This window comes from Corynebacterium sp. H130 (assembly GCF_037572395.1).
Classification (GTDB): domain Bacteria; phylum Actinomycetota; class Actinomycetes; order Mycobacteriales; family Mycobacteriaceae; genus Corynebacterium.
In genome coordinates this window covers 173,015-403,700 of the sequence record NZ_JBBHLA010000001.1, presented here as the reverse complement: position 1 = coordinate 403,700, position 230,686 = coordinate 173,015, and the positions used below count along the sequence as shown (strand labels likewise).

At 57.4% G+C, this 230,686-nt stretch carries 222 protein-coding genes, 7 tRNA genes and 1 pseudogene (2 of these 230 cut by a window edge); 157 read left to right on the top strand and 73 right to left on the bottom strand.

Translation table 11 applies throughout. The annotated features are described in order from the left end of the window. Positions 1–1,378, top strand: partial view of a dipeptide ABC transporter ATP-binding protein gene (locus tag WG939_RS01960; protein ID WP_339981887.1) — the 3' portion only. 644 nt of this gene lie to the left of the window's left edge; only the last 1,378 of its 2,022 coding nucleotides appear in the window; its start codon lies off the left edge, out of view; its stop codon occupies positions 1,376–1,378. Between the two features lie 15 nt (positions 1,379–1,393). Further along, the gene (locus WG939_RS01955; RefSeq protein ID WP_339981886.1) at positions 1,394–3,070 is read left to right on the top strand and encodes an ABC transporter family substrate-binding protein; all 1,677 of its coding nucleotides are present in this window, start codon (positions 1,394–1,396) and stop codon (positions 3,068–3,070) included. 23 nt (positions 3,071–3,093) lie between these two features. Here WG939_RS01955 and WG939_RS01950 read toward each other — a convergent pair. Both WG939_RS01950 and WG939_RS01940 read right to left on the bottom strand, forming a co-directional pair. Continuing rightward, positions 3,094–3,983, bottom strand: a pseudogene (locus WG939_RS01950) (pirin family protein). Positions 3,984–3,993: 10 nt separating this feature from the next. Further along, positions 3,994–5,106, bottom strand: a complete 1,113-nt coding sequence (locus tag WG939_RS01940; protein ID WP_339981882.1) for an ATP-binding protein — start codon at positions 5,104–5,106, stop codon at positions 3,994–3,996. A 65-nt stretch (positions 5,107–5,171) separates the two neighbouring features. On the opposite strand from WG939_RS01940, the gene rimM reads away from it, so the two are divergent. Next, positions 5,172–5,657: a ribosome maturation factor RimM gene (rimM, locus tag WG939_RS01935; RefSeq protein ID WP_339981881.1), complete on the top strand. Its 486-nt coding sequence runs from the start codon at positions 5,172–5,174 to the stop codon at positions 5,655–5,657. Then, the gene (gene trmD / locus WG939_RS01930) at positions 5,657–6,454 is read left to right on the top strand and encodes a tRNA (guanosine(37)-N1)-methyltransferase TrmD (RefSeq protein WP_339981880.1); all 798 of its coding nucleotides are present in this window, start codon (positions 5,657–5,659) and stop codon (positions 6,452–6,454) included. Before rimM ends, trmD begins: the two co-directional genes overlap by 1 nt. Before the next feature lie 86 nt (positions 6,455–6,540). Here trmD and WG939_RS01925 read toward each other — a convergent pair whose 3' ends face one another. Further along, positions 6,541–7,629 carry an asparaginase gene (locus tag WG939_RS01925; RefSeq protein WP_339981879.1) on the bottom strand — a complete coding sequence of 363 codons (1,089 nt, stop codon included), beginning with the start codon at positions 7,627–7,629 and terminating at the stop codon, positions 6,541–6,543. 162 nt (positions 7,630–7,791) lie between these two features. Here WG939_RS01925 and WG939_RS01920 point away from each other — a divergent pair, with 162 nt between their 5' ends. From WG939_RS01920 to WG939_RS01880, 9 genes are all read left to right on the top strand, one after another. Further along, positions 7,792–10,023, top strand: a complete 2,232-nt coding sequence (locus WG939_RS01920; RefSeq protein WP_339981878.1) for a Tex family protein — start codon at positions 7,792–7,794, stop codon at positions 10,021–10,023. A gap of 123 nt (positions 10,024–10,146) precedes the next feature. Next, the gene (rplS, locus tag WG939_RS01915; RefSeq protein WP_339981877.1) at positions 10,147–10,488 is read left to right on the top strand and encodes a 50S ribosomal protein L19; all 342 of its coding nucleotides are present in this window, start codon (positions 10,147–10,149) and stop codon (positions 10,486–10,488) included. Between the two features lie 166 nt (positions 10,489–10,654). Beyond that, positions 10,655–11,380 carry a signal peptidase I gene (gene lepB / locus WG939_RS01910; protein ID WP_339981876.1) on the top strand — a complete coding sequence of 242 codons (726 nt, stop codon included), beginning with the start codon at positions 10,655–10,657 and terminating at the stop codon, positions 11,378–11,380. Further along, entirely contained in the window at positions 11,377–12,003 is a 627-nt protein-coding gene (locus WG939_RS01905) for a ribonuclease HII (protein ID WP_339981875.1), read from the top strand. The genes lepB and WG939_RS01905 overlap by 4 nt, the downstream gene beginning before the upstream one ends. Continuing rightward, positions 12,000–12,305 (top strand): DUF2469 domain-containing protein, encoded by a 306-nt coding sequence (locus WG939_RS01900; protein WP_339981873.1) that lies wholly within the window; start codon positions 12,000–12,002, stop codon positions 12,303–12,305. The genes WG939_RS01905 and WG939_RS01900 overlap by 4 nt, the downstream gene beginning before the upstream one ends. Before the next feature lie 253 nt (positions 12,306–12,558). Next, the gene (locus WG939_RS01895) at positions 12,559–12,906 is read left to right on the top strand and encodes a YraN family protein (protein WP_339981872.1); all 348 of its coding nucleotides are present in this window, start codon (positions 12,559–12,561) and stop codon (positions 12,904–12,906) included. Beyond that, a complete protein-coding gene (locus tag WG939_RS01890; RefSeq protein WP_339982609.1) occupies positions 12,893–14,374 on the top strand; it encodes a YifB family Mg chelatase-like AAA ATPase in 1,482 nt (493 codons plus the stop codon). The genes WG939_RS01895 and WG939_RS01890 overlap by 14 nt, the downstream gene beginning before the upstream one ends. After that, positions 14,371–15,543 (top strand): DNA-processing protein DprA, encoded by a 1,173-nt coding sequence (dprA, locus tag WG939_RS01885; RefSeq protein WP_339981871.1) that lies wholly within the window; start codon positions 14,371–14,373, stop codon positions 15,541–15,543. Before WG939_RS01890 ends, dprA begins: the two co-directional genes overlap by 4 nt. A 235-nt stretch (positions 15,544–15,778) precedes the next feature. Next, positions 15,779–16,654, top strand: coding sequence for a tyrosine recombinase XerC (locus tag WG939_RS01880; RefSeq protein ID WP_339981870.1), 876 nt, complete (start codon positions 15,779–15,781; stop codon positions 16,652–16,654). Here the strand turns inward: WG939_RS01880 and WG939_RS01875 are convergent. Next, on the bottom strand, positions 16,617–17,084 hold the full coding sequence (locus WG939_RS01875; RefSeq protein ID WP_339981868.1) for a M23 family metallopeptidase: 468 nt from the start codon (positions 17,082–17,084) through the stop codon (positions 16,617–16,619). The genes WG939_RS01880 and WG939_RS01875 overlap by 38 nt on opposite strands. Before the next feature lie 312 nt (positions 17,085–17,396). Here WG939_RS01875 and rpsB point away from each other — a divergent pair, with 312 nt between their 5' ends. From rpsB to WG939_RS01850, 5 genes are all read left to right on the top strand, one after another. After that, complete coding sequence (gene rpsB / locus WG939_RS01870; RefSeq protein WP_339981867.1) at positions 17,397–18,209, top strand: 30S ribosomal protein S2; 813 nt, start codon at positions 17,397–17,399, stop codon at positions 18,207–18,209. A gap of 323 nt (positions 18,210–18,532) precedes the next feature. Continuing rightward, positions 18,533–19,351 carry a translation elongation factor Ts gene (gene tsf, locus WG939_RS01865; protein WP_339981866.1) on the top strand — a complete coding sequence of 273 codons (819 nt, stop codon included), beginning with the start codon at positions 18,533–18,535 and terminating at the stop codon, positions 19,349–19,351. A 114-nt stretch (positions 19,352–19,465) separates the two neighbouring features. Next, positions 19,466–20,197 carry a UMP kinase gene (pyrH, locus tag WG939_RS01860; protein WP_339981865.1) on the top strand — a complete coding sequence of 244 codons (732 nt, stop codon included), beginning with the start codon at positions 19,466–19,468 and terminating at the stop codon, positions 20,195–20,197. 41 nt (positions 20,198–20,238) lie between these two features. Continuing rightward, positions 20,239–20,796 carry a ribosome recycling factor gene (gene frr, locus WG939_RS01855; protein WP_339981864.1) on the top strand — a complete coding sequence of 186 codons (558 nt, stop codon included), beginning with the start codon at positions 20,239–20,241 and terminating at the stop codon, positions 20,794–20,796. 71 nt (positions 20,797–20,867) lie between these two features. Beyond that, entirely contained in the window at positions 20,868–21,713 is an 846-nt protein-coding gene (locus tag WG939_RS01850; RefSeq protein ID WP_339981863.1) for a phosphatidate cytidylyltransferase, read from the top strand. Here the strand turns inward: WG939_RS01850 and WG939_RS01845 are convergent. Beyond that, a complete protein-coding gene (locus WG939_RS01845; RefSeq protein ID WP_339981861.1) occupies positions 21,710–22,045 on the bottom strand; it encodes a LapA family protein in 336 nt (111 codons plus the stop codon). The genes WG939_RS01850 and WG939_RS01845 overlap by 4 nt on opposite strands. Before the next feature lie 61 nt (positions 22,046–22,106). On the opposite strand from WG939_RS01845, the gene rlmN reads away from it, so the two are divergent. From rlmN to WG939_RS01830, 3 genes are read left to right on the top strand one after another with little or no spacing between them, the layout of a single operon-like run. Further along, positions 22,107–23,201 (top strand): 23S rRNA (adenine(2503)-C(2))-methyltransferase RlmN, encoded by a 1,095-nt coding sequence (rlmN, locus tag WG939_RS01840; RefSeq protein ID WP_339981860.1) that lies wholly within the window; start codon positions 22,107–22,109, stop codon positions 23,199–23,201. A 21-nt stretch (positions 23,202–23,222) separates the two neighbouring features. After that, positions 23,223–23,984, top strand: coding sequence for an ABC transporter ATP-binding protein (locus WG939_RS01835; protein ID WP_339981859.1), 762 nt, complete (start codon positions 23,223–23,225; stop codon positions 23,982–23,984). Next, positions 23,977–25,536: a hypothetical protein gene (locus WG939_RS01830; RefSeq protein WP_339981858.1), complete on the top strand. Its 1,560-nt coding sequence runs from the start codon at positions 23,977–23,979 to the stop codon at positions 25,534–25,536. Before WG939_RS01835 ends, WG939_RS01830 begins: the two co-directional genes overlap by 8 nt. Positions 25,537–25,801: 265 nt before the next feature. On the opposite strand, the gene WG939_RS01825 is transcribed toward WG939_RS01830, so the two are convergent. Beyond that, a complete protein-coding gene (locus tag WG939_RS01825; RefSeq protein WP_339981857.1) occupies positions 25,802–26,215 on the bottom strand; it encodes a DUF2631 domain-containing protein in 414 nt (137 codons plus the stop codon). A gap of 144 nt (positions 26,216–26,359) precedes the next feature. Here WG939_RS01825 and dxr point away from each other — a divergent pair, with 144 nt between their 5' ends. The 3 genes from dxr to ispG all read left to right on the top strand — a co-directional run bounded on the left by dxr (position 26,360) and on the right by ispG (position 30,037). Further along, the gene (gene dxr / locus WG939_RS01820; protein WP_339981856.1) at positions 26,360–27,514 is read left to right on the top strand and encodes a 1-deoxy-D-xylulose-5-phosphate reductoisomerase; all 1,155 of its coding nucleotides are present in this window, start codon (positions 26,360–26,362) and stop codon (positions 27,512–27,514) included. A 20-nt stretch (positions 27,515–27,534) separates the two neighbouring features. Continuing rightward, positions 27,535–28,719, top strand: coding sequence for a M50 family metallopeptidase (locus WG939_RS01815; protein WP_339981855.1), 1,185 nt, complete (start codon positions 27,535–27,537; stop codon positions 28,717–28,719). Between the two features lie 157 nt (positions 28,720–28,876). Continuing rightward, positions 28,877–30,037 (top strand): flavodoxin-dependent (E)-4-hydroxy-3-methylbut-2-enyl-diphosphate synthase, encoded by a 1,161-nt coding sequence (ispG, locus tag WG939_RS01810; protein ID WP_339981854.1) that lies wholly within the window; start codon positions 28,877–28,879, stop codon positions 30,035–30,037. Here ispG and WG939_RS01805 read toward each other — a convergent pair. Together WG939_RS01805 and WG939_RS01800 are read right to left on the bottom strand one after the other, a co-directional pair. Continuing rightward, a complete protein-coding gene (locus WG939_RS01805) occupies positions 30,027–30,716 on the bottom strand; it encodes an ABC transporter ATP-binding protein (protein WP_339981852.1) in 690 nt (229 codons plus the stop codon). The two genes, ispG and WG939_RS01805, sit on opposite strands and share 11 nt — an antisense overlap. A gap of 8 nt (positions 30,717–30,724) precedes the next feature. Further along, complete coding sequence (locus tag WG939_RS01800; RefSeq protein WP_339981851.1) at positions 30,725–31,669, bottom strand: ABC transporter permease; 945 nt, start codon at positions 31,667–31,669, stop codon at positions 30,725–30,727. Between the two features lie 134 nt (positions 31,670–31,803). Here WG939_RS01800 and WG939_RS01795 point away from each other — a divergent pair, with 134 nt between their 5' ends. From WG939_RS01795 to WG939_RS01775, 5 genes are read left to right on the top strand one after another with little or no spacing between them, the layout of a single operon-like run. Then, entirely contained in the window at positions 31,804–32,949 is a 1,146-nt protein-coding gene (locus WG939_RS01795; RefSeq protein WP_339981849.1) for a sensor histidine kinase, read from the top strand. Then, complete coding sequence (locus WG939_RS01790; RefSeq protein ID WP_339981847.1) at positions 32,946–33,584, top strand: response regulator transcription factor; 639 nt, start codon at positions 32,946–32,948, stop codon at positions 33,582–33,584. The genes WG939_RS01795 and WG939_RS01790 overlap by 4 nt, the downstream gene beginning before the upstream one ends. A 56-nt stretch (positions 33,585–33,640) precedes the next feature. After that, on the top strand, positions 33,641–35,461 hold the full coding sequence (locus WG939_RS01785) for a penicillin-binding transpeptidase domain-containing protein (protein WP_339981845.1): 1,821 nt from the start codon (positions 33,641–33,643) through the stop codon (positions 35,459–35,461). 28 nt (positions 35,462–35,489) lie between these two features. Continuing rightward, complete coding sequence (gene map, locus WG939_RS01780) at positions 35,490–36,362, top strand: type I methionyl aminopeptidase (RefSeq protein ID WP_339981843.1); 873 nt, start codon at positions 35,490–35,492, stop codon at positions 36,360–36,362. Next, complete coding sequence (locus tag WG939_RS01775) at positions 36,363–37,790, top strand: cobyric acid synthase (RefSeq protein ID WP_339981840.1); 1,428 nt, start codon at positions 36,363–36,365, stop codon at positions 37,788–37,790. Here WG939_RS01775 and mtr read toward each other — a convergent pair. Further along, entirely contained in the window at positions 37,770–39,122 is a 1,353-nt protein-coding gene (mtr, locus tag WG939_RS01770) for a mycothione reductase (protein WP_339981838.1), read from the bottom strand. The genes WG939_RS01775 and mtr overlap by 21 nt on opposite strands. A 32-nt stretch (positions 39,123–39,154) precedes the next feature. After that, complete coding sequence (locus tag WG939_RS01765) at positions 39,155–40,171, bottom strand: alpha/beta hydrolase (RefSeq protein WP_339981836.1); 1,017 nt, start codon at positions 40,169–40,171, stop codon at positions 39,155–39,157. Between the two features lie 333 nt (positions 40,172–40,504). Between WG939_RS01765 and mqo the strand changes: the two genes are divergently transcribed. The 7 genes from mqo to cobA all read left to right on the top strand — a co-directional run bounded on the left by mqo (position 40,505) and on the right by cobA (position 47,468). Further along, positions 40,505–42,004 (top strand): malate dehydrogenase (quinone), encoded by a 1,500-nt coding sequence (mqo, locus tag WG939_RS01760; RefSeq protein WP_339981834.1) that lies wholly within the window; start codon positions 40,505–40,507, stop codon positions 42,002–42,004. Between the two features lie 6 nt (positions 42,005–42,010). Then, positions 42,011–43,030 carry an ATP-binding protein gene (locus tag WG939_RS01755; RefSeq protein WP_339981832.1) on the top strand — a complete coding sequence of 340 codons (1,020 nt, stop codon included), beginning with the start codon at positions 42,011–42,013 and terminating at the stop codon, positions 43,028–43,030. Continuing rightward, entirely contained in the window at positions 42,984–43,796 is an 813-nt protein-coding gene (locus tag WG939_RS01750) for a vWA domain-containing protein (RefSeq protein ID WP_339981830.1), read from the top strand. Before WG939_RS01755 ends, WG939_RS01750 begins: the two co-directional genes overlap by 47 nt. 98 nt (positions 43,797–43,894) lie before the next feature. Next, positions 43,895–44,773 (top strand): VOC family protein, encoded by an 879-nt coding sequence (locus tag WG939_RS01745; protein ID WP_339981828.1) that lies wholly within the window; start codon positions 43,895–43,897, stop codon positions 44,771–44,773. A gap of 12 nt (positions 44,774–44,785) precedes the next feature. Beyond that, a complete protein-coding gene (gene cobO, locus WG939_RS01740) occupies positions 44,786–45,391 on the top strand; it encodes a cob(I)yrinic acid a,c-diamide adenosyltransferase (protein ID WP_339981827.1) in 606 nt (201 codons plus the stop codon). Then, positions 45,385–46,722, top strand: coding sequence for a cobyrinate a,c-diamide synthase (locus tag WG939_RS01735; protein ID WP_339981826.1), 1,338 nt, complete (start codon positions 45,385–45,387; stop codon positions 46,720–46,722). Before cobO ends, WG939_RS01735 begins: the two co-directional genes overlap by 7 nt. Before the next feature lie 11 nt (positions 46,723–46,733). Then, complete coding sequence (gene cobA / locus WG939_RS01730; RefSeq protein ID WP_339981825.1) at positions 46,734–47,468, top strand: uroporphyrinogen-III C-methyltransferase; 735 nt, start codon at positions 46,734–46,736, stop codon at positions 47,466–47,468. Between the two features lie 7 nt (positions 47,469–47,475). On the opposite strand, the gene WG939_RS01725 is transcribed toward cobA, so the two are convergent. Then, positions 47,476–49,365, bottom strand: a complete 1,890-nt coding sequence (locus tag WG939_RS01725; RefSeq protein ID WP_339981824.1) for an MMPL family transporter — start codon at positions 49,363–49,365, stop codon at positions 47,476–47,478. 87 nt (positions 49,366–49,452) lie between these two features. On the opposite strand from WG939_RS01725, the gene WG939_RS01720 reads away from it, so the two are divergent. Continuing rightward, positions 49,453–50,331, top strand: a complete 879-nt coding sequence (locus WG939_RS01720; RefSeq protein WP_339981823.1) for a polysaccharide deacetylase family protein — start codon at positions 49,453–49,455, stop codon at positions 50,329–50,331. 80 nt (positions 50,332–50,411) lie between these two features. Continuing rightward, entirely contained in the window at positions 50,412–50,951 is a 540-nt protein-coding gene (locus WG939_RS01715) for a hypothetical protein (protein ID WP_339981822.1), read from the top strand. A gap of 2 nt (positions 50,952–50,953) precedes the next feature. Here WG939_RS01715 and yaaA read toward each other — a convergent pair whose 3' ends face one another. Next, entirely contained in the window at positions 50,954–51,658 is a 705-nt protein-coding gene (yaaA, locus tag WG939_RS01710) for a peroxide stress protein YaaA (protein ID WP_339981820.1), read from the bottom strand. Between yaaA and WG939_RS01705 the strand changes: the two genes are divergently transcribed. Both WG939_RS01705 and WG939_RS01700 read left to right on the top strand, forming a co-directional pair. Further along, entirely contained in the window at positions 51,651–52,160 is a 510-nt protein-coding gene (locus WG939_RS01705) for a hypothetical protein (protein WP_339981819.1), read from the top strand. The genes yaaA and WG939_RS01705 overlap by 8 nt on opposite strands. A 20-nt stretch (positions 52,161–52,180) precedes the next feature. After that, the gene (locus WG939_RS01700; RefSeq protein WP_339981818.1) at positions 52,181–53,917 is read left to right on the top strand and encodes a proline--tRNA ligase; all 1,737 of its coding nucleotides are present in this window, start codon (positions 52,181–52,183) and stop codon (positions 53,915–53,917) included. A 105-nt stretch (positions 53,918–54,022) separates the two neighbouring features. Here the strand turns inward: WG939_RS01700 and WG939_RS01695 are convergent, their stop codons facing one another. Further along, positions 54,023–54,709, bottom strand: a complete 687-nt coding sequence (locus tag WG939_RS01695) for a hypothetical protein (protein ID WP_339981817.1) — start codon at positions 54,707–54,709, stop codon at positions 54,023–54,025. Positions 54,710–54,752: 43 nt separating this feature from the next. On the opposite strand from WG939_RS01695, the gene rimP reads away from it, so the two are divergent. The 9 genes from rimP (at position 54,753) to WG939_RS01650 (ending at position 63,879) form a co-directional block, all read left to right on the top strand. After that, complete coding sequence (rimP, locus tag WG939_RS01690; RefSeq protein ID WP_339981815.1) at positions 54,753–55,307, top strand: ribosome maturation factor RimP; 555 nt, start codon at positions 54,753–54,755, stop codon at positions 55,305–55,307. Continuing rightward, positions 55,304–56,287, top strand: a complete 984-nt coding sequence (gene nusA, locus WG939_RS01685; protein ID WP_339981814.1) for a transcription termination factor NusA — start codon at positions 55,304–55,306, stop codon at positions 56,285–56,287. The genes rimP and nusA overlap by 4 nt, the downstream gene beginning before the upstream one ends. Before the next feature lie 127 nt (positions 56,288–56,414). Further along, positions 56,415–56,708, top strand: coding sequence for a YlxR family protein (locus tag WG939_RS01680; RefSeq protein WP_339981813.1), 294 nt, complete (start codon positions 56,415–56,417; stop codon positions 56,706–56,708). Positions 56,709–56,812: 104 nt separating this feature from the next. After that, positions 56,813–59,605 (top strand): translation initiation factor IF-2, encoded by a 2,793-nt coding sequence (gene infB, locus WG939_RS01675; protein ID WP_339981812.1) that lies wholly within the window; start codon positions 56,813–56,815, stop codon positions 59,603–59,605. An 88-nt stretch (positions 59,606–59,693) separates the two neighbouring features. Then, positions 59,694–60,122 (top strand): 30S ribosome-binding factor RbfA, encoded by a 429-nt coding sequence (gene rbfA, locus WG939_RS01670; RefSeq protein ID WP_339981811.1) that lies wholly within the window; start codon positions 59,694–59,696, stop codon positions 60,120–60,122. 3 nt (positions 60,123–60,125) lie between these two features. Next, positions 60,126–61,082 (top strand): DHH family phosphoesterase, encoded by a 957-nt coding sequence (locus tag WG939_RS01665; RefSeq protein ID WP_339981810.1) that lies wholly within the window; start codon positions 60,126–60,128, stop codon positions 61,080–61,082. After that, positions 61,069–62,376, top strand: coding sequence for an MATE family efflux transporter (locus WG939_RS01660; protein WP_339982607.1), 1,308 nt, complete (start codon positions 61,069–61,071; stop codon positions 62,374–62,376). Before WG939_RS01665 ends, WG939_RS01660 begins: the two co-directional genes overlap by 14 nt. A gap of 53 nt (positions 62,377–62,429) precedes the next feature. Beyond that, positions 62,430–63,230, top strand: a complete 801-nt coding sequence (locus WG939_RS01655) for a metallophosphoesterase family protein (RefSeq protein ID WP_339982605.1) — start codon at positions 62,430–62,432, stop codon at positions 63,228–63,230. Then, positions 63,223–63,879, top strand: coding sequence for a 4'-phosphopantetheinyl transferase family protein (locus tag WG939_RS01650; RefSeq protein ID WP_339981809.1), 657 nt, complete (start codon positions 63,223–63,225; stop codon positions 63,877–63,879). The genes WG939_RS01655 and WG939_RS01650 overlap by 8 nt, the downstream gene beginning before the upstream one ends. Here WG939_RS01650 and truB read toward each other — a convergent pair. Beyond that, a complete protein-coding gene (gene truB / locus WG939_RS01645) occupies positions 63,876–64,769 on the bottom strand; it encodes a tRNA pseudouridine(55) synthase TruB (protein WP_339981807.1) in 894 nt (297 codons plus the stop codon). The two genes, WG939_RS01650 and truB, sit on opposite strands and share 4 nt — an antisense overlap. Before the next feature lie 30 nt (positions 64,770–64,799). Here truB and WG939_RS01640 point away from each other — a divergent pair, with 30 nt between their 5' ends. The 10 genes from WG939_RS01640 (at position 64,800) to WG939_RS01595 (ending at position 78,041) form a co-directional block, all read left to right on the top strand. After that, a complete protein-coding gene (locus WG939_RS01640) occupies positions 64,800–65,762 on the top strand; it encodes a bifunctional riboflavin kinase/FAD synthetase (RefSeq protein WP_339981806.1) in 963 nt (320 codons plus the stop codon). A gap of 110 nt (positions 65,763–65,872) precedes the next feature. Then, positions 65,873–66,142, top strand: a complete 270-nt coding sequence (gene rpsO / locus WG939_RS01635) for a 30S ribosomal protein S15 (protein WP_339981805.1) — start codon at positions 65,873–65,875, stop codon at positions 66,140–66,142. Positions 66,143–66,354: 212 nt separating this feature from the next. Then, complete coding sequence (locus WG939_RS01630) at positions 66,355–68,577, top strand: polyribonucleotide nucleotidyltransferase (protein WP_339981804.1); 2,223 nt, start codon at positions 66,355–66,357, stop codon at positions 68,575–68,577. A 232-nt stretch (positions 68,578–68,809) separates the two neighbouring features. Further along, the gene (dapB, locus tag WG939_RS01625) at positions 68,810–69,559 is read left to right on the top strand and encodes a 4-hydroxy-tetrahydrodipicolinate reductase (RefSeq protein ID WP_339981802.1); all 750 of its coding nucleotides are present in this window, start codon (positions 68,810–68,812) and stop codon (positions 69,557–69,559) included. A 21-nt stretch (positions 69,560–69,580) separates the two neighbouring features. Then, on the top strand, positions 69,581–70,333 hold the full coding sequence (gene thyX, locus WG939_RS01620; RefSeq protein ID WP_339981800.1) for an FAD-dependent thymidylate synthase: 753 nt from the start codon (positions 69,581–69,583) through the stop codon (positions 70,331–70,333). Between the two features lie 32 nt (positions 70,334–70,365). Beyond that, on the top strand, positions 70,366–71,271 hold the full coding sequence (gene dapA / locus WG939_RS01615; RefSeq protein ID WP_339981799.1) for a 4-hydroxy-tetrahydrodipicolinate synthase: 906 nt from the start codon (positions 70,366–70,368) through the stop codon (positions 71,269–71,271). A 2-nt stretch (positions 71,272–71,273) separates the two neighbouring features. After that, entirely contained in the window at positions 71,274–73,307 is a 2,034-nt protein-coding gene (locus WG939_RS01610; RefSeq protein WP_339981798.1) for a ribonuclease J, read from the top strand. A gap of 54 nt (positions 73,308–73,361) precedes the next feature. Beyond that, a complete protein-coding gene (locus WG939_RS01605) occupies positions 73,362–73,961 on the top strand; it encodes a TIGR03085 family metal-binding protein (protein WP_339981797.1) in 600 nt (199 codons plus the stop codon). 63 nt (positions 73,962–74,024) lie between these two features. Beyond that, on the top strand, positions 74,025–76,814 hold the full coding sequence (locus WG939_RS01600) for an FtsK/SpoIIIE family DNA translocase (RefSeq protein ID WP_339981796.1): 2,790 nt from the start codon (positions 74,025–74,027) through the stop codon (positions 76,812–76,814). A 192-nt stretch (positions 76,815–77,006) separates the two neighbouring features. After that, entirely contained in the window at positions 77,007–78,041 is a 1,035-nt protein-coding gene (locus WG939_RS01595; RefSeq protein WP_339981794.1) for a TerC family protein, read from the top strand. A gap of 82 nt (positions 78,042–78,123) precedes the next feature. Here WG939_RS01595 and WG939_RS01590 read toward each other — a convergent pair whose 3' ends face one another. After that, positions 78,124–78,414: a YciI family protein gene (locus tag WG939_RS01590; RefSeq protein ID WP_339981793.1), complete on the bottom strand. Its 291-nt coding sequence runs from the start codon at positions 78,412–78,414 to the stop codon at positions 78,124–78,126. 38 nt (positions 78,415–78,452) lie between these two features. Between WG939_RS01590 and pgsA (WG939_RS01585) the strand changes: the two genes are divergently transcribed. Genes pgsA (WG939_RS01585) through WG939_RS01570 form a run of 4 tightly spaced genes read left to right on the top strand, consistent with a single transcriptional unit; the run spans position 78,453 to position 80,738 of the window. Beyond that, positions 78,453–79,016: a CDP-diacylglycerol--glycerol-3-phosphate 3-phosphatidyltransferase gene (pgsA, locus tag WG939_RS01585; protein ID WP_339981792.1), complete on the top strand. Its 564-nt coding sequence runs from the start codon at positions 78,453–78,455 to the stop codon at positions 79,014–79,016. After that, on the top strand, positions 79,009–79,521 hold the full coding sequence (locus tag WG939_RS01580; protein ID WP_339981791.1) for a CinA family protein: 513 nt from the start codon (positions 79,009–79,011) through the stop codon (positions 79,519–79,521). The genes pgsA (WG939_RS01585) and WG939_RS01580 overlap by 8 nt, the downstream gene beginning before the upstream one ends. A gap of 28 nt (positions 79,522–79,549) precedes the next feature. Continuing rightward, complete coding sequence (locus WG939_RS01575; protein ID WP_339981790.1) at positions 79,550–79,861, top strand: helix-turn-helix domain-containing protein; 312 nt, start codon at positions 79,550–79,552, stop codon at positions 79,859–79,861. A gap of 58 nt (positions 79,862–79,919) precedes the next feature. After that, positions 79,920–80,738 (top strand): PspA/IM30 family protein, encoded by an 819-nt coding sequence (locus WG939_RS01570; RefSeq protein WP_339981789.1) that lies wholly within the window; start codon positions 79,920–79,922, stop codon positions 80,736–80,738. A 71-nt stretch (positions 80,739–80,809) separates the two neighbouring features. On the opposite strand, the gene WG939_RS01565 is transcribed toward WG939_RS01570, so the two are convergent. The 3 genes from WG939_RS01565 to WG939_RS01555 are packed head-to-tail and all read right to left on the bottom strand — an operon-like array spanning position 80,810 to position 82,656. Then, a complete protein-coding gene (locus WG939_RS01565) occupies positions 80,810–81,421 on the bottom strand; it encodes an energy-coupling factor transporter transmembrane component T family protein (protein ID WP_339981788.1) in 612 nt (203 codons plus the stop codon). Then, the gene (locus WG939_RS01560; RefSeq protein ID WP_339981786.1) at positions 81,415–82,098 is read right to left on the bottom strand and encodes an energy-coupling factor ABC transporter ATP-binding protein; all 684 of its coding nucleotides are present in this window, start codon (positions 82,096–82,098) and stop codon (positions 81,415–81,417) included. The genes WG939_RS01565 and WG939_RS01560 overlap by 7 nt, the downstream gene beginning before the upstream one ends. Before the next feature lie 3 nt (positions 82,099–82,101). Continuing rightward, the gene (locus tag WG939_RS01555; protein ID WP_339981785.1) at positions 82,102–82,656 is read right to left on the bottom strand and encodes a biotin transporter BioY; all 555 of its coding nucleotides are present in this window, start codon (positions 82,654–82,656) and stop codon (positions 82,102–82,104) included. A gap of 139 nt (positions 82,657–82,795) precedes the next feature. Between WG939_RS01555 and WG939_RS01550 the strand changes: the two genes are divergently transcribed. The 3 genes from WG939_RS01550 to recX all read left to right on the top strand — a co-directional run bounded on the left by WG939_RS01550 (position 82,796) and on the right by recX (position 84,899). After that, the gene (locus tag WG939_RS01550) at positions 82,796–83,002 is read left to right on the top strand and encodes a DUF3046 domain-containing protein (RefSeq protein ID WP_339981784.1); all 207 of its coding nucleotides are present in this window, start codon (positions 82,796–82,798) and stop codon (positions 83,000–83,002) included. A 188-nt stretch (positions 83,003–83,190) separates the two neighbouring features. After that, positions 83,191–84,309 (top strand): recombinase RecA, encoded by a 1,119-nt coding sequence (recA, locus tag WG939_RS01545; RefSeq protein ID WP_339981783.1) that lies wholly within the window; start codon positions 83,191–83,193, stop codon positions 84,307–84,309. A gap of 5 nt (positions 84,310–84,314) precedes the next feature. Further along, positions 84,315–84,899, top strand: coding sequence for a recombination regulator RecX (gene recX / locus WG939_RS01540; RefSeq protein WP_339981782.1), 585 nt, complete (start codon positions 84,315–84,317; stop codon positions 84,897–84,899). A gap of 53 nt (positions 84,900–84,952) precedes the next feature. Here recX and WG939_RS01535 read toward each other — a convergent pair whose 3' ends face one another. From WG939_RS01535 to gluA, 4 genes are read right to left on the bottom strand one after another with little or no spacing between them, the layout of a single operon-like run. Further along, complete coding sequence (locus tag WG939_RS01535; protein ID WP_339981781.1) at positions 84,953–85,894, bottom strand: amino acid ABC transporter permease; 942 nt, start codon at positions 85,892–85,894, stop codon at positions 84,953–84,955. Next, a complete protein-coding gene (locus tag WG939_RS01530) occupies positions 85,894–86,568 on the bottom strand; it encodes an amino acid ABC transporter permease (RefSeq protein WP_339981780.1) in 675 nt (224 codons plus the stop codon). Before WG939_RS01530 ends, WG939_RS01535 begins: the two co-directional genes overlap by 1 nt. Positions 86,569–86,580: 12 nt before the next feature. Next, on the bottom strand, positions 86,581–87,459 hold the full coding sequence (locus WG939_RS01525; protein ID WP_339981779.1) for a glutamate ABC transporter substrate-binding protein: 879 nt from the start codon (positions 87,457–87,459) through the stop codon (positions 86,581–86,583). Between the two features lie 9 nt (positions 87,460–87,468). Then, positions 87,469–88,197 (bottom strand): glutamate ABC transporter ATP-binding protein GluA, encoded by a 729-nt coding sequence (gene gluA / locus WG939_RS01520; protein ID WP_339982601.1) that lies wholly within the window; start codon positions 88,195–88,197, stop codon positions 87,469–87,471. A gap of 173 nt (positions 88,198–88,370) precedes the next feature. On the opposite strand from gluA, the gene miaB reads away from it, so the two are divergent. Both miaB and WG939_RS01510 read left to right on the top strand, forming a co-directional pair. After that, a complete protein-coding gene (miaB, locus tag WG939_RS01515; protein WP_339981778.1) occupies positions 88,371–89,882 on the top strand; it encodes a tRNA (N6-isopentenyl adenosine(37)-C2)-methylthiotransferase MiaB in 1,512 nt (503 codons plus the stop codon). A 43-nt stretch (positions 89,883–89,925) separates the two neighbouring features. Continuing rightward, entirely contained in the window at positions 89,926–90,552 is a 627-nt protein-coding gene (locus WG939_RS01510; protein ID WP_339981777.1) for an Rv2732c family membrane protein, read from the top strand. Between the two features lie 3 nt (positions 90,553–90,555). Here the strand turns inward: WG939_RS01510 and WG939_RS01505 are convergent, their stop codons facing one another. Continuing rightward, a complete protein-coding gene (locus WG939_RS01505; protein WP_339981776.1) occupies positions 90,556–91,623 on the bottom strand; it encodes a GNAT family N-acetyltransferase in 1,068 nt (355 codons plus the stop codon). Then, positions 91,624–92,955, bottom strand: a complete 1,332-nt coding sequence (locus tag WG939_RS01500; protein ID WP_339981775.1) for a DUF349 domain-containing protein — start codon at positions 92,953–92,955, stop codon at positions 91,624–91,626. Between the two features lie 139 nt (positions 92,956–93,094). Between WG939_RS01500 and WG939_RS01495 the strand changes: the two genes are divergently transcribed. After that, the gene (locus WG939_RS01495; RefSeq protein WP_339981774.1) at positions 93,095–93,697 is read left to right on the top strand and encodes a hypothetical protein; all 603 of its coding nucleotides are present in this window, start codon (positions 93,095–93,097) and stop codon (positions 93,695–93,697) included. Further along, the gene (gene miaA / locus WG939_RS01490) at positions 93,698–94,597 is read left to right on the top strand and encodes a tRNA (adenosine(37)-N6)-dimethylallyltransferase MiaA (RefSeq protein WP_339981773.1); all 900 of its coding nucleotides are present in this window, start codon (positions 93,698–93,700) and stop codon (positions 94,595–94,597) included. On the opposite strand, the gene WG939_RS01485 is transcribed toward miaA, so the two are convergent. Then, the gene (locus tag WG939_RS01485; protein WP_339981772.1) at positions 94,594–95,121 is read right to left on the bottom strand and encodes a hypothetical protein; all 528 of its coding nucleotides are present in this window, start codon (positions 95,119–95,121) and stop codon (positions 94,594–94,596) included. The genes miaA and WG939_RS01485 overlap by 4 nt on opposite strands. 33 nt (positions 95,122–95,154) lie before the next feature. After that, on the bottom strand, positions 95,155–95,895 hold the full coding sequence (locus WG939_RS01480) for a hypothetical protein (RefSeq protein WP_339981771.1): 741 nt from the start codon (positions 95,893–95,895) through the stop codon (positions 95,155–95,157). Positions 95,896–95,981: 86 nt separating this feature from the next. Here WG939_RS01480 and hflX point away from each other — a divergent pair, with 86 nt between their 5' ends. Then, a complete protein-coding gene (hflX, locus tag WG939_RS01475; RefSeq protein ID WP_339981770.1) occupies positions 95,982–97,502 on the top strand; it encodes a GTPase HflX in 1,521 nt (506 codons plus the stop codon). 52 nt (positions 97,503–97,554) lie between these two features. Beyond that, positions 97,555–98,829 carry a uracil-xanthine permease family protein gene (locus WG939_RS01470; protein WP_339982598.1) on the top strand — a complete coding sequence of 425 codons (1,275 nt, stop codon included), beginning with the start codon at positions 97,555–97,557 and terminating at the stop codon, positions 98,827–98,829. A 70-nt stretch (positions 98,830–98,899) separates the two neighbouring features. Here the strand turns inward: WG939_RS01470 and WG939_RS01465 are convergent, their stop codons facing one another. From WG939_RS01465 to WG939_RS01450, 4 genes are read right to left on the bottom strand one after another with little or no spacing between them, the layout of a single operon-like run. Then, the gene (locus tag WG939_RS01465; protein WP_339981769.1) at positions 98,900–99,166 is read right to left on the bottom strand and encodes an HPr family phosphocarrier protein; all 267 of its coding nucleotides are present in this window, start codon (positions 99,164–99,166) and stop codon (positions 98,900–98,902) included. A gap of 50 nt (positions 99,167–99,216) precedes the next feature. After that, on the bottom strand, positions 99,217–101,220 hold the full coding sequence (locus tag WG939_RS01460) for a PTS fructose transporter subunit IIABC (RefSeq protein ID WP_339981768.1): 2,004 nt from the start codon (positions 101,218–101,220) through the stop codon (positions 99,217–99,219). A 10-nt stretch (positions 101,221–101,230) separates the two neighbouring features. Continuing rightward, positions 101,231–102,196, bottom strand: a complete 966-nt coding sequence (gene pfkB / locus WG939_RS01455; protein WP_339981767.1) for a 1-phosphofructokinase — start codon at positions 102,194–102,196, stop codon at positions 101,231–101,233. Next, positions 102,193–103,002: a DeoR/GlpR family DNA-binding transcription regulator gene (locus tag WG939_RS01450; RefSeq protein ID WP_339981766.1), complete on the bottom strand. Its 810-nt coding sequence runs from the start codon at positions 103,000–103,002 to the stop codon at positions 102,193–102,195. The genes pfkB and WG939_RS01450 overlap by 4 nt, the downstream gene beginning before the upstream one ends. Positions 103,003–103,199: 197 nt before the next feature. Here WG939_RS01450 and ptsP point away from each other — a divergent pair, with 197 nt between their 5' ends. Continuing rightward, positions 103,200–104,906, top strand: coding sequence for a phosphoenolpyruvate--protein phosphotransferase (ptsP, locus tag WG939_RS01445; RefSeq protein WP_445227848.1), 1,707 nt, complete (start codon positions 103,200–103,202; stop codon positions 104,904–104,906). On the opposite strand, the gene WG939_RS01440 is transcribed toward ptsP, so the two are convergent. From WG939_RS01440 to lexA, 3 genes are all read right to left on the bottom strand, one after another. Then, on the bottom strand, positions 104,893–105,798 hold the full coding sequence (locus WG939_RS01440; RefSeq protein ID WP_339981764.1) for a hypothetical protein: 906 nt from the start codon (positions 105,796–105,798) through the stop codon (positions 104,893–104,895). The two genes, ptsP and WG939_RS01440, sit on opposite strands and share 14 nt — an antisense overlap. Further along, the gene (locus tag WG939_RS01435; protein WP_339981762.1) at positions 105,795–106,574 is read right to left on the bottom strand and encodes a DeoR/GlpR family DNA-binding transcription regulator; all 780 of its coding nucleotides are present in this window, start codon (positions 106,572–106,574) and stop codon (positions 105,795–105,797) included. Before WG939_RS01435 ends, WG939_RS01440 begins: the two co-directional genes overlap by 4 nt. 203 nt (positions 106,575–106,777) lie before the next feature. Next, positions 106,778–107,467 carry a transcriptional repressor LexA gene (gene lexA / locus WG939_RS01430; protein WP_339981761.1) on the bottom strand — a complete coding sequence of 230 codons (690 nt, stop codon included), beginning with the start codon at positions 107,465–107,467 and terminating at the stop codon, positions 106,778–106,780. A 321-nt stretch (positions 107,468–107,788) separates the two neighbouring features. Here lexA and WG939_RS01425 point away from each other — a divergent pair, with 321 nt between their 5' ends. Then, positions 107,789–108,124 (top strand): hypothetical protein, encoded by a 336-nt coding sequence (locus WG939_RS01425; RefSeq protein WP_339981760.1) that lies wholly within the window; start codon positions 107,789–107,791, stop codon positions 108,122–108,124. Positions 108,125–108,225: 101 nt separating this feature from the next. Next, entirely contained in the window at positions 108,226–108,681 is a 456-nt protein-coding gene (nrdR, locus tag WG939_RS01420) for a transcriptional regulator NrdR (RefSeq protein ID WP_339981759.1), read from the top strand. 9 nt (positions 108,682–108,690) lie between these two features. Here nrdR and hrpA read toward each other — a convergent pair whose 3' ends face one another. The 4 genes from hrpA to WG939_RS01400 form a co-directional block, all read right to left on the bottom strand. Then, positions 108,691–112,602 carry an ATP-dependent RNA helicase HrpA gene (gene hrpA, locus WG939_RS01415; RefSeq protein ID WP_339981758.1) on the bottom strand — a complete coding sequence of 1,304 codons (3,912 nt, stop codon included), beginning with the start codon at positions 112,600–112,602 and terminating at the stop codon, positions 108,691–108,693. 38 nt (positions 112,603–112,640) lie between these two features. Then, positions 112,641–113,570, bottom strand: coding sequence for a LysR substrate-binding domain-containing protein (locus WG939_RS01410; RefSeq protein ID WP_339981757.1), 930 nt, complete (start codon positions 113,568–113,570; stop codon positions 112,641–112,643). 258 nt (positions 113,571–113,828) lie between these two features. Next, positions 113,829–116,369 (bottom strand): DEAD/DEAH box helicase, encoded by a 2,541-nt coding sequence (locus WG939_RS01405; protein WP_339981756.1) that lies wholly within the window; start codon positions 116,367–116,369, stop codon positions 113,829–113,831. A gap of 37 nt (positions 116,370–116,406) precedes the next feature. Continuing rightward, entirely contained in the window at positions 116,407–117,378 is a 972-nt protein-coding gene (locus tag WG939_RS01400; protein WP_339981754.1) for a PAC2 family protein, read from the bottom strand. Positions 117,379–117,448: 70 nt separating this feature from the next. On the opposite strand from WG939_RS01400, the gene WG939_RS01395 reads away from it, so the two are divergent. Further along, positions 117,449–118,666, top strand: a complete 1,218-nt coding sequence (locus WG939_RS01395; RefSeq protein WP_339981753.1) for a DUF4192 domain-containing protein — start codon at positions 117,449–117,451, stop codon at positions 118,664–118,666. On the opposite strand, the gene galE is transcribed toward WG939_RS01395, so the two are convergent. The 6 genes from galE to WG939_RS01365 all read right to left on the bottom strand — a co-directional run bounded on the left by galE (position 118,663) and on the right by WG939_RS01365 (position 124,030). After that, complete coding sequence (gene galE, locus WG939_RS01390; protein WP_339981751.1) at positions 118,663–119,652, bottom strand: UDP-glucose 4-epimerase GalE; 990 nt, start codon at positions 119,650–119,652, stop codon at positions 118,663–118,665. The two genes, WG939_RS01395 and galE, sit on opposite strands and share 4 nt — an antisense overlap. A 19-nt stretch (positions 119,653–119,671) precedes the next feature. Then, on the bottom strand, positions 119,672–120,346 hold the full coding sequence (locus WG939_RS01385; protein ID WP_339981750.1) for a metal-dependent transcriptional regulator: 675 nt from the start codon (positions 120,344–120,346) through the stop codon (positions 119,672–119,674). A gap of 216 nt (positions 120,347–120,562) precedes the next feature. Continuing rightward, positions 120,563–121,552, bottom strand: coding sequence for a sigma-70 family RNA polymerase sigma factor (locus tag WG939_RS01380; protein WP_339981748.1), 990 nt, complete (start codon positions 121,550–121,552; stop codon positions 120,563–120,565). Between the two features lie 105 nt (positions 121,553–121,657). Beyond that, positions 121,658–122,092 (bottom strand): D-aminoacyl-tRNA deacylase, encoded by a 435-nt coding sequence (gene dtd / locus WG939_RS01375; RefSeq protein ID WP_339981746.1) that lies wholly within the window; start codon positions 122,090–122,092, stop codon positions 121,658–121,660. Further along, positions 122,092–123,582 carry a class I SAM-dependent methyltransferase gene (locus WG939_RS01370; protein WP_339981744.1) on the bottom strand — a complete coding sequence of 497 codons (1,491 nt, stop codon included), beginning with the start codon at positions 123,580–123,582 and terminating at the stop codon, positions 122,092–122,094. Before WG939_RS01370 ends, dtd begins: the two co-directional genes overlap by 1 nt. Positions 123,583–123,604: 22 nt before the next feature. Then, positions 123,605–124,030, bottom strand: a complete 426-nt coding sequence (locus WG939_RS01365; protein ID WP_339981743.1) for a DUF3099 domain-containing protein — start codon at positions 124,028–124,030, stop codon at positions 123,605–123,607. Positions 124,031–124,076: 46 nt separating this feature from the next. Here WG939_RS01365 and WG939_RS01360 point away from each other — a divergent pair, with 46 nt between their 5' ends. From WG939_RS01360 to WG939_RS01350, 3 genes are all read left to right on the top strand, one after another. Beyond that, a complete protein-coding gene (locus WG939_RS01360; protein ID WP_339981741.1) occupies positions 124,077–124,328 on the top strand; it encodes a DUF3039 domain-containing protein in 252 nt (83 codons plus the stop codon). Then, the gene (locus WG939_RS01355; protein WP_339981740.1) at positions 124,325–126,019 is read left to right on the top strand and encodes a DEAD/DEAH box helicase; all 1,695 of its coding nucleotides are present in this window, start codon (positions 124,325–124,327) and stop codon (positions 126,017–126,019) included. The genes WG939_RS01360 and WG939_RS01355 overlap by 4 nt, the downstream gene beginning before the upstream one ends. A 155-nt stretch (positions 126,020–126,174) precedes the next feature. Further along, a complete protein-coding gene (locus WG939_RS01350; RefSeq protein ID WP_339981739.1) occupies positions 126,175–127,287 on the top strand; it encodes a DUF418 domain-containing protein in 1,113 nt (370 codons plus the stop codon). Between the two features lie 55 nt (positions 127,288–127,342). Here the strand turns inward: WG939_RS01350 and WG939_RS01345 are convergent, their stop codons facing one another. Both WG939_RS01345 and ppgK read right to left on the bottom strand, forming a co-directional pair. After that, entirely contained in the window at positions 127,343–128,845 is a 1,503-nt protein-coding gene (locus WG939_RS01345; RefSeq protein WP_445227847.1) for an RNA polymerase sigma factor, read from the bottom strand. Positions 128,846–129,059: 214 nt separating this feature from the next. After that, the gene (gene ppgK / locus WG939_RS01340) at positions 129,060–129,812 is read right to left on the bottom strand and encodes a polyphosphate--glucose phosphotransferase (protein WP_339981737.1); all 753 of its coding nucleotides are present in this window, start codon (positions 129,810–129,812) and stop codon (positions 129,060–129,062) included. Between the two features lie 65 nt (positions 129,813–129,877). Here ppgK and WG939_RS01335 point away from each other — a divergent pair, with 65 nt between their 5' ends. Further along, positions 129,878–130,711, top strand: coding sequence for an inositol monophosphatase family protein (locus tag WG939_RS01335; RefSeq protein ID WP_445227846.1), 834 nt, complete (start codon positions 129,878–129,880; stop codon positions 130,709–130,711). A gap of 174 nt (positions 130,712–130,885) precedes the next feature. Further along, a complete protein-coding gene (locus WG939_RS01330) occupies positions 130,886–131,179 on the top strand; it encodes a DUF4193 domain-containing protein (RefSeq protein ID WP_339981735.1) in 294 nt (97 codons plus the stop codon). A gap of 141 nt (positions 131,180–131,320) precedes the next feature. Here the strand turns inward: WG939_RS01330 and WG939_RS01325 are convergent, their stop codons facing one another. Continuing rightward, positions 131,321–131,791: a DUF3093 domain-containing protein gene (locus WG939_RS01325; protein WP_339981734.1), complete on the bottom strand. Its 471-nt coding sequence runs from the start codon at positions 131,789–131,791 to the stop codon at positions 131,321–131,323. A 76-nt stretch (positions 131,792–131,867) separates the two neighbouring features. Between WG939_RS01325 and dut the strand changes: the two genes are divergently transcribed. The 5 genes from dut to dxs all read left to right on the top strand — a co-directional run bounded on the left by dut (position 131,868) and on the right by dxs (position 136,994). Next, positions 131,868–132,311, top strand: a complete 444-nt coding sequence (gene dut, locus WG939_RS01320; RefSeq protein WP_339981733.1) for a dUTP diphosphatase — start codon at positions 131,868–131,870, stop codon at positions 132,309–132,311. A gap of 25 nt (positions 132,312–132,336) precedes the next feature. Then, a complete protein-coding gene (locus WG939_RS01315) occupies positions 132,337–133,119 on the top strand; it encodes a DUF3710 domain-containing protein (RefSeq protein ID WP_339981732.1) in 783 nt (260 codons plus the stop codon). After that, a complete protein-coding gene (locus WG939_RS01310; protein WP_339981730.1) occupies positions 133,119–133,730 on the top strand; it encodes a DUF3159 domain-containing protein in 612 nt (203 codons plus the stop codon). Before WG939_RS01315 ends, WG939_RS01310 begins: the two co-directional genes overlap by 1 nt. Continuing rightward, positions 133,723–134,928: a class I SAM-dependent RNA methyltransferase gene (locus WG939_RS01305; protein ID WP_339981729.1), complete on the top strand. Its 1,206-nt coding sequence runs from the start codon at positions 133,723–133,725 to the stop codon at positions 134,926–134,928. Before WG939_RS01310 ends, WG939_RS01305 begins: the two co-directional genes overlap by 8 nt. Positions 134,929–135,071: 143 nt before the next feature. Further along, the gene (gene dxs, locus WG939_RS01300) at positions 135,072–136,994 is read left to right on the top strand and encodes a 1-deoxy-D-xylulose-5-phosphate synthase (protein WP_339982595.1); all 1,923 of its coding nucleotides are present in this window, start codon (positions 135,072–135,074) and stop codon (positions 136,992–136,994) included. A gap of 3 nt (positions 136,995–136,997) precedes the next feature. On the opposite strand, the gene WG939_RS01295 is transcribed toward dxs, so the two are convergent. Beyond that, a complete protein-coding gene (locus tag WG939_RS01295) occupies positions 136,998–138,197 on the bottom strand; it encodes an HRDC domain-containing protein (protein ID WP_339981728.1) in 1,200 nt (399 codons plus the stop codon). Beyond that, entirely contained in the window at positions 138,194–138,787 is a 594-nt protein-coding gene (locus tag WG939_RS01290; protein ID WP_339982592.1) for a DUF3000 domain-containing protein, read from the bottom strand. Before WG939_RS01290 ends, WG939_RS01295 begins: the two co-directional genes overlap by 4 nt. 157 nt (positions 138,788–138,944) lie before the next feature. Between WG939_RS01290 and hemQ the strand changes: the two genes are divergently transcribed. After that, positions 138,945–139,649 carry a hydrogen peroxide-dependent heme synthase gene (hemQ, locus tag WG939_RS01285; RefSeq protein WP_339981727.1) on the top strand — a complete coding sequence of 235 codons (705 nt, stop codon included), beginning with the start codon at positions 138,945–138,947 and terminating at the stop codon, positions 139,647–139,649. 39 nt (positions 139,650–139,688) lie between these two features. Here the strand turns inward: hemQ and msrB are convergent, their stop codons facing one another. The 9 genes from msrB to WG939_RS01240 all read right to left on the bottom strand — a co-directional run bounded on the left by msrB (position 139,689) and on the right by WG939_RS01240 (position 142,681). Further along, entirely contained in the window at positions 139,689–140,093 is a 405-nt protein-coding gene (gene msrB / locus WG939_RS01280) for a peptide-methionine (R)-S-oxide reductase MsrB (protein WP_339981726.1), read from the bottom strand. Then, positions 140,071–141,315 (bottom strand): glycosyltransferase family 87 protein, encoded by a 1,245-nt coding sequence (locus WG939_RS01275; RefSeq protein ID WP_339981724.1) that lies wholly within the window; start codon positions 141,313–141,315, stop codon positions 140,071–140,073. The genes msrB and WG939_RS01275 overlap by 23 nt, the downstream gene beginning before the upstream one ends. 48 nt (positions 141,316–141,363) lie before the next feature. Next, positions 141,364–142,041 carry a pyrimidine reductase family protein gene (locus tag WG939_RS01270; protein ID WP_339981723.1) on the bottom strand — a complete coding sequence of 226 codons (678 nt, stop codon included), beginning with the start codon at positions 142,039–142,041 and terminating at the stop codon, positions 141,364–141,366. Positions 142,042–142,094: 53 nt separating this feature from the next. Beyond that, a tRNA-Gly gene (locus WG939_RS01265) sits at positions 142,095–142,170 on the bottom strand. A 37-nt stretch (positions 142,171–142,207) separates the two neighbouring features. Next, a tRNA-Val gene (locus WG939_RS01260) sits at positions 142,208–142,279 on the bottom strand. A 9-nt stretch (positions 142,280–142,288) separates the two neighbouring features. Further along, positions 142,289–142,359: transfer RNA gene (locus tag WG939_RS01255), tRNA-Cys, on the bottom strand. A gap of 43 nt (positions 142,360–142,402) precedes the next feature. After that, a tRNA-Gly gene (locus WG939_RS01250) sits at positions 142,403–142,475 on the bottom strand. 37 nt (positions 142,476–142,512) lie between these two features. Continuing rightward, positions 142,513–142,584, bottom strand: a tRNA-Val gene (locus tag WG939_RS01245). 24 nt (positions 142,585–142,608) lie between these two features. After that, positions 142,609–142,681 (bottom strand) — tRNA-Gly (locus WG939_RS01240). A gap of 188 nt (positions 142,682–142,869) precedes the next feature. On the opposite strand from WG939_RS01240, the gene WG939_RS01235 reads away from it, so the two are divergent. From WG939_RS01235 to pdxS, 11 genes are all read left to right on the top strand, one after another. Beyond that, positions 142,870–142,941, top strand: a tRNA-Val gene (locus tag WG939_RS01235). A gap of 204 nt (positions 142,942–143,145) precedes the next feature. Next, positions 143,146–143,688 (top strand): copper resistance protein CopC, encoded by a 543-nt coding sequence (locus WG939_RS01230; protein ID WP_339981722.1) that lies wholly within the window; start codon positions 143,146–143,148, stop codon positions 143,686–143,688. Positions 143,689–143,692: 4 nt separating this feature from the next. Then, positions 143,693–144,307, top strand: a complete 615-nt coding sequence (locus WG939_RS01225; RefSeq protein ID WP_339981721.1) for a copper chaperone PCu(A)C — start codon at positions 143,693–143,695, stop codon at positions 144,305–144,307. Continuing rightward, positions 144,300–145,508 carry a Dyp-type peroxidase gene (locus WG939_RS01220; RefSeq protein WP_339981719.1) on the top strand — a complete coding sequence of 403 codons (1,209 nt, stop codon included), beginning with the start codon at positions 144,300–144,302 and terminating at the stop codon, positions 145,506–145,508. Before WG939_RS01225 ends, WG939_RS01220 begins: the two co-directional genes overlap by 8 nt. A gap of 179 nt (positions 145,509–145,687) precedes the next feature. Continuing rightward, a complete protein-coding gene (thrS, locus tag WG939_RS01215; protein WP_339982589.1) occupies positions 145,688–147,718 on the top strand; it encodes a threonine--tRNA ligase in 2,031 nt (676 codons plus the stop codon). Beyond that, positions 147,702–148,268, top strand: a complete 567-nt coding sequence (locus WG939_RS01210) for an HIT family protein (protein WP_339981717.1) — start codon at positions 147,702–147,704, stop codon at positions 148,266–148,268. The genes thrS and WG939_RS01210 overlap by 17 nt, the downstream gene beginning before the upstream one ends. Before the next feature lie 14 nt (positions 148,269–148,282). Then, on the top strand, positions 148,283–148,918 hold the full coding sequence (pgsA, locus tag WG939_RS01205) for a phosphatidylinositol phosphate synthase (protein ID WP_339981715.1): 636 nt from the start codon (positions 148,283–148,285) through the stop codon (positions 148,916–148,918). Between the two features lie 2 nt (positions 148,919–148,920). Further along, positions 148,921–149,799, top strand: coding sequence for a phosphatidylinositol mannoside acyltransferase (locus WG939_RS01200; RefSeq protein ID WP_339981714.1), 879 nt, complete (start codon positions 148,921–148,923; stop codon positions 149,797–149,799). 13 nt (positions 149,800–149,812) lie between these two features. Continuing rightward, positions 149,813–150,901, top strand: coding sequence for a glycosyltransferase family 4 protein (locus WG939_RS01195; RefSeq protein WP_339981713.1), 1,089 nt, complete (start codon positions 149,813–149,815; stop codon positions 150,899–150,901). Next, positions 150,895–151,341 (top strand): hypothetical protein, encoded by a 447-nt coding sequence (locus WG939_RS01190; protein ID WP_339981712.1) that lies wholly within the window; start codon positions 150,895–150,897, stop codon positions 151,339–151,341. The genes WG939_RS01195 and WG939_RS01190 overlap by 7 nt, the downstream gene beginning before the upstream one ends. Positions 151,342–151,436: 95 nt before the next feature. Further along, positions 151,437–152,333 carry a pyridoxal 5'-phosphate synthase lyase subunit PdxS gene (gene pdxS / locus WG939_RS01185; RefSeq protein WP_339981710.1) on the top strand — a complete coding sequence of 299 codons (897 nt, stop codon included), beginning with the start codon at positions 151,437–151,439 and terminating at the stop codon, positions 152,331–152,333. 65 nt (positions 152,334–152,398) lie between these two features. Here the strand turns inward: pdxS and WG939_RS01180 are convergent, their stop codons facing one another. Further along, positions 152,399–152,854: a DUF3817 domain-containing protein gene (locus WG939_RS01180; RefSeq protein WP_339981709.1), complete on the bottom strand. Its 456-nt coding sequence runs from the start codon at positions 152,852–152,854 to the stop codon at positions 152,399–152,401. Positions 152,855–152,895: 41 nt separating this feature from the next. On the opposite strand from WG939_RS01180, the gene WG939_RS01175 reads away from it, so the two are divergent. From WG939_RS01175 to WG939_RS01165, 3 genes are all read left to right on the top strand, one after another. After that, positions 152,896–153,753 (top strand): acyl-CoA thioesterase, encoded by an 858-nt coding sequence (locus tag WG939_RS01175; RefSeq protein WP_339981708.1) that lies wholly within the window; start codon positions 152,896–152,898, stop codon positions 153,751–153,753. Next, positions 153,754–154,350, top strand: coding sequence for a pyridoxal 5'-phosphate synthase glutaminase subunit PdxT (pdxT, locus tag WG939_RS01170; RefSeq protein ID WP_339981707.1), 597 nt, complete (start codon positions 153,754–153,756; stop codon positions 154,348–154,350). An 86-nt stretch (positions 154,351–154,436) separates the two neighbouring features. Further along, positions 154,437–155,189 carry a YebC/PmpR family DNA-binding transcriptional regulator gene (locus WG939_RS01165; protein WP_339981705.1) on the top strand — a complete coding sequence of 251 codons (753 nt, stop codon included), beginning with the start codon at positions 154,437–154,439 and terminating at the stop codon, positions 155,187–155,189. Between the two features lie 19 nt (positions 155,190–155,208). Here the strand turns inward: WG939_RS01165 and WG939_RS01160 are convergent, their stop codons facing one another. Next, positions 155,209–156,138, bottom strand: coding sequence for a diacylglycerol kinase family protein (locus WG939_RS01160; RefSeq protein WP_339981703.1), 930 nt, complete (start codon positions 156,136–156,138; stop codon positions 155,209–155,211). A 121-nt stretch (positions 156,139–156,259) separates the two neighbouring features. Here WG939_RS01160 and ruvC point away from each other — a divergent pair, with 121 nt between their 5' ends. The 9 genes from ruvC to WG939_RS01115 all read left to right on the top strand — a co-directional run bounded on the left by ruvC (position 156,260) and on the right by WG939_RS01115 (position 168,505). Then, positions 156,260–156,913 (top strand): crossover junction endodeoxyribonuclease RuvC, encoded by a 654-nt coding sequence (gene ruvC, locus WG939_RS01155; RefSeq protein WP_339981701.1) that lies wholly within the window; start codon positions 156,260–156,262, stop codon positions 156,911–156,913. Then, the gene (gene ruvA, locus WG939_RS01150; RefSeq protein WP_339981699.1) at positions 156,910–157,506 is read left to right on the top strand and encodes a Holliday junction branch migration protein RuvA; all 597 of its coding nucleotides are present in this window, start codon (positions 156,910–156,912) and stop codon (positions 157,504–157,506) included. The genes ruvC and ruvA overlap by 4 nt, the downstream gene beginning before the upstream one ends. A gap of 12 nt (positions 157,507–157,518) precedes the next feature. After that, positions 157,519–158,601 (top strand): Holliday junction branch migration DNA helicase RuvB, encoded by a 1,083-nt coding sequence (gene ruvB / locus WG939_RS01145; protein ID WP_339981697.1) that lies wholly within the window; start codon positions 157,519–157,521, stop codon positions 158,599–158,601. A 115-nt stretch (positions 158,602–158,716) separates the two neighbouring features. Beyond that, on the top strand, positions 158,717–160,513 hold the full coding sequence (gene secD, locus WG939_RS01140) for a protein translocase subunit SecD (RefSeq protein ID WP_339981696.1): 1,797 nt from the start codon (positions 158,717–158,719) through the stop codon (positions 160,511–160,513). Continuing rightward, positions 160,513–161,643: a protein translocase subunit SecF gene (secF, locus tag WG939_RS01135; protein ID WP_339981695.1), complete on the top strand. Its 1,131-nt coding sequence runs from the start codon at positions 160,513–160,515 to the stop codon at positions 161,641–161,643. Before secD ends, secF begins: the two co-directional genes overlap by 1 nt. A gap of 147 nt (positions 161,644–161,790) precedes the next feature. Continuing rightward, positions 161,791–163,401, top strand: coding sequence for an ABC transporter substrate-binding protein (locus WG939_RS01130; RefSeq protein ID WP_339981693.1), 1,611 nt, complete (start codon positions 161,791–161,793; stop codon positions 163,399–163,401). Next, positions 163,398–163,940, top strand: a complete 543-nt coding sequence (locus tag WG939_RS01125; RefSeq protein ID WP_339981691.1) for an adenine phosphoribosyltransferase — start codon at positions 163,398–163,400, stop codon at positions 163,938–163,940. Before WG939_RS01130 ends, WG939_RS01125 begins: the two co-directional genes overlap by 4 nt. A 75-nt stretch (positions 163,941–164,015) precedes the next feature. Continuing rightward, on the top strand, positions 164,016–166,304 hold the full coding sequence (locus WG939_RS01120) for a RelA/SpoT family protein (protein ID WP_339981690.1): 2,289 nt from the start codon (positions 164,016–164,018) through the stop codon (positions 166,302–166,304). A 146-nt stretch (positions 166,305–166,450) separates the two neighbouring features. Beyond that, positions 166,451–168,505 carry a bifunctional metallophosphatase/5'-nucleotidase gene (locus WG939_RS01115; RefSeq protein ID WP_339981689.1) on the top strand — a complete coding sequence of 685 codons (2,055 nt, stop codon included), beginning with the start codon at positions 166,451–166,453 and terminating at the stop codon, positions 168,503–168,505. A 115-nt stretch (positions 168,506–168,620) separates the two neighbouring features. Here WG939_RS01115 and WG939_RS01110 read toward each other — a convergent pair whose 3' ends face one another. Then, complete coding sequence (locus tag WG939_RS01110; protein WP_339981688.1) at positions 168,621–168,962, bottom strand: hypothetical protein; 342 nt, start codon at positions 168,960–168,962, stop codon at positions 168,621–168,623. Positions 168,963–169,181: 219 nt separating this feature from the next. Next, the gene (locus WG939_RS01105) at positions 169,182–170,021 is read right to left on the bottom strand and encodes a peptidylprolyl isomerase (RefSeq protein WP_339981686.1); all 840 of its coding nucleotides are present in this window, start codon (positions 170,019–170,021) and stop codon (positions 169,182–169,184) included. 82 nt (positions 170,022–170,103) lie between these two features. Between WG939_RS01105 and WG939_RS01100 the strand changes: the two genes are divergently transcribed. Further along, complete coding sequence (locus WG939_RS01100; RefSeq protein ID WP_339981684.1) at positions 170,104–170,748, top strand: MBL fold metallo-hydrolase; 645 nt, start codon at positions 170,104–170,106, stop codon at positions 170,746–170,748. A 21-nt stretch (positions 170,749–170,769) separates the two neighbouring features. Next, positions 170,770–172,047 (top strand): histidine--tRNA ligase, encoded by a 1,278-nt coding sequence (gene hisS / locus WG939_RS01095; protein WP_339981683.1) that lies wholly within the window; start codon positions 170,770–170,772, stop codon positions 172,045–172,047. Here the strand turns inward: hisS and WG939_RS01090 are convergent. The 5 genes from WG939_RS01090 to WG939_RS01070 are packed head-to-tail and all read right to left on the bottom strand — an operon-like array spanning position 172,044 to position 176,524. Beyond that, the gene (locus tag WG939_RS01090; RefSeq protein WP_339981682.1) at positions 172,044–173,405 is read right to left on the bottom strand and encodes an L-serine ammonia-lyase; all 1,362 of its coding nucleotides are present in this window, start codon (positions 173,403–173,405) and stop codon (positions 172,044–172,046) included. The two genes, hisS and WG939_RS01090, sit on opposite strands and share 4 nt — an antisense overlap. A gap of 10 nt (positions 173,406–173,415) precedes the next feature. Next, a complete protein-coding gene (locus WG939_RS01085) occupies positions 173,416–174,066 on the bottom strand; it encodes an FMN reductase (RefSeq protein ID WP_339981681.1) in 651 nt (216 codons plus the stop codon). After that, positions 174,066–175,178 (bottom strand): LLM class flavin-dependent oxidoreductase, encoded by a 1,113-nt coding sequence (locus WG939_RS01080; protein ID WP_339981680.1) that lies wholly within the window; start codon positions 175,176–175,178, stop codon positions 174,066–174,068. The genes WG939_RS01085 and WG939_RS01080 overlap by 1 nt, the downstream gene beginning before the upstream one ends. A 51-nt stretch (positions 175,179–175,229) precedes the next feature. After that, entirely contained in the window at positions 175,230–175,949 is a 720-nt protein-coding gene (locus tag WG939_RS01075; protein WP_339981679.1) for a CBS domain-containing protein, read from the bottom strand. Beyond that, positions 175,946–176,524: a TetR/AcrR family transcriptional regulator gene (locus WG939_RS01070; RefSeq protein ID WP_339981677.1), complete on the bottom strand. Its 579-nt coding sequence runs from the start codon at positions 176,522–176,524 to the stop codon at positions 175,946–175,948. The genes WG939_RS01075 and WG939_RS01070 overlap by 4 nt, the downstream gene beginning before the upstream one ends. Positions 176,525–176,634: 110 nt before the next feature. Here WG939_RS01070 and WG939_RS01065 point away from each other — a divergent pair, with 110 nt between their 5' ends. Both WG939_RS01065 and WG939_RS01060 read left to right on the top strand, forming a co-directional pair. After that, positions 176,635–177,294 (top strand): hypothetical protein, encoded by a 660-nt coding sequence (locus tag WG939_RS01065; RefSeq protein ID WP_339981676.1) that lies wholly within the window; start codon positions 176,635–176,637, stop codon positions 177,292–177,294. Positions 177,295–177,296: 2 nt separating this feature from the next. After that, positions 177,297–179,318, top strand: coding sequence for a YhgE/Pip domain-containing protein (locus WG939_RS01060; protein ID WP_339981674.1), 2,022 nt, complete (start codon positions 177,297–177,299; stop codon positions 179,316–179,318). A gap of 6 nt (positions 179,319–179,324) precedes the next feature. Here the strand turns inward: WG939_RS01060 and WG939_RS01055 are convergent, their stop codons facing one another. The 3 genes from WG939_RS01055 to ypfJ form a co-directional block, all read right to left on the bottom strand. Further along, positions 179,325–179,978 carry a histidine phosphatase family protein gene (locus tag WG939_RS01055; protein ID WP_339981672.1) on the bottom strand — a complete coding sequence of 218 codons (654 nt, stop codon included), beginning with the start codon at positions 179,976–179,978 and terminating at the stop codon, positions 179,325–179,327. Beyond that, positions 179,975–180,880, bottom strand: a complete 906-nt coding sequence (pheA, locus tag WG939_RS01050; RefSeq protein WP_339982585.1) for a prephenate dehydratase — start codon at positions 180,878–180,880, stop codon at positions 179,975–179,977. The genes WG939_RS01055 and pheA overlap by 4 nt, the downstream gene beginning before the upstream one ends. Before the next feature lie 122 nt (positions 180,881–181,002). Further along, the gene (gene ypfJ / locus WG939_RS01045; protein ID WP_339981671.1) at positions 181,003–181,875 is read right to left on the bottom strand and encodes a KPN_02809 family neutral zinc metallopeptidase; all 873 of its coding nucleotides are present in this window, start codon (positions 181,873–181,875) and stop codon (positions 181,003–181,005) included. A 145-nt stretch (positions 181,876–182,020) separates the two neighbouring features. On the opposite strand from ypfJ, the gene aspS reads away from it, so the two are divergent. From aspS to WG939_RS01030, 3 genes are all read left to right on the top strand, one after another. Next, positions 182,021–183,826, top strand: coding sequence for an aspartate--tRNA ligase (aspS, locus tag WG939_RS01040; protein ID WP_339981670.1), 1,806 nt, complete (start codon positions 182,021–182,023; stop codon positions 183,824–183,826). 172 nt (positions 183,827–183,998) lie between these two features. Then, positions 183,999–185,243, top strand: a complete 1,245-nt coding sequence (locus WG939_RS01035) for a phosphotransferase (RefSeq protein ID WP_339981669.1) — start codon at positions 183,999–184,001, stop codon at positions 185,241–185,243. A 3-nt stretch (positions 185,244–185,246) separates the two neighbouring features. Then, positions 185,247–186,587: a replication-associated recombination protein A gene (locus tag WG939_RS01030; protein ID WP_445227845.1), complete on the top strand. Its 1,341-nt coding sequence runs from the start codon at positions 185,247–185,249 to the stop codon at positions 186,585–186,587. On the opposite strand, the gene WG939_RS01025 is transcribed toward WG939_RS01030, so the two are convergent. Further along, a complete protein-coding gene (locus WG939_RS01025; protein ID WP_339981668.1) occupies positions 186,584–187,402 on the bottom strand; it encodes a DUF6882 domain-containing protein in 819 nt (272 codons plus the stop codon). The genes WG939_RS01030 and WG939_RS01025 overlap by 4 nt on opposite strands. Positions 187,403–187,516: 114 nt before the next feature. Here WG939_RS01025 and alaS point away from each other — a divergent pair, with 114 nt between their 5' ends. The 13 genes from alaS to WG939_RS00960 all read left to right on the top strand — a co-directional run bounded on the left by alaS (position 187,517) and on the right by WG939_RS00960 (position 199,248). Continuing rightward, positions 187,517–190,177 (top strand): alanine--tRNA ligase, encoded by a 2,661-nt coding sequence (gene alaS / locus WG939_RS01020; RefSeq protein WP_339981667.1) that lies wholly within the window; start codon positions 187,517–187,519, stop codon positions 190,175–190,177. 56 nt (positions 190,178–190,233) lie between these two features. After that, positions 190,234–190,728, top strand: a complete 495-nt coding sequence (gene ruvX, locus WG939_RS01015; protein WP_339981666.1) for a Holliday junction resolvase RuvX — start codon at positions 190,234–190,236, stop codon at positions 190,726–190,728. After that, positions 190,725–191,876 (top strand): endolytic transglycosylase MltG, encoded by a 1,152-nt coding sequence (gene mltG / locus WG939_RS01010; RefSeq protein WP_339981664.1) that lies wholly within the window; start codon positions 190,725–190,727, stop codon positions 191,874–191,876. Before ruvX ends, mltG begins: the two co-directional genes overlap by 4 nt. After that, positions 191,876–192,625 (top strand): shikimate dehydrogenase, encoded by a 750-nt coding sequence (locus WG939_RS01005; protein ID WP_339981663.1) that lies wholly within the window; start codon positions 191,876–191,878, stop codon positions 192,623–192,625. Before mltG ends, WG939_RS01005 begins: the two co-directional genes overlap by 1 nt. A gap of 6 nt (positions 192,626–192,631) precedes the next feature. Beyond that, entirely contained in the window at positions 192,632–192,985 is a 354-nt protein-coding gene (locus tag WG939_RS01000; RefSeq protein WP_339981661.1) for an A24 family peptidase, read from the top strand. Positions 192,986–193,070: 85 nt separating this feature from the next. Beyond that, positions 193,071–194,273, top strand: a complete 1,203-nt coding sequence (gene aroC / locus WG939_RS00995) for a chorismate synthase (protein WP_339981660.1) — start codon at positions 193,071–193,073, stop codon at positions 194,271–194,273. Next, entirely contained in the window at positions 194,273–194,773 is a 501-nt protein-coding gene (locus tag WG939_RS00990) for a shikimate kinase (protein WP_339981659.1), read from the top strand. The genes aroC and WG939_RS00990 overlap by 1 nt, the downstream gene beginning before the upstream one ends. Further along, entirely contained in the window at positions 194,770–195,783 is a 1,014-nt protein-coding gene (gene aroB / locus WG939_RS00985) for a 3-dehydroquinate synthase (protein WP_339981657.1), read from the top strand. The genes WG939_RS00990 and aroB overlap by 4 nt, the downstream gene beginning before the upstream one ends. Then, a complete protein-coding gene (aroQ, locus tag WG939_RS00980) occupies positions 195,780–196,202 on the top strand; it encodes a type II 3-dehydroquinate dehydratase (protein ID WP_339981656.1) in 423 nt (140 codons plus the stop codon). Before aroB ends, aroQ begins: the two co-directional genes overlap by 4 nt. 5 nt (positions 196,203–196,207) lie before the next feature. Next, positions 196,208–197,296, top strand: coding sequence for an aminopeptidase P family protein (locus WG939_RS00975; protein ID WP_339981655.1), 1,089 nt, complete (start codon positions 196,208–196,210; stop codon positions 197,294–197,296). Between the two features lie 35 nt (positions 197,297–197,331). Then, positions 197,332–197,895 carry an elongation factor P gene (efp, locus tag WG939_RS00970; RefSeq protein ID WP_339981654.1) on the top strand — a complete coding sequence of 188 codons (564 nt, stop codon included), beginning with the start codon at positions 197,332–197,334 and terminating at the stop codon, positions 197,893–197,895. Further along, positions 197,895–198,392: a transcription antitermination factor NusB gene (nusB, locus tag WG939_RS00965; RefSeq protein ID WP_339981653.1), complete on the top strand. Its 498-nt coding sequence runs from the start codon at positions 197,895–197,897 to the stop codon at positions 198,390–198,392. The genes efp and nusB overlap by 1 nt, the downstream gene beginning before the upstream one ends. 25 nt (positions 198,393–198,417) lie before the next feature. Continuing rightward, positions 198,418–199,248 (top strand): PPK2 family polyphosphate kinase, encoded by an 831-nt coding sequence (locus tag WG939_RS00960; RefSeq protein WP_339981652.1) that lies wholly within the window; start codon positions 198,418–198,420, stop codon positions 199,246–199,248. On the opposite strand, the gene WG939_RS00955 is transcribed toward WG939_RS00960, so the two are convergent. The 3 genes from WG939_RS00955 to WG939_RS00945 are packed head-to-tail and all read right to left on the bottom strand — an operon-like array spanning position 199,229 to position 201,214. After that, on the bottom strand, positions 199,229–199,585 hold the full coding sequence (locus WG939_RS00955; RefSeq protein WP_339981651.1) for a YbjN domain-containing protein: 357 nt from the start codon (positions 199,583–199,585) through the stop codon (positions 199,229–199,231). The two genes, WG939_RS00960 and WG939_RS00955, sit on opposite strands and share 20 nt — an antisense overlap. Next, positions 199,576–199,920, bottom strand: a complete 345-nt coding sequence (locus WG939_RS00950; protein WP_339981650.1) for a YbjN domain-containing protein — start codon at positions 199,918–199,920, stop codon at positions 199,576–199,578. The genes WG939_RS00955 and WG939_RS00950 overlap by 10 nt, the downstream gene beginning before the upstream one ends. Beyond that, the gene (locus WG939_RS00945; protein WP_445227844.1) at positions 199,913–201,214 is read right to left on the bottom strand and encodes a TIGR01777 family oxidoreductase; all 1,302 of its coding nucleotides are present in this window, start codon (positions 201,212–201,214) and stop codon (positions 199,913–199,915) included. Before WG939_RS00945 ends, WG939_RS00950 begins: the two co-directional genes overlap by 8 nt. 111 nt (positions 201,215–201,325) lie before the next feature. Between WG939_RS00945 and pyrR the strand changes: the two genes are divergently transcribed. The 27 genes from pyrR to WG939_RS00810 all read left to right on the top strand — a co-directional run. Beyond that, on the top strand, positions 201,326–201,877 hold the full coding sequence (gene pyrR, locus WG939_RS00940; protein WP_339981647.1) for a bifunctional pyr operon transcriptional regulator/uracil phosphoribosyltransferase PyrR: 552 nt from the start codon (positions 201,326–201,328) through the stop codon (positions 201,875–201,877). Between the two features lie 3 nt (positions 201,878–201,880). Next, complete coding sequence (locus WG939_RS00935) at positions 201,881–202,807, top strand: aspartate carbamoyltransferase catalytic subunit (protein ID WP_339981646.1); 927 nt, start codon at positions 201,881–201,883, stop codon at positions 202,805–202,807. A 2-nt stretch (positions 202,808–202,809) separates the two neighbouring features. Next, positions 202,810–204,150, top strand: a complete 1,341-nt coding sequence (locus WG939_RS00930; RefSeq protein ID WP_339981645.1) for a dihydroorotase — start codon at positions 202,810–202,812, stop codon at positions 204,148–204,150. Between the two features lie 22 nt (positions 204,151–204,172). Further along, entirely contained in the window at positions 204,173–205,315 is a 1,143-nt protein-coding gene (gene carA, locus WG939_RS00925; protein ID WP_445227862.1) for a glutamine-hydrolyzing carbamoyl-phosphate synthase small subunit, read from the top strand. Positions 205,316–205,342: 27 nt separating this feature from the next. Beyond that, on the top strand, positions 205,343–208,681 hold the full coding sequence (gene carB, locus WG939_RS00920; protein WP_339981642.1) for a carbamoyl-phosphate synthase large subunit: 3,339 nt from the start codon (positions 205,343–205,345) through the stop codon (positions 208,679–208,681). Next, complete coding sequence (gene pyrF, locus WG939_RS00915; protein ID WP_339981641.1) at positions 208,682–209,521, top strand: orotidine-5'-phosphate decarboxylase; 840 nt, start codon at positions 208,682–208,684, stop codon at positions 209,519–209,521. 217 nt (positions 209,522–209,738) lie between these two features. Beyond that, on the top strand, positions 209,739–210,065 hold the full coding sequence (gene mihF, locus WG939_RS00910) for an integration host factor, actinobacterial type (RefSeq protein WP_339981639.1): 327 nt from the start codon (positions 209,739–209,741) through the stop codon (positions 210,063–210,065). Positions 210,066–210,071: 6 nt separating this feature from the next. Beyond that, the gene (gene gmk / locus WG939_RS00905; RefSeq protein WP_339981637.1) at positions 210,072–210,653 is read left to right on the top strand and encodes a guanylate kinase; all 582 of its coding nucleotides are present in this window, start codon (positions 210,072–210,074) and stop codon (positions 210,651–210,653) included. An 84-nt stretch (positions 210,654–210,737) separates the two neighbouring features. Continuing rightward, on the top strand, positions 210,738–211,025 hold the full coding sequence (gene rpoZ, locus WG939_RS00900) for a DNA-directed RNA polymerase subunit omega (protein WP_339981635.1): 288 nt from the start codon (positions 210,738–210,740) through the stop codon (positions 211,023–211,025). A gap of 291 nt (positions 211,026–211,316) precedes the next feature. Then, positions 211,317–212,630: an HAAAP family serine/threonine permease gene (locus WG939_RS00895; RefSeq protein ID WP_339981633.1), complete on the top strand. Its 1,314-nt coding sequence runs from the start codon at positions 211,317–211,319 to the stop codon at positions 212,628–212,630. A gap of 27 nt (positions 212,631–212,657) precedes the next feature. Then, positions 212,658–214,034, top strand: a complete 1,377-nt coding sequence (locus WG939_RS00890; protein ID WP_339981631.1) for an L-serine ammonia-lyase — start codon at positions 212,658–212,660, stop codon at positions 214,032–214,034. A 90-nt stretch (positions 214,035–214,124) separates the two neighbouring features. Continuing rightward, entirely contained in the window at positions 214,125–214,916 is a 792-nt protein-coding gene (locus WG939_RS00885; RefSeq protein ID WP_339981630.1) for a helix-turn-helix transcriptional regulator, read from the top strand. Positions 214,917–214,939: 23 nt separating this feature from the next. After that, entirely contained in the window at positions 214,940–216,181 is a 1,242-nt protein-coding gene (gene coaBC / locus WG939_RS00880) for a bifunctional phosphopantothenoylcysteine decarboxylase/phosphopantothenate--cysteine ligase CoaBC (protein WP_339981628.1), read from the top strand. A 62-nt stretch (positions 216,182–216,243) separates the two neighbouring features. Beyond that, on the top strand, positions 216,244–217,467 hold the full coding sequence (gene metK, locus WG939_RS00875; RefSeq protein ID WP_339981627.1) for a methionine adenosyltransferase: 1,224 nt from the start codon (positions 216,244–216,246) through the stop codon (positions 217,465–217,467). 11 nt (positions 217,468–217,478) lie between these two features. Continuing rightward, a complete protein-coding gene (locus WG939_RS00870; RefSeq protein ID WP_339981626.1) occupies positions 217,479–219,476 on the top strand; it encodes a primosomal protein N' in 1,998 nt (665 codons plus the stop codon). A gap of 51 nt (positions 219,477–219,527) precedes the next feature. After that, the gene (def, locus tag WG939_RS00865; RefSeq protein WP_339981625.1) at positions 219,528–220,037 is read left to right on the top strand and encodes a peptide deformylase; all 510 of its coding nucleotides are present in this window, start codon (positions 219,528–219,530) and stop codon (positions 220,035–220,037) included. Continuing rightward, entirely contained in the window at positions 220,034–220,972 is a 939-nt protein-coding gene (gene fmt / locus WG939_RS00860) for a methionyl-tRNA formyltransferase (RefSeq protein ID WP_339981624.1), read from the top strand. The genes def and fmt overlap by 4 nt, the downstream gene beginning before the upstream one ends. Then, positions 220,969–222,480 carry an RsmB/NOP family class I SAM-dependent RNA methyltransferase gene (locus WG939_RS00855; RefSeq protein ID WP_339981623.1) on the top strand — a complete coding sequence of 504 codons (1,512 nt, stop codon included), beginning with the start codon at positions 220,969–220,971 and terminating at the stop codon, positions 222,478–222,480. The genes fmt and WG939_RS00855 overlap by 4 nt, the downstream gene beginning before the upstream one ends. Next, positions 222,477–223,145, top strand: a complete 669-nt coding sequence (gene rpe, locus WG939_RS00850) for a ribulose-phosphate 3-epimerase (RefSeq protein ID WP_339981622.1) — start codon at positions 222,477–222,479, stop codon at positions 223,143–223,145. Before WG939_RS00855 ends, rpe begins: the two co-directional genes overlap by 4 nt. Next, positions 223,142–224,143 carry a bifunctional diaminohydroxyphosphoribosylaminopyrimidine deaminase/5-amino-6-(5-phosphoribosylamino)uracil reductase RibD gene (ribD, locus tag WG939_RS00845; protein ID WP_339981620.1) on the top strand — a complete coding sequence of 334 codons (1,002 nt, stop codon included), beginning with the start codon at positions 223,142–223,144 and terminating at the stop codon, positions 224,141–224,143. Before rpe ends, ribD begins: the two co-directional genes overlap by 4 nt. An 8-nt stretch (positions 224,144–224,151) precedes the next feature. Further along, positions 224,152–224,748: a riboflavin synthase gene (locus WG939_RS00840; RefSeq protein WP_339981619.1), complete on the top strand. Its 597-nt coding sequence runs from the start codon at positions 224,152–224,154 to the stop codon at positions 224,746–224,748. Positions 224,749–224,796: 48 nt separating this feature from the next. Continuing rightward, the gene (locus WG939_RS00835) at positions 224,797–226,071 is read left to right on the top strand and encodes a bifunctional 3,4-dihydroxy-2-butanone-4-phosphate synthase/GTP cyclohydrolase II (protein ID WP_339981618.1); all 1,275 of its coding nucleotides are present in this window, start codon (positions 224,797–224,799) and stop codon (positions 226,069–226,071) included. Continuing rightward, positions 226,068–226,547, top strand: coding sequence for a 6,7-dimethyl-8-ribityllumazine synthase (gene ribH / locus WG939_RS00830; RefSeq protein WP_339981617.1), 480 nt, complete (start codon positions 226,068–226,070; stop codon positions 226,545–226,547). The genes WG939_RS00835 and ribH overlap by 4 nt, the downstream gene beginning before the upstream one ends. Before the next feature lie 44 nt (positions 226,548–226,591). Further along, on the top strand, positions 226,592–227,095 hold the full coding sequence (locus tag WG939_RS00825) for a PH domain-containing protein (RefSeq protein ID WP_339981615.1): 504 nt from the start codon (positions 226,592–226,594) through the stop codon (positions 227,093–227,095). 2 nt (positions 227,096–227,097) lie between these two features. Further along, the gene (gene uvrC, locus WG939_RS00820) at positions 227,098–229,041 is read left to right on the top strand and encodes an excinuclease ABC subunit UvrC (protein WP_339981613.1); all 1,944 of its coding nucleotides are present in this window, start codon (positions 227,098–227,100) and stop codon (positions 229,039–229,041) included. A 29-nt stretch (positions 229,042–229,070) separates the two neighbouring features. After that, positions 229,071–230,021 carry an RNase adapter RapZ gene (gene rapZ, locus WG939_RS00815; protein ID WP_339981612.1) on the top strand — a complete coding sequence of 317 codons (951 nt, stop codon included), beginning with the start codon at positions 229,071–229,073 and terminating at the stop codon, positions 230,019–230,021. Between the two features lie 21 nt (positions 230,022–230,042). Then, positions 230,043–230,686 carry the 5' portion of a gluconeogenesis factor YvcK family protein gene (locus WG939_RS00810; RefSeq protein ID WP_339981611.1) on the top strand. The gene runs 349 nt beyond the window's last position, so 644 of the gene's 993 nt are visible here — the first part of the coding sequence; its start codon is at positions 230,043–230,045; its stop codon lies beyond the right edge, outside the window.

The window sequence follows — 230,686 nt, the reverse complement described above, 5'->3', positions numbered from 1 at the left end:
GGGCTCCGCCGATGACGTCCTCGTGATGTACGCAGGCCGACCGGTGGAACATGCGGACGTCGATAAGCTCTTTGCCCGCCCTAAAATGCCGTACACGATTGGTCTGCTGGATTCGATCCCGAAGCTTGATGCGCCATCAGGAGTCCTGACGACCATCAAAGGCAACCCGCCGATCGTGGTGAATCTGCCCGATGAGTGTGCCTTTGCGCCGCGCTGCCCGATTGCGACCCAAGAATGCCTGGCGGCGGAGCCCAAGCTGCGGGCCGTGCCAGGGGAGCATGGGCATCATATTGCGTGTATCAAGGATCTTGAAACCCGGAAGATTTATCCCGTTCCGGATGTAGCGAGCGACGAACTTGCTCGCGTGCCTCGGGAGCAGCGAGAGACCGTGCTCGACGTGGAACATTTGTCGAAGTCCTTCCCGATCATTAAGGGGGCGCTGCTCAAGCGCCAAGTTGGGCAAGTACAAGCGGTGAACGACGTGAGCTTCGATGTGAAGGAAGGCGAGTGTTTCGCCATTGTCGGCGAGTCCGGATCCGGCAAAACCACCACGCTGTTGGAAATCATGGAACTGGCGCCCGCCGATGGGACCACGGTGGTTTTGGCAGGCAAGGACACCAGAGGGATTAGTCGCAGCGAACGCAAGAAGCTGCGCAAAGACATTCAGATCGTTTTCCAAGACCCGATGGGCGCCCTCGATCCGCGCCTGACAATTTCCGAGATCTTGAAGGAACCCCTCGAGTCGCTTGGCTACCAGGGGGACCACGACGAACGTGTCGCCGAGCTCATGGAATTGGTGGGGCTCAACCCCGCCCACATCGACCGCTTCCCGGGCCACTTCTCCGGTGGGCAACGCCAGCGCATCAACGTTGCCCGAGCTCTCGCCGCAAACCCAAAGCTCATCGTGCTCGACGAGCCAGTCTCAGCCCTTGACGTGTCGATTCAAGCCGGACTGCTCAATCTCCTCGCGGATCTCAAGGCCCGTCTCGGCGTGAGCTACCTCTTCGTCGCACATGACCTCTCAGTGGTGCGCCATATCTCCGATCGAGTGGCCGTCATGTATCGAGGTCATTTCGTCGAACAAGGCGACACCGCCGCCATCTTCGCGAATCCTCGGCACCCCTACACCCAGGCACTGCTTTCGGCCATCCCGCTCGCCGACCCGCAGGCCGAGCGCAACCGCAAGCGCATCATTTTGACGGAAACCACCGTTTCCGAAACCTCGGCGGCCACCGACACCGAACCCGGCTGCCCGTTCGTCGCACGTTGCCCGCTGCACAGGACACTGGCACCAGACGAACAACAGGTTTGTCACACACCAGTGGCAATGCATCAAGTCTCCGGCGGTGACCAGCAGGTCGCCTGCCATCATCGTTAAGAAAAGGAGTCCGCTATGAGTCCGAAGCTTTCTCGTTCCATCCTGGCGGTTGTCGCCATGGGCGCGCTAACACTCACCGCTTGTGGCGGTGGTGGTGACAGCACGACCGGCGAAAAGATCGACACCGCCAAAACCGAATACCAACAAACCGCCTACGAAGACGTCAAAGACGGTGGCACTCTCGTCACCGCCATCGAAGAGATCTCTCCTCAGCAGAACACCTTCCACGCCGACGGCACCCGCTACACCAGCGACATCTGGAAGTGGTACAACCCGCAGCTCGCGCTTTTCGACGCCAAAGGCACCTACTCCTTCAACAAGGAGTACCTCAAGGAAGTCAAAGAGGAAACCAGCGGAAACAAAACCAAGGTGACCTTCGTCTTCCGTGATGAAGCCAAGTTCAACGACGACACTCCGATCGACTGGACAGCGATTGAGGCGACGTGGAAGATCAGCAACGGCAAGGACCCGGCATACAACCCAAGCAGCACAGATGGGTACGAGCGGATCACCTCCGTGACCAAGGGAGCTACCGACAAGGAAGCGGTTGTTGAGTTCGACGGGGCGTACCCATGGTGGCAGGGACTATTCAACTATGTTGTGCACCCGGCTGTGGTTGACCCTGCGAATTACAACGACTACCTGAAGAAGGTCCACCCAGAGTGGGGAGCAGGCCCGTTCAAGGTCGAATCCGTTGACTTCAACAAGGGCGAAGCGACCTTTGTGAAGAACGAAAAGTGGTGGGGCCGCCCAGGCAAACTAGACAAGCGAGTGTTCCGCCAGATGGAGGATTCCGCTGCGCTGAATGCCTTTAAGAATGGCGAAATTGACTACACCCGCAACGCCAACAAGGAACGCTACTCTGCGCTGAAGGACATGCCGAACACCGAGCAGATTGTGGGGCCGATGCCGTCGACGTCGCTGTTTGTGCTGAATGGTAAGGCGCCACACTTGAGTGACATTAAGGTACGTGAGGCCGTCGCCACCGCGATTGACCGCGAGCAGATCGGCAAGATCCGTTTCAACGGCATCCCATATGAGGAGAAGTCCCCAGGCTCGCTTCAGGTCTATTCGTTCCAGAGTGACATCTACAAGGACAATTACTCCCAGGTAGTCCCAAAGGCGGATCCTGCTAAGGCACAGAAGCTGCTGGAAGAGGCTGGCTACACCAAGGGCACTGACGGTGTGTATGAAAAGGATGGCCAGAAGCTCAGCATCCGCTACACGCTGCTCGGAGATTCCGAAGTCTCCCGAGCCATGGCGCAGGCAACGCAGAAGATGCTGAAGGACACGGGCATCGACTGCCAGATCCAGCAGCGGCCTTCTAGTGAGTTCTCTACCGTTACTCGCGAACGAGACTTCGATCTGTTCCCAATGGCTTTTACCGCCGGCGACCCATTTGGTGTGGCGTACTTCGGTCAGACGTACCTTTCCAATTCGCAGCTCAACCGCTCCGACACCGGCTGGCCGGAACTTGATGAAAAGATCCGCAAGCTGCAAGAATTGCCAACTCAGAAGGAGCAGATCGATCGCGCCAACGAGCTGGAAGTTGAGGCACTGAAGCGCTTCGGCGTGATCCCGATGTACAACGGCCCGATCATGGTTCGTCACAAGGCAGGAGTGGTCAACATCGATGTTGACGCGCCGGGCTTCACTACCACTGCGGTTGAGACCGTCGGCTGGAAGAAATAGCGTCCAGTTAGACCAGCCGAATTTTACTTACGGGGCTTCAGTTTGATTGGTGGGAGCTTCGGAGCTGGCAATCGTGTCGCAGCTCCAGGGGTCCGACCAATGTAGCCATCGACCTGGCCAAACCGAGCATCGCCCGATTCCCATTCTTCGCGGAATCGGGCGATTTCCTCATGCGTGCGCCCGATGAAGTTCCACCACATGATGAATTCTTCCTCAAACGGAGCGCCGCCAATGAGGAGAACACGGGACTTAGTAGGTGAGTCATTGCGGATCTCGATTTGAGCTTCACCGGGCGCGAAATAAGCCAGTTCGCTTGGGGACACCCCGGATCCATTCAATGAGACATCCCCAGCATCAACCAGGATCCCATGTTCGAAAGTTTCACTTACAGGGATGGACAAGGGTGCGCCGGGGCCAAGGCGGATTTCTGCCCCGACCAATGGGGAATAGGTTTCTACAGGGGAGTCAGATCCCAGTAGCGAGCCGAGGAATACGAGTGCCTCGCCTCCATTGAAGGAAACCGGTTCCGGGGCGTAATGCTCAAACCGCCGCTTCGTAAAACGAGCGCTGTCGGGGAGGACTGTCCACAGCTGCACCCCGTGCAAGACTTCTGAGTTCGAGGTGGAGACTTCCGAATGACAAAATCCTGCGCCCGCCGTCATGATGTTGAGTTCGCCAGGACGCACAACAGCGTGGTTATCGCCAGAGTCATGGTGAGTGATGTGGCCGTCGAAAAGCCAGGAGACCGTTTGCAGACCAGTGTGTGGGTGGGGCGGGACGTCCATGATTACAGGTTCCGGGCCGTGGAACACCAAGCGCCGATTGTGGCACGACCACGTGCTGGCAGTGTGCGTCGCACGTCCATGGCTCGTGGCCCGCCCAGGGGAACGCTGCGGAACGGAATGATCTCCATAACTGCAGGTCTACCAGAATGGAATCGGCCCCGAGTCCTCGTGGGTGCGAAGGTAGTCACGCATGCCTGGGATAGCGAAGCGGAGCATACCGTGGGCTGGAGAGACCACGATGTGCCTGTCCAGCAGCCGACGTCGGTATTGGCTGACCGTGTCGGGGGATTTCTCCAGGCGATCGATCAAGTCGGCCAGCTTTGAGTCACCACTATCCACAGCCATCGCGTCTAGGAAGTCCCGTTCCAACGCAGTGCAACGGGATAGCACTGGCTCCAGAACGAGGGTTCCAAGTTCTCGGTGTGCGCGCAAAATGGCATCCGTTGCGTCCACGATGTGGCCGTCCTGCGACGTTGACCAGGCGTGGTAGCCAATCAGCTGGATCAGGAACGGATATCCGTGTGTGGCCTCGATAGCGTCCCGCAGCGCCTCAGGTGCCCAAGACCCACCTGCCTGAGTAACTGGTTCGTTCAAGCCGCGCTCCACATCCGAGCGTCGTACCGCACCGAGAATCCTGCGGTCGGCGCGGCGCAGGAATGTAATGCCGGGGTGATCCAACAGCTTGGCTACTTCCTCGGGCAGGCCCGCGACCGCGATGGCGACGTTGCGACGCTCCCGGAACAGATGCTGCACCACAGCCATGAGCTCGGCGAGCTCATCCACAGTCGCACGCCCGACTTCGTCCACGGTGATGAACAGCCCACTTTGTACCAGATCCGCGGCTGATGTGAGCTCGCCTCGCAAACCCCGTTTCGGTTCGTGCTTGTGCTCAACCTCAGAGCGGATCCCGCCCAGGCCCGCTGGCGCATTAAGGCCGGTGATCTTCCTCGTTACTGGATTAGGATCCAGCTCCCCGAGCAGGGCGGGCAATAGTTCATTGGTCAACCTGCTCACAAGCCCCGGAAGCGCAGTCTCGGACAGGACGTTCCAGCCCTCGCCCTTGGCAGCATCCTCAAGCTCATTGAGCAGTACTGTTTTACCCACGCCTCGGGTGCCCACGATCAGCATCGCGCGACTCGGCGCGCCGGGGCCCTGCCTGAGCGAGCGGGTAAAGTCCGCGACAATCTCCTCGCGGCCGACGGGCAGGCTTGGCGACGTCCCGAAGGTCGGAGTAAACGGGTTGCTCTGCATCGTGGGAAGCGCCTTTCAGATTACTCAGATTACTCAGTTTCAATGCCTATTGTAGACTAACCTGCATGGAATTGATGATCGGTCGCGTGATCAAATCACATGGAATCAAGGGCGAAGTGGTGGTGGAATCGACCACGGATGACCCAGATATTCGCTTCGCGCTCGGCGAGGTACTGCACGGTAAGCAGGGCTCCAAGTCTCACGAGCTCACCATTGATGCCGTACGCGTCCACCAGGGCCGACTGCTGATCAAATTTGAGGAAATTCCCGACCGCACCGCCGCAGATTCCCTCCGCGGCACCAAATTCTGGGCTGAGCCACTGGAAGATGACGAAGACGATGGGTTTTACGACCACGAACTCATCGGCCTGCGCGTCATCCACAACGGCGAAGAGATCGGAAAGGTCACAGGCGTGACCCACACTCCAGCGCAAACTCTCCTTGAGATGGGCGACACTCTGATTCCATTCGTGGAAGCAATCGTCCCCGAGGTAGACCTCGAAGCAGGTACCTGCACGATCACCCCGCCAGAAGGGTTGCTGGAACTCTAATGCGCCTCGACGTCATCACCATTTTTCCCGAATACCTGGCGCCGCTTCGCCACGCGCTGCTCGGCAAAGCGATCGAAAAAGGCATCCTCGAAGTAGGAGTGCACAACCTGCGCGATTGGGCCACCGACGTGCACAAATCCGTCGATGATACTCCGTACGGCGGCGGTCCGGGCATGGTCATGAAGCCCACCGTGTGGGGACCGGCGCTTGACGACGTCGCCGAAGGCAAGTCAGCCGGTTGGCAACTAGATTCCGCGCAACCGCACGTCGATAAGCCCCGGCATGACGATCTGATCGGCCGCGAATTTGAGGGGTACGTGGAGCCAGCCGAGGAAGACAAGCCGTTGCTCATCGTGCCGACCCCGGCAGGTCGACCTTTCACTCAAGAGATGGCTCGCCGCTGGTCGGGGGAGAAACACATCGTGTTTGCATGTGGGCGCTATGAGGGCATCGACCAGCGTGTGGTCGATGACGCGGCGAATCGCTACCGCGTGGAAGAAGTTTCCATCGGCGACTATGTCCTCATCGGTGGGGAAGTAGCTGTGCTGGTCATGGCCGAAGCGATCACTCGCTTGATTCCGGGTGTGCTCGGCAATGCGTCTTCGCACGAGGAAGACTCTTTTTCAGACGGGTTGCTGGAGGGGCCGTCCTACACCAAGCCACGCGTGTGGCGCGGGCTCGAAGTACCTGACGTACTACTTTCCGGTAATCACAAGCTGGTGGAAGAGTGGCGGCGTGAGCAGTCTATGGCGCGGACCAGGGAGCGTAGGCCTGATCTGCTAGAAAACAAAGAGTAAAAAAGACCCCTCCCACCCGGGGATACCGGCCGAGTGGGAGGGTCTTTGGCTATTGCCGTCGAGAAGCGCCCGCAGGAGGGTCGGCGCTATTTCGCAGGGAACAGCTCCTTCACGTCGGTGCCGGTGACGAGCGCAGCAACAACGAGAATTCGGGACTGGCCAGGACGGAGGATGCCCGAACCAATCACGCCTTTTTCGGCCAGCGTGGCGCCGCCGCCAGCACCGCCGTACGTACCTTCAACCAGGCCCTTGTCGACGCGCGTCGACATGACCACCGGGATGCCCTTGCCGGCAACCTCGACGATGGCATCCGCAATAGCGCCACCAACGTTGCCGGAGCCCATGCCCTCAATGACCAGGCCCTTCGCACCGGAATCGACGGCGGCCTTCACCAGTTCGCCTGGGGCACCAGGGTAGGCAGCGATGATGTCGACGCGGGTGCCGTCCAGCTTCGTCAGAGGAAGTGGCTTTGGACGCTTCATGTCGGCCGTGGCGTTGGTGTCGAAGCCGTCCTTGCTGGAAGCGTCCTTCTTGTAAGCGCCGCGTGCGCGCAGGATCTTGCCACCGAAGGCGATGAATGCGCCCTTGCCCTTGTTGTCTGGGTCGGTGGCAGCGGTGACCGCGAGGGTCAGGTTGTCTGGGCCGTCAGTGTCTGGATCGTCGAATGGGAACATCGAGCCGGTGAGAACGACAGGCTGCTCAGCGTCGAGGAAGGTGTCAATTGCGATGGCAGTCTCTTCCATCGAGTCGGTGCCGTGGGAGACGATAACGCCGGTGATGCCTGGCTCCTTGAGCGTGTCGTGAACTTTTTGCAGGATTCCGTCGGTGTCCTTGAGCGTCATTGCAGAGGAATCGAGCTGGCTGACCTGGCGCACTTCGATGGACAGCTTCGACTTATCGAACTTCTCATACACCTTCTTCAGCAGCTCTTCGCCACTCACAGAAGGGGTCAACGCGCCAGTGGCATCCTTCTTACTTGCGATGGTGCCACCCGTTGCCAGCATCACGAGCTTTCCCGAAATGGCCTTGTAGTCAACCTTCTTTTCTTCCTTGGCAGCCGTTGTGGTCGCCGCGGAAGTTGAAGATCCAGAATTACACGCAGCCAACACTCCGCCAGCCGCAATTGCTGCGCCGCCAACGAGGAAATTGCGTCGGGAGAAACCCTGCCCACTCATGTCGTGCCTTTCTCTAGATGAAAACTGCCTTCAGGTTATGTCGAGTCGCTCTCTTTGTGGCCGGTTTGAGAGAATATTCATTAGCGGGAACTTTTTTGCAGGTTAGCAAATCTCATATTGGCTGTGGGTGCCCGGAAATTTACGTCCGCTAAAGTAGGCGGAATGATTAAGGTGATCGCAAGTGAACTCGGAATCTCCGAAAACCAAGTCCTAGCCGTCCAGAAACTCCTCGATGAAGGCAACACCGTCCCCTTCATCGCGCGTTACCGCAAGGAAGCCACCGGCGGACTCGACGACACCCAACTGCGAACCATCGAAGAACGCCTGACCTACCTGCGCGAACTCGACGAGCGCAAGGCTGCGATCATCAAGGCCATCGACGAGCAGGGCAAGCTTAGCGACGACCTTCGGACTCTTATCCTCGAGACAACCACCAAAGCGCGCCTGGAGGATCTCTACCTACCGTTCAAAAAGCGTCGCAAGACCAAAGCGGACATCGCCCGCGAAGCTGGGCTGGAGCCTCTGGTTGACCAGCTGTTGGATGGTAAAGAGCCATCCCTTGAGAAGTTCCACACCGAAGGCTTTGCCGATGACAAAGCAGTGCTGGAAGGCGCCCGCGCGATTTTTGTTGACCGGATGGCACTTGATGCTGACCTTGTTGGCGAGGTCCGCGAAGAGATGTACAAGCGCGGCACCATGGCTGCATCCGTGGTGGCGGGCAAGGAAGTCGAAGGGGCAAAGTTCAAGGACTACTTCGAGTTCTCCGAGCCGTTCCATACCTTGCCGTCGCACCGAATCCTCGCGCTGCTGCGAGGCGAGAACGAGGGCGTGCTCCACCTGAACTTGGATGCCGATGATGAATTCTTTGAAGGCCTCATCAAGCTCCGCATGGCTCTTAAAGACACCAAGTGGATCAATGATGCCGTGCATTGGGGATGGAAGACGAAGCTCTACATCTCAGCAGGCCTTGACACCCGCATGCGCCTAAAGGAGAAGGCGGAAGAAGGGGCGCTGGAAGTATTTAAGAAGAATCTCCGCGATGTCCTCCTCGCTGCCCCTGCAGGCCAACGCGCAACTCTAGGCCTTGATCCCGGCTACCGCAATGGCGTGAAGTGTGCCGTGGTGGATGAGACTGGCAAGGTGCTCGACACTGTTATCGTCTACCCGCACCAGCCACAAAACCAATGGTCACAGGCTGTGCAGACGCTTGCCGGACTGGTTGCCACCCACGGTGTCGACCTGCTCGCCATTGGCAACGGCACTGCGTCTCGCGAGACCGAAAAGCTTGCGGGCGAAATCGCTTCGTTGATCGCCGAAGCGGGCGGCAAAAAGCCGACCCCTGTTGTGGTTTCGGAGGCAGGAGCCTCCGTGTACTCGGCATCCAAGATCGCGGCCGAAGAATTCCCAGACATGGATGTCTCCTTGCGTGGCGCCGTCTCCATTGCACGTCGTTTGCAGGATCCGCTCGCTGAGCTGGTCAAGGTAGACCCGAAGTCCATCGGTGTGGGGCAGTACCAACACGACGTGAACCAGACCGCCCTGGCAAAGGCACTGGATAACGTGGTTGAGGATGCTGTGAATGCAGTCGGTGTGGACCTTAATACCGCATCTGTTCCTCTGCTCACCCGCGTGGCTGGCGTCAACGAAACCATCGCCAACAACATCGTTGCCTTCCGAGACGAGAACGGCATGTTCGCCTCCCGCGCAGCACTGAAGAAGGTGCCTCGCCTCGGCCCAAAGGCTTTTGAGCAGTGCGCAGGCTTCATGCGAATTCAAAACGGCAAGGATCCGCTCGATGCCTCTGCCGTTCACCCAGAGGCATACCCGGTGGTCAAGCGCATTTCTGAACAGACTGGCCTTGGGGTAAAGGAACTCATCGGTAATACCGCTGTGCTTACCAAGTTGCACGCCAAAGACTTCGCGGATGAGAAATTTGGCGTCCCAACCGTCACTGACATCATCGCCGAACTAGAAAAGCCAGGTCGTGACCCACGTCCCGAGTTCAAGACCGCCACTTTTAAGGAGGGCGTGGAAAAGGTGTCGGACCTTAAAGTCGGTATGATCCTGGAAGGCACCGTCACCAACGTTGCTGCGTTCGGTGCTTTCGTGGACGTCGGAGTACACCAGGATGGTCTCGTTCACGTCTCCCAACTGTCCAACACCTTTGTTGACGATCCACACAAGGTCGTGCGATCTGGGCAGATCGTCAAGGTAAAGGTGCTGGAAGTAGACGAGCAGCGCAAGCGAATCTCTCTAACTATGAAGCTTGAGGACGCGCCACGCCAAGCCCGGAAGCCGCGAGGCAACGAGAAGGGTGGCAAGGGACGTCGACAAGCGCCGGCAGCGGGCGGCTCCATGGCTGATGCGCTGAAGAAAGCGGGATTTGGTCGCTAGGCGGCAAGGTGGCATACTGCTTAGGTTGACTGTCTTAAAGGCAGCGGCGAACCATGTAGTGAATACGAACCAGCCGAGTGCAAACCGCTAGGTTCCTCTGTTCTGATGTAAAAGGATTGTTTCATGAACAAGATCGACAAGCTCGATGCACAGTCCCTGCGCGAGGACGTTCCTGCGTTCCGCGCCGGCGACACCCTGAACGTACACGTAAAGGTTATCGAAGGTAACAAGTCCCGTGTTCAGCTGTTCAAGGGCGTTGTAATCCGTCGCCAGGGTGGCGGCATCCGCGAAACCTTCACCGTCCGCAAGGTTTCCTTCGGCATCGGTGTTGAGCGTACCTTCCCAGTACACTCTCCAAACCTCGAGAAGATCGAAGTTGTTTCCCGCGGTGACGTTCGCCGTGCGAAGCTGTACTACCTGCGCAACCTGCGCGGCAAGGCAGCCAAGATCAAGGAAAAGCGATAAGATCCCTTTTTCTTTGGAAAGCACTCCAGTTCGCTGGGGTGCTTTTTTCATGCGTAGGCAAGAATCGACACTATAGGTCTCAAATCGGCCAAAAAAATAGCCGAAATCTCGAATTTTGCTTACGGCACCACGGAGCCTTCGGGCGTGGCTGCTAAAATCCGTCGTTATGACTGAAGCAGCTGCCAAGAAGCAGAAAAAGGAAACTCCGTGGTACATCGAGATTCCTCTCGTTATTGTCACAACCTTCATCATCATTGCTTTGGCGCAGACGTTCATCGGTCGCCTTTACGTCATCCCAAGCCAGTCGATGGAGCCGACCCTGCATGGCTGCCCTGGCTGCACCGGTGACCGCATTTATGTAGACAAGATTGCCTACAAAACTGGCGACCCTGAGCCGGGAGACGTTGTGGTCTTCCGCGCCCCGGATTCTTGGACTGGCATGGCCCATCAGAAGAAGTCTTCTGGCATGTTCTCCGGTCTCCAACATTTGGGTTCCTACGTGGGACTGACGTCTTCCGATGAGACGGACATGGTCAAGCGCATTGTTGCCACCGGTGGTCAGGTCGTGGAATGCAAGGAAGGCGACGAGGGCATCAAGGTCAATGGCAAGGTGATTGATTCTTCCTACCAGCTGCAGCCACTTACTTACGCGCCGAACCCGCAGAAGGGCTCTGAGGCTTGCGGAGGCGAGTACTTCGGCCCGATCCAGGTGCCAGCGGACCATTACTTTGTGATGGGCGATAACCGTACCAACTCCGCCGATTCCCGCTTCCACCTCGGCGACCAGAACCAGGGCACCGTGCCTCGTGAGAACATCATCGGCAAGGTCCAGGCCATCGTGCTGCCGTTTAACCGCATCGGTGGCGTCGAGGATTACGACATCCAAAAGTGATCGAAGCAGCTCTTCACGCGGCCGGTTTCTCACCCATCGTTGGGGTGGATGAAGCCGGCCGTGGCTCTTGCGCGGGCCCAATCACCATTGCGGCGTGCATTCTTCCTGATGAGTTACCAGAGCAGCTTGCGGGCCTCGATGACTCGAAGAAACTCACCCCGCTTCGTCGTGCACGTCTGTATCCCCTCATCCAAGAACTGGCGGTGAGCTGGTCGATCGTCCACATATCGGCCGCCGACATCGACAAATTCGGCATTCAACACGCCAATATTTCTGGCATGCGGCGTGCTGTGGCTAACCTCGACAGCCCGGCGCATTATGCGCTTATCGACGGCTTCGGCGTTCCCGGCCTCGTTCAACCCCAACTTCCCATCATTGGTGGCGATGCTGCTGCCCGATGCATTTCAGCGGCCAGTATCCTGGCGAAACACTCCCGCGACCAATTGATGATCGAGTATGCCGAAAAGTACCCGGAATACGGATTCGAGGGGCACAAGGGGTACGGGACGAAGGTTCATCTTGCTGCGGTGCGCCGTCACGGTGGCAGCCCAATTCATCGTTATAGTTATGCCAATGTGGCCCTGGCACATGGTCAATGGCTGAGCGAAAAGGAGCAACGGTGAGCGCTGAAGAGCTGGAGAACTACGAGTCCGAAGTTGAGCTTTCCCTGTACCGCGAGTACCGCGATGTGGTGAGCCAGTTCTCTTACGTGGTGGAGACCGAACGTCGCTTCTACCTCGCTAATGCCGTTGAACTGATCCCGCACACCTCCGGTGGTGACGTCTACTACGAAGTACGTATGTCCGACTGCTGGGTGTGGGACATGTACCGAGCAGCTCGCTTCGTGCGCTTTGTTCGCGTCATTACCTACAAGGACGTCAACATTGAGGAACTGGACAAGCCAGAAATGATCATTCCTGACTAATTTCCGTAGGGATTTCAAGACCGCCGATTTCTGCTGTGTGGAATCGGCGGTTTTTGCATGCGTGGACCCACAACATCTACTCCGGATGTGAAGGTAGATCGAACTGATTCTGTCAAGGCCCCAATGCAGCTTTGCTGGCAAACCTGTGCATAACCCCGGTTATCCACAGTTGGCGCAAGCATGAGCTTGGCAAGATCCGCTGTCAGTGCGATGGTGCGGAAACAACTGCACGATAACGCAAAGGGGAATCTTTATGACAAGCAATATTGGAGTACTCGGAGAACAAGAAGCTGCCAGGTATTTCGTGGCGCGAGGAGGTGCAATCCTCGGTCGAAATGTCCGCTATCCATGCGGGGAATTGGATCTGATTGTCCAGCTGGGTGGGGTAGTGGTCTTTGTCGAGGTAAAGACCCGTAGTTCGGAAGACTTCGGTGCCGCAGAGGCGGTGACGGTACGAAAATTCAGCCGCATGAAGCGTGCTGCAGCCGCCTGGTTGGAAGGTGAGCCTTTCTATCGGGAAGTTCGCTTTGATGTGGTCGTCTACCGACCACATAGTGGCGAGATTGAGCACTATGAGGGGATTGATCGTGGCGCTCGCTAAGACAAAGTGCGTAAGTTTTGAGGGCGTCAGGGCGGTGTTGGTGCATGTGGAGGCAAACATCGGCCCAGGCCTGCCGGGAATGTACATTGTTGGCCTGGCTGGTGCTGCCATGTCGGAAGCAAAGGATCGCCTGAAGACGGCGATGACGAACTCCGGATTACCGTGGCCAAAAACCAAGTTGGTGGTCAATTTGTCGCCAGCGGATATGCGCAAGAGCGGCAGTCATTTCGACCTCAGTATTTGTGCTGCCGTGATGTCGGCGAATCTCGGTGTGTGGATCGATGACACGATGTTCCTGGGCGAGGTTGGTCTCGATGGCTCGATCAAACCTGTGTCGGGGATTCTGCCAGCTCTGTTGGCTGCTCGAGAGGAAGGAATCAGTCGGATCGTTGTTCCCGCTGCAAATGCTGCAGAAGCCGGCATTATTCAGGGGCTTGAGGTGTTGGTCGCAGCTCACATCTCTGAAATCGCTGATTGGATGATGGGGCGTTGCACTTTGGCCACGGCAGAAGGGACTAGGAATCGAGTTGTCCCACATCCTGATATGGCTGACGTGGTTGGCCAGTCGGAGGCGAAGTTGGCTGCAGAAATCGCTGCGGCGGGTGGCCACCATATGGTGATGATCGGCCCACCCGGTTCTGGCAAGTCTATGATCGCAGCCCGTATACCGGGAATCATGCCTGAGCTTTCCACGGACCATGCGATTGAGGTAACTGCCGTGCAATCCATGTGTGACAGCGGGGTAACTGGCTTGGCCAGCAGCCCACCATTTGTGGCACCACATCATTCCGTCACGGTGGCAGGGCTGCTGGGAGGTGGTTCGGGGGTGCCTAAACCGGGTGCTGTAAGCAAGGCTCACCGTGGCATTCTTTTCCTCGACGAGGTCAGCGAGATTCCAGCAAAAGTGCTCGACAGCCTGCGCATCCCGCTCGAGGAAGGCACGGTTCGATTGATTCGAGGACAGCGGGAGATTGTCTTTCCTGCCGAGTTTCAGCTGGTAATGGCTGCAAATCCCTGTCGATGTGGCTGCGAAGAACCGTCAGAGTGCTCGTGTAGCCCAACGGTTCGACGTCGGTACCTTGCCAATCTTTCGGGACCTCTAAGGGATCGCATCGACCTGTGCGTGCGAACTCATTCCCAAGGAGCCCAAATAATTGGCAACGCCGAATCTTCGCATGCTATTGCTGAGCGCGTAGTGGAGGCAAGAGGGCGGGCGATGCATCGCTGGGGATCCCTTTCGGCACGAATGGACTCGAGGGTGCTCAGGAGGGACTTTCTCGCGGACGATGCGGGCATGGCATATCTGGCGGCCATGCTCGCCGATGGAACTGTCAGCCAGCGGGGCGTGGATCGAACGCTCAAGGTGGCGTGGACGCTCGCCGATCTGGAAGGTCAGCCATGTCCAGGGCTTGACCATGTTGCGCAAGCAACGCATCTTCACTCATTCGCTGAGGCGGTGACGGTTTGAGTAGACAGTTTGCCTGGGCGTACTTGTCTCGATGTTTGGAAGGCCCAAATCGCGATCTGCAGCAGGTCCTGGCAGCAGGTCACGATGTGGAAGACATTGTTTCCGCAATCAAGAATCGTGAGGGATGGCTTGGTGAGGGACTGTTGCGAGCTACTGAATCCCGCTTCGCTATAGACCAAGCCCAACAGGATTTGGAGCAGATAGAACGGATCGGTGGCAGGCTCATCACCCCGGAGGATGCTGAATGGCCGGCGGAGCAGTTCACCCAGGCTTTTGGATTTGCAGCCTCGGGCATGAGTGACTCTGCGAGAAGTGTTCAGGAAGATGCTGTTCCCCCGCATGCTCTGTGGGTGAAGGGATCCAATCTTCGGGAAACCGTGATGCAGGCCGTGACGGTCGTCGGTACCCGCGCTGTTTCGCCCTACGGTAGGGATGCGACGAGGAGCTTGGTGCGTGGTTTGGTTGCCCATCAGTGGACGATCGTCTCGGGTGGGGCGCTTGGCATTGATGCTGTTGCTCATCAGACAGCTCTGGAAAGTGGCGGGCGCACAGTGGTGGTGGCAGCGTGCGGGCTGGACCGAAATTACCCAACTGCTCACAAGACGTTGTTCGAGGAGGTTGCCAATAGGGGAACGCTTGTGAGTGAGTATCCACCCGGCGTGACTCCAGCTCGCCACCGTTTTCTCACCAGGAATCGCCTTGCGGCAGCGCTGAGCTCGGGAACGGTTGTCGTCGAGGCTGCGTGGCGTTCGGGTGCACTGAATACGTTGACGTGGGCGGAGGGGCTTGGAAAGGTGACGATGGCGGTTCCAGGGCCAATCACTTCTGCAGGCTCGTTGGGGTGTCATGACCGCATTCGTACTGGTAGGGCCCAGCTAGTTGTTAGCGCCGACGAAGTGCGGCAGCTGCTTTCTGCAGTAGGGGAAGTGGATGTGGAGGCGCAGTATGAAATGTTGTTTGCTGCGAACGACATCCAGGCGCTATCGCGTAATGAAATGCGAGTCTTTGATGCGCTGTCCGATCGCCCGCAGTCTGCAGAGGAGGTGGCCTCCCTCGCTGGAATGACGGTGAGTCTCACGGTCCACATTCTGGTCGACCTCATCAAGCGTGGTCTGGTTGAGAGAGAAGGTGCACATTTTCGACGTGCTGAGCTGGAAAAACACAATTAAAGAAACAAAACACTTGCGATATTCAAACCTTGCCTCTAAGATAGGTTAGGCAAGCCTAAGTAAGTGGGGTTTGTTGAAAAGGTTCAGCAGGCCCCGCGAAAGCTTCACTCTTCTCGAACGGCACCTCCAACACTGCGCAGCTCGGGAAGCAACTAAGGTTATGCACTATGGGTGAGTTTTGTAGCAGGGTGGCGCGAGTTCTGGACGCGCCACCCTGTCTGCATGGGTGGCTACCATGACCCGCCTCGCCCCGCTTATCGACGACTACTGCGAATCCCTTCTTTTGGTCGAAGGGAAGTCGAAGGCCACGGTAAAGGGGTATCGCAGTGACCTTGTACTTCTCGCAGCTCAAGTGGAATCAACTAATGAGTTCACGCTCGGTGCTCTGCGCCACTGGCTGGCCGATGCGGTGGCGGAAGGAAAAAGTCGGGCGACGCTTGCCAGGCGCACGGCAGCGGTGAAGAGTTTTTCATCCTGGCTGGTAAAAAAGGGAGAGCTGGACAAGGATGTTGCCGCGCGTCTCGTAACGCCAAAGGCCGGTAGGCATTTGCCAACGGTCCTATCGGAAACTCAAGCTGGTGAGCTGGTTGGCAACGCCTCTTCTGGAAGTGAAATTGAGTTTCTGCGTGACAGTGCGATGCTGGAGCTCATGTATGCAGCAGGCATACGAATTGGAGAGCTTGTTGGGCTAGATGTTGGGGCAGTGGACGTCGACAAGCGCACTGCAAAAGTTACCGGCAAGGGTGACAAGCAGCGCGTCGTGCCGTTTGGCGAAGCTGCGGGTGACGCGCTTCGGCAATGGCTGGCTGTGCGCGGGCAACTTGCCGCAACGGGGGAGTCTGCCTTGTTTGTCGGCGTGCGGGGTAAACGTATCGACCCCCGTCAGGTGAGAAGGGTCGTGGAAAAGGCTGCGACGGTAACGGGGGCTAGAGGTTTAACTCCTCACGGCCTGCGTCATACAGCAGCAACGCACCTGTTAGAAGGCGGGGCTGACCTGCGCATCGTGCAGGAGCTGTTGGGTCATTCGTCGCTGCAAACGACGCAGATCTATACGCATGTCTCTGCCGATCGACTCAAGGCCGCTTTCGACCAGGCCCATCCAAGGGCTTGAGTCTGATCGTAGGTGCTTTGAGAAGAGTGAGCGGATTGATGTAGTCGTCCTTGCCGATCAATGCGCCCCAATGGAGGTGGTCTCCGGCCAATCGGCCAATTACCTGGCCTTCGGTTACTGGATCGCCTTGCGAGACAACAGCGTGAACGGGCTGGTAGGTGGTTTTGATTCCATCAGGGTGTTCAATAGCAATGGTGGGAGTTCCTGCGATAACCCCGACGTAACTGACTGCCCCGCCCCCGGAGGCGAAAATGGGGGATCCGGGTTCGGAGCTAAGGTCCACGCCACGATGTCCCTTCATCCAATTCTTCGGTGGCTTGTCAAAAGGTCGCTCGATGCCGCTGGCGTACTCTTTCCCGGTGGTGGGGGAAACATACGCGGAAAGCAGCGGGGAACAGGTGATCAGTATGAGGCAAATCAGCTTCTTCATGGCCTGATGATGTGCTTTTGGTTGAAAAGCGTCAATGCTCAGCATAAAAGAGCTGTGGATGGTGGGACTGGAGTTTTAGAAGTGAATTGCTTGTGGATAACTTGCTGCTCGCATTTGGAAAGTTCCCGGTCACCAACTAATATTGGTCACAGCAGTGTGTCCGCACGCTGACTACGCGCGTCCAAACTTGCTCTTGCGCAACACGGTCCCTGGGTTCTACCTGGGGTGTTGTGACAGGACTTGGTCGCTAGGAGCAGGAGAAAAACCTGCACATTGTTAATAACCGAAACTTCTACTTGAAAGGGAGCACCCATGGCAGTCGTAACCATGCGCGAGCTTCTCGACGCTGGCGTCCACTTCGGTCACCAGACCCGTCGTTGGAACCCAAAGATGCGCCGCTTCATCTTCACCGATCGCAACGGCATCTACATCATTGACCTGCAGCAGACCCTGACCTACATTGACGAGGCTTACGAGTTCGTCAAGGAGACCGTCGCTCACGGTGGCACCATCCTGTACGTCGGCACCAAGAAGCAGGCTCAGGAAGCAGTTGCTACCGAAGCAACCCGCGTTGGCATGCCATACGTTAACCACCGTTGGCTCGGCGGTATGCTCACCAACTTCCAGACCGTTGCAAAGCGTCTGAACCGCATGAAGGAACTGCAGGCCATGGACGCAGCCGAGAACGGCTACGAGGGTCGCACCAAGAAGGAAATCCTCATGCTCACCCGTGAGCGCACCAAGCTGGAGCGCGTCCTGGGCGGCATCGCGGACATGAACAAGCTTCCTTCCGCAATGTGGGTCATCGACACCAACAAGGAGCACATCGCGATCTCCGAGGCTCACAAGCTGAACATCCCAGTTGTTGCCATCCTGGACACCAACTGCGACCCAGACGTTGTGAACTTCCCAATCCCAGGCAACGACGACGCCATCCGCGCAACCGCGTTGCTGTCTCGCGTCATCTCCTCCGCTGTGGAAGAGGGCAAGAAGGCTCGCGAAGAGCGCCAGCTGGCTGCAGCTAAGGAAGCTGCCGGCGACGCTAACAAGGACGACAAAGTAGAGGTCGCTGCTAAGGTTGAGGCTACTGAAGAAGTTGCTGCCGAAGCACCTGCTGCTGAGTAATTCTTCACTCTATGAAAACCTCCCTTCGGGGAGGTTTTCGCGTTTGTGGAGGAGAATTACAAAGGGGAGCGGTCACAGAACCGTGAAACGCGAGTTTAGGAATCTGAGTTTCGGTGTTAGTGCAGGGGAATATCGTCCTGGAGGGGGCGTTTGCTTCCGAAACTCAGGTTCCTAAACTCGGGGTTAGCCTGAATCCCACGAAGCTGCACCCCATCTAGCTTCTTAAGGAACAAATGACCACCCCGCTGCGCGCACAATTGTTGCCATTACGCTAGACTTCAACAAGGAAAATTCTCTTCTAAAATCAAGGAGGATCGCCCCACATGGCGAACTACACCGCTGCAGACGTCAAGAAGCTGCGTGAAATGACCGGCGCTGGCATGCTCGACAGCAAGAAGGCTCTCGAGGAGACCGCTGGCGACTTCGAGAAGGCAGTTGAGCTGCTCCGCATCAAGGGCGCTAAGGACGTCGGCAAGCGCGCAGAGCGCACCGCTGCTGAGGGCCTCATCGCTGTTTCTGGCAACACCATGGTCGAGATCAACTCTGAGACCGACTTCGTTGCAAAGAACGCTGAGTTCAAGGACTTCTGCGCAAAGATCGCTGACGCTGCAGCTGCAGTGAAGGCAAACACCCCAGAAGAGCTCGCAGCAGCTGAGGTCGACGGCATGACCGCTGCAGAGGCAATCCAGCAGCTGTCTGCGAAGATCGGCGAGAAGCTCGAACTGCGTCGCGCCATCACCCTCGAGGGCGACAAGGTTGCTGTTTACCTGCACCACCGTGCAGCTGACCTGCCACCAGCAGTTGGCGTTCTCGTTGCATACGAAGGCGACGATGAGGCTGCTGCAAAGGCTGCCGCTATGCAGGTTGCAGCTATGAAGGCTCAGTACCTGTCTCGCGAGGACGTCCCAGCAGACGTCATCGAGAAGGAGCGCGCAACTCAGGAGAAGATCACCCGCGAAGAGGGCAAGCCAGAGGCTGCTATCGCGAAGATCGTCGAGGGTCGCATGAACGGCTTCTTCAAGGACGTCACCCTGCTCGAGCAGGCTTCCGTCTCTGACAACAAGAAGTCCGTCAAGCAGCTCATGGACGAAGCAGGCGTTACCCTGAAGTCCTTCGCTCGCTTCGAGGTTGGACAGCACTAAGCCCGCATGATGAAACGTTCCGCACCAGCAATGGTCCGGAACGTTTTTTCATGTCTGCAACACATGTAAGCTATTTCTAGAACTGTGAAGACCCTGTAGGAAGGTGCACCCTCAATGTCGGAGGATTCCGCAAACAAACGCCAAGGATTCAAGCGAGTAATGCTGAAGCTAGGCGGTGAAATGTTCGGCGGTGGCAACGTCGGCATCGATCCTGACGTCGTTCAAAACGTTGCACGTCAGATTGCTGACATCGCCAAAACAGGCACGGAAATTTGCGTTGTGATCGGCGGTGGTAACTTCTTCCGCGGTGCACAGCTGCAGCAGCGTGGCATGGATCGTTCCCGCTCTGACTACATGGGCATGCTCGGAACCGTCATGAACTGCCTCGCCCTCCAGGACTTCCTGGAAAAGGAAGGCGTCGAAACGCGCGTGCAGACCGCCATTAACATGGCGCAGGTCGCTGAGCCGTACCTTCCGCTGCGCGCAAAGCGTCACCTGGAAAAGGGCCGCGTCGTGATCTTCGGTGCAGGTATGGGTATGCCATTCTTCTCGACCGACACCACGGCTGCTCAGCGTGCCCTTGAGATCGACTGCGAAGTGCTGCTCATGGCCAAGGCAGTGGATGGCGTCTACGACGACGATCCTCGCACCAACCCTAACGCCGTGATGTTCACCGAGATCACCCCACAAGAGGTCATTGAAAAGGGCCTCAAGGTAGCAGACTCCACCGCATTCAGCCTGTGCATGGACAACAAGATGCCAATTCTCGTGTTCAACCTCCTTACCGAGGGCAACATTGCTCGCGCCGTTCGGGGCGAACAAATCGGTACGCTCGTGCGTTCCTGATATCTTTAGAACACGACCGACAACTTCAATAAAGGACAATCATGATCGACGAAATCCTGCTGGAATGCGAAGAGCGCATGGGCGCTTCTGTGGACCACACTCGTGAGGACCTCACCACCATCCGCACCGGCCGTGCAAACCCAGCCATGTTCAACGGCGTTATGGCCGAGTACTACGGCACCCTGACTCCGATCACTCAGATGGCAACCATCTCCGTGCCAGAGCCACGCATGCTGCTGATCAAGCCTTACGAGATGTCTGTCATGAACGAGATCGAGAACGCAATCCGCAACTCCGACCTCGGCGTGAACCCAACCAACGACGGTCAGGTTCTCCGTGTCACCGTGCCACAGCTCACCGAAGAGCGCCGCAAGGAAATGGTCAAGATGGCCAAGTCCAAGGGTGAAGACGGCAAGATCGCTATCCGCAACGTGCGCCGCAAGGGCATGGATCAGCTGAAGAAACTGCAAAAGGACGGCGACGCAGGCGAGGACGAAGTACAGGCAGCAGAAAAGGACCTGGACAAGGTCACCCAGAAGTACGTCGCTCAGATGGACGAGCTGGTTGCTGCTAAGGAAAAGGAGCTCATGGAAGTCTAAGGACTTTCCATTAGTTCAATTGGAAGCGCTGCGTATCCCAGGCAGCGCTTTTCGCATGTAGGAGAAACACGGTGGAGCACATTCGGCCAAAGAACTCGGCTGGTCGCGACTTGAAGCAAGCAATTGCGGTGGGCCTTGGCCTCGGCGCAATCGTCTTGCTTGCAATTTTTGTGATCCCCTTTGGCTGGTACCCGCTTGTCGCCATAGCGGTATTCCTCGCCACTTGGGAGGTTCATGCGCGACTCAAAGAGCACGGCTACGTGCTGCAACGCACCGTCCTCCTCGTCGGCGGCCAGGCGATGATTTGGCTGTCATTGCCGTTCGGCACCGATGGTCTCGTCGCAGGCTTTGTGGCGAGCGTGTTGGCTTTGATGTTTGGCCGACTGTTCCACCACGGTCGAACCACGGCCCCCATGAACTATCTCCGGGACATGTCGCTCGGCATTTTTGTGCTGACCTGGATCCCGCTCTTCGGTGCCTTCGCGGCGATGCTGTCCCAGCTCGAACAAGAGGGCGTGGGTTACGGCATGTACATCGTGACATTCATGCTGTGTGTTGTCGCGTCCGACGTCGGAGGCTACATTGCCGGCGTGATGTTCGGAACCCATCCGATGGCTCCTGCGGTGAGCCCAAAGAAGTCTTGGGAAGGCTTCGCAGGCTCAATTATTTTGGGAAGCATCACGGGCATTTTGACCGTGACGTACCTGGTGAATGGCACCTGGTGGATCGGCATGCTCCTCGGCATTGGCCTTGTCATCTGCGCGACCCTTGGCGATCTTGTAGAAAGCCAGTTCAAACGCGAACTGGGTATCAAAGACATGTCCGCCATGCTCCCGGGACATGGCGGACTGATGGACCGTCTCGACGGCATGCTGCCGTCAGCGATGGTGACGTGGTTGCTGCTGAGCTTGGTCTAGAAGTTCAGGGTCGCTTTGCGGGAAGCCTTGACCTGACGACGCAGCTCAAGCATACGAATACCGCCGACGATCGTCATGATCAGCGCACCAGCGATAGCCGCGAGCAGGAAGCCCACGCCTACTGGCACCGAGAACGACCACGTGAACAGATTCAGGTCAACGTGCTGCTGATTCTGCAGGATAAAAACCAGCAGGAGGATCAGTAACAGGATGCCGAAGATCAACGCGACCCATGTCCCGCCCGCCAGGGAGCTGCGAACCTTTGGGGTTTCGATAGGGGTTGGGGATGGGGTCGAAGGGTCGTCGTTAAGCGGTGCTTCTGGTGTAGTCATGTCTACTATTCAACGCTCTCGGTTGGGATAGCGCCAATTACATGGAAAGATGGAGTGCACTATGGCTGAAGTACCTCTCGTTTTTGAAGCCCCTAAGCGTGGCATGCCCCAAAAGCACTTCGCGGATTACACCGAGGAAGAGCGCATCGACATTCTCAAGGAGTTGGGGCTGCCGAAATTCCGCGCTAACCAGCTCGCGAAGCACTACTACGAGCGGTTGGAAGCCGATCCCCGCACCATGACGGACCTCCCCGCTGCCGCGCGTGACAAGGTCAAGGAAGCCCTTTTCCCAACCCTTATGACGCCGGTGCGCACCATTTCCACCGACGAGGGTGAAACGACTAAAACTCTGTGGCGCCTCCATGACGGCACCCTCCTCGAATCCGTTCTCATGCGCTACAAAGACCGCGCAACCCTCTGTATCTCCTCCCAGGCTGGTTGCGGCATGGCGTGCCCGTTCTGTGCCACCGGCCAGGGCGGCATCGACCGCAACTTGTCGACGGGCGAGATCGTCGACCAGGTCCGCGCAGCAGCCGCCACCATGGCTTCCGAGGGCTCCCGCCTGTCCAACATCGTGTTCATGGGCATGGGCGAACCTCTGGCGAACTACAAGCGCGTCATGAGTGCTGTCCGCCAGATCACCTCGCCAGCCCCGCACGGCTTTGGTATTTCGCAGCGCAACGTCGTCGTGTCCACCGTCGGTATCGCCCCAGCTATTCGACGCTTCGCCGACGAAGGATTCTCCGTCACCCTCGCAGTCTCCCTGCACACGCCTGACGACGAGCTTCGCGACACCCTCGTGCCCGTCAACAACCGCTGGTCCATATCCGAAGTTCTCGACGCCGCAAAGTACTACGCAGACAAGTCTGGCCGTCGCGTTTCCATTGAGTACGCACTCATCCGCGACATCAACGACCAGGGCTGGCGTGCGGACATGCTCGGCAAGAAACTGCACAAGGCGCTCGGACCACTGGTGCACGTCAACCTGATTCCACTTAACCCGACCCCAGGATCCAAGTGGGACGCCTCGCCTAAGGAACGACAGGACGAGTTTGTCCGCCGCGTCATTGCACAGGGAGTCACCTGCACCGTTCGTGATACCCGAGGCCAGGAGATCGCTGCAGCGTGTGGCCAGTTGGCGGCGGAGGAGCGATAAATTCAGTTAGCATGAAAAGCTATGGGTGAAATAGCTTTTCAATTGGCGAATTTGACTAAGCACTACGGCTCCAAAGTCGCGGTGGACAACGTCTCCCTTGACGTGCCTCGAGGCAGCATTTATGGCCTCGTTGGTCCAAACGGCTGTGGCAAGACCACAATGCTCACAATGGCAACCGGTCTGCAGCGCCCTGACCATGGGACGGCCTACATCGGTGATATCAACATCTGGGAGCATCCCCTGGAAGCCAAGCGCCAGTTTGGGTTACTCGCCGATGGGATGCCAGTCTTCGATCGACTCACCGGCGCAGAATTCCTGGAGTATGTGGGCGCGCTGCGAGAGTTGACACCGGAGGTCGTCGAAAAGCGCGCGACGGAATTGCTGGCGGCGCTGGGCCTGACTGAAGCGGCGGGGAAGCAGATCGTCGACTATTCCGCAGGTATGACCAAGAAGATCCTATTGGCGTCGGCGCTGCTGCACAGTCCAAAAGTCGTCATTCTGGATGAGCCACTCGAGGCAGTGGATCCGGCGTCGGGGCAGGTTATCCAGGAGATTTTGCGTCGTTATGTGTCCGGGGGTGGCACGGTACTTCTGTCTTCGCACAGCATGGAGCTAGTGGAAGGCCTCTGCGACCATGTGGCGGTCATGAAAGATGGTCGCATTGTCGCCAACGGCACTGTGGACGAAGTGCGTGCGGGTGGTAGCCTGACAGATCGGTTCGTTCAACTAGTTGGTGGCGCCGCGTTGTCCGCGGATAGCTTGGGGTGGCTGCACATTGACTAGACCATTACTCAGACTTCAACGAGCCCTCTGGCGACGCTCCATCGGCGCGAATTCCCGCCTAATTCTCATGATCGTGGTGGTGTACTTGTATGCCCTGGGCGCAGCGCTCTCCCTGTTCGCTGTTGCTTGGGGCCCGCTTGCCGACGCCCAGGCAACTGTCCTCCCGGCACTGTGCGGTATCGGCGTACTCACGTATCTGCTGGTTTCCGCGTTCATGCCTGATGGCGAGAACCAACTGCAACCAGAGACGCTTTCTGCCTTGCCGATTTCTAGTCGGACTCTCTTTAAGGCGCATGCCGTGGTGGCGGTGCTCAATAGCCGTGGATTACTAGTCCTCTTGCTCACGACCATCACCGGAGTTGTCGCCGCATTGACCCTGGGCTTCTCGTGGGCACTCATTCCCATGATGTTCCTCCAGTTGGTCACGACCTTGGTGATGGGGGAGACATGGACCTGTCTGCTCGCTCGCCAAACGGACCGGAAAGTGGAAGAGCGACGACGAACGTTGGCGTCAGTCGCAGGTGTGGTTATCGTGCTTGGTATCAACGTGCTCAATGGCATGTCAGCGCACCTGACGAAGCCCCTCTTTGAGCTCGGTGCGGTGCTGGCTTGGACTCCTTTTGCCGCACCTTCAGGTGTGATCGCCTCGCTGATAGCTGGGAACTGGTGGGCGGCTCTCGGACAGTTCGTGATCACAGTGGTGAGCCTTATTGGTTTGACCTGGATGTGGTATCGCACCTTGAGTAACCGCCTGGTGGCGCCACTGAATTCCCGCGTCGTGCGAGAGACTGCGAAGGTCAGCAGCAGTCTGCTAGTACCGCTGGCTCCACGGAATCGCTTCGGTATTGTGTACTCGCGAGCGCTTCGCTATTTCCGTCGGGATACCCGGCTGGGCCCGCAGCTTTTCATGTTGCCTATTGTTGCCGTCCTCTTCGGGTATCAGGGGGTGATGTTCGGCAATTGGTATGCAGGGGCAGTGACCATGGCGTTCTTGGTGGCGACGGTTGTAGCGAACGACTTCGGTTATGACGGCCCGGCCAATTGGGTCCACTTAGTTACCGCGGTTCCGGCGAAGACGTTGGTATTTGGGCGGCATTTGGCCATGATCACACCACACATCATCACGCTGATGCTGTACTGCATTGTGATGATCGCCTTGACCCCGAACAAGCTGCATGCCGTTGTCACTACCGTGGTAGCGCTCGCGTTGTTTGCTACCGGAGCGGCGGTGGGCATGCTGTTCTCTGTCCACAACCCATTCCCAGTGGCAGAGCCGGGAACGAACCCGTGGCAGGATCGTTCCGGGTATTCCTCGGCTGCATTCGTCTCAGCATTCGGAGCACTGCTTGGCTGCTGGATTCCGCTGCTCCCAGGATTAGTGGTGATCGTGTATGGCGCAATCACACACAGTAGCTCTTACCTTGTGGCAGGCGCCGGAATATGCGCGCTGGTTGCAGCTATTGCCTACTACATGGTCTCCCGCCACTGCATTAAGTACGTTGATGAGCACTACCCAGAGATTTTCTACAAGGTCCGGGCCTGGTGTAAATAGAGCTCCTTCTCCCTGACTGGCTGTTGCAAAGAGAAAGCTGCCCGCCTGATCGACAGGTGTTGACTTTGACGAGACTGTTTTGACGAAGATCTGAGGTTACCGTTTCGCCCCAGCTAAGCTATCCAGCGATCCTCGTCAAATCGACTTCGCCAAAGACCGAAAATAGAACGGCAAACACCCCTAGAAACCCGCCGGACCCCTGCATAATTGCCGAAACAAAAATCCCCCCGGCTGAAAGCCAAGGGGATGAAAACTCGGAGCGAAATTAGCGCAGTTCGCCCTTCACGGTGGAAGGATCGACGTTGAGTGCGCGGAGCTGCTTCTCGGACAGGTTTGCGTAGTTACCGGTGAGGGAAAGCTGCTCGTAGGTCCAGTGTGGCTCCTCGTGGCCAACTGGCTTGTTGTGAGCGGTCACGGTGCGTACCTGGGACAGCTTTGGCTGGAACAGCTGAATGAGCAGGCCGATAGCGATGAGAGCTGCGATAGCGCAGAGCCAGATGGTCTCTACGTGGCCACGGTGGTTACCGAAGTTCATGCCAAGCAGGAAAGCGACGGAGATCCAGCCAGCAATCTGGATTGGGCCTCGGCCGATGTTGTGCCAGCCCCAGGCAGCCGAAGGCTCGTCGAGGGTAGACACGCCGTTGTGAACCTCAGGCTCAATCGTGTGAGAACCAGCCACGTTATAGCTCCTTCAAGTAAAGAAAAGTTATGTCCCTAATATCTTTGCATAGTGTAGTGCCCTTGGCACATATTCCGTACACCGGCCCCGTCGCATTGGAATGGGGGTACACCCAAAAGTGGTGGGAGCTGCCATAATAGGGGAGTGAAAAAGCGCATTCTGATTCTCGGCAGTACTGGCTCCATTGGCACTCAGGCGTTGGAGGTGATTGCTGACAACCCGGACAAGTTTGAGGTCGTTGGTATCGCTGCCGGAGGTTCGCAGCCGAAAGTTGTGATTGAGCAGGCGCGCACGCTGGGGCTGAATGCGGGGCAGGTGTGCGTCGCAAAGCCTGAGGCTGCCGCCAAGGTGGGGGAGGCGCTTGGGGGTGCGGTCCTGACCCATGCACACGAGCTTGTCGACGCCACAGACGCCGACACTGTACTTAACGCCCTTGTCGGGTCGATGGGTCTTCGTTCCACGGTGGCAACCCTTGAGAAGGGCGCGACGCTCGCTCTGGCGAACAAGGAGTCCTTGGTCGCTGGCGGGCACATCGTGCTGGAGAAGGCCAAGCCGGGGCAGCTGGTGCCTGTGGATTCGGAGCACTCGGCGATGGCGCAGTGCTTAATGTCGGGCGCTCGCTCCGAGGTTGCTCGATTCGTTCTCACTGCCTCGGGCGGTCCGTTCCGTGGCTGGACGCGCGAACAAATGTGGGAGGTGACTCCTGAGCAGGCTGCAAAGCATCCGACGTGGTCAATGGGGCAGATGAACACGTTGAATTCTGCGACTTTGATCAACAAAGGCCTGGAACTGATTGAGGCCAGCTTGCTGTTCGGGGTCGATCCTGACTTGATTGACGTCACGGTTCACCCGCAGTCGATCATCCACTCGATGGTGACGTTCCATGATGGTGCGACGATCGCACAGGCTTCGCCACCATCGATGAAGCTTCCAATTTCTATGGCCCTTGATTGGCCGCACCGCGTGGCGAAGGCCCAGCCGGCCCTGGACTTCAGTCAATCTCATGAGTGGACTTTTGAACCAGTGGATAATCAGGCGTTCCCGGCAGTGCAGCTCGCACGAGACTCTGCACGGGCAGGCGGAACCACTCCGGCTGTGTACAACGCCGCGAACGAGGAAGCCGCTGAAGCATTCTTACAGGGGCGGATCAAGTTCCCGCAGATCGTCGATACGGTGGCCGAGGTGCTAAGTTCGGCAAACGAGTTCGCCGGTGTACCGTCGAACGTCGATGATGTCATTGAGGTGGAAACCGAGGCTCGTCGCCGGGCCAACGACATCGTGGACCGGATTTCGAACTAACGCTGGGGAGTTAAACAACAGTGGGCTATTTCGCAGGCGTATTCCTCTTCGCCTTGGGCATTGCGCTGACCATCGGCCTACACGAATGGGGCCACTACAGCGTGGCGCGAGCGTGCGGCATGCGCGTGCGGCGCTTCTTCATCGGCTTCGGGCCAACCGTGTTCCAGTACACGCGCGGGCACACGACGTACGGATTTAAAGCCGTGCCCCTTGGCGGGTTTTGTGACATCGCCGGCATGACCGCCATCGACGAAGTCACCCCAGAAGAAAAGCCTTACGCGATGGTGGACAAACCCTGGTGGGCGCGCGTAGCGACGCTCCTCGGCGGCGTCACCATGAACATGCTCATCGGCCTGATTGTGCTTTACATCGTGGCCGTTGGAAGTGGTCTGCCTAATCCCAAGGCGGACTTCACCGCAACCGTTGCGGAAACCAGCTGTGTCACCCCAGACTGCACGGATTCCGGCCCGGCAGCGGATGCGGGAATCAAGCCTGGTGACCGGATTCTCGCCATCAACGGTGAAGAGATGGCGCACTTCATGGACATGCGTGACTGGGTGATGAAGCACCCCGGCGAAACAGCCACTTTCCTCATCGAGCGAGACGGTCAACGCCTGGACATCCCAATCGCAATTCCTGCGGTTGAGCGCCCACTCCAAGATGGCACTACCGCCACCGTGGGCGCCATCGGCGTGGTGAATAAGTACCCCGACGATGCCATCAAGCAATACGGCCTTATCGACGCCATTCCGGCCACCTTCTCCTTCACTGGCGACATGCTCGGCGCAACAGTTCAGGGCCTGGTAGCCATGCCAGCGCAAATCCCTGGCGTTCTGGCCTCGATCTTTGGAGCGGAACGAGCTGAGACTTCGCCAATGAGCGTTGTCGGAGCCTCTCGCGTCGGAGGCGAAATGGTCGAACGTGCGCAATGGGCTACGTTCCTGATGATGCTCGCCAGCCTTAACTTCTTCCTCGCCCTGTTTAACTTGATCCCGTTGCCACCTCTGGATGGAGGTCACATCGCTGTCGTGCTGTGGGAGAAGCTTCGTGACTGGGTCCGTGGTCTCCGCGGATTGGCGCCAGCTGGGCCAGCCGACTACACCAAGCTCATGCCACTGACCTATGCGATGTCCGCAGCTTTGCTGGTGCTCGGTGCGATTGTGATTGTGGCGGACATCGTCAATCCAATTCGACTTTTCGGCTAGGGGGAAATCTTTCCCGTCCTTGAACCGGTTTTCTGGCAAAACCCCAGGAGAGCGTGTCCAAATACGGGAAAGATTTCGGTACCGCCGGTGCGCAGCTGGGTTGGGGCTGGTGGTAAAGTGGTGGCTACTTTCGATCGTCTTCAAAGGAGCACGAACTGTGTCTAACCCAATCGGCCTCGGAATTCCTGATGCGCCACTGCCAACTCTTGCGCCACGTCGTAAGACGCGCCAGCTGATGGTCGGAAAGGTGGGCGTCGGTTCTGATTACCCGATTTCGGTGCAGTCGATGACCACCACCAAGACACACGACGTGAATGCGACGCTGCAGCAGATCGCGCAGCTCACCGCTACCGGCTGCGACATCGTTCGTGTTGCTTGTCCAAAGACGGTAGACGCGGAGGCTCTGCCGATCATCGCTAAGAAGTCTCCGATCCCAGTGATCGCCGATATTCACTTCCAGCCGAAGTACATTTTCGCTGCCATTGACGCCGGTTGCGCCGCTGTTCGCGTGAACCCAGGCAACATCAAGGAGTTCGATGGTCGTGTGAAGGAAGTGGCCAAGGCCGCTGGCGATGCGGGCATCCCAATCCGCATTGGTGTGAACGCCGGTTCCCTGGACAAGCGGATCATGGACAAGTACGGCAAGGCCACTCCGGAGGCTCTTGTGGAGTCTGCACTGTGGGAAGCAGGCCTGTTCGAGGAGCACGGCTTCGGTGACATTGCTATTTCCGTTAAGCACAACGACCCAGTGGTCATGGTGGAGGCGTACCGCCAGCTTGCTGCAAAGTCGGATTACCCGCTCCACCTGGGTGTGACTGAGGCCGGCCCGGCTTTCCAGGGCACCATCAAGTCTTCCGTAGCCTTCGGCGCGCTGTTGGCAGAGGGCATCGGCGACACCATCCGTGTGTCTCTCTCCGCTGATCCGAAGGAAGAGATCAAGGTCGGCGACCAGATTTTGCAGTCGCTGAATCTGCGCCCACGCAAGCTCGAAATTGTGTCCTGCCCATCCTGTGGCCGTGCCCAGGTGGACGTCTACAAGCTCGCTGAGGAGGTTTCCGCTGGCCTGGAGGGCATGGAGATCCCGCTGCGCGTCGCTGTCATGGGCTGCGTGGTCAATGGCCCTGGTGAGGCCCGTGACGCAGACCTGGGTGTTGCTTCCGGCAACGGCAAGGGCCAGATTTTTGTCAAGGGTGAGGTCATCAAGACCGTTCCTGAATCTCAGATCGTGCAGACCCTCATCGAAGAAGCGATGAAGATCGCCGAGACCATGGAAGATACCACGGTCACCGGCGCTCCAACGGTGTCGATCACACGCTAGCTTCGACCTGAACTCGGCCGTCCACGATGCGAATCGTGCGGTCGAGTTTTTCCATTTGGGCAGGATCGTGCGTGACGTAAAGGGCGGTGAGCTGCTCCTCGTGCACAAGATCCGTAATCAGGTCCGTGATCTGCGCAGCACTGCGTGAATCAAGCGCTGCCGTCGGCTCATCAATGAGCAGCAGCTCGGGAGAATTCATCAGAGCACGGGCAATATTTACTCGAGCTTGCTGGCCACCAGATAGTTCACCCACCTTGCGGGTTTCGAGCCCTCCCAGACCGACGTCGGCAAGCAACGTGCGTGCCTTATCGACGCCAGTGCGGCGCCCCACCCACAGGCGCCCGAGCCTCGGCATGATCAAGAGCTGCTCGAGGACGGTGAGCGAAGGGATGAGGTTGGGCCGTTGGAAGACGATGCCGATTTTTTCACGGCGAAGTCGTGCTGCAGTGCGGCCGGTGACGGAAAGGTTAGTGTCGCCGAGCCAGACGCCTCCGCTGGTGGCGGGCTGCAGACAGCCGGCGATCGCTAGAATCGTGGACTTACCAGAGCCAGAGGGGCCAGTGATGCCGAGGACTTCGCCGGGCTGGGCCGTGAACGAGATGTCGGTGAGGAGTGGACGGGTGGAAGCTCCGTCCTTGATGTCGAGGCTGATGTGGGAAAAGTGCAGTTCGTGTGCCATGGGAGTCCTTAGAATTGGGCGAGTGCGGAGCGGGGTTCGACCCGCATGACTGGGATGAGGGAGAAGGCCGCGCCGACGAGTCCGCAAGCCAGCAGGATAAGCGCGGGAAGCGCCGTCGTGTTCCAGCTCAGCTCCACCGGCATCGCTGCAGGTGCGAAGGAGGCGACGAGGATCGTCAATAAAGTACCGGCGCCGATGCCGACGGCGAGGACGATAAGCGCCTGCGAAAGTGCATCAGCAAGCACAACCTTTCGCGCCGATCCCAGGGCGAGCGAAACTGCGACCGAGCCTAATCGTTGAATGGTCCACACCGTGAAGAAGGCGCCGACTACGAGGGCGGAAATAGCGAACAACAATGTGGTCATCGTCGTGAGCGAGAGGTTTTCACCAACGTAACTCGCCGAGACTTTGAAGATGTCCTTGCCGGTGAGCATCTTGGTCCCAGGTGGAGGGGCGACCGGAGAGTCCGCGAGGACGGCAACGGGTGGTTCGCCCATGCTTTCCAGCAAGGCCGGTGACGCAGTGACGACAGGGGTGTGATCGAGCCAGAGATCCTGCGTGCCCGTGACGATAAGCGTTTGGCCACGAAGCTGAACGTCCTGCGACAAAGTGCTATTGACCTTGACTTCGGTGCCGTGGAGGGCGGGGTCAGACAAGTAGACAACAGGCTTGTTGTCGACGCGATCACGCACGAGATAGAGCGCAGTTCCGCCGACCTCGCCCGCAAGGGATGGGGATACGCGGGAGGCAGAAAGGGTAGTGGACCCGTCGTCAGCTACGATCAGCCCTTGTTTGTCTTCGCTGAGGTAGTCCAGTGCAGAAATGGACTGATGAGAAAGTCCCGCAGTGAGTGCCGAGAGAAAGCTGACCAGGACAGCGATAAGTCCGATGGTCACGGTGATCAGCGCTGCCCGGCCGGGCGCGCGACGAAGTTCTTTGATTCCTTGAAACATAGCTTCAAGTCTTCCGGCCCGAAGGGCCCAGCACATCGGGGATCGGAATGGACTTCAGTTGCGACTTTAGTAGGAGAAAAACTCCGACCTCCTGTTGTTCTCGCTGGTTGCAAACGAGCACTAGGCTTGAGTTCATGTCTGCTAAGCCCACAAACCCGCATCTCATCCACTCAGCCTGGCGCTGGTTGCATGGCCTGATGTTTGGGTTGGTGGGAGTTCTCATTGTGCTGGCCGTGGTGAGGTCCCCGGCTTCGTGGCCGGCCGCGCTTGCTTTCACTTTGGCGCTCGTGGGCTGGGAATATTGCCGGATCAAAGCTATCCCCGCACCAACTTTCTTGTTGCTTCTCGCAGCATTTTCTTGGTTCCTGTGGAGCACCGAAGACGCCGCATTCTTGGCATTTCCGCTGTTTTTTGCGCTTACGCACGCGCATGGGGGTTGGCGCGCTGTAGGCGAAGTCGGAGCACTGACTGCAGTGACGGTGTGCTTGCTGGGGCGCTTCACTGGTTTCGCCCTCGGTGCGAGCATTGGGCCGGTTATCGGCGCGCTCGTGGCTTTGGCTGTCGGCCTTGGTTTCCGTCTTCTTATCAGCGAATCCGAGGCACGCGCGATGGCGATTGAGGAGCTTATCGACGCCAAAGCCCGCGCGACTGCCATGGCCCGCGAAGCAGGGGAGACTAACGAACGAGCCCGACTGGCCGGTGAAATTCACGACACCGTTGCCCAAGGCCTTTCCTCGATTCAACTGCTGTTGCATTCAGCAGAGCGTCGGGCGAATGACCTCGGTGATGAACAACTGTATGAAACACTGCAGCTCGCTCGCACAACCGCAGCTGAGAACCTGCAGGAAACCCGACGCATCATTACGGCTTTGCAACCAGCCCCGTTGGCAGACACCACCCTTCCTGTAGCCCTCGCCCGCGTCTGTTCCACCACGCCACTCGGCAATGCGATCACCTTTGATATCGATGGTGACACCACAGATCTGACACCTGAACAGGAGGCCGTCCTCCTTCGCGTGACGCAAACCCTGGTGGCCAATGTTGTCAGCCATTCCCAGGCTACGAAAGCCCACGTCACGCTCACGTATCAGCCTGATGCAGTGATTGTCGATGTCGTCGATAATGGCGTCGGCTTTGATCCCGAGACTATCCGTCCTGGATCATTTGGCTTAGGAGTGGCCCGGCGACGACTTGCCGCATTAGGCGGGGAGTTAACCATTGAATCCAGCCCCGGCACTGGTACCGGGGTGAGGGCACGAGTCCCGATGGGAGAAAAATGATTTCACTTTTGCTTGCCGACGACCATCCCGTCATTCGGGCAGGCCTGCGCGCCGTGCTGGAATCCGCAACCGACATTAGCGTCGTGGGGGAAGTTGCATCTGCCGAGGCAGCGATTGACTTCGTGACAGTACATCCGGAAGTTGACGTGGTGCTGATGGATTTGCGTTTCGGTGATAGCCCTAGTGATCAGCGGGAATCCGGAGGAGTCGTGGCGACTCGGGCGATCCGCAGTATGCCGCGTGGACCACAGGTCTTGGTCGTGACCAACTATTCGACCGACGCTGATGTGATTGGCGCGGTCTCTGCTGGCGCAGTCGGGTACTTGCTGAAAGATGCAGATCCGGAAGATCTCATTGCGGGCGTGCGCAAAGCCGCGCGAGGTGAGTCAGTGCTGTCGACAAAAGTAGCCACAAAGCTGATGGGGCGCGTGGCGAACCCGAGCGTTCGGCTCACCAATCGAGAGCTTGAAGTGCTGCGATTGGTGGGAGAGGGCATGTCGAATAAGGACATTGCTAAGACGCTGTTCTTGACCGAGGCAACGATCAAATCGCACCTAGGCAATGCCTTCACCAAACTTGGGGTCACCTCCCGTACGGCAGCAGTTGCGCAAGCGAAGAAACAGGGGATCTTGTAGCCCACGCCGGAAAAGATCCCCAGCCTGGGCGGTTGATCCTGTTAGGGTCAACAAGCATGAAGGCTTTTCCCACCGTTGCTGCAGTGACCATTCTTGCTACTGTCGCAGCCTCATCCTGCACTCCGAAGCCAGAGATCGCGGACCCAACGGTGAAGGAATTTGCCAAGGCGATGGAGGCTGGAGACGTCGACAAGGCGGCGTCGCTTACTGATAACCCAGATCAGGCCAAGGACCTGATCGGCAAGTCGATCAGTGGCATGCAAGCGGAGGGGCTTTCAGCAAAAGTCACCTCGGTGAGCAATCAGGAGACACTGGCGACAGCAAACCTGCACATGGATTGGCAGCTGCCAAGGGATCGAGAGTTTGCCTACGACTCCTCGGTGACACTCACCAAGGTTAAGGGCGAGTGGAAGGTCCGTTTCTTGCCAACCATCATTCACCCAACGCTGGGAAACAACCAGCATTTGGAGCTGCGTCCGATTCAGGCGAATAAGTCGCGGGTGGTGAGCGCGGATGGCGCTGACGTGTTGCAACCTGGCACGGTGTACCGAGTGCTGATTAATGCCAGCGAATCACAGAACGTTGCTGCTGCAGCAGCGCGCGTAGCCACCTCGATTAATGGCAATCGCGGACAAAACCCTTCGATTCCAGAAATCAATACTGCTGATCTGTCGCGAAAACTTGCTGATCACCAGGGCAATTATTCTGTAGCAGTGGTGGGTGGCCCTGAAGGTAAGGCGATCGCTGACGAGCTGCGTGGCGTACCCGGAGTTTTGATCAACGAGGAAGCCGCAATGGTCCGCAGCGACCCCTCCTTTGCACCTGAAATCATGTCCAGAGTGGAAAAGATCGTCGCTGACGAGTTGGAAGGCGCGAACGGATGGCAAATTGCCGTCGTGAACCAGAACGGCGCCGCCCTGGAGTCTTTGGAGCGCCATGAGCCGCAGCTAGCGCCTGCTGTTCGCGTCAGCCTGGATCACAAGATCCAACAGGCCGCGCAGAAAGCTGTCGATCTGCGAAAAGACAAGAAGACTATGCTTGTCGCCATCCGGCCTTCCACTGGAGAAATCTTGGCCGTAGCCCAGACGAGGGAAGCTGATAAGGATGGCGACCCAGCACTGATGGGTATGTATCCTCCCGGCTCGACATTCAAGATCATCACCGCATCAGCTGGAATGACGCACCAGGGAGTTACCCCAGGTTCCACCGTGCCTTGCCCAGGCACCATGGAAGTCGGTCCGCGTATCGTCACCAACTACAACAGCTTTTCCCGTGGCAACACCTCGTTGGATGACGCATTCGCGCAGTCCTGCAACACTACTTTTGCCGATATGTCCGCCAGGCTAGCTCCAGGCGAGCTTCAGAACATGGGCAAGAGCTTTGGCTTGGGCATCGATTACAAAATCCCAGGCTTGGACACTATTACTGGTTCCGTTCCCCATGGTGACGAATTCATGCAGCGAGTGGATGAGGGCTACGGTCAGGGCCTGGACCTTGCGAGCCCCTTCGGCATGGCACTCGTAGCAGCAACCGCGGCTGCAGGTAAGACACCCGTGCCGTACCTCATTTCAGGTCATGCCACCGAGGTCAGCGAGGAAGTTCCGGCGCCGGATCCCGCTGTCATCGAGAATCTGCGTGGCATGATGCGATCAGTGGTCACCTCCGGTACTGCGCGGGGTATGGGGCAAAAGGGCGGCGAAATCTACGCTAAGACTGGTGAAGCAGAATTCAATGGTGGCTCCCACGCCTGGTTCGCCGGATACCGAAGCGACGACATTGCATTCGCTACCCTCATCGTCGGCGGTGGTGGGTCTGAAACATCTGTAGCGGTCACCGACCACTTTTTCCGCACCATTGACGAGCCGTCTCATCCATAAGCAATAGTGAAGCGCTACCATGTTGTCCATGACACGAAGCGCAAAACTAACTCCAGGTAATCCCACCCCAATTCGGACCGTTCCGAAGCATATCGAGCGCCCGGAGTATGCGTGGAAAGACAGTGTGCAGGAAGCAATTGGCGAGCCACTGGTTCAAACCCCAGAGGTCATCGAAGCGATGCGCGAAGCATCCCGGATCGCAGCTAATGCGTTGGTCCTTGCAGGTCGCGCGGTACAACCAGGTGTGACCACGGATTACATCGACCAGGTAGCCCACGAGTACATGTGCGATATGGGCGCATACCCGTCCACCTTGGGATACCGTGGCTACACCAAGAGCTGCTGCGTCTCCCTCAATGAAATCGTTTGTCACGGCATTCCGGATTCGACTGTCATTCAGGAAGGTGACATCGTAAACATCGACGTCACTGCTTTCAAAAACGGTGTGCATGGCGATACGAATGCCACTTTCGGCGCAGGCGAGATTTCAGAAGAGCATGCGCTTCTCATCGAGCGCACCCGTGAGGCCACTATGCGCGGAATCAAGGCAGCCAAGCCGGGCCGTGAAGTGAACGTCATCGGCCGTGTGATCGAGTCCTACGCTAAGCGCTTTGACTACAACGTTGTACGCGATTTCACCGGCCATGGCGTGGGTCCAACCTTCCACAACGGACTCGTCGTCTTGCACTATGACTCCGATGCCTACACGGACCTGCTTGTGCCAGGCATGACGCTGACCATCGAGCCAATGATCAACCTGGGCGAGCTGCCTTATGACATTTGGGATGATGGCTGGACCGTACAGAACAAGGACGGCAAATTCACCGCCCAATTCGAGCACACCATCGTCATCACTGAAGACGGTAACGAAATTCTGACCCTTCCTGACGAAGACATCTAAATGGCAGCAGTCCTCATCGCTGGAACGACCTCGGATGCCGGCAAGTCTGTGGTGGTCGCAGGGCTTTGTCGCGCACTAGCTCGACGTGGAGTGAAGGTAGCCCCCTTCAAAGCTCAGAACATGTCGAATAACTCTGCTGTGTGTCCGGACGGTGGGGAAATCGGCAGGGCGCAGGCACTGCAGGCCCTTGCGTGTGGCCTTGAGCCCAGCGTGGATTTCAATCCTGTCCTGCTCAAACCGGGCTCCGATCGCACGTCCCAATTGGTTGTACGTGGCCAGGCTGTAGGCACTGTGAGCGCCCGAAACTACGTCGAGCACCGAACACATTTACGGCAAGTCTCGGCTGAGTGCCTGCGCGCTCTTGAAGAGGAATTTGACCTTGTCATCTGCGAAGGCGCAGGCTCACCTGCGGAAATCAATCTGCGTGAGACCGACGTTGCCAATTTCGGCCTAGCGCAGGAATGCGATCTTCCCGTCTATGTTGTCGGAGATATTGATCATGGTGGTGTGCTGGCGCATCTATACGGGACGTATTTCATTTCTTCTCCCGAAGACAGGGCGCGCATCAATGGCTTCGTGATCAACAAATTCCGTGGTGACCAAACCATCTTGGACCCGGGTCTGGTGCAGCTGGAGGAACTTACTGGCGTACCTACCGTCGCCGTTTTGCCATTCATCGATGGCCTCTGGATCGACGCGGAAGATTCGCTGCAGTCCGCAATCGGTTCCTCCGTTGGCCCGGCGTCAACTGCATTGGGATCGCAGCGTCTCAGGGTAGCAGCCGTGCGTTTGCCACGAATCTCCAACGCCACCGACGTCGAAGCGCTCGCGTGCGAACCTGGCGTGAGCGTAACCTGGTCCGTCGATCCCGATTACATCGCTGACGCCGACCTTGTCGTTCTTCCGGGTTCCAAGGCCACGCTCTCGGACCTTGCGTGGCTCCGCGAGAACGGAATCGCTGATGTGCTGCAAGAGCGCACGCTTCCAACCCTGGGAATCTGCGGTGGCTACCAAATGATGTGCACGCTTATCGACGACCCCGTCGAAGGCCACTCGGTTGAACGTGGCCTCGCCATCTTCGACGCGGACATCACGTTCGACCCGACCAAAACACTCATCAGGCATGACAATGGTGCTTACGAGGTACACCATGGCCAGGTAACCCGCTCCACAGAACAGCCGTGGATCGGTGATGAAGGAGCTGCTCGGGACTGCTTCCGAGGTACTCACAGACACGGCCAGTTGGAGGACGACGCATTCAGGAAGGACTTCCTGCGCTGGGTGGCCACGGAATCGGGCAAGACAGACTTCGTGGTGAGCGATGATGTGTCGTTTCGTGAGGAACGCCTGCGTCAACTAGACAAGATCGCAGACGTTCTCGAGGCGGCGTGGAATTTAGATATGCTGCTAGAACTCAAGTCCAAGTAGCGCGTTTTCAATCAGCTCGGGCAGAGCTGGGTGGATCCAGTACTGCTTGGTGGCGACGTCGCGGCAGTCAAGGTCAAAGGCCATGACAGTAATGAGCTGCTGAATCAGCGTCGATGCCTGTGGGCCAATAATATGTGCTCCCAGCAGCCGGCCGGTCGCCTTGTCAGCGATCAGCTTGGCAAAGTGGCCGGAATCCTCCATCGCCCAGCCATATGCCACGTCACTGTAGTTCTGGATCTTCACTGTCACGTCGTACTTCTCCCGTGCCTGAGCTTCCGTCAGACCAACATAGGCAATCTGCGGTGAGGAAAAGACTGCTGCTGGAACGAGATCGTGTGGCATGGGCTGGAGGTCTTCAGGGTGTGCAATATTGTGCTTGACTGCGCGCATCTCTGCGTTCGCCACGTGCTTGAGCAGATAAGGGCTGGATACGTCTCCAAGTGCCCACACACCGTCGGCGGTGGTGCGTCCAAATTCGTCGACCTTGATGGAACTGCCGTCCATGTCGATTCCGGCCTTCTCCAGGTCCATGAGGTCGCCATTCGGGGTGCGGCCGGTAGCTACGAGGAGCACATCGGTTTCTAGCGTAGAACCGTCACTGAGCTCGAGTTGCAGTCCATCAGTGGCGCCCATGACTTCGGTGTTATAGCGAACCTCCCACTGCGTTTCGGCAGCCTGAGCGAAGGCGGTGGCGATGTCGTCGTCAAGCCCGCGCAGCATGCGCTCGGAACGTACAAGCTGGGTTACCTTGACACCAAGAGCGGAGAAGACGTGGGCGAACTCGCAAGCGATGAATCCGGCACCGACGATGGTCATGTGCTGGGGGAGGGAAGGCATGCGCATGATGTCTTCGTTGGTGTAGAAACGGACACCCGAAGATTCGATGGCTGGTGGGATCGATGGGCGAGAGCCCGTGGCGATGATGATCGAGTCACCGGTGATCTCGGCATCGCCAACTTTGAGGGTTCGTGGGCCGACGAAGGTCGCGTGCTCGGCGTAGACATCGATGTTTGGCGTCTCAGGTCCACGTCGGTATGCCTCGCCACCAGCCGCAATCGGGTCGATTCTGCGATCAAAAACACGAGAAACGATGCTTGGCCAGTCGACGGACTCTAGGGTGCTGTTAATGCCGAACTTCGCAGAATCACCGATTTCACGTGCGATGTCCGCGGCATAGACGTACATCTTGGTTGGGATGCATCCGACATTGAGACAGGTGCCTCCGAAAACACCCTTCTCGACGATGGCGATGGACTTATCGTCAAACTCGGGCCCCGGAATGGAATTGCCCGAACCAGTGCCAATGATGATGATGTCGTAATGCTGTGCCATGTGTGCTCCTACTTATTTGAAGTTGGAGCCCATCATAGCTGCTGCGTCAGCCACTGTTCGCAGGTCTTCAGCGCCTGTTCCCGCGCTGGACGACGGGACAGGAAAACATCGTGTCGGGCATTGTCGATCGGAATGGTCGTAACCTCGTCGCCAAGTGAAACAGAACGCTTGATGATTTCGTCGACGTCGAGGACGACATCGGTGACGTGGGTACGCTCATCGAGCGGTTTGTCAAGCTGAGAGTGCATCGAACACAGCACGAGCAGGGGGACTGGGCATTTGACGGATCCTGAGCGAACGCGCTCGATGCTCCTCATGATGGCGTTGGCCCACCCCCAGTATTTGTCGTGGCCACCTACTGGTTTGTAATCCAGGGAGAAGTCCCATTCACCGTCGAAGTCTTTGTGAAGCGATTTAACGTAGGCGACAAGTTTTCGGCTGTAGATCTTTGCCTCGGGGTGTTGCATCGCCATGTAAGGAACCAAGCGCCTAATCACCATCATGGTGAGGGTGGGGAAGAAGAAGTCAAGCCATGGACTGTTCAGTACTGCGCCGCGAATGAACGGGAGCATTGTAGTGTCGCCGGATGCCCGCAGATGATCGAGCCAGATCGGAACAAGCAGGCCACCGGTGGAATGCCCAAGCAGGAAAATGTCCGAATGCCCATCGTCTAGTACCTGTTCAGTGGCCCGGCACAAATCTTTGAAATAGATTCCCAAATCGGTGACATAATGCCAACGTTGTCCAGGCTGCCACGATCGGCCACATTTTCTTAGATCTACGGCATAAAAAGCGTAGCCCCGTTCGTGAAAGAACTCCGCGACGTGCCGGTGGAAGAAGTAATCACTGGTGCCAGGGATGTAGAAAATCGCTGGGCGCGTACTGAACTTCTCGTTGTCTGCTTGTGGCACGTACCTAACGAGGGTGACGATCGCTGGAGGACAGCCGTCGGGGTCCACATCCATTTCAAAGGTCATTCTTTGGAAATCCGCACCGAGGATGTCCTCGCTCCAGGTGGGAGACAGCGGGAGTGGTTCAACCGAGACCATAGAGTTCACAATCTTTCGCTGGTGGACGTGACCGTGGGACCTGTTTCGGGGTTATGTAGATGAGGTCCATTACCTGAAATGATCGTAATACGAACCTTATTGTTGGGGGAGCAAAGTTTCGAAGTCAGTGGTGATGCTCCCCCCGATTCCCACATCCATCTTTGGCATGTTTTCACATTCGAGAGAATTTTCAGCGTAAGCTTGAGTGTCAACGGACTTCAGTGTTGGCGTTTTTCGCCAGCAACGGGAATGGGTAAGTCCACCTTGTGGCCCTGGTTGTGGCCAGGGCGCGGGTCTAAAGCATGCAGAGCCTACGAAAGAAGTTGAGTGACAGTGTCCGAAGCTAATGTAAGCGCAAAGGTGACTGACGAGGCCGATGTCGTTCTCATCGGTGCCGGTATCATGAGCGCCACACTGGGTGCGATGCTGAAGCAACTTGAGCCGACGTGGTCCCAAATCATTTTCGAGCGACTTGATGTTCCTGCAGAAGAGTCCTCCTCACCATGGAACAACGCCGGTACGGGACACTCCGCACTATGCGAGCTGAACTACACGCCATTGCAGCATGGTGAAGTGAACATTTCCAAGGCTGTTCGCATTAATGAAAAGTTCCAGGTTTCTCGCCAGTTCTGGTCTCACCAGGTAGAAAACGGCATTCTGCCTGATCCTCGCGCATTCATCAATCCGGTTCCTCACGTGTCCTTTGGCCGTGGCGACCAGCAGGTTGAGTACATCAAGAAGCGTTACGAGAAGCTTTCCAAGCACACCCTGTTCGAGGGCATGCAGTACTCCGATGATGACGCGAAGTTTGCAGAGTTCTTGCCACTAATGGCTAAGGGCCGTGATTTCGATGCTGAAAAGGTAAACATCTCCTGGTTCGATGGCGGCACGGACATCAACTACGGTGCCCAGGCCAAGCAGTTCCTGGAGGCTGCGCAGCGCGGTGGCACTGATGTGCGCTACGGTCACGAGGTCAAGGACATCAAGGCTGACGGCACCAAGTGGAAGGTCGTTGTTAAGAACGTCCACACTGGCGACATCCAGACTGTGAAGGCGAACTTCGTGTTCGTTGGTGCTGGTGGCATGGCTCTACCACTGCTTCAAAAGTCCGGCATCTCAGAGATCAAGGGCTACGGCGGCTTCCCAGTTTCCGGCGCTTGGCTGCGATGCACCAACCCAGAACTGATTGAGCAGCATGCTGCGAAGGTCTACGGTCAGGCATCTGTTGGCACCCCTCCAATGTCTGTTCCTCACCTCGACACTCGCGTCATTGACGGCAAGAAGGGCCTCCTGTTCGGCCCATACGCAGGTTGGACTCCTAAGTTCCTGAAGCAGGGTTCTTTCCTTGATCTGTTCAAGTCCTTCCGCCCAACCAACCTTCCTTCCTACGCTGGCGTTGGTGTACAGGAAATGGGCCTGACCAAGTACCTGGTTACCGAAGTTCTGAAGGACGAAGCTGCTCGCCTCGAGTCTCTCCGCGAGTACATGCCAACCGCAAAGGCTGAGGACTGGGAGCTGGTCATCGCTGGTCAGCGCGTGCAGATCATCAAGCCAGCTGGCTTCCCTAAGTTCGGTTCCCTCGAGTTCGGTACTGCCCTGATCAACAACGCCGAAGGCACCATCGCTGGTCTGCTCGGCGCATCCCCAGGAGCTTCCATCGCGCCTTCCGCCATGATCGAGGTTCTCGAGCGTTGCTTCGGCAACCGCATGGTCGAGTGGGGGCCAAAGCTCAAGGAAATGGTCCCAACCTACGGCATTTCCCTGTCCCGTGACCCACAGCTGTTCCACGAGGTCTGGGATCGTACCCAGAAGACCCTCAAGCTGGAGGACTAAGAAGCATTGACTAGCGCCCCTGTTCCGGGTTTCCCATTCGCTGCCGTTGTTGGGCAAGAGCAACTGAAATTAGCCCTTATCCTCAACGCCATTCAGCCCCGGATCGGGGGCCTTGTCGTGCGTGGCGAGAAGGGCACCGCAAAGACCACCACGGTCCGCGCATTTGCGCAGCTGCTTGGCGACGCCCCACTCGTCAACCTTCCCCTCGGCGCGACCGAGGACAGGGTAGTGGGATCCCTCAATCTTGAGACTGTCCTCACCACCGGCCGTGCCGAATACCAGCCGGGCTTGTTGTCTCAGGCCCATCGTGGCGTGTTGTACGTGGATGAAGTAAATCTGCTTGCGGATCACCTCATTGACGCTCTCCTCGATGCTGCCGCCACCGGCCAGGTCGCCATCGAACGCGACGGCATCTCTCATACTTCACCGGCTTCGTTCGTCCTGGTGGGCACCATGAATCCCGAGGAAGGCGAACTACGCCCCCAACTTCTTGACCGTTTTGGCTTCGCCGTGGATGTTCGTGCTTCACGCGATGTCGTGGATCGAACAGAAGTGATGAGGCGCCGACTGGCTTACGAACGCGATCCGGCTGATTTTGTCGCTCAGTGGTCTGCGGAAACGGACGAATTGTCGCAGCGCATCGCAACTGCTCAAACGATCGTTGATTCTGTTGAGCTCTCCGACGATGCGCTCCGAGCTATCGCGCAGGTGTGCGCGTCCTTCGATGTTGATGGGCTCCGCGCCGACCTCGTTATTGCTCGCGCAGCAACTGCTCATGCTGCCTGGCGGGGCGCGTCCGTGGTGGAGGAAGAGGACATTCGTGTTGCGTCTGCTCTGGCCTTGCCACATCGCAAGCGCCGCAACCCATTTGATGAACCAGGCGTGTCCGAAGAGGAACTCGACGAAGCCCTGCAGGATGCCTTCGAGGAGCCTTCCTCCGAGAGCACCCCTGAGGAGCCATCCGCCGAGCCTGACTCTGATGGAAAGGCAGGTAGCGCCGACACTGGCGCTCAGTTTCCAGCCTAAGCTGCTGCGTCGTCGCTCAACCTCAGAGATCGGTAGCCCCGGTCGCCGTTCCCCAGCGCTGTCTTCGGTGGGGACTTCGGTGCGAGCCGTCGACAAGGGGCATGGGCTCCATATGGTCGGCACCGTGTTCGCGGCCGCCGAACGTGGCGCGCTTCTCGACGGCCCCTGCCTCGATTTCCGTCCCGAAGATCTTCGCGGTCAATTGCGAAGGGGAAAACGGTCGAACCTGATCGTCTTTGTTGTGGATGCCTCCGGGTCGATGGCTGCTCGGGATCGGCTCTCCGCAGTGACGGGAGCAGTGCTGTCGTTGCTGTCGGATGCGTATCAGCGCAGGGACAAGGTGGCGGTCATTTCGGTTCGAGGGGCAGTCCCTGAGCTTGTGCTGCCTCCGACCTCGTCGATTGATGTGGCAGTGCGACGGCTTGCTGACCTACCCACGGGTGGCAGGACCCCGTTGGGGGAGGGTCTGGTGATGGCGCATGAGCTGATGGAGCGGGAGAATCGTCGTGATCCGGGTAAGGAACCCATCATGGTTGTGCTTTCCGATGGTCGTGCGACAGGGGAGTCGGGGCTCAAGGGGGCTCACCGAGCAGCAGGGTTAATTTCATCCCGTGGCCTGGCTGCCAGCCTTGTTATCGACTGCGAATCGGGCGCTCGCGTACGCCTCGGGTTGGCGGGCGAATTAGCGCAGCACTTGGGCGGAATGTGCGTTAGCCTGGCCGAACTCAATGGTGACTCCGTTGCCGGCATCATTGAAGCCCTGTGATTGGCGGGCAAATCGTCCCCCCTTCAGACAGTCGAGTGAGGCAGTGAAACTCGCAACTTCGCGGGAACGATTCGCACCCTGCAGGTAGATTCGGTGGCATGACCACAAAAATCGTGCCCAATATCTGGTGCAATGGCAACGCCCGTGAACTCGCAGAGTTCTACTCCCAGGTTTTCCGCAACACAGCGATCACAGGTAGCCAACAATACCCAACAGAGGGCTTGCCGGACTTCCAACAGCACATGGCAGGCAAGGACGTCACGGTCGACATTGACATCGATGGTCTCCCGATCACCCTGATCAATGCTGACGACACTTTTCGCCCGAATCCCTCGCTAGGGTTCATGGTCAATTTCGATCAAGCTCAATTCGAGGATGCAACAGACTATCTGGACCAGGCATACGAACAGCTCAAAGAAGGCGGACGGGTGCTCATGGAGCTGGGCGAATACCCATTCTCCAAACGCTACGCCTGGGTTGAGGACAAAGCAGGGGTGAGCTGGCAGCTCATCATGACCCGCCCGGAAAACGATCCGCGCCCGCACATCATCCCGGCATTCATGTTCTGTGGCGATGCCCAGGGCAAGTGCGCCGAGGCAGTGGATTACTACTGCGATGTCATTCCTAACTCGGCAGTCGGCAGGAGGGTGATGTACCCGCACAATCCAGCGGAAGTCATGTTCTCCGAATTCCAGTTGGCAGGTCAGTGGTTCACCGCTATGGATTCCGGGGTACCACAGGATTTTGGATTCACAGGCGGAGTTGCGCTGCTCATCAATGCTAAAGACCAAGAAGAGATCGACTACTTGTGGTCAAAGCTGGCGGCTCAGGAGCAGCCATGTGGCTGGTGCATTGACAAGTTTGGGGTTGCGTGGGAGGTAATTCCGGAGAATTTTGGTGAACTTATGGCACATCCTGATTCATATTCGGCCATGATGGGAATGAAGAAAATTGTGATTGCCGACTTCCCTCGTTAACTAAGGAGAGCTATGCCTCAAGGAAAAGTAGACCCGAAAAACATCCCGGACGACGGCCTGACCACCAGGCAGCGTCGTCTCCTGCCCATCACCGCGGTACACACGGGCCAGGGTAAGGGCAAGTCTACGGCTGCTTTTGGCATGGCTCTTCGTGCTTGGAACCAGGGAATGAAGATCGGTGTTTTCCAGTTCGTGAAGTCCGCGAAGTGGAAGGTCGGCGAAGAGGCAGTATTCAAGCGTTTGGGCGAGCTCGAGCCTGGCAGCGTCGAGTGGCACAAGATGGGTGAAGGCTGGTCCTGGTCTAAGAAGCAAGGGTCTGAAGAGGATCACGCTCGCGACGCGAAGGAAGGCTGGGAGGAGATTAAGCGCCGCCTAGCTGCCGAGACTCATGACTTTTACGTCCTTGATGAGTTCACTTACCCGATCAAATGGGGGTGGGTTGACGTGGATGATGTCGTCGAAACCTTGCAGAACAGGCCTGGTACGCAGCACGTGGTGATCACCGGTCGCGATGCTGATCAAAAGCTCATCGAGGTCGCAGACCTGGTCACCGAAATGACCAAGATCAAGCACCCAATGGATGCAGGTCGCAAGGGCCAAAAGGGAATCGAGTGGTAACTCCCGGAATTCTCATTGCAGCCACCGGATCCGGAACTGGCAAAACCACCATCGCGACCGGACTCATGGGTGCCCTCAGCCGCACCCTCACGGTGGCGCCGTTCAAAGTCGGCCCCGACTACATCGACCCGAGCTACCACTCGCTGGCTACCGGTCGCCCGGGCCGCAACCTGGATTCCGTCATGTGTCCCGGACTCATCGGCCCGCTGTACACCCACGGCAGCGCAGGAGCGGACATCGCCGTTGTAGAAGGAGTCATGGGGCTTTTCGACGGCCGCATCGGCGCCGGGGCCACCGGGTCTTCTGCCGATATCGCTGCCGAACTTGGCCTACCCATCCTCTTAATTGTTGACGTACGCGGGATGAGCCAATCAGTGGGCGCCCTGGTTCGGGGCTTCGCTACGGAACGCTCAGACATCGCCATCAGCGGTGTCATTCTCAATCAGGTGGGTAGCCCCCGGCATGAGCAAGTCTGCCGCGATGCAGTGGAAGCTACGGGTGTGCCAGTAGTGGGTGCGATTCCCCGCGTGGAAAAGGTAGAGGTTCCGAGCAGGCACCTCGGGCTCGTTACCGCTGAGGAGCATGGCGATAAAGCTCGAATGGCAGTGGCACGAATGGCCGATTTGGTTCAGGAGCACTGCGATCTGGAGCTGATTAGAAGCATTGCACGTTGTACTTATGACGGTCAGACGTGGGATCCAGCCGTGGCCGTCGAGAAGCAGCAGCCGGTGCGCGTTGCGATGGCGTCTGGCCCTGCATTCACGTTTGCCTACGCAGAGCACAAGGAGCTGCTGGAGGCAGCTGGGGCAACCGTGGTGGAATTCGATCCGCTGACGGATGGTTTTCCCGAGTGCGAGGGCCTCATCATTCCTGGCGGGTTCCCCGAGGAGCATGTGGAGGGATTGTCGTCGCGGGTGGAGCTGCGGGAGGCCGTGCGTGCTCATGTGGCGTCGGGCAAGCCAGTTCATGGCGAGTGCGCGGGCCTGTTGTGGCTGGCCCAGAGTTTGGATGCCCACCCGATGCTCGGAATCATCGACACACACGCTGCGATGGGACGGCGCTTGACACTTGGGTATCGCGACGCTGTTGCTCTGGAAGATAGCGTCCTGTACCGGGCTGGCGAACGAATCACTGGGCACGAGTTTCACCACACTGCTCTCACTGCACCAGAAGCAACGGGATTCGCACCCGCGTGGGCGTGGCGGGCCTGGGACGGTACGTCAAAGCAGGAAGGATTTGTGCAGGGCAATATCCACGCTTCCTACCTGCATCTGCACCCGGCCTCCTGCCCGCAAGCGGTCCAAAGGTTTGTTGAGGCGTGCGCGCAGTAGAATAACAACCTATGGAAAAACACCCAGTTGTTCTCGTCGGTGGCGGTCCCGGTGCATGGGACCTCATCACGGTGCGAGGTATGCACGCCTTGCAAGCCGCAGATGTCATTTTGGCGGATCATCTGGGTCCTACCTCGGAGCTTGAGAAGCTGTGCGATGTTAATTCGAAAGAGGTCATCGACTGCTCGAAGCTGCCTTATGGCAAGCAGGTCGCCCAGGAACGCATCAACGCCATGCTCGTCGAGCATGCGCTCGCGGGAAAGAAAGTTGTGCGACTCAAGGGCGGCGATTCTTTCGTGTTCGGCCGTGGCTTTGAAGAAATTAAAGCGTGCGTTGCTGCCGGACTGACCTATGAAGTCGTCCCAGGCGTAACCTCCGCGATCTCCGTCCCCGCCGTGTTCGGTGTGCCGGTAACTCAGCGCGGGGTCGTGCACTCGTTCACCGTCATCTCCGGCCACGTGCCACCAGGACATCCGACGTCGCTCAACAACTGGTCAGCTTTGGCACAAACGGGTGGCACCTTGGTGGTGATCATGGGTGTCAAGAACGGTGCGGTGATCGCCAGCGCGCTTATCGACGCAGGTCGCCCTGGCGACACCCCGGTTGCCGTGATTCAGGAGGGAACCACTGCCTCGCAGACAGGTTTCCGGACGACTCTTGAGAGCCTGAGCGCCGACTTGCTCACCCACGAGGTGAAGCCACCTGCAGTAATCGTCATCGGTGAAGTTGCCGGGCTGGAAGTGTAAGTTCCCGCTACTTCCAAAATGCGTCGCCGAGCTTCATCACGATTGCAGGCATCACCACGGTGCGCACCAGCAACGTATCGATGAGCACGCCGATGAAGATGACAACGCCCATTTGAGCCAGCGCAATCAGTGGCAAAACACCGAGTGCAGCGAACACGGAAGCTAGGAGAATTCCCGCGGAGGTGATCACGCCGCCTGTGGCTGAAAGGGCGTTCAATATTCCCTTCTTCGTCCCAACGCGCCCAGCTTCCTCTTTCGCGCGGGTGATGAGGAAAATGTTGTAGTCCACACCCAACGCGACCAGGAAGACGAAAGCGTACAGCGGTGTTGTTTCTGCGATCGCGCTGAAACCGAAGACATGTTGAAACACCAGCCACGACAGGCCCATCGCTGAGAAGTACGTCAAGATAACCGTGGCCACCATGATCAGAGGCGCAACCCATGAACGGAGTAGGAGACCAAGCGCCAAGGTAACAAGCAGCGCAAGGAGAGGGAACACCACCATCTGATCGCGCTTCGAAGCAGCGATGTTGTCTTGGTTTTCAGCTTCCGGGCCACCGACGGTCGCGTTACTGAGACCGGAGCGGAGCCGATCTACTGAAAGACCGGACACCAACAGCACGTCTTCCTTCGTACTCATAACCCGACCGCCGAGAGATTCAACTTCCTTCGTCGTGACCGTGGGATCCTTCGCCCAGACGTTAACCGGCGTTGCGTCGGTTTTGAACTCACGCTCCAGGGTCTGTGCTGCCGTTATCGATTCGGGAGTATCCATGAACTGCTCTGAAGTTTCCAAACCCACTCGGGCACCGAAGAGGAGCGTACCTGCAGCGATGAGTACCACGATTGATGCTGCCATCACCGTGTTTGGCTTGGTGCGTACCAGGTTGCCAACTTTCTCCCACACCGCAGCGTGGGTTGGTTGGCCTTCCCTTGGGATGCGTGGCCAGAACACCCACCGACCACACAACACCAGCGCTCCAGGAAGCGCCAGCAAAGCGAAAGCTGCTGCAACCACGATGCCGTATGCACAGGCCAAGCCCAGACCGCGGGTGGCTGGAACGAGGGACAGCAACAAACACAGCATTCCCAACATCACCGTGGTGGCGCTGGCAATCACTGACTTAGCGGTAGGCCACCAAGCCGCCTGCATGGCTTCAAAACGATCGTCGTGTCGATGCAATTCGTCTCGATAGCGTGAAATAAGAAGAAGGGCGTAGTCAGTGCCGGCACCGAACACGAGGACCGACAAAATACCTGACGTTGATTCATCCCAAATGACCCCGGTCGCAGAAAGCAAATGGGTAAACGTCACGCCGGCGAAGCGGTCAGCAATACCGATCACGAGCAGTGGGATCAGCCAGAGGAATGGGGACCGATACGTGATAATCAACAGCACCGCGACGATCGCCGCGGTTACTGCGAGGAGCAGGAAGTTCGCTCCTGAAAATACGCCCGCCAGATCCGCCTGGATAGCTGCCGGGCCTGTTACGGCAACGTTGGTGCCGTCGGGAAGCCCCTCCGCAGCCTTGGCGCGCAGCTCAGCGATAGTGGCCTTGTCTTGAGCATTGGTTCCATCTGGAACTTCCATTGGCACCATCGCCGCTTTGCCGGACTGCGCTGGGATGAGCGGGCCCCCAAGTGTGGAAGCAACTGCCTGCAATTGGCCGATTACTGCCGGGTCCTCAAAACTGAAAACGGCGACCGCTGTCGAGGTTTCCTCACCAGGAAGTAATTGCATATGCTGTGCGACAGCCGTCGAATCGAATCCATCAGGCAACCGATCTGCGGAGGTGGACGTGGTCTCTTTCGCACCAAACATGATGCCGAGCAGGCCGACCGCTATGGTAACGAGCAGCCAGATCCGAAATGGGTGGGGTTTGGTGGCAGTGTGCATATCTTCATTCTATGGTGCCTCGGTTTTGTGGTCCGAACGGGTTAGAATGAGCTGACAATTTCATGCAATGTACGAGGAAGCCGCATCATGGCTGGTAAACACCGTAGTCCTGACACTCGAAAGATCACTCGACGTCAGTTGCTTGCAGCTGCAGCAATGGCGCCAGTAGCTGCAGTGGCAAGCACGGCTATCTTGCGAGATCAGAGCACACCTCAAATCATTGAGGAAGCCGCCGCTTCCGGTACTGAACAATCAACTGTACCTGTCACTAGCCCCAGCTCAGCGGTTCCTGCCATCGATCAGTTTCGAGGTCGGATTCCGAAGGGGTGGGGAATGGATCTTCCTGGCATCGTACGCACTGTGCCCACGGTGAGCGGGCGCCGAACACTGGCACTAACCTTTGATGCCTGCGGTGGTGGTTCTGGGGTGGCCATCGATCAGACTTTGATCAGCGTGCTGCGAGAATTCGCTGTGCCGGCCACATTGTTCCTCAACAGTCGTTGGATCGCGGCGAATCCCAAGTACACCCGCGAACTCCTCAACGATCCGTTGTTTAGCATCCAAAATCACGGCACCGACCACCGACCTCTCAGCACAAACGGTCGCTCAGCTTACGGCATCGACGGCACCGCTTCTGTGGATGCGGCGTTGTACGAAGTGACGGGGAATCAGGACAAAATGAGGGCAGAATACGCCCATGAAATGACTTGGTTCCGCTCTGGCACCGCTCACTACGACGACGTATGCGTCGATTTATGTAACGCCTATGGTGTTCGAATCGCCGGGTTCACAACCAATATCGACTTCGGTGCAACGGCACCCGCAGGAAAAGTGACTTCGCAGCTTCTAGGAGCACCCGACGGTGCGATCTGTATCGGACACATGAATCATCCCGGATCCGGAACAGCCGCCGGGCTTCGTGCTGCGCTGCAGCAGCTCCGGGATGTTAATTTTGCGAAGCTATAACCTGTTTTTTGGGTTATCAAGTAGCGGAAGCGCTAATATCAAGGAATAGATTGACCAATCATCTCGCGTGAGGATGACCCATGGGTAGCCCTGCCAAACTCAACACCGGCCCACTTCTGGGCCTCAAAATTTTCAATGTGTTGGCGGTGACATTCGTCGCGAGCTATCTCGTATTCATTCTCTACGGGGCATCAATCCCTGGTGCCGGTTCAATGAAGCTTTCCTTCATGGTGGTCGCACTGTTTTTGCCTGTATTGCTGGTCTACGCGTGGATCTTGTACAACGCGGTGGTGATGCGTTATTTCCGAGTTTCGGCGCTCTTGCTGCCGCTGGCTGCATTGGCTAGTTTCGCACTAATCGAATCCAAAGCTGCGGAATCAACTGGTTGGATTCTCATGCGCGACGAACTCGAAGGTGCAGCGGCAGACAACACCTGCCCGGACCGCGTGGGCCTCGTACGAGTTGAAGAATGCACAACGATCGATGGCGAGCCGGCTTTCGATTTCGGTACTGGGGCAACGGATCGAGTCTTGGTTACTCAGGCCGAACATCTGCCGGCTGGGTACGACTTTGAAAGGGAGCTCACCGACGGTTGGCGCGTCGTGCTTTATCAAAGGTGAAGTTACAAGACGAGACACAGCTCAGTATTCGACCGCTGCTCAATGCTCATCCCAGAGTCGCGCAGCACGTCGGCAACCTCTGTGATTGATGCACACGAGTTTCCAGCCAATACCCGGGCGACCAAGCCTCGGTAATGCTTGTTGAAGTGGCTGACAACCTTGCCGTCTTTCTCCACGCGGACAGTGACAGCGTGCTTGACCCGCCCGAGCTGCTGATACGTACCACTGCGAAGATCGACGATGAAATCGTCGGCGTCCAGCAGCGCATCGGTGATGAGGGAGCCCCAGCGGGCCTTCATCGTTGGCGTCTCGCCGTTATTTGTCGGTAGTTTTGTGCCTCCAGACAATCGGTAATGCGGGATCATGTCGGTGGCGCGTACCAGGCCAAACAATGCGGAGCACACTACCAGATTGTCTTGATCTTCAAGAGTGCTAGGGGAGAGTGCGTCGTACAGAACTCCGGTGTAGCGCTCGAGCGCTGGCATCGTTGGCGAAGTAAAAAGTTGACGATTCGCCTGCGCCTCGTCCATGAGCTTGTCCGACAGGCCGAGGGCAGCCTTGGCGGTGTCGTCGTCAAGGCGGGCCAGGTCATGCGCGATGGAAGTGCGCGCCGCGTTCAAAGCTGGAAAGCTGAGCTTATCGACGTCCATAGGCGCCCCAGGCCCACCCCAGGACTTGGTTTCGGAAGGAGGCAACACGATGAGCATGGTCAACAGGATAACAACCGCGGTGTGGGCTGTGATCGGGCTGGTATGGCTCTATTTCGTCAGCGTTCCCGGTGGTGGGACATTCCTGGTCATCATTGCGCTGTGGTGGGTGGTCCCGTTTGCTCTATTTCTGTACGTCGTCACCATGGTGCTCAATGTCCGTGACAAGGCGCTCGGGCGACCGCACTTGTGGTGTCATCTCATCGCGTTAGCTTTGTTGCTTTTCAGTGTCACTGAATTGCCGATGAGGGCGCATTGGCTAATCATGAAGCCAACCTTTGAGGAGGCGCTAGTCACTGATGATTGTCCTTCGTGGGCAGGATTTGCTCCCGTAGACGATTGTTTGAAAATTGACGGAAATCCCTCCTACTACTTCGGTGGCGGTTTCATTGACCACTACGAGATCGCGCATGTGCCGGATATGAGCACATTAAGCCCTAGGCATGCGGTCCGGGCCTCCCTAGGCGACGACTGGTATGTGATCTACGTGCCCTTCGACTAGGCGCTATATACTTAGCAACCATGATCACTCGCATGTCCTCACTGTTCCTTCGCACTCTGCGCGAAGATCCGGCAGATGCCGAAGTCCCAAGCCACAAGCTGCTCGTTCGTGCCGGTTACATCCGCCGCGTCGCCCCGGGTGTGTACACCTGGCTCCCGCTTGGCCTGAAGGTACTGCGCAACATTGAGACTGTCGTGCGCGAGGAAATGGACGACATCGGCGCCCAGGAGCTATCCTTCCCAGCGCTGCTCCCACGCGAACCTTACGAGATCACTAACCGCTGGACCGAATACGGTGACTCCCTCTTCCGACTGAAGGACCGCAAGGACGCAGACATGCTCCTCGGCCCAACCCACGAAGAGATGTTCACCTGGGCAGTCAAGGACCTGTACAGCTCATACAAGGACTTCCCGGTTACCCTCTACCAGATCCAGACCAAGTACCGCGACGAAGAGCGCCCACGTGCCGGCATCCTCCGCGGTCGCGAGTTCGTGATGAAGGACTCTTACTCCTTTGACATGGATGACGAAGGCCTGGAAGCCTCCTATCAGGCGCACCGTAAGGCCTACCAGCGCATCTTCGATCGCCTCGGAGTCAAGTACGCCATTTGTGCTGCTACCTCCGGCGCGATGGGCGGCTCCGCCTCCGAGGAGTTCCTGGCCATCTCAGAAAATGGTGAGGACACCTTCGTCTCCGCCACCAACGGTGACTACGCCGCCAACGTCGAGGCAGTGGTGACGCAGCCGGGCGTCGAAAAGCCAATTGAGGGCCAGCCTGAGGCCGTCATTCACGAGACCCCAGATGCCACCACCATTGCTGCGCTGGTCGAGTGGGCTAATGGTATGGGCCTGGACATCGAAGCGAAGGATACTCTGAAGTGCCTGGCAGTGAAGGTCCGCCAGCCGGGCGGGGAGTGGGAGCTCACCGGTGTGCTGCTTCCTGGTGACCGCGAGGCTGACATGAAGCGCCTTGAGGCATCCTTCGAGCCTGCCGAGGTTGAGCTGCTTGAAGCGGAAGACTTCAAGAAGTACCCATTCCTGGTGAAGGGCTACATCGGACCTAAGGGACTGGCAGACAATGGTGTCCGCGTGCTCGCTGATCCTCGCGTCGTCACCGGCACCTCTTGGATCACCGGCGCCGACAAGGCTAACCACCACGTCGTGGGCATGGTGTGCGGCCGCGACTTCACCCCAGACGGCTACATCGAGGTCGCCGAGATCCGTGAAGGTGACCCAGCACCAGAGGGCATGGGTACCCTGACCTTGGAACGTGGCATCGAGATCGGCCACATCTTCCAGCTGGGTCGCAAGTACACCACCGCGATGGACGTGCAGATCCTCGATCAAAATGGCAAAACCGCAGTCCCAACAATGGGCTCCTACGGCATTGGCGTTTCCCGCCTCATCGCCGTCCTCGCCGAGCAGATGCACGACGAGAAGGGCCTGGTCTGGCCAGCCGAGGTTGCACCATTCCAGGTTCACGTCGCTGTGGCCAACAAGGACGCCGCAGCCATCGAAGCTGCTGACTCTCTGGTCTCCTCGCTGTCTGCGGCCGGCCTCGACGTGCTTTTCGACGACCGTCCAAAGGTCTCCCCAGGCGTGAAGTTCAAGGATGCCGAACTCCTCGGTATGCCACTGGCCGTCATCCTCGGCCGTTCGTTTGCCGACGGAAACGTGGAAATCCGCGTCCGCGGTGGCGAAACTCTAGAAGTGCCGTTCACTGAAGCGGTGGCAAAGGTTCAGGAGCTGCTGGGCTAGTCGCGTTTTAGCAAATTGGCGATTTTGCAAGACGATAGTCCCAGGACAGTTGGTCGATGACTTCACTGTCTTGGGACTATCGCTTTCTGTTGATGGGCCAAGCCCTTACAAACCAAGATCCCCAGGTTGTCCGCCAAGTTCGGCGTATCGAGCAGCTGCATTTCCAGCTTGGATGAGGGCAAAGGTCCGGTCCGCGGCTGGGATTCCGGGCGCACAGGCTGCGTTCATCCAGTGCAGGGCAGCATCGGCTTCAAGTGCAAACACAAATTCAGCTGGTTCGGCAGGATACTTCTGTAGGTCATACGCCATCGGGGCAGGAGTGGCTGAAGACCCCATGGCTCCGAGTACTGCCTCATGAGATTTCTGGGTCGCCTTCACTGTTGAAGTGGAAGCGCCGGCAAAAGCAAGCATGTGGTCGAGCCCGTAAACCGCCGCCTGTTCGAATTCCCGCATATCGCTGAAGGCGGAGGATGAACCAAAATCCTTTGCAGGTTCGTTCATTGCCAACGCGACGTATGTCTTGGCTAGTACTGGCAGTGATGACTCTGGAACGCCATCTACCGCAGCGAGGACTTCGTCGCTGGTCAAAGTCCCAGATGCGGCGGGGGAGATGGTGCACAGTGCCGCATTGTCTTTGGTTCCGCATAGGCGAGAAGCCTCTTCCGCCAATGCCGTGGCCTGGGCTGGGGAGGCTTTGTCGGCAAGGGAGGTGAGGGTTGGGTCGGGTTCAGGGGTTGTCGCGCAACCGGTTAACACGACCAGTGAGGACAGGAAAGCCAAGCGGAGTTTCACAGCGGCTTAGTCTACCGATGTCGGGCCAGCTATTGTGGTAGCCATGGCTTTTCCCACCGCAGATATCATTTCCCAGCTCATCAGCCCCATCCTCGACAGCTATGGCGTCGATCTTGAGGGCATCAAGATTTCCAAGGCGGGCGCCAAGTCCGTCGTTGCTATCGCTGTGGACAGCGATGCGCGTCCCGATCTTGACCAGCTGGAGGTGATCTCAAACGAGATCGGTGCTTTGCTCGATGCTGCTGAGGAACGCGGAGAAGTGAGCTTTGGCCCTGGTTATAGTTTGGAGCTGTCTACGCCGGGCGTCGACAAGCCACTCGAGCTACCGCGACACTGGCGCCGCAACCTGGGGCGCAAGGTTGCACTGACCCGTGGCGGCGAGCGGGAAATTCTGCGCATTGGAGCGCTTAACGACGCCCAGACCTCCGTCGCCCTCATCGCACGCAACGGGAAGAAACTTGCCGTCGACTCTTTGGAATTGGCGTCGGAGCACACGGCAGTGGTAGAAATTGAATTCTCAAACGTTCCTGCCGACGAGACCGAACTCGTCGGCCTGACCTATGACGAAGCCATGCGGTGGCGAGAGGAAAACAAGTGAATATTGACATTAAGGCGCTGGAGGCCATCGAGAAGGACAAGGCCGTACCGGTCCCTGAACTGATCGAAACCATTGGCCGCGCCCTGCTGGACACCTACCGGCAAACCGCGGGAACCGGTCGTGCCCGCATCGACATTGATCAGGTCAGTGGAGCTGTGTCCGTCATCGCGACAGAAGTGGATGAAGAAGGCAACGTTCTCAGCGAATACGACGATACCCCAGCAGACTTCGGTCGAACAGGCGCACTTGCTGTTCGCGATGCAATCGTAAAGAAACTGCGTGAAGCGGAAGCGTCTCAGGCATACGACCAGTACGCCGGACTGGAAGGCACTGTCGTCTCGGGCGTAGTGGAAGCTGATGCGATGGCCAACGAGCGTGGCATCGTCGTCGTCAACCTTGGTACCGAACTTGATGGTCAGGACGGCCTTCTGCTTCCTGGCGAGCAAATCCCAGGCGAAAAGCTCACCCACGGCGATCGCGTCAAGACCTACATCGTTGAGGTGAATCGTCAGCCGCGCAACGTCCAGATCAGCCTGTCCCGTACCCACCCTGAACTAGTCCGACGTTTGTTCGAGCTCGAAGTTCCAGAGGTTGCCGATGGGGCAGTGGAGATCATGGGCATCGCCCGCGAAGCAGGACACCGCACCAAGATCGCAGTCCGTGCGAACGTCAAGGGTCTCAATGCCAAGGGCGCTTGCATTGGCCCGCGTGGTCAGCGTGTCAACAACATCATGCGCGAACTGGGCGGCGAAAAGATCGACATCATCGACTACGACAACGATCCAGCTCGCTACGTTGGTAACGCCCTCGCACCGTCGAAGGTGGTGCACGTTGAGGTGATCGACCACGAGGCTCAGCATGCGCAGGTGACAGTGCCGGACTACCAGCTTTCTTTGGCGATTGGCAAGGAAGGGCAGAACGCTCGTTTGGCTGCGCGTCTCACCGGTTGGAAGATCGACATTCGCTCCGACGCGGAATAACTCGCCGAGTAAACCCCGGGTTAACTTTTGCGCTTAAGTAGCGTAGAGTTGTTTTCGGCCCGTGCGAGGGTCGGCGATCTCGTATTGCCATTTTCTAGCCACACGTGAAGTTTTTGAGAGGCGATGCATGACACAGTCCCCCCGACTGCGTACCTGCATTGCCACCAGGGAAGTGCTTCCCGACTCACAACTTCTCAGGCTCGTTCTGAGTCACGATGATCCACACGTGGTGGTTCCCGACCCGGGGAGAAAGCTTCCCGGCCGGGGCGCATGGATTACACCAACGCTTCATGCGTTGGACACTGCTGAAAAGCGTCGCGCCTTCGGGCGAGCGTTTAAGGTGTCTGGCCAGCTAGACACACGTCTTGTGCGACAGTTTCTGTCGGACCCGACATCTAACCAAGAAGGACTACAACACTGATGAGCACCCGATGAAGCATCAGCGATGAACGTCAAGATAGACACCTAGAAGCTCCTTGCGCCCACGTGGCCCGGGGACGCTTCTAGAAAACCTAGAGGAGAAAAGTGCCCGGAAAGCTACGTGTACATGAGCTTGCAAAGCAACTCGGTATTACCAGCAAGGAACTGCTCGCAACCCTGAAGGACCAGGGCGAGTTTGTTAAGACCGCGTCTTCCACCATTGAGCCACCCGTGGTCAAGAAGATGACCCAGTACTACGAAAAGAAGTCCGGCTCGCCAGCAAAGGAAGCTGCCCCAGCCAAGGAAGCTGCAAAACCAGCTGCACCTAAGCCGGGCGCTCCTAAGCCTGCGGCGCCAAAGCCAGCGCCAAAGGCAGCAGCACCTAAGCCGACTCCTGCGGCCGTCGCAAAGCAGCCAGCAGCTGACTCGAAGCCTCAGTTCCAAGCCCCAACTCCTGCTGCTGCGGCAGCGAAGCCGGGCGCACCGAAGCCAGGTGCTCCAAAGCCTGCTGCACCGAAGCCTGCGCCAAAGCAGAACGCGGAGCAGTCTGCGATGCCACGTCCGATGGCGAAGCCAGGTCCAAAGCCAGGCGCTCGTGCACCACGAGTCGCGAACAACCCATTCTCCACCGGTGGCGGCTCGGAGCGTCCTGCTCCACGCCCAGGTGGTGGCCGCCCAGGCCAGGGTGGACCGCGCCCAGGTGGCGGTCGTCCGGGGCAGGGCGGTCCTCGCCCAGGCGGAAACCGCTCTCAGGGTGGTACCCCATCTCCAGAGCGTCAGGGTGGCGGACGTCGTCCATCGCCAGCGATGATGCCTAACAGCGCACCAACCCCAGGTCAGATGCCATCCCGCGCTACCGGCGGTGGACGTGGCCGTGGTGGAGCTGGCGCACAAGGCGGCGGTGGCTTCAACCGCGGTGGTGGCCCAGGCGGTCCAGGAGGCGCAGGAGGCGGTCGCGGCGGCCGTCGTGGCGGTACCGCTGGCGCATTCGGTCGCCCAGGTGGCGCACCTCGCAAGGGGCGTAAGTCGAAGCGTCAGAAGCGCAGCGAATACGAGGCAATGAAGGCACCTAACGTCATTGGTGGCGTACGCCTTCCTGACGGCCAGGGCGCAACCCTGCGTCTGGCCCGCGGCGCATCCCTGTCCGACTTCGCTGAGAAGATTGGCGCAGAGGCATCGGCACTCGTCCAGGCACTGTTCAACCTGGGTGAAATGGTCACCGCGACGGCATCTGTGTCTGAAGAGACCTTGATGCTTCTCGGCGAAGAGATGAACTACAAGGTTCAGGTTGTCTCCCCAGAGGACGAGGACCGAGAGCTCCTGGAGAGCTTCGACCTGCAGTTCGGTGAGGATGAAGGTACCGAGGAAGACCTCGCTTCCCGTCCTCCAGTGGTTACCGTCATGGGCCACGTTGACCACGGTAAGACCCGTCTGCTGGACACGATCCGTAAGGCAAACGTGGGCAAGGGTGAAGCCGGCGGCATCACCCAGGGTATCGGCGCGTACCAGGTCGAGGTTCACCTCGAGGATCAGGATCGCACCATCACCTTCCTGGATACCCCAGGTCACGAGGCCTTCACCGCTATGCGTGCCCGTGGTGCAAAGTCCACCGACATCGCGATCCTCGTTGTCGCAGCTGACGACGGCGTCATGCCACAGACTGTGGAAGCAATTAACCACGCTCAGGCTGCAGACGTGCCAATCGTTGTTGCAGTGAACAAGATCGATAAGCCAGACGCATCTCCAGACAAGATCCGTGGCCAGCTCACCGAGTACGGCCTCGTTCCTGAAGAGTACGGCGGCGAGACTATGTTCGTGGACATCTCCGCTAAGCAGGGCACCAACATCGATGCACTTCTCGAAGCTGTGCTGCTTACCGCAGATGCAGCTCTCGACCTGCGTGCGAACCCGGACATGGACGCACAGGGCGTGGCCATCGAAGCGCACCTCGACCGTGGTCGTGGCCCAGTGGCCACCATCCTGGTCCAGCGCGGTACGCTCCGCATCGGTGACTCCATCGTCGTCGGCGATGCCTTTGGTCGTGTCCGCCGCATGGTGGACGAATACGGCGAGGACGTGGAAGAGGCGGGCCCATCCCGCCCAGTCCAGGTCCAGGGTCTGAATTCTGTTCCTGGCGCCGGCGACAACATCCTCGTTGTCGAAGACGACCGTGTTGCACGTCAAATTGCAAACCAGCGCAGCGCTCGCAAGCGCAACGCTCTGGCTGCCAAGGCCCGCAAGCGCGTGTCTCTGGAAGACCTGGATGCAGTGCTCAAGGAAACCTCGACCCTCAACCTCATCCTCAAGGGCGACAACGCAGGTTCTGTGGAAGCTCTGGAAGAGGCCCTGCTCAAGATCGAGGTCGACGACGAAGTTCAGCTCAACATCATCGACCGCGGTGTCGGTGCTGTTACCCAGACCAACGTTTCCCTCGCAGCTGCTTCCGACGCAGTGATCATTGGCTTCAACGTTCGCGCTGAAGGGAAGGCCACCGAAGAGGCCAACGCCGAGGGCGTCGAGATTCGCTACTACTCGATCATCTACCGTGTGATCGAGGAGATCGAGCAGGCTCTGCGTGGCATGCTCAAGCCAATCTACGAAGAGCGTGAAGTGGGCAAGGCTGAAATCCGTGCGATCTTCAAGGCTTCTGCCGTCGGCCTCATCGCAGGCTGCATGGTTGAGTCCGGCAAGGTTCGTCGTAACGCCCAGGCCCGCCTCATCCGCGACGGCAACGTCATCGTGGAGAAGACCAACATCGACTCCCTGCGTCGTGAAAAGGACGACGTTGTCGAGGTCACCGCAGGTTACGAGTGCGGTATGGTGCTGTCCTACCCTGACATCCAGGTTGGCGACACCATCGAGGTCTACGAGATGGTAGAGATTCCTCGCGATAAGTAAGTGCTGAATTTGGCCCACGTTTCGGACACAATGGAACTCAAAGTGACCGGAACGTGGGCCAAATTTGACCCCAATTTTAGGAGAAACAGTGGCAGACAATGCTCGCTCGGCACGCCTTGCCAAGCGCATCCTGCAGATCGTTGCTTCGGCAGTAGAGATGCAGATCAAGGACCGCCGTCTCGAATTCGTCACCATCACTGACTGCCAGGTCAGCGGTGATCTTCACGACGCAACCATTTACTACACGGTGCGTGGCGAGACCATCGACGCCGAGCCAGATACCGACGCTGCTGCAGAGGCGCTTCATCGCGCGCGTGGTCAGCTGCGTAAGATTATGGGAGACCAGCTGGGTGTTCGCTTCACCCCGACGTTGAGCTTCAAGCTCGACACGGTTCCGGAGGCTTCCGCACACATGGAGGCTTTGCTTGCAAAGGCCCGTCAACGTGATGAGGAGCTTCGCAAGCTCGCCGAAGGCGCCCGACCAGCAGGCGAAGAAAACCCATATAAGGACGAATAAACCATGTTGCCCTTTTCCACCGCCAGTGACTTAGTCCGACAGGCACGTTCCATCGCCGTCATCGGACATATCCGCCCCGACGCAGACGCAATCGGCAGCGTGACAACACTGCTGCAGGCATTCCAGGCAATGGGGAAGGACGTCGCTGGGTGGATTGGGCAATCTGAGTCGTTCGCGCACAATCTCCTCACCATTCCGATGGCGGAGCAGGTCCAGTGCGGAGATTCACTTCCCGAAGTTGACCTGCATGTAGTGGTGGACTGCGGTTCGAGCGACCGTGCGGGTTCCCTGAGCGATCAGCTCGGGAATCGTCCCCTCATCATGGTTGATCACCACAGCTCAAACCCGGGTTTTGGCGATGTCAATCTACTTGACCACCACGCCGAATCCACCTCCACGATCCTGCGGGAGTGGCTTCGCGATCTCGAAGTCAAACTCACCCCAGGGATTGCCCACAGCATCTATGCAGGCCTGGTCACCGATACCGGTAACTTCCGGTGGGGGCGTCCACACATGCACACCCTCGCCGCCGAGCTCGTCGAGCAAGGCCTCGACACCCGCGCCATAGCGGGGCAGCTTATCGACGACATCAGCCTCAGCGGCCTAGCCATGGTTGGCAAAGTCCTGTCGGGCATCAAGCTTCTTTCTGCTGGCGAGCTGAAAGTCGCTATTCTGACTGCGCCGAACGAACTCATCCATGGGCACCCGATGAGTGAGGTCGAGGGATTGGTGGATTACGTCCGAGCGGTTGAAGACGCCGATCTCGGCGCCGTATTCAAGGAATACCAGCCGGGGTGGTTTGCAGTGTCGCTGCGGACCACAAAGGACATCGATGTTTCTCAGATCGCCGGTGCGCTCGGTGGCGGAGGCCACCTGCGGGCCGCTGGCTACACCACTGAAGGCACAGTTGCAGCTGTTCACCAGGAGCTGCTGGTGGCTGCTCGCGATGGACGTCGATAAGGCGACGCGCGTAGACGCGCGCACAATCTTCGGTCTTGCACTTCCGGCTCTCGGGGTTCTCGCAGCGACGCCGTTGTACCTGTTGCTCGATACGGCTGTGGTCGGGCGACTCGGTGCTACTGACTTGGCTGCATTGGGCGCTGCAACAACGATTCAGGCGCAAGTCACGACGCAACTGACGTTCCTGTCCTACGGAACCACCGCACGCTCGGCTCGGTTGTTCGGCGCGGGTGATCGTGCGGCTGCGATTCGTGAGGGAGTCCAGGCCACGTGGGTGGCTTTTGTCGTTGGGGCGTTGCTGAGTGTCGTGGTGTGGTGTGGCGCTCCAACTTTGACTTATTGGTTGGCAGGCGATCACTCGGTGGCTGCCGAAGCTGCGCTGTGGCTTCGAGTGGCATCTTTGGGAATCCCGCTCATCCTCGCGACGATGGCGGGAAATGGCTGGTTGCGAGGAATCCAAAACACCCGATTACCACTGATTTTTACGCTGTGTGGCATCGTGCCAAGTGCCCTGCTTGTGCCGTTCCTGGTGTCAAAATACGGCATCGTTGGCTCCGCCTGGGCAAACCTCATCGGTGAATCCATCACCTTCCTTGGGTTCTTTCTCGCGTTGCTCAAGGCACACAAGGGATCGTGGGCGCCGGACTTCGGCATCATCCGGCAGCAGCTGGGTATGGGCAAAGACTTGATTCTGCGCTCCTTGCTCATGCAAATCTCATTTGTGTCGGCAGCTGCCGTAGCCGGAAGGTTCGGTGCAGCCTCGTTGGCAGCGCACCAAGTATTGCTTCAGCTGTGGTCGTTTCTCACCCTGGTGTTGGACTCACTCGCGATTGCTGCTCAGGCGCTCGTTGGCGCGGCTTTGGGTGGTGCCTCGATAGCCACGGCCCGCGCGGTTGCGGTCAAGGTCGTGCGCTATTCGACGGTGATGGCAGCCGGACTGTCAGTGATTTTGCTGGCTGGCTACGCTGTCATCCCACGGCTTTTTACCTCAGACGAGCAGGTGCTTTCCACCATGCAAATGCCGTGGTGGCTCATGTGTGCCATGGTCCTGGTCGGCGGAATCGTGTTTGCTTTCGATGGCGTGCTACTTGGGGCTTCTGACGTGGCCTTCCTGCGAAATGCCACCATTGCTTCCGCACTGATCGGTTTTATCCCAGTGGTGTGGCTATCGTTAGCTTTCGATTGGGGGATTGGCGGCGTTTGGGTCGGTTTAGCAAGTTTCATTGCGCTGCGCGCGGTGGCAGTGGTGCTACGTTTCCAAAGTATGAAGTGGGCTGAGTCTGCGTCAACGTAAAATGGGGCATAATTTAGTAAAGGTTGGGAGATAAGGAGACCAAAGTGGCGCATGTGCAAACACTGTGGGCTGTCTCCGACCTGCACGCAGCGGTGAAGGCGAATGTTGCTGTCATTGACTCAATCCAGCCCCGCCATCCGTCAGATTGGCTGATCGTTGCCGGAGACGTTGCTGAGCGGACGGAGCTGGTGCTGGAGCACCTGACCAAACTACGGCAGCGCTTTGCCTGTGTGATCTGGGTACCCGGAAATCACGAATTGTTTTCCCGCAGTGGCGATCGCGCAAAGGGACGCGACAAATATGAGGAGCTTGTGGAAGGTTGCAGGCTCATCGACGTCCTCACCCCAGAAGACCCCTTCCCGGTGTTCGGAGGCCGAACTATCGTCCCACTGTTCACCCTGTACGACTACTCCTTCCGCAAACCGGGACACACGGTGGAGCAGGCGGTACAAGCAGCTCACGACGTCCAAGTTGTGATGACCGATGAATTTGCCATTGCCCCCTTCGTTGACGTTCGAGCCTGGTGTTGGGACCGCTTGGCCTACTCCATTAAGCGCTTAGGGCGCGTCAGCGGACCGACAATCCTCATCAACCACTGGCCCTTGGTCTATGAACCAATCAAGAAGATGGCCTGGCCCGAGATCGGGCTGTGGTGCGGAACTCGACACACCAGGACGTGGGCGCAGCGGTACGGCGCAGAGAAGGTAATCTACGGCCATCTGCATATGCCGGGAACAACCACGGTGTCGGGCATCGACCACGTGGAGGTCTCCCTCGGCTATCCGCGGGAATGGCAGGAATATCCTGCCGACAGGCTGTGGCCATACCCAGTTCTGGAGGTGCATCATGCTTGATGCGACGCTGTTTCCTCCTTCCGCCAAATTCAAGAGTTTCCGAACTGGCCCCGAGCACACCGCATTAGACCACTTCCACAACTTGCACCCGCTTGAGCGGGCATTGGTGGCGCACTCACTGGATGTTCGCAAGGCCGAATTTGGGGATGCCCGGTGGTGCGCACACGAAGCGTTGAAGGTATTGGGGCGCGACAGTGGTGCGCCAATTTTGCGCGGTGAGCGCGGAATGCCGCTGTGGCCAGCTTCTGTGAGTGGTTCGTTGACGCACACCGATGGGTTCCGTGCAGCCGTCGTTGCGCCACGCCTGTTGGTCAGGTCCATGGGGCTTGATGCCGAACCTGCCGAGCCGTTGCCGTCCGGCGTGCTTGGGTCCATTGCCCGAGATGGCGAACATGCGCAGCTAGAGCGACTAAGGGCGCAGGGAATAGAGTGCGCCGATCGCCTACTGTTTTGCGCGAAGGAAGCCACCTACAAGGCATGGTTCCCATTGACCCACCGTTGGCTGGGATTCGAGCAGGCGGAAATCGACCTGCGAGACGACGGAACGTTTATTTCCTACTTGCTCGTCCGGCCAACTCCCGTGCCGTTCATTTCGGGGCGTTGGGTGGTGCGTGACGGCTATGTCGTCGCAACCACCGCAGTTACCTAGAGCGTTGAAGGGCGGGCGACGAAGACCGTCGACAAGCGCTTGCCTTTTTCCTTCACCAGCGCGATCGCACGACCGTCCGGGGCGACAGCGGCGTGCACGCCCTTGAGTCCTCGAGGCTCAAGCCACTTGCCCATGGCGAGGTCCGCTGCTTCTTGTTCCGAGATGCTCACAACAGGGTAGGAGAGTGCCAGGGCCTGATCGAGCGTCAAGGAGAAGGCGTTGTCGGCTTCGAGCTGTTCCAGGGTACGGGCGTGCTCGAGAGTGAAGGGGCCGACGGCTGATCGGCGCAGCGCAGTCAAGTGCCCACCGACGCCCAAGGCCGCGCCCAGGTCGCGCGCTAGAGAACGGATGTACGTGCCCGAAGAACAATGAACACGCACGTCAAGGTCAGTAATTTCACTGTCTCGTCGGATCTCAAGTACGTCGAAGTTAAAAATCGTCACTGGACGTTCCGGCAAAACAACGTCTTCCCCTGCGCGGACACGTTCATGGGCGCGCTTGCCGTCAATCTTGATCGCACTCACGGAGCTAGGGCGCTGCATGATGTCGCCAGTGAGTTGTGCGATCTCAGCGAGAATGTCTGCCTCGGGCACATCTTGGGCCGGGTGGCGAGAGATTTCTTCGCCTTCAGCGTCATCCGTGGTCGTGGCCATTCCGAGGCGAATAGTAGCCTCATACGTTTTGGTCTCAGCAACTAGATGCGCCAGAAACTTGGTTCCGCGTTCCACACCGGCCACTAAGACTCCAGTTGCCATAGGATCAAGCGTTCCGGCATGCCCGACCTTGCGGGTGCCAAAAATCCTGCGGAGTCGAGCAACGACATCATGGGAGGTCATACCTCCAGGCTTATCGACCACGACAATTCCGGAATTGGCAAGCACATCAGACATGGGCCCAAGTCTATGACGTAATCTTTAGCCGTGGATATTTGGCATGGACTTGCAGAAGTCGAACCGGCAGCATCCGTCGTGACAATCGGTGTGTTCGATGGGGTACACCGCGGACACCAAACGCTCATTGGCGGAGCGATCAGTGAGGCGCGCAGCCGCGGCATTCGTAGCGTGCTCCTTACGTTCGATCCTCACCCAGCAGCCGTCATCAGGCCAGACAAGATGCCAGCCCTACTCGGCAACATGGACGATCGGGCAGCTCGTGCTGAACAGCTCGGCATCGACGCGATGCTGGCGCTGCCGTTTACCCGCGATCTTGCCCAGCTCAGCCCGGAGGAATTTTTTACCACCGTGCTCGTTGACGTACTGGATGCACGGGTGGTCATCGTAGGGGAGAACTTCACCTTTGGTCGCATGGCGGCTGGCAACGTGGAGACCCTTCGTGAACTCGGTGCCGAGCGAGGCATTGACGTGATTGTGATGCCATTGCTGGAAGAGGATGGCGTGCGGTTTTCTTCCACTACCGTCCGTCGTTTCCTCGCCGACGGCAACGTCGCCACAGCTGCCCGAATTCTCGGACGTCCATTCTCCGTGTCCGCAACAGTGGTACGAGGTGCCGGACGTGGCGGAAAAGAACTGGGCTTTCCGACGGCAAATATGTACTTCCCAGACGAACGAGCACTTCCAGCTGACGGAGTCTACGCAGGTTGGTTCATCGTCCGATCGACCGCTCCAATCACCGGAGACATGGCGGTTGGGGAGCGCTATCCAGCAGCGATCTCCGTCGGCACCAACCCAACATTTGGGGATGCGCGACGCTCAGTTGAGACCTTTGTGTTGGATCGGCACGCTGACCTGTATGGACATGACTGTGAAGTAGAATTCGTGGATCATGTCCGGGGCATGGAAAAGTTCTCGTCCGTGGAGGAACTTCTGGACGCCATGCATCGAGATGTGTCGCGAATCAGAATGATTTTGGGTATAGCCCCGTAGGCGTGCTAGGGTTTCTCGGTGGCTTTACTGCGGTTCGCAGCAGTTGGCCCGCATCTCTCAAGTAGATGATCTTTTCATGCGGACTGAAATAACTACAAGGAGATAACTCCATGGCTCTTACTACTGAGCAGAAGAAGGAAATCCTGGCCGAGTACGGCCTGCACGAGACCGACACCGGTTCTCCAGAGGCTCAGGTTGCAATGCTGACCAAGCGCATCCAGATCCTGACCGAGCACCTGAAGTTCCACAAGCACGACCACCACTCTCGTCGTGGCCTGCTGCTCCTCGTTGGTCGTCGCAAGGGCCTGCTGCAGTACCTGGCTGACAACAACATCGAGCGTTACCGTGACCTGATCGGTCGCCTGGGTCTGCGTCGATAATCTTTTACAAAGATTTACGTTCACCGTCCTCACTGCCATTGGCAGGGGGACGGTTTTCGTTTGCGTGGGACAAGTTGTGCAACGGCCGGTGGCGTCGATAAGCGCGTATTGACGGAGCTGGTAGAATCGCAGGCAGTCTACACATCTGGACACTTTGGGCGGCACCGATGACCGCCACGCACGAAAGAACGTAAAGAGGAGAGCTCGCCTACATGAGCGACGTCGCATTCTATTCCGATGAGGAATATGGCACCTACGGAGTAACCGCAACCATCAACAACGGGGACTTCGGCACTCGTACCATCCGCTTCGAAACGGGCCAGCTGGCACGCCAGGCCGATGGTGCAGTCACCACCTACCTTGATGAAGAAACCATGCTGCTGGCAACCACCACGGCGTCCAACCAGCCTCGTGAGGGTTTCGACTTCTTCCCACTGACCGTGGACGTGGAAGAGCGCATGTACGCTGCCGGCCGTATTCCTGGCTCCTTCTTCCGTCGTGAGGGACGTCCATCGACCGAGGCCATCCTGGCTTGCCGCCTGATCGACCGCCCACTGCGCCCAACGTTTGTGAAGGGCCTGCGCAACGAAGTTCAGATCATCATCACCGTGCTGTCCATGGATCCAAAGGACATGTACGACGTTGTCGCCATCAACGCGGCTTCCGCAGCAACCCAGCTGTCCGGTCTTCCTGTTTCCGGTGCCGTCGGCGGCGTCCGCATGGCACTCATCGCCGACGAGAAGCACCCTGAAGGTACCTGGATTGCATTCCCAACCCATGAGCAGCACGAGCAGGCACTGTTTGAAATCGTGGTTGCCGGACGCATCGTGTCCAAGAAGGTCGGTCGCAAGACCGTCGATGATGTTGCCATCATGATGGTCGAAGCAGGCGCAACAGAGAACGTGATTGACCGCGTCAAGGATGGCGCTCCTGCGCCGACCGAAGAGGTGGTGGCTGAGGGCCTCGAGGCCGCCAAGCCTTTCATTGAGGTTCTTTGCCGCGCTCAGGCTCAGCTGGCAAAGGCTGCTGCCAAGGAAACGCAGGAGTTCCCACTCTTCCCGCCATACTCTGACGAGATCTACGCTGCCGTGGAGAAGATCGCTGCGAAGAAGCTCGAAAAGTTCATGACCATCAAGGGTAAGCAGGAGCGCGAAGAAGCCACCAACGCTTACATGGACGAGGTTGTGGCAAAGTTTGATGAGGATGAGGAGAAGGAAGTCCGCGCGGCTTACAACTCTGTGATGAAGGCAGTCGTTCGCCGACGCATCCTCACTGATCACTTCCGCATTGACGGCCGTGGCGTCACCGACATCCGCGACCTGGGCGTCGAGGTGGACCTCATCCCACGTGCGCACGGTTCCTCGCTGTTCGAGCGCGGCGAGACTCAGATCATGGGCGTCACCACCCTGGATATGCTCAAGATGGAGCAGCAGATCGACTCCCTGACCCCAGTGAAGTCCAAGCGCTACATTCACCACTACAACTTCCCGCCATACTCCACCGGCGAGACCGGTCGCGTCGGTTCTCCAAAGCGTCGCGAAATCGGCCACGGCGCACTGGCAGAGCGCGCGCTCGTACCAGTGATCCCATCCCGCGAAGAGTTCCCATACGCAATTCGCCAGGTATCTGAGGCGCTGGGCTCCAACGGCTCCACCTCTATGGGGTCCGTGTGTGCCTCCACACTGTCCCTGCTCAACGCAGGCGTTCCACTGAAGGCCTCCGTGGCAGGTATCGCCATGGGGCTGGTATCCGACGACGTGGACGGCGAGACCCGTTACGTCGCGCTCACCGACATCCTGGGTGCGGAAGATGCCTTCGGCGACATGGACTTCAAGGTTGCAGGTACCCGTGAGCTGGTTACCGCTCTGCAGCTGGATACGAAGCTCGATGGCATCCCATCTGAGGTGCTGGCAGCTGCGCTGTCGCAGGCACGTGATGCTCGCATCACTATCCTGGACACCATGGCCGAGGTCATTGACGCTCCAGACGAGATGAACTCCCTGGCTCCTCGCATCACCACCGTGACCGTGCCACAGTCCAAGATCGGCGAGCTCATCGGACCTAAGGGCAAGACGATCAACGCCATCACCGAAGAAACCGGCGCTGAAATCTCCATCGAAGAAGATGGCACTGTCTACGTCTCCGGCACCGGTGAGGCTGCGAACGCTGCGATCGAAAAGATCAACGCGATTGCTAACCCACAAATGCCGCAGGTGGGCGAGCGTTACCTCGGCACCGTGGTCAAGACCACGGCGTTCGGCGCCTTCGTTTCCCTGCTGCCTGGCCGCGACGGCTTGGTTCACATCTCCAAGCTGGGTGGCGACAAGCGCGTAGAAAAGGTCGAGGACGTTGTGAACGTTGGCGACAAGATTCAGGTCGAGATCGCGGACATCGACAACCGCGGCAAGATCTCCCTCGTTCCAGTAGCGGACTAAAGAAAAGTTTCCCCTCTTTGGGCCAGTTGTCATCTGTTTTCCCAGGTGGGCTGGTTCGGAGAGGGGATCTTTTTGTTTTCAGGTACTCAGCCATGATTAATTATCAGTTAACCAGCTTTAGTATTGCTTCATATATTTAGGTATGATGGCACAAAGGCCGAGCCGTTTCCGTGTTTGGAAGTAAAACGGGCCTAAACTTGAGGCTTAACCGCCAACTGAAAGGCTTGAGTAAATGAACAACATCAAAGTTGGCGTCCTGGGAGCTAAGGGACGCGTCGGACAAGCGATCGTCGAAGGCGTGAATGCCACAGACGGACTGGAGCTCGTAGCAGAAGTTGATCGCGACGACAGCTTGAACCTGCTCGTCGAACGCGGAGCCGAAGTTATCGTCGATTTCACCGCGCCTGGCGTTGTAATGGACAACCTTGAGTTCTGTATTAAGAATGGCATCTCCTGCGTGGTCGGCACGACGGGTTTCACCGAGGAGCGCCTAGAAACCGTCCGTGGCTGGCTGGAAGCAAACCCAAAGGTGGGCGTGTTGATCGCTCCGAACTTTGCGATCTCCGCAGTTCTCACCATGCAGTTCGCTAAGCAAGCTGCGCGATTCTTCGACTCTGCCGAAGTGATCGAAATGCACCACCCTAATAAGTTGGATGCACCTTCCGGTACTGCGATTCACACTGCGCAGGGCATTGCAGATGCTCGTCGAGAAGCGGGCATGGGGCCACAGCCTGACGCAACGGAGCAGACCCTGGACGGTGCTCGTGGTGCACTTGTCGACGGCATCCCAGTCCACGCAGTCCGAATGCAGGGCACTGTCGCGCATGAAGTAGTGATCTTTGGTGCGCAGGGACAGTCCCTGTCGATTCGCCAGGATTCCTACGATCGCACCTCTTTTGTGCCAGGTGTGTTGGTGGGTGTCCGCCAGGTTCAGGATCGTCCAGGACTCACTGTTGGTCTTGAGCACTACCTCGACATTTAACTGAAAGGACCTGGGGAAGAAATGGCGAAAGCCGTACCACTAGACGTCACCCTCATCGCGTGCACCAATTTTGTCGCGCCGTCTGACATTGACTGGAGCACCGATGCTGAGGGTGGGGAAGCGCTCGTCGAGTTCGCTGGTCGTGCTTGCTATGAGAGCTTTGACAAGCCAAATCCGCGGACCGCGACGAATGCTGCGTATGTGCGTCACATCATGGAAGTGGGGCATACCGCACTGCTGGAGCACGCGAGCGCGACATTGTATCTTCGTGGAATTTCTCGAAGTGCAACACATGAACTGGTACGGCACCGACACTTCTCCTTTTCCCAGCTCTCGCAGAGATTCGTGCATCCTGATGAATCCAGCGTGATCGTCCCTCCGCTCATCGCCGAAGATGAAGATCTCATGCGACTGTTCGACCGTGCTGTGGACGAGGCACGATTCGCGTTTAACGAACTGCTCGATGCTCTCGAAGAGAAACTGGCGGATGAACCCAACGCCCTGCTCCGAAAGAAACAAGCGCGCCAAGCAGCGCGGGCTGTTTTGCCGAACGCCACCGAGTCTCGCATCGTTGTCACAGGCAATTTCCGGAGTTGGCGCCACTTCATCGGCATGCGCGCCACCGAACATGCCGATGTGGAAATCCGACGTGTCGCTGTCGAATGCCTGAAGGTGCTGCGAGAGCAAGCGCCGACTGTGTTTGGCGACTTCGAAATCGCACAGCTTGCCGACGGCACCGAAATGGCCACCAGCCCCTACGTGACCGACTTCTAGCACTCACACCTTAACTAATCGAGGAGATAGCAATGACTACGGGAAACGCATCCAAGAATGGTGTAGACATGTTCGGCACGATTGGTGTCGCCATGATTACTCCCTTCACCGAGGCTGATGAGCTTGATACCGCAAAAGCGGCCGAACTAGCAGCACACCTGGTTGAAAACGGTGTCGACAGCCTGATTCTTTCTGGAACCACAGGTGAATCTCCAACGACCACGCCACAGGAAAAGATCGACCTGATCAAGGCGGTTAGGAATGAGATCGGGGATAAGGCAAAAATTGTGGCGGGTGTTGGCACCAACAACACCGCTGCCTCGATCGGACTGGCACGCGACGCAGCCAACGCAGGGGCAGACGCATTGCTGCTGGTCACGCCGTACTACTCCAAGCCGAGCCAGGAGGGCGTTTACCAGCACACCGTCGCGGTCGCGGATGCCACTGACCTCCCCCTGTGTCTCTACGATATTCCCGGTCGGTCTGCAATCGAGTTAACGTCTGATACTATTAGACGCCTAGCCAATCACAAGAACATCAAGGCAATGAAAGATGCAAAGGCAAATCTTTGCGCGTCAACCGATTTGATCGCTCAAACCGGTCTAGCCTGGTATTCAGGAGATGATCCACTCAACCTGCCGTGGCTGAGCCTCGGTGCCTCCGGATTTATCTCGGTGATTGGACACGTCGCTCCGCGAGCACTGCGGGAGATGTACACGAGTTTCGAGGAAGGCGACCTCGCCCGTGCGCGGGAAATCAACGCCACGCTGTTCCCACTGTTTAGCGCCCAGGCGCGACTCGGAGGGGTCAGCATGAGTAAAGCTGCTCTGCGCCTGCAGGGCATTGATGTAGGAATCCCTCGCCTGCCACAAGTTGCTGCGAACGCAACTGAGGTCGAGGAATTGCGAATTGATTTAGAAAAGGCTGGAGTCCTTTAAATATGACCGAACCACGTAATCGCTCTCGTAAGGTAACCCGTAAAGCTGGACCTCCCGAGGCTGTAGAAGCCGTTAAGTTCCAAGCACCGGAAATGCCTGAGACGAGCGATTCTGCTCCGGCTGCCTCCACCGAAGGTGGCGATTCCGCGTCTGAGAAGCAGGGGCAAAATCGTAATCGCTCCAACAACCGTCGTGGCGGTCGTAACCGTGGCCGCGGAAATGGCGGCAACGGAAATAACAACGGAAATGGCGGACGCGGACGACGCACCGTTGTTCAGACCATGCAGGGCGCTGACCTGACTGAGCGTCTTCCTGAACCACCACAGGCTCCAAAGGATGGCCTGCGCATCGTCGCACTTGGCGGTATTTCCGAAATCGGCCGCAACATGACGGTCTTCGAATACAAGGGCCGCCTGCTCATCGTCGACTGTGGCGTGCTGTTCCCATCCTCCGGCGAGCCTGGCGTGGACCTGATCCTGCCTGACTTCTCCTACATGGAAGGCAAGTGGGACAAGGTTGAGGCACTGGTTGTTACCCACGGTCACGAAGACCACATTGGTGCTATCCCATGGATGCTCAAGCAGCGCCATGACATCCCGATTTTGGCTTCCCGTTTTACCCTTGCGCTGATCGCGGCCAAGACCAAGGAACACCGCCAGCGTCCGAAGCTCATCGAAGTCAACGAGCAGTCCGACGTGACCCGCGGTCCATTCAACCTGCGCTTCTTTGCCGTTAACCACTCGATTCCGGAGTGCTTGGGCATCGCAATCAAGACCGGTGCTGGCCTCGTTGTTCACACCGGCGACATCAAACTGGATCAGACCCCGACTGACGGTCGCCCAACGGACCTGCCGGCTATGTCTCGCCTCGGCGACGAGGGCGTCGACCTGTTCCTGTGTGACTCCACCAACGCCACCACTCCAGGTGTCTCCGGTTCCGAGTCTGAGATCGGCCCAACGCTAAAGCGTCTGGTGATGGATGCCAAGCAGCGCGTCATCATCGCTTGCTTTGCTTCCAATGTTTACCGTGTGCAGGCAGCTATCGATGCTGCTGTTGCTTCCGGTCGAAAGGTCGCCTTCAACGGGCGCTCCATGATCCGCAACATGGAAATTGCGGAGAAGATGGGACTGCTCAAGGCACCTCGTGGCACGATCATCCAGATGGATGAGGCTGCGAAGATGGCACCTCACAAGGTTCTGCTGGTCACCACCGGTACTCAGGGTGAGCCAATGGCCGCGCTGTCTCGCATGGCGCGCCGTGAGCACCGTCAGATCACCGTTCGCGACGGCGACCTCATCATTCTGTCTTCCTCCCTGGTTCCGGGCAACGAAGAAGCGGTGTTCGGCGTGATCAACATGCTGGCCCAGATTGGCGCTACTGTTGTCACTGGTCGTGACGCCAAGGTCCACACCTCTGGCCACGGCTATGCTGGCGAATTGCTCTTCCTGTACAACGCAGTTCGTCCGAAGAACGCAATGCCTGTCCACGGCGAATGGCGTCATCTACGCGCAAACAAGGAGCTCGCAATCTCTACCGGTGTGCAGCGAGACCGCGTTGTGCTGGCCCAGAACGGCGTTGTGGTTGACCTGGTGAATGGTCGCGCTTCCGTGGTTGGTCAGATTCCAATCGGTAACCTTTACGTTGACGGCACCACCATGGGTGACATCGACGCCAAGGTGCTCGAAGACCGTACATCCATGGGCGAGGGTGGCGTCATCGACATCACCTGTGTCATCGACAACCGCACCGGTCGTTTGTTGGAACGCCCATCGGCTCGTGCTGTGGGCTTCTCTGAAGACGCCATCGCCATGATGCCTGAGGTCGCTGACCTCGTGGAGAACATCATGGTCGAGCAGGCAGGCGAAGGCGAGAACGATCCTTACCGCATGGCTCAGCAGGTGCGTCGCAAGGTCTCCCGCTTCGTCGAGCAGAAGTGGCGCCGCAAGCCGGTCGTCATGCCGACGGTCGTTCCGATGAATTCCGAGACTGAGAACATCGACGACGAAGACCTCCAGTCTGCACGTCCGAGCCTGTAGCTCTTCGAACCCCCGCCCATGAGGTGGGGGTTTTCTTTTGTGAAAGGATTTCCGATGAACTTCGCTGCTGTTGAAAGACAACGCTTAGCCACTACGTTGCTCGCTCTTGGTCCGGACGCGCCCACATTGTGTGAAGGCTGGACTGCTCATCATCTCGCAGCGCACCTTGTGATCCGCGAGAATGATCCGGTGGCAGCCGCCGGGATGTTCGTGCCACTCTTTAAAAGCCGCCTTGAACGTGCGATGGAGGAACAACTGAATCGAGATTTCGAGGACGTTGTGGGGCAGTGGGGGAGGGGACCGCAGGGCATCTGGCAAGTGATGGATTCGCGGGCTAATGTGCTCGAGCACTTTGTGCATCACGAGGATGTGCGGCGGCCTCACGGTCTACAGCCGCGGAGCTTCTCGACGGCTGATGCTGCAGAATTGTATCGAGCCTTTGCCTCAGCTTCGTGGCTTTTCAGGCGGTCAACAGCTGCAGTGGAGTTGTGGCCAGCAGGGCATGTTCCGATTTTGTGTGGTGATCGGTCGTCGTCTCATCGTGTTCAGGTGTTCGGGGAGCTTGGCGAGTTGGTTTTGTTTGCCTACGGACGTCCAGCTTTAGGGCTTGACTGGGTGGGCGATGGGAGTCTCGTGCAGCAATTAAGGCTCTAAACTTTCCAAGTTATCGGTGTGGCGCATGTGACTAGAGTGCTTGGGGCGACTAAGGTTTGTGGCATGTCAGTCTCTGCTAAAACCAAGCGCTCCAATGGTTCACGTCGTAAAACTGGCCCGTCCTCGGGCTCGCGGCGTGGATCCTCTGCCGTGAGCCTTAACTCTCGCACTGCCCAACGCGCTGCCGATACGTCCAACGAACGAACCGGCAGCGCCTTTCGTGCGGTAGGTTCAGGCATTGGAGCCATGTTTGGCGCGACTGCTAAAGGTGTGGGTGGCGTGGCCCGCAAGTTGAGTCATGCGGACGCTGGGAAGGAAGACGTTGTGGAGCAAGAGGTGGCCGACGACCACCGCAAACTAAACCTGGACGAACATGCCGATGCTATTGGCCTGAGCCTGATTGGCTTGGCGATCGTTCTCGGCGGAACAGTCTGGTTCAACGTTGCAGGCCCAGTGGGCCAGTGGATTGCAGACATTGCGCATCTAGCTGTAGGCGCAGGTGCGCTGGTATTGCCACTTGCATTGTTTGTCCTCGCCATCGCTTTGATGATGGGTAAGAAGCCGGAGGCTCGTCGAGAAGTAGGGGCCGTTATTGGCACCACGCTGATCGTTCTGAGCATGCTGGGACTGGTACACATCTTTGCAGGAAGCCCTGCTGAGTGGGCCGGACGTAAGACGGCAGGCGGTGCGTTGGGCTACATCGTAGGTGGTCCGTTGGCCGCGGGCTTTAGCCCTTATCTCGCGATTCCTATTCTGATGCTGGTGATCGTCTATGGCGCATTGCAGGCTACTGGTGTTGCAGTGCGGGAATTTGTTGATTACCTGGTCGATTCCCTCGGATTCAACGACGCTCGTGATGAATCGGAATCTGATGACGATGATCCATATGCAGCAGCAGACAAGGAAATTGAGGAGCTTACTCGCGAGCCTCGTCGTCCGCGTCGCTTGCCTCGTCCATTTGACAACTACCCATTGGAAGAGGACGAAGAAGAGGACCCTCAGCCATCGCTCTTTAGCAAGCCGAAGGCTCGAAAGGTTCCAAAACCAAAGCTCGATGAGGATTTGTACGGTCCGGACACCGATGAGTTCCCAGCTGTAGTCGACGAGCCGGCACCGGAACCAACCATGGTTTTGCCAGCTGCTGCGCCTGCAGAGACAACGGCTGAGGATCCCGTTGCGGCGAGCCGCGAAGCCATGCGGGAAGCGATCATTGCCCGCTCGGGCATCGACCCAGCTGCTGTACAGGCGACGACTCCGAAGAGCGAACTCAAGAAGGAGACACCGGCACCTGCGCCACGCGAAATTGCCGGCGACTACCAGCTTCCGAGCACCGACCTGTTGGTCCCAGGCGAGCCACCAAAGACGCGCACCGCAACCAACGATCGCATGATCGAGGCGATCACCGACGTCTTCCGCGAGTTCAACGTCGACGCCGTCGTGACCGGCTTCTCGCGCGGCCCAACAGTGACCCGCTACGAAGTGGAATTGGGGCCTGGCGTGAAGGTTTCGAAGATTACGAACCTTCAATCCAACTTGGCCTACGCCGTTGCCACCGACAACGTCCGCCTGCTTGCCCCAATCCCAGGCAAGTCTGCCGTCGGTATCGAGGTACCGAACGCCGACCGTGAAATGGTACGCCTTGCCGACGTGCTGACCGCACCGGATACCGTGGCCAACCACGATCCGATGCTCATCGGCCTCGGTAAGGACATTGAAGGCGATTTCATTTCGCATTCGATCCAGAAGATGCCTCACCTGCTGGTGGCCGGTTCGACTGGTTCCGGTAAGTCTGCATTCGTGAACTCGCTGCTTGTGTCTTTGCTGACGCGAGCTACTCCGGATGAAGTGCGCCTGATTCTGGTTGACCCAAAGATGGTGGAACTGACGCCATACGAGGGCATTCCGCACCTGATCACGCCAATCATCACCCAGCCGAAGAAGGCAGCCGCTGCGCTGAATTGGTTGGTTGAGGAGATGGAGCAGCGCTACATGGACATGAAGTCCGCCCGCGTGCGCCACATCAAGGACTACAACCGCAAGGTTAAGTCCGGTGAGATCACCGCACCGTTGGGCTCCGAGAGGGAATACCGCCCGTACCCATACATCGTTTGTGTGGTCGACGAGCTCGCCGACCTGATGATGACAGCGCCTAAGGAAATTGAAGATTCCATCGTGCGTATCACCCAGAAGGCACGTGCTGCAGGTATCCACCTGGTCTTGGCGACCCAGCGTCCATCCGTGGACGTGGTCACTGGCCTGATTAAGACTAACGTGCCTTCTCGCCTAGCCTTCGCTACCTCCTCACTCACCGACTCCCGAGTCATCCTGGACCAAGGTGGCGCAGAAAAGCTCATTGGTATGGGTGACGGTCTGTTCATCCCGCAGGGCGGACGTCCGGTACGTATGCAGGGTGCGTATGTCACTGACGAAGAAGTTCAGGCCGTTGTCGAAGCTGCAAAGACCCAGGCGGAGCCAAACTACACGGAGGGCGTCACCGAGGAGAAGGCATCCGATTCCGCAAAGGAGATCGACGAAGATATCGGAAACGATATGGAAGATTTGCTCGCCGCGGTGGAGATCGTCGTCACCTCTCAGCATGGCTCGACTTCGATGCTGCAGCGCAAGCTCCGCATCGGTTTTGCCAAGGCTGGTCGCCTAATGGATCTGATGGAGACGCGCGGCGTGGTGGGACCGTCCGAAGGTTCCAAGGCCCGAGAAGTCCTTGTGAAGCCAGAAGAACTCGACACAATCTTGTGGATGATCAAGGGCGCTGACCCGGCGGAAGCACCGAAGGAAGAACCTGCAGATGACGTCAAAATTGTTGCTGCAGACCCAACTTCCGGCGTGTTTTAGTATGTGTTTTGGGCCACCATAGGCTAGAGTGGGGTTTCGTCTTGGAGGGGAGTACCCCACTTTTTCCTGACATTGATCGTCAACACGGCAGCCGCATGTTCGGTTCCCGGTCATGTCGCCTCAGTACAACCGACTGAGGTGGGGGAGACCTCCGGTCATTTTCGTACACCGATAAGACCGGAGGTCTTTGCTTTGGAAGTTAATTTGTTGACCTGGACAATTACGGGACTCGTTGTCCTGGGATTGTTCATTTTTGATTTCTTCTCCCACGTCCGCAGCCCACACGAGCCTTCTATGAAGGAATCCGCCTACTGGATGCTTTTCTACATGGGCCTGGCTACCGCCTTTGGTATCTTCCTGTGGTTCACGTGGGGAGAGCCGGGTAATCAGCATCAGCACGGCATGGAATTCTTCACGGGCTATGTCACTGAGCTCGCGCTGTCGGTCGACAACTTGTTCATGTTCGCTCTGATCATGGGCTCTTTCAAGGTGCCTCGCAAGTACCAGCAAAAGGTCCTGCTCATTGGCATTGTCCTAGCCCTGATTTTCCGCCTGGTGTTCATCTTGCTGGGCGCTGCAGTGATCAACGCCTGGTCCGACGTGTTCTACCTGTTCGGCCTGTTCATTCTGTACACGGCCGTCAAGCTGATCATCGATGAGATGTCTGATCAGCCAGAACAGGATCCATCCGACATGTGGATCATTAAGACCCTGCGCAAGGTCATTCACGTCACCCCGTCCTACGAAGGCGACAAGCTCTGGATCCGTCACATGGGCAAGCGTGCGCTCACCCCGCTGTTTGTTTGCCTCGTAGCCATCGGCATGATCGACGTCATGTTCGCGCTCGACTCCATCCCAGCGATTTACGGCATTACCCAGGAGCCATACATCGTCTTCACCGCGAACGCATTCGCTCTTCTTGGCCTACGCCAGATGTACTTCCTGCTGGATGGCCTCATCGATCGCCTTGTCTACCTGCCGTACGGCTTGGCAGTCATCCTCGGCTTCATCGGTGTCAAGCTCGTGCTGCATGCGCTGCACGAAAACAACCTGCCATTCATCAATGGTGGCGAGAACGTCCATGTAATCGAAATTCCGACCTTGGTGTCCCTCTTGGTCATCGTCGGTGTGCTTGCAATTACCACGCTGGCATCCGTTATCAAGACAAAGCGCGACGAAGCTCAGGGCGGCGTCATGCCAGACTGGAACCCTGCCAAGGACATTTAGGAAATCTTTCCCCTGAAAGAACTCAGCCCAGCTCTGTGAGCTGGGCTTTTCCTTTGGTGCCTGTTCCTAATACGGGAAAGATTTAGGAAAACACGTTGAGCACGGGGTTCCACGGGCGAATGGCTCGGCCGTCGAGAAGCCCGGTGGTGTGGAATGGGTCCTTGTCCATCAGCGCAGTGGCGTCGGCGACCTGCGCGCCTTCACCGAGACGGATGATGATCAGTGCGCCGCCTTCGTCGTCGAGGAAGGGGCCGGAGCCGACCAGAATGCCATCATCTTTCAACTTGCCCAGGAATTCGCGGTGAATGGGGCGAGTGCTGGCGATCTCTTGGGAATCGGCGGGGTAGCGGTAGGTTACTGCGAAGTAGGTCATGTCCCTCAATTTTAGGCAACCAGGTAGGGTAGTGCTTTGTGAATGGTGATCAAAAGACCTCCAATTGGAATGTGCCGAATGTGCTGACGAGCCTGCGCATTCTCGCGGTCCCTCTTTTTGTGTGGTTGGTGCTGAAGGCTGACCACACGGACACCCGCTGGATGTGGTGGTCATTTGCGTGCTTCGTTGCCTTGATGATCACGGACAAGCTTGACGGCGACATCGCACGTAAGCACAACTTGATCACGGATTTTGGCAAGATTGCCGACCCGATCGCAGATAAGGCGCTGATGATTTCGGCGTTCGTCAGTCTCAATATTGTGGGCGTGCTGCCTATATGGGTGACCGTGGTGATCGTCGTGCGCGAGCTGGGGATTACGTTCTGGCGAATGATCCAATTGCGACAGGGCAAGGTCGTTCCAGCGTCTAAGGGTGGCAAGATTAAGACCACATTGCAGTCGGTTGCGGTTGCGCTTTACCTGATGCCACTGCCTGATTGGGCGTTCATTGGCGCGCAGGTTGTGATGTATGCAGCTGTCCTGGTGACCGTTGTTACTGGCGTGCAGTACCTCCTTGATTCGCGAAAGGAAAACCGTGCCTAACGTCATCGAGCTTCTGAACGGTCGCAGTCTCGCAACGTGTGAATCCCTCACCTCGGGTCTGCTTGCTAGCCTGATCGCCTCTCACCCAGGTGCGAGTGAGGTATTTGTCGGCGGGCTGGTCACCTATTCCGCCTCGTTGAAGACCAAACTCGCCGGCGTGCCTGCCGAGCTAATCGACGCCCATGGCACGATTTCCGCTGAGTGTGCCGCTGCCATGGCGCAGGGGACCAAGGAGCGTCTGAATGTCGACTATGCATTGGCGCTGACCGGAGTTGCAGGCCCAACCATTCAAGAGGGTCAGCCGGTAGGCGTCGTGTGGCTGGCGCTGGCAGGACCTAACAGAGTCAAGACCGTCCGTGTGCTTCCGGAAGGGCAAACGCGCTGGGCGCTGCGAGATGGGGCAGCTGAACCTGAAGAGGTTCTTGATGGCGACCGCAATACGATTCGTCAGCGCGCAGCGGAGTTTGCTTTGCACTTTCTAGAAAATGAACTGATGGGGAACTAAACGGCGCACTTGTGCGTTGTACTAAACGATGGTTACAAACACAGCACTACTAGAAAAGCCAGTAGCGGAACCTCTGCTGCGTGAAGCATTGGGAGCTGCCCTACGTGCCTTCCGCGCGGATCGTGCGATTACCCTGCGAGAACTTGCCGAAAAGTCCAGCGTTTCACCAGGATATTTGTCCGAACTTGAACGTGGACGCAAGGAAGTGTCTTCGGAACTTTTGGCATCGGTGTGCCACGCTTTGGGCGTGAGCGTAGCTGATGTGCTAATCGAAGCTGCCGGCTCGATGGCAATCCGTTCCGCAGATACCGAGTTCGCGCGCTTTACCCACACTTCCTAGGTACACTGGGAGCGTTAACAGTGTCCTCACACATCAAATCTGGAAGGTTTTAAGACTCATGGCAAACCCATTCGTCAAGGCGTGGAAGTACTTGATGGCTCTGTTCGACTCCAAGATCGAGGAGAACGCCGACCCTAAGGTCCAGATTCAGCAGGCAATCGAGGACGCACAGCGCCAGCACCAGGAGCTTTCTCAGCAGGCAGCAGCAGTTATCGGTAACCAGCGTCAGCTCGAAATGCAGTTGAATCGCCGTCTGGCTGACATTGAGAAGCTTCAGGGCAACACCCGTCAGGCCCTCCAGCTTGCCGACAACGCTCGTGCCGCTGGCGACGTAGCAAAGGCAACTGAGTACGAAAACGCTGCAGAAGCATTCGCTGCTCAGCTGGTGACCGCAGAGCAGTCTGTGGAGGACACCAAGGCTCTGCACGACCAGGCTCTGCAGCAGGCGGCTCAGGCTAAGCAGGCAGTCGAGCGCAACGCAATGCAGCTGCAGCAGAAGGTTGCTGAGCGCACCAAGCTGCTCTCCCAGCTGGAGCAGGCAAAGATGCAGGAGAAGGTCTCCGAGTCCATTAAGTCCATGAACTCGCTCACCGCCTCCGGCAACACCCCTAACCTCGACCAGGTTCGCGAGAAGATTGAGCGTCGCTACGCCAACGCTCTCGGCCAGGCTGAGCTCGCTCAGAACTCTGTTGAGGGTCGCATGGCTGAGGTCGAGCAGGCTGGCATTCAGATGGCTGGTCACTCCCGCCTCGAGCAGATCCGCGCTCAGATGAAGGGCGAACTGCCTGGTGGTGCTCCACAGCAGTCCATCGAAGGTGGCGCTCCAGCAGCTGACGATGCTGTTGCTCAGAAGATGCGCGAGCTGCGAGGGGAGTAATTCCTAAAGCCGAACATGGCGTACGGATGGGACAAAACCATCCGTACGCCAATTTTTGCGTCTAAGGAGAGCTAGTCTCCGACGCCACGGGCGATAAGAGCGTCGCCGATATTTTCTGCCCGTCGAATAGACCGAATGACCGCAGGGGTTCCGAAGGCACGAAGGGAAAATTCAGCGCCACGAGCCTTGCGGGCATCCAGCACCTCCTGCACTGTTGCCAATTGCAAGGGGATGAGTCGAATAGTCAGGCTAATTGCTAGCGCAATGGCATCCACTGGCAATCCCAACCGACCCAATGGTCTTAAGCCCGCAGTGATGGCATCCATCATCTCGCCGACCTTGGTTGTGAGCGTCAGAAGCGTCGCGGCAGCAATCGCAGCATAAATGACCACGATGATGATCGCCGCGCGTTCAAGCCCTAGTTGCCACCACTGAAAAGCGAACAGCATGCTGAGGATAGGCAATGGGGGAGCAAGCTGGGTCCAAGCCACACGAACTGGCACCCCGGCAATCGCGTAGCCGACGAGGGGCAGGAGAAACACTGCAACCGCCCAGGGAATCGTCTTGACAAAGACTGCGGTGGAGATGACAAAGCAGATCAGCGCGAGAAACTTCAAACCAGCAGGCACGCGGTGAAGCGGGGTGTTTCCCGGAATGTAAACCCCGAGCGGGACGGTCAGCATGAACGCTCCATCATCTCCCGGTATGTCCTGATGACATCCTGCGGAGTTCCATCGGCCACGATGCGCCCACCATCAAGGCAAAGCACACGATCAAAGTCCTCAATGAAGTCGAAGTCATGCGTGACCACGATGAGCTGCTGAGACAACGATGAAAACACCTTCTTGATCATCATCCGATTGCGCAAATCCAGCAACGTAGTCGGCTCATCGGCAATGACAATGCCTGGCTCCATGATGAGCACTGCGGCGAGCGCCAGCAGTTGCTTTTGACCACCAGAGAGCGTGTGTGGTGAAGCATCGCGGTGGGACGCTAGGCCGAAGCGCTCGAGGACCGCATCGACCTTGGCCTTGCGCTCGGCCTTCGAGAGTTTCAATCGACGTAATGAGAAATCTACATCTTCGGCCACGGTTGGCATGACGATCTGGTTTTCGGCATCCGAGAACACAAAACCAACATTTCGGCGAACCGCGCGGCCATTGGATGCGACGTCGATGCCGTCGACAAGCACAGTTCCTTCGGTAGGGGTGCCCAGCCCGTTAATCAGGCGGATCAGAGTGGACTTGCCACCTCCGTTAGCGCCGATGATGGCGATACGACGCTCTGTGAGTTCGAGATTAATGTTGTCAAGAACTTGGCGGCCGTCAAAGGCGACCGAGACGGAAGAGAAGGAAATCATGGGTTACTTGCGGATGAGGGACGGAATCGCCCGGTGAACGCCGTAAGCGATCGAAACCATGATGGCCACCTTGACCAGGTCAGGGACAATAAAAGGAACCTGTACCAGGGCTGCCGCCTTGAGATTCATGTGAGCGACAATCATCAGGCCAACCATTCCACACAGATACTGAGTAGCCAATGCGACAACGCCGGCAATTGCGAGGCGAATTGCACGACCGGTTGCGGATGATGCGGCAAGGTAGGCAATAAATCCGGCGATCGCGGTGCTAATGACATATCCCACGATGTAGCCAACCGTAGGACCTGCGAGTGCTGGGAGCAACTGTCGGCCACCTGCCATCACTGGAAGTCCGATCAAACCTACAAGGAGGAAAAGTAGGGTAGCCAGAGATCCGCGCTTTGCGCCGAGGACCAGGCCGGTGAGGATCACGATGGCATTTTGCAACACGATCGGCACGCCTGCCGCGCCTACAGGGATAGCAACAAAGGCAAAAACGATGATCAGCGCGGCAAAGACGGCAATGTACGCAAGATCGCGGACGGCCGATTGAGACATGAGAAATCCTCCAGTAGACAAGCCTTGAACAGTGTTTAATTAGGCGAGACGTAGCTTACTTTAGCAGTCCTGACGTTGGCCTCTAGAGACGAGAGTCGCTGCCAGGGGTGGCGATGAGGGTGGACTAGGGTTAAGGCTCATGCGATTAGCCCAGTTCCATCAGTTGGTCAATGACGAATTCGGTCCAAGCCTGGGGCAATACCACCTTGACTCCCATGTGCTCTCCGGATTTGGCGCAACGCCTCGCGAGCTTATCGAACAAGGGGAAGATGTTCGACAGGTCTGGTGGGCCATGTGTCGCGACTTTGACATTCCGGAAAGTCGCTGGCTAGGTGAGGATTACTAGAGTTTTCTTGCAGGGTTGCGTTTTGATCGCAAATCGAACAGACGTTTGTGTATTATCGATGTGTGTCCATCCGTTGTTCTAGGGTGACTGGTGAAGAAAAGCGAATCGAAATGGAACCTTTCGGCTTGGTTTTTCCGTCTAAGTAAGTAGACCCCAAAATATTTCGCTAAAACGATGAGGAAGAAATAATGGCAACTAAGAAGTCTGCAAAGCCAGCTGCTGGCAACGATCGTGAAAAGGCCTTGGCTGCCGCCATGGCCATGATCGAAAAGGATTACGGCAAGGGCGCCATTATGCGCCTTGGCGACGACAACCGGCCACCAATCCAGGTGATTTCTTCGGGTAACACGTCCATCGACATCGCTTTAGGCATCGGCGGTTTCCCACGTGGCCGCATCGTCGAAATTTATGGTCCAGAATCCTCGGGTAAGACGACGGTTGCGCTGCATGCCATTGCGCAGGCCCAGAAGAACGGTGGCATCGCTGCATTCATCGATGCCGAGCACGCCCTTGATCCAGATTATGCGCGCAAGCTTGGCGTCGATACCGACCAACTGCTGGTTTCCCAGCCAGACACCGGTGAACAAGCCCTCGAAATTGCGGACATGCTGGTGCGTTCTGGCGCAATTGACATCATCGTCATTGACTCTGTTGCAGCGCTCACCCCGAAGGCCGAAATTGAAGGTGAAATGGGTGACTCTCACGTTGGTCTCCAGGCGCGATTGATGTCTCAGGCGCTCCGCAAGATGACCGGTGCGCTGTACAACTCTGGCACTACGGCGATCTTCATTAACCAGCTCCGCGAGAAGATCGGCGTCATGTTCGGTTCCCCAGAGACCACGACCGGTGGTAAGGCGCTGAAGTTCTACGCTTCCGTGCGTTGCGACGTCCGCCGAATTCAGACCCTCAAGGATGGTCAGGACGCGATCGGTAACCGTACCCGTTTGAAGGTCGTGAAGAACAAGGTTTCCCCACCATTCAAGATCGCTGAGTTCGACATCATCTACGGCGAGGGCATCTCCCGCGAATCCTCGATTATTGACCTCGCGGTGGAGAACGGCGTGATCAAGAAGTCCGGTTCCTGGTTCACCTACGACGGCGAACAGCTCGGTCAGGGTAAGGAGAAGGTCCGCATTAATCTGAAGGAAAACCCTGATCTTGCAGACGAACTCGAGGACAAGATCTACCAGAAGCTTGGTTTTGGCAAGTACGCAAACCAAGATGATGTGCTTCCTGACGAGCCAATCGATGTCATTCCAAACGTTGACTTCGACGATATTGACCTCGACGGCGACGACGCCCAGTAGGCGCTGTGACCGCTGAACAGGGAAAGGCTGAGAAGCTTGAGGCTCTTCGGGAGATGCTGCAAAACGGCCCCGGAGAGCCTATCCTTGATCCGCTGCTAGAAGAACAGAAGGCATCAATTCGGCGCCGAGCGCTCTTACTACTCGACCAAAGGGCGCGCTCTCGCGCGGAACTACAGCGACGTCTCCGCGACCTCGACTTCGACCCGGAATTAGTTGATGAAGTTCTGGCCGACCTGGAACGGGTCAACCTCATTGATGACGAACTATTCGCCAGGGAGTGGGTGAGGCAACGTCATCAGGTTAGAGGGAAGTCTCGCCGACACCTAGACCGGGAGCTTCAAGAAAAAGGCGTCGCTCCGGCACTACGAACCGCCGCATTGGAGCAAATAGAGCCAGAGGATGAGGCAGACACTGCCCGCACCCTAGCGGAGAAAAAGGCTCGGAGCATTCGACAAGCGCCAGCCGACAGGAAAGAATACGACAAATACTTGCGCAGGATCGTCGGTGTGCTCGCCAGACGCGGTTACAGTGAGGGACTGAGCTTTCACATTGCGAAAACTGCCCTAGATAGTCGCATAGCTGAACTATGACCAAAAAGCCCGCACCAGGACAATAACCTGGTGCGGGCTTTGGGCTGTGCGGATTATTCAGCGGTGGAGCGCAGATCCTTGTGATAAGGATCGTGCCAGTCAACAGTCGCCTGGTCCTTAGTCTCCAGACCCTGGTCAGGGTGCTCTGGAACCTTTGCCAGGATGTTCTTGCGTGCACGTCCGGCACGGAGCTGACGTTCGATACGTTCAGCCAACGCGGTCAGGGCGTAGTTGATGATGATCATGATGATCGCGGTGACAACCAGCGCAGCGAGGAAGTTGCGGTAGTAGGACGCCGACTGCATACCGCTTCGAACAACCTCGATGTAACCGAGCTGGTAACCCAGCGCGGAGTCCTTAATCGCAATGACCATCTGAGAGATCAGTGCTGGGAGCATCGCTGCGACGGACTGTGGCAGCAGGATTGACCACATGGTCTGGCGGTGCGTCATGCCCAGGGCACGAGCAGCCTCAACCTGCCCCTTCGGGAGGGACTTAATACCCGAACGCAAGATTTCCGCGATAACCGAGCCGTTGTACATGGTGAGGCCGAAAACCACAGCAGCAAAGGCGAGCTGGCTGGAAGGGAAGACCGCGTACTTGGCAAAGAGCTGGTAGGCGAAAATCATCAGAATAAGCACCGGGATGGCGCGGAAAAACTCCACGATCACTGCGCAAATCCAACGGACTGGGGCAATTTCTGACAGGCGACCGAGGCCCAACACAACGCCGATGATGATTGCGAGGATGACAGAGAAGAATGCTGCCTTCAGTGTGCCGATCAGGCCTGGAAGTAGGTAGGTCGTCCAGGTGGTGGACTTCAGAAACGGTGTCCACTTTTCGGCAACCAGCTGGCCATTATCGCCGAGGATCTTGATGACCCACACCAAAACGCCGAGTGCGATGAGGCACGAAGCAGCGGTAATGATGGTGTTTAGGCGCCGACCATTCGGTCCGGGCGCATCATAGAGAACTGTAGCGCGTACTTGTGACATTACTTCTTCACCGCCAGACGGTTAGACAGGGAACCGAGGAGCAAGCCCATCGGCAGGGTGAGGATCATGAAGCCGAGGGCGAAAATACCGAAGACCAGGAAGAGATCATTCGCGTGGTTTTCAATGGTGGACTTCATGAGCAGGGATGCTTCAGCAACACCAATCACGGAAGCGATGGTGGTGTTCTTCGTCAGCGCGATCAGAGTGTTGCCCAATGGGACGATGGCTGCGCGCAGTGCCTGCGGGAAGATGATCGAGCTGAAAATCTGCGGAAAGCTCAGGCCCAGGGATCGGGCGGCTTCGGCCTGCCCGAAGTGCACCGTGTTAATGCCGGAACGCAAGGATTCAGCAACGAACGTGGAGGTGTATAGCACAAAGCCGAGGACGGCAATCCAGAAGTTGTTGTTCTTGATGAAGTTCTCATTCTCAGGCGCGAGTGCCAGACCGAGGTTCTGGTACAGGCCAACAGAGCAGAACAGAATGATCAAGGTCAGCGGCGTGTTGCGCACAGTGTTGATGTACAGCGCCGAGATGGTGCGCAGGAAGGCAACGGGAGACACGCGCATGGCGGTCAGGAACGTGCCGAGGATCATTGATCCCAGGGCAGAAAAGATCGTCAGCTTGATGGTCACCCAGAAGGCGCCAAGCAGGTCGGGTTGTAGGTCAGTCCACATGGTTACCGCCTCCTATTTCTTGTCCAGGAAGGACAGGTCGCCTGGGGTGCCTTTTTCGACGACCTTGGCGTCGTCACCCAAGTTGGTTTCCAGGAATTTCTCGAAGGAACCATCCGAGTACATCTTTTCCAATGCTCGGTTGATCGCCTCGTTTGATGCCTTATCGCCCTTAGCGTGGCCAATGCCGTAGCGCTCATTGGTGAAAGGCTTGCCGTCGGCCTTGTTCATCTCAACAACCTTGAACTCGCCCTCATATTGGGAGGAGAATCCGTAAAGGATGGTTGCGTCGGTGGTGAGGGCGTCGACCTTCTTCTGGTGAAGGGCCTCCACGCAGGACGAGTAGGAGTCGTATTCCTGCAGCTGCACACCTGGCAGCTCCTTCTTGATCTTCTGCGCAGGGGTAGAACCAGTCACAGAGCACAGTTTGCGACCGTGCTCAAGATCCTGAAGCGTGTTGAGCGACGTGTCGTCCTTGCGGACAAGCAGTGCCTGGTGGGTTACCAGGTAAGGTCCACCGAAGTCGACGGACTTCGCGCGGGAAGCGTTGATCGAGTAGGTGGCGGTGATCATGTCAACCTCGCCGTTCTTGAGCAGCGTCTCGCGCTGAGCAGACGGGGTTTCGCGCCACTTAATCTTTGGTTCCTTCCAGCCATTCTCGGCTGCAATGGTGTTGACCACGTAGGTCGCGACATCGACGTCAAGGCCAGACATCGATTTGTCAGGGTGACGCAGGCCGAGGCCCGGTTGGTCGTACTTGGTGCCCAAGATAACCTCGCCGGATTCGATGCTCTTTAGGAGGCTGCGGGGCTCGGTGGAGCCACATGCGCTTATCGACGCCACCGTAATGGCAGCGAGCGCCGTGGCCGCAATTTGTTTGATTGTCTTTCGCATGGAACCGCCCTAGTGTCCGAGGATCTTGCCGAGGAAGTCCTTGGCGCGATCGGACTGTGGATTGGTGAAGAAGGACTCTGGATCAGTATCCTCATGGATTTCGCCGTCGGCCATGAACAAAATACGGTCGGCTGCCTTACGTGCGAAGCCCATTTCGTGGGTCACGCAGACCATGGTCATGCCTTCCTTAGCGAGGGAAGTCATGACGTCGAGGACTTCGTTGACCATTTCTGGGTCGAGTGCCGAGGTTGGTTCGTCGAAAAGCATGACCTTCGGCTTCATCGCGAGCGCGCGGGCGATTGCGACGCGCTGTTGCTGGCCGCCGGAAAGCTGAGCTGGGTATTTGTCAGCCTGGTTGGCGATACCGACTCGCTCGAGCAGCTTCATGGCGAGCTCGCCTGCTTCAGACTTGCTCATGCCACGAACCTTGACTGGAGCGAGGGTGACATTTTCCTTGATGGTCAGGTGCGGGAAGAGGTTGAACGATTGGAAGCACATGCCGACGTCGGCGCGAAGTCGGGCGAGTTCCTTGCCTTCTTCCGGAAGCAGGCTCCCGTCGATATGAATCTCGCCGGAATCGATTGTCTCCAGGCGGTTAATGGTGCGGCAAAGGGTTGACTTGCCGGAGCCGGAAGGTCCAAGGATGACAACAACCTGTCCCTTAGGAATCTCCAGGTTGATGTCTTTGAGGGCATGGAAGTTATCGAAGTATTTGTTAACACCCGTGATCGAGATCATGGTGTGCTGTGCGTCACTAGTCATGCTCACACTATAGGGTAACGGGAGTCACAATAAAAAGTGAGTTTGTTACAAATCGGTCAAAATTATCGGTGTAGTGCAAATCTCGCCAATTTCCGGCTTCACAAAACTCGATTTAAGATCTCGCCCCGCGATGGATAGACTGTCCAGCTGTGGTGGAGCAACAAAAGCGCGCAAAGACATACGAAGTCCGCACCTTTGGGTGCCAGATGAATGTGCACGATTCCGAACGTCTGTCGGGCCTTCTAGAGGAAGCAGGCTACGCTCCCGTTCCTGAAAACGGCGAACCAGACCTCATCGTGTTCAACACCTGCGCGGTTCGAGACAATGCAGACCAGCGCCTCTACGGCACGCTGGGAAATCTGCGCGGTGTGAAAGAGCAGCGCCCCGACCTGCAGATCGCTGTCGGTGGTTGTTTGGCGCAAAAGGACAAGGATGCCGTTGTTAAAAAGGCTCCTTGGGTGGATGTGGTCTTTGGTACCCACAACATTGGTTCGCTGCCAGCGCTGCTGGACCGCGCTAGCCACAACAACAAGGCTCAGGTGGAGATTGTCGACGCGCTAGAGCAATTCCCATCCGTGCTGCCGGCAAAACGCGAATCGGCTTACTCAGGCTGGGTCAGTGTCTCAGTTGGCTGCAACAACACCTGTACTTTCTGCATTGTTCCTTCCTTGCGCGGTAAGGAAGTAGATCGACGCCCTGGCGATATCCTCGCTGAAGTCCAGGCACTGGTCGACCAGGGTGTGTCCGAAGTGACACTGCTTGGACAAAACGTCAATGCCTATGGCGTCAACTTTGTGGATCCAGAGCTTGAGCGAGACCGCAGCGCCTTCTCCAAGTTGCTCCGTGCATGTGGCCAGATTGAGGGGCTCGAGCGCGTTCGCTTCACAAGCCCACACCCAGCCGAATTTACTTCCGACGTCATCGACGCCATGACGGAAACCCCAAATATTTGCCCTCAGTTGCATATGCCTTTGCAATCCGGTTCGGACCGCGTGCTGAAGGAAATGAAGCGTTCCTACCGCTCCAAGAAGTTTTTGGCAATCTTGGACGAAGTTCGCGCCAAGATTCCGCACGCGGCTATCACTACCGACATCATCGTAGGCTTTCCTGGCGAGACCGAAGAGGACTTCCAGGCGACGCTCGATGTCGTCGAAAAGGCGCGTTTCACCAGCGCCTATACCTTCCAGTACAGTCCGCGACCAGGCACCCCAGCTGCTGAATACGACAATCAGGTCCCGAAGGAGGTCGTACAGCATCGCTATGAGCGACTCCTTGCGCTCCAGGAACGCATCTGTTTGGAAGAGAACACTGCGCTGATCGGTACCGAGGTTGAGCTCCTGGTCCAGGCCGGTGGCGGTCGCAAGAACGACAAGACCCACCGCATGTCTGGGCGCGCACGTGATGGTCGCCTAGTTCACTTCACCCCAGCAGGCCACATCAGGCCGGGAGACGTCGTGACGGTAACCATCACCGAAGCGGCTCCGTACTTCCTGCTAGCGGACTCCGGTGTGCATACACATCGCAAGACCAAGGCCGGCGATATGTCCGAGTTGGGGCAGACCCCAACCACAGCTCCAATCGGGGTCACGCTTGGCATGCCTAAGATCGGAAATGTTTCCGTTCCTGTGTCTGAATCCCAAGGATGCTGCAGCGCGAACTAGATTAGTTGGTAGCACCGCAAACAGTAGAGGACGAGAAAACAACGTGAGCGAAACATCAAAGGATACCGCTGAAGAACTGGCGCGCCGAGAGCGACAAGCTGCCGCTCGCATCGACATGTCGGGGTACCGCGTTCCACTTTTTGGCGGTGCAGCTGCGATTGTCGCCAGCTGGTTTTTGCCCTACACCGGCTACATCACGGGCGTTGACATTGCGCTTATGACACAGCGATCCATCGACTATGGCATCGGCACACCAGAGCGTCTCTTCGTTTGGTTATGCGCGCTCGGTCCTGTGACCCTAATGTCGGTGGCCTACATGCGCCGATCCACCCAGCTCGCCCAGATTGCTTGGGTACTGTCTGGAATTTCAATGTTTTTCTCGGTCTTTGCCATTTGGATGCGCCAAACTCGCGATCAAGGATCCGGCGTTGGTGTTGGCCTTCTCCTTGCTACTTTTGCCGTCCTCTTCGTGGTCTACGGACTGTACAACGTGGTGACGATGCGTACCGAAGAGCAGGAAGAGATCGCAGAGCTGCGACGCCAAGAAGTGTACGTCGACCCCGTTGCCCTGGAGCAGCAGGATCGCTTCGGAGGCAAGGAAGCTCAGCTTGCCGACGACCGTGGCCCCATCGACGATCGCCGTTCGCGCCGCAAGCAGAAGGAAAACTAGGGTCTACAGCCCCTTTTCAAAAACAGCCACCGCAGCAACAGGCCGTGCGTCAAAAGCTCGGTTGAGCTGCAGCATCGCCTGGTTCGATGGTGCGACGGAAGTGTAAATCCTGCGAACACTAGGATGCGCCTTCAAGGTGGCACCCATCGCAGCACTTTTTACTGCGAACCCCAGACCTTGGCGCCGATAATCAGGCTTGACGTAAGTAAGCCCTTGAATGGCTACCTCGGCATTGGATCCTTGGTGAATCCACACTTCAGACAAAGCGATCGGTTCGCCAGCCTCATCAGTGGCAATCGCGTGAAAGTTTTCAGTACCACGTGCCCTGAAGTGGGCAGTATGAGCACTAAGTCGCTGGGCGTCCCACTGCTCCGGGGCAGTGGATAGCGATCCGCGGGGTTGCTCGACGGATGCAGCGCAATACAATTCGGCGATGCCTTCTAGCATCTGATCGGGGAAATCTTCATTGGAAAACACCTGGACGTCCCCAGCTGGCTGCCGAGGCAAGGTTGTCACAAATTCCACTTCTGAATGCGCAAGACTAAAGCCTGCCTCTTCGTAAACCTCGCTGAGCGCAGGTTGCTCATCCGCTCGATGCTGCATCCACACCTGAATAATCGAACGCCCAAGTGATGTGGCGATTCGTTCGCACTCAGCTAGTACGAATCGACATACAGAAGCGCACTCTGGAGAGGCATCGTCGCCGATGGGGAGGAGGTCAACGTCAAGGACGATAGAAACGTTCACCAAGTTTGGGTTGTCGCGGGTAGGAAGGTCAACCACAAACCACGCCAAGGAAGCTGGCTCGCTGGCGGAACCCGTCGACGGGATAAGGGGATACCCCAAATCGGAAACTGGGCCTTCTACCGGGTCTTCCGCAATGCCAAAGAGAAACGTCTCGTGGTCTGGCGCAGGGTGGGCTAGGTCGTCGATAAGCTCGTCCGCACCGCGGGAAGCATCAAGGCTGCCGGTGATGTCCTGGGCCGCAAAATTGGCCATGAAAACCACAGTGCGGAGCGCATCCGCTGGTTCTTCACCTGGGACGGGCTCCGCAAACTGGAAACACTGCATTTACAGGTCTTCCACCGCGTTCAGTGCCGCGTCAGCCCACTCTTGCCACTGTGCAGCCTGAGCGCGCAATTCTTCGGCCTTCTTAGTCTTGCCAGCTGCTTCCGCGGCTTCGGCCTGGGCGGTGAAGTCCTTGACTCGCTCAGCGAACTGAGCCGCACGTGCCTGAGCTGCAGGGTCCGTGCGACGCCACTGTGCCTCAGAGGCATCATTCACCAGCTTCTCCAGGGCGCCGATCTTGTCTTCGTACTCGCGAACGCGTGCCTTCGGGACGAAACCGATCTCCTCCCACTTCTCCTGCAACTCGTGGAGTTTCCGGCGAGCGCCCTCGAGGTCCTTGTCAGGGTCGATGAGTGGGGTGTATTCGGCGATCAGAGCGTCCTTAGCCTCGGCGTTGGCGAGGAATTCTTGGTCGCGCTGCTCGTTGACAGCATTGCGGGCATCAAAGAAGAAGTCCTGCGCGGCCTTGAATGCAGCCCAGAGCTTATCGTCGATGTCGCGTGGGGCGCGGCCGGCAGCCTTCCATTCCGTCATGAGGTCGCGGAACGCACGTGCAGTTTCGGACCAATCAGTGGAGGTTTTGAGTTCTTCGGCGCGTGCGACCAGGGCTTCCTTGGCCTTACGAGCAGCCGCGCGACCACGATCCAACTCAGCGAAGTGAGAACCGCGGCGACGGTTAAAGGAATCACGTGCGCGGGAGTAGCGCTTCCACAGCGCGTCATCAGTTTTGCGGTCGATTCCGCGGATGGTCTTCCATTCCTCGAGAATCGCCAACAGGCGATCGCCAGCGGCCTTCCACTCCGTGGAGCTCTCACCGATGTCTTCAGCTTCTGCAGCGAGTGCTTCTTTGCGCGCAATTGCTTCCTCGCGCTGCTTTGCCTTTGCAGCCTTGACAGCCTCCCCGGCCTCCTCTGAGGAGTCGATGATGGAATCCAGGCGCTTGTCCAGCGACGCAATATCGCCGATCACCGTAGCTTCTGGCAGGGTCTTCTTGATTTCATTTGCGGCGGTGCGGATCGCTGCGGAATCCTCCGGATGCGCAACCAGGCGGGCTTCGAGCAGCTCAACCTCGGTAGCGAGGTCGTCGAAACGAGTGCCGTAGTGTGCCAAGCCTTCTTCAGGTGTACCGGCTTGCCATGACCCGATTAGGCGCTCGCCATCTGCGGTCTTGACAAAGACATCGCCGTTGTCGGCAACGCGACCCCATTTAGCGGGATCATTCGTCGTTACGCGAGGCGCAACCACAGGGACTACTGGAGCGGCCACTTTGGCGCCGGGTCGAGGTCCTGGACGAGGTCCTGGGCGAGGTCCTGGCTTCGGGGTTGGAGTGGTCATGGAACGTCCTTCGGTGTTTTGCCGCGCGACACGGCTGCCAATAAATCCTAAAGATTCACCCAACGGATGAATACTAGGGTTCAATTCTAGCCCCTGCTGGGCGATCGCGGGGCAAGACCGGAACGCTAAAGTTGACGGTGTGCCAGTGATCTTTGTACCTACCTCTCCGGCGCTCGTGCCCGCACTTGGGGCCGGCGACGTCAGTAGCTCTGACCTGCTACGGGGCGCCCGCGCGCTTGTCGACGACATCCTGACCCGCCATCAAGTGACAGAAATTAATCTTGTGGGATCCCGAGAACCGCGAAATTACACAGCTCACACGGGATCTTTTCGTGCGTGGGGAGCGCCTGAAGTAACGGTTGGGGCCGGCAATTACCTGGCGGAATTGGTCCAGCGTTTTGTACTCATCGAGTGCACACTGCCCATCACGGTGGGAGAGATTCGCAAGGATCCCACCGTGCTCGATATGGTGGGCATTGATGGACCCGCGGGGCTGAGTGATCGGGCACCCTTGTCGCTGATACCTACGGCGTCTCAGCGCCATGCGTGGTGCATGGACTTGTTATCCGGTGAGAGGGTCTCCTGGCCGAAGAATAGGGATGATCTGGCGGCAGATGGCATTGTTGAGCCAGAAATGTGGTGGATGCTCCGTTCTTTGCGTCCCGCAGGAGGGCAGCTCGCAATGGTCGCCGATGCCCACGGTGTGGGGCGATACGTAGCTTCTTGGGAAGGCGTGAGTTAGATGAATCCAATTGCAGTTGTCGGCCCAACGGCGTCGGGAAAGTCCGCGTTGGGTGTTGCGCTTGCGCATCGCCTTGACGGGGAAGTGGTGAACGTTGATTCGATGCAGCTGTACAAAGGCATGGACATCGGCACGGCAAAACTTACGCCAGAGGAACGTGAAGGTATTCCTCATCACCAACTGGATGTACTCGAGGTAACCGAAACAGCCTCCGTCGCGCGTTATCAGCGTGAAGCTATTAAGGATGTGGAAGACATCATGGCCCGGGGAAAGACGCCAATTCTGGTGGGCGGATCCATGTTGTATGTTCAGTCTTTGGTGGATGACTGGCAGTTTCCGCCTACTGATCCTGAAGTGAGAGCGAAGTATGAAGCTCGATTGCATGAAATTGGAGTTCGAGCGCTGCACGCCGAATTGGCCGACATTGATCCGGCAGCAGCTGCAATTATCGAGGAGGCTGATCCCCGGCGTACCGTGCGGGCTCTCGAGGTAATCGAACTCACCGGACAACCTTTTGCTGCAAGTCAGCCGCCGATCAACCAGCCACCTCGCTGGGGATTGACGCTCATCGGACTTCGCACCACTAGCGAATGGCTCAATCCTCGCATCGAATTTCGCACCCATTTGATGTTTGAACAGGGGCTAGTTGAAGAAGTTGAAAAACTTCAGGTTGAAGGTCTCGTTGCTGATTCAACAGCAGGGCGCGCAATCGGTTATGCACAGGTTTTGGCAGCCCAAACTGGTGAATTGACCTGGGATGAAGCTGTCGAACGGACAATAACGGGCACGAGACGATACGTGCGCCGGCAACGGGCATGGTTCCAGCGGGACAAGCGGATCAATTGGTTGGACGCCGCTGGAGATACCCTTTCAGAGGCACTGGGTGTGCTTGGAATCTAGTTGGGGCCAATGTCCCTGGCCGCTCTGCGAGCGCTCAGCCACGACTCCCGCAAGGCGGCCACGCGCTCGTCGGTGATCATGAGGAGCTTTTCTGCCTGTTTCACAGACAGCTCTCCAGCAAGTCGCGCAGGTAGCCGGTGCAGAAAACGCTGTGCATTGGCAACGTCCTCGTGAAACGTGGCGATTTCTGGCACCTGAGTATCCCGATCCATCAGGGCAGGGCGCAGCAACGTGCGGTCCTCCAATGACTGGACGTCAGGACTGGTGCAGAATCGGTCAAAATCCGAAATAACGTCGGCGAGATCTTCAGCGCTCAGCTGAATAGATGCGACGATGGCCTCGATTTCGAGACCATCCGGGCGCCTGGTTGCAATGAGCAACAGCCCGGCAACGCCGATGGACAGGAGTACTCCTGACACCTTCAGCGTCACCATCATCCAGATACACAGGAGGAATGCAAGAGTTAGTAGCCACCATGGAATTCGCGCAGTCCGACGCGGAATGTAGCGCCCCGACGTATCCATCGCCACTTATCCTTCCTGCTAGCTGCCTGCCGCCTAGTGGCCTCCGCAGCCTCCACCACAGCCGCCAGAGCCGCAGCCTCCGTCGCCACCGCAACCTGCAGGTGGCTTGATTTCCGCGGTGAGGAGGAAGGTACCCGTAACTACAGAACCGTCAGTAGGGATGGTGTCCATCATTGGCAGGCACACGTCAATGGCGAAAGGCGCCTCAGCGACGGCATGGATGAACTTGGTTCCAGACAGCTCATTGGTGCGCACGGTTGCGTTCTTGATCTCGACAGCAAGGGTGGCCGAAGCATCAGGGGTGGTTGCAGCTCCGGAGTTGACGATGTCAGCGCCGTGGCTAATCAGGGACGGCGTAGTAACACCAGAGGCTTGCTTTGACTCATGGACCTGCGCATCTACTGCGATCGCGCTGAGCTTGAGGTGCTGCCATTGTTGAGTTGGTTCGTCGACCAGCAGTGGTCCCTGCGCTAGGTTCGATGCAACAGTTGCAATGTGGTAGCCCTCGTCATTGACGAGGTCGCACAATGCGAGGACGTCGTTGACCATGCTGACGTGTGCATCATGGACAGTTTCGGCGTCAAAACCTGCGAAGGTGGTGAAAGGCTCTGCAGCCAAGATGAACATTTTTGCACCGGAACCGTCAGCGAATTCAATGAGCTGACCGCCACGAACTTCGCCGATTACTTCGAGCTTTTCGGATGCGATGGCTGCCTCAACAGCGTCTTGCCACCGCTCGTAGTTCATGCCGATGCTTAACAGATCTCGAGTCATGGTTCCTAAGTCTACTGCTGTTGGTGCCGTCCACTAAAAGGGCGGTATTAGCCCTGTTTGCGCCCGTCGTGACACAATAGACGGCAATGACGAAATCTAATCATGAAGACTTGCTTCAACAGGCATTTAAAGATCACAAGGAACCGCCAGCGCCGAACGATCCCGGAGTGGATAAAACTGGTCTGATCAGTGCGAATGATGACACTCCGACCGTAGGTGAGCTGGATCTCGAAGCTCGCGATGCGTTGCGAAAGCTCGCACGTGGTTCCCAAGTTCGTGATACCGAACACCGCGAAGGCTACGACGTCGAATATCGAAAGCTTCGACTTGAGCGAGTTGTATTGGTCGGTGTGTGGACTGAAGGTTCCACTGCAGAAATCGAAGCCAATATGGCTGAGCTTCGTGCACTTGCAGAAACTGCGGGCTCTGAAGTGACCGAGGTGTTGTATCAAAAGCGCGACAAGCCTGATTCGGGTACCTATATCGGCAGCGGCAAAGTTCGTGAGCTCAAGGACATCATTGCTGCCACGGATTCAGACACCGTCATTTGTGACGGCGAGCTGAGCCCGAGCCAGCTGATCGCCTTGGAAGAAGCACTCAACGTCAAGGTCATTGACCGAACGATGCTGATTCTCGATATCTTTGCCCAGCACGCAAAGTCGAAAGAAGGCAAAGCCCAGGTTGCTTTGGCGCAGATGGAGTACCTGTTTAACCGGGTGCGTGGTTGGGGCCAAAGTCTGTCACGTCAGGCAGGCGGTCGAGCAGGCTCGAACGGTGGTGTGGGCCTGCGTGGTCCGGGTGAGACGAAGATCGAAGCTGATCGTCGTCGCCTCCGCGCAGATATGGCTCGACTGCGTAAGGAAATCGCTGGCATGAAGACCACGCGCGAAACCAAGCGTTCCCGTCGTCGCGCCTCAACTACGCCGCAGATCGCCATTGCTGGCTACACCAACGCGGGTAAGTCTTCGCTGATTAACGCGTTGACTGGGGCCGGCGTGCTCGTCGAGAATGCGCTGTTCGCCACCCTCGACCCCACTACCCGGCGCGCCGAGCTTGCCGACGGCCGTGCGGTCACATTCACTGACACTGTCGGCTTCGTTCGCCACCTGCCAACGTCTTTTGTGGAGGCCTTCCGGTCGACCCTGGAGGAAGTTGTTGAGGCGGACTTGGTGCTGCACGTTGTTGATGGTTCCGATCCGTTCCCGTTGAAGCAGATCGAGGCGGTCAATTCCGTGATCATGGACATTGTGCGTGAAACTGGGGTGGAGGCGCCGCCTGAGATCATCGTGGTGAACAAAATCGACAAGGCTGATCCACTCACGATTGCTGAGCTTCGGCATGCACTTGACGATGCGGTATTTGTTTCCGCTCACACCCTTGAGGGAATCGCCGAGCTTGAGGCACGCATTGAACTGTTTCTTAATTCCCTCGACTCGCACGTGCATCTGTTGATTCCGTTCACTCGTGGCGACATTGTGGCGCGCCTGCACACTCAAGCCACAGTTCTTAGCGAAGAGTATCTAGCTGAAGGAACGCTGCTTGACGTTCGGCTCCCGGCGTCACTAGCCGGCGAGTTGGCAGCCTTTGTGGTGGAGCCAGATCTCTAGGGTTTGTGGGTTGGGCCGGTGACGCGGATAATTAGCAACCGTGATTAAGAGCATGAGTTGGAGCGTCCACGGTGACGGCAAATCCATTAAGCCTGGGGAAGTGGTCGCGCCCGAAGAGCGACTGAGCTGGGGACGAACCATCGGCATCGGAATGCAGCATGTCATCGCCATGTTCGGTGCCACGTTGCTCGTGCCAACTCTCACTGGTTTTCCAGTCAACACCACGCTGTTGTTCTCGGGTTTGGGAACGATTTTGTTCCTGCTCATTACTCGAAATAGGCTTCCTAGCTACCTCGGTTCCTCCTTCGCTTTCATTGCGCCGTTGATGGCTACTCAGGGCGAAGGAATTGCGGTTCAGCTCGGTGGCATCGTCGTTGCAGGTCTTGTTCTGGCGTTGATTGGTGTGATCGTCAAGGTGGCTGGCAAGCGGGTTATCGACGCCGTCATGCCGCCGGCAGTAACGGGTGCGATCGTCGCCCTGATTGGTCTGAACCTGTCGCCGGTTGCCGCCAAGAACTTTGGCAGCCAGCCACTGGTCGCTACGGTCACGTTGATTGCTATTTTGCTGGCTACAGTTGCAGGCCGTGGCATGGTGGCTCGTCTTGGTATTTTGATCGGTGTGATCGTTGGCTGGGTCTTTGCAGCGGTCACGGGCAATCTTGCGGAGGGAGCATCGGAAACGATCGCAGCCGCAGCATGGATTGGTGTACCAACTTTCCACAGCCCTGAATTTAAGTTGTCTGCCATTTTGGTCACGTTGCCGGTGATTATCGTGCTGGTTGCGGAAAACGTAGGTCACGTCAAAGCCGTGTCAGCGATGACCGGTCGTGATCTTGATGATCTCGCAGGTGATGCTCTTATTGCCGACGGTATTGCGACCACTCTTGCTGGTGGCTTCGGTGGTTCTGGCACCACGACGTACGCGGAGAACGTCGGCGTAATGGCTGCCACAAAGGTGTACTCGACCGCCGCGTACTGGGTAGCAGCGCTTACCGCAATCGCCTTGGCCTTTATCCCAAAGTTTGGTGCCCTCATCTTCACCATTCCGACGGGCGTGCTGGGCGGAGCAACCATCGTCCTTTATGGCTTGATCGGTATGCTGGGCGTGCGAATTTGGCAGGACAACAATGTCGACTTCAATAACCCTGTTAACCTGACCGCTGCTGCGGTGGCCTTGGTGGCAGGTATCGGTAACCTCACCCTGACCGTGTTTGGTGTTGAACTTGAGGGTATCGCTTGGGGCTCCGCCGGCATCATTGTGATTTACCCAATTCTGCGGTCGCTTTACCGGACAGTGGGAGAGGGACGACTCGCTGGAAAATTCTAGCGAGAATGTTGCACTGATTTAGGGCATAAAAATAACCGCCGTCGACAATGCGACGGCGGTTTTCTTGTCTTTAGGCGTCGAGGTCCTTCTCGATGAGCTCGGCGATCTTCTTCATTGCTTCCTCGTTTTCAGAGGAGACAATGACCTGATCGTCCTTCTCTGCACCCATGGCCATGATCATGAGGGAAGAAGCAGCGTCCGTAGGCTCTTCGTCTTCTTCGCCAACGAGGGCGAGGTAGATGTCTTCATCGAACTCAGAAGCTGCCTCTGCGATGATGGTCGCTGGGCGAGCGTGCAGGCCGACAGAAGAACCGACTGTAACGGTGGTAGAGAACATGTGGCTTTTGCCTTTCGTTGAGTGCGGGTTTAGCAACCAGTGTAGTGAATTTAGGCGGTTGCCAGGGCCTTGTTAGGCCAGAACTGTTTGAATGCGATGACTGCGACAGCAGACACCAGGGAACCGACGATGATGGCCAGCAGCCAAGCCCAGAACGGGTTGATGGCGAAGAATACGAACAGGCCACCGTGTGGTGCGCGGGATCCTGCACCGAGGGCCATGGACATGGCACCCGTGACGGCGCCACCCAGCATCATGGAAGGAATGACCCGGAATGGGTCAGCTGCAGCGAATGGGATGGCGCCCTCAGAGATGAAGGACAGTCCCAGAAGCCATGCGGACTTGCCGTTCTCCTGCTCAGCAGGGGTGAAAAGCTGCTTGCGTGCGAAGGTAGCCATCGAAAGGGCAATAGGCGGAACCATACCTGCAGCCATGACAGCAGCCATGACCTTCATGGAAGCTTCGTCGCCGGTGGACAGGCCTGCGGTGGCAAAGAGGTACGCTGCCTTGTTCACTGGGCCACCGAGGTCGAAGCACATCATCAGACCCAAGATGATGCCAAGAAGTACAGCGGAGGAACCGCTCATCGAGGTCAACCAATCCTGAAGACCTGTCATGATGGCAGCCAGTGGGCGCCCCAAGAGGAGGAACATCAGCAAGCCAACTGCCAAGCTGGTGACCAGCGGGATGATGACCACAGGCATCAGGGATGCGATGATTCGTGGCACCTTCCACGAACCGATCCACATGGCAATGAGACCAGCCAGGATACCGGTCACCAGACCGCCGATGAATCCAGCGCCGAGCATGACCGCGATTGCGCCACCAGCGAAGCCTGGGGCGATGCCAGGGCGCCCGGCGAGGGCATAGGCGATGTAGCCCGACAAAGCGGCGACAATGAAGCCCATGGCTGCTTGACCGATCGCAAAGAAGACAGCACCCAAGTACAGCATCAGGCCTGCACGTTCGAACGTGACCTCATCACCCTGGATCGGGACGGTGTGGCCAGGCAAGTTTGTGAGGGAGTATCCGGTGGCGATTTCCTTCCAACCGGCTGCCATATCGTAGCCACCGAAGAGGAAGCCGAGGGCGAGAAGCAGACCGCCGGCCGCGACGAACGGGATCATGTAGGACACACCCGTCATCACAGCTTGCTGGATGCGCTTGCCCCAGCTCAGCTGACCGGCCTCCTCATGAGCTTCCGAGGAAGCACTCGCACCTGATACTCGGTGCGCATGTGGGTTGGTGGAGGCAGCTACTGCCTCGTCGATCATCTTTTCCGGTTCGTTGATGGCACGCTTAACGCCGGATTCGATAACTGGCTTGCCAGCGAACCGCTCGCGGTCTTTCACCCCAACGTCGGTGGCAAAAATGACTGCGTCAGCGTTCTTAACCACATCAGCTGGCAGTGGGGTGACTGCCGAAGATCCCTGCGTCTCAACATGAATCTCCACGTCATCGCGCTTTGCAGCTGCCTGGGTGAGGGAATCTGCGGCCATGTAGGTGTGTGCGATGCCAGTCGGGCATGCAGTGATGGCTACGATGTGCGTCTTGGCCTTCTCACCAGCAGCAACTGGGGCAGCTGGTGCCGCCTTTGGCTTTCCCTCGAGCACTTCCGTAACCAACGCTACGACCTCCTCTGGCGAGTGAGCCGCGCGGAGAGCTGCAGCGAACTCGTCCTTGACGAGTGCGCGGGCCAGGGTAGAGAGAATCTTGAGGTGAGCTTTTCCACTGCCCTCAGGGGCAGCAATCATGAACACCAAGTCCGCATCGCCGTCAGGGCCGCCGAAATCGGCGGCAGGTGCCAATCGCGCGAAAGCAAGAGTTGGCTCGGATACTGCCTGTGTACGGCAGTGAGGGATCGCGATCCGGCCACGGAAGCCGGTAGGGGACTTGGATTCGCGGGCGTTGACGTCGGCAAGCAACGTTGCGGTGTCTTCGGTGCGACCTGCGGACGCAACCAGCTCGGTCAAATGCCTAATGACGTCTGTTGATGTGGTGCCAAGGTTCTGGTCGAGACTGACCAGATTTGGAGCAATAACTGGAGTGCTCATGGGAAATCCTTTAGATGAGGGACGAGACTGTGACGTTGCTTAGTTGGATGTCTTCGGGGGATGGGATGGTGGTGCCTGGTAGTGAAGCAGCTGCCGATCCGTAGGCGACGGCCTGCGCGAGTGCTTCTTCGACCCGTCCTCCCGCGGACAGCGCCATCACGAAGCCAGCAAGTGAGCTATCGCCTGCGCCGACAGTGGAGACCGCTGTGATAGGTGGTGGGGTAGCAGCCCACGCGCCTTCAGAGCGAACGAGGACAGCGCCCGCTGCGCCGAGTGTGACCAGAACGTTTTCGGCGCCACGCCGGCCCAGGATTTGCGCAGCCTTAACGACGCCACTGAAATCTCCCTGTTCGGCCTGGCGCTCAAGCTCTGCCCCGTCAACGCCCACAGCTTGACCAAGCTCCTCTCCATTGGGCTTGATGAGGGAGGGGCGAGCTTGCTCTAGCTCTTCGAGCAGAGCCTTGAGTGGTGCGTCTGAGGTATCGATCGCTACCTTGATGTCCGGGTTCGCTTCCCGTACCAGCTGCGCCAGGCGCGCATACCAGTTGCGTGGTGCGCCAGGAGGCAGTGATCCCGCGAGCACGATCCACGATGCGGCGTGGGCTTCCTCTTTCAAAGTGTTCTCGCACGCAGCGACGATATCTGCTGTCATGTGAGGACCCGGACCGTTGAGCTTCGTGGTTGTACCGTCTGGCTCCGTAATAGTGACGTTGGTGCGAATTGTTTCCTCGGAGGAGACAAATTTGTAAGCAACGCTGGTCGAGAGCAAAAGGCGAATAAAGGCGTCATTGTGTGGGGCGGGGAAGACCGCGAGAGTGGGGCGCCCGGCCCGGTGTGCAGCAACGCTGACGTTGATGCCTTTTCCGCCGGCGACTCGTGTGACGCTCTGCAAGCGATGTACAGCGCCACGCTGCAGTTCGCTAGGCAGCGTCATGGTGCAATCGATGCTTGGGTTCGCAGTGAAGGTGAGAATCATGCGACGACAACCTCAATTCCTTTGGCGTTAAGAGCATCGATGTGGTGAGGATCAATGCCTGAATCAGTGATAATCGTGTCGACTTGGTCGAGCGCGGCAAAAGTGACCAAGAAGTCGCGACCGAACTTGCTGGAGTCGCACAGCACGATCACCTTTCTGGTGCCGCGCACCATCGCGGATTTAACTGCGGCCTCTGAGGGGTCAGGGGTAGAGCAACCATGACCAAGTGAAAGGCCATTGGTTCCAAGCACGGCGTAGTCCGTGCGAAGCTTTTCGAACTCCATAACCGTCAAGTCGCCAACCACAGCCCGGGTAATGGGGCGGATTCGTCCGCCAATGAGGTGGACATTGTTCATGCCAAAATCAGCGGTGACGTTGGCTACCGGAATGGAGTTAGTGATGATTGTGAGCCGGCCTGCTCCGCCGAGATGATTGGTCGATGCGAGAGCACGCGCAAACTCCATCGTGCTCGAACCTGAATCGATGGTGATACTCGTGAGGTTCTCATCGGCTTTGATGTAATTCCATGCGGTTTCCGCGATGAGTCGCTTCTGGTCCATGTGAACGAGGGCATTTGAGTCGTACTCAGTTTCTGTGCCCTGGCCAGAGCCCATAACCACAGCGCCCCCGTGAACTCGGACAAGCCGGCCTTGTTGCTCAAGAACTTTGAGATCTCGCCTGATTGTTTCGGGGGTGACTCCGAAATGCAGGGCTAGTTGAGACACGCTCACATGCCCGGTTGCTTTTGTGGATTGAGCGATCTCGGCTTGACGTTCAATTGCGGAAAGCATTACTGCCTCATTCATCGTGCTCGGCTCTGCGAACCAAGCGTTGGAAGTGTGACTTCGATCAATTAAATAGCGAAGATGTGGTGTTAATTAACAGTGTAATACCACATTGTGTTGGATTGCCAACAAGTGTGACTAGCATTTCAGACACAAACCCACATCGCCATGTAAGATTGACTTAACAACGTCCCAAGACTCTTGAACGGGTGATAGTCGTGTCAGACTCAACAAATGCTGTGACAGTTAAAGGTACTGCCGTCGTAGGGGGCGTGCGTTTTGCTCCCGCAGTATGGGTGGCCCCCCGTCCCGAACTTCCCGTTGCCGGAGCGCCTCTGCCCGAAGAAGCTCGCCCGGCAGAACTCGAGCGCTTTACTGCGGCTGCCGATGCCGTCGCAACGCGGTTGGATGAGCGCGCAGCTGGCGTGAGCGGCAATGCTGCAGAAGTGCTGAAGGCTACAGCAGGTATGGTGCGCGACCGTGGTTGGCGCAAGGCTGTGCGAAAGTCAACGAACAACGGACACAATGCTGAGTTTGCAGTGGTTGAGGCCACAGGCTCGTTCATCGCGATGTTCGAAAAAGCCGGCGGTCTGATGGCCGAGCGCGTCACCGATCTTCGCGACATTCGAGATCGTGTCATCGCTGAACTTCGTGGCGAGGCAGAGCCAGGACTGCCACAATCTAAGGAACCAGTCGTGCTGTTCGCGGACGATCTGTCTCCAGCTGATACCGCTGTGCTCGACACCACTGTGTTCACTGCGTTGGTTACCCGTCTTGGTGGCCCAACCAGCCACACCGCTATCATTGCGCGTCAGCTTGGTGTCCCATGCATTGTGGCTGTCGGAGAAGACTTAAGCACCATCGCAGAAGGCACCCCGGTTTTAGTCGACGGTACTCACGGAACGATTGAGACTGGCGTGGATCCTGCGGAAGCGGAGAAGCTGGTAGCGGAATCTGAGGCTCGCGCCGCAAAGATCCGCAGCTGGCGGGGCCCGTCTCAAACCAAGGATGGCCACCGAGTTCAGCTGCTTGCGAATGTGCAGGATGGCAATGCAGCTCGAATCGCTGCGGAGACGGAAGCCGAGGGTATTGGCCTTTTCCGTACCGAACTGTGCTTCCTTTCTGCCACCTCGGAACCATCGGTCGAGAATCAGGCTGAGGTTTACCAAAAGGTCTTCGACGCGTTTCCAACGTCGAAGGTTGTTGTACGCACCCTCGATGCGGGCTCTGACAAACCAGTTCCATTTGCATCGATGGCTCAGGAAGACAACCCAGCACTCGGCGTTCGTGGCCTGCGAATTGCGCGGAAGAATGAGGAGATGCTCTGCCGCCAGCTCGATGCCATTGCGCTCGCTTCCAAGCAAGCTGGACGTGGTGAAGACATTCCGACTTGGGTGATGGCACCTATGGTGGCAACTGCGTATGAGGCGGAATGGTTCGCTCGGTTGTGCCGTGAGCGTGGACTAACCGCGGGCGCGATGATCGAGGTCCCTGCCGCAGCGCTGATGGCAGATCACCTACTGCCTCACCTGGACTTTGTGTCCATTGGTACCAATGACCTCACGCAGTACACGATGGCAGCAGATCGCCTGTCTCCGGAATTGGCTTACCTCACTGATCCTTGGCAGCCCGCTGTTCTAAGGCTCATTCAGCACACCTGCGAAGTTGCAAAGGTCACTCAAACGCCAGTTGGCGTGTGTGGTGAGGCAGCTGCTGATCCATATCTGGCCTGCGTGCTCACCGGTTTGGGTGTCTCGTCGCTGTCGGCTGCTTCAAATTCCGTGGCAGCTGTTGGCGCGCACCTGGCCGAAGTTGATATTGAGTTCTGTATGAGGGCCGCCGAGGTCGCTATGGCAGCCTCGGGCGCTCAAGAAGCCCGCAGGGCCGTGCACGAGCTTTACGACGCTGAAGTTAGCCAACAATAGTAACTAGATCCGGTCTGAGCGCGTCCGGAGTTGGGACCGCTCTGAGCGGATCGCCGATCTCGGCATTAGCCCACGCTAGTGCCGAGATCAATGCGTTTCCGGGGTCGGTTTCGTTCTCGCTGAGCAGCAGCCCGGTCAGCGCGAAGTCTATCCACGGTAGCCATTGTTTGCCCGCGGCTGCCTCGTACGATCCGGACACTGTGCTTCCCGCTGAGTGATAGTCGAAGTGCTGGCGGTCGTGGCAGACCAAAATCTGCGGTACTTCGGCATCCTGCAGGGTGCGCACAGCGGTAGCAAAGCTGGCTTCGTTGTCGAATTCAGCCGCACTCATGACTAACAGGTCGGGTTTGGTTGTAAATACTTGTCGCAGCACCGCGCCCAATGCAGCTCCCGAGGTGCTCACTGCAATGCGTACGCCAGGATGATAGAGCCGGAGCGCGCGCATGACATCGACGTACCATGCTGCATGGGCGACGTCGGGAAGCACACCACTAAGGACCACCCAGTCAGCGTTTTCCGCCTGTGAAATGCACAGATCGCGCAGCATGGCCAGCTCGGAGGTTTTGAGGGCCATGGGGGGATCGACGAATTGCAGTTGCCGGGAATCCGGTGAATCAATGAGGTAGCGAACCGGAATGGGGCCGGGAACGTCGATGAGCTCGTACGGGACCCCGTTGAGGCTGAGGGCGCGAACGTAGTGGCTGACTTCCGGTGCTGGAAGCAGTACTTTGGTGTCTTTACCAGCACAGAAGAGCGCGGTGGCTACGTTGGTGCCACCTCCGGCTGGGACCACAGCTACGTCATCCAGTTGATTGGTCTCGCTCCAGGAAATGGGTGCGGCCAAAGTGGAGGTGCGAAAAAGCTCTGGTGTGGTGGATACGCTCAGAATCATGAGGCGATGACCACCTGAATTTCACGCTCCCGAAGCGCTTCCACAATCGAGGCGGGGGCGCCGGAGTCGGTAACGACTACGTCAATGTCGTCGATTCCCGCGAAGCTCACGAGGTAATCATTGCCAAGTTTGGTGGAATCGCACAGCACCACGACTTGTTGGGCGTTCGTTATCATCGCGCGCTTAACAGCAGCTTCTTGAGAGTCGGCTGTGGACAAGCCGTGGTCAAGGGTGAGGGCGTTGGTGCCGATGAAAGCGACTTCGGCCCGCATCAAAGCAAGGGTGCGTAGGGCAGTGTCTCCCACGACAGCTTGAGTGATACCGCGGACGGTGCCACCAAGAAGCTGGACTTCGTCGATGCCAGCATTAGCGAGGTTGAGTGCGATGGAGAGGCAATTGGTGACGATTGACCATTGGCTCGCGTAGGGCTGCTCTGCCACGAGATCGGCAAATATCGAAATCGTTGTACCTGCATCCAGAAAAATGCCGCCGTTGCGGTCGGGGAGGAACGCAAGGGCAGCCCGAGCGATAGACATTTTGGCATCTGAGGCAGACTTGTAGCGGGTATCGAGACTGAACTCGGTGGTGAGGAAACTCTGGGTCGCTACGGCGCCACCGTGAACCCGGTGCACGATGCCATCGTGTGCCAGTACGGCAAGGTCCCGGCGTACCGTCTCGGCAGTGACCCCAAACTTCTCGGCAAGCTCGGTTACATTAACTCGACCTTCAACCGCAGTTAAAGAGGCTATTTGCCGTCTGCGCTCTTCCGCGTACATGTGTGGACTCCTTGGAGTGTGCGGCATGGGTGGGCAAGCCACTTGGAGACCTGTATTTGGGTTGACAGGGAGCCGCGACATTCATGAATATTGTTGAATATTTCATGTTCAGTCTCCCACAAAACCAATGCCCGATCGGACAAAACGGGCATACTGTGGCGAAAGCCTTACCGAATTTACCCCCAAAAGTGAGGGGGTAAAGCTTAGAGCTTACGCAGCACAGACACTACCTTGCCCATGATTTCAGCATGTTCGGCAGGGATAGGTGAGAAATTGTCATTGTGAGGGAGAAGCCAAATGCCAGATGAATCGGTGTGGAACTCCTTCACTGTTGCTTCACCATCAATCATCGCTGCTACGAATTCGCCCTCTTCTGCCACTGGCTGTGAGCGGACAACGACCCAGTCGCCATCGAGGATGCCGGCATCCTTCATGGATAGACCAACTACCTGGAGCATAAACAGCTCGCCGTCGCCGACGATTTCCGCTGGAAGAGGGAAGTACTCCTCAATGTTCTGTTCGGCAAGAATTGGGTTGCCGGCTGCGATGCTGCCGACCACCGGAATGAAATTAGGTGGTGTTGCATCCTCTGGCTTGGCCTTGGCTTTCTTCCAGCCCACCTTTGGGCCAGCCTTCGGCTTGCCTTCGTTTGGCATCATCCGCACGTCGACAGCACGAGGCTTGTTAGGGTCGCGTCGCAAGAAACCCTTTTCTTCCAGCTGGCGTAGTTGATAAGCGACGGACGAGGTGGACTGCAGGTCTACGGCATCGCCAATCTCCCTAATGCTTGGCGGGTAACCGCGCAGTACAACAGCGTCGCGAATAACTTCGAGAATTCGCCGTTGGCGGTCGGTGAGACGTGGTTGTGGTGCAGGCTTCTTGCTGGGCGACATTTCTTACCTCTTGGGGGTGCTTTTCGGCGGCTGATCGGTGGCGGTTTTATCGAACACTCTGATTGCTTTGCAATGTGCAAAGTGTGCGATTCGTGAAACTTTATGTTCGATCCTAACAATAAAACCTGCTGGTGTCATGGCCCGACTGTCGAAAACAGTAGAAAAGTTTCGAAAATCTGGGCCAAAACTAGACATTCGAACATGCGCGTGCTAAAAATCGAACATAGAGTCGTAAATCGAACAACTAATCGAATGTTTGATGTAGGTGTCTGACCGGCCTTCTACAGTCAAAGCATCACTAACAGAGAGGACCCAATCCACATGACCACCATGATGTTCCCACAGGCTGCACGTACTGCTAACAATAAAGCTTTTCGACACGCTGTTCCAGCAGCTTCCACCTGGAACGGCGGAGTATCTCAGCGCCGTGTTTCCGTATCGACTTTTGACGCAGGTACTCGTGTTCCTGTTCGAAGGACACGGCAAGCTCGAGTCAACAGCAGTGTGGACGGCCGTGGCAGAGGCAAGTTTAGCCAGGCTCTGTTAGGTGGACTGCTCGGGCTGGCAGCAGTCATTGCCATGATCGCGGCACCAGTCAGCGAACCGGACGACGTTTCTAACCAACCCGTTCAAATTTCCTCAATGCAGGTGAAGTAATTCAAACAGCTAAAATAGGGGCGTACATATTAAACGGTCATTGCGGTTGCCTCGGGCAGCATGTGACTTGCTTTTACTTCAGCTCGGGAGCGTATTAACTCGTGTATTGCCCTTTTTGCCACCACACCTCCTCGCGGGTGATCGATTCCCGCGTCATTGATGCAGGTGCTGCAATCAGACGCCGCAGGGAATGCATTCAATGTGAAGGTCGCTTCACCACGGTGGAAAAGGCAGTGCTCCTCGTGATCAAACGCAATGGTGTGACCGAGCCATTCAGCCGCGAAAAGGTCATCACAGGTGTTCGCCGTGCATGCCAAGGCCGAGATGTGTCTGACGACGCGTTGAAGCGATTGGCTCAGGAAGTCGAAGAGTCTGTGCGCAGTCACGGAAGCAGCCAGATCAACGCCAATGACATCGGTCTTGCAATTTTGGAGCCGCTTCGCGAACTCGACGAAGTCGCCTACCTTCGATTCGCCTCTGTATACAAGTCTTTCGAAAGCGCCGATGACTTCGAGTCTGAAATCCGACTTATGAAACGCAGGGCGCGCCAGCAGTGACAGGCGTGGCTAGCGCAATTTTGCGATAGCTTTTTCAATTCGTCGCACAGATACCGGGTGGGCTGTTCCTAGATGTTGTGCAAACAAGCTAACTCGCAACTCCTGTACCATCCATCGAATGTCCTTCACGGCTGCAGTCTTCTCCCTGCCAAGTGGTAGTTGCTCAAGACGCACGTGGAGCAGTTTTTCGCATTCCACGATCTGATCCTGTACATCAGCATCGCGATCAGGATCCCGATCCATGTTGTCTAGACGCACGCGCATGGCTTTGAGATATCTGGTCAGGTGACGAAGACGCTGCATACCGTGGATCGTCAAGGCTTGTGGAGGTAGCAAAAAGGCGAGTTGGCGCTTCATGTCGTCGATGGCCTCACCAGACCACCCTTCAAGCTCAGCTTGGACATCAAGAAACTCAACCAGAGCCGGTGCGATGCCTACGACCATCTGCCGTACTGCAGAAGGCACCTGAGGTGCAATCCTCTTCTTCAACTCATCGAAAGCTTCCGGTGTCCGAACCGGTCCGCCTGCCTCGATGAGGAGATCACGAATAGCAGCGACCTTGGCGTCTGAGACAAGGCCATTTAAACCGCCATGTGGGTAATTGTCCACGGCAACCCGCTGCTTCAGTGGCAGACCATTGGCCATATTTTTACCTGGCGTGTCGATAGCTCTCAGGAGGAGTGTCAGGGTTGAGGTCAGCATCGCGGCGTCAGCCTCGGCCTTCGTTGGCATGGCCTTGACGGCTACCCCTTCTGATGTCACCACCAAAGCCGGGTAGGCAACAATGTTCTGCCCATCGACGGTGGTGACGATTTCTTCTGAAATCGCGCCTTGGCCGTCAGAACTCCAGGTAGCAGCAGGAGGCGCAACGGTCTTTCCCCGCTGAACTGCCTTATGGACCGATGCTCGAATCTTGCCAGTGCTTCGGGCCTTGAGCTGTTGCAGATCTTTGTCAGAGTCGATGATCTTTCCGCGCTTATCTACAGCTGCAAAGGTGACCCGAAGGTGTGGGGGAAGCTTGGATACATCGAAATCGCTGGCGCTAATGCCTGAAGCACCCAAACCACGAAGCGTTGTGGCAAGTTGCTCCAGCAGGGACCCGAAATGCGGTTTCAACTCAGGTAGTGCGCGAGCCGCAAAGTCCGGCGCCGGAATGACGCTGCGACGCAGATGCTTTGGGAGACTGCGGATCAACTCAGTAACGAGGTCGTGGCGAAGCCCCGGAACCAGCCACTCAAAACCGTCTTCGGAAACACCAGCCAACAGCGGAACTGGAATACGAACGGTGACACCGTCATATTTATGGCCCGGCTCAAAGAAGTAGCTGAGCTCAAACTCAAGCGAGCCATGATGCCACACGTCAGGGAACTGTTCTTCGTCTACTGCTTCCGCAGAGTCGGCTAACAGTTTGTTGGGGTCGAAGGACAACAGGTCGGGTTCTGAAGATCTCTTCTTCTTCCACCAGGAGTCAAAGTGCCGCGCCGTGGTGATGTGCTCAGGAAGACGCTGATCATAAAAGTCGAACAGCGCTTCCTCATCGACGACGATATCTCGCCTACGCGCCTTATCTTCCAAACGTGCAGCTTGCTCAAGTTTTTGCACGTTGTCGTGGAAGAACTGGTGATGGGTGTTCCATTGGCCGTCGATAAGCGCGCTGCGGATGAACATGTCCCGCGCCGCCACGGCATCGACCTTGTGGTACGGCACAAGCTTGTCGACGACCACAGTGACACCGAATAGCGTTGATTTTTGATACACCATTGCAGCGCCTCGCTTGGAGGACCAATGAGGCTCGGAGTACTGATGGCGGAGGAGGTCACCAGCAAGACGCTCGACCCACGCAGGATCGATTTTTGCCACGTCACGGGCCCACAAACGAGAGGTATCAACGAGCTCAGCCGCCATGACGAAGTGCGGAGGCTTCTTGGATAAAGCAGAACCGGGGAAGACCATGAAGCGGGCACCGCGAGCGCCGAGGAATTCCTTGGATTCTCCTTCCCTCTGACCAATGTGTGAGAGCAAACCCGCCAGGAGCGACTGGTGCACAGCGTCGGCGTTCAGCGGTGTGGTTTCGCTCTTCCAACCTAGGTCGCCGACAATACCTCTGAGCTGGCGGACCAGATCCTGCCATTCGCGGATACGTAGGTAGTGCAGGTATTCGGCCTTGACGCGCTTGCGGAAGGCATTGCCGGAAAGCTCGCGGGATTGTTCCATGAGGTAATCCCAGAGCTTCAAATAGCTCAAGAAGTCACTGGTGGTGTCCTTGAAGCGAGCATGGAGCTGGTCGGCCTGCGCTTGATGCTCGAGTGGGCGCTCGCGCACGTCTTGAATAGTCAAAGCAGCGACGATGATGATCACCGTTTCCAGGCATCCATTGCGCTCAGCCTCCACCAACATGCGCGCGAGTCGGGGATCTACCGGAATTCGTGCGATGCTGCGACCCACTGCGGTCAAGACAGGTGCGCCACTGTTTTCCTCCTGCGAGATCGCGCCAAGCTCGTGGAGAAGAAGCACACCGTCACGGATTGCTTTAGGGTCGGGCTTTTGGATGAACGGAAACTCCGCGATGTCACCGAGCCCGAGCGCCGCCATTTGCACGATGACGCTGGCCAGGTTCGTGCGCAGGATTTCAGGATCAGTAAATTCGGGTCGGGTCGCGAAGTCTTCCTCGGAATAGAGGCGGATGGCAATGCCATCTGCAACACGACCGCATCGACCAGAACGCTGGTTAGCGCTAGCCTGCGAAATTGGCTCAATAGGTAGGCGCTGCACCTTGGTACGAGTGGAATAGCGGGAAATACGAGCCTCACCAGTGTCAATGACGTAGTGAATGCCCGGAACAGTAAGAGACGTCTCGGCAATATTGGTAGCCAGCACAACTCGGCGCCGGGAATGAGGCGAGAAAACACGATGTTGCTCTTCATTGGAGAGCCGGCCAAACAGTGGAACGACCTCTAGGCCCTTGAACCGTCTCTTGTCGATAGCCTCCATGGCATCGCGAATGTCCCGCTCGCCGGAGAAGAAGCACAAGATATCTCCATCGCCCTCACGGTGAAGCTCCTCAATGGCCGAAATAACACCGTCGAGTTGGTCAATATCAACCGATTTGCCGTCGTGTTCGGCTACCAGCGGGCGATACCTAATTTCAACTGGGTAGGTGCGCCCTGAGACTTCAATGATGGGTGCAGGGTCACCGTTGGCGTCAGAAAAGTGAGCGGCGAAGCGTTCCGGGTCGATCGTCGCTGAGGTAATGATGACCTTCAGATCCGGACGCTTGGGGAGAATGTTCTTGAGGTAGCCAAGCAAAAAGTCAATGTTCAGTGAACGCTCGTGGGCCTCATCGATGATGATGGTGTCGTATGCCCTCAAATAGCGATCTCGCTGCAGCTCAGCCAACAAAATGCCATCTGTCATGAGCTTGACAGCAGTGGTGGGGGAGACTCGGTCATCAAACCTAATGGCATAGCCAACGCTTTGACCGATTTCCTGACCCAGTTCATCGGCGATGCGCTCTGCAACAGTACGGGCTGCGAGCCTTCGAGGCTGGGTGTGGCCAATGAGGCCACGGGTGCCCAAGCCGAGTTCAAGGCACATCTTCGGAATCTGGGTCGTCTTACCTGATCCGGTTTCACCGGCGATGATGACAACCTGGTTATCCCGAATCGCCGACATAATGTCTTCGCGACGACCACTGACCGGCAGTAATTCGGGGTATGTGATCTCGGGGAGTTGCTCCCGCTTTTCAGCAACCGAACGGGCGGCAGCATCGATGTCGGAGTAAATAGCCTCCAAGGCGCGCTGGGAGCGCGCCTTGGAAAGCCTACGGCGGAAACTATGTTCAGCGCTGAGGGAAACCTCACTCAGACGGGAGTAGAGATCCTTCTTTTGCAGCGCAGAATGGGCGTGATCGGGCTTGTTCATAACTAGCAACTAGTCTAGACCGACCAGCACCAGAGCCGTTAGATGGCTGCAGCGAATGCCTTAGCAATGATGGCGCCGAACTCGCTGAACTCCTCCGCGCGGTGGGAAGAGGAACGGAAAGCAAGACCGATGGTCCGCTCCGCGTGAACGTCAGCTGCAAAAGTTGCGGTGGCAATACCTGGGCGGTTTGACTCCCACTCAACTGCGGATTCTGGAATCAGAGTTGCGCCAAGTCCACCGGCAACACACTGCATGACTGTAGCTAGGCTCGAGGCCTGAGCGATTGCAGAACGAGTGGTCGTTGGGTGTACATCAATCGTGCGACAAAGATCGACAATCTGATCTCGTAGGCAGTGGCCGTCGTCAAGCAGCAGCAAATTCAGATCCTGCAAGACAGACAATGGCAGGTTCTTCTTGCCCGCAAGCTCGTGGCCTTCCGGCACTGCAAGGACGAACTTCTCGGTGTATACCGGCACTTCAACCAAACCGTGCTTTGCGGATGGGACGGCGATGAGGATGACGTCGAGGTGGCCGTCGCGAAGCTGCGCGACAAGCTGTTCGGTCTGGGCTTCGACGATGCGTGGCTCGAGGTCATCGAACTCGGTGGACATGAGCTGCAGGAAGTCAGGAAGAATGTATGGCGCTACCGTTGGGATCATGCCGATGGAAAGCGGGCCGGTGAGGGAGCCTTCAGCGCCCTGGGCGTGGCTGAGGAACTTGTCTGCAGCGTCCAGGGTTGCCTTTGCCTCTGGGAGCAGTGCTTCGCCAATAGGTGTGACGATCACTCGGCGAGTCGAACGCTCGATGAGCTGCACTCCCAGGCCAGACTCAAGCGCAACAAGTGCCTGAGAAAGGGACGGCTGGGAAATCGACAACTTTGCAGCGGCGGTTCCAAAGTGCTTGGTTTCCGCAATCGTGACAAAAGTTCGCAGCTGGGCCAGCGTTGGGCGGTACCCGCGAGAAGCCATTTTATTAATCCTCATCTACCTAAAACGTGGGCCGTGAGCTGAATATGAGCGCGTAACCATGCGCACTCGTCAAAGTTCAGCCGAAAGTACGACCCATTGAGAAGCGAAGTTCATAACAATTGTGTTACAACAATGCTGTTGATATCTAAACACTTTTGTATCACTAAGTCACTTACGAGCTGTGAAAGTGTTTGCGGATCAACAAATTTAATCAGCTGACCTGCAAATTTTATAAAACTCAACTGAATTTAACTTGAATTAAGAAATCCGAATTTTAAGCGTTTCCAAAATGACTTCTCCCGCTTCGTCCGAAGCATCAAGATCAATAACTGCCTCGAAGGCGAAGACCTTGTCGTCTTCTGGGTCTTTGATGATTTGCTCTGCTTGCCAGTGTCGCCCGGTGGTTTTAACCGAGAAGTACTCCGGACCGCGAGCTGCTGGCCCCACATCGAGATCGGCATAATCATCAAAATAGGCGTCCAAGGCATCCCCAAAATCGGGCTTGTCCTCGAGATGCGCAACGATGAACTCGAGTTCCTCTTCCTTTTCCAACGCGAACAGTTCGACCAGTCGGAACATGAAATTGCGGACCATGATTTTCAGTGCCCGAGGGTTGGCGGACAACGCATTAGGATCTTGTACGCCGAACGCCAGTTCCCGCTGCACAGTTTCAGCTGAAATAGGGGCATCTGGGTCTGCCATTTGCGCCCATTCATCCACGAGGGACGAATCCACCTGACGTACGGTCTCACCGAGCCAGACGATGATGTCTTCCAGCTCCTCAGTGAGGTACTCGGTGGGCACAGTGTGCTGCAGCGTCCGCCACGCGTCAGTGAGATAGCGCAACGCCACGCCCTCGCTGCGTCCCACGCCGTAGGTTGCCACCAGATCTGAGAAGGTCATGCCGTGCTCGATCATGTCGCGAACCACGGACTTAGGGGAGATGTCGAACTCCCGAACCCATGGATTGCCCTTGCTGTACGATTCCAGCGCGTCTTCGAGCAGATCATTCAGTGGCTTAGGCCACGTGATGTCTTCCACGATCGCCATTCGTTCCGTGTAATCCACGCCTTCGGACTTCAGCGCGGCGATCTCCTCACCGCGAGCGAACTTCTGCTGCGCGACCAGGATCTGGCGCGGGTCGTCAAGAATTGCCTCGAAGACACTCACCACATCAAGCGCGAAAGTATCTGATTCGCGATCGAGCAGTTCTAGAGCAGCCACCGCAAACGGCGCCAATGGTTGGTTGAGTGCGAAGTCGCGTTGCAGCTCGGCGGTGAGATGGTAGCGGCGGCCTGCAGCGTCACGGCCCTCTGGCGCCTTCTCGACGATTCCTGAGGCAAGCAATCCTCGGAACAGCTCAATCGTCGTCAGAATGTCCTTATTTTGCTTAGCCCTCGTGTCATGATTGCCCCGCAGCAGGGCGCGCATGTGTTCAAAACCGTCCCCAGGGCGGGCGATGACATTGAGCAGCATGGAGTTCGAGATTCTGAACTGGCTGGTCATTGGCTCTGGTTCGGCAGAAATCAGACGCTCATACGTGCTCGAAGTCCATGTCACCTCACCTTGGCGAGCGACCTTCTTCCGAATCTTCTTCAGCTTCGCTGGATCAGTTCCAGCCTTCTGTCGAAGTCGATAGTTCTCAATTTCATGCTCGGGGGCTTCAATGACGACGGTACCGATGGTGTCGAAACCCGCCCGACCTGCGCGCCCCGCAATTTGGTGAAATTCGCGTGACTTCAGCATTCGCATCTTAGACCCGTCAAATTTAGTAAGGCCTGTCATCAACACTGTGCGAATTGGGACATTAATGCCCACGCCAAGGGTGTCTGTGCCACAAATAACTTTCAGTAGTCCTGTTTGAGCAAGCTTTTCTACCAAGCGACGATACTTCGGAAGCATTCCCGCATGGTGCACGCCAATTCCGCGTCGCAGCAGCTTGGATAAGGTCTTTCCAAATGCGGTAGTGAATCGGAAGGCACCAATCTCCGTGGCGATTTTCTCCTTCTCCTCAGCCGTGAGTACATTCATCGACGTCATCGCTTGAGCGCGTTCGGTGGCTTCTCGCTGGGTGAAATGAACGACATACACTGGTGCTTTGCCAGTACTGAGCAGCTCTTCGATGGTCTCGTGCACCGGAGTGTATACGTAGGAAAACTCCAGCGGGACCGGGCGCTCTGCACCGCTGACAACGTTTGTGGTCCGACCGGTGCGCGATTCCAGGTCCTTTTCCAAGAAGTTGGTGTCGCCGAGAGTCGCCGACATCAGGAGGAATTGGGCCTTGGGAAGTTCAAGTAACGGAACTTGCCATGCCCAGCCACGGTCCGGCTCTGAGTAGTAGTGGAATTCATCCATGACCACCTGGTCGATATCAGCATCTTTGCCGTCGCGAAGCGCAATGTTGGCGACGATTTCGGCGGTGGCGCAAATAATCGGTGCGCGCCCATTTACCGTCGCGTCACCAGTCATCATGCCAACATTTTCGGGTCCGAAGATGTCGCAGAGGCTGAAGAATTTCTCACTGACCAGAGCTTTAATCGGGGCAGTGTAGAAGGAACGCTGCCCGCGGGCCATTGCGATGAAGTGGGCGGCGATGGCCACCATGGACTTGCCTGAACCAGTGGGGGTGGCCAAGATGACGTTATCGCCAGCGAGGATTCCGAGTGCGGCTTCCTCTTGCGCCGGATAAAGGGAAATCCCTTTTTCACGTGTCCATGAAAGGAAAGAGTCAAAGATCGACTCGTCAAACAAAGACTCGGGGACGTCACTCAGGTCGGGCAGCATCTGGCTAAGGTTCACCTTATCCAGCGTAGCTGCTGCTCGCCTGTGCGGGGAGTTATTGCTCGTCCGTGTCAGTCTCTGGGTTCGTATCATCGTCGAGAGCTGCGAGGAAACGCTCAAACTCGGCGCCTAGTTCCTCACCGGAAGGAATAGGAGCATCTGCCGGAAGAATCTCCTGGCGGGACTGTTCCTGATGCCGTTCCATTTCCGAGTCGTACTGAGACTCCAAAGCACGCACTACGGCTTGAATCTCGTGGGAATCGTGAACTTGTTCTTCGACCTGTGTGCGCACCTTTTCCGCGTCAGCTTCGATTGCTGCCAACGGAAACTGCAAACCTGTTGCATCCGAAACTGCCTTGAGCAGCTTGAGTGTGGCTTCCGGATAGTCAGAAGCCGCCAGGTAATGGGGCACGTGAGCTGTGAACCCAGAAACACTGCGCCCGCGCGCATTGAGCTTGCGTTCCAAATGCAGCGAGGCTGAGCCTGGGACAGTAATACGGGTGTCGATGTTAAACATCCGCTGCAGGATCTCTTTGTTGTTTCCATGTGCAGAAACGACAAGCGGGCGAGTGTGCGGAACTGCCATTGGAGCTGCATAAAGGCAGATCGTTTGCTGCACACCAAAACGTTCGGCAAGATCCGCAACGGAACCGGTGAAGGCATCCCAACGCAGGTCAGGCTCAGGGCCTGACAGCAACAGGAATGCAGTGCCAGCATTGTCCTTAACGACATGCAGGTTGAGCTCTGGATCTGCGATGTCAATGACTTCATTGTGCTCAATAGTCACTGCTGGGCGACGAGAACGATAGTCAATGAGTTCATCGGTATTAAAGGACGCAAGCGGCCGGTGATCCAATGCCTGAAGCAAATGGGAAGCACCCGATTCAACAGCCTGACCAGCATCCGCGTAGCCCTGCATCGCAACAATCAGAGTTGGACCAGCCACACCATCGGTTGCGACCTCTGGGGCAGGGAATTCCAGCTCGTACATCCGAGTCGTACGGCCACCTCCCGAAAGCTCTGCCATGTGTCCTCCTCAAACTAAAAACTATTGCGTTAGTACTTCAGTGCAACAGGTGTGAATCCTTTATTATTCCATGACCTGTGATGTGATTGTCTATCCCCGCTCCGACGAAGCTGTGGATAACTCGGGTTATCCACAGTTGAACGGTCATTTCGAAGACATGCCCTTTCGCGAAAACAAAGCAGCACTGATACTGCGTGGCATGAGCACACATCCAGATTTCACACCAGGCTTTCTCATATCCAATATCCCGGGCGTTCTCGGGTACCACCCTGAAAACTCACTCATCGCTTTCCTCTTCTTTCGCCAAGCTGAGGTAGGGAAGGGAGGACGCTACGTACTTGGCCCGATGCTGCGCGCCGACTTTGGGGCGTTAAATCACGATTCGGGATTTGTTGACTATATCGCTCACATCGAACCTGACCTCGTTTTTGGGGTCGTCGTGGGGACGGAGGGAGCGCTCGAATGCGCCCGGGAATTCGAGGTTCTCTGTCACGAAACGGGCGTCCCATTGTCCGCGGTCTGGCACGTGCCTGAGTTGTTCTCGGGAGCGCAATATACCCGAATCACAGGTGAAGGGGTTGACGGTCTCAGTGAATTCACTTCATTTCGTCAACAGTGGGATCAGGGTGAGGTAGCGGAGATCCTTGCATCGCCGGCCATGGCGTCGTTCGTCCAGCGCGGAGATCTTCCGGCAATTAATAGGAGGGAAAGCTACGCGTATTTTGAGCCGACGCAGCAATCAGTAACCATCGATGGGCGAGAGCAACTCACCAGGGACTGCATTATGCACGCTGAATCTTTGATCGGAGCACTTGAAGCGAGCGATGCCTTCGACGCAGAGCTAATGACGAGGTCGCTCATCGATGATTTCCAAGACATCATAGACCGCGTCATTTCCTATCAGCTTTCTGAAGACGAGATCGAAGCTGACAACGACATCATCGAGCATGCCAGTGTGTATTTTGGACACACTTGGCTCCGGGATGCATTGCTCGACTATGCAGTCGGCGACTACTCAGCTGCCTTCTATCGGCTGTGTGTCGCCGTGGCCCGGGTGCTACGAGGGGAACCACGAGCGCATGCCTTATGTTGCGCAGCTATGGCTGCCTCGTTCATAGGCCACAATCACCGGGTGCCACAGGCGTTGGAACTAGCCAACGTTTCGTGTCCTCGCCACCGGTTGACCTATCTCATGCAAGAAGCCCTCCACTGTGGCGGGTTGACACTGCTGTATCGGGCCTGTGTGGAGGGCGCTCGTCTTGCACGAGTTAAGTTGGTGCGAGGCTAACGCACTCGGGAAGCACTATGGGCTGCATCGCCCAAGTTCTTGGTGAACGCCCATGCGTCCTGAACGATGGTGCGTAGATCGGTGCGGGTCGGGTTCCAGCCGAGCTCCTGCTTTGCTTTCTCAGAGGATGCGATGAGCACGGCAGGATCACCGGCGCGACGTGGTGCAACCTCAGCCGGAATCGGATGTCCGGTTACCTCGCGACAGACGTCAATGACCTGGCGCACTGAGTAGCCATCGCCTGAGCCCAAGTTGAAAATACGGTGCTGGCCTGGGCTGTTCGATTCCATTGCCAGCAAGTGTGCGTCCGCCAAATCCCGAATGTGGATGTAGTCGCGGACTGGGGTGCCGTCGTGCGTTGGCCAATCGTCGCCGAAGATCATGATCTTGTCACGGTGGCCCAGAGCTACCTGCAGCACTAGCGGAATCAGGTGGGTTTCCACTTCCCGGTTCTCGCCAACTTGCCCGTAAGCACCGGCAACATTGAAGTAGCGCAGGCTCGTCGCAGCCAGACCGAATGCCTTGGCATAGGACGTAATCGCGTAATCGATAGCCAGCTTCGTCGCACCGTAGGCGTTCGTAGGGGAGGTCGGCATGTCCTCAGTGATTGGGACCTGCTCTGGCTCGCCATAGGTTGCAGCCGTCGAAGAAAAGACAAGGTTTCCGACACCATGGGCGCGCATCGCATCGAGCAAAGCCAGGGTGGTGACGAAGTTATCGTGCCAGTACTCGTCTGGCTTCTCAACAGATTCGCCTACCAATGACCGAGCGGCGAAGTGCAAAACGGCATCGAAGTTTCCCTCGGCAAGAACGGAATCGATCCGGTCTTTCACATCACCTTCGATAAACGTCGCACCTTCCGGCACCGCGGAGCGATTGCCGGTGGTGAGATTGTCCAGGATCGTGACGTCGTGACCTGCTTCGACCACAACATGAGAAAATACGCTGCCCACGTAGCCGGCGCCGCCGGTTACCAAAACCTTCATCTTGTCCGTTGTCCTTGCCTTAAATTTCAATTCGGATGGCGTGGCTAAGTTCTTCAGGAAGTGTGATCACTGCATCGCCGCAGCGCAGCTCCGCTCCCTCGCGTCGATTGACGACGGTGATTGTCGCACCAAGCCGGATTCCAGCGTCACGGAGCTTGCGTACGACGTCTTCCTCGACCTGGATGATTTCGTTGATCTGCTTAACCTTGGCAGTCACTTCCTTATCGCGTGGCAGATCGACAATGCGATCGCCGAGCGCGACAGTGGATACCGGGACACCCAATTCGTCGAGACCGGGGATGGGATTGCCAAAAGGGGAGGAGTCAAAACACTCGAGTACTTCCACGAGACGACGCTCAACTTCGTCGCTCATAACGTGCTCCCAGCGACAGGCTTCGCCATGGACCTTGTCGATGTCGAGGCCGATGACGTCGGTAAGCAGTCGTTCAGACAACCGGTGCTTACGCATGACCGCAGTGGCCAGCGCACGACCCTCATTTGTCATTTGCAGGCTGCGGTCGGGGGCTACCAGCACCAATCCGTCGCGTTCCATGCGTGCAACCGTTTGGCTCACGGTTGGCCCGGACTGCTCGAGGCGCTCGGCGATTCGTGCACGGAGAGGGATAATCCCTTCTTCTTCAAGCTCATAGATGGTCCGCAGGTACATCTCTGTGGTATCTACCAAGTCCTTCAAGAACACTGACCTTTCCATAGTGGACAAAGCGCCGTCGTCTTCAGGGCACCTGTGACTGGAGTCAGACAGTGACCGGGAGAAAGCTTGGGACGTTCATCCTATCGACAAACCTCATGTTAGCGCATACTAAGCAGCAAAGAATGAATGAAAACGCCCCTGAACCAGGAGACTTGTCAGGACAAGACTTCCCAGTGCAGGGGCGTACCCAAGGGGAACTTAGAGGGAATAATCCCGAAGCTTCGCGGCCCGGTCGCCATCGCGCAACTTGGCCATCACTTCGCGCTCAATCTGGCGGACACGCTCGCGAGACAGACCGAACTTGCGTCCGATTTGATCCAGGGTGCGTGGTACACCGTCGTCGAGACCGTAACGCAAGCAGATGACGTCCTGTTCGCGCTGCTCCAGGGTGTCCAATACGCTGCGGATGTCTGAATGACGCAAGGACGCGACGACAGCAGTTTCGGCGTCGGTGGCTTCGGAATCTTCGATGAAGTCACCGAGTGGTGCCTCTTCGTCAGCACCAACTGGCATGTCCAGGCTTACTGGATCGCGAGACTGACGCAGCAGCATTTCGATTTTGGACTCATCGATACCAGACTCTGCGGCGAGCTCCTCATTCGTCGCCTCTCGACCGAGATTCTGGTAGAGCTCGCGCTTGATGCGGGACAGCTTATTCACCTGTTCCACCAGGTGGACTGGGAGGCGGATGGTGCGGGACTGGTCTGCCATGCCTCGGGTGATAGCCTGGCGGATCCACCACGTGGCGTAGGTGGAGAACTTGAAGCCCTTGGAGTAGTCAAACTTCTCCATCGCACGGATCAGGCCAAGATTGCCTTCCTGGATGAGATCAAGCAGTGGCATGCCACGGCCGGTGTAACGCTTAGCGAGGGAAACAACGAGACGAAGGTTAGCCTCGAGAAGGTGCGCGCGGGCTTTCTTTCCCTCCTTTGCCAGCACCTTGAGGTCACGCTTCTTGGCGCGGGTCAGGTTCTCTGCCTCGTGCTCCAGCAGGTATTCGGCGTAGAGCCCAACCTCGATGTCCTGGGCGAGGGCCACTTCCTCTTCTGCGTTCAGCAGCGCCGTCTTACCGATGCCGTTCAAGTAGACGCGAACCAGGTCCGCCGAGGGATTGTCGTTCGTGTGACCACGACGGCTGCCGCGATCCACTTCTGTTTCGCTAAAAGCTTCGGTGGACGGTTGAGTCATGAGTGCCTCCTGCTCGTCGTTGGTTCTACCCTAAACAACGGAGCAGAGGCTAGAAAGGTTCCCCGTAGCGGAAATATTCTTTTATCCGCAGGTCAAAAGTAGAAACTAACACTCGACTATGACGGTGAATGGACCTTCGTTCACGCTGGCAACCTTCATCATTGCGCCGAAGCGTCCCTCCTGGACATCAATTCCCCGGTCCCGCAGACCCTCAGCAATCTTTTCGATGATTGGAGCTGCCACCTCGCCCGGTGCTGCATCACTCCACGATGGCCGGCGACCTTTGGCAGTGCGACCATGGAGCGTAAATTGGCTCACCAGCAATACTGGAGCACCGGCCTCCGAGACTGATTGTTCATTCTCCAAAATGCGCAGCTCTGCAATTTTGCGCACCATTGTTTCCCACGCGTCAGGAGCATCATAGCGGCCAACTCCCACGAGGGCGAGAATGCCTCCCGTTTCCGGGCATTCGATGGCGCCAACGACTTCGCCATCAACAGTCACGCTTGCCGAAGACACTCGAGTTAATACCGCGCGCATCAGTCCTCCTCTAACAATTCGGCGGGGATAAGGAACCCATGGCGAATGAGGTCGATGACCGCTCCGACCACGTATGGACTCAGTGCTGAAGAATCCAGATCTTGGGCAAAGCAGTACAACTCGATGATCTCTCCAAGGCTCAGGCCCTGGGGATGCACACCGGAGACGATCCGTAGCAGGTGTTCGTCAATATCATGGCTCCACCGTGGCCCATCCATTCGAGAAATCCGCGTCACGGCGGGAGCAAAGCCCATTCCATCTTCGCTCACCACCTGGACTGATTCAGTCGCAACAGTTGGACGCAGCAGATATTTGCCTCCCAGGATGCTCTCTTGGTTCTGCTCACGAAGCCAGGCACTGCGCACAAAGTGTTCGCTGACCTCATCTCTTAACGGATCCGTGAACTCGTGGCTCAATTCTTCTGCGAGGATGTCGGACGCAGCGTCGTCGTCAAGACGCTGCACGGCGACGTAACCGAATCCGATTCCGGTGACGCCGTTCTCGGCAAAATAGTCCAGCCACACCTGCGTACGCTCGGCAGACTCGGGGGAGCGGGGATCAAGGGACTCGTCGCGAAGCCAGGTGCCAACGTACATTTCAGGGTCCACAACGTCCCGCTGGACAATCCAAGCGCAGACCCCGTTGTCTGGCAGCCACGATGCGACTCGGCGCTGCCAGCGGTCGTCGGCAGTGTGCACCCAGGCGGCGAGCACGTGTGCGGTTCCCCCAGGATTGAGATGATTGAAAAGCTCGGAAATAACCAGCTCGCTTGCACCGTCGAGACTCAGACCCGAATCGCGGTACACGTGCCCAACCTCTGGCAGGCCGACGACAAACGGAGGGTTAGCGACAATTCGATCGAAGGTGCGTCCCTCGACCGGAGCAAACCACGAGCCCTCCAACAACTCGACGTCATCGTGACCGGCGAGGGTTGCACGCGCGAAATCAAGGGCGCGGGGGTGGACGTCGGTACCGGTAGCATGCTTAGCGACGCCAGCCTGGCCCAAAATCTGGACGCCAGAACCAGTCCCCAAATCGAGCAACGTATCAACTGCGGACAGTGGAACAGTGTCCAGCAGCGATAGGGAAGCGGCACCGACACCGAGCACATGCTCGGGCCCCGGGATGTGGTTGATCATTGAGGCATCGACGTCGGAAAAGACCCACTCGTCCCGGCCATGAATCTCGTGGGGAATGATGTCAAAAGCGATTCGGCCATCGTTAATAAGAACGTCGGCAGCATCTGCTCCGACTAGCTCTTTTAGAGCCGCAACCTCTACGGGATCCTTGAGGATAAACCAGCGAATGAGCGACGTCAGCGGGGCGTTTTCTTGGCAGAGCCGACGCACAGCCGCGGGCTCCCCGCGACGCCATGCGGCGGTGCCGGCAGGCCCCAGCACGTCCGAGACTCCTGCCAGGGTGAAATTATGGCGTCGGAAAACATCCTTGAGCGCAGGGGCTATGTCCTGCAGTTTTTCGGTGTGGCTCACGGTGGAAACGATCCTTCACGGCTTAGTCGTGATCAATGATGATGGGGTCATCCGGGGTGTTCCCAGATTCTAGCTGCAGTCGGTCCTGATCTGGGTTGCTGAGTTCTGCCGCAGTCTGCTGTCGCTGCGCCCGAGCAATTTGTGGCTTGTACACCTGCTTGGTCCGCTCGTCCTTGGGCTCACCGGCCCCGTTAGCGATGACCACTGCAATGCCAGGCAGAGGCACAGAAATCACGAAAAGAATCGTGGCCAGAATCCAGTTATGCAGCCACATATAGGAGGCACCTGCAGCTAAGAGGAAAGGAACGCGAGAGAACTGAATCCAGTTGTACACCCGCTTCCGGTGCTCCCAGTTTTCCAAAGGAGAGCGCTCTGCATCGGTGATGAGAGCTGGTTTTGGGCGTCGCAAAGCAAAGCGACGTCCGTTTTCGCGCTTTTTGCTGCCCATACAGCCAACCTTAATCCTGTTGCTACGCGCGACACCACGATGGGGCATGATAGTTGGCGTGAGTACGTTAACGAAGACCATCGAAAAGACTGACGTCCGGGAGGACACCGGGACAAGTAATGACACTCCGAAGTTCTTCCATTACGTCAAGAAAGACCAGATCATCGACTCAGCGGTGAACGGCAAGATTGTCGTGGCGCTCTGTGGTGAGACATTCCCAGTGACGAAGCAAGCTAAGCCTGGCAGCCCTGTCTGCCCTGACTGCGAACGGATCTACCGAGGTCTGCGCAAGAAGTGAGTAGAAAGCTTCGTGCCTGGCAGCAGGCAGCACTAGACAAATACATGGAGGCCAAGCCCAAGGATTTCCTTGCTGTGGCAACACCAGGCGCAGGTAAGACGACCTTCGCGCTCACTGTTGCCTCTGACATTTTGGCTAATCGCACTGTCGATCGTGTCATCGTTGTGGTGCCGACTGAGCACCTCAAGGTGCAGTGGGCCGAGTCCGCCGCTCGGTTCGGTATCTCACTGGACCCGAATTTCACGAACAGCTCGGGTGTTGTGAACCCGCAATACCAGGGCATCTGTGTCACATACGCTCAGGTCGCGATGCACCCGTACAAGCATCACGCGATTTCTACCGCACGCCGAACGCTGGTGATTTTGGACGAGATCCACCACGGTGGCGATGCTCGCAGCTGGGGTGATGGCATCAAGATCGCCTATGAAGATGCCGAACGACGTCTCGCACTCACCGGTACGCCATTCCGCTCGGACGATTCCGCCATCCCGTTTGTCCGTTACGTCGAAGACGGCGAAGGCCACCTCGTCTCCCAGTCCGACCACACGTATGGATACTCCGATGCTTTGCGGGACGGCGTTGTCCGCCCGGTCGTGTTCCTGGCCTACTCCGGCGAAGCTCGTTGGCGAGATAGCGCAGGCGAAGAGTACGCAGCCCGGTTGGGTGAACCGCTTAACCCAGAGCAAACGGCTCGGGCGTGGAAGACAGCCTTGGATCCAAAGGGTGAGTGGATTCCAGCGGTGCTGCAGGCAGCGCACATTCGACTGATGCAGTTGCGAGAAAGTATCCCGGATGCAGGCGGCCTCGTTATCGCCACAGACAAGACAACTGCACGCGCCTACGCCCGAATTCTGGGCAAGCTGTCCTCAACTCCAGTGGCGGTGATCCTCTCTGATGAAGAAGGTGCTTCAGAGCGCATCGCAACCTTCTCGGAAGGAACCGACGAGTGGATGGTGGCTGTCCGCATGGTGTCCGAAGGCGTTGACGTTCCGCGTCTTGCTGTCGGTGTCTACGCCACCTCCGCCTCGACTCCGTTGTTCTTTGCTCAGGCCATTGGTCGTTTTGTGCGAAAGCGCAAAGCTGGGGAGACTGCTTCGGTGTTCCTTCCCTCAGTCCCTGTGTTGCTTGAACTTGCCTCCAAGCTCGAGACGTCGAGAGACCATGTATTGGGCAAGCCGGACCGTCCGAAAGAAGGCTGGGACGACGAGCTGCTGGCTGAGGCTAACAAACAGAAGAACGAGAAGGACGATCTGCCCACCTATGAGGCCCTGGGCGCGGAAGCAGAACTTGATTCGCTGATTTACGACGGCTCCACCTATGGCACCGGAGCTTTCACAGGATCGGCAGAAGAGGCCGATTATCTTGGTCTGCCGGGATTGCTCGATGCTGAGCAGATGCGGGCCTTGCTGCGTCAGCGCCAGGCAGAGCAAGTGGAAGCCCGGGCAGCGGAGGAAAAGAAGCGCAAGGAAGAAGCAGCTCCTGCATTCAATCCGCGAGAAGGCTTGGCCGGCGAGGAGATTCCAAAGCTGCGCAAGGAGCTTAACGCCTTGGTATCCATCACTGCGTCTCGCACTGGGCGTCCACACGGCGCGATTCATACGGAGGCCCGCAACGCGTGTGGTGGCCCGCCCACAGCGCTGTGTACTGCAGAACAGCTGCGCGACCGGATCGCATACCTGCGAAAGTGGTAGGGTCTACCGCAGTTATTAGGTTTCAATTTCTTTAGAACCTGGAGTGAAGATTGTCTGCTGTATCATCCCCCAGAATCCTCTCACCAGATGTTGCCAGGGGACTGACACTCCTTGGAATTGCCGGGGCTAACCTAGCGACCGCCTGGGCTCCTGTCATGGATGCCCCATTGGGTGCGACGCTTGGTGGCGTCGTGGATGGCAGCGTGTGGGACAAAGCCGCTGTGATTTTCGGCGCCATGTTCCTCCACGTGCGTGGTCTTCCAATGTTCGCCACGTTGCTTGGCTTCGGTGTCGGGCTCATCTCCATGAGCCTGTACCGACGCGGCCTGCCACTCAAGGCCGCCCGCAAACAGTTGGTGAAGCGATATGGCTTTCTCGCTCTGTTCGGGCTAGCTCACTGCCTGTTTTTGTTCTACGGCGACATCATGTTGACTTATGGCTTGATCGGAATGTTGCTGGCTCTGTGTTTGGCCGTGAAAGACAAGGTCCTCCTGATCATCGCCGGGTGTTTGTTCGGTGCCAATACTCTGTTGTTCATCGGATTGGCAGTGTTGATGTTCGCCATTGGCGACGAAAGCATGGGCCAGATGATGCTCAACCCGCAATCAGGAATGGAGCAAAGCATTGAGGGGATAAGTAATTCCTATCTCGGTCAGCTGATTTTGGGTGCGATCCTGGTTGTGGCCTCACCCTTTACGCTCCCAAGCATCATCATGATGATTGGCCCCGTCATGATCCTCGGATTCATCGCCGCGCGCCGGGGCGTGCTCCGAGATGTTGAGGCGCACCGAAAGCAGCTTCAGATCGCCATGTGGATCGGCATTGCGGTGATACTCATCATCGGCCTGCCTCTTGGTTTGGCAGGTGCTGGGGTGATCAGCCCCCGCTTTGAAATGCCTCTAGTGATGCTGAATCAGGCGTTCGGTGTGCTTACCGGTCCTGGCATCGTGGCGATGGTCGCGCTGGCCTGCGAGCCGTTCCAGCGCAAGCTTAACGACGGCCAGCGGCTGCCAGTCCCCATTGCGATGTTCCAGGCCCTTGGCAAACGATCTATGACGGGCTACGTCATGCAATCCATTTTGTGTTTGATCTTCGTGGTTCCATACGGTCTGGGTTTGGGGCAGGGGAGAGGCGCTGCCGATACTTTTGCTATTGCGGTAGCAATGTGGTTGGTGACGTTAGTCTTCGCCTACGTGCTGGAATTGGCAGGGAAGCCGGGGCCGTTTGAATACGTGCATCGCCGGCTGTCTTACGGGAAGAATCGTTAAAAAAGCCCCGTTTTGCTCGTAATCCAAAGCAAAACGGGGCTTATGCGTTGAGACGCTAGTCGAGGTAGTCGCGCAGCACCTGGGAGCGCGAAGGGTGACGCAGCTTAGACATCGTCTTGGACTCAATCTGGCGGATACGTTCGCGGGTGACGCCGTAAACTTGGCCGATTTCGTCGAGGGTGCGCGGCATACCGTCGGTAAGGCCAAAGCGCAGCTTCACGACGCCAGCTTCGCGCTCGCTGAGGGTCTGCAGCACGTCCTGGAGCTGGTCCTGCAGCAGGGTGAAGGAGACGGCGTCCACTGCGACGACCGCTTCGGAGTCCTCAATGAAGTCGCCGAGCTGGGAATCGCCTTCATCGCCGATGGTCTGGTCGAGGGAGATTGGCTCACGGGCGTATTGCTGGATCTCCAGCACCTTCTCCTCGGTGATGTCCATCTCCTTGGCCAGTTCGAGCGGGGTAGGCTCGCGACCGAGGTCCTGAAGCAGCTCACGCTGAATACGACCAAGCTTGTTGATGACTTCCACCATGTGGACCGGGATACGAATCGTGCGAGCCTGGTCAGCCATTGCGCGAGTGATGGCCTGGCGAATCCACCAGGTGGCGTAGGTGGAGAACTTGTAGCCCTTGGTGTAGTCGAACTTCTCCACGGCACGAATCAGGCCCAGGTTGCCTTCCTGAATCAGGTCGAGGAAAGCCATGCCACGGCCGGTGTAACGCTTAGCGAGGGAGACCACCAGACGCAGGTTCGCTTCGAGAAGGTGATTCTTTGCCTTGCGACCGTCGCGAGCAATGGCACGCAGGTCGCGCTTGACAGCAGGGGTGAGCTTGGCGTCCTTGTCGCCGGACGCCAAAGCTTCCTCGATCTGCTCGAGCTTGTAGGTGGCGTAGAGGCCGGCCTCGATGCGCTTCGCTAGGGAGACCTCCTGCTCTGCGTTAAGCAGGGCAACCTTACCGATCTGCTTAAGGTAAGCGCGCACAGAGTCGGCGGACGCGGTCAGTTCGGCGTCTTTGCGAGCTTGACGCAGTGCAGCAGACTCGTCCTCGTCCCAAACGGAGGAACCGTCTTCCTCTTCGTCTTCCTCGTCCTCGGCTACTTCTTCGTCGTCTGTGAGGTCGTTGAAGTCGTCGTCAGGCTCGCTGTCAAAGTCGTCTTCGAGCTCGTCGTCCTCAAGAACGTCGATTGCTTCTTCGTCCTCGCCCGACTTTTCGACCTTCTCAGCCTCAACAGCTGGAGCAGCAGCCTTCTTGGCTGCCTTTTTCGCGGTCTTTTTCGCAGCCTTTTTAGCGGTCTTCTTGGCCGCCTTCTTAGCTGCCTTCTTGGCCGTCTTTTTCGCAGTCTTCTTCGCGGCGGCCTTCACCGGAGTGTCGGTGCTGTCGTCAGTGGTGACTGCAGCGGCAACTGCGTCGTCAGCCGCAGGTTCGGTCGCCTGCTTGGCGACGCGCGGACTTGCCTTGCGCACCGCCTTCTTGGCGACCTTCTTTACAGCCTTCTTAACAGTCTTCTTCTCTGCAGCACCTTCAGGTTGTGCCGAATCAGGAGAGTCGGTGGCTACCACGTACGCCCTTTCACCTTGATGATTCATCCAGTACCAGCGCTGGCACATTTGTAGAAATCAAGCGCATCAGCAAGGCATCTCACTGCGAAAATGAAAATAATCGCTTAAGCTGCGATGTTAGGCAGATGCCTGAAGCTAATGCATACCTGAAGTCAACGGTCAACACGCCAGTATAGAGTAAGTTGTCCAGCAGGGGTGTTATACCCTCGTAATTTTAGGGGCGAAGTTGTTTTTCGGCGGCCATGGCCGCGCCCACGATGCCCGCCTGATTCCGCAGTTGTGCTGGGATAACCGGGGTATCAATGGTGAGCAGCGGAACCCATTTTTCATGCTTGCGGGAAATTCCGCCACCAACGATGAACGCATCTGGGCCAAAGAGCCGCTCGAATTCGTGCAGCACTTTGTCTACCCGCTTCGCCCATTCAGCGTAGGAGAGGTCTTTGCGTTCCTTCACCGCGGAAGACGCGCGATGCTCGGCCTCCTTGCCGTCGATCATGAGGTGACCAAGTTCGGTGTTCGGAAAGAGCTCACCGTTGAGTAGAAAGGCTGAGCCGATTCCGGTGCCAAAGGTGAGCAAAATGGCGCTGCCGGTGGACGCCTCCGGAGCGCCAAACGTCGCCTCAGCAATGCCGGCGGCGTCTGCGTCATTGAGAACAAAGATTTCACGCGCAGTGAGGTGGCGGCCGAACAGTTCCTGCACATCAGTGTTTACCCAGGTCTTGTCGATGTTGGCAGCCGTCAGCGCGTGCTGCTTCCGAATGACCGATGGCAACGCGATCCCAACCGGTCCTTCCCAGTCGGCCTGCTCGACGATCTGGGCGATAGTCTCACCAACGGCGTCAGGGGTAGCGGGCTTGGGCGTGAGGATCTTGATTCGTTCTCCCACCAGCTCACCCGTGGCGAGGTCGACTACGCCACCCTTGATACCGGAGCCACCAACGTCAATGCCGAAACCGTGCTGAGTCATGCGTTCATTCTAAAGAAAAACCGCTGGCACGGCGCAGCGACCAAATCGGCGTAAGAATGGAAGCCATGACGGAGTACATGGATTTACATCAGGTGGCGACCAGCGTGGCACAGGAAGCTGCGGAAAAGATCGTCGAAAAGCGGCGTGAGCTCGGTGATGTGCGCGCCTACACGCAGACCAAGAGTTCGCCAGTGGACCCGGTGACTGTTGTCGACACGATGGCGGAAGAATTCATCGTTGGGAAGTTGCAGCAACTTCGGCCTCAAGACGGTGTGATTGGGGAAGAGGGCAGCGATACTCATTCCGAATCCGGGATCACGTGGATTGTGGATCCCATCGACGGCACCGTGAATTTCATGTACGGCATTCCGCAGTACGCCGTGTCTATCGCCGCAGCTCGTGACGGTGAAGTCATCGTAGGTGCTGTGTGCAATGTGGCGACGGGAGAGCTCTACAGCGCCGTCAAGGGGCATGGTGCGACCGTACGGCGTGGTGAAGAAGTAACCCCGCTGAAGTGCAACGAAGTTCAAGAAATCGGACTTTCCTTGATTGCCACAGGTTTTGGTTACTCCGCCAAACGACGCGACGCACAAGGAAAACTGGTTGCCGAGCTCCTTCCTCAGGTACGAGATATTCGGCGCATGGGCAGCGCAGCCCTCGATTTGTGTGCCGTTGCGTCCGGTCACGTGGATGCGCACTTTGAGCATGGGCTCAATGCCTGGGATTATGCCGCCGGGGCGCTGATCGCAGCGGAGGCTGGCGCAGTGGCACACACACCACCGCTATCTAGCGCCGGCGCCAATGGTGAGCTAACCCTGGTGGCTGCTGCCGGGGTGTTTGACCGGCTATGGGAGCTTCTCGACGGCATAGGCGGCACACCGCCGTTGCGGGTGCAATGACCGGGGGAAATATCCGCTACAAAACTGCAGGTAGGCAGGAGATTTAGGTGACACGCCGAGTGGCAATGTGACAAAGCGTGGATCTTGTTTTAATATCCGCGTCGATATATGCACATTCGTCAACCACCCCGGTTGGCGGTTCCTTCACACTCCAAACATAAGGATCCACAAGGCATGGCTACCGACTACGACGCACCTCGCCGCCGCATCGAAGATGAGCTCGACACTGATTCCCTCGAGGGACTCAAGGCAGCAGAGAACACTGTCCCGGATATGGACGATGATGACGACATGGTCGAGCCTTTTGATCTTCCTGCGCTTGATCTGTCGGGCGAAGAACTCAATGTCACCGTGGTGCCACGTCGTGATGACGAATTCACCTGTGGTAGCTGCTTCCTCGTACAGCGTCGCAACCGCATTTCTCACACCGAGAGCGATGGCACGATCATCTGCTTGGACTGCGCATAGCTAGAACGCTTCAGGGGCTGGGAACCTATTGGTTCCCAGCCCCTTTTTTGTTGCTCGTGGCTTGACATGTGAAACGGTGTACCGGCGAGGAAATAGTACTTCCGTTTTCAGCACGCGTCGCTGACCTGAAATGCAGCCTCGTTACTGAGTGAACGCAGCCAATAGTTTTTCTGGATTCTTGGTGGACACCAGCCAGTAGGGAGTCGGGTCTTCTGGATCATCGATGACGAACATGGCCATTTCTGGGATCCAGCTGCGTGAGACAAGAAAAGCTGCAGGGTCTAACTGACGGCCCATCGCATTGCGTTTTGCAGTTGCTGGGACGGAAAGAGTGCGGGAAACAACATTATTGGGCAAATTAGCCCCCTTAACCGTCAACCACGTAATACCGTCTGAGTCTTTCTCTACACGAAGTTGCGTGCTGGAAAGCTGCCACAGGGACCATAGGACAATGGTGGCGAAGAAGATCAGCGGTACCCAAAACCAGACGACCTCACGGTTATGGCCAATTTGGGCAGCGGTAAGGAAAGATGCTCCCACACCTGCGAGCCACCAGTACCACGGCACCCATTGTCGTTCTTGGTAAAGCACAGTTGATCCGGTTGTATTCACGACTATCAACCTTACTAGAGCATGGCCACATCGCCTCACGGGTGTCAGTAAAGCTAGGGTATAAATCGTGAGCGAAATGAGTTTCCCTACTTCCGTAAAAATCAAGCGTCTCGATCCCGACCTGCCATTGCCACAGCGGGCGCATAGAGGTGACGCTGGCGCCGACCTGTATGCAGCCGAGTCTGTAACCATCGAGCCAGGAGAGCGAGCCTTGGTTGGAACCGGTATCGCTATTGCTCTTCCTTTGGGCACCGTGGGCCTCATCCACCCACGTAGCGGTCTCGCTGCGAAGCAGGGACTTTCAATCGTGAATACGCCAGGAACGGTCGATGCAGACTATCGTGGAGAAATCAAGGTGTGCTTGATCAATTTGGATCCACGCACGCCAATCTCAATCAGTCGAGGCGACCGGATTGCTCAACTCGTCATTCAGCGAGTCGAGTTGATGGACTTCGATGAAGTTGATTCCCTCGATGACACAGTCCGTGGCTCCGGTGGCTACGGTTCGACCGGTATCTAGAGCTCAGAAAGCGATGTAGAGAGCTATGTGGCCTTTTTCAAAGAAAAATGACGAACCGCAGCCAGAGGAAACAATCGAGGTTGCTGAGACTCAAGAATCCGAAACTTCGGTGCCTGATCGCGGCCCATTTGATGGCGACTCCGTAAACTTCGAAGATTTCGACTTCAGCGACTTCTCCGATGGGGCGCTCGATCTTGGCTCAGTCAAGATTCCGATGCCACGTCCTTCTGAGGTACAGGTCGAAATGGGGCCGGATGGACCACGGATGGTGCACATCGTCACGAAGGTCGGGCGAGTGACTCCAGTTGCCTTTGCATCCTCCATGAGCGGTGGTCTTTGGGAAGAATCGATTCCGGAGATCGTTTCTGGCATGCGTGGTGATGGTTTGGACGCCTCCCTTGAGGATGGCCCTTGGGGACAAGAAATCGTCGGTAAAACAGAGCACGCCACGATCCGCATGATTGGTGCTGAAGGCCCGCGTTGGACCCTTCGCGTCACCTTGGCTGCACCAAACGATACTGCAGATGATCTGGCCGTACTCGGTCGAGAGATGATCGCCCGCACCTTCGTTTACCGTGGCGATTCCCCGATGATGGCAGGCAACGTGCTTCCTGTGGTCATGCCAGCGGCATTGGTGGAGCAGGTTCAAGAAGCAATGCGTCAGCGTGCAGAACAGGCAGCCGCTATGGCGCAGCAGCAAGAGCAGCCACAAGCTGCGCCAGCCCCAGAAGTAAACCCTGCACCTCAAGGAGCACCTGATGAGGGCTCAGCCTTGCAACAAATGCGCGACCGAAGCGCGGAGAGCTAATGAGCGATTCTGAACCAACTTTGCTGGAACAGATGGGCGGTCTGAGCGGCCTGGTCGCCTCCACGCTGCCCATCCTGGTTCTCATCCCGGTGAATAATCGTTGGGGCCTGCTCCCCGCATTGGCAGCTGCGCTGGGCGTAGCCCTGCTCGTTGCGGTGTATCGCCTCGTGCGTAAAGAAAACATGCAGCCGGCAATCTCGGGGTTGTTTGGTGTAGCCATTGGTGCAGCCATCGCCTGGTACACCGGAGACGCCAAAGGATATTTCCTCTATGGCATTTGGGTGAGCCTGGTTTTCGGCATTGTGTTCGTCGCTTCCATCCTGTTCCGGTGGCCTGCGGTTGGCGTGATCTGGCGCGGAATCAACGGCGAAGACATGAGTTGGCGTAATCACAAGGTGGCACTGCGCATGTACGACCTCGCCACCCTCGCATGGGCGGTGGTGTTCTTTAGCCGCTTTATTGTGCAAAACACGCTGTACAACGACGATGCCACCAACACTCTTGCCGCAGTTAAGCTGATCATGGGTTGGCCACTGACGGGACTTGTCACACTTGTTACTATTTGGGCTGTGCGCAGGGCCAATGCTGCGCAAGAGGAACATAATGCTTAGTCCTGGTGACTCCATTACCGTAACCGTCGATAAGGCTGCCCACGGCGGTGAGGGAGTGGCGCGCTATGAAGGCATGGCCGTGTTCGTGCAAGGCGCGGTGCCCGGCGATACTGTCGAGGCCACGCTCGTCACCGTGAAAAAGAACTTCGCCCGGGCACGCGCAACATCGGTGGTGACCGCATCTCCGATCCGCGTGGATCATCGATGCGCAGCGGCTGCAGCAGGTGCTGGCTGTTGTGATTACAGCATTGTTGATCCGCAGGCCGAATTGTCGATGAAGACAGGTATTGTCCGCGAACAGCTTCAGCGCATCGGCAAAGTCGCTGAAATCCCAAACATCGAGGAACAACCGCTGCGTCCACAGGTTGGCTGGCGCACGCGGTTCCGGTTGGGAGTCAATGCCCAGGGGCGTCCGGGTTTCCGTGCCTCACACAGCAATGACATCATCACTGGGAAGACGTGTGCGCAAGCTCCAGCCGGCCTTTTGGATGACATCTTGGCCTCCAGCTCGTACACCCCAGGGGCAGAGCTGATCGTGGCCGTGGGGTCGACTGGCGAGCGCACAGTAGTGGAATCCTACAAGGCCGCTCGTGGACGCAGCGTTTCCCGGAAAATCCGCCACGTCAGTGGACCTGCCACAGTCACTCAAACTGTCTACGGTGCGACGTTCGAGCTGGACCCGCTAGGTTTCTGGCAGGGGCACAGCGCAGCTCCCGACGCGTATTGCGACATCGTGGCCCAGTGGCTCGGCGAAATAGATCTAGGTAGCGAGCCCGTGGTGTGGGACTTGTACGGTGGCGTCGGGCTCTTCGTCCCCGCTATTCGACGAGCACTGCCAAGCTCCCGTGTGATCTCTGTCGAACTTGGAAAACATGCCGCTGAAGTGGGAAAGAAGGCACTCGGCGAAGAACGTATCGAATTCGTCACCGGGGATGTTGCGAAGGTCGTCGACAAGCTCGAGGCGCCGGATGCCGTAGTTCTTGATCCGCCGCGCAAGGGCGCAGGTAGGGAAGTAATTGCCGCAGTGGCTGCGCGCTCACCGAAAGCTGTCATTCACGTCGGCTGTGATCCAGCCACGATGGCTCGGGACATGCTCGAATGGCAAGAACGTGGCTATGTTTTGCGCAGAGTTCGAGTTTTTGACGCATTTCCCGGCACGCATCACAGCGAAACATTCTGTTTCCTGACACGTGACTAGGCAAGCTGGCTCCGTGCCACAGCAACCGCGTAATATGGCCTGAAAGTAGCTTCGCCCCAAGATCAAGCCGCTGGCTCGGTGCCCTAAACGCCGTGATCGCCGAGGGGTAGGTACAAGCAATGGAAAAGGTAGAAGGTGTCTACATGGAAGAGTGCGAGATTCTCTCGGGTATTAAGTCTCCCGCAGACGTCAAAGCCCTAACTCCCGCTCAACTCGAACAGCTCGCGAGCGAGATCCGTGACTTCCTGGTGCAGAAAGTCTCTGCAACGGGTGGCCATTTGGGGCCAAATTTGGGTGTGGTCGAGCTCACCATTGCGCTGCATAGGGTATTCGATTCCCCGAAAGACCCGTTCATTTTTGATACGTCACACCAGTCGTATGTTCACAAGATCCTGACTGGACGTCATGACCAGTTTGACACCCTGCGTCAAAAGGGGGGCCTGTCTGGATACACTAGCCGCTCCGAGAGTGAGCACGACTGGACTGAATCTAGCCATGCCTCTGCGTCCTTGTCAGTAGCGGACGGACTTTCGAAAGCCACAGCGCTCAGTGGCAAGAAGGACTGCAAGACCGTTGCAGTGGTGGGCGATGGCGCGCTCACGGGTGGCATGTGTTGGGAAGCTTTGAACAACATCGCTGCGGACAAGAAGAGCAATGTTGTCATCGTCGTTAATGACAACGGCCGTAGCTACTCGCCGACCATTGGTGGCCTAGCAGAAAACCTCGCTGAGCTGCGCATGCAGCCTTTCTACGATCGCGTGATGGAACAAGGCAAGTCCACTCTGAATTCCATGGGCTGGGTTGGCAAGAAGACCTTCGACGCGCTGCATGCCTTCAAGGAAGGCGTGAAGAACACCGTCATCACCACTGAGATGTTCCCTGAACTGGGAATGAAGTACATCGGTCCCGTCGATGGTCATAACTTGAAGGCCCTAGAGCACGCGTTTGACTATGCCAAGGAATACGAAGGTCCGCTCATCGTTCATGTAGTCACGGAGAAGGGGCGCGGATACGCTCCAGCCGAGGCAAACACTGCTGATCTGATGCACTCCACAGGCGTAATAGATCCTCGTACTGGAGATCCGCTTTCTGAATCGGGTCCGTCGTGGACTGGAGTGTTCTCCCAGGCCCTCGTGGACGCAGGCAAGCGACGACAGGACATCGTTGCGATCACAGCTGCTATGGCAGGACCTACCGGTCTGGCGGCCTTTGGGGCGCGTTTCCCTGATCGTTTCTACGATGTCGGCATTGCTGAACAGCACGCTGCAGCTTCGGCAGCCGGTCTTGCGCTCGGTGGCATGCACCCCGTTGTGGCCATTTACGCCACCTTCATGAATCGCGCCTTCGACCAGGTACTCATGGACATTGCGCTGACCGGGCAACCAGTGACTTTTGTCCTTGACCGCGCCGGCATCACCGGATCCGACGGCGCGAGCCACAATGGCGTGTGGGATTACTCCCTCCTCGGCATCATTCCAGGTATCCGAATCGCCGCTCCTCGCGACGGCGACCAGCTCAAGGAACTATTCGACGAAGCCATCGAGGTCTCCACCGGACCAACTGTCGTGCGCTTCCCGAAGGGCAACCGTCCCGAGCCGATCCCGGCTATCGAGCAGCTTGCCGACGGCGTAGACGTACTCTGTTACGCCGACGCAGATGGGGAAGAAGACACTCCAAGTGTCTTGCTTATTGCAGTGGGATCGACTGCCGGCGACGCACTGAAGGCAGCGGAGACCCTCAAGGAATCGGGCTGCAATGTTACTGTGGTCGATCCGCGTTGGGTAACCCCTGTTGCGCCATCGCTTGTTGGCCTCGCTGCTGACCACGATCTGGTGGTCACCATTGAGGACGGCGTCATGCACGGTGGCATCGGAGCCCTCATCTCCGAGACCCTCAGCTCCGCAAGCATTGATGTTCCAATCCGCCACATCGCGGTGCCAGAAAAGTTCTTGGAGCACGCTTCCCGTGGCCAGCTTCTGGAAGAACTAGGCATGGATGCGCCAGGAATCGTTGCCTCGGTTACCCAGTGGGTGGAAGAACTCACCGACGACGAGCAGGATGCTTAACGGCTAAAACAGGAGCTTGGCTAGCAGCGGGGCAGTCAGCTCCCGCTGCCACGGCCTAACTCCAATTTCAGTCATGTAGTCCAGCATTTCCATGCTGGTCGTGACTTTCCGAGTCACTACGCACGCCCAGATGACGTCGCGAAGCATGGCCGGCTGCAAGAGGTTTTCCACTGGGGTATGGGTGGTTTCGCTCAGCTCGGCCAGCATTTCTCGTGCATAGGTCAGCGCCTCATGAGCGTCAGGGAAGGATGAATTCCACATCGAACGAGGCGCAGGGGTGTGGTTGAAATCCGGCTTAATAGGGCGAGGCCACGTGTCTTTTGGAGTGGATCGCGCGCGCTTCATGGTTGCCAGAACCCGATCAGCTACGACTGGCTTGCTTCGGCGCCCCATCGCGGACCTCACAGCAGCTCTGGTAATTGGTTGCGAGGCAGCAATCTCGACGATGGCCTTGTTGCTAATGATCTTGTGGGGCGCGCGATCACGTTGCTTGCCCAGCTCGTAGCGTTTCTCCCACAACGCTTGGGCAATGAGCAGTTGTTCCGGGGACTTGAGCTTGCCGATGCCCTTGAGATCTCGCCACGTTGGCCTTGGAACCGTCGTGGTAGCGACGATGTGGGCGCATTCTTGCTCGAGCCAGGAAAGCTTGCCTTCGGCGTCGAGAAGCTCGGTGAGGGCCTCCGCAAGCTCGAAGAGAAGCTCGACATCAAGAGCCGCGTACGCGATCCACGACTCGGGCAGGGGCCACGTGGACCAGTCCTCGTTACCGTGCTGTTTTTCCAGGCCGATTCCGAGTATTTCTTCGGTGAGAGCAGCGAGATTCACTTTTTCCAAGCCCAGAAGCCTGCCACTGACTTCAGTGTCGAAGACTTTCCCGGGATACAGCCCGAGGAGCGAGAGAGCAGGAAGGTCGCTGGCAGCGGCGTGGAGAATCCATTCCTGACCTCCTAGCACGGGTGCCAAAGCAGCCGTGGTTTCGGCTCGACAGCCTTCTGGGGCAATGAGGACGGTGCCGGAGTCACGGCGACGTATTTGTAGTAGGAAAGCGCGGTCGTCGAAGCGGTAGTCGGAGGCACGCTCCGTATCGATGGCAAATGGCCCTCGGCCGGAAGCCAATGTGCGGGCAGCCTCAGCGATCTCAGCTGCGGTGTGTGCGACCTGAGGCAAGCCATCTCTAGGCTCGAGCAGCAATGGTGCGCTCACCGAGCGTCGACACCCAATTCCGCGACACCCTCGGGAGGAAGGCCAGCGACATTAGCCAAAACGGCAGCGAAAGCTTCCACGTGCGGAGCTAGGTCGTGCGACTGCGCTGTCCAGGAAGCGCGAAGCTCCAGCTGAAAAGCGCGTGGTGGGCCACCGATGTCGCCGAAGCGGACGGATGCGGTGGAGGTGACAGTGCCACCGAGGTTGCTGTATTCCGCATCGATGCTGTCGAGGCCCTCCTTGAGCCACTCCCACGCCACCTCGGGCAGCAGGGGATCACCTGCGACGGAGTCATCCATGTCGGCCTGGATGTATGCCACCAGGCGCATGTCGCCGTCCCACGTCTCGTCAGAGCCTGGATCATGTAGCAAGATGAGGCGACCAAAGGCATCGCCGTCACTGTCGGCAGCGATGATGTCAGTGTCAGGGTGAGCCACCTCTAGTCCAATGGCGTGGCTAAAAGGTGCCAGACGCTGTGGCGGACGGATTGGCCCAAGCGAAATCTCCGGGCGCAAGTGCGCGCGGTGCATCGATTCGACAGCCAGCTTAAATGCTTCCGGCTCAGCCACCGGCTTGTTCGCTGCGGTCATCAGATTACGAATTTCGGAGTCGCTCACAAGGACTTAAGCTATCCAGACACGGCGGTCTGGTGGTGAAGGCGCGCCGAGGTCACCGAGGCTTATCGACGTCCCAGGTCGCTGATATAGTTGACCCGAAGTTATCCCGGTAGAAAGGACACCCTTTTCGATGGCCGAAAAGTTGGATTTTGAAAAGCTCAACAGCATGCAGCGCTACTCCATGTTTGCCACCTTCAAGGTACTCACGGGTGCCCTGGGCAATGAGCGCGCAGATATCGTTGCCGAAGCCCGGGCATTCTTCGCGCAGCTTGAAGAGTCTGGTGTGGTGACTGTTCGTGGCATCTACGACATCTCGGGTATCCGAGCTGAAGCCGACTACATGATCTGGTTCATCGCCGAGGAAATCGCCGACATCCAAAAGGCGTACAACGACTTCCGTCGCACCACCGTCCTGGGACAGGTTTCTGAGGTCTTCTGGACTGGCACGTCTCTGCACCGCCCAGCAGAATTCAACCGCTCCCACCTGCCATCCTTCATCATGGGTGAAGAACCAGGTGCTTGGATCTGCGTGTACCCATTTGTCCGCTCTTACGACTGGTACCTCATGGATGCCAAGGAGCGTCGTCGTATCCTGGCCGAGCATGGCATGGCAGCTCGTGAATTCCCAGACGTTCGTGCCAACACCGTTCCAGCTTTCGCTCTGGGTGATTACGAGTGGATGCTTGCGTTCGAGGCCCCTGAGATGCACCGCATCGTTGACCTCATGCACCAGATGCGCTACACCGAGGCTCGCCTGCACGTCCGCGAAGAGGTGCCATTCTTCTCCGGCCGTCGCGTGGCAGACATCGCGGAGATTATCGAGGTTATGCCTTAAGAAGTGAGGAAGGGCTTTCCGAAATGGAAAGCCCTTTTTCTAATGGCCTTCTTCGAAGGTCAGGCAGATCGAGTTGATGCAATATCGCTGATCGGTTGGGGTAGGGTAGCCCTCGCCATCAAAGACATGGCCCAAGTGCGAGTGGCAGCGCGCGCAGAGCACCTCCACACGTCGCATGCCCAGCGAGTTGTCCTCACGTTCAATGACTCTGTCGCCCGCTAATGGGCTGTAAAAAGCGGGCCAGCCACAGTGTGCCTGGAACTTGGTCTCTGAGCGAAATAGCTCAGCGCCACAGGCTTTGCAGGAATATACGCCTTCCGCAAAGGTGCTGGTGTATTCACCAGTGTGTGGAGGTTCGGTGCCCGCCTTTCTTAGAACGTGGAATTCTTCGGCCGAAAGTCGGCGACGCCATTCGTCGTCGCTAAGCTGCGTGAAGTCGGTCATTGCTTCCTTTCACATCGTGAAACGCCCATACTACTGCGGTCACCGAAATCACGATCAAGATGAGCGCCCAGCCCGTGGTAGGGAGCAGATAGGTGAACCAGCGGCCGGTATCGATCCATTCCTTGGAGTTCCAGTTGTCGTAGGTGAGGAATCCGTAAGCTGCCAGCCACGCTACTGGATTGTGCATCGGGGAGCGGGGGAGAAGTGCTGTGAAAAGCAGGGGGAACAGCAACATCGAGTAGTACATCTGGCCCAGGGAGGACAGGAAAAACACCCCGGCGAGCAGCAAGGACGACGTGCACGCTAGCCACAACAGCGCCTCGCTGTAGCGCAGGCGCAGCAGCCCAATAAGGCCGGCCACAATGAGTGCTGCAAACATGAGGAACCAGAATTTCTCTTGCCATTCAGGCATGCCGAAATACAAGGCGATGCCCGGCAGAGACGAGTTCGCGAAATCCCTGGTTAGGCCTAGGTATGGCATGGTCCGGGTGACATAGTCGCTGGCTTGGGGAACCACTGGCCAGGCAGCAAGGTTGAACGCGACTGGGATCGAAATCGCGGACAGTACCGTCTGCCACTGTGCCTTGACGAAAGGCAAGAACAGCAGCGGGGCAAAGATCGGTTTGATCAAGATCGCACACCCGAGCACCAATCCGGCTGCCCAGCGTTTGTCGTGGTACAGCAGTGAAAGGAAAGACGCGAGGGCTAAAAGTAGCACCCCGTTGATGTTGGAAAAGACCAACGTGTTTTGGACTGCCTCGGTGAGGTAAGCCACCACAACGGAAAAGGGAAAAATAGCGCTGCGCAGCGAGTAGCTAAAGAGCCGGGTCAGGACACCGAGCGCTGCGACAATCGCCAACGCATTCGTAATGATAAAGATGGTGCGGGCAGTATCGAAATCGGTCTGTAAGCCGAGTGGCGATAGGAACAATGTGGCGCCAGGGCTGTACAGGTAGTGAGGATCCACAAAATGATAGGTCTCGTTGTAGACCGGAACTCCGTCGTGAAAGCGGCGCAGAGCGTAGTACACCGTAGAAAAGTCATCGGTGACGCTGCCGTTTATAGCCATCACGAAGACACGATGCAGAACCAACATCACTGCGACAGGCCACAGCGCGACATTAGCGACCAGATCCCATGGAGTCCTCCGCACCCCATCCCGAGCCTGAGAAGGGGCAGAGGAAACCCAAAGTCGCGCTAGGCGTTCTTCAATCGCAGTCATCACCTGCCTACAGTAACCAAGCCAGCTGTGAAACTATGCCAGCAACACTCAATTACGAACGCGGTATCGCAGAAACACACAACCTTCCGTGTCCACATGGCTGTATTCCAGACTCAGGGATAGGGGAGTGTGCTCAGAATCAGCGAACATGAGCGGGTGGTGCGAACTAAGGGCGAGCGATGGGTCGATCGTTAAGTGGAGTAGGTCGACTTCGTTTCGTCGAAAAGCGCGCGAGTAGATTCCAGGGCCGCCCTCGACGCTGACGCGGTGCAGTCCGAGCCTGCCAAGAGCATCGATGTAGTCCTCGTCTGGCACGTGCACCGTATTCAGCCCCGGCACCTGTCGGTCTGTTGGGCTCAAGACGAGCGGGGGAACTTTGGTGTCCGTGAAGAACCTCGACGACATATCAAAGTCAAGACTGCGGGAAATCACAGCGATGGGCGGCACCTCCGCTTGCCCACGAGACTTCCGGACACTGCGCACCCACTCGGGAACCTGTACCCCACCGTAATTCTCAGCCTTGACGGTGCGGGAGCCCACCAGAACAACGTCCGACCACCAGCGCAGCTCCTGCAGCAGCTCGGTATCAAGGTTGCTGCCTAGGCTTTGCGACGTCCCAGCCACTGATACCTGTCCGTCCGCGGTTGTCACCGCGATTGCTCTGACCTCGGGATCTCCGACCGGTAGGGTCGGCCCAAGGAGTTCCTTTAGCACGTGGTGGCTCATGGGGCACCAGCATAACAAAAGGTCGCCCGAAAATTTCCGGGCGACCTTTCAAGTGGAGCGGATGACGAGACTCGAACTCGCGACCCTCACCTTGGCAAGGTGATGCGCTACCAACTGCGCTACATCCGCATGTGGTCCACTTATTGGGCGCTGGACCAAACGCCTGTGCGCGATACTGGGATTGAACCAGTGACCTCTTCCGTGTCAGGGAAGCGCTCTCCCGCTGAGCTAAACGCGCTAGCTTGTGAGGTGGAAACGGGAATCGAACCCGTGTGCACGGTTTTGCAGACCGTTGCCTCACCACTCGGCCATTCCACCGTGGCAGGAAATTCCCGCCTCTTCGGTACTTAAAAAGTACCAGAGCGGATGACGAGACTCGAACTCGCGACCCTCACCTTGGCAAGGTGATGCGCTACCAACTGCGCTACATCCGCATTACGTATTCTTTTCTAGTACCCCGCCGGATACCTGTGCGCGATACTGGGATTGAACCAGTGACCTCTTCCGTGTCAGGGAAGCGCTCTCCCGCTGAGCTAAACGCGCAGAAATGATTTCGGTAGAAATCAGAGCGGATGACGAGACTCGAACTCGCGACCCTCACCTTGGCAAGGTGATGCGCTACCAACTGCGCTACATCCGCATTCGCATTTCAAGCAACAACTGTTGTTTGGTGCGAACACAAACATTAGCTTGTATCAGGTCAACTTAACAAATCTGCACTACAACGGCGGATTTTTTTAGTTACGTCGATGTAATTCAACTAACGTTTGGGATGGGTTAGCTCGATTTTAATATTTCAAGAACGCGGTGCTAGTGTTGTCACCTGTAGGTCCCATGGCTCAGTGGAAGAGCGTTCCGTTCACACCGGAAAGGTCGCTGGTTCGATCCCAGCTGGGACCACAAGTTTTAGACAAACCCCGCAGGATGTGCTTGTTGCACCTGCGGGGTTTGTCGTTCTCAGTTCCAATTCTTTAGGTTCACTTAAGTCTTGGGGGTAAACTAAAAGCGGACGGGAACTAAACAATCCCTCCCTCCGACTAGTACCCAGTCCGCAGCCTGCCAGGCAGTTTCTTGGCGGGTACACCAAACAGGAGGGGAACAAGGATGAACGTGAAGCGAGCTCTGACCGCAGTCGTAGCCAGCGCAGCATTCCTGCTTTCTCCTGCAGGTAGCGGCCTACCTGCTGACGCACATGATGTTGTTGTCCGATCAAATCCAGCAGACGGCAGCACAGTGCAGCAGGCCCCTCGCCAGCTGGAACTGGAGTTTTCTGGCATTCCGAAAGATACATTCAACACAGTTGCACTGAGCAACCAACAAACGGGAGAAGTGCTGTTTTCGGCGACTCCTCAGTTAGATAATCAGATCATCCGTGTTGATATCCCTGCGGACATCCAGCTAGCTCCAGGCGACTACAAAGTGGGTTTCCAAATTACCTCCTCTGATGGTCATGCCACACGAGGAATGACCACTTTCACGCTGGCAGGGGACGTTTCCACAACTCCAACATCTGAAGAGATGGTTGCAAGTTCGTCGGAGGCGCCATATTCCAACCAACAATTCCTCTACATGCTCATCGGTGGTCTCGTTGCACTGGTGGCAATCGTCGTAGGAATCGTTCTCGCTGTTTCACGAAGGAAGAAGTAGGACCATGAACGCTATGAAGAAGATCAGCATCATTGCCGTTGCAGCCCTCACCGCTGCATCCTTGACTGCATGCGCCAACATGCAGAAGGACTCCGACACCAAGGTCGAGACAGCAACCAGCGCCCAGAAGCCCGCACCAAAGACTTCTTCCAAGTCTGAGGCAAAGGAAGACTCCGCACACGGCGTCGTGTTTGAAGACACCTTCGTTAAGGCAAAGCCAGCAGCCAAAAACATGACCGGCATCTTCGGCACGCTGAAGAACAACACCGACAAGGACGTCAAGCTGGAGTCCTTCACCACAAACCTCAACGCTGGAAAGTACGAAATCCACGAGGTGGTCAATGGTGTTATGCAGATGAAGGAAGGTGGCCTCACCATCCCTGCTGGTGGCGAATACGAGCTCAAGCCTGGTGGCGACCACCTCATGATCATGGACATCACGGATCCAATCGAAGCTGGAACCACGGTTGACATCACCCTGAAATTCTCCAACGGTGAGACCGCCAAGGTCACCTCCGACGTTCGCACCATTGGTAGCGGTGAAGAAAACTACGGTGCTAACGGTGGCGTTCAAGGAAATAACGGCATGGCCCCAATGTCACACATGAACCATGGCTAAAGAAAAAATCACCCGAAGAGGATTCCTCACTGCATCCGTGGCGACAGTTGCAGGGGGAACCTTAGCTTCCTGTTCCAAGGCCGCTGAGGAATCGAATCACGAACAGGTCGTTCCCCTTGCGGAGCAAACCGTACAATTCGATGGTACACACCAGGCTGGCATCACGACGCCTGGCCAGGCACACCTTAATCTGGTGGCATTCACCCTCAGGCCTGGAGTTGATCGGCACCGCGTTATCCAACTAATGAAGGTGTGGACTGACGACGCGCGACGTCTGACCTCGGGTAAAGCCCCATTGGGGGATCTCGAACCAGAACTCACCAAAACTCCAGCCAACTTGACCATCACCTGTGGCTTCGGAGAGCGACTTTTCGAGATCATCGGACAGCAGGCTCCTGAATGGGTGAAACCAATCAAGCCGTTCAGCAAAGACAAGCTCAAGGACGAATGGGGCGCAGCTGATCTTGTCCTGCAGCTCTGCTGCGACGATCCGCTCATGCTGTCACACGCGACTCGCCAGATGATCCGCGGAGGCGTCGACTACGTTGCTGTGCGCTGGATGCAGCAAGGGTTCCTGCACGCAGATGGCGCAAAGTCGAAGAATGACACGCCTCGTAATCTTTTTGGCCAGATCGATGGCACAGTGAACCCCGTCGATGAGCGCGACTACGGTGAGGTCGTGTGGATCGACAACGGTCCGGAATGGGCCAAGGGCGGCTGTGTGATGGTTGCTCGTCGCATCGCAATGAACCTTGACACCTGGGAGATCTTGGATCGTCATTCTCGGGAAATCGCCATGGGACGCAAGCTTGACAATGGCGCACCTCTCACCGGGTCTGAGGAACACGATGCCCCTAATTTCAAGGCCGTTGACGAGTTTGGTCTCCCCGTCATTGACCCGATGAGTCACATGGCGCGGGCCACGATGCCTACCGGGCATCCAGAGCAGCGAATTAGGCGTCGTGCTTACAACTACGATTTGCCTGCCGAGCCGGGGTCCGAGCGCACCTCGAATTCAGGCTTAGTATTCATCTGCTTCCAAAAGGATCCCCGGACCCAGTTCGAGGCCATCCAACAACGACTGGACGAAGGCGATCGCCTGAACCAATGGATCGAGCACATCGGATCCGCAGTGTTCTTCATTCCGCCTGGAACGACGTCGGAAGATGATTACTGGGGAGCTGCACTCCTGCAGGGTTAGCCCCAAAGAGTAAGATCAACAACCAAGCAACGTTGATCGGCGGTGATGAGGCCAGCTGAAGACAAGTCATTTCAGTTGGCCTCATCGTCGTTTCGACACTGAGCTGGGACAATTAGAATCGGCCGGCGGCCAGGTATGCCGCAGGCCATGAGCGCAAAAGGAGCGCAAAAGTGACCACCATGACTTCATTCCAGGTACCAGCAGGTGTCGCCGTCGGTGCCGCCATGCGCGAGTTGGACCTCCCAAACAAGGGTCCAGAGGCCATCGTCGCAGCAAAGGATTCCACCGGAGTTATCAAGGACCTTTCCTTCGTGCCTGCTGAGGCCGGAGAGTTTACAGCGATTCCAGCCAACACCGAAGAAGGTCGCGGCGTCATCCGCCACTCGTGCGCACACGTGCTCGCGCAGGCCGTCCAGCAGCTTTTCCCAGGCACCAAACTCGGCATTGGCCCAGCAATTGAGGGCGGTTTCTACTACGACTTCGACGTCAAGGAACCGTTCACCCCTGAAGATCTGAAGAACATCGAAAAGGCGATGAAGAAGATCATCAAGTCGGGGCAGAAGTTTGAGCGCAAGGCGTACGCATCCGTCGAGGAAGCTCGCGTCGAATACGCCGAAGAGCCGTACAAGATGGAGCTTATCGACGACAAGGGCAATGTCGACCCGGACTCTGACGAAGCAATGGAGGTTGGTTCTGGCGAGCTGACCGCCTACTCCAACGTCAACCCTCGTACTGGCGAAGTGGAGTGGTACGACCTCTGCCGTGGTCCTCACGTGCCAACCACTAAGTACATCCCAGCATTCGCGCTGACTCGTTCCTCCGCAGCTTACTGGCGCGGTGACCAGTCCAAGGCTGGCCTGCAGCGCATTTACGGCACCGCCTGGGAGTCCAAGGAAGCATTGGAAGAGTACCAGCACATGCTGGAGGAAGCGGAGAAGCGTGACCACCGTCGTCTAGGTGCAGAACTTGACTTGTTCAGCTTCCCAGACGAGATCGGCTCCGGTTTCCCGGTATTCCACCCTAACGGTGGCATCGTGCGACTGGAGATGGAAGAGCACTCCCGTCGTCGCCACATCGAGTCTGGCTACTCTTTCGTCAACACGCCTCATATCACCAAGGGTGACCTGTTCCAGAAGTCTGGCCACCTTGATTTCTACGCCGACGGCATGTTCCCTCCAATGCAGTTGGATGGCGAATACGACGAGCATGGCAACTGCACCAAGCAGCCGCAGGACTACTACGCCAAGCCGATGAACTGCCCGTTCCACAACTTGATTTTCGCCTCTCGCGGTCGTTCCTACCGTGAACTGCCATTGCGCCTCTTCGAATTCGGTACCGTGTACCGTTACGAAAAGTCTGGTGTTATCCACGGCCTTACCCGTGCCCGAGGCTTTACTCAGGACGACGCCCACATTTACTGCACCGAGGATCAACTGGAAGCAGAGCTCACCAGCGTTCTCGAGTTCATCATCTCCCTGCTCAAGGACTATGGCCTGGACGATTTCTACCTGGAGCTGTCCACCAAGGACCCGAACAAGTTCGTTGGTTCGGACGAGATCTGGGAGAAGTCCACTGCAATTCTGCAGCGCGTGGCAACGAATTCTGGTTTGGAATTAGTGCCGGACCCTGCGGGTGCAGCCTTCTACGGTCCGAAGATTTCCGTTCAGGCCCGCGATGCGATTGGCCGTACCTGGCAGATGTCTACGGTGCAGCTCGACTTCAACCTTCCTGAGCGCTTCAACCTCGAGTACACCGCTCCAGACGGCACCAAGCAGCGCCCAATCATGATTCACCGTGCACTGTTCGGTTCCATCGAGCGCTTCTTCGGTGTGCTCCTGGAGCACTATGCCGGTGCATTCCCAGCTTGGCTGGCTCCTCACCAGGTCGTTGGTATTCCTGTTGCCAATGACTTCGCTGAGCACTTGGAAGGTGTCTCCCAGCAGCTGCGAGCTCGTGGCATCCGCGCGGAGGTCGACACCTCCGATGACCGCATGCAGAAAAAGATCCGCAATCACACCCAAGCACGCGTCCCATTCATGCTGCTGGCAGGTGCTCGTGACGTGGAAGCTGATGCAGTGAGCTTCCGCTTCCTGGATGGCACGCAGATCAACGGTGTTCCTACCGCTGAAGCTATCGACCTGATCGAGCGCTGGATCCGCGACCGCGTGAACGACCAGCCTTCTGAGGAGAGCCTTGGCGCTCGACGATAGCTACGTGGATACCGGCATTGGCAGCGATGATCGGTTGGAGCGTCTCTGGGCTCCGTACCGGATGAACTACATCGCTACCAAGCCGTCCTCCGCAAAAAGCAAGGATCCTTTCCTCGATATTCCGCAGATGTCGGATGAGGAAGGGCTCATTGTTGCGCGTGGGGAAACTGTTTACTGTTTGCTGAACCTATTCCCGTACAACTCCGGTCACTGCATGGTGGTGCCCTACCGAAAGGTTGCCAACCTGGAGGACCTTACCGAGGCAGAATCCGCAGAGCTCATGTTGTTCGCTCAAACAGCTGTCAAGGTGATCAAGAAGGTGTCTTCCCCGGATGCCTTCAACGTCGGGTTCAATCTTGGTAAGGCTTCTGGTGGCTCGATCGGAGATCACCTGCACCTGCATGTGGTGCCACGTTGGGCTGGAGATGCTAATTTCATGACAGTCCTCGGTGGGACGAAAGTCCTGCCCCAGCTGCTAAAGGACACCCGTTCGCTGCTGGCAGCTGCCTGGGCTGAGGATTCTTCGCTTCCTGGCGTTGCAACCCCCTAAGGAGATAGGAAACAGTGCTGAGTGTGCACGGCCGTAGGCCAGCGGCAGTCGTCGTGGAGCCCGTCGCAAAGACCTTTCTCAAGATGGGACTCACGCCCAACTCGGTCACCGTGTTGGGCACGCTCATTTCGTGCGCGATTGTTGCTGTCTTGGTTCCCACCGGACACCTCTTTTGGGCAGCACTGCTTTCAGGGTTGTTCACCGCCTTTGACATGGTTGACGGCACCATGGCTCGATTGCGGGGTGGTGGCACCGCGTTTGGGGCTACGCTCGATGCAACCTGCGACAGAATTACGGACGGAGTGCTGTTTTCTGTCATCACTTGGTGGCTGATTTATCGTTACGACGCCTCGCAGTGGTTGATCGGTGCCTCATTCACCGTTCTTGTGGCGTCCCAGGTGATCAGTTATGTGAAGGCGCGAGCTGAAGCTGGTGGTCTGAAAATCGTCGGTGGCTTGGTGGAACGTCCAGAGCGACTCATCATTGGGCTGACCGGCCTGGGCCTCAGTGGATTGGGCGTCCCATTTGCCTTGGATATTTCCGTGTGGCTGCTGGCGATTGGGTCTGTGGTGACGGTGATCCAACGCCTAGTGATGGCCAGCAAGGATGTTGGTGCCAATGATGGAGTGGCGCCTCCGGCGGGAGCATAGTCATGCGCATTGTTGATGCATTTCGATCACGGGATTTCGCAGCAATTGGGTACATTTCGGCATGGAAGGTGCTGGGTCTTCTGCCTGTCGAATTAGTTCGACGCGGATTCGAATTCGTGGCGACGCTGGTTGCCAGAAAACACGACGCGGTGCGCCAGCTCAGTAGGAATCTAGGTCGGGTCGTCGACAAGCCTGAGGCTGAGGTTGCGCCCGCGATGCGCTCCTACGCGCGCTACTGGGCAGAGGCGTTTTGTTTGCCGAGCTTCGATCGTGCGCGGTTGTGGGAGCGACTGGACCAAAATGTGCAGGGGCGCCGTCACCTGCGTGCATCACTCGATCAAGGCAAGGGTGTGGTCTTGACTTTGCCTCATTCCGGTAACTGGGACATGGCTGGAGTGTGGCTGGTCGGCTACGCGGGCCAGTTCACGACGGTCGCCGAGAGGCTGAAACCCGAGGTGCTTTTCGACGCCTTCGTCGAGTTTCGTGAAGGCCTCGGGTTTGAGGTGCTGGCCCACACCGGCGGAAAGCAAGCGCCGTTCGATCGGTTGCAGGAGGTTCTTCGAGAAGGTGGGATTGTGTGCTTGTTGGGGGAGCGGGATCTGAAAGGAAGAGGTGTTCCCACAAGCTTCTTCGGTGAAGCAACAACCTTCCCGGCAGGGCCAGCTCAACTGGCGCTCAGTACCGGAGCGGCGTTGCATACCGTGTCGTCCTACTTCACGCCTTCCGGATGGAGTTTCGAAATATCGTCTCCACTTGAGGTGGACGATCTTGACAGCACGGTAGCTCGCATCGCCCGCAATTTCGAGGATGATATTGCAGCTCATCCAGAGGATTGGCACATGCTTCAGTCACTTTGGCTCGCTGACCGAAAGCGCCACTGAGGGGCTGAGGAACATGCGAGTTGGCATTGTCTGTCCGTATTCTTTCGATGAGCCTGGGGGAGTACAGGCCCATATTCTTGATCACGCCCGATACCTGCTGCAGCAGGGACACGACGTCAAGGTCATTGGTCCAGCTTCGAATGATTGCGATGTGCCCGAATTCGTTGTGAAGGGTGGGCCATCGGTGGCGGTTCCATACAATGGCTCCGTTGCCCGTTTAGCGCTAGGGCCACGGGTTGCTAGGCAGCTTAAGCAATTCATCGGGCAAGGACAGTTCGACATACTTCATATCCATGAGCCAAATGCGCCGAGCTATTCTTTGCAGGCGCTTGCACTTGCGCACGGCCCAATTGTGGCTACCTATCATGCATCTGCAACTGATTCGCTGCTGCTGAGGCTCGCTGCTGCTGGGCTTAAACCCTTGCTGGAAAAGATCCGTGGCGGCATCGCGGTGTCTGAAATGGCACGTCGTTGGCAGGTGGAGCAGTTGGGTACTGATCCTGTGCTCATTCCCAATGGCGTCGCAGTTGATGCCTTCGTCCCGGCTGAGAAACCGCACAACGAGCCTGTCGAGGTCGTGTTTCTTGGTCGCATTGACGAGCCACGAAAAGGACTGGATGTTTTGCTCAGTGCGTTGCCACTCGTCTCTCACCCCTTCCACCTGACAGTCATTGGTGGCGGGGAGCCTCGCGATATTGCGGGGGTGGATTTTGTGGGCAAGGTATCAGAGGCTGAAAAGATCGCCTTGTTGCAGCGCGCAGATATCTTTGTAGCGCCTCAACTTGGTGGGGAGAGTTTCGGGATTGTGCTGGTGGAAGCTATGGCAGCAAGGGCCGTCGTTATTGCTTCCCGCCTGGAGGCGTTCAATCACGTAGTGCAGGCAGACTCCGCTACGCCTTGTGGGCTCAGCTTCGACACCGGTTCTGCCCGAGATCTGGCCCTGGTGATCGACCAAGCGATTGGAGATCCAGGCCTAAGACAATGTCTTCGCGAGCGGGGCTCTGCTCGGGCGTGGGATTACGACTGGTCCCGGGTCGGCGCGGATATTCAGCGCGTGTACGACACCGTCGCTGACGGAACGGTGGTGCGACTGTCATGGTAACTGCACTCTGTGCCGCCGTCCTCGCGATTGTGCTTACGCTATTTGCCTGCTGGGCTTATTTCACCGCCCAACGACTCAATCGGCTGCATATTCGTGTGGACGCTGCTTTGCTTAGCCTCAGCGCCGCCCTGGACAGGCGAGCTGCGTTGATCGAGGCTTTGGAGCCGTCTGCAGCCGGGTACGCACATAGAGCCCAAGACATTGCGCTCGAACCCGCACTTTTCGACGACCGCGCCGCGGCGGAGCGACAAATGATGGCTGCCTCTGCTTCCACTCATCCCAGCATCATCGATGCCTGTACTCGCGTGCAATTGGCCCAACGCTTTTACAATGATGCTGTTCGCGATACGCGTTCCTTGCGGCTTCGTCCAGGTGTACGTGCCTTCCGACTCGGCGGAACCGCGCCACTGCCAGTGTTCTTCGAATTGGGAAGTCAGTAATTTTCAGGGGCGATAGTTCCTTAAGTCACCTGCAGCGTTTAACATGGGATAAGTCGCAAAAGTTGACTTGAATTGCATGAGGAGGCACCACCACCGTGACCAATCTGGAACAGGCGCAGGGCACCGCTCGCGTGAAGCGCGGTCTCGCAGAGATGTTGAAGGGTGGCGTCATCATGGATGTCGTAACCCCAGAACAGGCCAAGATCGCTGAAGACGCAGGCGCAACTGCAGTCATGGCGCTTGAGCGCGTCCCTGCAGATATCCGCGCACAGGGCGGCATTTCCCGTATGTCGGACCCTGACATGATCGAGGGCATTATTAACGCCGTGTCCATCCCAGTGATGGCTAAGGCACGCATCGGCCACTTTGTTGAGGCGCAGGTTCTGCAGTCGCTCGGCGTTGATTTTATCGACGAGTCTGAGGTGCTGTCCCCAGCGGACTACGCAAACCACATCGACAAGTTCGATTTCACCGTGCCTTTCGTCTGTGGCGCAACGAACCTCGGCGAGGCTTTGCGACGCATTAACGAAGGCGCTGCAATGATTCGCTCCAAGGGCGAAGCTGGTACCGGCGACGTTTCTAACGCTGTGACCCACATGCGCACCATCCGTGCAGAGATCAATCGTCTGAAGTCCATGGCTGAGGATGAGCTTTACGTTGCAGCCAAGGAGCTTCAGGCACCATACGAGCTCGTTCGCGAAGTTGCTCGCGAGGGCAAGCTGCCAGTGGTGCTCTTCACTGCCGGTGGCATCGCAACCCCAGCTGACGCAGCAATGATGATGCAGCTCGGCGCTGAGGGCGTGTTCGTGGGTTCCGGCATCTTCAAGTCCGGAAACCCAGAGGCTCGCGCGAAGGCCATCGTTCAGGCCACCCAGAACTTTGATGACCCAGACACCATTGCACGCGTCTCCCGCGGCCTCGGTGAAGCTATGGTTGGCATCAACGTTGAAGATGAGCCAGTTCCTCACCGCCTCGCAGAGCGCGGCTGGTAATTAGCCCAAAAGTATAGGCCCTAGGTGCGGATTTTGAATCGCACGTAGGGCCTTATTTCTTTGCGCTATCTATTTGGAATGGGCGGTCCGAGGATGAGCAAGATGGTGAAGACGACTGCGACACCGATCAGAATCAACACGGCTGCCAGCTGGGGCTTGCGTACCACGAATGCCAGGCCTTGTTCCAGGACCCCACGAGGCTGTTCATCCGAAGATGCGAAGCGCCATGGGCCGTCGAGAAGCCCGGCTTTTTCGGCACTGCGCTCGAACGGCACGGTAGCAAACGGAATGACCGAAGAGAGCAAGCCTACGATCAACCTTCCAAACGACCACCGATTATTTACCCACAGCAGCACTGTGATCACGCAATAAGTCAAGAAGGTAAAACCGTGGATGGGGCCGGCAATGCGCACGCCCATCGGCGTGACCCCGGAATATTTCAGGATGATTCCGCCGATAAGCAGAGCCCAGGTCACCATTTCGGCGACAGCTATGCGTGAATACAGTTCGCGAGGTGTCATAATTGGACACACTAGCAACCAAACCGAGGAGTGTACGGAACGTGGCAGATATTCACGACGTCCTGAGGCTGGAACTCATCGACCGCAACATCTACCGTGGCCCCGTCATTCCTTCGAAACTGCGCAGAACCTTCGGTGGCCAAGTCGCAGCCCAAGCCCTCGTGGCAGCGACACGAACAGTCGACCCGGAATATCGAGTCCACTCGCTGCACGCCTATTTCGTCGCCCCAGGCAATCCCGACAAACCCACCACCTATTTGGTCGACCGGGTGCGCGACGGTCGCAGCTTCTGCTCCCGGCAGGTCAAGGCTGTGCAAGACGGCGAAGCCACCTTCATCATGCAGGCAAGTTTCCACCACGAAGGGCAGTGCGGGCTCGAACACTCCGACACCATGCGGAATGTGCCGATGCCCGAGGAAATCACCCCCGACTCCAGCGTGCTGCGTCCAGCGTTTCGCATGCTTGTCGACGACGAATGGTCTGACTGGGACATCAGGGTGGTGCCGACAGATTCCTATGACCACAATCCCTACACAGCGAGCCAGCAAATAGTCTGGTTTAGGTCGAAGAACCCGCTGCCAGACGACGAAACACTGCATGTCTGCACCCTGGCCTACATGTCCGATATGACACTGCTGCAATCAGCGCTTGTGCCGCACCCGGACGCCAATGTCATGGTGGCTTCGCTGGATCACGCGATGTGGTTCCTGCGGCCGTTCCGTGCTGATGATTGGTTGTTGTATGACCAGATTTCGCCATCGGCAAGCGACGGCCGTTCGCTGACTCACGGCAGGATCTTCGACAGGGCAGGACATCTGGTCGCAGTCGTGACCCAAGAGGGCCTCACCCGGACACTGGAGCCCGGTCAAGAGACGATCCCAAAGAAGGAGAATGGATAAATGCTCATTGGTGTACTGGCGGTACAGGGCGGCGTGGCAGAGCATGAACGGACGCTCGATGCATTGGGGGTTGAGCATCGACAGGTTCGTAGGGTCGAGCACCTCGAAGGCCTGGATGGGATCATTCTCCCAGGTGGGGAGTCCACGACTATTTCCAAACTGCTGGAGCTCGGTGGCATGCTTGAGCCACTCAAGGCTGCCATTGAGAATGGCCTGCCAGCTTACGGCACCTGTGCTGGCATGATCCTGCTGTCGAGCGAGATTCTCGATACCAGGCCTGACGCGCACAGTTTGGGTGCTTTGGACATCACTGTCAGGCGCAATGCTTTTGGCCGTCAAGTAGACTCCTTCGAGGCTGACCTGGAGTTTTCGGGCATTGCAGATCCTGTACGAGCAGTGTTTATTCGAGCACCGTGGGTAGAGCGCGTGGCTGAGGACGTCGAGGTGCTCGCTACGGTTCCGGCAGGTGCGGCGGCGGGAGCAATCGTTGCGGTTCGGAGCGGCCACGTGATGGCGACAAGCTTCCACCCAGAAGTTTCTGGAGATACTCGAGTACATGAATATTTCTTGGAGCTCGTGAAAGCAAAGGCGAACTAAATTCAGGTTCAGTGATTTGAGGGGCGTATACTGGCTCCCCAGTGGCGTCCTAGGCGGGCGCAGAACAGAGAAAGGTGAAGGGGTACATGGCTGGCCACTCTAAATGGGCAACGACCAAGCATAAGAAGGCGGCAAACGATGCCAAGCGAGGCAAGGAATTTGCCAAGCTGATCAAGAACATCGAAGTGGCAGCTCGTACTGGTGGTGGCGATCCTTCCTCTAACCCAACGCTTGATGACATGATCAAGAAGGCCAAGAAGGCCTCGGTTCCTAACGACAACATCGAGCGTGCCCGCAAGCGTGGTTCCGGCGAAGAAGCTGGTGGCGCGGACTGGGAGACCATCTTCTATGAGGGCTACGGTCCGAATGGCGTCGCAATGCTGGTTGAGTGCCTCACTGATAACCGCAACCGCGCTGCCACCGAGGTTCGAACTGCATTCACCAAGAACAACGGTAACCTGGCTGAGTCTGGTTCCGTTTCCTACATGTTCTCCCGCAAGGGCATCGTTCTGGTGAAGAAGGGCGAGCTCACCGAGGACGACGTTCTCATGGCCGTGCTTGACGCTGGCGCCGAAGAAGTCAATGCTCTGGATGAGCAGTTCGAGATCGTGTGCGACGCATCCGATCAGACCGCAGTCAAGGAAGCTCTTGTTGAGGCTGGCATCGAGGTCGATGACACCGACACCGATTTCCGTTCCTCCGTCCTGAATCCACTTGAGGCAGAGGACGCAAAAAAGATCTTCAAGCTGATCGACGCGCTTGAAGACTCCGATGATGTTCAGAACGTTTACACGAACATGGACCTGTCTGAGGAAGTTTTGGCTGCTCTGGAGGGCTAATCCTTAAAGGCTAGTTGCGCTAGGGGCGTGGGACGAGGAATCGTCCTGCGCCCTCAATTGCTTCGACCTTCATGAATTCGGAGGAGAAGCTGCGGCAATCGGCAGCATTCGGCTGGTTTTCATGCTCAATAGTCAGTGATTGTGCGCGGTAGTAGCTGAAGGCTTCCAAGTGGTAGTTTTTGTGCTGATAGAGCTTCACCATGCTTGTAGCAAGATCCTTGAGCGAAGACGCCGTGCAGATACTGATGTCGAGAAGACCATCATGATGGTTAGCATCAGGGCACATCATCATTCCCTGGCCGTAGAACTGGGTATTGCCGAAAGCACACATGATGATGTCATCGGACAGCACTCGGCCGTCGTCGAGCCGAATTTCGCAAGGAGTCGGTTGCAGGTCGCGAATTGAGGCTACCGCTGCGAGGGGACTGCGAAGTCCGCGAAGCTTTCCGCTAAACCAGGAGGTACGTTCGGTGACGCGGGCATCGAAACCCGAACACGCGATGGTAGCAAACCACCGTTTTGTGCCCTCACGATCCTCCACTCTTCCAAGGTCGGCAGTGGAGTAGAAACCCCGCATCACGATGTCTGCTGCTCGTTTGGGATTCGGCGGAATGTTGAGCGAGCGCCCGAGATCTGGCATTTCGCCAGCAGGAATAAGCCCCAATGGTTTAGCCGACCCGGCCTGTTGCTGGAGCAATACGTTCATCAAGGTGTCATCGCCACAAACGACGAGCGCGTCAATATCGTCCACCGCCAGGAGCTTGCGGGCGTAATCTTCAGTGGTCGCCTCGTCGCGAGCCTGCACGCTGATTACATCCACGCCCGCGTCATTAAAACGCTGGCGGGCCAAAGCTGCAGCTTTGATAGCGTCGCCAGCACCGGCGCTGGGCGCGGTGAAGAGCGCGATCTTCTGGATGTCCGCGATTCCAATGTCGTAGAGCTTGCTCATTAGGTACCCATGGCTTTCTCTGCTGGCTATCCTTCCAGTCTATCAAGTGTGTGGCCAGCAAGGCTTCGAATTTATGTGCTATATCTTTAGTGAAGGTTTGTTGACGATAAGGGGATAACGGTTGTCCACTGCAGGAATGAGAGTGATGGGAATCGACCCAGGTCTCACGCGCTGTGGATTGTCCGTTGTACAAACCGGGCAAGGGAGAAAGATCTATCCGGTCGCTGTTGGAGTCGTTAGGACGCCGGCGACCGCTGAACTAACCGAGAGGCTACTTCGGCTCAGTGACGCGGTTTCGGGCTGGATGGACGAGTACCAACCCGACGTAGTGGCTATCGAGCGGATCTTTGAACGTGGCAACGTATCTACTGTGATGCATACCGCGCATGCGGTAGGAGTGCTGGTGCTGGCAGCGGCGCAGCGTGGAGTTCCGGTGCACATGTACACACCTTCGGAAGTGAAGAAGGCGATCTCGGGGAATGGTCGCGCCGATAAGAAGCAGATGACCACCATGATCACCCGAATTCTGGGCCTTAGTGAGGCACCGAAGCCGGCTGATGCGGCGGATGCACTTGCCCTCGCTGTTTGCCACTGTTGGCGCGCACCTATGCTGGAAAGACAACGAATGTCGGAGGCAGAGCTGGAAAAGGTGCGTCGAACAAACCAAGGAAAGCTTGGACAGGCTAAAGCCGCCTTCAATGACACCAGACGTCCCCGTACCGTCCCAACACCCACAATTTCGCACTCAAACACCCACTGGAGGAGCCAATCGTGATTGCATCCCTACGAGGAACTGTTGTCGGCATCGAGCTGGGTGGCGCCATCATCGAGTGTGGTGGTGTGGGGTACTACTTCTCCGCGACGCCATCGACGCTCGCAACCTTGCAGCGTGGCGAAGATGGCCACGTGTTTGTCACGATGGTCGTTCGCGAAGACGCGATGACTCTTTACGGATTTAAGGACACTAGCAGCAAAGAGATGTTTTCCACGCTGCAATCCGTATCGGGCCTGGGACCGAAGCTGGCGCTGGCTGCCCTTGCAATGCACTCGCCGGAAGAACTCGCGCAATTTATTTCCGCGGGAGATGTCAAGCAATTGCAGCGCATTCCTGGTGTAGGCAAGCGAACTGCGGAACGCATGATTGTTGATCTCAAGGACAAGGTGGCCGCATACGGGACCACGGAGCAACCACAAGCTGTCGGCGCGCCTACCACTGCCGGAGGCGCAGAAGTGGTCGAGGCATTGGTCGGGCTCGGGTTCCCCGAGAAGAATGCGTCCGCAGCCGTCGACGAGGTGCTTTCCGCTGATCCCGCTGTTGGTCGTTCGGCGTTGTTGCGACAGGCCTTGGCTTTACTTGGCCGGAAATAGTAGGTGTCGAATATGTCGGACATTGAGAAGACAGAATTCCAATTGCCGGGAGGGCTACCTCCGCGGAATGCGCAGTCGGTCGTTAACGCGCAAGCTCAGAGTAGTGATGTTGACGTAGAAGTGTCGCTGCGTCCCCGTAGCCTCGATGAATTCATCGGTCAGCCGAAGGTGCGCAGTCAGCTTGACTTGGTGCTCACCGGAGCTAAGAACAGGGGAGTAGCTCCCGACCATGTGTTGCTTTCGGGGCCGCCCGGGCTCGGAAAGACGACGATGGCGATGATCATCGCCCAGGAGCTAGGTGCGAGCCTGCGCATGACTTCTGGTCCGGCATTGGAGCGGGCCGGTGACTTGGCTGCAATGTTGTCGAACCTCATTGAAGGCGACGTACTGTTCATCGATGAAATCCACCGCATTGCTCGTCCCGCCGAAGAAATGCTCTACATGGCGATGGAAGACTTCCGCATCGACGTGATTGTGGGAAAGGGGCCAGGCGCGACCTCCATTCCTTTGGAAATCGCTCCTTTTACCCTTGTCGGGGCAACGACCCGTTCGGGCATGCTGACCGGTCCACTCCGCGACCGCTTCGGCTTTGTCGCACAAATGGAGTTCTATAACGACGAAGACCTCACAAAGGTCGTCACTCGTGCAGCATCGATCCTGGGCGTATCTATCGATCCGGATGCGGCATTGGAGATTGCGTCGCGCTCCCGTGGCACGCCACGTATCGCCAATCGCTTGCTGCGTCGAGTGCGAGATTTTGCCGAAGTTCATTCGAATGGGCACGTAGACGTTGCGGCAGCTCAGGCGGCACTCATTGTCTTTGACGTCGATGAGCTCGGGCTTGACCGTCTTGACCGCGCCGTTCTCACCGCCTTGGTCAAGGGGCACGGAGGGGGCCCGGTTGGTCTGAACACGCTCGCTGTAGCAGTGGGTGAGGAGCCAAGCACGGTGGAGGAGGTGTGCGAACCGTTCCTCGTTCGTGCTGGCCTCATTGCGCGTACGGCTAGAGGGCGCGTTGCGACGGCAGCGGCCTGGCGCCACCTGGACTTGGAACCTCCTGCGGACGCAATTGGTGGTTATCCCACGCTGATGTAGCCATATACAGCGTAGATTGCGGGTCATGGCGTACCATAAGGCGTTGGCTTTTTGCTATACGTGACCAGTTATGTGGCCTGCGCTCCAGGTGGGCCACTCATGAAGGAGTTCTTTAGTGTCTACATCTGGACGACCAAAGAGCCGTAGGTCATGGCCATTTCAGGCGATAGCCCTGTTCTTTTTGGTCTTGTTCTGCGTCTATGGGTTGGTGTTCTTTACCGGTGATCGCACCGCGAACCCGAAGTTGGGTATCGACCTGCAAGGTGGTACTCGTGTCACTCTGGTTCCGCAGGGCGCTGAGCCTACCCAAGATCAATTGGCTCAAGCCCGTCTGATCTTGGAAAACCGTGTTAACGGCATGGGCGTCACGGGCGCTAGCGTGGTCACGGATGGCAACACCCTCGTCATCACGGTTCCCGGTGAGGACACCACCCAGGCTCGAGCCTTGGGCCAAACCTCCCAGCTGATGTTCCGCCCAGTCATTCAACCCGGAACCCCAGAGCCACATTCGTTGTATGAGACTGCCAACGACATGGCAAACCGTTGGGTAGAGAAGGGCGTTATCACCCCGGATCAGGCCAACGAAACTCTCAAGGGACTCGTTGACTCCCTGAACCAGGGACTGGGTGAGGGCCAAGCTCCACTCGAGGTGAAGTCCGTTACTGCGGCTGCGCCTCAGGAAGCAAAGAACTCCGTCGAGGCGACGAAGCGTCGCCAGGAGATCACCGAGATGCTCCGAGGTGACCGCCAGAGCGAGGACACGAACAAGCAGTTCGCCTCGGCTGCATTGCTGCGTTGTGATCAGGACATGGACCCACTCGCGGGCTCTGACGATCCGGCAAAGCCGTTCATCGCCTGTGATGAGACGGGCCAAAAGCACGTCCTGGCACCAGTACCTTTGCTCGTCGGCGAGCCGGAGAATGGCAAGCGCCTGACAGGTAATGAGATCGACTCCAACCGTCCAATCAACGGTGGCCTGAATCCACAGACCGGACAGATGGAGATCGGTTTCTCCTTTAAGTCTGATGGTGGCGAGCAAGGTGGCGCGACCTGGGCCAAGGTAACCCAGGACAACCTGGGTAGCCAGGTCGCCATCACCCTGGACTCCAAGATCATCTCTGCACCTGTGATTCAGGGCGCAACGCCTGCCGGTTCCGCAACGGCAATCACCGGTAACTTCACCCAGCAGGAAGCCACCGATCTTGCTAATAACCTGAAGTACGGTGCACTGCCACTGAGCTTTGCCGGCGAAAACGGCGAACGCGGTGGTACAACGACTACTATTCCGGCTTCCCTTGGTACTGCCTCTCTGAAGGCAGGCCTCATCGCTGGCCTGGTGGGTCTGATCGCTGTCGCTCTGTACGCACTTGCGTACTACCGCGTGTTCGGTGTGCTTGCGCTGTTCACCTTGGTTGCCTCTGGTGTGCTGGTCTATGGCACATTGATCCTGCTGGGCCGGTGGATCGGCTACTCGCTGGATCTGGCAGGTGTGGCAGGTTTGATCATCGGTATCGGCACCACGGCAGACTCCTTTGTTGTGTTCTATGAACGCATCAAGGATGAAATCCGTGACGGACGTACCTTCCGTTCGTCGGTGCCACGTGCGTGGGATTCTGCGAAGCGAACGGTGCTTACCGGTAACTTCGTTTCCCTGATTGCAGCAGTTGTGCTGTACATTCTGGCAGTCGGTGAGGTCAAGGGCTTCGCCTTCACCCTCGGACTGACCACTGTATTCGACTTGCTGGTCACCTTCCTGTTGACCGGACCGCTGGTAATCCTGGCATCCCGCAAGCCATGGTTTGCGCGCAACTCCGTCAACGGCCTGGGCGCTGTGGCTAAGGTTGCCGATCGACGTCGACACGACGGCGAGTTCGATGGCACGGACCGTGAGCTGGCAGAGGAGAAAAACTAATGAGTGCATCTACTTTCAGTCGCCTCTACACCGGTGAAGGCGGAATCGACTTCGTCGGACGTTCCAAGCTTTGGTACCGCATCACCGCTGGAGTCCTTGCTGCGAGCATCCTGCTGATCATCTTCCGTGGCTTCTCCCTCGGTATTGATTTCGAGGGTGGCACCAAGATGAATATGCCTGATGCCGACTACAGCATTGAGAAGGTGGAAGACGTATTCACTTCCGCTACTGGCGTCACCCCTGAGCTGGTCCAGGTGGTCGGTGCCGGTGACAGCCGCATGGTAGAGATCAATGCGGAACGCCTCAGCGATGAACAAATCGACGCTGCACGAGTGGCGCTGTTTAATGAATTCCAGCCAAAGGATCAAACGGGCGAGGCGAGCCCAGACGCTGTCGGTGACTCCACGGTGTCGGAGTCTTGGGGCTCTACGATTACCAACCGCATGCTCCTGTCGATGCTTGCCTTCCTTGGCCTGACCTTTATCTACATCGCCATTCGCTTTGAGCGCGACATGTCGATCGCTGCAATTACAGCACTGCTCGTCGACATCGTAGTTATTTCCGGTATCTACTCGCTGGTTGGCTTCGAAGTAACCCCTGCGACTGTCATCGGTCTGCTGACGGTTTTGTCCTTTTCCCTCTACGACACTGTCGTGGTCTTCGATAAGGTGCGCGAAAACACTGCAGGCTTCGAGGCATCGCGCAGGCGCACCTATGCCGAGCAAGCGAACTTGGCTGTGAACCAGACAGTGATGCGTTCTATCTCCACGACGATCATTTCCGCATTGCCGATCATCGCTCTTATGGTCGTCGCTGTGTGGATGATGGGTGTAGGCACGCTCAAGGACTTGGCTTTGGTCCAGCTCATCGGTGTGATCGAGGGCGCGCTGTCCTCCGTTTTCCTCGCCACCCCAATCCTGGTTTCGCTCAAGCGTCGCAACAAAAAGATTCAGGAACATGAGCAACTCGTCCGTGACTACCGCGCCGGCAAGCTTGACGACGGCCCAGAGGCGAGCTCCGAAGCAGAAGCAAAGCCAGTTCGCAGGACCGTGGCTCCAATTACCGCCGAGGCCCAGGAGGAATTCCTGGATACCCGCGGTGACGGCAAGTCCTGGCGTCCAGGACAGTAGTTTTCCATAGAACAAGCCGGAGGGGAGACCTCTCCGGCTTTCGTCATCTCTGGGTGGTGCTCTGACCTAGGCCCGGAAGGGTACTCCGATACCTCGGGTCTATACTTAGGGCGTCTTGTTTGCCGGACACGTACACAAAAGGAATTCATGTCTCGATTCGGATTGTCAGCTCTCCAGCTCTTGAAACGCACTGCAATGGTGCTGGTCTCGGCCGTAGCGTTGGTGGGCTGTTCAACGGGCATGCAAAAGTTGCCTGCCGATCATTTTGGGTTCGCAGTCGGTTCGCCGCTGCTCACCACGAATGCCCAGACAAAAGTGGGGGCATCGACGTCGAGTGATGTGCTTGCCGGCAGGCTGTTTCCGGCAGTGTTCGTTTCAGGGCCGTCCGGCCAGATGATCCCGAATCGCGATCTTGCGACGGCGCAGTTGCTTCCAGGTGCGAAGACGCAGGTTGTGTACACCATCAACCCGCAGGCCAGCTATTCAGATGGGGTCCCGATCACCTGTACGGACTTCTTGTTGGCTTACAAAGCGGGGGCACAGCCGGCCATGTTCGGTTCCTATGCACCGTTGATGCAGCAAGTGGAGCGCCTGGACTGCACTCCGGGTGCCCGGGAATTCACCGTTGTTTTTAAGGAGCGTATGGGCGCCCGTTGGCGCCAGTTGTTTGGTCCGGGCACTGTGGTCCCATCGCACGCCATTGCTGGGCGGTTGGGTTTGACCGAGGAACAGATGGTCGCGGCTTTGCAGTCCGACAACCGATCGATGCTCATGCCGATTGCTGACCTGTGGAATCGTGGTTTCGACCTCAGAAATTTCGATCCTGAACTGCAGCTTTCGGCAGGACCGTACCGCATCGAGTCCGTTGGAAATGATGGGGAAGTGCAGCTGGTTCGAAATGAAAACTTCCATGGCGACGCCGCGAATATCGACAAGGTGATGATGTGGCCACTCAACGCTAACCTTGGCGAACTGAGTACGTCGGGCAACATTGAGGTCGCGGACCTCGTAGGCGTGAAGGATGTCCCGTGGGTCAACCGCGACGATCCAAAGAATCGATTTGCCGTCAGCTTTGAGGCTGGCCATTTGACGGAGATGCTGGCTCTAGGAAATGCTGGCCTGTTTGAAAAGGCTGAACAGCGTCGCGCATTTGCAGCCTGCGTTGATCAAGCGGACATCGCGCGGGTGTCGAGCGAGCATGCGGGCGTTGATGTGAAAGCCATGGCCACGCGCTTAACGGCGGTCGGAGACCCGGCGAACGCACAATTGGAGAGTCTCGCCAATGAGCACGTAGGTGTCAATATGTCTGAGGCAGAAAAACTCCGGGGGCAGACAATCAGGGTGGGGTACTCCGGGCCGGACCAACGCAAGCAAGCCATGGTGGCTGCCATTGCAGCATCCTGCGCGCCTGCAGGAATCACCGTGATTGATGCATCCTCTGAGGAGGCCTCGCTGGGAGACGTGAGCCGGAAAGAGGAATTCCACGGCGGCGTCCGAGACTTTCAAGGTAGTCTAGATGCGTTCCTTTTTGCGGCCGATCCGCACCAAGGATATGGCCATGTAGACGGCGGCCTGGATGACGTCGAAAAGCTGCGTGCCACGGAGCGCCAACTGTGGGACGAAACTGACACCATTCCGCTCGCCTCGCAGCCTCGAACCATTATTTTTGATAAACGCATTGCCAACGTTGTATCCAACACGTCCTTGTCTGGTATCGGCTGGAACATGGAGCGCTGGGTAGAAGGGAAATCCAATTGAGTCGCACCTACGCCACCTCCCATGAGGCCTTGACGGACCTGGTCCGCCTCGTCCCAGACTTTCCGAGCAAGGGCGTCCTGTTCGAGGATCTCACCCCGGTGCTTGCCCACCCCGATGCCTTCGGCGTGATTGTTGACGAGTTGGCCGAAGCTGCAGAGTCGATGGGCGCCGAGATGATCGGTGGACTGGATGCACGCGGCTTCCTCCTCGGCTCTGCGGTTGCCTACAAGCTTGGCCAAGGTATCTTGGCAATCCGCAAGAAGGGCAAGCTGCCACCACCAGTGCACACCCGTTCCTATGACCTGGAGTACGGCAGCGCAGCTCTGGAAGTACCTGCCTCTGGTATCGCTCTGGCGGGCAAGAAGATCGTGCTTGTCGACGACGTGCTGGCCACTGGAGGCACCTTGGTTGCGGCTCGAGACCTGCTGGAGCAGTCTGGCGCTGAAGTCGTCGGTTTTGTCGTGGTGCTTGAAGTCGAAGGACTCGGTGGCAGGGAAAAGCTGGGAGAGAGCCCTCTGGTCGTGCTCAACGAGCACTAACCCTCCTCATGCTTCATGGTGGCCGAGGTCACGGGTAGCATGGAAAGAATAGCGTTAGGGTAAGGGGCTGGAGAGATGGCTGAGCGAAAGCAGAACCGACAGCAAGTGGGCATGCGCAGCATGTCTGCGAGGCTGGCACGAAGCCTAACGGGCGGACGTGCCAAAATTGATCCTGTTCTAGAGCCGTTGCTCAGCATCCACCGTCAGTTTCACTCGAAGGCTGACGCTGCGATTTTGCAGCGTGCCTACGATACCGCTGAGCGGCTGCATGAAGGAGTAGTCCGAAAGTCTGGGGACCCTTACATCACGCACCCACTGGCTGTAGCCACCATCGCAGCGGAAATCGGCATGGACACCACGACCCTCGTGGCCGCGTTGCTCCATGACACCGTCGAGGACACCGACTATTCACTCGCGGACCTCACCGCGGAGTTCGGCTGGGAAGTTGCCCGCCTGGTAGATGGCGTTACCAAGCTGGACAAAGTGGCACTCGGGGCGTCTGCCGAGGCAGAGACCATCCGAAAGATGATCGTGGCGATGAGCCAGGATCCACGTGTGCTGGTGATCAAGGTTGCTGACCGTCTCCACAACATGCGCACGATGCGATTCCTTCCTCCAGAGAAGCAAGCGAAGAAGGCGCGACAGACCCTCGAAGTCATTGCGCCACTCGCGCACCGACTGGGCATGGCCTCGGTGAAGTGGGAGCTTGAGGATCTCTCCTTCGCGATTCTTTATCCGAAGAAGTACGACGAAATCGTGCGCCTGGTTGCTGATCGCGCACCTAGTCGCGATCGCTACCTCAAAGAAATTATTTCCGCGGTGTCCGGGACACTGAAGGAAAACCATATCGAGTCTGAGGTAGCCGGCCGACCAAAGCACTACTGGTCTATCTACCAAAAGATGATCGTTCGTGGTCGCGACTTCGATGAAATCTTTGACCTCGTCGGCATTCGCATCTTGGTCGACAATATTCACGACTGCTATGCCGCCATTGGCGCAGTTCACGCACTCTACCCGGCGATGCCTGGCCGATTTAAGGACTACATTTCAGCGCCACGATTCGGCGTGTACCAGTCTCTCCACACCACTGTAATCGGTCCTGGTGGCAAGCCACTTGAAGTGCAGGTTCGTACCCACGAGATGCACTACAACGCCGAATTCGGCATCGCTGCCCACTGGCGATACAAGGAAACCAAGGGCAAGCATTCCGGCGAACAGACGGAAGTGGACCAGATCGCATGGATGCGCCAACTCCTTGATTGGCAGAAGGAAGCAGCTGATCCGAACGAGTTCCTGGACTCACTGCGCTACGACCTCACCACCAAGCAGATCTTTGTCTTCACCCCAAAGGGTGATGTGGTTAACCTGCCGGCGAGTTCCACTCCAGTGGACTTCGCGTATGCGGTCCACACCGAGGTCGGGCACCGTTGCATTGGAGCAAAGGTTAATGGCAAGCTCGTTGCTCTTGAATCTGCGCTGAAGTCTGGTGACCGCGTTGAGATCTTTACGTCCAAGGATCAAGCCGCGGGACCAAGCCAGGACTGGCAAAAGTTCGTCGTTTCGCCGCGTGCAAAGGCGAAGATCCGGCAGTGGTTTGCCAAGGAGCGACGCGAAGAGTCGCTGGAGGCCGGTCGCGACGCACTCGCGAACGAGATCCAGCGCGGTGGCCTGCCAAAGCATCGCCTGTTTAACGCTCACTCCATGAAGGAAGTCGCCTCGTTGCTGAACTTCCCAGACGTGGATTCGCTGTACACCGCGATTGGCGACGGCAAGCTGACTCCTAAGCACGTGGTTGATCAGATCACCGCGTACTACGGCGACGATGATGACGTGCAGGATGTCCTTGCTTCGCGTGCCCCGCTCAGTGAAATCGTCAGCGCTCAAACTCATCGCGAGAGTGGGGCAGGGAAGGGCACTGGCATCCTGGTGGAGGGTAGCCCGGATGTCATGGCCAAGCTGGCAAAATGCTGCATGCCAGTGCCCGGCGACGATATCTTCGGCTTCATCACTCGTGGCGGTGGCGTGTCCGTGCACCGTTCCGACTGCACCAATGCGGTCAAGCTCCGCGAAGAAAAAGAACGCCTGGTCAACGTCGCATGGGCATCGGAAGGCAACTCAGTATTCTCGGCAAATCTGCAGCTTGAGGCTATCGACCGCACCGGTTTGTTGCTTGACATCACCCGGGTGATTAATGAGGAGCGCTTGTCGACGACCGCCATGAACATCCACACCTCCGATGACAGAGTCGCGGTTGCTCGCTTCACCTTCGAAGTGTCCGACACGAAACAGCTGGGTTCCGTGATGGCACGCCTTCGCAATATCGAGGGCGTCTTCGACGTCTACCGCCTCACTTCGGGGGGATAGCATGGGGGTAGCCGGGCTTTCCGGCTAGTGAAATGTTGGTTTCCAATAGGTAAAGCCCCAAGTTAGAAAAAGCTTCGGTGAGCAGTACTTTCAGCTTGGGGATACAACGATTAGGTAACTATCGGTCATTAACCAGGAGCCTACTCGTGTCTTCCTCTGCCTTTAAGCGCACTGTTGCTGCGCTGGCCCTTTCCGGCCTCACCCTCGCGGGCCAGCCAGTTGCCCACGCTCAGACTGCACCAGTCAAGTTCAACATTGCTGGTATCACTGACTTCCACGGTCACATTGAGACCACCGATTCAGAACCAGGCGCCGCTGTGCTCGCATGCATGCTTCCTGTGGCTGCTGGCGGGGCAGAGCAGATCTTTGTCTCCTCTGGCGACAACATCGGCGGATCTGCGTTCACCTCTGCGTTGCTCGACGATGAACCAACCATCAAGGCGCTGAATGCTATGGGCCTGGACGTTGCTGCTGTAGGCAACCATGAATTCGACGCTGGTTACGCTGACTTGTCGGGCCGCGTAGCTGATCTAGCAGACTTCGAATACCTCGGTGCGAATGTCAAGGGCGAGTCCCCTGAGCTGGCTGAGTACGTTGTTCGAGACATCAACGGCGTCAAGGTTGCGTTTGTAGGCTCCGTAACCGCAACCACCGCCGACAAGGTTGCGCCTTCTGGCATTGCTGGAATTACCTTCGAAGATCCTTACGCATCGACTAACGCTGCTGCGGACAAGATCAAGAGCTCCGGTGAGGCAGACGTGGTGGTCGCCCTGATTCACGAGGGTTACTCCACTCCGGAAATGTTCTCGAATAACGTTGATATCGCCATGGGTGGCGACTCCCACCAAATTGCGAGCGAAGTGGTCGAACGAGCAGATGGCTCCAAGTTCGCTCTCGTTCAGGCTGACCACTACGGCAAGGGCCTAGCAGACCTCGATATCACATTTGACCCAACTACCAAGAAGATCACTGACATTACCGCTGGAGTAATCGGTGCTGAAGCAATGCTGACTCAGTGTGGAGCTACCCCAGTTCCAGCGGTTCAGTCCATTGTGGATGAAGCCAAGGCTGCGGCGGATGCGAAGGGGAATGAGACCGTCGTGACCCTTGCGAACAACTTCTACCGTGGTGCAAACACCGATGAGCAGCCTGGTAGTAACCGTGGTACCGAATCGACCCTTTCCAACCTCATCGCAGAGGCCACCAAGCAGTACGTTGGCCAGAACACTTCCGTTCAGCCTGACCTGGGAGTTATGAACGCGGGTGGTGTTCGCGATGATCTGCTGGCTGGCGATGTCACCTACGCAGAAGCATTTGCAGTGCAGCCGTTCGGCAATGAGCTCACTTACGGGACTTACACTGGCGCTGAGCTCAAGCAGGTCCTGGAGCAGCAGTGGAAGGACAATGACCCTGAGGCTTCCCGTCCCGTACTGCACCTCGGTTGGTCAGACAACTTTGAGTACACCTTCGACGCCACCAAGCCATGGGGCGAGCGCGTGACCTCGATGTCCATCGATGGCGTGCCAGTTGACATGAACAAAACCTACGTAGTTGCTGGTTCCACCTTCTTGCTGGACGGTGGCGACGGATTCACTGCGTTCAAGAACGTCGAGACGTTCCCGAACACGGGCATCATGGACGTCGACGCCTTTATCGGCTACCTCAAGGCAAATCCAAATGTGGAGCCACGTGGGGGCCAGAGCAATGTTGGCGTTACCTTTGACCAGCCACTGGTTGCGGGCCAGACTGTCAAGATCGACCTGTCCTCGCTGATCTACACCATCGGCGATACCGCCACTACTGTCACGGTTTCGCTTGGTGATCAGACCGTCACCGCCAACATCGATAAGACCCTCGTCGACAAGCTCCCAACCGCAGGCCAGGCTGTCGTTGAGCTAGCCGTTCCATCTCAGGGACCAACTCCAGTCCTGAACATCACCACCGACGCTGGCACCGACATTGACATGCCAGTCGAGATCGAGGGCTACACGATCGTTGAGGACGCCGACAATGGCAACGACAATGGCTCTTCCTCCGGTTCTTCCATCGGCGGCGGACTGCTTGCAGTGCTCGGCATCTTCGGTGCGCTGGGCCTTGCGCTGCACTCCCTGGCTCAGATGAACCCGAACATTGTCGGTTCTCTCCTGGCTCTGCTCCCAGCTCCGCTGCGCGCACAGCTTGAGGCACACATCGGCAAGTAAGCCACTCTGCAAAAGGAGGCGGCCTGCAGACAATGCAGGCCGCCTCTTATTGCGTATCAGACAATCAAAAAACCCGCCGGTATTCGGCGGGTTTGAAACTCAATGCGAGCGCTAATTAGAGCTTGAAGTTCTTGAGGATGCGGTCGATGTTGTTGTTGATGGTAACGATCGCACCGAAGAGAGCGCCAATGCCGGTCAGGATGGAGACGATTTCCTTGATCTTCTGAGCGGTAGACATCTCCTTGCCATCCTTGTCCTTGAACAGGTCGCTGTCGGAGGAACCGAAGTCAGCGGAGGAAGAACCCTCTTCTGCAGGAGCTGGGGTGGTGGTAGAGGTTGGGGTTACCGGAGCGTCGGTCTCAGAAGTCTGAGCCATTGCTGGAGCGGTCAGGGAAGCGGTGGAGATGGCAGCAGCAGCAATCGTAGCGGTGATGGCCTTGCGGGAGATGAGCTTCATGTTATTCCTTTACGTCAAAGAAGCGGTGGACCTTCCCACATGGTAATGGTCCTATGACTATCGCGCAACAGTTCCGAAAAGAAGAATCTCCTAAAAGATCCCTTAATCATCATATTTAGCAATGTCGGTGCCTGGCATTTGCCCATGAAAATCATGGAAAAAGCCCCAAAGGAAGTGGGGTGGTTAACCATTCCTATGGGGCTACAGAATTTGCTGAATTTAACCCAGCGTTGCCTTGCTGATCTTTACCTCTTCAGCTGGCGCGCCGTCGGGAGCGCCACCCGTCGCGCCCTTGGCAGCGATACCGTCCAAGGTCTTGAGACCTTCATCGGTGATCTTGCCAAAGTAAGTGTAGTTAGCTGGCAGCGGGGAATCTTGGTAGTTCAGGAAGAACTGAGAACCATTGGTGTCAAGGCCGGAGTTAGCCATTGCGAGGGAACCGCGTGGGTAGATGACCTGAGTGTTAGGAGACTCATCGGTTGGGTACTCGTTCTTGAAGGTGAAACCTGGGCCACCTGTGCCAGTGCCAGTTGGGTCGCCACACTGTAGAACGAAAATGCCGTTGGTAGTGATGCGATGGCAGATGGTGTTGTCGAAGTAACCGTTGTAAGCCAGGTGCTCGATGGCATTGACCGTACATGGCGACGTTGCACGATCGAGCTCAAGGCCGATCTTGCCTGCGTTGGTCTCCAGTGCAAGGTTGACAGTGCCGGTGGCCTTCACATCCTTGGTGTGGGTTGGGGCCGTGACCTCCTTGGCTGCCGTGCCGCCGGCTGGGTACTCACAGTTCACAGTTTCGGCGAGCGGGGTTGCGCGCTTCATTGCCAGTGGCTTGACCTCAGGCTTGGCAGCCGAAGTAGCGGTCGAGTTAGCCTCGTTGGACTCCGGGTTAGAGTCGCGGGTGGCAGCAAACCAGATGCCGCCGACCAGAGCAAGGATGACCAGCGCTGCAGTGACGACGACGCCCAGTGGCTTCGTCTTCTCTGCACGTTCGCGATTAGCGAGCTCACGCTCGAGATTCTTCAGCGCCTGCTCGCGGCGTTGCTTGTTAGAAGTCACGATTCTTTTACTTTCAGATGGGTGGCTGTGTAAAACAGGACTTTATCTTAATGCACTCTGAAATCTCTGTAGGGTGGTGGGCATGGAGATTATGGGATTCGCTGCTGGTCCATATCAGACCAACTGCTACATCTGGTCCAACAACGGCTCTTGCGTCATCATTGATCCGGGCATGCACGCGCAGGAGCGCGTTGTCGATGTCGTCGAAAAGCAAGGGCTAACCCCTGAATCGATCGTCCTCACGCACGGCCACATTGACCACACGCGCGACGCGGGTTCGTTGGCGCAGCGCTACGGCGTGCCGGTGTACATCCACCAGGCCGATGAGTTCATGCTCGATAAGGGGGTGGGCGTGAGCACTCAAACGCAGGTGCTTTTCGACGCCATCAACATGACTCCTATTCCAAACCCACAGCATCTTGAACACGGCGCCACGGTTAAATTGGCGGGCGTCGATTTCGAGGTGCGACACGCGCCAGGGCACTCTCCAGGCTCCGTTCTCCTCATTTCTGCTGAGAACAACGTGTGCTTTGCGGGAGATGTGCTCTTTAAGGGATCCATCGGTCGCACTGACCTGGCTCATTCTGATCATGCTGCGATGTTGGCCTCGCTGCGGGAACAAGTTCTTACCCTTGACGATGCCCTTCACGTGCTGCCCGGTCACGGGGAAGCAACGACCATCCGAGCTGAACGAGCAGGTAACCCCTTCCTTCAACAGCTGCGTTAGGACAGGGTAAAGTTTCACTTTGTGAGTGAAAAAAAGAAGATTCAGCCGTTTTCTGCCCCTAAGGGTGTGCCGGACTACGTTCCGCCAGCATCCCCGGAGTTCCTTGCCGTGCGCAACACTTTTGCGCATCAGGCTCATCTGGCCGGGTACGAGCACATCGAGCTGCCAATCTTCGAGGAGACCGCGTTGTTTGCCCGCGGCGTGGGTGAATCCACTGACGTCGTGTCCAAAGAGATGTACACCTTCGCGGACCGTGGCGACCGAAGCGTCACCCTGCGCCCGGAAGGAACCGCTGGCGTCATGCGTGCGGTCATTGAACATGGTCTCGACCGTGGGCAGCTGCCAGTCAAGCTGACCTACGCTGGCCCGTTCTTCCGCTACGAGCGCCCGCAAGCAGGTCGCTACCGTCAACTCCAGCAGGTGGGTGTCGAAGCAATCGGCGTCGATGACCCCGCGCTTGATGCAGAAGTCATCGCCCTCGCGGACCGTTGCTTCCGTTCCATCGGACTGTCCGGCTTCCGACTCGAGCTCACGAGCCTGGGCGATAGCACCTGCCGTCCGGCATACCGCGAAAAGCTCCAGGCCTTCCTGGCCAAACTGCCACTGGATGAGGAGACGAAGCGCCGCGCAGAGATCAACCCCCTGCGCGTGCTCGATGACAAGCGCCCAGAGATGAAGGAGTTGCTTGTCGACGCCCCATTGATGCTCGATCACCTGTCCGACGAGTCCAAGGAACACTTCGAAACCGTCTTGGGCATGCTCGATGATATGAAGGTGCCGTACACCATCAACCCACGAATGGTTCGTGGTCTGGACTACTACAACAAGACCACCTTCGAGTTCGTTCACGATGGGCTCGGCGCACAGTCCGGCATCGGTGGCGGTGGCCGCTACGACGGTCTGATGGCCCAGTTGGGCGGTCAGGAACTTTCTGGCGTCGGTTTTGGACTCGGCGTTGACCGTGCCCTGCTGGCTCTTAAGGCTGAGGAGCAACAGGTAACCGCTGGTAACCGCGTGGATGTATACGGTGTGGCGATGGGTGCTGACGCCAAGCGACGCATGGTGTCCCTCATCAATGAGCTGCGCGTTGCTGGCTTGTCCGCGGACATGGCCTACGGCGACCGCGGACTGAAGGGCGCCATGAAGGGCGCAGATCGCGCTGGAGCTGCCTACGCCTTGGTTCTTGGCGATCGCGAGCTGGAAAATGGCCAGGTTGCGCTGAAGAATCTTCGCGAACACTCCCAGGAAGAAGTGAGTCTGGAAGTGGTCGTCGAAAAGCTCCGTACGCTCCTGGGCTAACAGGCGGTGTAATTCACCGGCAAACCAATATTTACAGCGAGGCCTCCCATGGAGGTCTCTTTGTATTTGCTGAGCATGTCACGGCCGGTTTCTGCCATGGTGCGCACGCAATCGTCAAGGGATACGTGGTGGATACCAGTGCCCAAATTTGCCAGGCGAGCCGCATTGATGGCTTGAACGGCGGCGATAGCGTTGCGCTCGATACAAGGAATCTGCACGAGGCCGCCCACCGGGTCACAAGTGAGGCCGAGGTTGTGCTCCAAGGCGATTTCGGCAGCATTGGTGATCTGCGCTGGTGATCCGCCAAGAATCTCAGCCAGGCCGGCTGCCGCCATTGCTGCGGCGGAACCGACCTCACCCTGACAACCGACTTCTGCTCCAGAAATCGATGCATTTTCCTTGATGATAAGGCCAATGGCCGAAGCAGTCAGCAGGAACTTGCGGGCTTCGACTTCATCGAAGTTCGGCAAGAATTTGTGTGCGTAATGCATCACCGCGGGGATGATGCCGGCAGCGCCATTGGTTGGTGCGGTGACTACTCGGCCTCCGGCGGCGTTTTGTTCATTTACGGCCAACGCAAAGAGGTTCACCCATTCCATCGCACCAAAATTGTCTGAAGCGTAGTGCTCCTGGTTGCGCATGAGCTGTTCGTAAAGACGCGGTGCGCGGCGCTCGACGTTCAGGCCACCGGGCAGGATCCCGGTGGTGTGGATACCTGCTTGGACGCACTCCTGCATGGTCGCCCAGACGCGGTCGAGATGCTTCTCCACGGGTTCCCAACCATGCAGAGCAGTCTCGTTTTCCTGCATGAGCTCGCAAATTCTAAGGCCACTTCGATCACACATCGCGAGAAGTCGGGCACTGGTGGTGAAGTAGTAGGGGACATCGTCAGTATGCCCAGTGGTAGATGCTCCGGAGCCGAGGCCGCCGCCTCGAGACTGTGCATCAATTTCCGCCTTAGAGAGGATGAATCCACCGCCCACCGAGAAGTAGCGCTCCTCGACGTCACCAGCGCGGAAGATAACTGCATTGGGGTGCTCAGGAAGTGGCTCCACGTTGAATGAAATGCTGTAGGTGATGCCGTTCGGAAGAGTGCCCTCGGCAGGAATCGGATCGCCGGCTCGGGGTTCTACATCTTCTGGCACCGAATCTGGGGCATGCCCCAAGAGCCCAAGTAGTACAGCGCGATCGGTGCCATGACCTGCGCCCGTCGCCGCTAACGATCCGCGCAGCTCAATATCCACATGCTGAGCTGGGTGTTCAGCGATAAACCTAGCTGCTGCGCGCATGGGGCCGACGGTGTGGGAAGAAGACGGCCCGATGCCGACGCTAAAGAGATCTACAACACTAATTGTCATAGATCACATCCTACTGATACTTCTTCAGCAGGTCTGCAAAACTTTTATCATTTTCTGGTAACTCGGATTTTATTTCAGCTCCGCGCGCATACGCACCACCTAAACCACCGACCGACGAGGTGTCGGCAAGCAACGAGGTCGCCAGCTCTCGGGCAGCGCGCTGGATCCGCTCGGTTAACGCTTGCCCTGCGTCAGAGCCGAAATCAGAGGTTGCGGCGAACACCGCGGTCGGAATCGTGCGAGCTCGTAGGAACGAGAAAAGCGGTCGAACCGCGTGCTCGAGCGCCAAGGAGTGTCGCGGGGTGCCGGCGGTTGCTGCAAGCAGAACGGGCTTGTCGACGAGCGCATCGGTGTCAAAAACATCGAAGAACATCTTGAACAGCCCCGAGTAGCTCGCCTTGTAAATCGGAGTGACTGCGATGAGGGCATCAGCCTCCGAAACGGCCGTGATCGCTTGCGCTAGCGCGGGCGCGCTAAAACCCAGGCTGAGGAAGGAATTGGCAAGGTCGCTGGCAAAATCGCGGATGTCAATGTGAGTTGTTTCGGCTGCCTCGCCCCGGGCCGACAGTGCAGCCTGCACCGCGCCACCCAATTGCTCCGCCAAATTTCGGGTCGAAGATGGAACCGAGACGCCTGCATTGACGATGACGATGCGGTGCACTAGCTGTCCTTTCCAGGCATGACCTTGAAGTGAGGCGACTGAGGGCTTGACTTAAGGCTAGCGTGCGTCGGTGGATTGGATGGCACATGGTCCGGGCGTCGCTGCTCCATCCTGGCGCGCAATTCGGGAACGATCTGGTTTCCCAGAATCTCGATTTGCCCGAGGACTACCTCGAGTGGAAGACCGGCGTGATCGACGAGGAAAAGTTGCCGCTGGTAATCGCCCACCCAGTCTGCAAACTGCATGGTGCGGTCAATGACCTGCTCCACCGTGCCAACTGTCAGAGGGGTGACCTCGCTAAACTCCTCCAGGCTTGGACCATGGCCATAAACAGGAGCGTTATCAAAGAATGGGCGGAAGAACTTCTTTGCCTCGGCTTCGGTGTTGCCAACGAAGAATTGACCGCCCAGTCCAACAATCGCCGTGTCTGCAGGTCCGTGGCCATAGCGTTCGAACTTACGACGATAGATGTTGACCATCTTCGCAGTGTGTTCTTTGTTCCAGAAAATGTTGTTGTGGAAGAAACCATCGCCATAATAGGCTGCTTGATCGGCAATTTCGACCGAACGAATGGAACCGTGCCACACGAATGGCGGGACGCCGTCAAGTGGGGCTGGGGTGGACGTGTAGCCCTGCAGCGGGGTACGGAATTCGCCCTGCCAGTTAACAATCTCCTCGCGCCACAGCCGGCGCAACAAGTGATAGTTTTCGATTGCTAGCGGGATGCCTTGACGAATGTCTTTTCCAAACCATGGGTACACGGGCCCGGTGTTGCCCCGGCCCATCATGAGGTCGACTCGGCCACCAGACAAGTGCTGAAGAAACGCATAGTCTTCGGCGATCTTGACCGGATCATTAGTTGTGATCAGGGTGGTGGACGTGGAAAGGATAATGTTTTCGGTCTTCGCCGCAATATACCCGAGGTGGGTGGTGGGGGAGCTAGGCACGAAAGGTGGGTTATGATGCTCGCCGGTAGCAAAGACATCTAGTCCGACTTCCTCGGCTTTGAGAGCGATGGCCGTCATCGCCTGAATTCTCTCGGCCTCGGTAGGGGTAGCTCCGGTGGTTGGGTTGGTGGTGACGTCACCGATGGTGAAAATTCCGAATTGCATTGTAACCTCGATCTTTCATTAATGCTGACGTGTCAACAATATGAGATGTTGTCAGCCTTGTCTAGAGGTCTTTGTTAGGGCTTCATGCAGCAGGGAAAGGTCGGAGCGGCCGATGGCGCGGAGCGGCTTTTCATTAGCGTTGCCGTGCTCAGTGACAATTCCGAATTGTGAAGATCCTGGCTGAAGGAATGTGGAGATAACGGTCGCCGCGGTCACGTCGCGAGCAAAGAATTCGGGACGCTCCGGATGCTCTGCGTAAGCGAGAGCATCAGCGATGGTCACAGCATCCAAATGGCTGTTGTCGTCCAAATCGTTAGCCACCCAGCGGGCAATCGTATTAGTTGTCAGCAGTCCCACGAAAGTGGTGCCGTCATAGATTGGGAACTGCGAAATGGTCGAGTTCTTGATCAATTTGAGGGCGGCCATGATGCTCGAAGTAGGCTTCAGGGTCTGCACACCTTTGGGGCCGAGGATGTCTAGTGCTAGAGCTGGCCGAATCAGTGAATCTCGAATTAGCTCGATTTCTCTAATCGTGTCGGGACGTGGATCGGCGATGGCGTGCCCGTGCTCAAAATCGCCGTGCACGATAGCGTTTCTTAGCTCAGCAAACTCCTGCAATGTCCGAGACTGCTGCTCAGTAACAAGGTTCTTCTTGGCAGCGAGGCGCACCATCCAGGTAAAACCATCAGAATTGCGGGCATTGAGAGATGCTCTAAGGTGCGACTCGATGTCGTTGAAAGCTGCCAGAAATGCCGAAGCCGGTGTTGTCATGCCTCCAGGGTAGGTGATTGGGGTGGCCTAATGCCCGCCAAAAAGACATCGACCATCTTCTTCTCAAGTTGGGTGACTGGGGGTAGGAACGTGGCCGCTGCTGGCCTTGCAGCCTGGATCAAGCCCGCGATAAAGAATCGCGGGGTGACGTCGTCTGTGACCAAATTGCTTCGCTTAGCGAGCTCAATAATCGTGCGGTTGTTGGTAGTTAAATTCTTTCGAGCGGTGGAAAAACGGGCGAGGAAATCCTTGCCCATTGAGGCGCTCGTTCCCATTATGAGTGGCGCAAGGCCAAGCTCGACCAGGTCGTGCGCATAGTTGTGGAGCGCGGCAGCTGGGTTGGTCTCAAATTCGGCGAGCGCTGCCTTTTGGACGTCGATAATGCGCTCTAGCAGGCGTTCCAGACCAGCGCTCAGCAAGGCGTGCTTGTCGGGAAAGTTGCGATAAAGGGTAGCGATGCCAACGCCTGCGACGCGGGCGACTTCTTCTAGGGTGCCGGAATCTGGGCCGTCGGCGAAGACGGTGCGGGCTGCCTCGAGGATTGCTTCTCGACGGCGGAGGGCATCAGCGCGCATGTTGGGTCCTTATCAGCGACTAGGTTTGCGATTTGCTCGAGTGAAGAGCATGATGGTCACAGTATAACTGATAGTCAACCCTCCACTTAAGTTCTTTGGGGCACACCACAATGTATGACACACCATTCCTTGAAGTCCGCGACCTCGAAGTCGCCACTGGGATGCGCGTGCCCGACTTCGAATTGAATACATCAATGAATCTCCTGCTCACCGGTCGGGAAGCCTCAGCGACGACCACCATGCTGACCCTTTCCGGTCGCATGAAGCCAAAGTCAGGCGACATATGTCTTCAAACTCGAGGCGGAGAAACGCTCATCACGCCGCGCGACCGAGGTGCCCGCATCGCATTGGCCGGCGTACCGGCAATCGATGGGCTGGACCGCAACGTTCCGGCACGCACCTATATTCGTGAAACCTCAGCCTGGGCGAATCCTTGGTACCGCCGCACGCCTCGCAAAGTCCAGAACATCGAACAATGGCAGCACGTCAGCGAGCTATTCGACCTGCACATCGACCCCGATGAGCAGGTAGGAAAGCTCAACGCCACGCACCGATTCATTCTCCGGGTGGCATTGGCGCTCATCGCACGACCTGATCCAGAGCTGGTCATCATCGACGATATCGACCAAGTGCGCAGCCACGAGATCCGCGCTGAGCTCATCGATCACCTCCGAGTGCTATCTGAGCACGTACCAGTGATTGTCGCTTCGACAAACCGAGACACGAACAAGCAATTTGACCGCGTTATTTCGTTGGAAGGGAGCAAGTAGCCATGAATCTGTTTCACTTTGGTTCCGAACTTCGGCGCTTCGCTTCCGGCCGGTTGCCACGCGCGGCGTTCGTCGTGATGACGCTGCTGCCACTGATTTTCGGTGGGCTTTTCCCTTGGGCCTATTGGGATCCGATCACGGGCCTGAAGAATCTTCCGGTAGCGGTGGTGAACTCGGACGAGGGTGCGCAACTTGGGGACAAGACGATCAACGCGGGAGAGCAGGTCACTGAAAAGCTCATTGACAACGACAAAGTTGGCTTCAAACGTGCCTCCGCCGAAGAGGCAGCCAAAGGCGTGGCAGATGGAACCTACTACTTTGCCCTAGAGTTTCCGACTGACTTTTCGGAGTCTGTGACCAGCGTTAACACCGACAATCCTCATTCCGCGCAGATCGCCACGGTGTTTAACAACGCCAACGGCTTCATCGCGAGCATGCTTGGAAATACCGTCACCAACCAGGTCGTTTCGACCATCGACGCTGAACTCGGTAAGCAGGCCACGAACCAGCTCCTCATCGGTTACAACACCATTGGTAGCGGCATGGACAAAGCCGCCGGTGGCGCTGAGAAGCTCAGTGGAGGCGTAAGTGAAGCGCGACAGGGCGCTGACAAGCTTGCCGACGGCACAGGCACGCTGGCAACCAAGAGCGGGGAACTGGATAGTGGAGCTCAGCAGCTCCACTCCGGCGCTACCCAACTGGATACCGGCATCAAGTCGGCTGAGAAGGGCGCTCAGTCCTTAAGCCAGGGCCTGACGTCCCTTGGCGGTGCCACGGTCAAACTTGGCGAAGGCGCTCAGCAAATCTCCTTGGGCGTTGATCAAATCGCGAATATGGCGGGTCAAGCAACAACGGCTCAAGAACAGGTCGTGGCACCATTGGTGACTGCGTCAGCCCAGCTACGCGCCCTGGGAATCCCCGCGGCCATCGAATTGGCTAACCAGTTTGACGGGGTCATCGCTTCCATTAATTCTCAAGGCGTCGGCCCGCAGTCTCAAACAGCTACCGATATTGCGCGTTTGCAAGATGGCGCACGCCAACTTGCGTACCAGCTTGGCGACCCTACGTCGCAATATCGCCAAGGAATGGCCTCTGCGGAGACCGGAGCCGGGCAACTGGCATCGGGATTGACCCAATTGTCAGATGGATCCGGGCGTTTGGTCGTCGGTACGCAAACCCTGACTGATGGCACCACGAAGCTTGTCTCGGGTACGCAGGAACTCGCCGTCGGTGCATCAGCGCTGCGCGACGGCCTGGTTCAGCTGGATGCTGGTTCCGGGGAGCTGTCTCTGAAGCTTGGCGATGCAGCTAAGCAGGTGCCAAACTTCGATGATCAGAAGCGCGACAACGCCACAACGATGTTGGGTCGAATGGTCGACACTCACAATGAGGGACAGGAACTTACCTCCTTTGGCGTCGGACTTGCTCCATTCTTTGCATCGCTGGCTATGTTCCTCGGTGGCACCACCATGTTCATGGTTCTCAGGCCACTCAAGCGGCGCGCCGTCGACTCGGGCATGAATCCATTCCGAGTAGCCATTTCCTCCTGGTTGCCAGGTGTGGTCGTTGGTAGCTTGCAAGCTAGCGCGGTGTGGTTCGTACTTGAGGTCGTGCTTGGAGTAAATGCGGTACACCCTGTAGGGCTGTGGCTGGCACTTGTTGGGGTGTCGATGTGCTTTGTCGGCGTGACTCAGGCAATCAACGCCTTCTTCGGCACCTCAGCCGGCCGCCTGCTGTGCCTGATTTTCATGGCGTTGCAGCTGGTGTCCTCAGGTGGTTTGTACCCGCCAGAAACCCAGCCGGCATTCTTGCAGTGGTTCCACACGTACGACCCGATCACATATTCGGTGAATCTGTTCCGCCAAATGCTGGTGGGTGGGCATCCTGCGTTCGACGTCAGATTTGAGCAATCCATCGTGGTGCTGGTCTGTGTCCTCGCGGGAGCACTGATGATCACCACGCTGTCTGCCTGGCGTGACCGACTGTTCAGCCTGGACACCCTCCACCCAGAGCTGAATATCTAGGCTGCCCTAGATCTGTACGGCTGATTCCGCCCAGCGCTCGATGGTCCACTGCCCGAAGGGCTTACCTTCCGGGCGCAGGACCACAAAGCGACAGTTGGCAAGGTACGCGCCAAAGGCAAAGTCTGGATCAATGCCTGAGGCGTGCGTGGAAACCACGCGGATTGCCGCGCCGTGGGACACCACGATGGTGTCCTTGTCGGCGCCTACGAGGGATTCCAGTACTGGCTGGTAGCGATGCAACACGTCGCGATGGTTTTCGCCCTCCGGCAGCATCGAATCCTCGTCGCCGTCCAACCAGCCGCGGAATGCATCGGTGTATTGCTGCGCAGCTTCTTCACCTTGAGTGCCTTGGAGTGTGCCGGCGGAAATTTCATGGATGCCGAGGCGGATATCGATGGGCAAGCTACCAGGTGCCATCGAAAAATCTTCCTCAATTGATGCTGCAACGCGCATTGCGGTCTGCTGGGCACGAATGGCGACCGAAGTAACGATGCGCTCGACATTTCCTGGACCGCAGTATTCCGCCAATTCATGTCCCACATCGACCGCCTGCTGCTGACCTAGCTCAGTCAGCTCAGCTCCCGGTGGCCGCGCATCCAACACGCGGTTCAGATTTGAAAAGGTCTGTCCGTGGCGGAGCAAGATCAATCGTCCGGTCATGAAATTCCCTTCCTCAACTTCTCGATGTACTCGTCAGCTTCCGCCAACCTAGTCAAATGTGAATTGTCGTGGGGTAGTGGGCTCGCAGATGGCCAACTTCCCAAGTACTGCAGGTCCTCAGCATGAAGGTAAAGCGCGCGCAGGGATTCGGCAACGGGAAGGTCGTCGATATGCCCAATCAAGTCAGCATAGAAACGGTAGGTACCCAGCCCGGTGCGTGTCGGGCGGGATTCGATGCGGGATAGGTCGACCCCGCGAAGGGCAAACTCGCCCAGGGCTCGCACGAGAGAACCCGGTACGTTGGGCAGCGTGAACGCCACAGATGTGCGGTCCTGTCCGGTTCGTGGCGTTGGTTTTGCCCGCTTTCCGACGAGCACGAATCTCGTTCGGGCCCCAGCAACGTCGGCAACTTGGCTTTCGATGACTTCCAGCCCGAACAATTCCGCAGCGCGCAGTGGTGCCGCCGCTAGATCCGCGCGACCGTTGGCAACAGCTTCGGCAGCAGCCGCATTCGAGGACGCGGGAATAAACGAGGCCTCTGGAAAATGAGCCTGGAGCCAGGCCTTAACTTGCTGGAACGCCACTGGGTGAGTAGTGAACGTCGAGGTTCCGGAATCCGGGCGACGCATGATGGCAAAAGCGACGTCTACATCGATCTCGTGAAAAATCTGCACGTCCTCATGTGCAGACAATGCGTCAAATGTTGGGGTGACGGGGCCATCGACCGAGTTCTCAATTGCCACACACGCGTACTCCACTGCGCCATTGGCCACAGCTGCAACTGCCTCGGCAGGGGAGGAAACTGGAATTCCTTCGGGCGGTTCAATGACGCCACTGCGAGCAAACTCCAGCATCGCTGCCTCGGTAAAAGTGCCTTGAGGACCCAAAAATGCGACGCGAATTCCCATGGCTCACCAGCCTACTAGGCGCGCCTACCAGGTGCCCAGGTTCAGATGAACTTACCCCCACAACGCAAAAACCCGCACCCATGGTGGTGCGGGTCGAGATCACGTGCGTTTTGATACTACTTGTAAACGCCACGTCCCAAGGTATCGCAGGACTTCATAGTGCCTTCGTGGTAACCGGTCAGGAATGCCTTCGCGCGGGATTCCGAGGAACCGTGGGTCCACAGATCCGGGCGGACGTCGCCGCCGGTGCGGGACTGAATGTTGTCATCGCCAACCGCACGAGCGGTCTTCATCGCGCTTTGAACCTGTTCTTCGGTGATGGTCTCCAGTCGTGCGTCTGGGCCCTTATCTGCGTGGTGGGCCCAGATGCCGGCGTAGCAGTCGGCCTGGAGCTCAATCTTCACTGCGTTGGAGTCTGCGCCAGGGTCGTTGTAGTTGGACAGGCCCAGCGTGCCTTCGATCTTTTGCACGTGGTGGCCAAACTCGTGGGCAACGATATACATCTGAGACAGCGGTGCGTTCTCGCCACCGAGCTTGGTGAGCTGGTTGAAGAAGGACACGTCGAAGTAAGCGGAATCGTCGCCAGGGCAGTAGAACGGACCGGTGTTTGCGGACGCCATGCCACAACCCGACATCGTGGAGTTCTCAAAGACCACGAGCCCTGGATCCGTGTACTGGATTCCAGCCTGCTCAGGGAGGATCTTCTGCCAAACGTTGTTGACGGAAATACCCGTCTCTTCCACACGGCATTCAGCGCGGGTATTGGCGGCCTCCGCGGTGTCGCAGCCTTCGAGATGGCCAGACTCTTGTCCAGTTTGCTGGGTAGGCTCGCCGAGAATTTGGCCGATGTCTGCCGGGTTGCCACCGAGGAGAAGGAACAATCCCACCAAAACAAGGGACCCGATACCGCCACCGGCTGCCATGCGGCGTCCGCCGCCACCCTTTCGGGCGTAATTGGACGAGTAGTCTGCATCTTCACGGAATGTCATAGCAACAATCCTGACACAGTTCTTGGAGTTTTGGCAGCATTACCAAAGATTGCGGGTTAACGAACCTTGGCTACCTTCGTCCGGGTAAACTGGCTGAAGTTAAGTTCATCAATGCGCGTTGTTGCTGGAAGGACACGATCTACAAGTGTTGCGTACTCATCTTGCGGGCGAACTCCGTAAGGATACCGTTGGCCAAATTGTTACTCTTACTGGTTGGGTGGCGCGCCGTCGTGACCATGGCGGAGTTATCTTTATCGACCTTCGTGACCGCTCTGGCCTTGCCCAGGTAGTGTTCCGCGAGAGCGAAGTTGCTGAGCGCGCTCACGCGCTTCGTTCCGAATACTGCCTGCGCATCACGGGCACTGTAGAGGCTCGACCAGAGGGCTCGGAGAACCCGAACCTTGCTTCCGGTGACATTGAAGTGAACGTCACCGAGCTCGAGATCCTCAACGAGGCAGCACCGCTTCCATTCCAGATCGACGACCAGTCGAACTCTGGTGAAGTTGGCGAGGAAACCCGTCTTAAGTACCGCTACCTCGATCTTCGTCGCGAATCTCAGGGCAATGCGCTGCGTTTGCGATCTGAGGTTAACAAGGCAGCTCGTCGCGTCCTCGATGCTAACGACTTCACGGAAATCGAGACGCCAACGTTGACTCGTTCCACTCCAGAGGGCGCCCGCGACTTCCTGGTTCCAGCTCGCCTCAAGCCTGGTTCTTGGTACGCCCTTCCACAGTCACCACAGCTGTTCAAGCAGCTGCTGATGGTTGCAGGTATGGAGCGCTACTACCAGATTGCCCGTTGCTACCGTGACGAAGACTTCCGTGCTGACCGCCAGCCTGAGTTCACCCAGCTGGACATCGAGATGTCCTTCGTGGACCAGGACGATGTCATGGCGCTCGGTGAGCAGCTCGCCACCGAGATCTGGAAGCTCATCGGCTACAACGTACCAACTCCAATTCCGCGCATGACCTACGCAGATGCGATGAAGTACTACGGCTCCGACAAGCCGGACCTTCGTTTCGACATCAAGATCGTGGAATGCACCGACTTCTTCAAGGACACCACCTTCCGCGTGTTCAAGAACGACTACGTCGGCGCCGTCGTCATGCAGGGTGGCGCTTCCCAGCCACGTCGTCAGCTTGACGCATGGCAGGAGTGGGCAAAGCAGCGCGGTGCAAAGGGCCTGGCCTACATCCTCGTCGGTGAAGACGGCGAGCTCGGCGGCCCCGTAGCCAAGAACATCACCGACGAAGAGCGCGCAGGTATCGCAGCGCATGTCGGCGCTCAGCCTGGCGACTGCATCTTCTTCGCTGCTGGTGATGCCAAGAGCTCTCGCGCTCTGCTGGGTGCTGCCCGCGGTGAGATCGCTCGCAAGCTTGACTTGATCAAGGAAGGCGACTGGGCCTTCACCTGGATCGTCGACGCACCACTATTCGAGCCTTCCGCTGACGCTACTGCATCCGGCGATGTCGCCCTCGGACACTCCGCTTGGACGGCCGTGCACCACGCCTTCACCTCCCCGAAGCCAGAGTGCATCGACAACTTCGAGGAAAACCCTGGCGAGGCTCTGGCTTACGCCTACGACCTCGTATGCAACGGCAACGAGATCGGTGGCGGTTCGATCCGTATCCACCGTCGCGACGTTCAGGAGCGCGTGTTCAAGGTCATGGGCATCTCCGAAGAAGAGGCTCAGGAGAAGTTCGGTTTCCTGTTGGAGGCATTCTCCTACGGCGCGCCTCCTCACGGCGGCATCGCCTTCGGCTGGGACCGTATCGTGTCCCTGCTGGGTGGCTTTGACTCCATCCGCGACGTCATCGCCTTCCCTAAGTCCGGTGGCGGTGTCGATCCGTTGACCGACGCTCCTGCGCCAATTACTGCCCAGCAGCGTAAGGAAGCAGGCATCGACGCTAAGCCAAAGAAGCAAGAAGAGCAGCAGGCTGCAAAGGCCTAGGTTCGCCCTAATCGCCTAAGAAAGTGGCGCCAGTTGCGGCAAAGCCGGCTGGCGCCACTTTCTTAACTGGCACCCAAAAGGGCGCAGCTATCAATATTGATCTGTTTTCTGCAACCTCCAAGACGTAGAATAAGATCATCCTGAACTGATGGGTTCAAGAAAGGACCACGCAATGCCGACGGATTCAGAAATAGTCGGGCTAGCAGCTGAGCTACTCTCACGACGACTCGGTGGCGCCCAATCCCTTTCTGATCCGGAAGTTCTTGGCGGTTCTGGGGAGGCTCGTGTTCTCCGAGCTAGGGTGGCCCCATCGCCATTCCTTGATGAACGGTCCGTCGTCATCAAGTACGTACCAGCCTCTGAGGACCCAATCGATGATGCAGCTCTGCTGCGAGAAATCGTCGCTTACCAGTTCACGAATTCGTTGAGTGAAGACGTCCGTCCTGGCCCCATGCTTTTGGCCCATGATGTCGAACGTCGCATCATCGTGATCACCGATGCTGGAGACAGTTCTACCTACGAGGAATTGCTCAGCCATCCCGATATTGATGTGCGTATTCAGCACTTAAGGAATCTCGGTAGGTCGCTTGGCAAGCTTCACGTCGGCACTGCCATGCACGAGCAGGATTTCGATGTCCTGCTTGGTCGCATGCTGAAGACTCATCCTGACACTGAGCATCTGCAAAACTTGCGCGACATGTCTTTGCTGGCAAGCATCGACAATGGGCTAGAGCTCATCGCGCAATCCGGTGTGCATGTTCCCGAGACAATCTACTTGACAGCTCGGGAAGCGAAGCGTCGACTGATGTCTGGCAAACACCGGGCTTTCACTCCGTTCGACCTTTCCCCCGACAACATTGTTGCTGCTAAGCGCACCTATTTCCTCGACTACGAGTGGGCAGGATTCCGCGACGCGACTTTTGATGTAGCCTGTGTCATCGCAGGTTTTCCGCAATTCGTGGCAGCGCGCATCATCACCGATGAAGAGGTTGACGGCTTTATCGAAGCGTGGGCGCGCGAGGTGCGGGAGATCTGGCCCAATGCCGATGACGTCGATAGGCGAGGGGCCCGTATCATCACTGCGCTCGTTGGGTGGGCGCTGGCCAGCGTGGCGTACTTGTATCACGGCTCCATGAATCAGGCAGTTTCCTTCGTTGGTGCAATCGATGACTGGGAGGGCGAGCTCGATCCGGAGCTCGAAGCCTTGGTCTCAGCTGATGTGGATGCTGAATTCAACTTGTTTACCGCCGATTTCCTTTCGGAGGGCACTGCGGAAGGCAAGCTGGTTCGTAAGGACTTGTTCGAAACTTTTGAAGCGCTGGCGCGTTTCGCTGCCCGTTGGGAAGACGGTCGGTTCGATGACGTCCATCACTTCGCAGCGGATATCGCTGAGCGATTGCGCAGCTCGGAGGGGTAAAACGTGAGCCAGGATTCTTTGTTCCCTGGAGAGCCAAGTGCAGCGGCCGACGATTATTTTCACCCACAACACGACGCGCCGCTCGCGGTGCGTATGCGCCCTCGGTCGCTTGATGAAGTGGTCGGGCAAAAGCACGTCCTGGGCCCAGGCACGCCACTGCGCAGGATCATTGAGGGCTCCGGCGAAGCATCAGTTATTTTGTACGGGCCCCCGGGCACTGGCAAAACCACGATTGCATCCCTAATCAGCGCTGCTGCCGCCGACAATTTCGTCGCTCTGTCCGCGCTCACCTCCGGTGTTAAGGAGGTCCGAGCCGTCATCGATCAGGCTCGCCGAGATTTGGTGCACGGCACAAAAACGGTGCTCTTTATCGACGAAGTCCACCGCTTTTCCAAGACGCAGCAGGATGCGCTGCTTGCTGCCGTAGAAAATCGCACGGTGTTGCTTGTCGCAGCGACCACCGAAAACCCCTCATTTTCCGTCGTCGCTCCGCTATTGTCCCGCTCACTGTTGATTCAACTCGAGTCACTAAGCGCTGAGGATATCCGCCAAGTCATCATGAGGGCTGTGACTGACGAGCGTGGCCTGGCTGGGGCACTAACGGTGACCGAACCGGCCGTCGATATGCTCGTGCAACTTGCGGGTGGCGACGCGCGTCGTAGCCTGACGTACCTGGAAGCAGCCGCCGAGGCGGTGCCCGAGGGTGGCGAGCTTAACGACGACATCGTCGGTGCCAACATCAATCGGGCGGTCGCTCGCTATGACAGGGACGGCGACCAACACTACGACATCACGTCCGCGTTCATTAAGTCGATTCGTGGTTCTGACGTGGATGCTGCGTTGCACTACCTTGCGAGGATGATCGATGCAGGGGAGGACCCGCGATTCGTAGCCCGGCGCCTGGTCATTCACGCGAGCGAAGACATCGGTATGGCTGACCCGACCGCACTCCAGACCGCGATTGCTGCCTATCACGCCGTCAGTTTCATCGGTATGCCTGAGGCTCGCATTACCTTGGCTCAGGCCACCATCCACCTCGCGACGGCGCCAAAGTCTAACGCCGTCTACGTAGCCATTGACCGCGCGCTTGCCGACGTTCAAAGCGGCAACATTGGGGTAGTGCCTCCGCACCTTCGTGATGGGCACTATGCGGGAGCGGCAAAGCTCGGCAATGCCGTTGGATACCAGTATCCGCACGATGATCCACGCGGAGTAGTAACTCAGCAATATCTGCCGGAGGAGCTTCAGAGCGCGGTGTACTACGAACCGACAACACACGGAGCGGAAAAACGCCTATACGAGTTCTTGGGTCGCCTGCGACGTATCGTGCGCGGAAAAAGCTAAGCAACCGGGAGTCGACGTACTGTTCCTTCCGGGCCGTCCATTCGGACTTCGATGTACTCCGGGCCTCCGTGTGGTCCAAGATGGAACACATTCGGCGCCGGGTTGGCAAACACCCAATTCAGGTGACGTGCGAGCCCTCGTAATCCTAGGCCAAAGTCGTAGCGGTTAGTGACGCTCATGATGAGCAAGTCCGTCAGTTGATGAAAAACGTCCTCAAAGGTGATTGGTGGCGGCGCTGGAGAAAAATCGGAGGTGAGAACGACGAAACCTGACGTCGGGGAAGTGGATACCCACTGCGGGAAATAGCCCGGCCCCAGAACCTCGACTGCGACACCGCACAGGAAACGGTAAGCATCGACAAGCGCAGAGTGACGCTGTTCTTCGGGTGTTTCTGGATGTGCATAGTAAAAGGCTGCGGAACGAAAAGCCTGCAGACCGTGCTGAGCACCGAAGTCGAACAGCTTGTGGGGGACCGGTGACAAGTCGCGTCGGTCGGCAAACATGTCTGCAAAGCCCCACAGGACGGACGTGGGATCAGTAGCGATTGAAGCCATCAAGTGAGCTTTCGCTCTGATCACAGGCCGATCTTCTTCACCGGGCCGGTAGTACTGGGCGAAAGGCGGATTCGCAGCGAGTTCAATGTTTCGATGGAAATCGTTTCGAATACCATCCGGGTTATCCAGGCTCGGCACCATCTCAGGAAACACCGAACTACCAATCCACCTGGTAAGTACCTTTTGCTCAATTTCCGAATAGAACAGGCCATGAATCCCGACGGACTGTACTTGCCGATAATGCTCCAAAGAAGGCTCCATGTGCGCAATGGTAGCGAACAAGATGAAAACCTGTGGTCGTCGAAAAGCAAGAGAGTATTGCGGGTAAAGTAGGACGCTGTAACTTATTGGCTTAACAAGCGAGGAACATCCGTCGTGCAGACCCATGAGATTCGGGAACGTTTTACCCAACACTTTGTCAAGGCCGGCCACACCGCCGTGCCCAGCGCATCCCTGATTCTGGACGACCCAAACCTGCTGTTCGTCAACGCCGGCATGGTGCCGTTCAAGCCATACTTCCTCGGTCAGCAGACCCCTCCTTTTGAAACTGCGACCAGCATTCAGAAGTGCGTGCGCACCCTGGATATCGAAGAGGTGGGCATCACCACTCGCCACAACACCTTCTTCCAGATGGCAGGCAACTTCTCCTTCGGCAACTACTTCAAGGAGGGGGCGATTACGCACGCCTGGAACCTGCTCACCGGTTCCCTCGAAGACGGCGGCTATGGATTTGACCCAGAGCGACTGTGGGTGACTGTTTACCTGGATGACGATGAGGCAGCCGACATTTGGCACAACAAGATCGGCGTGCCAAAGGAGCGCATCCAGCGCCTGGGCATGGCTGATAACTACTGGTCCATGGGCGTGCCCGGCCCTTGTGGTCCTTGCTCCGAGATTTACTACGACCGTGGTCCTGAGCACGGCAAGGACGGCGGCCCAATCGCCGACGACAACCGCTACCTCGAGGTCTGGAACCTCGTCTTCATGCAGAACGAGCGTGGCGAGGGCATTGGCAAGGACAACTTCGAGATCCTCGGCCCACTGCCTAAGCAGAACATCGACACCGGCATGGGCGTCGAGCGCATCGCCTGCATCCTCCAGGGCGTGGACAACGTCTACGAAACCGACTTGCTGCGCCCGGTAATCGATGTCGCTGAGAAGCTCACCGGCGCAACCTACGGTGAAAAGCAGGAAGACAACATCCGTTTCCGCGTCATCGCCGACCACTCCCGCACCGGAATGATGCTGATCCTGGATGGCGTCACCCCAGGCAACGAAGGTCGCGGCTACATCCTGCGTCGCTTGCTGCGCCGCATCATCCGCTCCGCACGTCTGCTTGGCGCCCAGGGCGCCACGATGGAGCAGTTCATGAACACCATCATGGACACCATGACTCCGTCCTACCCAGAAATCGCAGACTCCCGTGAGCGTATCCTCGCTGTTGCCGTAAACGAGGAGAAGGCATTCCTCAACACCCTCGAATCCGGCACCAAGCTCTTCGAAGATGCAGCCGCCGAGGCAAAGGCAGCAGGTCAGACCACCCTCGCTGGCTCGGAAGCTTTCACCCTGCACGACACCTACGGCTTCCCAATTGACCTCACCCTTGAAATGGCTGCCGAAGCTGGCCTGAACGTTGACGAAGAAGGCTTCCACACCCTCATGGCCGAGCAGAAGGCCCGCGCCAAGGCAGATTCCCAGGCCAAGAAGCACGGCCACGCCGACCTGTCCATCTACCGCCAGTGGGTAGATGAACACCCAACCGAATTCGTTGGCTACGACAACCTCGAAGCAGAAGCGAACGTCATCGGCTTGCTGGCAGGCGGAGAGAAGAAGTCCTCCGTCTCCGCGGGCGAAGAGGTTGAGGTCATCCTCGATGTCACCCCAATGTATGCGGAGGCTGGCGGCCAGCTCGGCGACCGCGGCCTGATCCGCGCTGGTGGAGCGCTTCTCGACGTCTCCGACGTCCAGAAGATCGGTAAGAAGCTCTGGGTCCACAAGGCAGTGGTCAAGGAAGGCCAGCTCGGACTCGAATCCGTGACTGCGAGCGTCGATAAGCAATGGCGTCACGCAGCACGTCAGGCTCACACCGGCACCCACCTCATTCACGCGGCGCTGCGCCAGGTGCTCGGCCCAACCGCCGTGCAGGCAGGCTCCATGAACAAGCCTGGCTACCTGCGCTTTGACTTTAACTACACCGAGTCGCTCACCCCAGAGCAGCTGCACCAAATTGAGCAGATCACGAACCAGGCAGTGGACAACGACTGGACCGTGAACACCATCGAAACTTCCCTGGAGGAAGCTAAGGCCATGGGAGCGATGGCGCTGTTTGGCGAAAACTACGGCTCCGAAGTACGCCTCGTAGAGATTGGTGGCCCATTCTCCATGGAGCTGTGCGGTGGTACCCACGTAGCGCACTCCTCGCAGGTCGGCCCAGTTGCTGTTCTCGGTGAGAGCTCCGTTGGCTCCGGTGTTCGACGCATCGAGGCATACTCCGGTCTGGATTCTTTCACCTACCTGTCCAAGGAGCGCGCGCTTGCAGCAGGTCTTGCCGCATCGATGAAGGCGCCTTCTGAAGAGCTTCCAGAACGCATCGCTCAGCTCACTGAGAAGCTGAAGGCTGCTGAAAAGGAAGTCGAGCGCATGCGCCAGGCGCAGCTCGCAGCTGAAAGCCTGAAGTATGTTGAGTCTGCGCAGGATGTTAACGGTTTCCACGTCATCGCAGTGCAGCTCCCAGCTGGCATTGACGGCGGTGAACTTCGCAGTATTGCAACTGAACTTCGTGGCAAGGTTGCAGACAAGGATGCCGTCATCGTGCTGGGATCTGAGAACGAAGGTGGCAAGGCACCATACATTGTCGCTGCTACCAAGTCCGCTATTGCTCGTGGCGTGAAGTCCGGTGACCTTGTAAAGGTCATCGGGGAGTACGTCGATGGTCGTGGCGGCGGAAAGCCAGACATGGCACAGGGCGCTGGCAGCAACATCGCAGGCCTCCAAGCTGGTTTCGAGGCTGTTAAGTCCGCGCTCGAGCGAGTTTAAAGACACGCCCTCAGAGCTGCTGCAATTTAGTTGCAGCAGCTACTAGGTTGGAAGGCATGGTGAAACCGGACTCTCCTGGAGAAAACGACCCAGGACAAGGGCGCCGACTCGGACTCGATGTCGGTACCGTCCGTATTGGTGCCTCCTATTCCAACAAGGAGGCCACCATGGCTATGCCATTGGAAACGATTCCCCGCAAAACCGGGTTCAAGGATCGAGACCAAGAGGACATTGAGCGGATCCTCGACATTATCACTGAGTACGAGATCGTAGAAGTCGTTATCGGCCTACCACGCGATTTAAAGGGCAATGGCTCGTCCAGTGTGAAACACGCAAAGGAATTTGCATTTCGGATCCGCAGGCGCATGGACATCCCGGTTCGCTTTGCCGACGAACGGCTCACCACCGTCGCAGCCCTAGGAGCAATCCATTCCGCAGGCAAGACGGAGAAACAAACCCGCTCAATCATCGACCAGGTTGCAGCAGTAGCGATTTTGCAGTCTTGGCTCGACGCGCGCACTAGCTACCTAGAAAGGGCGAATGACGCATGAGAATGGAACCTAAATACCGTAAGCGTCGCGAGCGAGGTCTGGCGGTCCTCGTAGCCTGTTTGCTGTTGCTGGTCGGAACGATTGCCTATGTTGGCTACGTGCGATCAAATCCCCCGAGCATGATGGATTTTAAGGGTGCCGGTAGTGGCGAAGAAGTCATGGTCGAGATCGCCGAAGGCGAGACCATCTCTCAGCTCGGACCTGAGCTGGTCAAGGCCGGGGTGGTGAAGTCCAACGGCGCGTTCCAAGCTGCCGCGGGAAAAAACGACAAGGCCTCGAATGTCACCCCTGGTTTCTACCGAGTGCAGAAGCAGATGTCTGCGGAGGACGCTGTTGCTGCGCTGGTGGACCCTAAAAACAAGGTCGAACTCCTGCAGATTCCGGGTGGTCAAACACTGGCGGACGTGAAGGTCGTTGGTGGGCAAACCCGGAAGGGCATTTACTCCAGTATTGAACAAGTGACCTGTAAGCACTCCAATAATTGTGTGAAGGTAGCTCAACTGGAGCAGGTAGCTGCCACCACGGATCCTGTGGCATTGGGTGTTCCAGCCTGGGCCCTTGACCCGGTTAAGAAGCGGGGCAATGACCCGAAGCGATTGGAGGGCTTGATTGTTCCGGGACAGTACGTCATCAACCCGAAACACAATGCGGAAGAGATTCTGCGCGACCTGGTGACCCGATCTGCGAAGCAATACGAGGAGTCGGGGATTGTGAACCGGTCCCAGGCAGTTGGCCTGAGCCCATACGAACTGCTGACCGCTGCCTCGCTGGTTGAGCGTGAGGCGCCTCGAGGGGACTTTGACAAGGTAGCCCGCGTGATCCTCAACAGGCTCAAGGAGCCAATGAAGCTCGAGTTCGACTCAACGGTGAACTATGGGCTCGCTGAGCAAGAGATTGCAACGACGAACGAGGACCGCGCTCGCCAAACCCCGTGGAATACCTACGCCAAGGAGGGCCTGCCTGAGACTCCAATTTCCGCGGCCTCTATGGAAGCCATTCATGCGATGGAAAACCCGGCCCAGGGCGACTGGCTGTTCTTCGTCACCATCGACAAGCAGGGCACCACGGTCTTCAATAGGTCGTTTGAAGATCACCAGCGCGATACGCAGAAAGCCATCGACAACGGCGTTTTGGACAGTAACCGCTGATGACCAAGGCAGCCGTACTTGGAAGTCCCATCGACCACTCTTTATCCCCGGTGCTTCATACCGCGGGGTATCGAGCACTCGGCATGGACTGGACTTACGAGAAGATCGAGTGCACCGCTGAGCAACTCGAAGGCACCATTTCAGACGAATACGCCGGTTATTCGGTGACGATGCCTTGCAAGTTCGCAGCGCTCGAGTGTGCGGACAGCGTGTCTGACCGCGCCATCGAAATTGGGTCTGCAAACACATTGGTGCGTACTGCAACCGGGTGGCATGCGGACAATACAGACTGTCTCGGCGTGCTTGGAGCCATTGCTGAGCTTGGTTTCCAGCCCTCCTCAGCGGTCGTCCTCGGCGCCGGTGGCACCGCACGTGCTGTGCTGTGGGCGCTGCGATCCCTGGGGCTGTCCCACGTCACGGTCATGAACCGTAGCGATCGCACCGCGGAGCTTGCGAGCCTTATCGACGTCCATTGGCTGCCACTGGGCGAGATCCCCGCCACTGACCTGGTTGTATCGACGCTTCCGGGTGATAGCGCGAAATCCTTGTCGATTAATGCGCCCCTGTTTGACGTCAGCTACAGTCCGTGGCCGCCACCGCTTATCGAACAAGCGCAGGCGAAGGGAATTCCTTGCGTCGGCGGACACGTGATGTTGGCACACCAGGCTTACGCACAGTTTGAGCAGTTCACGGGCAAAGCAGCGCCGCGTGAACAGATGCGCGCGGCGCTGGAGGCTGCGCTATTCTAAGGCCCCATGGGGGTATTTCTATGGGCGACAGCCCTGTGTGGTTATGACATTTGCTTTCGGCGGTTGCCCAATTGGCTCACTTTGCCCGCGGCAGCCTTGACCTTTTATCTCTATCCAATGAGCATTCTTGGTGGCGTGCTCTGGGCGGCATTGTACTTACGCAAGGGGATTGGTGGCGGCGATACGAAACTGGCGCTGAGTCTCGGGACGGTGGCGTTGGCATCCGGATGGCTGCATTTGCTTGGTGCCATTGCCGTGGCTTCAGCTCTTACCGTTGGGCTGTGCATTCTCACGCGGCAGCGCTCGGCGCCTCATGGTCCCTCGATGCTAATCGGAACTGGGATGTTCACCTTGGTGTAGCGTCGGTCATTTTCGGTCACCTTTCATGTGACAAAAGGGGGGTGCCTGCTACCAATGATACGTGTCACATGAAAGAATAGACTGCATGCTTCGATGGACTACTGCAGGTGAATCCCACGGTCAGGCTCTGATTGCGCTCCTGGAAAACATGCCGGCCGGCGTGCCAATCTCGGCAGAGGAAGTGAGCTTTCAGCTCGCACGACGCCGACTCGGTTATGGTCGTGGCGCACGCATGAAGTTTGAAGCAGACGAAGTAACGCTCTTGACGGGTGTTCGCCTCGGTCACACACTTGGTTCACCAATCTCCATCATGGTTGGCAACACCGAATGGCCAAAATGGACGACCATCATGTCGGCAGATCCTGTGGACATGGAATCAGATGAGGTGCGTCAAGCCTTCGAATCTGGCCGTGGGGCCACACTCACGAGGCCACGCCCAGGCCACGCCGATTTCTCCGGCATGCTCAAATACGATTTTGACGATGCACGCAACGTTCTCGAACGAGCATCAGCCCGCGAAACGGCCGCACGTGTCGCAGCTGCCACGGTAGCTCGAAATTTCCTCAAGGAAGTTCTTGGCGTTGAGGTCATTTCTCACGTAGTTGGCATTGGCGCGTTCTCCTACGACGGCGTGGTTCCAACTCCTGCAGATCTGACTTCGATCGATGAATCGCCCGTTCGCGCCGCCGACAAGGAGGCGGAAGCGGGAATGATCGCTGAGATTGAGGCGGCGAAAAAGGCCGGCGACACGTTGGGGGGCGTCGTCGAGGTCGTAGTCCACGGACTTCCCGTTGGGCTGGGTACGCATGTTTCGAGCGAGCGCCGTCTCGACGCTCAATTGGCAGCGGCCCTCATGGGCATTCAAGCCATCAAGGGCGTGGAAATCGGCGACGGTTTTGCACAAGCCCGCAGCAGAGGAAGTGCAGCTCACGACCAGATCGTGCGCACCGAGTCGGGGATTGAAAGGCAGTCCAACCGCGCGGGGGGCCTAGAAGGTGGCATGACCAATGGTGAAACGTTGGTCGTTCGAGCTGCGATGAAACCTATATCCACGGTTCCACGTGCGCTGCGCACCATTGACATGAAAGATGGCTCTGCTGCAAGCGCGATCCACCAGCGCTCTGACGTTTGTGCAGTTCCCGCGGCAGGTGTAGTGGCAGAAGCTATGGTTGCCTTGGTGCTTGCGCGTGCAGTTTTGGAGAAGTTCGGTGGCGACAGCCTTACTGAGACGAAGCGCAACGTGGATAACTACCTCAAATACATTGAACAGCGATTGGAGTTTCACTAGTGCGTTCGTTGGTGTTGGTGGGCCCACCCGGGGCAGGTAAGTCAACCATTGGGCGTCGTCTAGCCCGCGCCCTCAGCCTTGACCTCATTGACACCGATGAGGCCATCGAACAGCGCTTTGGAAAGACCTGTGGTGAAGTGTTTTCCGAGCTTGGCGAACCGGCTTTTCGAAAGGTCGAAGAGGAAGTGGTCGCGGAGACACTGCAAGGCAGCGGGGTCATCAGCCTGGGCGGTGGCGCCGTGCTGAGCGCTGCTACCCGCGAATTGCTGCTGGACCGCGAGGTGATCTGGCTCGACGTGGACGTCCAGGAGGGCCTGCGTCGTACGCAAGATGATTCCCGCCCAGTTCTTCAATCGGAAGACCCAGAGGCGCGGTACAAGCAGATCCTGGCAGAGCGCGAGCCCCTCTATCGGGAGGTTGCGAGTTTTAAAGCTCGCACCAATGGGCTCACGCCACAGAAGATCGTCACGGAAATCTTGTCTTACCTGGAGAATCAATGAGCATTGCAGTAGGGGACTCCTACGAGGTCCATATCGGATCGGGCGTAATCGCCGAGGTTGCTCAGGTTGAAACGCGCAAGGCTCTTATCGTGCACCAACCTGTCATGCGCGAGTTGGCAGCAAAGTTGGCAGCGCAGTTCCCTGAGGGCTACACCTTCGAAATTCCAGATGCGGAAGAGGGAAAGACTCTCGCCGTTGCAGGACGGGCCTGGGACGAGCTAGGAAAGCGGAATTTCAGTCGTTCTGACTTGGTTGTTGGCCTGGGAGGAGGTGCGGCGACAGACATCGCTGGCTTCATTGCTTCCGCCTGGATGCGAGGCATTCGCGTGGTCCAGGTTCCGACTTCACTGCTAGCTATGGTCGATGCGGCAGTTGGGGGCAAGACGGGCATCAACACCTCGGCTGGCAAGAACTTGGTGGGTGCTTTTCACGAACCGCATGCCGTGTATGTTGACTTGGATTTTCTGAAGACCTTGCCACGCGAGGAACTCGTGTCTGGTTCTGCGGAGATTATCAAGACTGGATTCATCGCGGACGAAGAAATTTTGCGTATCTACGAATCCGGCGAAGACAAGCTACCTGAGCTCATTGAACGCTCCATCGCAGTGAAAGCAAAAGTAGTGGCGGCGGACCTGAAGGAAAGCTCGCTGCGAGAAATCCTCAACTACGGGCACACCTTTGGCCACGCCGTCGAACTCGTTGAAAACTACCAGTGGCGGCACGGCAACGCGGTTGCGGTGGGAATGTCTTTTATCGCGCACCTATCAAAGCAGCAAGGGCTTATCGACGACGCATTGGTGCGTCGCCACCTAGACATTCTGACTCGGGTTGGCCTGCCTACCAGGTATGACGGTGACTTTGATCAGCTGTATGAAGCGATGACCCGCGACAAAAAGAACCGAGGTGGGGCGATTCGATTCGTCGCGTTGGAAGCTGTCGGTAAGCCAACCCGCTTGGAAAACATGTCTAAGGCCGATTTGCGCGCAGCATTTGAGGAGATGAACGCATGATTCTCGTGCTCAATGGTCCGAACCTTAATCGGCTGGGGAAGCGTCAACCCGAGATTTATGGGACCACGACCTTAGCTGACGTGGAAAGCCGTCTAAGAGATGTAGCTACCGAGCTCGGGGCGGATATTGAGTGTCGGCAGTCGAATCATGAGGGAGAACTCATCGATTGGGTCCACGAGGCCGCTGAGAACAGCTGGCAGGTCATCATTAATCCAGGTGGATTCACTCACACCTCGGTGGCGCTACGCGACGCGCTGGTTGAAGTCGATTTCGTCGAAGTGCACATCTCCAATGTCCACGCTCGTGAGCCATTTCGCCAGCACAGCTACCTTTCCCCGGTTGCTCGCGGTGTCATCGCAGGGCTGGGAACAAAAGGATACGAATTAGCACTTCGAGCATTGGTCGAAGACGTATCATAATTGGCATGACTTCGTTTGCCGATACTCGTTTTTCTAATCGTCGTCGTGCGCTGGCCGCAGCTCTTGCAGGTCAGCGCATCGATTCGATGCTCATCACTCACCTGACGCATGTGCGCTTTCTCTCCAATTTCTCGGGCTCCAATGCTGCGTTGCTGGTGAATAAGGACCTTTCGGCAACCATTTGTACGGATGGGCGTTACACCACCCAAATCGCTGAAGAAGTTCCAGACGTTGAAGCCCTCATCGAACGAAACAGCGCGGCCACACTGCTCAGTACCGTAAAGGGCCCACGTCGCGTCGGATATGAAGCCAGCTACGTCACTGTGGAGCAGCTAGGCAAGCTCCAGGAAGCAGCAGGTGAGGACGTCACTTTGGTCCCGATAACTGGGGTTATCGAGGAGTTGCGTCTGACAAAGGACGCAGTATCACTGCAGCGTCTTCGTGAAGTCGCAGCGCTAGCAACATCCTGCTTGGAACAAGTGATCAAGGGCGAGCTCAAGGGGCGCACCGAACGTGATGTGGCCGCGGAACTCGAATACCTCATGCGCAAGGCGGGAGCAGAACGCCCGAGCTTTGACACGATCATTGCATCTGGTCCGAACAGTGCAAAGCCACACCACGGCGCCGGGGACCGGGTTATCCAAGAGGGTGACTTCGTCACCATCGACTTCGGCGCCCACGACCGTGGTTTCAACTCGGACATGACCCGAACCTTCGTCATCGGAGAGCCGTCTGAGAAGCACAAGGAAATCTACGAGCTGGTTCAGAAAGCGCAAGCAGCTGGTGTGGCCGCTGCGGTGCCGGGAACCAAACTGGTAGACGTCGATAAGGCGTGCCGCGACATCATTGAAGCCGGGGGCTATGGCGAATACTTCGTGCATTCAACCGGTCACGGTCTCGGATTGGACGTGCATGAGGCGCCATATGCTGCAGTCTCCGGCACCGGTGAGCTTGCTCCAGGTATGACCCTCACAATCGAGCCAGGCATCTATGTGCCAGGGTTCGGTGGAGTGCGCATCGAGGACTCCTTGATCATCACCGATGGCGCGCCTGAGGTCATCACCATTATGAGCACTGACCTCATCGTGTTGTAGGATGTACGGGTTAGAACCTAAAGAGGGAGATTTTCGTGGCGACTACCGCTGATTTTAAGAACGGCCTTGTCCTCAAGATGGAGGGCAAGCTCATGCAGATCCTGGAGTTCCAGCACGTGAAGCCTGGTAAGGGCCCAGCATTCGTTCGCACCAAGCTGAAGGATGTTGTTGGTGGCAAGATCATCGACAAGACCTTCAACGCTGGTGTCAAGGTTGAGACCGCAACCGTTGACCGTCGCGACATGACCTACCTCTACTTCGACGGCTCTTCTTACGTTCTCATGGACGCTAAGACCTTCGATCAGATCGAGCTCGCTCCACACCTCATGGGTGACGGTGCCAAGTTCCTGCTGGAGAACATGGTTGTTCAGGTTTCCTTCCACGAGGGTGAGCCACTGTTCGCTGAACTGCCAATCTCCGTTGACCTCAAGATCGAGCACACCGATCCAGGTCTGCAGGGTGACCGCTCCACCGGTGGCACTAAGCCAGCAACCCTCGAGACCGGTGCTGAGATCCAGGTTCCACTGTTCATCGAGACCGGCAACGTCGTCAAGGTCGACACCCGCGACGGCTCCTACCTCTCTCGCGTTAACAACTAATGAGCATCGATTTCAAGCGACGCGGCTCGCGCTACAAAGCGCGCCGTCGTGCCGTCGACATTCTGTTTGAGGCAGAAGCACGGGACGTTGATCCGGTTGCTGTGGTCGAAGACCGAGTGGAACTGGCGCGCCTTCCGGAACCACCGGTTGCACCGGTAGCTCCGTACACCCGAGAGATCGTGAAGGGCGTAGCCGAAGAGCTCGACCGCATTGATGAGACGATCGCCCAATACCTCGCAGAGGATTGGACCCTCCCTCGCATCCCTGCGGTCGATCGCGCAATCCTGCGTGTTTCCACCTGGGAATTGCTGTTCAACCCTGAGGTCCCTCGCAAGACCGCTGTGGCTGAAGGCATTGAGCTGGCATCCGAATATTCCACAGATGTCGCTCCGCCATACATCAACGCCGTGCTCGATGACGTGATGAATTCCGGCCCTGCCGAGGTAGCCGCGGAAGAAAATACGGAATCGAACGAAGCAAACGAGGAACAGGGGTAGCACACCTGCACTAGACTGGCCTAGCATGAGTACCTTTACTACTGCCGAGGCCAGGTCTCTCGTTGATCCTGCCGTTGATCCGACTAGCACGCCAGGGTTCAAGGCTGACAAAGACAAAATCGCTGCCCAGGTAGCTGCGATTGAACCAGAACTGCGTGAGCTCCAGGAAAAGCTCTACGCCAACATGCGTTCGGGAAACAACCCCGGCAACGTTCTGATCGTTCTCCAAGGCATGGACACCTCCGGTAAAGGTGGCGTGGTCAAGCACACCCTCGACCCGCTAGACTCGCAAGGTGTTCATATCGCAAGCTTCGGTAAACCGACCGAAGAAGAACTATCCCATGACTTTTTGTGGCGAGTGCGCAAGGCGCTTCCAGGTCAGGGCAAGATCGGCATTTTTGACCGCTCTCACTACGAAGATGTCATCGTCCATCGGGTCCACCAGCTATCGAGCGCGGAGGAAATCGAGCGACGGTACGGGGCCATCAATGCCTTCGAAAAAGAACTAGTCGAAGGCGGAACCCGCATCATCAAGGTGTTCCTGCACATCTCGAAGGAATTCCAGAAGCAAAACTTGGCCGAACGCCTCGAGGACCCCGCCAAGTATTGGAAGTACAATCCAGGCGACGTCGACGAACGCGCACACTGGGACGAGTACCAAGAGGCATATCGCATTGCCTTCGACAAGACCAGCACCGACTACGCGCCGTGGTACATCGTGCCCAGCGATAACAAGCCGTACGCCCGCATGGTCGTCAAGTTTTTGCTTCTCGACGCGCTCCGCAGCATGAAGCTCGAGTGGCCGGCAGCTGACTTTGATGTGGCAGCCGAAAAAGCTAGAGTAGCTGCTTCTTAGCTTCGAAAAGATGATCCAGCCCAGTTTTGAGAAGATGCTGGAGTTGGTCATCACTGAGACCTGCTGCTGTAGGGAAGGTGTATTCCAGACGGGAGCAGGCCTCGGGGCCGTCGATAAGCGCTGCAGACACGAACAGCGGTGAGGCGTTCACTGCGTTGCAAGTGGGGATCGATGCTGCAGGAAGGTCCACGCGCATGACGATACTCGCTGGTAGTAGCAGGAATTGGACGAGATGATCGTTCAGATTCGCAACCCACAGCCGGGCAGTTGGGGTGGGGGTGAGCTGGACACCGATGGCGCGGGCGGCACTGAGGAGCCGAGGGTTCGTTACTTCCATTGCTTAAACCATTCGCAGGCGGATCCAATCGCGCCGAGTGTGGCGGCGAGGAAGAACCCGAGTTGATTGTCGTTAAGGTCGGGGCAGGAGAGGCCTTGTTTGAAGTAGAGCTCGTCGTCGATGAGGAAAGCTACCGGACTGCTGTGGTGAGCGTTCCACTCGTTGATGGCCGCCAGGCTGGTCCAATTCTGCCGGAAACGTGCGCTCACCAACACGGACTGTTCGGTAGAGAAAACGGTGATGGCGACATCGTCGAAACCTGTGGACACCGATCGCTCATCTGAAATGAATTCGATGCCTTCTTCTGCAAAGAAGTTTTGAATTCTGCTAAGCATTGTTGCCCCCTAACTCGTGCTTAAGTGTCTCAATGAGGGTTGGGTGACGAAACTGCCTAAGCGAGGTAGCGATCCGTTGGTCAGCCAATGCAAACTCGGTGGCGCCCTCCTTACCGAGCAGCAATTTCGGGCCTAGGCTTGGGATGTTGACTACCGCGGGTCGTCGAAGCTCTTTGGAAAGTACTTCCGCAAACTCCGCGTTTTGTACTGGATGCGGAGCTACGGCATTTAATGGTCCGGAAACAGTGGTGAAGAGGGCCTCGGCGTAGGCATCCACTAGGTCATCGATGCTGATCCACGACATCCACTGTTCGCCACTGCCCAGCGAGCCGCCAAGGCCGGTGGAGAACAGGGCCTTAAAGACCGGAAGCGCACCACCGCGGCCCGAGAAAACCATTCCGGTTCGCATCACCACGGTGCGCTTTGTGCAGCTAAGTGCGGCCGCCTCCCATTGAGATACCACGTCAGCGAGAAAGCCCTCGCCGGCTGGAGCAGCTGCGTCAACCGGCTCGTCGGAGCCACAGCGCGGGCCGTAGAACCCAATGGCAGATGCGGAAATCAACGTAGTGCACGTGTCGCTGCGTGACACTAGTTCGGCGAGTTTCCGGGTCGGTTCGACTCGGGAATCGCGCAACGCTCGCTTGTGGGATTCGCTGAATCGGCCGAACACGGGTTCTCCGGCCAAGTGGATGAGGGCGTCGAGGCCGTCGAGAAGCTGCGGTGATGGGGCTGATGGATCCCACAGACGCTGACCTTGTTTGGCATTGGTTCGAACCAACTGAACGACGCGGACACCCAGCGTGGTGAGGAATGCTGTGAGAGCGCGGCCGACCAGCCCCCTGGACCCGGTGATCCCGACAGTTATGGGTGCTATGTCTAGACGGGCAGCGGTAGCTAAATCGCCGAGCAGCTGGCGCTGGCGATACCCAAACGATGCACGAAGAGCAGCATGGGGGACACGCGTGTCAACGGTATCGGTCACTCTCGTGCCGTTGGCCTCATCTTCAAAGGTGTGGACGTGGCGCCAGTGCGCGAGAGACTTAATGGGAGCAGACACACATTCGTCGGCAAACTGCCGGCCACGGCGGTATGCGGTGATGTCGTGGCGGGCGATCCACTTGAGACCAGCAGGGAGTGCAAACACGGTGGTGCCATCAGCAAGACTGGTGGATTGACGCACGGGAGTCATGGGGAGAAAGGGGGGAGTCAGGCGTGCGACGGCACCCGAACGGGTGTGATATCTCCACACGGTATCGCGGTCGAAGGGCAAAAACTGCGAGGTGGTATAACTCATCGATCGTGCCTTTCGTCAGCGAGCGCCAACCGGTGCTAAGGTGGCTGTTGTCATACCAGCATAGAGACATCCTTTAATGGTCCGCACAGAGAGGCGGGGAAGGAGGTCACGATGAGCGACACCATGGAAACCGAATTGCTGTCCGCAGCAGATGTCGGTCGCACCGTGGCGCGAATCGCGCACCAAATTATTGAAAAGACGGCCCTAGACGCGGGGCAGACCCGCGTGCTTTTGCTTGGCATTCCATCTGGGGGAGTACCCCTCGCGCAGCGTCTGGCTGCAAAGATCGAAGAATTTTCTGGTGTGGCGGTGCCCACCGGCTCCCTCGATATCACCCTCTACCGCGATGACCTGCGCACTAAGCCGCATCGCGCGCTTCTTCCAACAGTTATCCCAGAATCCATCGACGATGGGACTGTGATCCTCGTCGATGATGTGCTGTTTTCCGGACGCACCATCCGCGCCGCGCTCGATGCGCTCCGCGATGAAGGCCGTCCAGCCAACATTCAACTAGCGGTACTGGTTGACCGCGGTCACCGGCAGCTGCCCATCCGTGCGGATTACGTCGGCAAGAATCTTCCCACGTCCAAGGACGAAGACGTCATCGTTCGCTTGTCGGAAATCGACGACCATGACGGCGTTTTTATCAAGCGAGAGAGCTAGAGCATGAAGCACCTCCTGAGCATTTCCGATCTCACCAAAGACGAAATCATTGGCCTCCTCGATGAGGCAGACAAATTCCGGGAAGCGCTCGAAGGACGGGAGGTGAAGAAGCTGCCGACCTTGCGTGGTCGCACCATCTTCACCATGTTCTACGAGAACTCCACCCGTACTCGGTCCTCATTCGAAACCGCTGGTAAGTGGATGAGCGCGGACGTTATCAACGTCTCCGCCACTGGATCCTCGGTGAAGAAGGGCGAATCCCTCAAGGACACTGCGTCCACCCTTGGAGCCGTTGGTGCCGACGCAATTGTCATGCGTCACCCGTCGTCAGGCGCTGCCCAGCAGGTTGCGCAGTGGCTCGGCCCAAACGGTCCGTCCATCATCAATGCTGGCGATGGCGCGCACCAGCACCCAACCCAGGCGCTTCTCGACGCCGTGACGATGCGTCAGTGCCTCGGTCGCCTCACCGGGCTCAAGATCGTCATCGTCGGTGACTGCCTGCACTCTCGTGTCGTTCGTTCCAACGTCGAGCTTCACGCAGCTCTGGGCAACGAGGTTGTGCTGATTGCGCCACCAACGCTGCTGCCTACCGGAGTCGAGAATTGGCCGGTGCGCTTCGGCTACGACATGGACGCCGAAATCAAGGATGCCGACGTGGTGATGATGCTCCGTGTTCAGCAAGAACGTATGCACGGTGGATTCTTCCCATCGCACCGCGAGTACGCCACCTTGTACGGCATGTCAAAGGCGCGCGCTGCTTCGATGCGTGAAGATGCGATTGTCATGCACCCAGGTCCAATGCTTCGCGGCATGGAAATGAACTACCACGTGGCGGATGCCCCTCAAACCGCAGTACTGCAGCAGGTCAGCAACGGTGTGCACGTGCGCATGGCTGTGCTGTTCACCACCTTGATCGGGACGGAGAGCTAGACATGAACTTCCCTGAAACTGGACAATTGGCTCCGGCAGCACAACAGACGCTGCTCATCAAGAATGTCCGTCCCTACGGTGAAGATGCTGTTGACGTTTACATCGTCGATGGCGTCATTGACCGGATCGGTGCAGCTTTGGATGTTGAAGCTGACCGCATTATCGACGGCCGTGGGCAGGTCCTGCTTCCAGGCCTCGTCGACATGCACGTTCACCTCCGTGAGCCTGGTCGCGAGGATACGGAAACGTTGGCAACCGGCTCCGCCGCAGCGGCAAAGGGTGGCTTCACCGCGGTGTTCACCATGGCCAACACCATGCCAGTCCTTGATCAGCCAACCATTGCTGAATCGGTATGGCTGAAGTCCCAAGCTATCGGCCTGTGCGATGTCCACCCGGTTGGTTCCATCACCAAGGGGCTGGAAGGCAAAGAGATCACCGAGTTCGGCATGATGGCCCGCTCTGCTGCGAAGGTCCGCATGTTCTCCGACGACGGCAAGTGCGTGGATAATCCAATGATCATGCGCCGCGCCATCGAATACGCCAAGGGCCAGGACGTACTGCTGGCACAGCACTGCGAAGACCTACGACTGACCGACAACGCTCCAGCCCACGAGGGCGAAACCGCAGCGCGCCTCGGCCTGCGCGGCTGGCCGCGTGCAGCGGAAGAGTCCATTGTCGCCCGTGACTCCCTGCTGACCCGTGACTACGGCACTCGCATGCACATCTGCCACTTGTCCACCGTTGGATCGGTTGAGCTGGTGAAGTGGGCAAAGTCCCAAGGTATTCCGATCACCGCAGAAGTGACGCCACACCACCTCATTCTGACAGACAAGCTGCTTGAGACCTACGACGGCGTTTACCGCGTCAACCCTCCACTTCGCGAGGATCACGACACCGTCGCGCTTCGCCAGGCACTTCTGGACGGCGTCATCGACTGCGTCGCGACCGACCATGCACCGCACGGCTCCGAGGAAAAGTGCGTGGAGTTCGAACACGCTCGCCCGGGCATGCTCGGCCTCGAAACCTCATTGGCGATCATCGCCGACACTTTTGTCCGGACCGGCCTTGCGGATTGGCGCTGGGTGGCAAAAGTCATGTCCGAGCGCCCAGCCGAGATCACCCGCTTGCCTGGTCACGGCCGACCAGTTGCAGAAGGCGAGCCAGCAAACCTCACATTGATTGATCCAGACTGCACGTGGATCGCCCGAGGTGAAGACATGGACTCCAAGGCCGAAAACACGCCGTATGAGGGCATGGAGTTCCACACCAAGGTCACCACCACGATCCTTCGTGGCCACGTAACCTGTGCTGAGGGTAAGGCTGCAGAGCCACACACCGTATAATTTGCATTAGACTGAATAATTTCTGAAAGGCTCTACTGTGTTTAACGACGTACCTGCAAAGTTGGTGCTCGCGGACGGTCGCATTTTTACCGGCCTCGGTTTCGGCGCAACCGGAACCACCCTGGGCGAAGCGGTTTTTACCACGGCTATGACCGGTTACCAGGAGTCCATGACGGACCCGTCATTCCATCGTCAGATCGTGGTCGCTGCGGCGCCACAGATTGGCAACACTGGCTGGAACGATGAGGACTACGAGTCCCACGACCACCGAATTTGGGTCGCCGGCCTCGTGATTCGTGACCTCTCGGCCCGCGTCTCCAACTGGCGTGCAGAGCGCTCGCTGGAAGATGAGATGAAGAAGCAGGGTGTTATCGGCATCTCTGGCATCGATACTCGCGCTCTGGTTCGCCACCTTCGTAATCACGGCTCCATCGCGGCCGGCATTTTTGCTGGTGACGACGCCCTGAAGTCCGACGAAGAGTTGGTGAAGGTAGTCAAGGATCAACCATCGATGGCGGGAGCTGACCTTGCAGCTGAGGTCGCTACGAAGGAGCCATACGTGCTCGATCCGGAGGGGGAGCACAAGTACACCGTCGTGGCATACGACATGGGTATCAAGTCCCAGACCCCGCGTAACTTCGCAGCACGCGGCATTCGCACCGTCGTCGTTCCGGCGAACACCCCATTTGAACAGATCAAGCAGTACAACCCGGATGGAGTCTTTATCTCCAACGGGCCCGGTGACCCTGCCACCGCAGACGTCATGGTCGGCATCGTAGGGGAGATCATTAAGGCAGACCTGCCTCTGTTCGGCATTTGCTTCGGTAACCAGATTCTCGGCCGTGCTCTGGGACTGAAGACCTACAAGATGAAGTTCGGCCACCGCGGTATCAACATTCCGGTCAAGGACCTGATCTCCGGCCGGATCGACATCACCTCCCAGAACCATGGCTTCGCCCTGGAAGGCGAGGCTGGCATGGAGTTTGAATCTCCGTTCGGCCCTGCACGCGTCACGCACGTTTGCCTCAACGACGGCACCGTCGAGGGCGTCGCGCTGAAGAACGGTCGCGCCTTCTCAGTCCAGTACCACCCAGAGTCTGCGGCTGGTCCGCACGATGCTAATCCATTGTTCGATCAGTTCCTGGCTCTGCTGGGTTCTAAGTAAACCGACGACCGCTACGAGGAGATAACAATGCCAAAGCGTAACGACATCAAGCACGTACTGGTCATCGGTTCCGGCCCGATCGTCATCGGCCAGGCCTGCGAATTCGACTACTCGGGCACCCAGGCGTGCCGCGTGCTCAAGCAGGAGGGCCTGCGCGTCACCCTGATCAACTCCAACCCGGCCACCATCATGACCGACCCGGAGTTCGCCGACCACACCTACGTGGAGCCTATTCAGCCGGAATACATCGAGAAGATCTTTGAAAAGGAGATCGAGCAGGGCCACCCAATTGACGCCGTGCTTGCAACGCTCGGTGGCCAGACCGCACTGAATGCCGCCATCCAGCTGGATCGCCGTGGCTCTCTGGAGAAGTACAACGTCGAGCTCATCGGCGCTGACATCCCAGCCATCCAGCGTGGCGAGGATCGCCAGATGTTCAAAGACATCGTGGCCAAGATCGGTGGCGAGTCCGCACGTTCCCGCGTTTGCCACAACATGGAAGAGGTTCACGAGACCGTCGCAGAACTCGGTCTGCCAGTGGTCGTTCGCCCATCCTTCACCATGGGTGGCCTCGGATCCGGCCTTGCGTTCAACAACGAGGACCTCGAGCGTATCGCAGGCGGTGGCCTGGCCGCGTCCCCTGAGGCCAACGTCCTCATCGAGGAATCGATCCTCGGTTGGAAGGAATATGAGCTCGAGCTCATGCGTGACGGCGACGACAACGTCGTGGTTGTCTGCTCCATCGAGAACGTGGACGCCCTCGGCGTGCACACGGGTGACTCTGTCACCGTGGCTCCTTCCATGACCCTGACCGACCGCGAGTTCCAGGTCATGCGCGACCAGGGCATCGCCATCATCCGTGAGGTCGGCGTGGACACCGGTGGCTGCAACATCCAGTTCGCCATCAACCCGAAGGACGGACGCATCATCACCATCGAGATGAACCCACGCGTATCCCGTTCCTCCGCACTCGCTTCTAAAGCCACCGGCTTCCCAATCGCGAAGATCGCAGCGAAGCTCGCCATCGGCTACACCCTGGACGAGATCACCAACGACATCACGGGCGAGACGCCAGCGGCGTTCGAGCCAACCCTTGACTATGTCGTCGTAAAGGCGCCACGCTTCGCTTTCGAGAAGTTCGTTGGCGCAGACGACACCCTCACCACCACCATGAAGTCTGTAGGCGAGGCCATGGCACTGGGGCGCAACTACATCGGCGCACTGGGCAAAGTCATGCGCTCCCTGGAGAACAAGCAGGCTGGCTTCTGGACCGTACCTGACGAGGTGTTCGCTGGCGAGCGCGCCACCGACGTTGCTGCCGTGCTTGAGGATCTGAAGCGCCCGACCGAGGGACGCCTTTACGACGCCGAACTGGCCTTGCGCCTCGGCGCGAGCGTTGAGGATGTGTACGCAGCATCCGGCATTGATCCTTGGTTCCTCGGAGAGCTCAAGGAACTGGTTAACTTCCGTCAGGTGCTCATCGATGCACCAACCCTGAATGAGACGCTGCTGCGTCGCGCAAAGTTCATGGGTCTGTCTGACCGCCAGATCGCTGCACTGCGCCCTGAGTTTGCTGGCGAGGACGGCATTCGCCGCCTGCGCTGGTCGCTCGGCATCCGCCCGGTTTTCAAGACTGTGGACACCTGTGCTGCAGAGTTCGAGGCAAAGACTCCGTACCACTACTCGGCCTACGAGCTCGATCCAAACGCTGAATCTGAGGTAGCTCCTCAGACCGAACGAGACAAGGTCATCATCCTTGGCTCTGGCCCGAACCGCATCGGCCAGGGTATCGAATTCGACTACTCCTGTGTCCACGCAGCACTCGAGCTCTCTCGCGTCGGATACGAGACCGTCATGGTTAACTGCAACCCAGAGACCGTCTCTACCGACTACGACACTGCCGACCGTCTGTACTTCGAGCCACTGACCTTCGAAGACGTGATGGAGGTCTACCACGCGGAATCCCAGTCCGGCAACGTAGCTGGCGTTATCGTTCAGCTCGGAGGCCAGACCCCGCTCGGACTCGCACAGCGCCTCCGCGACGCCGGCGTTCCGGTAGTTGGCACCACTCCTGAGGCCATCAACCTGGCTGAAGACCGTGGCGAGTTCGGCGAGGTGTTGCGCAAGGCAGTACTGCCTGCTCCTGCGTTCGGCACCGCAACCTCCTTCGAGGAGGCCCGCTCCGTAGCCAACTCCATCGGCTACCCAGTGCTCGTTCGCCCGTCCTACGTGCTTGGTGGCCGCGGCATGGAGATCGTCTACGACGAAGATTCCCTCAAGGACTACATCGAGCGCGCAACCGAAATCACGTCGGACCACCCAGTGCTCGTTGACCGCTTCCTGGACAACGCCATCGAGATTGACGTCGACGCCCTGTGCGATGGGGAAGAGGTCTACCTCGCTGGCGTGATGGAGCACATCGAGGAAGCTGGCATTCACTCCGGCGACTCTGCTTGTGCACTCCCTCCGATGACTCTTGGCGCGGAAGACATCAATAAGGTCCGTGAATCCACCAAGGCGCTGGCCCATGGCATCGGCGTTAAGGGCTTGATGAACGTCCAGTTCGCCCTGAAGGACGACATTCTGTACGTCATCGAGGCCAACCCTCGCGCGTCTCGTACCGTGCCTTTTGTCTCTAAGGCAACCGGTGTGCCGCTGGCTAAGGCCGCTTCCCGCATCATGCTGGGTGCAACCATCGCGGATCTGAAGGCTGAGGGCATGATTCCTTCTGACCACGATGGCGGTTCCTTGCCACTCGACGCACCAATTGCAGTCAAGGAAGCAGTCTTGCCATTCAACCGTTTCCGCCGCCCAGACGGTACCATGTTGGACTCCCTGCTTAGCCCGGAAATGAAGTCCACCGGTGAGGTCATGGGTCTTGCCGATAACTTCGGCGCGGCCTACAACAAGGCTGAGGCAGCTGCATTCGGCGAGCTTCCTGTTGAAGGCACTGTCTTCGTTTCTGTTGCTAACCGCGACAAGCGCAGCCTGATCTTCCCGATCCAACGCCTGGCTACCCTCGGCTTCCGAATCCTCGCAACCTCCGGCACCGCTGGCATGCTGCGTCGCAACGGTGTCCCTTGTGAGACCGTTTTGAAGCAGCACGAGGCAGGCGAAGGCGAGCAGTCTATCGTCGACATGATCAACGCAGGTGGCGTGAACCTGATCCTGAACACTCCGGCAGGAACCGCAGGCGCACGAACCGATGGCTACGACATTCGCGCGGCAGCCGTTAACGCAGGCATTCCGCTCGTGACCACGGTTCAGGGTGTCACGGCCGCTGTCCAGGGCATCGAGGCACTGCGCGCTGGCGATCTAGGCGTGCGCGCGCTGCAGGAACTCGACCATTCCGTAGGGGAGAAGTAAATGGAAACCTTCGGCAGCAAACTGCTCGCCATCACCGCAACCCGCGGACGGCTGTGCGTGGGCATTGATCCGCACCCTTCGCTGCTCAGTGCCTGGAACCTACCGGTGTCTGCCGAAGGTGTTGCCGAGTTCTCGCGGCTGTGCGTCGAAGCTTTCGGAGACACCGTGGCCATGGTGAAGCCACAGGTCGCATTCTTCGAGGCCTACGGCTCGCGTGGCTATGCAATCCTGGAAGAAACCATGGGTGCGCTGCGTGAAAAGGGCACGTTGGTGCTTGCCGACGCCAAAAGGGGCGATATCGGGTCCACGATGGCTGCCTATGCCATGGCTTGGCTTCATCCAGAATCCTCTCTTACCTGCGACGCAGTGACAGTGTCCCCATACCTTGGAGTCGGCTCTTTGGAGCCTGCGTTTGAGCTCGCCAATGCTCATGGAAAGGGTGTGTACGTCCTGGCTGCTACGTCGAACCCTGAAGGTGTTTCTATCCAGGGAAACCGCAACAGCGGGGGAGAGACCGTTGCTCAGCAAGTCGTCGATGAGCTTGCTCAGTTGAACCGCGTAAGTACTCCGCAGGGGCAGCCAGGCAATTTTGGTGTCGTCGTTGGAGCTACATTGCAGAATGCTCCGCGACTAAATGACCTTGGTGGTTCCGTCTTGTTGCCGGGTGTCGGCGCCCAAGGCGGATCAGCTGAGGACGTTGCTCGCCTGTCGGCGGGGGTAGAAGCGTTGGCTGTCCCTAACATCTCCCGCGCAGTGCTCAAAGCCGGCCCTGATGTTGAGGCCCTGCGGGCTGCGGCACAGGTAGCGGCACGAGATTTTCCTGGTATTTCTCCGCGCTAAACAATGCAAGTGACCTGGGGTTTTCCCGGGTCGCTTTTGCATTCTCTTAGAGTTGCGACATGCGATTATGCAAGTGTCACCACGGCTTTTGCTGGATTAGTGCTAGACTTATCGAAGCTCGCCAGGAAACACCTGAAAAGGCACAGTTTCCGGTGGGAAGTAATGGATTGCATGAGATGTGCATGACCAACCAAATTTATTTGAATCGGAGGAACTCGTGGCCCTTCCAAAGTTGACCGACGAGCAGCGCAAAGAAGCCCTCGCAAAGGCTGCTGAGGCCCGCAAGGCTCGTGCAGAGCTGAAGGAAAAGCTCAAGCGCGGTGGCACCAACCTGAAGGAAGTTCTTGATCAGGCACAGTCTGACGAGATCATCGGCAAGACCAAGGTTTCCGCACTTCTCGAGGCTATGCCAAAGGTTGGCAAGGTCAAGGCTAAGGAAATCATGGAAGAGCTTGAGATCGCTCAGACCCGTCGTCTGCGTGGCCTTGGCGACCGTCAGCGTCGTGCTCTGCTCGAGCGCTTCGGTTTCTCTGAGGACGACTAATCCACGATGACTGGCGATAACCAAAGGGGCAACCTCGTCGTTCTGGCGGGCCCGTCTGCGGTAGGAAAATCTACTGTGGTTAGTCGCCTTCGGGAAGAAGTTCCCGGTCTTTACTTCTCTGTTTCAATGACCACCCGGGCTCCTCGCCCGGGTGAGGTCCATGGGCGTGACTACTTCTATGTCACACCAGAGGAGTTTCAGCAGCACATCGACCGTGGCGAAATGCTCGAATGGGCAGACATTCACGGTGGATTGCAGCGTTCCGGAACCCCCGCCGGTCCTGTGCTTGAAGCTCTTGAGGCTGGCCGTCCAGTGCTGGTTGAGGTTGATCTCATCGGTGCTCGGAACGTCGTCAAGGCGCTGCCTGAGGCGCAGACCGTGTTCCTGGCGCCTCCGTCTTGGGAAGTGCTCGTCGAGCGCTTGACCGGACGTGGAACTGAAGCTGAAGAAGTAATTGCACGACGTCTCGAAACTGCTCGCGAAGAACTTGCGGCGCAGGAAGAGTTTGACCACATCGTTGTCAATGACAATGTTGATGATGCGGTCAACGCTATTTCGACGATTCTCTGCACCCCACGCGCTAGCTAGGGATTAGCCAAATTCTTTGCGGGCTGGCTAAAATAAGAGCCCGCATTGATCTACATGTAACCAACGAACCTTGAAAAGGTGTAAGTGACTCCAGTGAGCAACGAAACCGCCACCACTGCTGCAGTATTTGACCAGCCTGTGGGTATTACCGATCCGCCGATCGATGAGCTATTGGACAAGGTGTCCTCTAAGTACGCTTTGGTAATCTTCGCTGCGAAGCGTGCGCGTCAGATCAACAGCTACTACCAGCAGGCGGACGAAGGCGTATTCGAGTTCGTTGGCCCGCTGGTAACTCCTGAACCTCAGGAGAAGCCACTTTCTATCGCATTGCGAGAAATTAACCGCGGAATGCTTGATCACGAAGAGGGATAATAAACCTTTCGCAACGTGATAACGCCCGATTCTCCCTGGTGAGAATCGGGTTTCCTGCGTTTTTAGGTGGAAAAAGTTGGCCAATCTCACAGTGTGATAATAAACGCCCTCTCAGACTAATAAAGTTATTGCGCTAAGAAATTTCTTTCTTTACGATGAGAAGTGATCCCGAGGAAACAACGGGAATATGAAGAACCAACAGTTAAATCTTGTGATGTGTTGTGGGCACTGTCGGATCGACAAACTTCCTGAAAGTTTCTTCTCCCTTCTCACCTAAGTTGGAGATTTCCCATGGCAAGTCAGCTGGCACACGACGTGCGTTCATCTGATCCAAACTCACCTGCACCTCGTTGGGGCAAGACCGACACTCTTTGGACCCTCAGCCTCTTCGGCACCGCAATCGGCGCAGGCGTTCTCTTCCTCCCAATCAACGCGGGCATCGGCGGTATCATCCCGCTCCTCATCATGACCGCCATCGCCTTCCCAATGACCTTCTGGGCTCACCGCGGCCTCACCCGCTTTGTGCTTTCCGGTAAGGGCGAAGAAGACGACCTCACCGCAGTCGTCACCGAGCACTTCGGCCTCGGAGCCGGCTCGTTCATGACGATCCTGTACTTCCTCTCCGTCTACCCAATCCTCTTGGTGTACTCGGTCACCATCACCAACACGGTGAACTCCTTCATGTCTCACCAGTTGGGCATGACGCCTCCACCACGCGCAATCATGTCCTTCATCCTGGTTGCCGCCCTCATCTTTATCGTTCGTCTGGGCCAAGACGTCGTGGTCAAGGTTATGTCCGCCCTGGTCTTCCCATTCATCGCAGTTCTCGTTGCACTGTCTCTGTACCTGATTCCTAACTGGAACACTGCACTGTTCAAGACCTTCGATCTCGAGGTTGCTTCCCAGGCTTCCGGCCACGGCCTCGTTGTCACCCTGCTGCTGCTCGTCCCAGTTATGGTGTTCTCCTTCAACCACTCTCCAATCATCTCCTCCTTCGCAGTGGACAAGAAGAAGGAATACGGCGTACACGCAGACAAGAAGACCGGCCACATCCTCGCCGCTGCTGAAGCCCTCATGGTTATCGTGGTTATGTTCTTCGTGTTCTCCTGCGCACTGAGCCTGTCTCCAGAGAATCTTGCAGAAGCTAAGGCACAGAACATCACCGTCCTGTCCTACCTGGCAAACCACTTCGACAACCCAGTTATCGCATGGGCTGCACCAATCATTGCAATGGTCGCCGTCGCAAAGTCCTTCCTTGGTCACTACCTCGGTGCAGCAGAAGGCTTCGAAGGCCTCATCATCGAAGCTGCTCACGCTCGTGGCAAGGAATTGAAGCGCACCAAGTCGCTGTCCACCATCACGCTGCTGTTCATGCTGATCACCGCATGGCTCACCGCCTGGTCTAACCCATCCATCCTCGGCATGATCGAGACCCTGTGTGGCCCAACCATCGCAGTCCTGCTCTTCCTGATGCCAATGTGGGCAATCCACAAGGTCCCTGCACTCGCAAAGTACAAGGGCAAGGCCTCGAACTACTTCACCTTCTTCATGGGCCTGGTTGCCTTCGGCACCATCTTCTACACCGTCATCCACGCCTTCATGTAGCGCTGAAACCGAAAAGGAAACAAGAAAATGTTTATCAGTGCACTCGATATGTTCAAGATCGGCATCGGTCCATCGAGCTCTCACACGCTCGGCCCAATGAAGGCTGGTAAGGCCTTCGTGGATCAGCTCGCCGAAGAAGGATTGATCGAAAAGGTAACCCGAGTTCAGGGCGACGTCTACGGCTCCCTTTCTCTCACCGGCATCGGTCACTCCACTGACAAGGCCATCATCATGGGTCTGGCTGGCTTCAGCCCAGAAACCGTTGACATCGACGGCATGCCAGTGTTCCTCGAGCGGGTATACCAGAACGAAAAGTTCTGTCTCCGCTGCGGCGACATCGAAGTTGACTTCCCACGCAACAAGGGCATCGTGTTCCACGAGGAAAACCTTCCTCTCCACGAAAATGGCATGACTCTCACCGCTTTCGCTGGGGAAGAGATCCTGCTCCACAAGACCTACTACTCGGTTGGTGGCGGCTTCATTGTCGACGCTGAGAGCTTCGGCAAGGCGCAGGATAACCCGGTCAAGGTTCCCTACGAGTTCGCAAACGCAGAGGAAATGCTTGAGTTCTGCGAGCGCGATGGCCTGACGCTCCCAGAGCTCGCATGGGCCAACGAACTTGCAGTCCGTCCGGAAAACGAAGTTATCCACCACCTGGTCAAGGTCTGGGACGTCATGCAGACCGGCATTCGACGTGGATCCTCAGAAGGCGGCGTGCTGCCAGGCGATCTCATGGTCCCTCGTCGAGCAGCCAGCCTGCGCGAGCAGCTCGAAAAGGGCATGGGTGATGATCCATTGGTCATCATGTCCTGGATCAACATGTTCGCACTGGCCGTCTCTGAAGAGAACGCCCTCGGCGGTCGTGTAGTCACTGCTCCGACCAACGGTGCGTGTGGCATCATCCCAGCTGTGCTTTCTTACTACGACAAGTTCGTGAAGAAGGTCGAACGCGACGACTTCATCAATTACTTCCTCGTTTGCACCCAAATCGGCGCGCTCTACAAGATGAACGCATCGATCTCTGGCGCAGAGGTTGGTTGCCAGGGTGAAGTAGGCGTTGCCTGCTCCATGGCTGCCGGTGGACTCGCTCAGCTCCTCGGCGGTACCCCCGACCAGGTGTGTAGTGCAGCGGAAATCGGCATGGAACACAACCTTGGACTCACCTGTGATCCAGTGTGCGGACAGGTCCAGGTTCCGTGCATCGAGCGCAACGCAGTGGCAGCTGTCTCGGCCATCAATGCCGCTCGTATGGCACTCCAGCGCGACACGAAACCTACCGTATCCTTGGACAAGGTCATCACGACCATGTACGAGACCGGCAAGGACATGAACGCCAAGTACCGTGAAACATCTCTGGGTGGTCTAGCCAAGAATGTGCACCCTGCTTTGGCTCCCTGCTCTTAGTGGGAGGTCAAATGCATCATGGTTCGCACAGTGAAGTTGTATTCTATAGAGAATCAACTACCTAGAGTCACCACCCAGAATCGAGTCCACATGCCAGAGGCACAATCCATCCTCCCAGATCAGGAGCGTGCACAACGACCCAACATTCTGAACGCCTACATTCCGCTCGTGCACTTTCTCGGTGAGGCCATCGGCCCCAACTGCGAACTAGTTCTGCACGATCTGGATGTACCGGATCACTCGATCGTGGCCATCGCCAATGGCCACATCAGTGGCCGTCAGATTGGTGGTCCAGTGACTGACTTCGCACTCCGCTTTATGCGCCAGGGTTCAAAGTCAAACGCTACATCCATGACTGGCTATCGAGCAGTCAATGCTGAGGGTCGGATCTGTCGCTCATCCAGCTACTTCATTCGAGATGAAGACGGCACGCTTCGCGGCATGTTGTGCATCAACGTGGATATCACCGAACTGGAAGTTGCGCGAGATAACTTGACCAAGTTCCTCGGTGATGGTGAGGTGCAGCCAAAGACAACCTCATACCCCGATAAGCTCGAAGCTATTCGGAACCTGTTCCCTGAGCAGCAGGAGGCTCCAGCAGAGGAGACTCCAGCTGCGGAGGAGACCAGTGGCCAAGGGGATGAGATGTTGGAGAGCCTGCGCTCCAGCCTGCAAAGCTTGCTGGATTCGATGTTGGATACCGCCGTCGCAAAGCAAAGCGTGGCCCCTGACAGGATGCAATCTGCGGAGCGCATCGAAGTGGTTGCGGATTTGGACGAAGCTGGATTCTTCCTCCTCAAGGGTGGAATCGCAGCGGCAGCCAAGCGACTGCAGGTATCCGAGCCAACAATCTATCGCTACCTGGTAAAGGCACGCGCATAACAGAGTTCGTCTATCGTTGGGGTGTGAACAAATGCCTCAACATCGTAGTCGGAGTCTCCGGCGGGATCGCAGCCTACAAGGCCTGCGGTCTCGTCCGCATTTTCAAGGAGTTGGGCCACAACGTCACCGTGGTACCAACTCCTTCTGCGCTTCAATTCGTCGGCGCGGCCACATTCGAAGCTCTTTCTGGTAATCGAGTGTCCACGACCGTGTTTGAGGCAGTCGATGAAGTGCAACACGTCCGCGTCGGCCAAGAAGCTGATCTGGTCGTGATTGCCCCGGCAACAGCAGATGTAATGGCCAGGCTTGTGGCTGGGCGAGCTGACGACTTGCTTACCGCAACCTGTCTAGTGGCGACTTGCCCTATCGTGGTGGCGCCTGCGATGCACACCGAGATGTGGAACAACGCTGCAACAGTCGCAAATGTGCAGACACTGCGCTCGCGCGGAGTCACTGTGCTCGACCCAGCCTATGGACGCCTCACAGGCAAAGATTCGGGCCCAGGGCGTCTACCGGAGCCGATCCAAATTGCCAATCTGGCTCTTACTGCACACTCGGTAGGCGGCTTCTCTCGCGACATGGAGGGCAAAAAGGTCCTCATTACGGCTGGCGGCACTCAGGAGAACCTGGACCCTGTCCGATACCTCGGCAATCGATCCTCGGGACGACAGGGATTCGCGCTAGCTGAAATAGCGGCTCAACGTGGCGCTCAGGTGACCATTATCGCTGGTTCTACGGACGCTCTGGAAACTCCGTGTGGCGCGACTGTAGTCAAGGTTTCGTCTGCGCGTGAGATGGCAGCAGCCGTCGATGAGCGAGCTGAGGGTGCTAACGTGATCATCATGGCGGCGGCCGTCGCAGACTTCCGTCCCGAGACGGAGGCAGGGGCAAAACTGAAGAAGGGCAGCGACGACGATTCGCTTCACACTCTGCGCCTCGTGGAAAACCCAGACATTCTTGCTGGAACTGTTGAGCGACGGAAGCGTGGTGAGATCGGAGAGTGCATCATCGTCGGTTTTGCAGCCGAGACCGGTTCCGATACCCAATCGCCACTGGAGCTTGCGCAGGCAAAACTGGCCCGAAAGGGTTGTGACCTCTTGATGTGCAATCAGGTGGGCAAGGGGAAGGTGTTTGGCCAACTTGATAACGCTGGCTGGTTGCTCTCGCCAGGTGCGGAACCGGTGGAAGTCCCGAGCGGTACCAAGTTTGAAGTCGCGTCCAAAATTTTGGATGAAGTAGTGGGCAAGGACATTTTGCCTTCTTAGACAGCTTAGTCTATTGTTGGTGTCATTCAAGTAATCCACGTTCTTTAAGTGAAAGAAACACATTGACTAACGCACATTCAGCTGTTCGTCTCTTTACCAGCGAATCAGTCACTGAAGGCCACCCAGATAAGATCTGCGATGCTATCTCTGACACGATTCTGGACGCCCTCTTGTCTGAAGATAAGAACGCGCGTGTTGCCGTGGAGACGGTTGTCACCACCGGTTTGGTGCACATTGTTGGCGAGGTTCGTACCACGGGCTATGTGGAAATCCCGGCGCTTGTTCGACACAAGCTTCGTGAAATCGGCTTCACCAGCTCCGAAGTCGGCTTCGATGGCACCACGTGTGGCGTAACCGTTGCAATTGGCGAGCAGTCCCAGGAAATTGGTGCGGGCGTCGACAATTCGCTCGAAACACGCGACGGTGACAGCGACGATGAGTTCGCCAAGGCAGGCGCCGGCGACCAGGGTCTGATGTTTGGCTACGCTTCCAACGAAACCCCGGAGTACATGCCACTTCCGATCGCGCTGGCTCACCGGCTTGCTCGTCGGCTGACCCAGGTCCGTAAGGAAGGCATCGTTCCTAACCTGCGTCCAGACGGCAAGACCCAGGTCACCTTCGCTTACGATGCTGATGATAAGCCTAAGTACCTGGACACGGTGGTTATTTCGACTCAGCACAGCCCAGAGGCAACTCAGGAATGGCTGCGCGAACAACTCCAAGAGCACGTTCTGGATTGGGTTATCAAGGACGCAGGCCTCGAACACTTCGTAACCGACGAGTTGAAGCTGCTGGTCAATCCATCAGGTTCCTTCATTCTAGGTGGCCCAATGGGTGATGCCGGTCTTACCGGCCGAAAGATCATCGTTGACACCTACGGTGGCATGGCTCGCCACGGTGGCGGAGCATTCTCCGGTAAGGATCCAAGCAAGGTTGACCGCTCGGCTGCCTACGCAATGCGTTGGGTGGCGAAGAATATCGTTGCGGCGGGACTTGCTGACCGCGCAGAAGTCCAGGTTGCCTACGCCATCGGTCGCGCGACCCCAGTTGGCCTGTACGTGGAAACCTTCGGCACGGCTCGCGAGGGCCTTACCGACGAGGCAATCCAGGCAGCGGTCAATGAAGTTTTCGACCTTCGACCTGCAGCCATCATCCGCGACCTCGACCTCCTGCGACCTATCTACGCGCAAACTGCGGCCTACGGTCACTTCGGACGCACCGACCTCGATGTGCCATGGGAGCAACTCAATCGGGTTGACCAGCTCCGCACTGCCGCTTTGGGGTAAACTCCCCAAGCATGAAGACCCGCACCGCAGCCGAACATTTGCCTGTGGCGCGGGTTTTGCCATTGTTGGGACTTGCGCACCTTGACCGCACCTTCGACTATTTGGTCGACACCGACCTCGACGCGGTCGCGCAGCCAGGGGTGCGACTGCGCATCCGGTTTAGTGGCAGGCTTGTCGACGCGATCCTCCTGGAACGCCTCCCCGAAAGTGACCATCCCGGGAAGCTTGCTTGGCTGGAGCGCGTGATCTCACCAGACGTGGTGTATCCGCCGGAACTTGCCCGCCTAGTGGATTCTTTGTGCGATCGCTACGCGGGGACTAGATCCGATTTGATCCGCGCGGCGATCCCGCCTCGTCATGCGGGAGCTGAGTCTGCAGACACGGAAACTCCCTGGGAGGAACTGGGAAAAGCAGGGGAGCCTGACCTTTCACCTTGGGCAATCTATGAGCACGGTACGTCGTTTGTCGATGCCGTTGTGCGGGGTGAAACCGCCCGCGCAGCCTGGCAGATATGCCCCGGGACGTCTTGGCACCGGGCTGTCGCTGCATTAGCCACAAAGGTGGCAGTCGATGGCGGTGGGGCATTGATCATCGTCCCGGATCAACGCGACGTTGATCGCCTTGAATCAGTGTTTCAGGAATTCGTGGGTGCCCGGCAAGTGACCACTCTGAGCGCTTCGCTTGGACCACAGGCTCGCTACCGTCGATTCTTGTCTATTCTCAACGGACAGTCGCGCATCGTCATCGGGACGCGAAGTGCCGCTTTTGCGCCCGTAAACAACCTGCGGCTCTGCGTGGTGATGTTTGACCAAGACGAAAACCTCTCAGATCCGCGGGCGCCTTATGTCCACGCCAGGGAAGTACTAACCACGAGGAGCCACCACACTGGTAGCGCGCTGTTGATTGGTGGCTACTCTCGCAGTGCAGAGGCCCAATTGCTGGTAGAGACAGGTTGGGCTCACAGTGTTGTTGCTGATCGCGAGCGCGTACGTACATCGATGCCTCGCATAACTGGAATCGATGAGCGCGCACTGGAACGCGACCCCCACGCAAGAAACGCCCGCATTCCGCACCTGGCCTTCGAATCGATGCGTCGCGCGTTGGAGCGCGGTGAACCGGTGCTCGTGCAAACCCCTCGCAAGGGATACGTACCGAGCCTGTCGTGCGGAACGTGCCGAGCGCCAGCTAGGTGCCGTGCCTGCAATGGGCCATTGGAGTTGCCTCAAGGACAACCTGATCAACCGGGTGTGATCCGCTGCCGTTGGTGTGGCCGACCCGAGCTGAAATTCAATTGTGGCAACTGTGGATCGACGAAAGTACGCGCACAGGTACTCGGTAGTGGCAGGACCGCAGAAGAGCTCGGCCGAGCGTTTCCTGGAGTCAAGGTTGTCACTTCGGGCGGATCCAGAATTCTCGATAGTGTCGAGGAAGAGGCAGCTATCGTCGTCGCAACGCCAGGCGCTGAACCTGCTGGTAGATACGGTGCAGCGGTGATGCTGGATCCTTGGGCACTGTTATCTCGACCAGACCTGAGGGCAGCAGAGGACACTTTGGCCCGATGGTTCGCGGTGGCAGCCCTGGTTCGTGCTGGTGGCGACGTTGTCGTGTGTGCCGACCACAATTTGCGGGTAGTACAGGCACTAGTGCGTTGGGATCCCATTTGGATCGCACGTCTCGAGCTCTATTCGAGAAAAGAGGTCAGTCTGCCACCAACCGTTCATATGGCGGTGGTCGATGGACCTGTACGAACTGTGGAGTCCTACCTTGAGGTTGTCGACCTACCGGAGGGGGCCGAGATCTTGGGTCCGGTGGACCTACCACTCGGTGTTTCTTTGCCTGGCGAATACAACGAGGAGGAATTGGGGCCGCCGCAGCGTTTTCTGATCCGGACAGCCTTAGGACCTCGATCAGAGTTGGGCAAGGCTCTCCGAGTTGGTTTGGTCGCAAGAGCTGCCCTGAAGGATTCCGCGCCCCTTCGGGTACAGGTGGATCCAATCAATATTGGCTAGTGGCTAAGATTACGAGCAACAGAAGAAACGCTTTTGGAGATGAGGTAGCCCTTGACATCCCGCCCAGTTCGCATGTTTGGTGACCCGGTGCTGCGCACCCGCGCTGATGAGGTCACTGAATTTGATGAGTCGCTTGCCACGCTGATCGACGACATGCTCGAGACAATGGACGACAACCAGGGCGTCGGCCTGGCTGCGAACCAGGTGGGCGTCACGCGACGTGTGTTCGTTTACGACTGCTCTCACGTGACAGAAGGTGCACGAGGACACATCGTAAACCCGGTGTGGGAGCCGGTGGGAGAGGAAACCCAAGTTGGCAGTGAGGGGTGCCTCTCGATTCCCAACATTTCGAAGGACACGGAACGCTTCGAGAAGGTCATTGTCCGGGGCGTAGACAAAGATGCAAATCCCGTTGAATTCGAGTGCGAAGGGCTGCTAGCGCGATGTGTGCAGCACGAAACTGATCATCTCGACGGTGTGCTGTTCTTGCAGCGTCTCTCACCTGAGCTCAGGAAAGAAGCAATGGCGGAAATTCGCCAATCGGAGTGGTTTAACAAATGAAGCTAGTTTTCGCTGGAACCCCGGAGCCTGCAGTCGTAGCGCTTCAAAAGCTACTTGCCTCTGAACACGAGGTTGTGGCAGTTATTACCCGCCCGGACGCCCGGAAAGGACGCGGTCGCACGCTGCATCCATCTCCAGTTGCTGCGTTGGCGCAGGAACACGGCATTGAGACGCTGAAGCCGACGACGCTCAAGCCCGGCACAGAGGATGGTGAGTCAATTCGCCAGCGTTTGGGTGAATTAGCTCCTGACTGCATACCTGTGGTGGCTTACGGCAACTTGGTCACCAAGGACTTGTTGGAGATCGCGCCACATGGTTGGGTTAACCTCCACTTTTCTCTCCTTCCAGCGTGGCGCGGTGCGGCTCCGGTGCAGGCAGCGATCTTCGCCGGCGACGACATCACCGGTGCTACCACTTTCCGCATCGAAGAAGGCCTGGACACCGGTCCCGTTTTGGGGACTTTGACCCAAGAGATCAAGGCTTCCGACACCGCGGACAGCCTCCTCACGTCATTGGCGTATTCAGGTGCGGATCTGCTGGTCGCCACGATGGATGGGCTCGAAAGTGGAACTATTCAGGCTGTTCCGCAGCAAGGTGAGGCGAGCTACGCTCCGAAAATCACCAAGGACGACGCCAAGGTTGACTGGACGAGACCTGACTTCGCCATCGATCGCCAGATCCGCGCCTTCACGCCAGCCCCAGGGCCATGGACCGAGCTTGGCCAAGACCGCTTCAAGATCGGCGGTGTGCAGCTCACCACGGACAACTTTTTGGCACCCGGTGAACTCTCTATCTCCAAATCAGCGGTGCTGGTGGGCACCGGCACGAACGATCTCCAGATCACTCACATTCAGCCTCCTGGAAAGAAGATGATGGTAGCTGCCGACTGGGCGCGTGGCGCGAACCTGGCAGAAAAGGCGGTGTTCTCCTCATGACGTTGGAGAAAGCAGGTGGTTTCAGAGCTCGCACTCAGGCTGGAGCTCCGAAGAAAGTCACGTCCAAGCAGGGGCCACAGCGGTCCCAAACAAGTACGGCCAAGCGTCAGGATAGGACTAAGCGCCGTCAGGAGTCGTCGCGGGTAAGTGGAGTGCTGGCTGCAGGCGTCGATAAGGCGCGTGCGGTAGCTTTTGAGGTGCTTGTTGCTGTCGCGACGCAGGAGGCGTACGCGAACTTGGTGCTGCCAAAGGCGCTGACAACGGCGCGACTGGAAGGTCGCGATGCCGCTTTTGCCACGGAGTTGACCTATGGCAGCTTGCGTGCGCTTGGCACCCTCGATGCCGTTATCGACGCGGTATCGTCGCGCCCAACGTCCAAGCTCGATGCGGAGGTGCTGTCGGCACTGCGACTTGGTGCGTATCAAGTCCTCTTTACACGGGTCGAGCCCCATGCCGCTGTAGATACGACCGTCCGCATTGTGCAGGGAGTTGGCCACGAAAAGGCCAAGGGCTTTGCAAATGCAGTGATGCGTTCGATTACCCGCACGTCTCCGGAGCGGTGGCTGGAAAAACTTACCCCCGAGGACGAGCTAGCCGCATTGGCTTTCCGGACCTCGCATCCTGAGTGGATCGCGCGGAGCTTCGCACAAATTCTTGATCCTGCCGAGCTCGAGGAGGCACTGACCGAGGATTCTGCGCGCCCACGAGTTCACCTGGTGGCAAAACCCGGAGAGATGTCCGCTGAGGAACTCGCACTCATCGCCGGCGGTGACGAAGGCAAGTACTCGCCGTATGCCGTCTATTTGGAGGGCGGTGACCCTGGGGCACTCGAGCCGGTGAAGCAGGGTCTCGCCGCAGTACAGGACGAGGGCAGCCAGATCATTGCACGCGCACTGACTGTTGCCCCGGTAGACGGGGTAGACGGCGGTCGCTGGCTTGACCTGTGTGCAGGTCCTGGCGGCAAAGCAGCGTTGATCGGCGGGCTGGCCCGCATTGATGGGGCTCGCGTGGATGCCGTTGAAGTTGCGCCACACCGCGCCAGGTTGATCGAGAATGCGACTCGCGGTCTTCCCGTCAAGGTTCACGTCGCTGATGGCCGTAAGCCGGGTCTCAATTCCGGTTACGACCGCATTTTGGTCGACGCGCCATGTTCAGGGCTGGGCGCTTTGCGACGCCGACCTGAGGCACGTTGGCGCAAGAAAGAATCCGACATCGCGGAACTGGCAACCCTGCAGTTCGAGTTGCTGAGCTCTGCGGTAGAGCTCACTCGACCAGGTGGTGTCATCGTCTATTCCACCTGTTCTCCGGATCTTCGCGAGACACGTGCCATCGTGGATCGCGCGGTTGCCGAACTGGGTGTTGAGGAATTGGATGCCAAGGAATTCGCCTGTGGGTTGGAAAACACCGGCGAACACAAGTCGGTCCAGATGTGGCCACACCGCCATGGCACCGACGCCATGTTTTTCGCCGTCCTTAGGCGGCCGGCAACGCCTAGGATGGACGTATGACCACGTTCGAGTGCCCCATCATCGCCCCGTCAATCCTGGCAGCAGACTTTGCGGCCCTGGGCGAGCAACTGAAGTTGACTGACAACGCAGGCTGGATTCACGTCGATGTGATGGACGGGCACTTTGTGCCCAACCTCTCCTTTGGCGCTGACGTGACCGCAGCCGTCGACCGCTGTACTGACCTGCCGCTTGATGTGCACCTGATGATCGAAGACCCGGAAAAGTGGGTGGATTCCTACATCAAAGCCGGGGCGGACTGCGTGATTTTCCACGTTGAAGCCACCGACGACCCAGTCTCTTTGGCGCGCCATCTCCGCGAGCGCGGCGTTCGAGCTGGTTTTTCTCTCCGCCCTGGCACGCCGATTGAGGACTTCCTGGACATCGTCCCCGAGTTCGATCTTGTTCTCGTGATGAGCGTTGAGCCCGGCTTCGGTGGCCAAAGCTTCATGCCGGACCAGTTGGACAAAGTACGGGCCCTTCGTGAGCTTATCGACGGCCAAGGGCTTGCCACCCTCATCGAAATTGATGGCGGAATCAACGCTTCCACCATCCAGAGCGCCGCTGAAGCTGGGTGCGATGCCTTCGTGGCAGGCTCCGCAGTTTATGGCGCTGAGGATCCCCGTGGCGCAGTTGAACAACTACGACAGTTGGCGACGCTGAATTGATCGATCCAATCGAGCTTGCGATCGAGCAAGGAGAGCTGGCCTGGGGCCTGACTTCTCCAAACCCGCCGGTTGGGTGCGTAATTGTTTCTGCCGATAACGAGGTTGTTGGTCATGGGCACACGCAACCGCCCACTGGCCCGGGCGAGCACGCTGAGGTCATGGCCTTGCGGATGGCGGGGGACATGGCGAGGGGAGCGACAGCCGTCGTAACGCTAGAGCCGTGCAACCACACCGGGCGCACCGGACCGTGTTCGCACGCTTTGTTGGACGCCGGCATTGCTCGCGTGGTGTACCTCACACCAGATCCGAACCCGCAGGCTGCCGGCGGAGCGGAGTTCCTTGCTGTTCACGGAGTGGAAGTGCGCTATGCTGCCCGCTACGTTGCGGCGCTGGCGCCGTGGCTCGCGAGCGTGCGCCAGGGACGTCCAAGCGTGACAGTCAAAATGGCGCAAACACTCGACGGGTTCTCAGCGGCGAGCGATCGGTCTTCGCAATGGATTACCGGCGAAGGGGCCCGAAGCTATGCAACGAAACACCGCTCAAGTTTCGACGCCATTGTCGTTGGAACTGGCACCGTGCTAGCAGACAACCCTAAGCTGACCGCGCGCGAACCTGACGGAGCTCTCTGCGCTCACCAACCGCAACCAGTGATCATCGGAACGCGGGAAATTCCCGCGGATTTTGCTCTCGCTCGCGACGGCGTATTGCGGTTTCGCTCGATCGACGAAGCTTTGGACGACCTGTACCAAAGAGGAATGCGTTCTGTCTTGGTGGAAGGCGGGCCGAACCTCGTTGCGTCCTTCTTTGAAGCAGGCGTGGTCGACTTTTGCCACACGTATGTGAACGCTTCATTCCTGGGCGCTGGCGTCAGAGCGATCGATTTTCCGGCAGAAAAGACCACCACCATGGCGGATATCTGCAGAAACGAAATTCTGCGCATCAGACAGTTTGAAAACGATATCCTTATTGAATCTCGTCCGAAAACCACAGAGGAGTAAATCCAGCAATGTTCACTGGGATCATTGAGGAGCTTGGTCGCATCGATGGCATCGAGGACCTTGGAGACTCCATTCGGTTGCGCATTGGCGCGCAGAAAGTGCTGGAGGATGCCGAGCTCGGCGATTCGATTGCGGTCAATGGCGTGTGCTTGACTGTTGCAGAACGTGACAATGGCTCCTTCGTTGCCGACTGCATGCAGGAGACCCTGAACCGCTCCAGCCTTGGCGCGCTAAACGTCGGGGATGCAGTGAACCTGGAACGCGCAGCACAGGTCAACGCGCGACTGGATGGACACATTGTGCAGGGCCACGTCGATGCCACAAGCCCACTGCTGAGTCGAGAGCATTCCGAGAATTGGGATGTCCTTAGGTTCGAGCTCCCGGATAACCTTGCTCGGTATGTGGTGGAAAAGGGCTCAATAGCTATCAATGGTACGTCACTTACGGTGTCGACCTTGGGCGACGATTTCTTTGAAGTGTCTTTAATTCCGGTGACGCTGCGGGACACCGTATTTGGTTCCCTTGAGGTGGGCAATACGGTGAACCTGGAGGTAGACGTCATCGCAAAGTACGTGGAACGGATGCTTGGCGATCGCGCCAAGTAACGCCCCAAAGCATCAGCATCAAACCCATCGAGATTAGGCTAGGACAGCGTGGCGAATAGTTTTTCTGAAGAGGCCGAGAACCAGGTGCGCCTGGATTCTGTTGAGGATGCAATCGTAGACATCGCAGCGGGCAAAGCTGTTGTCGTTGTCGACGACGAGGACCGCGAGAATGAAGGTGACTTGATTTTCGCGGCTGAAAAGGCAACTCCGGAGCTCGTCGCATTCATGGTGCGCTATACCTCCGGCTACATTTGCGCCTCGCTGACTGAGGCGGAGGCGGATCGACTTCACCTGCCACCAATGATTTCTCACAATGAGGACGCACGTGGCACGGCATACACGGTGACAGTTGATGCCAACACCGGGACCACCGGTATTTCGGCGTCCTCGCGCGCGGAGACCCTGCGCAGGCTCGCAGATTCTTCTTTTGGTCCGGACGATTTCACACGCCCAGGCCACGTTGTGCCGTTGCGGGCACGCGACGGTGGCGTTTTGGTGCGCGCCGGACACACGGAGGCGGCCGTTGATATGGCTCGCATGGCTGGGCTGACACCAGCTGGTGTGTTGTGTGAAATTGTCAGCGAGCAGGATCCGACGGATATGGCTCGTGGTCCTGAACTGCGTGCTTTCGCCGACGCTCACGGTTTGAAGATGATTTCGATCGAGCAATTGATCGCATGGCGTCGCCTCAATGAGGTACAGATTCGCCGAGTGGTTGAAACCCGGCTGCCCACCGACTTCGGTGAATTCCGCGCCATTGGTTACCAGAGCACAATCAATGGCATGGAGCACGTAGCACTCGTCGTGGGACATCCGGAAATCGACGGCGGCGAGGACGTCTTGGTTCGAGTTCACTCCGAGTGCCTGACCGGTGATGTCTTCGGTTCCCGCCGCTGTGATTGTGGTCAGCAGCTGCATGCTTCGATGAAGGTTGTTCAGGATGCCGGCAGGGGAGTAATCCTGTACATGCGCGGGCACGAAGGTCGCGGCATTGGCTTGATGGCCAAGCTAAAGGCCTACCAACTGCAAGATGCAGGCGTCGACACTGTCGATGCCAACCTGCAACTCGGGTTGCCCGCCGATGCACGGGAATTCGGTACCGGCGCTCAGATCCTGCACGACCTTGGCGTCAAGACCATGAACTTGATCTCCAACAACCCTGATAAGAGAGCAGGCCTCTCCGGCCACGACCTCCGCATTGTGGGTCGCACCGCGATCAACGTTGACATTCACGAAGACAACATCACCTACCTGAAGACGAAGCGTGACCGTATGGGGCACACCGTCCCTGGTCTGGAAGAGAAGTTGGGGGAGAGCGAATGAGTGGCGAAGGTCGTCCAACCCTCGAGCTTGTCGACGCCTCCGGCCTTCGGGTCGCAGTAGTCACCGCTACCTGGAACGCCGACATCTGCGATCAGCTCCATAACAGGGCAGTGCAGGTGGGCCGGGAATGTGGCGCAGAAGTTTCCGAGTACCGAGTTGTCGGAGCCCTCGAGCTTGGTGTTATCGTGCAAGAGCTCGCGCAATCCTTTGATGCAGTCGTCGCACTTGGCTGCGTCATTAAGGGTGGCACTCCTCACTTTGAGTATGTGTGCCAGTCCGTCACCGACGCTCTCACTCGCATTTCCTTGGACACTCAGACGCCGATTGGCAACGGTGTGCTGACCACATTGACTCACGAACAAGCTGTCGATCGCAGTGGCGTTCCTGGGGCAATGGAGGACAAGGGCGGAGAATCCATGGTGGCAGCTCTGCACACTGCGCTGGTGCTTTCCCGGATTCGTCAGCAAAGCAGCTAAGCTAAGCAACTGACGATTTTCATTCAAAGAAGGATGGGCTCACTGTGTCTGATCTGGATCGCGAGCGCGAGCGCCTTGCCGTTCTGCATGCGGAGACCACAACGACCAAACCTTGGGAGTTCGAACTTCGCTCACGGTATCTAGCTCGAATGTCCTGGCTCGCCATCATCGTGGTGATGGCGGTACACATTTTCATGGCGCTCGTGGTGGGCGTTGACTACACAGGTGCTGCGGTGACGCTGATCGATAAGATCGCTTTCATCGGTGTTGGCATCATCATTTCCTTCTTTGCCTACCATCTCCGCCGCCCGCGCGTGCGCGCTAACAGTGATGGCGTAGAAGTCCGCAACTTCATTGGAACAAGGTTCTACCCATGGTCCGTTGTCTACGGTCTCAACTTTCCGAAGGGCGATCGCATGGCTCGACTCGAACTGCCTGAGTTTGAATACGTTCCGATGTGGGCATTCCAGTCCGGAGATGGCGCTACAGTTGTGAAAGCAGTCTCCGAATTCCGCGCGCTTGAAGATGCGTACATGCCGGAAGACTAGCCTTGGCTGATCCATCGACTTACCGCCCGGCTGCTGGGACTATCCCGACGCAGCCGGGTGTCTACCGTTTTCGGGACGAGTCTTCTCGGGTTGTGTATGTGGGTAAGGCCAAGAACCTCCGGGCCCGGCTATCCAACTATTTCCAAGACCTGACCCAACTGCACCCTCGCACTCGACAAATGGTGCAGACTGCTGCCAGTGTGGAGTGGACAGTGGTCGCCAGCGAAGTCGAGGCGCTGCAGCTCGAATACACGTGGATCAAGAAGTACGACCCGCGATTCAACGTCAAGTATCGCGACGATAAGTCTTATCCGTATCTCGCGATCACCATGAACGAGCCCTTCCCCAGGGCATTCGTGTACCGGGGCCCACAGCGCAAGGGCGTTCGCTATTTTGGCCCCTACTCGCATGCGTGGGCAATCCGAGAGACACTCGATCTGCTCACTCGCGTGTTTCCCATGCGCACCTGCTCAAAAGGCGTGTTCAATCGACACGCTCAACTGGGCAGACCGTGCTTGCTCGGCTACATCGACAAGTGCTGTGCCCCTTGCGTAGACAAAGTGACGGCACCAGAACACATGGAGGTCGTGCGGGGATTTATATCTTTTCTTTCCGGTAACACCGGTGCCGTGACTGCCCGGCTTGAAAAAGACATGATGGCTGCAGCAGCGGACCTCGATTTCGAACGCGCCGCCCGGCTTCGCGACGACCTAGAAGCAATCGCCAAGGTCATGGAGCGTCAATCCATTGTCTTTAGTGACGGGACTGACGCGGACGTTATCGCTACCTATGGGGATGAGCTGGAATCGTCAATTCAGTTGTTCCACATCCGCGACGGCCGGGTGAAGGGACAGCGAGGCTTTGTCGTCGAAAAGCCCGGCGGGAGCAGCGACGCTGAGCTCGTCACCGACTTCCTCATGCAGTTCTATGGCGAGCAGCGGGACGGTGGCGCCGAAATCCCTCGCGACATCATGGTCTCGGCGGAACCAGAGAATCTCGCGGATGTTGAGCAGGTGCTGGCCGGTTACCGTGAGGGGCCGGTGCACATTCGGATCCCGGTCCGCGGGGAAAAGCGGGAGTTGATGGAAACTGTCGAGGGCAACGCGAAGGAGGCGCTGCGGCAGCACAAATTGAAGCGCCAAGGCGACCTGACCACTCGTTCCGCAGCTTTGCAACAACTCCAGGAAGCGCTGTTCATGGATGAGGCGCCCCTACGCATTGAGTGCACAGATATCTCTCATATCCAGGGCACCGACGTGGTTGCCTCCTTGGTGGTGTTTGAAGACGGATTGCCGAAGAAATCGGACTATCGCCGGTACCGGATCAGGGATGCTGCCGGAGACGGTCATTCCAACGATGTCGCGTCCATCGCTGAGATTACGCGTCGCAGGTTCGCTCGGCACGTGGAAGACAAGACAACGGTGCCGGATGCGGAGGAGTTTGACGGCACCAGGTTCAGCGACGAACAAATAACCGAGTACACCACTACAGGTAAGCGATTCGCCTACCCGCCGCAGCTGTTCATCGTGGATGGTGGCGCCCCACAGGTCAATGCTGCCGCGGAAGTCCTTGCAGAGCTCGGGGTAGACGACGTAATGCTCATTGGTCTTGCCAAGCGACTCGAAGAGGTGTGGCTACCAGGAGATGATGAACCCGTCATCCTTCCGCGCAATTCCCAAGGGCTGTACTTGTTGCAGCACATTCGCGACGAAGCGCATCGCTTCGCCATCACCTACCACCGGCAGCAACGCTCAGCGCGCTTGCGAGTGTCCGAACTGGATCGGATCAAGGGGCTAGGCGACAGTAGAAAAGCTGAGCTGGTGAAACATTTTGGTTCCGTGAAGAAACTCCGCGCCGCCAGAGTGGAAGAGATCCAAGAAGTCAAGGGATTCGGACCGAAGCTAGCGCAGAACATTTACGATCAGCTACACCCAGAATCAAGCTAGGGGACATAAAGTCACGTTAGACTGTGAATATGACTCAAAGCGACATTGTGGTGACGCCAGAAGGAGATAGCGCGCGCCTCCGCGAAGCCGTTGTTTCAAAGCTGGACTCGGCACACCCTAGCGAAGCCCCTGTGCTTATCACCGGTATGTCCGGCGCCGGCCTCAATTCTGCGGCCCGCGTGCTCGAGGACATGGGTTGGTACGTAGCACAGAACCTACCCTCAGCCCTGGTGCTACAGATGGTGGAGATGTGCCAAGCTGAAGATTCGCCCGTGAAGCGACTGGCGTTGGTTTCCGACGTTCGTTCCCGTCCATTCAACGGCAACCTTGTGCAGGTCATCGATGAACTTGATGCCCGTGGCACCAGGCCGATCATCCTGTTCATGGAGGCGCGCGACGACATCCTTATTCGTCGCTTTGATTCGGTACGTCGTACTCACCCTATGCAGGGGCCCGATACTCTGCAGCACGGGATTACTCGCGAACGACGTACCCTGTTCGAGGTCAAGGAACAAGCGGATATTGTTATCGACACCTCTGAACTGTCGGTCCACGATCTCCGTCGCGCGATTGAGTCGAGCTTCGATTCTGTCACTGCGAACAAGGAACATGTCACGCTGCAGTCCTTCGGCTTCAAACGAGGCGCACCGCACGATACTGACTTGATCCTGGATGTCCGTTTCCTGCCAAACCCATATTGGGTCGGGGACCTGCGGAAATTCCGTGGCGTCGACAAGCCTGTCTCTGACTATGTGTTGGCGCAAAAGGGAGCTCGTGAGTTCATCGATTCCTTCGTCGCCATGTTCAATACGATGATCCGGGGATACCGTCGGGAGGGCAAACGCTTTGTTACGGTCAGCATTGGTTGTACCGGTGGACATCACCGCTCCGTTGCGATTGCCGAGGAAATCGGCCGTGTGCTCTCCGAAAACAGTGAGCTGGAAGTCGCAGTCATTCACCGAGACATCAAACTGAGCTAGATCCACAAAAAGAAGGATTTCATGACCTCCGAACTCCTCTCCGCCCCAGACAACGTCAATTCGATCGTGTGCTTGGGGGGCGGACACGGGCTGTTCCAAACCCTGCGCGCTGCGCGGTGCCTGCGGTTCCCTGAGATTAAAGCTATCGTCACTGTTGCTGATGACGGTGGTTCTTCGGGGCGCATTCGTCGCGAATTGGGCCATATTCCGCCGGGCGATCTCCGCATGGCCCTCTGCGCGTTGGCACGCGACGATGACGAAGGCGAATTGTGGGAAAACGTCCTACAACACCGTTTTGGTGGCACCGGTGCTCTCGCAGGGCACGCTGTCGGAAACCTGCTAATTTCCGGGCTCACCGACGTCCTCGGCAGCGAAACCGAAGCCCTTGACGCAGTTGCACGCTTGACCCGCTCTTATGGGCGCGTCATTCCAATGTGCCCGCAGCCACTCGACATTGAAGCGGAAGTAGCGGGCCTTGCCGACGACCCCCGGATCATGCGCATGTTGCGTGGCCAGGTCGCAATTGCAACGACGCCTGGAGAAGTGCGTCGTGTCCGCCTCATTCCCGAACAGCCAGCAGCTTCGCCAGAGGCACTAGAAGCAATCGCCAATGCAGATCTCATCACCCTGGGCCCAGGTTCGTGGTTCTCCAGCGTGATCCCGCA

What these genes read in the sequence shown, in the direction of transcription:
- WG939_RS01955 (WP_339981886.1), top strand. Translation starts at nt 1,394, where the DNA reads ATGAGTCCGAAGCTTTCTCGTTCCATCCTGGCGGTTGTCGCCATGGGC.
- WG939_RS01940 (WP_339981882.1), bottom strand. Translation starts at nt 5,106, where the DNA reads ATGCAGAGCAACCCGTTTACTCCGACCTTCGGGACGTCGCCAAGCCTG.
- rimM (WP_339981881.1), top strand. Translation starts at nt 5,172, where the DNA reads ATGGAATTGATGATCGGTCGCGTGATCAAATCACATGGAATCAAGGGC.
- trmD (WP_339981880.1), top strand. Translation starts at nt 5,657, where the DNA reads ATGCGCCTCGACGTCATCACCATTTTTCCCGAATACCTGGCGCCGCTT.
- WG939_RS01925 (WP_339981879.1), bottom strand. Translation starts at nt 7,629, where the DNA reads ATGAGTGGGCAGGGTTTCTCCCGACGCAATTTCCTCGTTGGCGGCGCA.
- WG939_RS01920 (WP_339981878.1), top strand. Translation starts at nt 7,792, where the DNA reads ATGATTAAGGTGATCGCAAGTGAACTCGGAATCTCCGAAAACCAAGTC.
- rplS (WP_339981877.1), top strand. Translation starts at nt 10,147, where the DNA reads ATGAACAAGATCGACAAGCTCGATGCACAGTCCCTGCGCGAGGACGTT.
- lepB (WP_339981876.1), top strand. Translation starts at nt 10,655, where the DNA reads ATGACTGAAGCAGCTGCCAAGAAGCAGAAAAAGGAAACTCCGTGGTAC.
- WG939_RS01895 (WP_339981872.1), top strand. Translation starts at nt 12,559, where the DNA reads ATGACAAGCAATATTGGAGTACTCGGAGAACAAGAAGCTGCCAGGTAT.
- WG939_RS01880 (WP_339981870.1), top strand. Translation starts at nt 15,779, where the DNA reads ATGACCCGCCTCGCCCCGCTTATCGACGACTACTGCGAATCCCTTCTT.
- WG939_RS01875 (WP_339981868.1), bottom strand. Translation starts at nt 17,084, where the DNA reads ATGAAGAAGCTGATTTGCCTCATACTGATCACCTGTTCCCCGCTGCTT.
- rpsB (WP_339981867.1), top strand. Translation starts at nt 17,397, where the DNA reads ATGGCAGTCGTAACCATGCGCGAGCTTCTCGACGCTGGCGTCCACTTC.
- tsf (WP_339981866.1), top strand. Translation starts at nt 18,533, where the DNA reads ATGGCGAACTACACCGCTGCAGACGTCAAGAAGCTGCGTGAAATGACC.
- pyrH (WP_339981865.1), top strand. Translation starts at nt 19,466, where the DNA reads ATGTCGGAGGATTCCGCAAACAAACGCCAAGGATTCAAGCGAGTAATG.
- frr (WP_339981864.1), top strand. Translation starts at nt 20,239, where the DNA reads ATGATCGACGAAATCCTGCTGGAATGCGAAGAGCGCATGGGCGCTTCT.
- WG939_RS01845 (WP_339981861.1), bottom strand. Translation starts at nt 22,045, where the DNA reads ATGACTACACCAGAAGCACCGCTTAACGACGACCCTTCGACCCCATCC.
- rlmN (WP_339981860.1), top strand. Translation starts at nt 22,107, where the DNA reads ATGGCTGAAGTACCTCTCGTTTTTGAAGCCCCTAAGCGTGGCATGCCC.
- WG939_RS01835 (WP_339981859.1), top strand. Translation starts at nt 23,223, where the DNA reads ATGGGTGAAATAGCTTTTCAATTGGCGAATTTGACTAAGCACTACGGC.
- WG939_RS01805 (WP_339981852.1), bottom strand. Translation starts at nt 30,716, where the DNA reads ATGGCACACGAACTGCACTTTTCCCACATCAGCCTCGACATCAAGGAC.
- WG939_RS01800 (WP_339981851.1), bottom strand. Translation starts at nt 31,669, where the DNA reads ATGTTTCAAGGAATCAAAGAACTTCGTCGCGCGCCCGGCCGGGCAGCG.
- WG939_RS01795 (WP_339981849.1), top strand. Translation starts at nt 31,804, where the DNA reads ATGTCTGCTAAGCCCACAAACCCGCATCTCATCCACTCAGCCTGGCGC.
- WG939_RS01790 (WP_339981847.1), top strand. Translation starts at nt 32,946, where the DNA reads ATGATTTCACTTTTGCTTGCCGACGACCATCCCGTCATTCGGGCAGGC.
- WG939_RS01785 (WP_339981845.1), top strand. Translation starts at nt 33,641, where the DNA reads ATGAAGGCTTTTCCCACCGTTGCTGCAGTGACCATTCTTGCTACTGTC.
- map (WP_339981843.1), top strand. Translation starts at nt 35,490, where the DNA reads ATGACACGAAGCGCAAAACTAACTCCAGGTAATCCCACCCCAATTCGG.
- WG939_RS01775 (WP_339981840.1), top strand. Translation starts at nt 36,363, where the DNA reads ATGGCAGCAGTCCTCATCGCTGGAACGACCTCGGATGCCGGCAAGTCT.
- mtr (WP_339981838.1), bottom strand. Translation starts at nt 39,122, where the DNA reads ATGGCACAGCATTACGACATCATCATCATTGGCACTGGTTCGGGCAAT.
- WG939_RS01765 (WP_339981836.1), bottom strand. Translation starts at nt 40,171, where the DNA reads ATGGTCTCGGTTGAACCACTCCCGCTGTCTCCCACCTGGAGCGAGGAC.
- WG939_RS01750 (WP_339981830.1), top strand. Translation starts at nt 42,984, where the DNA reads ATGGAAAGGCAGGTAGCGCCGACACTGGCGCTCAGTTTCCAGCCTAAG.
- WG939_RS01745 (WP_339981828.1), top strand. Translation starts at nt 43,895, where the DNA reads ATGACCACAAAAATCGTGCCCAATATCTGGTGCAATGGCAACGCCCGT.
- cobO (WP_339981827.1), top strand. Translation starts at nt 44,786, where the DNA reads ATGCCTCAAGGAAAAGTAGACCCGAAAAACATCCCGGACGACGGCCTG.
- cobA (WP_339981825.1), top strand. Translation starts at nt 46,734, where the DNA reads ATGGAAAAACACCCAGTTGTTCTCGTCGGTGGCGGTCCCGGTGCATGG.
- WG939_RS01725 (WP_339981824.1), bottom strand. Translation starts at nt 49,365, where the DNA reads ATGCACACTGCCACCAAACCCCACCCATTTCGGATCTGGCTGCTCGTT.
- WG939_RS01720 (WP_339981823.1), top strand. Translation starts at nt 49,453, where the DNA reads ATGGCTGGTAAACACCGTAGTCCTGACACTCGAAAGATCACTCGACGT.
- WG939_RS01715 (WP_339981822.1), top strand. Translation starts at nt 50,412, where the DNA reads ATGGGTAGCCCTGCCAAACTCAACACCGGCCCACTTCTGGGCCTCAAA.
- WG939_RS01705 (WP_339981819.1), top strand. Translation starts at nt 51,651, where the DNA reads ATGAGCATGGTCAACAGGATAACAACCGCGGTGTGGGCTGTGATCGGG.
- yaaA (WP_339981820.1), bottom strand. Translation starts at nt 51,658, where the DNA reads ATGCTCATCGTGTTGCCTCCTTCCGAAACCAAGTCCTGGGGTGGGCCT.
- WG939_RS01700 (WP_339981818.1), top strand. Translation starts at nt 52,181, where the DNA reads ATGATCACTCGCATGTCCTCACTGTTCCTTCGCACTCTGCGCGAAGAT.
- rimP (WP_339981815.1), top strand. Translation starts at nt 54,753, where the DNA reads ATGGCTTTTCCCACCGCAGATATCATTTCCCAGCTCATCAGCCCCATC.
- WG939_RS01680 (WP_339981813.1), top strand. Translation starts at nt 56,415, where the DNA reads ATGACACAGTCCCCCCGACTGCGTACCTGCATTGCCACCAGGGAAGTG.
- WG939_RS01665 (WP_339981810.1), top strand. Translation starts at nt 60,126, where the DNA reads ATGTTGCCCTTTTCCACCGCCAGTGACTTAGTCCGACAGGCACGTTCC.
- WG939_RS01660 (WP_339982607.1), top strand. Translation starts at nt 61,069, where the DNA reads ATGGACGTCGATAAGGCGACGCGCGTAGACGCGCGCACAATCTTCGGT.
- WG939_RS01650 (WP_339981809.1), top strand. Translation starts at nt 63,223, where the DNA reads ATGCTTGATGCGACGCTGTTTCCTCCTTCCGCCAAATTCAAGAGTTTC.
- truB (WP_339981807.1), bottom strand. Translation starts at nt 64,769, where the DNA reads ATGTCTGATGTGCTTGCCAATTCCGGAATTGTCGTGGTCGATAAGCCT.
- rpsO (WP_339981805.1), top strand. Translation starts at nt 65,873, where the DNA reads ATGGCTCTTACTACTGAGCAGAAGAAGGAAATCCTGGCCGAGTACGGC.
- WG939_RS01630 (WP_339981804.1), top strand. Translation starts at nt 66,355, where the DNA reads ATGAGCGACGTCGCATTCTATTCCGATGAGGAATATGGCACCTACGGA.
- dapB (WP_339981802.1), top strand. Translation starts at nt 68,810, where the DNA reads ATGAACAACATCAAAGTTGGCGTCCTGGGAGCTAAGGGACGCGTCGGA.
- thyX (WP_339981800.1), top strand. Translation starts at nt 69,581, where the DNA reads ATGGCGAAAGCCGTACCACTAGACGTCACCCTCATCGCGTGCACCAAT.
- dapA (WP_339981799.1), top strand. Translation starts at nt 70,366, where the DNA reads ATGACTACGGGAAACGCATCCAAGAATGGTGTAGACATGTTCGGCACG.
- WG939_RS01610 (WP_339981798.1), top strand. Translation starts at nt 71,274, where the DNA reads ATGACCGAACCACGTAATCGCTCTCGTAAGGTAACCCGTAAAGCTGGA.
- WG939_RS01605 (WP_339981797.1), top strand. Translation starts at nt 73,362, where the DNA reads ATGAACTTCGCTGCTGTTGAAAGACAACGCTTAGCCACTACGTTGCTC.
- WG939_RS01600 (WP_339981796.1), top strand. Translation starts at nt 74,025, where the DNA reads ATGTCAGTCTCTGCTAAAACCAAGCGCTCCAATGGTTCACGTCGTAAA.
- WG939_RS01590 (WP_339981793.1), bottom strand. Translation starts at nt 78,414, where the DNA reads ATGACCTACTTCGCAGTAACCTACCGCTACCCCGCCGATTCCCAAGAG.
- WG939_RS01575 (WP_339981790.1), top strand. Translation starts at nt 79,550, where the DNA reads ATGGTTACAAACACAGCACTACTAGAAAAGCCAGTAGCGGAACCTCTG.
- WG939_RS01570 (WP_339981789.1), top strand. Translation starts at nt 79,920, where the DNA reads ATGGCAAACCCATTCGTCAAGGCGTGGAAGTACTTGATGGCTCTGTTC.
- WG939_RS01565 (WP_339981788.1), bottom strand. Translation starts at nt 81,421, where the DNA reads ATGCTGACCGTCCCGCTCGGGGTTTACATTCCGGGAAACACCCCGCTT.
- WG939_RS01560 (WP_339981786.1), bottom strand. Translation starts at nt 82,098, where the DNA reads ATGATTTCCTTCTCTTCCGTCTCGGTCGCCTTTGACGGCCGCCAAGTT.
- WG939_RS01555 (WP_339981785.1), bottom strand. Translation starts at nt 82,656, where the DNA reads ATGTCTCAATCGGCCGTCCGCGATCTTGCGTACATTGCCGTCTTTGCC.
- WG939_RS01550 (WP_339981784.1), top strand. Translation starts at nt 82,796, where the DNA reads ATGCGATTAGCCCAGTTCCATCAGTTGGTCAATGACGAATTCGGTCCA.
- recA (WP_339981783.1), top strand. Translation starts at nt 83,191, where the DNA reads ATGGCAACTAAGAAGTCTGCAAAGCCAGCTGCTGGCAACGATCGTGAA.
- WG939_RS01535 (WP_339981781.1), bottom strand. Translation starts at nt 85,894, where the DNA reads ATGTCACAAGTACGCGCTACAGTTCTCTATGATGCGCCCGGACCGAAT.
- WG939_RS01530 (WP_339981780.1), bottom strand. Translation starts at nt 86,568, where the DNA reads ATGTGGACTGACCTACAACCCGACCTGCTTGGCGCCTTCTGGGTGACC.
- WG939_RS01525 (WP_339981779.1), bottom strand. Translation starts at nt 87,459, where the DNA reads ATGCGAAAGACAATCAAACAAATTGCGGCCACGGCGCTCGCTGCCATT.
- gluA (WP_339982601.1), bottom strand. Translation starts at nt 88,197, where the DNA reads ATGATCTCGATCACGGGTGTTAACAAATACTTCGATAACTTCCATGCC.
- WG939_RS01505 (WP_339981776.1), bottom strand. Translation starts at nt 91,623, where the DNA reads ATGCAGTGTTTCCAGTTTGCGGAGCCCGTCCCAGGTGAAGAACCAGCG.
- WG939_RS01500 (WP_339981775.1), bottom strand. Translation starts at nt 92,955, where the DNA reads ATGACCACTCCAACCCCGAAGCCAGGACCTCGCCCAGGACCTCGTCCA.
- miaA (WP_339981773.1), top strand. Translation starts at nt 93,698, where the DNA reads ATGAATCCAATTGCAGTTGTCGGCCCAACGGCGTCGGGAAAGTCCGCG.
- WG939_RS01485 (WP_339981772.1), bottom strand. Translation starts at nt 95,121, where the DNA reads ATGGATACGTCGGGGCGCTACATTCCGCGTCGGACTGCGCGAATTCCA.
- WG939_RS01480 (WP_339981771.1), bottom strand. Translation starts at nt 95,895, where the DNA reads ATGACTCGAGATCTGTTAAGCATCGGCATGAACTACGAGCGGTGGCAA.
- hflX (WP_339981770.1), top strand. Translation starts at nt 95,982, where the DNA reads ATGACGAAATCTAATCATGAAGACTTGCTTCAACAGGCATTTAAAGAT.
- WG939_RS01470 (WP_339982598.1), top strand. Translation starts at nt 97,555, where the DNA reads ATGAGTTGGAGCGTCCACGGTGACGGCAAATCCATTAAGCCTGGGGAA.
- WG939_RS01465 (WP_339981769.1), bottom strand. Translation starts at nt 99,166, where the DNA reads ATGTTCTCTACCACCGTTACAGTCGGTTCTTCTGTCGGCCTGCACGCT.
- WG939_RS01460 (WP_339981768.1), bottom strand. Translation starts at nt 101,220, where the DNA reads ATGAGCACTCCAGTTATTGCTCCAAATCTGGTCAGTCTCGACCAGAAC.
- pfkB (WP_339981767.1), bottom strand. Translation starts at nt 102,196, where the DNA reads ATGATTCTCACCTTCACTGCGAACCCAAGCATCGATTGCACCATGACG.
- WG939_RS01450 (WP_339981766.1), bottom strand. Translation starts at nt 103,002, where the DNA reads ATGAATGAGGCAGTAATGCTTTCCGCAATTGAACGTCAAGCCGAGATC.
- WG939_RS01440 (WP_339981764.1), bottom strand. Translation starts at nt 105,798, where the DNA reads ATGATTCTGAGCGTATCCACCACACCAGAGCTTTTTCGCACCTCCACT.
- WG939_RS01435 (WP_339981762.1), bottom strand. Translation starts at nt 106,574, where the DNA reads ATGTACGCGGAAGAGCGCAGACGGCAAATAGCCTCTTTAACTGCGGTT.
- lexA (WP_339981761.1), bottom strand. Translation starts at nt 107,467, where the DNA reads ATGTCGCCCAGCAAGAAGCCTGCACCACAACCACGTCTCACCGACCGC.
- WG939_RS01425 (WP_339981760.1), top strand. Translation starts at nt 107,789, where the DNA reads ATGACCACCATGATGTTCCCACAGGCTGCACGTACTGCTAACAATAAA.
- hrpA (WP_339981758.1), bottom strand. Translation starts at nt 112,602, where the DNA reads ATGAACAAGCCCGATCACGCCCATTCTGCGCTGCAAAAGAAGGATCTC.
- WG939_RS01410 (WP_339981757.1), bottom strand. Translation starts at nt 113,570, where the DNA reads ATGGCTTCTCGCGGGTACCGCCCAACGCTGGCCCAGCTGCGAACTTTT.
- WG939_RS01400 (WP_339981754.1), bottom strand. Translation starts at nt 117,378, where the DNA reads ATGGCAGAGCTTTCGGGAGGTGGCCGTACGACTCGGATGTACGAGCTG.
- WG939_RS01395 (WP_339981753.1), top strand. Translation starts at nt 117,449, where the DNA reads ATGACCTGTGATGTGATTGTCTATCCCCGCTCCGACGAAGCTGTGGAT.
- galE (WP_339981751.1), bottom strand. Translation starts at nt 119,652, where the DNA reads ATGAAGGTTTTGGTAACCGGCGGCGCCGGCTACGTGGGCAGCGTATTT.
- WG939_RS01380 (WP_339981748.1), bottom strand. Translation starts at nt 121,552, where the DNA reads ATGACTCAACCGTCCACCGAAGCTTTTAGCGAAACAGAAGTGGATCGC.
- dtd (WP_339981746.1), bottom strand. Translation starts at nt 122,092, where the DNA reads ATGCGCGCGGTATTAACTCGAGTGTCTTCGGCAAGCGTGACTGTTGAT.
- WG939_RS01365 (WP_339981743.1), bottom strand. Translation starts at nt 124,030, where the DNA reads ATGGGCAGCAAAAAGCGCGAAAACGGACGTCGCTTTGCTTTGCGACGC.
- WG939_RS01360 (WP_339981741.1), top strand. Translation starts at nt 124,077, where the DNA reads ATGATAGTTGGCGTGAGTACGTTAACGAAGACCATCGAAAAGACTGAC.
- WG939_RS01350 (WP_339981739.1), top strand. Translation starts at nt 126,175, where the DNA reads ATGGATGCCCCATTGGGTGCGACGCTTGGTGGCGTCGTGGATGGCAGC.
- ppgK (WP_339981737.1), bottom strand. Translation starts at nt 129,812, where the DNA reads ATGACTCAGCACGGTTTCGGCATTGACGTTGGTGGCTCCGGTATCAAG.
- WG939_RS01335 (WP_445227846.1), top strand. Translation starts at nt 129,878, where the DNA reads ATGACGGAGTACATGGATTTACATCAGGTGGCGACCAGCGTGGCACAG.
- WG939_RS01330 (WP_339981735.1), top strand. Translation starts at nt 130,886, where the DNA reads ATGGCTACCGACTACGACGCACCTCGCCGCCGCATCGAAGATGAGCTC.
- dut (WP_339981733.1), top strand. Translation starts at nt 131,868, where the DNA reads ATGAGTTTCCCTACTTCCGTAAAAATCAAGCGTCTCGATCCCGACCTG.
- WG939_RS01315 (WP_339981732.1), top strand. Translation starts at nt 132,337, where the DNA reads ATGTGGCCTTTTTCAAAGAAAAATGACGAACCGCAGCCAGAGGAAACA.
- WG939_RS01310 (WP_339981730.1), top strand. Translation starts at nt 133,119, where the DNA reads ATGAGCGATTCTGAACCAACTTTGCTGGAACAGATGGGCGGTCTGAGC.
- WG939_RS01305 (WP_339981729.1), top strand. Translation starts at nt 133,723, where the DNA reads ATGCTTAGTCCTGGTGACTCCATTACCGTAACCGTCGATAAGGCTGCC.
- dxs (WP_339982595.1), top strand. Translation starts at nt 135,072, where the DNA reads ATGGAAGAGTGCGAGATTCTCTCGGGTATTAAGTCTCCCGCAGACGTC.
- WG939_RS01290 (WP_339982592.1), bottom strand. Translation starts at nt 138,787, where the DNA reads ATGACCGCAGCGAACAAGCCGGTGGCTGAGCCGGAAGCATTTAAGCTG.
- hemQ (WP_339981727.1), top strand. Translation starts at nt 138,945, where the DNA reads ATGGCCGAAAAGTTGGATTTTGAAAAGCTCAACAGCATGCAGCGCTAC.
- msrB (WP_339981726.1), bottom strand. Translation starts at nt 140,093, where the DNA reads ATGACCGACTTCACGCAGCTTAGCGACGACGAATGGCGTCGCCGACTT.
- WG939_RS01275 (WP_339981724.1), bottom strand. Translation starts at nt 141,315, where the DNA reads ATGACTGCGATTGAAGAACGCCTAGCGCGACTTTGGGTTTCCTCTGCC.
- WG939_RS01270 (WP_339981723.1), bottom strand. Translation starts at nt 142,041, where the DNA reads ATGAGCCACCACGTGCTAAAGGAACTCCTTGGGCCGACCCTACCGGTC.
- WG939_RS01230 (WP_339981722.1), top strand. Translation starts at nt 143,146, where the DNA reads ATGAACGTGAAGCGAGCTCTGACCGCAGTCGTAGCCAGCGCAGCATTC.
- WG939_RS01225 (WP_339981721.1), top strand. Translation starts at nt 143,693, where the DNA reads ATGAACGCTATGAAGAAGATCAGCATCATTGCCGTTGCAGCCCTCACC.
- WG939_RS01220 (WP_339981719.1), top strand. Translation starts at nt 144,300, where the DNA reads ATGGCTAAAGAAAAAATCACCCGAAGAGGATTCCTCACTGCATCCGTG.
- thrS (WP_339982589.1), top strand. Translation starts at nt 145,688, where the DNA reads ATGACTTCATTCCAGGTACCAGCAGGTGTCGCCGTCGGTGCCGCCATG.
- WG939_RS01200 (WP_339981714.1), top strand. Translation starts at nt 148,921, where the DNA reads ATGCGCATTGTTGATGCATTTCGATCACGGGATTTCGCAGCAATTGGG.
- WG939_RS01195 (WP_339981713.1), top strand. Translation starts at nt 149,813, where the DNA reads ATGCGAGTTGGCATTGTCTGTCCGTATTCTTTCGATGAGCCTGGGGGA.
- WG939_RS01190 (WP_339981712.1), top strand. Translation starts at nt 150,895, where the DNA reads ATGGTAACTGCACTCTGTGCCGCCGTCCTCGCGATTGTGCTTACGCTA.
- WG939_RS01180 (WP_339981709.1), bottom strand. Translation starts at nt 152,854, where the DNA reads ATGACACCTCGCGAACTGTATTCACGCATAGCTGTCGCCGAAATGGTG.
- pdxT (WP_339981707.1), top strand. Translation starts at nt 153,754, where the DNA reads ATGCTCATTGGTGTACTGGCGGTACAGGGCGGCGTGGCAGAGCATGAA.
- WG939_RS01165 (WP_339981705.1), top strand. Translation starts at nt 154,437, where the DNA reads ATGGCTGGCCACTCTAAATGGGCAACGACCAAGCATAAGAAGGCGGCA.
- WG939_RS01160 (WP_339981703.1), bottom strand. Translation starts at nt 156,138, where the DNA reads ATGAGCAAGCTCTACGACATTGGAATCGCGGACATCCAGAAGATCGCG.
- ruvB (WP_339981697.1), top strand. Translation starts at nt 157,519, where the DNA reads ATGTCGGACATTGAGAAGACAGAATTCCAATTGCCGGGAGGGCTACCT.
- secF (WP_339981695.1), top strand. Translation starts at nt 160,513, where the DNA reads ATGAGTGCATCTACTTTCAGTCGCCTCTACACCGGTGAAGGCGGAATC.
- WG939_RS01130 (WP_339981693.1), top strand. Translation starts at nt 161,791, where the DNA reads ATGTCTCGATTCGGATTGTCAGCTCTCCAGCTCTTGAAACGCACTGCA.
- WG939_RS01120 (WP_339981690.1), top strand. Translation starts at nt 164,016, where the DNA reads ATGGCTGAGCGAAAGCAGAACCGACAGCAAGTGGGCATGCGCAGCATG.
- WG939_RS01110 (WP_339981688.1), bottom strand. Translation starts at nt 168,962, where the DNA reads ATGAAGCTCATCTCCCGCAAGGCCATCACCGCTACGATTGCTGCTGCT.
- WG939_RS01100 (WP_339981684.1), top strand. Translation starts at nt 170,104, where the DNA reads ATGGAGATTATGGGATTCGCTGCTGGTCCATATCAGACCAACTGCTAC.
- WG939_RS01090 (WP_339981682.1), bottom strand. Translation starts at nt 173,405, where the DNA reads ATGACAATTAGTGTTGTAGATCTCTTTAGCGTCGGCATCGGGCCGTCT.
- WG939_RS01080 (WP_339981680.1), bottom strand. Translation starts at nt 175,178, where the DNA reads ATGCAATTCGGAATTTTCACCATCGGTGACGTCACCACCAACCCAACC.
- WG939_RS01075 (WP_339981679.1), bottom strand. Translation starts at nt 175,949, where the DNA reads ATGACAACACCGGCTTCGGCATTTCTGGCAGCTTTCAACGACATCGAG.
- WG939_RS01070 (WP_339981677.1), bottom strand. Translation starts at nt 176,524, where the DNA reads ATGCGCGCTGATGCCCTCCGCCGTCGAGAAGCAATCCTCGAGGCAGCC.
- WG939_RS01065 (WP_339981676.1), top strand. Translation starts at nt 176,635, where the DNA reads ATGTATGACACACCATTCCTTGAAGTCCGCGACCTCGAAGTCGCCACT.
- WG939_RS01060 (WP_339981674.1), top strand. Translation starts at nt 177,297, where the DNA reads ATGAATCTGTTTCACTTTGGTTCCGAACTTCGGCGCTTCGCTTCCGGC.
- WG939_RS01055 (WP_339981672.1), bottom strand. Translation starts at nt 179,978, where the DNA reads ATGACCGGACGATTGATCTTGCTCCGCCACGGACAGACCTTTTCAAAT.
- ypfJ (WP_339981671.1), bottom strand. Translation starts at nt 181,875, where the DNA reads ATGACATTCCGTGAAGATGCAGACTACTCGTCCAATTACGCCCGAAAG.
- WG939_RS01035 (WP_339981669.1), top strand. Translation starts at nt 183,999, where the DNA reads ATGCCGACGGATTCAGAAATAGTCGGGCTAGCAGCTGAGCTACTCTCA.
- WG939_RS01025 (WP_339981668.1), bottom strand. Translation starts at nt 187,402, where the DNA reads ATGGAGCCTTCTTTGGAGCATTATCGGCAAGTACAGTCCGTCGGGATT.
- ruvX (WP_339981666.1), top strand. Translation starts at nt 190,234, where the DNA reads ATGGTGAAACCGGACTCTCCTGGAGAAAACGACCCAGGACAAGGGCGC.
- mltG (WP_339981664.1), top strand. Translation starts at nt 190,725, where the DNA reads ATGAGAATGGAACCTAAATACCGTAAGCGTCGCGAGCGAGGTCTGGCG.
- WG939_RS01005 (WP_339981663.1), top strand. Translation starts at nt 191,876, where the DNA reads ATGACCAAGGCAGCCGTACTTGGAAGTCCCATCGACCACTCTTTATCC.
- WG939_RS01000 (WP_339981661.1), top strand. Translation starts at nt 192,632, where the DNA reads ATGGGGGTATTTCTATGGGCGACAGCCCTGTGTGGTTATGACATTTGC.
- aroC (WP_339981660.1), top strand. Translation starts at nt 193,071, where the DNA reads ATGCTTCGATGGACTACTGCAGGTGAATCCCACGGTCAGGCTCTGATT.
- aroB (WP_339981657.1), top strand. Translation starts at nt 194,770, where the DNA reads ATGAGCATTGCAGTAGGGGACTCCTACGAGGTCCATATCGGATCGGGC.
- aroQ (WP_339981656.1), top strand. Translation starts at nt 195,780, where the DNA reads ATGATTCTCGTGCTCAATGGTCCGAACCTTAATCGGCTGGGGAAGCGT.
- WG939_RS00975 (WP_339981655.1), top strand. Translation starts at nt 196,208, where the DNA reads ATGACTTCGTTTGCCGATACTCGTTTTTCTAATCGTCGTCGTGCGCTG.
- nusB (WP_339981653.1), top strand. Translation starts at nt 197,895, where the DNA reads ATGAGCATCGATTTCAAGCGACGCGGCTCGCGCTACAAAGCGCGCCGT.
- WG939_RS00960 (WP_339981652.1), top strand. Translation starts at nt 198,418, where the DNA reads ATGAGTACCTTTACTACTGCCGAGGCCAGGTCTCTCGTTGATCCTGCC.
- WG939_RS00955 (WP_339981651.1), bottom strand. Translation starts at nt 199,585, where the DNA reads ATGGAAGTAACGAACCCTCGGCTCCTCAGTGCCGCCCGCGCCATCGGT.
- WG939_RS00950 (WP_339981650.1), bottom strand. Translation starts at nt 199,920, where the DNA reads ATGCTTAGCAGAATTCAAAACTTCTTTGCAGAAGAAGGCATCGAATTC.
- WG939_RS00945 (WP_445227844.1), bottom strand. Translation starts at nt 201,214, where the DNA reads ATGAGTTATACCACCTCGCAGTTTTTGCCCTTCGACCGCGATACCGTG.
- pyrR (WP_339981647.1), top strand. Translation starts at nt 201,326, where the DNA reads ATGAGCGACACCATGGAAACCGAATTGCTGTCCGCAGCAGATGTCGGT.
- WG939_RS00935 (WP_339981646.1), top strand. Translation starts at nt 201,881, where the DNA reads ATGAAGCACCTCCTGAGCATTTCCGATCTCACCAAAGACGAAATCATT.
- WG939_RS00930 (WP_339981645.1), top strand. Translation starts at nt 202,810, where the DNA reads ATGAACTTCCCTGAAACTGGACAATTGGCTCCGGCAGCACAACAGACG.
- carB (WP_339981642.1), top strand. Translation starts at nt 205,343, where the DNA reads ATGCCAAAGCGTAACGACATCAAGCACGTACTGGTCATCGGTTCCGGC.
- pyrF (WP_339981641.1), top strand. Translation starts at nt 208,682, where the DNA reads ATGGAAACCTTCGGCAGCAAACTGCTCGCCATCACCGCAACCCGCGGA.
- gmk (WP_339981637.1), top strand. Translation starts at nt 210,072, where the DNA reads ATGACTGGCGATAACCAAAGGGGCAACCTCGTCGTTCTGGCGGGCCCG.
- WG939_RS00895 (WP_339981633.1), top strand. Translation starts at nt 211,317, where the DNA reads ATGGCAAGTCAGCTGGCACACGACGTGCGTTCATCTGATCCAAACTCA.
- WG939_RS00890 (WP_339981631.1), top strand. Translation starts at nt 212,658, where the DNA reads ATGTTTATCAGTGCACTCGATATGTTCAAGATCGGCATCGGTCCATCG.
- WG939_RS00885 (WP_339981630.1), top strand. Translation starts at nt 214,125, where the DNA reads ATGCCAGAGGCACAATCCATCCTCCCAGATCAGGAGCGTGCACAACGA.
- WG939_RS00870 (WP_339981626.1), top strand. Translation starts at nt 217,479, where the DNA reads ATGAAGACCCGCACCGCAGCCGAACATTTGCCTGTGGCGCGGGTTTTG.
- fmt (WP_339981624.1), top strand. Translation starts at nt 220,034, where the DNA reads ATGAAGCTAGTTTTCGCTGGAACCCCGGAGCCTGCAGTCGTAGCGCTT.
- WG939_RS00855 (WP_339981623.1), top strand. Translation starts at nt 220,969, where the DNA reads ATGACGTTGGAGAAAGCAGGTGGTTTCAGAGCTCGCACTCAGGCTGGA.
- rpe (WP_339981622.1), top strand. Translation starts at nt 222,477, where the DNA reads ATGACCACGTTCGAGTGCCCCATCATCGCCCCGTCAATCCTGGCAGCA.
- WG939_RS00840 (WP_339981619.1), top strand. Translation starts at nt 224,152, where the DNA reads ATGTTCACTGGGATCATTGAGGAGCTTGGTCGCATCGATGGCATCGAG.
- ribH (WP_339981617.1), top strand. Translation starts at nt 226,068, where the DNA reads ATGAGTGGCGAAGGTCGTCCAACCCTCGAGCTTGTCGACGCCTCCGGC.
- rapZ (WP_339981612.1), top strand. Translation starts at nt 229,071, where the DNA reads ATGACTCAAAGCGACATTGTGGTGACGCCAGAAGGAGATAGCGCGCGC.